The organism is Microbacterium sp. Mcb102 (assembly GCF_024519805.1).
Taxonomy (GTDB): Bacteria; Actinomycetota; Actinomycetes; order Actinomycetales; family Microbacteriaceae; genus Microbacterium.
Genome location: NZ_JALJRG010000001.1, coordinates 394,833 through 621,564 on the forward strand (window position 1 = coordinate 394,833; position 226,732 = coordinate 621,564).

The 226,732-nt window shown below is 67.9% G+C and carries 213 protein-coding genes, 3 tRNA genes, 1 other RNA gene and 1 pseudogene (1 of these 218 running past the window's edge); 146 read left to right on the plus strand and 72 right to left on the minus strand.

The features are described 5' to 3' along the window. Positions 1 to 348: 348 nt before the first annotated feature. The 3 genes from OC372_RS01895 (at position 349) to dxr (ending at position 2,121) form a co-directional block, all read left to right on the plus strand. Positions 349 to 597, plus strand: a complete 249-nt coding sequence (locus OC372_RS01895; RefSeq protein ID WP_262000770.1) for a hypothetical protein — start codon at positions 349 to 351, stop codon at positions 595 to 597. Positions 598 to 728: 131 nt separating this feature from the next. Beyond that, positions 729 to 998, plus strand: coding sequence for an FKBP-type peptidyl-prolyl cis-trans isomerase (locus tag OC372_RS01900; RefSeq protein ID WP_262000771.1), 270 nt, complete (start codon positions 729 to 731; stop codon positions 996 to 998). 40 nt (positions 999 to 1,038) lie between these two features. Beyond that, complete coding sequence (gene dxr, locus OC372_RS01905) at positions 1,039 to 2,121, plus strand: 1-deoxy-D-xylulose-5-phosphate reductoisomerase (RefSeq protein ID WP_262000772.1); 1,083 nt, start codon at positions 1,039 to 1,041, stop codon at positions 2,119 to 2,121. Between the two features lie 40 nt (positions 2,122 to 2,161). On the opposite strand, the gene OC372_RS01910 is transcribed toward dxr, so the two are convergent. The 3 genes from OC372_RS01910 to OC372_RS01920 all read right to left on the minus strand — a co-directional run bounded on the left by OC372_RS01910 (position 2,162) and on the right by OC372_RS01920 (position 5,267). Continuing rightward, positions 2,162 to 3,784, minus strand: coding sequence for a Mur ligase family protein (locus OC372_RS01910; RefSeq protein ID WP_262000773.1), 1,623 nt, complete (start codon positions 3,782 to 3,784; stop codon positions 2,162 to 2,164). A 96-nt stretch (positions 3,785 to 3,880) separates the two neighbouring features. Beyond that, positions 3,881 to 4,558: a YcnI family protein gene (locus OC372_RS01915; protein ID WP_262000774.1), complete on the minus strand. Its 678-nt coding sequence runs from the start codon at positions 4,556 to 4,558 to the stop codon at positions 3,881 to 3,883. A gap of 124 nt (positions 4,559 to 4,682) precedes the next feature. Then, positions 4,683 to 5,267 (minus strand): hypothetical protein, encoded by a 585-nt coding sequence (locus OC372_RS01920; RefSeq protein ID WP_262000775.1) that lies wholly within the window; start codon positions 5,265 to 5,267, stop codon positions 4,683 to 4,685. A gap of 65 nt (positions 5,268 to 5,332) precedes the next feature. Between OC372_RS01920 and OC372_RS01925 the strand changes: the two genes are divergently transcribed. The 4 genes from OC372_RS01925 (at position 5,333) to OC372_RS01940 (ending at position 10,419) form a co-directional block, all read left to right on the plus strand. Further along, complete coding sequence (locus OC372_RS01925; RefSeq protein ID WP_262000776.1) at positions 5,333 to 6,646, plus strand: M50 family metallopeptidase; 1,314 nt, start codon at positions 5,333 to 5,335, stop codon at positions 6,644 to 6,646. Between the two features lie 72 nt (positions 6,647 to 6,718). After that, positions 6,719 to 7,303, plus strand: coding sequence for a GNAT family N-acetyltransferase (locus tag OC372_RS01930; protein WP_262000777.1), 585 nt, complete (start codon positions 6,719 to 6,721; stop codon positions 7,301 to 7,303). Positions 7,304 to 7,383: 80 nt separating this feature from the next. Continuing rightward, positions 7,384 to 7,677 (plus strand): hypothetical protein, encoded by a 294-nt coding sequence (locus OC372_RS01935; RefSeq protein WP_029263682.1) that lies wholly within the window; start codon positions 7,384 to 7,386, stop codon positions 7,675 to 7,677. Positions 7,678 to 7,683: 6 nt separating this feature from the next. After that, positions 7,684 to 10,419, plus strand: a complete 2,736-nt coding sequence (locus OC372_RS01940; RefSeq protein WP_262000778.1) for a DUF4135 domain-containing protein — start codon at positions 7,684 to 7,686, stop codon at positions 10,417 to 10,419. A 4-nt stretch (positions 10,420 to 10,423) separates the two neighbouring features. Here OC372_RS01940 and OC372_RS01945 read toward each other — a convergent pair whose 3' ends face one another. Next, positions 10,424 to 12,307, minus strand: coding sequence for a chorismate-binding protein (locus tag OC372_RS01945; RefSeq protein ID WP_262000779.1), 1,884 nt, complete (start codon positions 12,305 to 12,307; stop codon positions 10,424 to 10,426). Between the two features lie 171 nt (positions 12,308 to 12,478). Continuing rightward, positions 12,479 to 13,105, minus strand: a complete 627-nt coding sequence (locus OC372_RS01950) for a pyroglutamyl-peptidase I (protein ID WP_262000780.1) — start codon at positions 13,103 to 13,105, stop codon at positions 12,479 to 12,481. Between the two features lie 60 nt (positions 13,106 to 13,165). On the opposite strand from OC372_RS01950, the gene ispG reads away from it, so the two are divergent. Together ispG and OC372_RS01960 are read left to right on the plus strand one after the other, a co-directional pair. Then, positions 13,166 to 14,317, plus strand: a complete 1,152-nt coding sequence (ispG, locus tag OC372_RS01955; RefSeq protein WP_181156187.1) for a flavodoxin-dependent (E)-4-hydroxy-3-methylbut-2-enyl-diphosphate synthase — start codon at positions 13,166 to 13,168, stop codon at positions 14,315 to 14,317. 15 nt (positions 14,318 to 14,332) lie between these two features. Beyond that, on the plus strand, positions 14,333 to 15,202 hold the full coding sequence (locus OC372_RS01960; protein ID WP_262000781.1) for a hypothetical protein: 870 nt from the start codon (positions 14,333 to 14,335) through the stop codon (positions 15,200 to 15,202). A 58-nt stretch (positions 15,203 to 15,260) separates the two neighbouring features. On the opposite strand, the gene OC372_RS01965 is transcribed toward OC372_RS01960, so the two are convergent. Beyond that, positions 15,261 to 16,676 (minus strand): RNB domain-containing ribonuclease, encoded by a 1,416-nt coding sequence (locus OC372_RS01965; protein WP_105709749.1) that lies wholly within the window; start codon positions 16,674 to 16,676, stop codon positions 15,261 to 15,263. A 108-nt stretch (positions 16,677 to 16,784) separates the two neighbouring features. On the opposite strand from OC372_RS01965, the gene OC372_RS01970 reads away from it, so the two are divergent. Genes OC372_RS01970 through OC372_RS01980 form a run of 3 tightly spaced genes read left to right on the plus strand, consistent with a single transcriptional unit; the run spans position 16,785 to position 20,459 of the window. Continuing rightward, a complete protein-coding gene (locus OC372_RS01970; RefSeq protein WP_262000782.1) occupies positions 16,785 to 17,840 on the plus strand; it encodes a zinc-dependent alcohol dehydrogenase family protein in 1,056 nt (351 codons plus the stop codon). 48 nt (positions 17,841 to 17,888) lie between these two features. Beyond that, positions 17,889 to 18,659, plus strand: a complete 771-nt coding sequence (locus tag OC372_RS01975) for an isocitrate lyase/phosphoenolpyruvate mutase family protein (RefSeq protein ID WP_029263674.1) — start codon at positions 17,889 to 17,891, stop codon at positions 18,657 to 18,659. Positions 18,660 to 18,701: 42 nt separating this feature from the next. Continuing rightward, positions 18,702 to 20,459: a proline--tRNA ligase gene (locus OC372_RS01980; protein ID WP_262000783.1), complete on the plus strand. Its 1,758-nt coding sequence runs from the start codon at positions 18,702 to 18,704 to the stop codon at positions 20,457 to 20,459. Between the two features lie 18 nt (positions 20,460 to 20,477). Here OC372_RS01980 and OC372_RS01985 read toward each other — a convergent pair whose 3' ends face one another. Then, a complete protein-coding gene (locus tag OC372_RS01985; RefSeq protein ID WP_105709751.1) occupies positions 20,478 to 20,981 on the minus strand; it encodes a pyridoxamine 5'-phosphate oxidase family protein in 504 nt (167 codons plus the stop codon). 143 nt (positions 20,982 to 21,124) lie between these two features. Here OC372_RS01985 and OC372_RS01990 point away from each other — a divergent pair, with 143 nt between their 5' ends. Beyond that, the gene (locus OC372_RS01990) at positions 21,125 to 22,165 is read left to right on the plus strand and encodes a TIGR00730 family Rossman fold protein (protein WP_262000784.1); all 1,041 of its coding nucleotides are present in this window, start codon (positions 21,125 to 21,127) and stop codon (positions 22,163 to 22,165) included. Here OC372_RS01990 and OC372_RS01995 read toward each other — a convergent pair. Further along, positions 22,134 to 23,489 carry a flavin monoamine oxidase family protein gene (locus OC372_RS01995; RefSeq protein WP_262000785.1) on the minus strand — a complete coding sequence of 452 codons (1,356 nt, stop codon included), beginning with the start codon at positions 23,487 to 23,489 and terminating at the stop codon, positions 22,134 to 22,136. The two genes, OC372_RS01990 and OC372_RS01995, sit on opposite strands and share 32 nt — an antisense overlap. A 127-nt stretch (positions 23,490 to 23,616) precedes the next feature. Between OC372_RS01995 and nusA the strand changes: the two genes are divergently transcribed. The 5 genes from nusA (at position 23,617) to OC372_RS02020 (ending at position 30,520) form a co-directional block, all read left to right on the plus strand. Then, positions 23,617 to 24,600, plus strand: coding sequence for a transcription termination factor NusA (nusA, locus tag OC372_RS02000; RefSeq protein WP_029263669.1), 984 nt, complete (start codon positions 23,617 to 23,619; stop codon positions 24,598 to 24,600). 62 nt (positions 24,601 to 24,662) lie between these two features. Then, positions 24,663 to 24,917 (plus strand): YlxR family protein, encoded by a 255-nt coding sequence (locus tag OC372_RS02005; RefSeq protein WP_262000786.1) that lies wholly within the window; start codon positions 24,663 to 24,665, stop codon positions 24,915 to 24,917. 94 nt (positions 24,918 to 25,011) lie between these two features. Continuing rightward, positions 25,012 to 27,762, plus strand: a complete 2,751-nt coding sequence (gene infB, locus OC372_RS02010) for a translation initiation factor IF-2 (protein ID WP_262000787.1) — start codon at positions 25,012 to 25,014, stop codon at positions 27,760 to 27,762. Positions 27,763 to 27,856: 94 nt separating this feature from the next. Then, positions 27,857 to 28,282 carry a 30S ribosome-binding factor RbfA gene (gene rbfA, locus OC372_RS02015; RefSeq protein ID WP_105709755.1) on the plus strand — a complete coding sequence of 142 codons (426 nt, stop codon included), beginning with the start codon at positions 27,857 to 27,859 and terminating at the stop codon, positions 28,280 to 28,282. A gap of 111 nt (positions 28,283 to 28,393) precedes the next feature. Beyond that, positions 28,394 to 30,520: a response regulator transcription factor gene (locus OC372_RS02020; protein WP_105709756.1), complete on the plus strand. Its 2,127-nt coding sequence runs from the start codon at positions 28,394 to 28,396 to the stop codon at positions 30,518 to 30,520. Positions 30,521 to 30,525: 5 nt separating this feature from the next. Here the strand turns inward: OC372_RS02020 and OC372_RS02025 are convergent, their stop codons facing one another. Continuing rightward, a complete protein-coding gene (locus tag OC372_RS02025) occupies positions 30,526 to 31,422 on the minus strand; it encodes an A/G-specific adenine glycosylase (protein ID WP_262000788.1) in 897 nt (298 codons plus the stop codon). A 108-nt stretch (positions 31,423 to 31,530) separates the two neighbouring features. On the opposite strand from OC372_RS02025, the gene truB reads away from it, so the two are divergent. The 6 genes from truB to OC372_RS02055 all read left to right on the plus strand — a co-directional run bounded on the left by truB (position 31,531) and on the right by OC372_RS02055 (position 37,844). Continuing rightward, a complete protein-coding gene (truB, locus tag OC372_RS02030; protein WP_262000789.1) occupies positions 31,531 to 32,424 on the plus strand; it encodes a tRNA pseudouridine(55) synthase TruB in 894 nt (297 codons plus the stop codon). Continuing rightward, positions 32,421 to 32,789: a hypothetical protein gene (locus OC372_RS02035; protein ID WP_105709759.1), complete on the plus strand. Its 369-nt coding sequence runs from the start codon at positions 32,421 to 32,423 to the stop codon at positions 32,787 to 32,789. The genes truB and OC372_RS02035 overlap by 4 nt, the downstream gene beginning before the upstream one ends. Positions 32,790 to 32,846: 57 nt before the next feature. After that, positions 32,847 to 33,284: a hypothetical protein gene (locus tag OC372_RS02040; protein ID WP_258133965.1), complete on the plus strand. Its 438-nt coding sequence runs from the start codon at positions 32,847 to 32,849 to the stop codon at positions 33,282 to 33,284. After that, a complete protein-coding gene (locus tag OC372_RS02045) occupies positions 33,281 to 34,234 on the plus strand; it encodes a bifunctional riboflavin kinase/FAD synthetase (RefSeq protein WP_029263661.1) in 954 nt (317 codons plus the stop codon). The genes OC372_RS02040 and OC372_RS02045 overlap by 4 nt, the downstream gene beginning before the upstream one ends. A 234-nt stretch (positions 34,235 to 34,468) precedes the next feature. After that, positions 34,469 to 36,613, plus strand: coding sequence for a DEAD/DEAH box helicase (locus OC372_RS02050; protein ID WP_029263660.1), 2,145 nt, complete (start codon positions 34,469 to 34,471; stop codon positions 36,611 to 36,613). A 202-nt stretch (positions 36,614 to 36,815) separates the two neighbouring features. Continuing rightward, the gene (locus OC372_RS02055; protein ID WP_029263659.1) at positions 36,816 to 37,844 is read left to right on the plus strand and encodes a 6-phosphofructokinase; all 1,029 of its coding nucleotides are present in this window, start codon (positions 36,816 to 36,818) and stop codon (positions 37,842 to 37,844) included. Between the two features lie 54 nt (positions 37,845 to 37,898). On the opposite strand, the gene OC372_RS02060 is transcribed toward OC372_RS02055, so the two are convergent. After that, a complete protein-coding gene (locus OC372_RS02060; protein ID WP_262000790.1) occupies positions 37,899 to 39,998 on the minus strand; it encodes a S9 family peptidase in 2,100 nt (699 codons plus the stop codon). A gap of 156 nt (positions 39,999 to 40,154) precedes the next feature. Here OC372_RS02060 and OC372_RS02065 point away from each other — a divergent pair, with 156 nt between their 5' ends. The 4 genes from OC372_RS02065 (at position 40,155) to OC372_RS02080 (ending at position 44,362) form a co-directional block, all read left to right on the plus strand. Next, positions 40,155 to 41,534, plus strand: a complete 1,380-nt coding sequence (locus OC372_RS02065; protein ID WP_105709764.1) for an inorganic phosphate transporter — start codon at positions 40,155 to 40,157, stop codon at positions 41,532 to 41,534. After that, complete coding sequence (locus tag OC372_RS02070; RefSeq protein WP_029263656.1) at positions 41,531 to 41,866, plus strand: hypothetical protein; 336 nt, start codon at positions 41,531 to 41,533, stop codon at positions 41,864 to 41,866. Before OC372_RS02065 ends, OC372_RS02070 begins: the two co-directional genes overlap by 4 nt. Before the next feature lie 53 nt (positions 41,867 to 41,919). Continuing rightward, a complete protein-coding gene (locus OC372_RS02075; protein WP_262000791.1) occupies positions 41,920 to 42,840 on the plus strand; it encodes a phosphodiesterase in 921 nt (306 codons plus the stop codon). 61 nt (positions 42,841 to 42,901) lie between these two features. After that, positions 42,902 to 44,362, plus strand: a complete 1,461-nt coding sequence (locus OC372_RS02080) for an aspartate ammonia-lyase (protein WP_029263654.1) — start codon at positions 42,902 to 42,904, stop codon at positions 44,360 to 44,362. A 68-nt stretch (positions 44,363 to 44,430) separates the two neighbouring features. On the opposite strand, the gene OC372_RS02085 is transcribed toward OC372_RS02080, so the two are convergent. After that, complete coding sequence (locus OC372_RS02085) at positions 44,431 to 45,300, minus strand: fumarylacetoacetate hydrolase family protein (protein WP_262000792.1); 870 nt, start codon at positions 45,298 to 45,300, stop codon at positions 44,431 to 44,433. An 89-nt stretch (positions 45,301 to 45,389) separates the two neighbouring features. On the opposite strand from OC372_RS02085, the gene OC372_RS02090 reads away from it, so the two are divergent. From OC372_RS02090 to OC372_RS02105, 4 genes are all read left to right on the plus strand, one after another. Further along, positions 45,390 to 46,619: a PrsW family intramembrane metalloprotease gene (locus tag OC372_RS02090; protein ID WP_308737136.1), complete on the plus strand. Its 1,230-nt coding sequence runs from the start codon at positions 45,390 to 45,392 to the stop codon at positions 46,617 to 46,619. A 39-nt stretch (positions 46,620 to 46,658) separates the two neighbouring features. Beyond that, a complete protein-coding gene (locus OC372_RS02095; protein ID WP_262000793.1) occupies positions 46,659 to 47,339 on the plus strand; it encodes an alpha/beta fold hydrolase in 681 nt (226 codons plus the stop codon). Positions 47,340 to 47,546: 207 nt separating this feature from the next. After that, a complete protein-coding gene (locus OC372_RS02100) occupies positions 47,547 to 47,915 on the plus strand; it encodes an FKBP-type peptidyl-prolyl cis-trans isomerase (protein WP_029263650.1) in 369 nt (122 codons plus the stop codon). A gap of 181 nt (positions 47,916 to 48,096) precedes the next feature. Then, complete coding sequence (locus tag OC372_RS02105) at positions 48,097 to 48,651, plus strand: YceI family protein (RefSeq protein ID WP_262000794.1); 555 nt, start codon at positions 48,097 to 48,099, stop codon at positions 48,649 to 48,651. A 33-nt stretch (positions 48,652 to 48,684) separates the two neighbouring features. Here the strand turns inward: OC372_RS02105 and OC372_RS02110 are convergent, their stop codons facing one another. Then, positions 48,685 to 49,977 (minus strand): MFS transporter, encoded by a 1,293-nt coding sequence (locus tag OC372_RS02110; RefSeq protein ID WP_262000795.1) that lies wholly within the window; start codon positions 49,975 to 49,977, stop codon positions 48,685 to 48,687. A 185-nt stretch (positions 49,978 to 50,162) separates the two neighbouring features. On the opposite strand from OC372_RS02110, the gene rpsO reads away from it, so the two are divergent. Further along, complete coding sequence (rpsO, locus tag OC372_RS02115; protein WP_005048780.1) at positions 50,163 to 50,432, plus strand: 30S ribosomal protein S15; 270 nt, start codon at positions 50,163 to 50,165, stop codon at positions 50,430 to 50,432. Between the two features lie 73 nt (positions 50,433 to 50,505). Here rpsO and OC372_RS02120 read toward each other — a convergent pair whose 3' ends face one another. The 7 genes from OC372_RS02120 to OC372_RS02150 all read right to left on the minus strand — a co-directional run bounded on the left by OC372_RS02120 (position 50,506) and on the right by OC372_RS02150 (position 58,801). Continuing rightward, positions 50,506 to 51,720 (minus strand): MFS transporter, encoded by a 1,215-nt coding sequence (locus tag OC372_RS02120; RefSeq protein ID WP_105709770.1) that lies wholly within the window; start codon positions 51,718 to 51,720, stop codon positions 50,506 to 50,508. After that, a complete protein-coding gene (locus OC372_RS02125; RefSeq protein ID WP_262000796.1) occupies positions 51,704 to 52,912 on the minus strand; it encodes an amidohydrolase in 1,209 nt (402 codons plus the stop codon). The genes OC372_RS02120 and OC372_RS02125 overlap by 17 nt, the downstream gene beginning before the upstream one ends. Continuing rightward, entirely contained in the window at positions 52,899 to 53,930 is a 1,032-nt protein-coding gene (locus tag OC372_RS02130; RefSeq protein WP_262000797.1) for an ABC transporter ATP-binding protein, read from the minus strand. The genes OC372_RS02125 and OC372_RS02130 overlap by 14 nt, the downstream gene beginning before the upstream one ends. Continuing rightward, complete coding sequence (locus tag OC372_RS02135) at positions 53,927 to 54,949, minus strand: ABC transporter ATP-binding protein (protein WP_262000798.1); 1,023 nt, start codon at positions 54,947 to 54,949, stop codon at positions 53,927 to 53,929. The genes OC372_RS02130 and OC372_RS02135 overlap by 4 nt, the downstream gene beginning before the upstream one ends. After that, positions 54,949 to 55,947: an ABC transporter permease gene (locus tag OC372_RS02140; protein ID WP_262000799.1), complete on the minus strand. Its 999-nt coding sequence runs from the start codon at positions 55,945 to 55,947 to the stop codon at positions 54,949 to 54,951. Before OC372_RS02140 ends, OC372_RS02135 begins: the two co-directional genes overlap by 1 nt. Before the next feature lie 69 nt (positions 55,948 to 56,016). Next, positions 56,017 to 57,741 carry an ABC transporter substrate-binding protein gene (locus OC372_RS02145; RefSeq protein WP_262000800.1) on the minus strand — a complete coding sequence of 575 codons (1,725 nt, stop codon included), beginning with the start codon at positions 57,739 to 57,741 and terminating at the stop codon, positions 56,017 to 56,019. A 46-nt stretch (positions 57,742 to 57,787) separates the two neighbouring features. Next, positions 57,788 to 58,801, minus strand: a complete 1,014-nt coding sequence (locus OC372_RS02150; protein WP_262000801.1) for an ABC transporter permease — start codon at positions 58,799 to 58,801, stop codon at positions 57,788 to 57,790. 181 nt (positions 58,802 to 58,982) lie between these two features. Here OC372_RS02150 and OC372_RS02155 point away from each other — a divergent pair, with 181 nt between their 5' ends. From OC372_RS02155 to OC372_RS02170, 4 genes are all read left to right on the plus strand, one after another. Then, a complete protein-coding gene (locus OC372_RS02155; protein WP_262000802.1) occupies positions 58,983 to 60,449 on the plus strand; it encodes a chlorohydrolase family protein in 1,467 nt (488 codons plus the stop codon). A gap of 19 nt (positions 60,450 to 60,468) precedes the next feature. Continuing rightward, complete coding sequence (locus tag OC372_RS02160; protein ID WP_029263639.1) at positions 60,469 to 61,134, plus strand: GntR family transcriptional regulator; 666 nt, start codon at positions 60,469 to 60,471, stop codon at positions 61,132 to 61,134. Positions 61,135 to 61,210: 76 nt separating this feature from the next. Further along, positions 61,211 to 62,080, plus strand: a complete 870-nt coding sequence (locus tag OC372_RS02165; RefSeq protein WP_262000803.1) for a hypothetical protein — start codon at positions 61,211 to 61,213, stop codon at positions 62,078 to 62,080. Further along, positions 62,073 to 62,402 (plus strand): transcriptional regulator, encoded by a 330-nt coding sequence (locus OC372_RS02170; protein WP_262000804.1) that lies wholly within the window; start codon positions 62,073 to 62,075, stop codon positions 62,400 to 62,402. Before OC372_RS02165 ends, OC372_RS02170 begins: the two co-directional genes overlap by 8 nt. An 8-nt stretch (positions 62,403 to 62,410) precedes the next feature. Here OC372_RS02170 and OC372_RS02175 read toward each other — a convergent pair whose 3' ends face one another. Further along, on the minus strand, positions 62,411 to 63,415 hold the full coding sequence (locus OC372_RS02175) for an isopenicillin N synthase family dioxygenase (RefSeq protein WP_029263636.1): 1,005 nt from the start codon (positions 63,413 to 63,415) through the stop codon (positions 62,411 to 62,413). 169 nt (positions 63,416 to 63,584) lie between these two features. Between OC372_RS02175 and efeU the strand changes: the two genes are divergently transcribed. From efeU to efeB, 3 genes are read left to right on the plus strand one after another with little or no spacing between them, the layout of a single operon-like run. Then, positions 63,585 to 64,529, plus strand: a complete 945-nt coding sequence (gene efeU, locus OC372_RS02180) for an iron uptake transporter permease EfeU (RefSeq protein ID WP_029263635.1) — start codon at positions 63,585 to 63,587, stop codon at positions 64,527 to 64,529. After that, entirely contained in the window at positions 64,526 to 65,758 is a 1,233-nt protein-coding gene (gene efeO, locus OC372_RS02185; protein WP_262000805.1) for an iron uptake system protein EfeO, read from the plus strand. The genes efeU and efeO overlap by 4 nt, the downstream gene beginning before the upstream one ends. A 38-nt stretch (positions 65,759 to 65,796) precedes the next feature. Next, the gene (efeB, locus tag OC372_RS02190; protein ID WP_410054847.1) at positions 65,797 to 67,101 is read left to right on the plus strand and encodes an iron uptake transporter deferrochelatase/peroxidase subunit; all 1,305 of its coding nucleotides are present in this window, start codon (positions 65,797 to 65,799) and stop codon (positions 67,099 to 67,101) included. Positions 67,102 to 67,107: 6 nt separating this feature from the next. Here efeB and OC372_RS02195 read toward each other — a convergent pair whose 3' ends face one another. Then, positions 67,108 to 67,986, minus strand: a complete 879-nt coding sequence (locus OC372_RS02195; RefSeq protein ID WP_105709779.1) for a serine hydrolase domain-containing protein — start codon at positions 67,984 to 67,986, stop codon at positions 67,108 to 67,110. Next, a complete protein-coding gene (locus OC372_RS02200; RefSeq protein ID WP_262000806.1) occupies positions 67,983 to 69,125 on the minus strand; it encodes an acyltransferase family protein in 1,143 nt (380 codons plus the stop codon). The genes OC372_RS02195 and OC372_RS02200 overlap by 4 nt, the downstream gene beginning before the upstream one ends. A 111-nt stretch (positions 69,126 to 69,236) precedes the next feature. Here OC372_RS02200 and OC372_RS02205 point away from each other — a divergent pair, with 111 nt between their 5' ends. After that, the gene (locus tag OC372_RS02205) at positions 69,237 to 70,463 is read left to right on the plus strand and encodes an LLM class flavin-dependent oxidoreductase (protein ID WP_029263630.1); all 1,227 of its coding nucleotides are present in this window, start codon (positions 69,237 to 69,239) and stop codon (positions 70,461 to 70,463) included. Position 70,464: 1 nt separating this feature from the next. Further along, on the plus strand, positions 70,465 to 71,109 hold the full coding sequence (locus OC372_RS02210; protein ID WP_029263629.1) for an FMN reductase: 645 nt from the start codon (positions 70,465 to 70,467) through the stop codon (positions 71,107 to 71,109). Between the two features lie 58 nt (positions 71,110 to 71,167). Here OC372_RS02210 and OC372_RS02215 read toward each other — a convergent pair whose 3' ends face one another. Continuing rightward, complete coding sequence (locus tag OC372_RS02215) at positions 71,168 to 71,872, minus strand: response regulator (RefSeq protein ID WP_105709781.1); 705 nt, start codon at positions 71,870 to 71,872, stop codon at positions 71,168 to 71,170. After that, entirely contained in the window at positions 71,869 to 73,170 is a 1,302-nt protein-coding gene (locus OC372_RS02220; protein ID WP_262000807.1) for an ATP-binding protein, read from the minus strand. Before OC372_RS02220 ends, OC372_RS02215 begins: the two co-directional genes overlap by 4 nt. 145 nt (positions 73,171 to 73,315) lie before the next feature. On the opposite strand from OC372_RS02220, the gene OC372_RS02225 reads away from it, so the two are divergent. After that, entirely contained in the window at positions 73,316 to 74,755 is a 1,440-nt protein-coding gene (locus OC372_RS02225) for a cation:dicarboxylate symporter family transporter (RefSeq protein WP_315985380.1), read from the plus strand. A 54-nt stretch (positions 74,756 to 74,809) separates the two neighbouring features. Here the strand turns inward: OC372_RS02225 and OC372_RS02230 are convergent, their stop codons facing one another. Further along, positions 74,810 to 74,986 (minus strand): DUF5302 domain-containing protein, encoded by a 177-nt coding sequence (locus OC372_RS02230; RefSeq protein WP_017830923.1) that lies wholly within the window; start codon positions 74,984 to 74,986, stop codon positions 74,810 to 74,812. A gap of 31 nt (positions 74,987 to 75,017) precedes the next feature. Then, entirely contained in the window at positions 75,018 to 75,602 is a 585-nt protein-coding gene (locus OC372_RS02235) for a DedA family protein (protein ID WP_262000808.1), read from the minus strand. Between the two features lie 140 nt (positions 75,603 to 75,742). Here OC372_RS02235 and OC372_RS02240 point away from each other — a divergent pair, with 140 nt between their 5' ends. Beyond that, a complete protein-coding gene (locus OC372_RS02240; protein ID WP_262000809.1) occupies positions 75,743 to 77,683 on the plus strand; it encodes a GDSL-type esterase/lipase family protein in 1,941 nt (646 codons plus the stop codon). 57 nt (positions 77,684 to 77,740) lie between these two features. On the opposite strand, the gene OC372_RS02245 is transcribed toward OC372_RS02240, so the two are convergent. Then, a complete protein-coding gene (locus OC372_RS02245) occupies positions 77,741 to 79,051 on the minus strand; it encodes a UDP-glucose dehydrogenase family protein (protein ID WP_262000810.1) in 1,311 nt (436 codons plus the stop codon). A gap of 361 nt (positions 79,052 to 79,412) precedes the next feature. On the opposite strand from OC372_RS02245, the gene OC372_RS02250 reads away from it, so the two are divergent. From OC372_RS02250 to OC372_RS02270, 5 genes are all read left to right on the plus strand, one after another. Then, positions 79,413 to 81,689, plus strand: coding sequence for a polyribonucleotide nucleotidyltransferase (locus OC372_RS02250; protein ID WP_029263622.1), 2,277 nt, complete (start codon positions 79,413 to 79,415; stop codon positions 81,687 to 81,689). 219 nt (positions 81,690 to 81,908) lie between these two features. Next, on the plus strand, positions 81,909 to 82,934 hold the full coding sequence (locus OC372_RS02255) for an aldo/keto reductase (protein ID WP_105709785.1): 1,026 nt from the start codon (positions 81,909 to 81,911) through the stop codon (positions 82,932 to 82,934). 69 nt (positions 82,935 to 83,003) lie between these two features. Further along, on the plus strand, positions 83,004 to 83,606 hold the full coding sequence (locus OC372_RS02260; protein ID WP_029263620.1) for a histidine phosphatase family protein: 603 nt from the start codon (positions 83,004 to 83,006) through the stop codon (positions 83,604 to 83,606). Positions 83,607 to 83,684: 78 nt separating this feature from the next. Further along, positions 83,685 to 84,425, plus strand: a complete 741-nt coding sequence (gene dapB, locus OC372_RS02265; RefSeq protein ID WP_262000811.1) for a 4-hydroxy-tetrahydrodipicolinate reductase — start codon at positions 83,685 to 83,687, stop codon at positions 84,423 to 84,425. Beyond that, a complete protein-coding gene (locus tag OC372_RS02270; RefSeq protein WP_262000812.1) occupies positions 84,425 to 84,859 on the plus strand; it encodes a hypothetical protein in 435 nt (144 codons plus the stop codon). Before dapB ends, OC372_RS02270 begins: the two co-directional genes overlap by 1 nt. Before the next feature lie 15 nt (positions 84,860 to 84,874). Here OC372_RS02270 and OC372_RS02275 read toward each other — a convergent pair whose 3' ends face one another. The 3 genes from OC372_RS02275 to OC372_RS02285 form a co-directional block, all read right to left on the minus strand. Beyond that, complete coding sequence (locus tag OC372_RS02275; RefSeq protein ID WP_029263617.1) at positions 84,875 to 85,300, minus strand: OsmC family peroxiredoxin; 426 nt, start codon at positions 85,298 to 85,300, stop codon at positions 84,875 to 84,877. 85 nt (positions 85,301 to 85,385) lie between these two features. After that, a complete protein-coding gene (locus tag OC372_RS02280) occupies positions 85,386 to 85,961 on the minus strand; it encodes a DUF4395 domain-containing protein (protein WP_262000813.1) in 576 nt (191 codons plus the stop codon). Between the two features lie 21 nt (positions 85,962 to 85,982). Further along, positions 85,983 to 86,396: a thioredoxin family protein gene (locus OC372_RS02285; RefSeq protein ID WP_262000814.1), complete on the minus strand. Its 414-nt coding sequence runs from the start codon at positions 86,394 to 86,396 to the stop codon at positions 85,983 to 85,985. Positions 86,397 to 86,514: 118 nt separating this feature from the next. Between OC372_RS02285 and OC372_RS02290 the strand changes: the two genes are divergently transcribed. From OC372_RS02290 to dapF, 17 genes are all read left to right on the plus strand, one after another. Beyond that, complete coding sequence (locus OC372_RS02290; RefSeq protein WP_105709791.1) at positions 86,515 to 87,324, plus strand: thymidylate synthase; 810 nt, start codon at positions 86,515 to 86,517, stop codon at positions 87,322 to 87,324. After that, a complete protein-coding gene (locus tag OC372_RS02295; RefSeq protein WP_105709792.1) occupies positions 87,321 to 87,797 on the plus strand; it encodes a dihydrofolate reductase in 477 nt (158 codons plus the stop codon). Before OC372_RS02290 ends, OC372_RS02295 begins: the two co-directional genes overlap by 4 nt. Further along, positions 87,797 to 88,558: an SDR family NAD(P)-dependent oxidoreductase gene (locus OC372_RS02300; RefSeq protein WP_262000815.1), complete on the plus strand. Its 762-nt coding sequence runs from the start codon at positions 87,797 to 87,799 to the stop codon at positions 88,556 to 88,558. The genes OC372_RS02295 and OC372_RS02300 overlap by 1 nt, the downstream gene beginning before the upstream one ends. A gap of 51 nt (positions 88,559 to 88,609) precedes the next feature. Next, positions 88,610 to 89,587, plus strand: coding sequence for a 4-hydroxy-tetrahydrodipicolinate synthase (gene dapA / locus OC372_RS02305; protein WP_029263611.1), 978 nt, complete (start codon positions 88,610 to 88,612; stop codon positions 89,585 to 89,587). 53 nt (positions 89,588 to 89,640) lie between these two features. After that, positions 89,641 to 91,317, plus strand: a complete 1,677-nt coding sequence (locus tag OC372_RS02310) for a ribonuclease J (RefSeq protein WP_105709794.1) — start codon at positions 89,641 to 89,643, stop codon at positions 91,315 to 91,317. A gap of 64 nt (positions 91,318 to 91,381) precedes the next feature. Next, positions 91,382 to 91,876, plus strand: coding sequence for a GNAT family N-acetyltransferase (locus OC372_RS02315; protein WP_262000816.1), 495 nt, complete (start codon positions 91,382 to 91,384; stop codon positions 91,874 to 91,876). Between the two features lie 73 nt (positions 91,877 to 91,949). Further along, complete coding sequence (locus tag OC372_RS02320) at positions 91,950 to 94,661, plus strand: DNA translocase FtsK (RefSeq protein WP_262000817.1); 2,712 nt, start codon at positions 91,950 to 91,952, stop codon at positions 94,659 to 94,661. Next, entirely contained in the window at positions 94,661 to 95,239 is a 579-nt protein-coding gene (gene pgsA, locus OC372_RS02325) for a CDP-diacylglycerol--glycerol-3-phosphate 3-phosphatidyltransferase (RefSeq protein ID WP_105709797.1), read from the plus strand. Before OC372_RS02320 ends, pgsA begins: the two co-directional genes overlap by 1 nt. Continuing rightward, positions 95,236 to 95,724, plus strand: coding sequence for a CinA family protein (locus OC372_RS02330; RefSeq protein WP_105709798.1), 489 nt, complete (start codon positions 95,236 to 95,238; stop codon positions 95,722 to 95,724). Before pgsA ends, OC372_RS02330 begins: the two co-directional genes overlap by 4 nt. A gap of 141 nt (positions 95,725 to 95,865) precedes the next feature. Beyond that, positions 95,866 to 96,174 carry a helix-turn-helix domain-containing protein gene (locus OC372_RS02335; RefSeq protein ID WP_026049981.1) on the plus strand — a complete coding sequence of 103 codons (309 nt, stop codon included), beginning with the start codon at positions 95,866 to 95,868 and terminating at the stop codon, positions 96,172 to 96,174. Positions 96,175 to 96,194: 20 nt separating this feature from the next. Next, positions 96,195 to 96,419, plus strand: coding sequence for a DUF3046 domain-containing protein (locus OC372_RS02340; RefSeq protein ID WP_081859941.1), 225 nt, complete (start codon positions 96,195 to 96,197; stop codon positions 96,417 to 96,419). A gap of 267 nt (positions 96,420 to 96,686) precedes the next feature. After that, positions 96,687 to 97,736, plus strand: a complete 1,050-nt coding sequence (gene recA, locus OC372_RS02345) for a recombinase RecA (protein ID WP_029263605.1) — start codon at positions 96,687 to 96,689, stop codon at positions 97,734 to 97,736. 383 nt (positions 97,737 to 98,119) lie between these two features. Beyond that, entirely contained in the window at positions 98,120 to 98,593 is a 474-nt protein-coding gene (locus OC372_RS02350; RefSeq protein WP_262000818.1) for a regulatory protein RecX, read from the plus strand. 49 nt (positions 98,594 to 98,642) lie between these two features. Further along, positions 98,643 to 100,190, plus strand: coding sequence for a tRNA (N6-isopentenyl adenosine(37)-C2)-methylthiotransferase MiaB (gene miaB, locus OC372_RS02355; RefSeq protein ID WP_105709800.1), 1,548 nt, complete (start codon positions 98,643 to 98,645; stop codon positions 100,188 to 100,190). Then, positions 100,187 to 101,098 carry a tRNA (adenosine(37)-N6)-dimethylallyltransferase MiaA gene (gene miaA, locus OC372_RS02360; protein WP_262000819.1) on the plus strand — a complete coding sequence of 304 codons (912 nt, stop codon included), beginning with the start codon at positions 100,187 to 100,189 and terminating at the stop codon, positions 101,096 to 101,098. Before miaB ends, miaA begins: the two co-directional genes overlap by 4 nt. Before the next feature lie 56 nt (positions 101,099 to 101,154). Then, entirely contained in the window at positions 101,155 to 101,694 is a 540-nt protein-coding gene (locus tag OC372_RS02365) for a dihydrofolate reductase family protein (protein ID WP_105709802.1), read from the plus strand. A gap of 72 nt (positions 101,695 to 101,766) precedes the next feature. Next, positions 101,767 to 102,639, plus strand: coding sequence for a diaminopimelate epimerase (gene dapF / locus OC372_RS02370; RefSeq protein ID WP_105709803.1), 873 nt, complete (start codon positions 101,767 to 101,769; stop codon positions 102,637 to 102,639). A gap of 54 nt (positions 102,640 to 102,693) precedes the next feature. Here dapF and OC372_RS02375 read toward each other — a convergent pair whose 3' ends face one another. Next, positions 102,694 to 103,341 (minus strand): class I SAM-dependent methyltransferase, encoded by a 648-nt coding sequence (locus OC372_RS02375; protein ID WP_029263599.1) that lies wholly within the window; start codon positions 103,339 to 103,341, stop codon positions 102,694 to 102,696. A 295-nt stretch (positions 103,342 to 103,636) separates the two neighbouring features. Between OC372_RS02375 and hflX the strand changes: the two are divergent. Further along, positions 103,637 to 104,923, plus strand: a pseudogene (hflX, locus tag OC372_RS02380) (GTPase HflX); the annotation flags it as partial. A gap of 6 nt (positions 104,924 to 104,929) precedes the next feature. Here the strand turns inward: hflX and OC372_RS02385 are convergent. Then, positions 104,930 to 105,595, minus strand: a complete 666-nt coding sequence (locus OC372_RS02385; RefSeq protein WP_262000821.1) for an SIMPL domain-containing protein — start codon at positions 105,593 to 105,595, stop codon at positions 104,930 to 104,932. A gap of 141 nt (positions 105,596 to 105,736) precedes the next feature. Here OC372_RS02385 and ssrA point away from each other — a divergent pair. Continuing rightward, positions 105,737 to 106,106, plus strand: a transfer-messenger RNA (tmRNA) gene (gene ssrA, locus OC372_RS02390). A gap of 76 nt (positions 106,107 to 106,182) precedes the next feature. Here the strand turns inward: ssrA and OC372_RS02395 are convergent. Beyond that, positions 106,183 to 106,782, minus strand: coding sequence for a hypothetical protein (locus tag OC372_RS02395; RefSeq protein ID WP_262000822.1), 600 nt, complete (start codon positions 106,780 to 106,782; stop codon positions 106,183 to 106,185). Positions 106,783 to 106,918: 136 nt separating this feature from the next. Between OC372_RS02395 and OC372_RS02400 the strand changes: the two genes are divergently transcribed. After that, complete coding sequence (locus OC372_RS02400) at positions 106,919 to 109,780, plus strand: HAD-IC family P-type ATPase (RefSeq protein WP_262000823.1); 2,862 nt, start codon at positions 106,919 to 106,921, stop codon at positions 109,778 to 109,780. A 24-nt stretch (positions 109,781 to 109,804) separates the two neighbouring features. Here the strand turns inward: OC372_RS02400 and OC372_RS02405 are convergent, their stop codons facing one another. Continuing rightward, positions 109,805 to 110,371, minus strand: a complete 567-nt coding sequence (locus OC372_RS02405) for a hypothetical protein (RefSeq protein ID WP_029263594.1) — start codon at positions 110,369 to 110,371, stop codon at positions 109,805 to 109,807. Positions 110,372 to 110,391: 20 nt separating this feature from the next. Then, a complete protein-coding gene (locus OC372_RS02410) occupies positions 110,392 to 111,189 on the minus strand; it encodes an inositol monophosphatase family protein (RefSeq protein WP_262000824.1) in 798 nt (265 codons plus the stop codon). Positions 111,190 to 111,343: 154 nt separating this feature from the next. Here OC372_RS02410 and OC372_RS02415 point away from each other — a divergent pair. Both OC372_RS02415 and OC372_RS02420 read left to right on the plus strand, forming a co-directional pair. Further along, positions 111,344 to 111,416: transfer RNA gene (locus tag OC372_RS02415), tRNA-Lys, on the plus strand. A gap of 255 nt (positions 111,417 to 111,671) precedes the next feature. Continuing rightward, the gene (locus OC372_RS02420; protein ID WP_262000825.1) at positions 111,672 to 113,225 is read left to right on the plus strand and encodes a DUF5979 domain-containing protein; all 1,554 of its coding nucleotides are present in this window, start codon (positions 111,672 to 111,674) and stop codon (positions 113,223 to 113,225) included. Between the two features lie 112 nt (positions 113,226 to 113,337). Here the strand turns inward: OC372_RS02420 and OC372_RS02425 are convergent, their stop codons facing one another. The 4 genes from OC372_RS02425 to OC372_RS02440 form a co-directional block, all read right to left on the minus strand. Beyond that, positions 113,338 to 113,820, minus strand: a complete 483-nt coding sequence (locus OC372_RS02425; RefSeq protein WP_105709810.1) for a YbaK/EbsC family protein — start codon at positions 113,818 to 113,820, stop codon at positions 113,338 to 113,340. Positions 113,821 to 113,894: 74 nt separating this feature from the next. Beyond that, positions 113,895 to 115,124, minus strand: a complete 1,230-nt coding sequence (locus OC372_RS02430; RefSeq protein ID WP_262000826.1) for an MFS transporter — start codon at positions 115,122 to 115,124, stop codon at positions 113,895 to 113,897. Continuing rightward, on the minus strand, positions 115,121 to 115,558 hold the full coding sequence (locus tag OC372_RS02435; protein WP_262000827.1) for a MarR family winged helix-turn-helix transcriptional regulator: 438 nt from the start codon (positions 115,556 to 115,558) through the stop codon (positions 115,121 to 115,123). Before OC372_RS02435 ends, OC372_RS02430 begins: the two co-directional genes overlap by 4 nt. Positions 115,559 to 115,594: 36 nt before the next feature. After that, positions 115,595 to 116,383, minus strand: a complete 789-nt coding sequence (locus OC372_RS02440; protein WP_105709813.1) for an IclR family transcriptional regulator — start codon at positions 116,381 to 116,383, stop codon at positions 115,595 to 115,597. A 105-nt stretch (positions 116,384 to 116,488) separates the two neighbouring features. Between OC372_RS02440 and OC372_RS02445 the strand changes: the two genes are divergently transcribed. From OC372_RS02445 to OC372_RS02455, 3 genes are read left to right on the plus strand one after another with little or no spacing between them, the layout of a single operon-like run. Further along, complete coding sequence (locus OC372_RS02445) at positions 116,489 to 117,262, plus strand: CoA transferase subunit A (protein WP_262000828.1); 774 nt, start codon at positions 116,489 to 116,491, stop codon at positions 117,260 to 117,262. Position 117,263: 1 nt separating this feature from the next. Then, entirely contained in the window at positions 117,264 to 117,932 is a 669-nt protein-coding gene (locus tag OC372_RS02450) for a CoA transferase subunit B (RefSeq protein ID WP_181156190.1), read from the plus strand. Then, the gene (locus OC372_RS02455) at positions 117,925 to 119,109 is read left to right on the plus strand and encodes an acetyl-CoA C-acetyltransferase (RefSeq protein ID WP_262000829.1); all 1,185 of its coding nucleotides are present in this window, start codon (positions 117,925 to 117,927) and stop codon (positions 119,107 to 119,109) included. Before OC372_RS02450 ends, OC372_RS02455 begins: the two co-directional genes overlap by 8 nt. A gap of 24 nt (positions 119,110 to 119,133) precedes the next feature. Here the strand turns inward: OC372_RS02455 and OC372_RS02460 are convergent, their stop codons facing one another. After that, complete coding sequence (locus OC372_RS02460) at positions 119,134 to 119,433, minus strand: hypothetical protein (RefSeq protein WP_029263584.1); 300 nt, start codon at positions 119,431 to 119,433, stop codon at positions 119,134 to 119,136. 9 nt (positions 119,434 to 119,442) lie between these two features. After that, positions 119,443 to 120,648: a PLP-dependent aminotransferase family protein gene (locus tag OC372_RS02465; RefSeq protein WP_262000830.1), complete on the minus strand. Its 1,206-nt coding sequence runs from the start codon at positions 120,646 to 120,648 to the stop codon at positions 119,443 to 119,445. A gap of 227 nt (positions 120,649 to 120,875) precedes the next feature. On the opposite strand from OC372_RS02465, the gene OC372_RS02470 reads away from it, so the two are divergent. The 7 genes from OC372_RS02470 to ilvC all read left to right on the plus strand — a co-directional run bounded on the left by OC372_RS02470 (position 120,876) and on the right by ilvC (position 129,665). Further along, a complete protein-coding gene (locus tag OC372_RS02470; protein ID WP_262000831.1) occupies positions 120,876 to 122,138 on the plus strand; it encodes an MFS transporter in 1,263 nt (420 codons plus the stop codon). A 66-nt stretch (positions 122,139 to 122,204) separates the two neighbouring features. Then, the gene (locus OC372_RS02475; RefSeq protein WP_262000832.1) at positions 122,205 to 123,611 is read left to right on the plus strand and encodes a trehalose-6-phosphate synthase; all 1,407 of its coding nucleotides are present in this window, start codon (positions 122,205 to 122,207) and stop codon (positions 123,609 to 123,611) included. A gap of 52 nt (positions 123,612 to 123,663) precedes the next feature. Then, entirely contained in the window at positions 123,664 to 124,461 is a 798-nt protein-coding gene (otsB, locus tag OC372_RS02480; protein ID WP_262000833.1) for a trehalose-phosphatase, read from the plus strand. 9 nt (positions 124,462 to 124,470) lie between these two features. Then, positions 124,471 to 126,189, plus strand: coding sequence for a dihydroxy-acid dehydratase (gene ilvD / locus OC372_RS02485; protein ID WP_105709817.1), 1,719 nt, complete (start codon positions 124,471 to 124,473; stop codon positions 126,187 to 126,189). 51 nt (positions 126,190 to 126,240) lie between these two features. Then, positions 126,241 to 128,043 (plus strand): acetolactate synthase large subunit, encoded by a 1,803-nt coding sequence (locus OC372_RS02490; protein WP_029263578.1) that lies wholly within the window; start codon positions 126,241 to 126,243, stop codon positions 128,041 to 128,043. A 3-nt stretch (positions 128,044 to 128,046) separates the two neighbouring features. Next, positions 128,047 to 128,556 (plus strand): acetolactate synthase small subunit, encoded by a 510-nt coding sequence (ilvN, locus tag OC372_RS02495; protein WP_029263577.1) that lies wholly within the window; start codon positions 128,047 to 128,049, stop codon positions 128,554 to 128,556. An 80-nt stretch (positions 128,557 to 128,636) separates the two neighbouring features. Beyond that, a complete protein-coding gene (gene ilvC, locus OC372_RS02500) occupies positions 128,637 to 129,665 on the plus strand; it encodes a ketol-acid reductoisomerase (protein WP_029263576.1) in 1,029 nt (342 codons plus the stop codon). Positions 129,666 to 129,745: 80 nt separating this feature from the next. Here ilvC and OC372_RS02505 read toward each other — a convergent pair whose 3' ends face one another. Next, a complete protein-coding gene (locus tag OC372_RS02505) occupies positions 129,746 to 132,580 on the minus strand; it encodes an FAD-binding and (Fe-S)-binding domain-containing protein (RefSeq protein WP_262000834.1) in 2,835 nt (944 codons plus the stop codon). 73 nt (positions 132,581 to 132,653) lie between these two features. Between OC372_RS02505 and OC372_RS02510 the strand changes: the two genes are divergently transcribed. Further along, entirely contained in the window at positions 132,654 to 133,316 is a 663-nt protein-coding gene (locus OC372_RS02510; protein WP_105709819.1) for a GntR family transcriptional regulator, read from the plus strand. A gap of 13 nt (positions 133,317 to 133,329) precedes the next feature. Here OC372_RS02510 and OC372_RS02515 read toward each other — a convergent pair whose 3' ends face one another. Continuing rightward, positions 133,330 to 134,271 (minus strand): hypothetical protein, encoded by a 942-nt coding sequence (locus OC372_RS02515; protein ID WP_262000835.1) that lies wholly within the window; start codon positions 134,269 to 134,271, stop codon positions 133,330 to 133,332. An 85-nt stretch (positions 134,272 to 134,356) separates the two neighbouring features. Between OC372_RS02515 and OC372_RS02520 the strand changes: the two genes are divergently transcribed. From OC372_RS02520 to serA, 3 genes are all read left to right on the plus strand, one after another. Continuing rightward, positions 134,357 to 134,821: a hypothetical protein gene (locus OC372_RS02520; RefSeq protein ID WP_262000836.1), complete on the plus strand. Its 465-nt coding sequence runs from the start codon at positions 134,357 to 134,359 to the stop codon at positions 134,819 to 134,821. After that, positions 134,818 to 135,153 (plus strand): hypothetical protein, encoded by a 336-nt coding sequence (locus OC372_RS02525; protein WP_262000837.1) that lies wholly within the window; start codon positions 134,818 to 134,820, stop codon positions 135,151 to 135,153. Before OC372_RS02520 ends, OC372_RS02525 begins: the two co-directional genes overlap by 4 nt. Before the next feature lie 123 nt (positions 135,154 to 135,276). Beyond that, positions 135,277 to 136,881 (plus strand): phosphoglycerate dehydrogenase, encoded by a 1,605-nt coding sequence (gene serA, locus OC372_RS02530; protein WP_029263570.1) that lies wholly within the window; start codon positions 135,277 to 135,279, stop codon positions 136,879 to 136,881. A 64-nt stretch (positions 136,882 to 136,945) separates the two neighbouring features. On the opposite strand, the gene OC372_RS02535 is transcribed toward serA, so the two are convergent. Next, positions 136,946 to 137,488 (minus strand): TetR/AcrR family transcriptional regulator, encoded by a 543-nt coding sequence (locus OC372_RS02535; RefSeq protein WP_262000838.1) that lies wholly within the window; start codon positions 137,486 to 137,488, stop codon positions 136,946 to 136,948. Positions 137,489 to 137,583: 95 nt separating this feature from the next. Between OC372_RS02535 and OC372_RS02540 the strand changes: the two genes are divergently transcribed. From OC372_RS02540 to OC372_RS02585, 10 genes are all read left to right on the plus strand, one after another. Next, positions 137,584 to 139,119 (plus strand): MFS transporter, encoded by a 1,536-nt coding sequence (locus OC372_RS02540; RefSeq protein ID WP_262000839.1) that lies wholly within the window; start codon positions 137,584 to 137,586, stop codon positions 139,117 to 139,119. 79 nt (positions 139,120 to 139,198) lie between these two features. Next, positions 139,199 to 140,242 (plus strand): 3-isopropylmalate dehydrogenase, encoded by a 1,044-nt coding sequence (locus OC372_RS02545; RefSeq protein WP_262000840.1) that lies wholly within the window; start codon positions 139,199 to 139,201, stop codon positions 140,240 to 140,242. A 60-nt stretch (positions 140,243 to 140,302) separates the two neighbouring features. Next, positions 140,303 to 141,403: a branched-chain amino acid aminotransferase gene (locus OC372_RS02550; protein WP_029263566.1), complete on the plus strand. Its 1,101-nt coding sequence runs from the start codon at positions 140,303 to 140,305 to the stop codon at positions 141,401 to 141,403. Between the two features lie 29 nt (positions 141,404 to 141,432). Then, entirely contained in the window at positions 141,433 to 142,209 is a 777-nt protein-coding gene (locus OC372_RS02555; RefSeq protein ID WP_029263565.1) for a fumarylacetoacetate hydrolase family protein, read from the plus strand. Beyond that, positions 142,206 to 143,465 (plus strand): MFS transporter, encoded by a 1,260-nt coding sequence (locus tag OC372_RS02560; RefSeq protein ID WP_262000841.1) that lies wholly within the window; start codon positions 142,206 to 142,208, stop codon positions 143,463 to 143,465. Before OC372_RS02555 ends, OC372_RS02560 begins: the two co-directional genes overlap by 4 nt. Further along, complete coding sequence (locus OC372_RS02565) at positions 143,462 to 144,226, plus strand: class I SAM-dependent methyltransferase (protein WP_262000842.1); 765 nt, start codon at positions 143,462 to 143,464, stop codon at positions 144,224 to 144,226. The genes OC372_RS02560 and OC372_RS02565 overlap by 4 nt, the downstream gene beginning before the upstream one ends. Positions 144,227 to 144,279: 53 nt before the next feature. Beyond that, a complete protein-coding gene (gene gltX / locus OC372_RS02570) occupies positions 144,280 to 145,785 on the plus strand; it encodes a glutamate--tRNA ligase (protein WP_262000843.1) in 1,506 nt (501 codons plus the stop codon). Between the two features lie 98 nt (positions 145,786 to 145,883). Next, positions 145,884 to 145,955, plus strand: a tRNA-Gln gene (locus OC372_RS02575). 138 nt (positions 145,956 to 146,093) lie between these two features. Beyond that, positions 146,094 to 146,588 carry a hypothetical protein gene (locus tag OC372_RS02580; RefSeq protein WP_262000844.1) on the plus strand — a complete coding sequence of 165 codons (495 nt, stop codon included), beginning with the start codon at positions 146,094 to 146,096 and terminating at the stop codon, positions 146,586 to 146,588. 87 nt (positions 146,589 to 146,675) lie between these two features. Further along, positions 146,676 to 147,689 carry a DNA topoisomerase IB gene (locus OC372_RS02585; RefSeq protein ID WP_091035978.1) on the plus strand — a complete coding sequence of 338 codons (1,014 nt, stop codon included), beginning with the start codon at positions 146,676 to 146,678 and terminating at the stop codon, positions 147,687 to 147,689. Here the strand turns inward: OC372_RS02585 and OC372_RS02590 are convergent. Next, complete coding sequence (locus OC372_RS02590; protein WP_262000845.1) at positions 147,655 to 148,641, minus strand: hypothetical protein; 987 nt, start codon at positions 148,639 to 148,641, stop codon at positions 147,655 to 147,657. The genes OC372_RS02585 and OC372_RS02590 overlap by 35 nt on opposite strands. Positions 148,642 to 148,664: 23 nt before the next feature. Then, a complete protein-coding gene (locus OC372_RS02595; RefSeq protein ID WP_262000846.1) occupies positions 148,665 to 149,162 on the minus strand; it encodes a hypothetical protein in 498 nt (165 codons plus the stop codon). Between the two features lie 141 nt (positions 149,163 to 149,303). Between OC372_RS02595 and OC372_RS02600 the strand changes: the two genes are divergently transcribed. Both OC372_RS02600 and pepN read left to right on the plus strand, forming a co-directional pair. Further along, positions 149,304 to 151,763 carry a hypothetical protein gene (locus OC372_RS02600; protein WP_262000847.1) on the plus strand — a complete coding sequence of 820 codons (2,460 nt, stop codon included), beginning with the start codon at positions 149,304 to 149,306 and terminating at the stop codon, positions 151,761 to 151,763. 50 nt (positions 151,764 to 151,813) lie between these two features. Further along, positions 151,814 to 154,312, plus strand: coding sequence for an aminopeptidase N (gene pepN / locus OC372_RS02605; RefSeq protein ID WP_262000848.1), 2,499 nt, complete (start codon positions 151,814 to 151,816; stop codon positions 154,310 to 154,312). On the opposite strand, the gene OC372_RS02610 is transcribed toward pepN, so the two are convergent. Both OC372_RS02610 and OC372_RS02615 read right to left on the minus strand, forming a co-directional pair. Then, positions 154,309 to 154,839 carry a GNAT family N-acetyltransferase gene (locus OC372_RS02610; RefSeq protein WP_258133986.1) on the minus strand — a complete coding sequence of 177 codons (531 nt, stop codon included), beginning with the start codon at positions 154,837 to 154,839 and terminating at the stop codon, positions 154,309 to 154,311. The two genes, pepN and OC372_RS02610, sit on opposite strands and share 4 nt — an antisense overlap. Further along, positions 154,836 to 155,474 carry an MBL fold metallo-hydrolase gene (locus OC372_RS02615; protein WP_262000849.1) on the minus strand — a complete coding sequence of 213 codons (639 nt, stop codon included), beginning with the start codon at positions 155,472 to 155,474 and terminating at the stop codon, positions 154,836 to 154,838. The genes OC372_RS02610 and OC372_RS02615 overlap by 4 nt, the downstream gene beginning before the upstream one ends. A 149-nt stretch (positions 155,475 to 155,623) precedes the next feature. Between OC372_RS02615 and OC372_RS02620 the strand changes: the two genes are divergently transcribed. Continuing rightward, positions 155,624 to 155,696 (plus strand) — tRNA-Glu (locus tag OC372_RS02620). Between the two features lie 131 nt (positions 155,697 to 155,827). Here the strand turns inward: OC372_RS02620 and OC372_RS02625 are convergent. Both OC372_RS02625 and OC372_RS02630 read right to left on the minus strand, forming a co-directional pair. After that, on the minus strand, positions 155,828 to 156,946 hold the full coding sequence (locus OC372_RS02625) for a DUF4349 domain-containing protein (protein WP_262000850.1): 1,119 nt from the start codon (positions 156,944 to 156,946) through the stop codon (positions 155,828 to 155,830). After that, positions 156,943 to 157,503, minus strand: a complete 561-nt coding sequence (locus tag OC372_RS02630) for an RNA polymerase sigma factor (RefSeq protein WP_029263552.1) — start codon at positions 157,501 to 157,503, stop codon at positions 156,943 to 156,945. The genes OC372_RS02625 and OC372_RS02630 overlap by 4 nt, the downstream gene beginning before the upstream one ends. A 264-nt stretch (positions 157,504 to 157,767) precedes the next feature. Between OC372_RS02630 and OC372_RS02635 the strand changes: the two genes are divergently transcribed. Both OC372_RS02635 and OC372_RS02640 read left to right on the plus strand, forming a co-directional pair. Further along, positions 157,768 to 158,772: a TerC/Alx family metal homeostasis membrane protein gene (locus tag OC372_RS02635; RefSeq protein WP_029263551.1), complete on the plus strand. Its 1,005-nt coding sequence runs from the start codon at positions 157,768 to 157,770 to the stop codon at positions 158,770 to 158,772. 110 nt (positions 158,773 to 158,882) lie between these two features. Beyond that, on the plus strand, positions 158,883 to 159,380 hold the full coding sequence (locus OC372_RS02640) for a DUF427 domain-containing protein (protein ID WP_262000851.1): 498 nt from the start codon (positions 158,883 to 158,885) through the stop codon (positions 159,378 to 159,380). A 19-nt stretch (positions 159,381 to 159,399) separates the two neighbouring features. Here OC372_RS02640 and OC372_RS02645 read toward each other — a convergent pair whose 3' ends face one another. Beyond that, positions 159,400 to 160,713: an LLM class flavin-dependent oxidoreductase gene (locus tag OC372_RS02645; RefSeq protein WP_262000852.1), complete on the minus strand. Its 1,314-nt coding sequence runs from the start codon at positions 160,711 to 160,713 to the stop codon at positions 159,400 to 159,402. Further along, positions 160,710 to 162,005 (minus strand): O-acetylhomoserine aminocarboxypropyltransferase/cysteine synthase family protein, encoded by a 1,296-nt coding sequence (locus OC372_RS02650; protein WP_029263548.1) that lies wholly within the window; start codon positions 162,003 to 162,005, stop codon positions 160,710 to 160,712. Before OC372_RS02650 ends, OC372_RS02645 begins: the two co-directional genes overlap by 4 nt. Before the next feature lie 190 nt (positions 162,006 to 162,195). Here OC372_RS02650 and leuC point away from each other — a divergent pair, with 190 nt between their 5' ends. From leuC to OC372_RS02680, 6 genes are all read left to right on the plus strand, one after another. Next, a complete protein-coding gene (gene leuC, locus OC372_RS02655) occupies positions 162,196 to 163,641 on the plus strand; it encodes a 3-isopropylmalate dehydratase large subunit (RefSeq protein WP_262000853.1) in 1,446 nt (481 codons plus the stop codon). A 3-nt stretch (positions 163,642 to 163,644) separates the two neighbouring features. Continuing rightward, positions 163,645 to 164,241 (plus strand): 3-isopropylmalate dehydratase small subunit, encoded by a 597-nt coding sequence (gene leuD, locus OC372_RS02660; protein WP_105709836.1) that lies wholly within the window; start codon positions 163,645 to 163,647, stop codon positions 164,239 to 164,241. Between the two features lie 66 nt (positions 164,242 to 164,307). After that, complete coding sequence (gene murA, locus OC372_RS02665) at positions 164,308 to 165,675, plus strand: UDP-N-acetylglucosamine 1-carboxyvinyltransferase (RefSeq protein WP_029263545.1); 1,368 nt, start codon at positions 164,308 to 164,310, stop codon at positions 165,673 to 165,675. Continuing rightward, complete coding sequence (locus OC372_RS02670; protein WP_029263544.1) at positions 165,672 to 166,436, plus strand: lysophospholipid acyltransferase family protein; 765 nt, start codon at positions 165,672 to 165,674, stop codon at positions 166,434 to 166,436. The genes murA and OC372_RS02670 overlap by 4 nt, the downstream gene beginning before the upstream one ends. Continuing rightward, complete coding sequence (locus tag OC372_RS02675) at positions 166,426 to 167,559, plus strand: NAD(P)H-dependent glycerol-3-phosphate dehydrogenase (protein ID WP_029263543.1); 1,134 nt, start codon at positions 166,426 to 166,428, stop codon at positions 167,557 to 167,559. Before OC372_RS02670 ends, OC372_RS02675 begins: the two co-directional genes overlap by 11 nt. Next, a complete protein-coding gene (locus OC372_RS02680; protein ID WP_262000854.1) occupies positions 167,465 to 168,547 on the plus strand; it encodes a D-alanine--D-alanine ligase family protein in 1,083 nt (360 codons plus the stop codon). The genes OC372_RS02675 and OC372_RS02680 overlap by 95 nt, the downstream gene beginning before the upstream one ends. A 20-nt stretch (positions 168,548 to 168,567) precedes the next feature. On the opposite strand, the gene OC372_RS02685 is transcribed toward OC372_RS02680, so the two are convergent. Continuing rightward, positions 168,568 to 169,053 carry a DUF3515 domain-containing protein gene (locus tag OC372_RS02685; RefSeq protein ID WP_262000855.1) on the minus strand — a complete coding sequence of 162 codons (486 nt, stop codon included), beginning with the start codon at positions 169,051 to 169,053 and terminating at the stop codon, positions 168,568 to 168,570. A gap of 23 nt (positions 169,054 to 169,076) precedes the next feature. On the opposite strand from OC372_RS02685, the gene thiL reads away from it, so the two are divergent. After that, positions 169,077 to 170,072 (plus strand): thiamine-phosphate kinase, encoded by a 996-nt coding sequence (thiL, locus tag OC372_RS02690; protein ID WP_262000856.1) that lies wholly within the window; start codon positions 169,077 to 169,079, stop codon positions 170,070 to 170,072. On the opposite strand, the gene rsmD is transcribed toward thiL, so the two are convergent. Continuing rightward, the gene (rsmD, locus tag OC372_RS02695; RefSeq protein WP_262000857.1) at positions 170,042 to 170,656 is read right to left on the minus strand and encodes a 16S rRNA (guanine(966)-N(2))-methyltransferase RsmD; all 615 of its coding nucleotides are present in this window, start codon (positions 170,654 to 170,656) and stop codon (positions 170,042 to 170,044) included. The genes thiL and rsmD overlap by 31 nt on opposite strands. A gap of 61 nt (positions 170,657 to 170,717) precedes the next feature. On the opposite strand from rsmD, the gene OC372_RS02700 reads away from it, so the two are divergent. The 6 genes from OC372_RS02700 to mutM all read left to right on the plus strand — a co-directional run bounded on the left by OC372_RS02700 (position 170,718) and on the right by mutM (position 175,806). Beyond that, positions 170,718 to 172,892: an ATP-dependent DNA helicase RecG gene (locus tag OC372_RS02700; protein WP_262000858.1), complete on the plus strand. Its 2,175-nt coding sequence runs from the start codon at positions 170,718 to 170,720 to the stop codon at positions 172,890 to 172,892. Between the two features lie 27 nt (positions 172,893 to 172,919). After that, entirely contained in the window at positions 172,920 to 173,417 is a 498-nt protein-coding gene (coaD, locus tag OC372_RS02705; RefSeq protein WP_029263537.1) for a pantetheine-phosphate adenylyltransferase, read from the plus strand. Positions 173,418 to 173,486: 69 nt separating this feature from the next. Next, the gene (locus tag OC372_RS02710; protein ID WP_262001225.1) at positions 173,487 to 174,035 is read left to right on the plus strand and encodes a YceD family protein; all 549 of its coding nucleotides are present in this window, start codon (positions 173,487 to 173,489) and stop codon (positions 174,033 to 174,035) included. Positions 174,036 to 174,037: 2 nt separating this feature from the next. Continuing rightward, entirely contained in the window at positions 174,038 to 174,247 is a 210-nt protein-coding gene (rpmF, locus tag OC372_RS02715) for a 50S ribosomal protein L32 (protein WP_017830754.1), read from the plus strand. Between the two features lie 10 nt (positions 174,248 to 174,257). Next, positions 174,258 to 174,950: a ribonuclease III gene (gene rnc / locus OC372_RS02720; RefSeq protein WP_262000859.1), complete on the plus strand. Its 693-nt coding sequence runs from the start codon at positions 174,258 to 174,260 to the stop codon at positions 174,948 to 174,950. Beyond that, positions 174,943 to 175,806, plus strand: a complete 864-nt coding sequence (mutM, locus tag OC372_RS02725) for a bifunctional DNA-formamidopyrimidine glycosylase/DNA-(apurinic or apyrimidinic site) lyase (RefSeq protein WP_262000860.1) — start codon at positions 174,943 to 174,945, stop codon at positions 175,804 to 175,806. Before rnc ends, mutM begins: the two co-directional genes overlap by 8 nt. A gap of 39 nt (positions 175,807 to 175,845) precedes the next feature. Here mutM and OC372_RS02730 read toward each other — a convergent pair whose 3' ends face one another. The 4 genes from OC372_RS02730 to OC372_RS02745 form a co-directional block, all read right to left on the minus strand. Then, a complete protein-coding gene (locus tag OC372_RS02730) occupies positions 175,846 to 177,168 on the minus strand; it encodes an FtsX-like permease family protein (protein ID WP_262000861.1) in 1,323 nt (440 codons plus the stop codon). Further along, a complete protein-coding gene (locus tag OC372_RS02735) occupies positions 177,165 to 177,860 on the minus strand; it encodes an ABC transporter ATP-binding protein (protein ID WP_262000862.1) in 696 nt (231 codons plus the stop codon). Before OC372_RS02735 ends, OC372_RS02730 begins: the two co-directional genes overlap by 4 nt. 101 nt (positions 177,861 to 177,961) lie before the next feature. Next, positions 177,962 to 179,041 (minus strand): GNAT family N-acetyltransferase, encoded by a 1,080-nt coding sequence (locus OC372_RS02740; protein ID WP_262000863.1) that lies wholly within the window; start codon positions 179,039 to 179,041, stop codon positions 177,962 to 177,964. A gap of 64 nt (positions 179,042 to 179,105) precedes the next feature. Then, the gene (locus tag OC372_RS02745; RefSeq protein ID WP_029263529.1) at positions 179,106 to 179,387 is read right to left on the minus strand and encodes a hypothetical protein; all 282 of its coding nucleotides are present in this window, start codon (positions 179,385 to 179,387) and stop codon (positions 179,106 to 179,108) included. A gap of 539 nt (positions 179,388 to 179,926) precedes the next feature. Between OC372_RS02745 and smc the strand changes: the two genes are divergently transcribed. Genes smc through OC372_RS02760 form a run of 3 tightly spaced genes read left to right on the plus strand, consistent with a single transcriptional unit; the run spans position 179,927 to position 184,944 of the window. Further along, positions 179,927 to 183,472 (plus strand): chromosome segregation protein SMC, encoded by a 3,546-nt coding sequence (gene smc, locus OC372_RS02750; RefSeq protein ID WP_262000864.1) that lies wholly within the window; start codon positions 179,927 to 179,929, stop codon positions 183,470 to 183,472. A 54-nt stretch (positions 183,473 to 183,526) separates the two neighbouring features. Further along, positions 183,527 to 184,399 (plus strand): signal recognition particle-docking protein FtsY, encoded by an 873-nt coding sequence (ftsY, locus tag OC372_RS02755; RefSeq protein ID WP_262000865.1) that lies wholly within the window; start codon positions 183,527 to 183,529, stop codon positions 184,397 to 184,399. Positions 184,400 to 184,443: 44 nt separating this feature from the next. Beyond that, positions 184,444 to 184,944: a DUF2004 domain-containing protein gene (locus tag OC372_RS02760; RefSeq protein ID WP_262000866.1), complete on the plus strand. Its 501-nt coding sequence runs from the start codon at positions 184,444 to 184,446 to the stop codon at positions 184,942 to 184,944. Positions 184,945 to 184,980: 36 nt separating this feature from the next. Here the strand turns inward: OC372_RS02760 and lipA are convergent, their stop codons facing one another. Beyond that, a complete protein-coding gene (gene lipA, locus OC372_RS02765) occupies positions 184,981 to 185,970 on the minus strand; it encodes a lipoyl synthase (protein ID WP_105709850.1) in 990 nt (329 codons plus the stop codon). Beyond that, complete coding sequence (gene lipB / locus OC372_RS02770) at positions 185,967 to 186,620, minus strand: lipoyl(octanoyl) transferase LipB (protein WP_105709851.1); 654 nt, start codon at positions 186,618 to 186,620, stop codon at positions 185,967 to 185,969. Before lipB ends, lipA begins: the two co-directional genes overlap by 4 nt. A gap of 95 nt (positions 186,621 to 186,715) precedes the next feature. Here lipB and OC372_RS02775 point away from each other — a divergent pair, with 95 nt between their 5' ends. The 4 genes from OC372_RS02775 (at position 186,716) to ffh (ending at position 190,080) form a co-directional block, all read left to right on the plus strand. Then, positions 186,716 to 187,303, plus strand: a complete 588-nt coding sequence (locus tag OC372_RS02775; RefSeq protein WP_262000867.1) for a TetR/AcrR family transcriptional regulator — start codon at positions 186,716 to 186,718, stop codon at positions 187,301 to 187,303. Between the two features lie 65 nt (positions 187,304 to 187,368). Then, a complete protein-coding gene (locus OC372_RS02780) occupies positions 187,369 to 188,004 on the plus strand; it encodes a hypothetical protein (protein WP_105709853.1) in 636 nt (211 codons plus the stop codon). Continuing rightward, positions 188,001 to 188,507: an RNA polymerase sigma factor gene (locus OC372_RS02785; RefSeq protein WP_051662443.1), complete on the plus strand. Its 507-nt coding sequence runs from the start codon at positions 188,001 to 188,003 to the stop codon at positions 188,505 to 188,507. The genes OC372_RS02780 and OC372_RS02785 overlap by 4 nt, the downstream gene beginning before the upstream one ends. Before the next feature lie 13 nt (positions 188,508 to 188,520). Beyond that, complete coding sequence (gene ffh, locus OC372_RS02790) at positions 188,521 to 190,080, plus strand: signal recognition particle protein (protein ID WP_029263519.1); 1,560 nt, start codon at positions 188,521 to 188,523, stop codon at positions 190,078 to 190,080. 7 nt (positions 190,081 to 190,087) lie between these two features. Here the strand turns inward: ffh and OC372_RS02795 are convergent, their stop codons facing one another. After that, positions 190,088 to 191,005 (minus strand): EamA family transporter, encoded by a 918-nt coding sequence (locus OC372_RS02795; protein WP_105709854.1) that lies wholly within the window; start codon positions 191,003 to 191,005, stop codon positions 190,088 to 190,090. Positions 191,006 to 191,083: 78 nt separating this feature from the next. Between OC372_RS02795 and OC372_RS02800 the strand changes: the two genes are divergently transcribed. Beyond that, positions 191,084 to 192,010, plus strand: a complete 927-nt coding sequence (locus OC372_RS02800) for a LysR family transcriptional regulator (RefSeq protein WP_262000868.1) — start codon at positions 191,084 to 191,086, stop codon at positions 192,008 to 192,010. A 7-nt stretch (positions 192,011 to 192,017) separates the two neighbouring features. On the opposite strand, the gene glpK is transcribed toward OC372_RS02800, so the two are convergent. From glpK to OC372_RS02815, 3 genes are all read right to left on the minus strand, one after another. Then, positions 192,018 to 193,532, minus strand: coding sequence for a glycerol kinase GlpK (gene glpK / locus OC372_RS02805; protein ID WP_262000869.1), 1,515 nt, complete (start codon positions 193,530 to 193,532; stop codon positions 192,018 to 192,020). 38 nt (positions 193,533 to 193,570) lie between these two features. Next, positions 193,571 to 194,326 carry an MIP/aquaporin family protein gene (locus tag OC372_RS02810; protein ID WP_029263515.1) on the minus strand — a complete coding sequence of 252 codons (756 nt, stop codon included), beginning with the start codon at positions 194,324 to 194,326 and terminating at the stop codon, positions 193,571 to 193,573. 93 nt (positions 194,327 to 194,419) lie between these two features. Then, entirely contained in the window at positions 194,420 to 196,129 is a 1,710-nt protein-coding gene (locus tag OC372_RS02815; RefSeq protein ID WP_105709858.1) for a glycerol-3-phosphate dehydrogenase/oxidase, read from the minus strand. Between the two features lie 103 nt (positions 196,130 to 196,232). Here OC372_RS02815 and OC372_RS02820 point away from each other — a divergent pair, with 103 nt between their 5' ends. Continuing rightward, positions 196,233 to 197,204 (plus strand): sugar-binding transcriptional regulator, encoded by a 972-nt coding sequence (locus OC372_RS02820; protein WP_262000870.1) that lies wholly within the window; start codon positions 196,233 to 196,235, stop codon positions 197,202 to 197,204. Between the two features lie 23 nt (positions 197,205 to 197,227). Here OC372_RS02820 and OC372_RS02825 read toward each other — a convergent pair whose 3' ends face one another. Then, positions 197,228 to 198,379, minus strand: a complete 1,152-nt coding sequence (locus OC372_RS02825) for a glutamate--cysteine ligase (RefSeq protein ID WP_262000871.1) — start codon at positions 198,377 to 198,379, stop codon at positions 197,228 to 197,230. Between the two features lie 210 nt (positions 198,380 to 198,589). On the opposite strand from OC372_RS02825, the gene rpsP reads away from it, so the two are divergent. Genes rpsP through trmD form a run of 4 tightly spaced genes read left to right on the plus strand, consistent with a single transcriptional unit; the run spans position 198,590 to position 200,601 of the window. Further along, the gene (gene rpsP / locus OC372_RS02830; protein ID WP_029263511.1) at positions 198,590 to 199,024 is read left to right on the plus strand and encodes a 30S ribosomal protein S16; all 435 of its coding nucleotides are present in this window, start codon (positions 198,590 to 198,592) and stop codon (positions 199,022 to 199,024) included. A gap of 6 nt (positions 199,025 to 199,030) precedes the next feature. Beyond that, positions 199,031 to 199,261, plus strand: a complete 231-nt coding sequence (locus tag OC372_RS02835) for an RNA-binding protein (protein WP_017830729.1) — start codon at positions 199,031 to 199,033, stop codon at positions 199,259 to 199,261. Continuing rightward, entirely contained in the window at positions 199,245 to 199,862 is a 618-nt protein-coding gene (gene rimM / locus OC372_RS02840) for a ribosome maturation factor RimM (RefSeq protein WP_262000872.1), read from the plus strand. Before OC372_RS02835 ends, rimM begins: the two co-directional genes overlap by 17 nt. A 19-nt stretch (positions 199,863 to 199,881) precedes the next feature. Beyond that, the gene (gene trmD / locus OC372_RS02845; protein ID WP_262000873.1) at positions 199,882 to 200,601 is read left to right on the plus strand and encodes a tRNA (guanosine(37)-N1)-methyltransferase TrmD; all 720 of its coding nucleotides are present in this window, start codon (positions 199,882 to 199,884) and stop codon (positions 200,599 to 200,601) included. Between the two features lie 35 nt (positions 200,602 to 200,636). Here the strand turns inward: trmD and OC372_RS02850 are convergent, their stop codons facing one another. Then, a complete protein-coding gene (locus OC372_RS02850) occupies positions 200,637 to 201,230 on the minus strand; it encodes a histidine phosphatase family protein (protein WP_231481751.1) in 594 nt (197 codons plus the stop codon). Positions 201,231 to 201,276: 46 nt separating this feature from the next. Further along, positions 201,277 to 202,059 carry a type I methionyl aminopeptidase gene (gene map, locus OC372_RS02855; protein WP_262000874.1) on the minus strand — a complete coding sequence of 261 codons (783 nt, stop codon included), beginning with the start codon at positions 202,057 to 202,059 and terminating at the stop codon, positions 201,277 to 201,279. 109 nt (positions 202,060 to 202,168) lie between these two features. Here map and OC372_RS02860 point away from each other — a divergent pair, with 109 nt between their 5' ends. From OC372_RS02860 to OC372_RS02900, 9 genes are all read left to right on the plus strand, one after another. Continuing rightward, on the plus strand, positions 202,169 to 202,657 hold the full coding sequence (locus OC372_RS02860) for an MFS transporter permease (RefSeq protein ID WP_262000875.1): 489 nt from the start codon (positions 202,169 to 202,171) through the stop codon (positions 202,655 to 202,657). A 169-nt stretch (positions 202,658 to 202,826) separates the two neighbouring features. Continuing rightward, positions 202,827 to 203,174, plus strand: a complete 348-nt coding sequence (gene rplS / locus OC372_RS02865) for a 50S ribosomal protein L19 (protein WP_017830722.1) — start codon at positions 202,827 to 202,829, stop codon at positions 203,172 to 203,174. 118 nt (positions 203,175 to 203,292) lie between these two features. Then, positions 203,293 to 204,015 (plus strand): signal peptidase I, encoded by a 723-nt coding sequence (gene lepB, locus OC372_RS02870; protein ID WP_029263505.1) that lies wholly within the window; start codon positions 203,293 to 203,295, stop codon positions 204,013 to 204,015. Then, a complete protein-coding gene (locus OC372_RS02875; protein ID WP_029263504.1) occupies positions 204,012 to 204,671 on the plus strand; it encodes a ribonuclease HII in 660 nt (219 codons plus the stop codon). Before lepB ends, OC372_RS02875 begins: the two co-directional genes overlap by 4 nt. A gap of 63 nt (positions 204,672 to 204,734) precedes the next feature. After that, positions 204,735 to 205,061 carry a DUF2469 family protein gene (locus tag OC372_RS02880; protein ID WP_017204525.1) on the plus strand — a complete coding sequence of 109 codons (327 nt, stop codon included), beginning with the start codon at positions 204,735 to 204,737 and terminating at the stop codon, positions 205,059 to 205,061. 128 nt (positions 205,062 to 205,189) lie between these two features. Then, entirely contained in the window at positions 205,190 to 205,552 is a 363-nt protein-coding gene (locus OC372_RS02885; RefSeq protein ID WP_105709863.1) for a YraN family protein, read from the plus strand. Beyond that, the gene (locus OC372_RS02890) at positions 205,549 to 207,075 is read left to right on the plus strand and encodes a YifB family Mg chelatase-like AAA ATPase (RefSeq protein WP_262000876.1); all 1,527 of its coding nucleotides are present in this window, start codon (positions 205,549 to 205,551) and stop codon (positions 207,073 to 207,075) included. Before OC372_RS02885 ends, OC372_RS02890 begins: the two co-directional genes overlap by 4 nt. After that, positions 207,072 to 208,268: a DNA-processing protein DprA gene (dprA, locus tag OC372_RS02895; RefSeq protein ID WP_262000877.1), complete on the plus strand. Its 1,197-nt coding sequence runs from the start codon at positions 207,072 to 207,074 to the stop codon at positions 208,266 to 208,268. Before OC372_RS02890 ends, dprA begins: the two co-directional genes overlap by 4 nt. A 66-nt stretch (positions 208,269 to 208,334) precedes the next feature. Next, positions 208,335 to 209,237 carry a tyrosine recombinase XerC gene (locus OC372_RS02900; RefSeq protein WP_262000878.1) on the plus strand — a complete coding sequence of 301 codons (903 nt, stop codon included), beginning with the start codon at positions 208,335 to 208,337 and terminating at the stop codon, positions 209,235 to 209,237. Between the two features lie 55 nt (positions 209,238 to 209,292). On the opposite strand, the gene OC372_RS02905 is transcribed toward OC372_RS02900, so the two are convergent. Further along, complete coding sequence (locus OC372_RS02905; protein WP_262000879.1) at positions 209,293 to 209,817, minus strand: murein hydrolase activator EnvC family protein; 525 nt, start codon at positions 209,815 to 209,817, stop codon at positions 209,293 to 209,295. Between the two features lie 306 nt (positions 209,818 to 210,123). Between OC372_RS02905 and rpsB the strand changes: the two genes are divergently transcribed. The 9 genes from rpsB to OC372_RS02950 all read left to right on the plus strand — a co-directional run bounded on the left by rpsB (position 210,124) and on the right by OC372_RS02950 (position 216,862). After that, the gene (gene rpsB, locus OC372_RS02910) at positions 210,124 to 211,074 is read left to right on the plus strand and encodes a 30S ribosomal protein S2 (protein WP_029263483.1); all 951 of its coding nucleotides are present in this window, start codon (positions 210,124 to 210,126) and stop codon (positions 211,072 to 211,074) included. Between the two features lie 44 nt (positions 211,075 to 211,118). Then, a complete protein-coding gene (gene tsf, locus OC372_RS02915) occupies positions 211,119 to 211,946 on the plus strand; it encodes a translation elongation factor Ts (RefSeq protein ID WP_262000880.1) in 828 nt (275 codons plus the stop codon). Between the two features lie 91 nt (positions 211,947 to 212,037). Continuing rightward, positions 212,038 to 212,754: a UMP kinase gene (pyrH, locus tag OC372_RS02920; RefSeq protein WP_105709869.1), complete on the plus strand. Its 717-nt coding sequence runs from the start codon at positions 212,038 to 212,040 to the stop codon at positions 212,752 to 212,754. Between the two features lie 68 nt (positions 212,755 to 212,822). After that, positions 212,823 to 213,377 (plus strand): ribosome recycling factor, encoded by a 555-nt coding sequence (gene frr, locus OC372_RS02925; protein ID WP_029263480.1) that lies wholly within the window; start codon positions 212,823 to 212,825, stop codon positions 213,375 to 213,377. Positions 213,378 to 213,382: 5 nt separating this feature from the next. Further along, entirely contained in the window at positions 213,383 to 214,528 is a 1,146-nt protein-coding gene (locus OC372_RS02930; protein ID WP_262000881.1) for a phosphatidate cytidylyltransferase, read from the plus strand. Further along, the gene (locus tag OC372_RS02935; RefSeq protein ID WP_262000882.1) at positions 214,528 to 215,106 is read left to right on the plus strand and encodes a DivIVA domain-containing protein; all 579 of its coding nucleotides are present in this window, start codon (positions 214,528 to 214,530) and stop codon (positions 215,104 to 215,106) included. The genes OC372_RS02930 and OC372_RS02935 overlap by 1 nt, the downstream gene beginning before the upstream one ends. Positions 215,107 to 215,153: 47 nt before the next feature. Then, positions 215,154 to 215,846 carry a transglycosylase SLT domain-containing protein gene (locus OC372_RS02940; protein WP_231481753.1) on the plus strand — a complete coding sequence of 231 codons (693 nt, stop codon included), beginning with the start codon at positions 215,154 to 215,156 and terminating at the stop codon, positions 215,844 to 215,846. Between the two features lie 9 nt (positions 215,847 to 215,855). Further along, positions 215,856 to 216,143 (plus strand): hypothetical protein, encoded by a 288-nt coding sequence (locus OC372_RS02945; RefSeq protein WP_262000883.1) that lies wholly within the window; start codon positions 215,856 to 215,858, stop codon positions 216,141 to 216,143. A 2-nt stretch (positions 216,144 to 216,145) separates the two neighbouring features. After that, entirely contained in the window at positions 216,146 to 216,862 is a 717-nt protein-coding gene (locus OC372_RS02950; RefSeq protein ID WP_262000884.1) for an alpha/beta hydrolase, read from the plus strand. 22 nt (positions 216,863 to 216,884) lie between these two features. On the opposite strand, the gene OC372_RS02955 is transcribed toward OC372_RS02950, so the two are convergent. Next, positions 216,885 to 217,946, minus strand: coding sequence for an AI-2E family transporter (locus tag OC372_RS02955; protein ID WP_029263475.1), 1,062 nt, complete (start codon positions 217,944 to 217,946; stop codon positions 216,885 to 216,887). 180 nt (positions 217,947 to 218,126) lie between these two features. Between OC372_RS02955 and OC372_RS02960 the strand changes: the two genes are divergently transcribed. Both OC372_RS02960 and OC372_RS02965 read left to right on the plus strand, forming a co-directional pair. Then, positions 218,127 to 220,049: a glycosyl transferase gene (locus tag OC372_RS02960; protein ID WP_262000885.1), complete on the plus strand. Its 1,923-nt coding sequence runs from the start codon at positions 218,127 to 218,129 to the stop codon at positions 220,047 to 220,049. After that, complete coding sequence (locus OC372_RS02965) at positions 220,046 to 220,969, plus strand: tetratricopeptide repeat protein (RefSeq protein WP_262000886.1); 924 nt, start codon at positions 220,046 to 220,048, stop codon at positions 220,967 to 220,969. The genes OC372_RS02960 and OC372_RS02965 overlap by 4 nt, the downstream gene beginning before the upstream one ends. A gap of 29 nt (positions 220,970 to 220,998) precedes the next feature. Here OC372_RS02965 and glgB read toward each other — a convergent pair whose 3' ends face one another. The 3 genes from glgB to glgX all read right to left on the minus strand — a co-directional run. Then, positions 220,999 to 223,203 carry a 1,4-alpha-glucan branching protein GlgB gene (gene glgB / locus OC372_RS02970; RefSeq protein WP_262000887.1) on the minus strand — a complete coding sequence of 735 codons (2,205 nt, stop codon included), beginning with the start codon at positions 223,201 to 223,203 and terminating at the stop codon, positions 220,999 to 221,001. Further along, positions 223,200 to 225,272, minus strand: coding sequence for an alpha-1,4-glucan--maltose-1-phosphate maltosyltransferase (locus tag OC372_RS02975; protein ID WP_262000888.1), 2,073 nt, complete (start codon positions 225,270 to 225,272; stop codon positions 223,200 to 223,202). Before OC372_RS02975 ends, glgB begins: the two co-directional genes overlap by 4 nt. Positions 225,273 to 225,337: 65 nt before the next feature. Next, positions 225,338 to 226,732: the 3' portion of a glycogen debranching protein GlgX gene (gene glgX / locus OC372_RS02980; RefSeq protein WP_262000889.1), read on the minus strand. Its footprint extends 678 nt past the window's final position; the window shows 1,395 of its 2,073 coding nt (coding positions 679-2,073); its start codon lies off the right edge, out of view; it ends in the stop codon at positions 225,338 to 225,340.

The following is a 226,732-nucleotide window of genomic DNA, read 5'->3' on the forward strand; positions in this document are numbered from 1 at the left end:
TTCCAGAAGGCGCTCGAGGGACAGAAGGTCGGGCCTCCCGTCGTCGCCGTGATGCCGCCGTCGGACGGCTACGGCGCAACCGAGGGACACGAGCTCCAGAAGGAGAGCCTCGTCTTCGTCGTCGACATCCTCGCCACCACGCCTGTCCAGCAGTAGGCGGGTGCGGTTGACTTAACCGCGAGCCGCCGAGATGGGCCGGCCATTGCATCCTTGGAATGAAACACGGAGGCGAGGTCATTCGTAGGGAAGCCGTCGCTTTTGTCGACCCCCAGAGGTCTCCTGCCATCTAACATGCTACCCTTGGACATAATGCATATTCCTGGATTGAGGGAGTTCAACATGTCGCGGATGAGCAAGAAGAGCGCGGGGCTCGTGGGTGCTTTCGGTATTTCTTTGTTGCTTGCAGGAGCGATCATCGCGGTACCTGCCGCCGCGCAGGCGGGCACGATCCGCGAGTCCTCAGCGTTCTATAAGACCGAGTTTGAGTGCAATATCGGCAAGGCGACTCTGAAGGTGCAGGGGTACAACGTCGCGAGTCGTTGCACCTTCAACGGCGTGTTCGAGTCGCCGTGGAGCTTTTGGTACGAAACGAAGTAGCCCCCTACGCGCGTGAGGCAGGGTTCGACCTTGTCTCACTGACGTTCCTAGTTCGCGATTCCCGCTTCATCAGAATTGCCGACCGCTGAACTAGTGCCGTCTGCTGCCCACGGCACCTACGAGTTTGTCGCTTGCTCACGACGGTGCGGAGCGCGACACCCCGCGTTGGCGTGTGGTGCACCCCATGGGGCAGCGCGATAGGCCAGGCCGCGACGTTCGAGGACAAAGGGTGCGTCCGGCTGGGTTTCCAGAAGGCGCTCGAGGGACAGAAGGTCGGGTCTCAGGTCGTCGTCGTGATGCCGCCGTCGGACGGCTACGGCGCCAGCGAGGGACACGAGCTCCAGAAGGAGAGCCTCGTCTTCGTCGTCGACATCCTCGCCGACACGCCTGTCCAGCAGTAGCAGCAGCTGCGGCGTCGAGGGCGTGTCCTAGGCTGGCGTCATGCGTCGCATCATCGTCCTCGGCTCCACCGGCTCCATCGGCACCCAGGCACTGGATGTCATCCGCGCCAATCCTCGTCGGTTCGAACTGGTCGGCCTCGCCGCCGGCTCGAACGCCGAGATGCTGGGTGAGCAGGCCGCGCAGTTCCAGGTCGAGGACACGGCGCTCGGCGCGGACGAGGCCGAGCAACTCGTCCGCGATGTCGAGGCCGATGTCGTGCTCAACGCCATCACCGGCTCGATCGGACTCGGCTCGACTCTCGCGGCGCTGAAGGCAGGACGCACGCTCGCCCTGGCGAACAAGGAGTCGCTGATCGTCGGCGGCGATCTGGTACTCGCCGCCGCCGCACCCGGACAGATCGTCCCGGTGGACTCCGAGCACTCGGCGCTGGCGCAAGCCTTGCTCGCCGGCACCCACGCCGAGGTGCGTCGCCTCGTGGTGACGGCATCCGGTGGCCCGTTCCGCGGTCGCGCGCGTGCAGAACTGTCCGATGTGACCCCCGCGGAGGCCCTCGCGCACCCGACATGGGACATGGGACGCATGGTCACGACGAATTCGGCCACTCTCGTGAACAAGGGGCTCGAAGTCATCGAGGCGCACCTCCTGTTCGATGTCGCCTACGACGACATCGAGGTGGTCGTGCATCCGCAGTCCATCGTGCACTCGATGGTCGAGTTCATCGACGGCTCCACGATCGCCCAGGCCTCACCGCCCGACATGCGACTCCCGATCTCGCTCGGTCTGGACTGGCCGCACCGCGTCGGAGGCGTCGGACGACCGCTCGACTGGACCACGGCGTCGTCCTGGACCTTCGAGCCGCTCGACGGCGAGGCCTTCCCCTCGGTCGCACTCGCGAAGGCCGTCGGTCGTGCGGGCGGCACTTTCCCCGCTGTCTACAACGCGGCGAACGAGCAGGCTGTCGACGCCTTCCACGAGGGTCGACTGTCGTTCCTCGGCATCGTCGACACGATCGCGCGCGTCGTCGACGCCCATGACGCACCCGACGCGCTCACCGTCGAGACCCTAGCCGCGGCCGAGTCCTGGGCGCGCACGACCGCAGATCGGATGATCGCGGCGAGCTGAGACGACGCCGGAGCGGCGTCTGCCGCCCCGGCCGACCGGGTCAGTCTTCGTCGGGGTACGGGACGGGCCAGCGGGGTTCGGGAACCGGCCAGCCTGCGGCGCGGAGAGCTCTGCGTGCCAGCTCGCGCGCCGAGTACGGCGTGCGCACCCCGCGGATGTCGCGGTAGTCCTGGTGGCCCGGGCCTGCCCAGAGGATGGCGTCGCCGTCGCCCACGAGTCCGACCGCGGTGATGATGGCGTTCTCGGGCGGCGAGGCCTCGTGGATCTCGGCATCCGGTCTCGCCGTGCGCGCGCCTTCGATGAGGGTCGCGCGGATGGAGGCCGGATCCTCGAAGCGCGGGTGATGGTCGGTGACGACGAGGATGTCGCTGCCCTCGACGGCGGTGCGGGCCATGTCGAACCGCTTGCTCGCGTCGCGGTCGCCGTCGGCGCCGAAGAGCATCAGCACCTTGCCCGGTGTCACGCGGCGCACGGCGGCGAGCGTCTTCTCGAACGCGTCGGGGGAGTGGCCGAAGTCGACGAACACCGCAGGCCCGCGTTCCCCGGACACCAGCTGGGTACGGCCGGGGAGATAGGCGCGGATGCCTTCATCGCGGGCGAGAGCATCGACGATGCGCTGCCAGTCGTAGCCGCCCTCGAGGAGCATCACGATCGCGAGCGCGGCGTTCGCGGCCATGTGCGGGCCGATCACCGGGACCGTGGTCGTGAGGGAGCCTGCCGGGCCGGTCATCGTGAAAGTGGTGCCCGCCGCACGCTCGTCGTCGATGACGACGACCCAGTCCGCGGCGGCCGCCGCCTCGGGGTCGGCGGCGATCGAGGGCGTCCCCACCGTCACGACGGGGATCTCGGAGCGGTCGACCACGATCGCGCCGGACGGCGAATCGAGGCAGATGACGCCGCGCTTGGCGCGGTCCGGCCGGAAGAGCGGGAGCTTCGCCTCGAAGTACTCCTCCATGTCGGCGTAGTCGTCGAGGTGGTCGTGGCTGAGGTTGGTGAAGCCGGCGACGTCGAATCGGATGCCGTCGACACGGTGGCGCGACAGAGCCTGAGCGCTGACCTCGACCGCCACGGCCTCGACCTGGCGCTCGCGCATCAGCGCCAGGAGTGCGTGCATCTCGGAGGCCTCGGGGGTCGTCAGCCGGGAGACGATGACCTCACCGGCGATGTGGCGTTCGGCGGTCGATGAGAGCCCGGTGACGACGCCGATCTGGTCGAGCATGCCCTCGAGCAGGTGGGAGACGCTGGTCTTCCCGTTCGTTCCCGTCGTGGCGAACAGCAGCGGAAGCGGGTCATCTGCGCCGGTGCCGTACACCCAGGCGCTCAGGTCGCCGAGGACCGCCCTCGGGTCGTCGACCACGAGGATCGGCAGTCCCGCTGCTTCGGCGATCGCAGCGCCGGGCTCGTCGGTGATGACGGCGACGGCGCCCTTCTCGGCAGCGGCGACGGCGAAATCCGCACCGTGCCTGTTGACGCCCCTGATCGCGACGAAGGCCTCGCCCGGGCGAAGATCCGCGGTGGCGAGGGTGATGCCGGAGAGGGCGATCCCGTCGATGTCGCCGCGCACACTGCGGGCGAAACGGGAAGCGAGTTCGGACAGCTCACGCCGGGGCGGGTTCGCGGGGCGGAGCACGGGAGGCAGGCTCGGTTGTTGTTCAATCGACATGTCGGATCCATGATCTCATGACGGCACGGTGAACACCTCTCCGCGGCACGACTCCTCGTGCGCCCGGGTGAGCGGGGCACGAGGAGTCGGACGGCGTCAGGCGCGGCGGCGGTAGGCGAGGACGGCGACGATCAGTGCGGCGATCCCGGCGACGAGTCCGCCGGCTCCGAGCGCGATCCCCAGCGGATCGGTCGTCGTCGTCGCCGCTGCCTCGTCTGCCGATCCGGCGGAGCCATGATCACCGTGCGCATCGGTCGCGGCGTCGGTGACGGAGACCACCGGTGCCGGTGCGTCCAGGCTGTGGGGGTCCTCACCCTTCTCGGCGAGCTGGGTCCACTCGGTCGCGCCGTCGACGCACTCCTGCACGACGGGGAAGGCCAGCGTCTCCGGGGTGCTCTCGTCGAGCCCCACGGACATGCTCACCGCTCCACGGAGGTCGGTGGGAACGGGCGTCAGCGAGGTGTAGGTGACTGCGCTCACGAGGCCGTCGTCACCGCGCTCGACCGCGATGTTCCAGTCGCCGTCCATCGTCGGCGCCACGGAGGCGAGTCCGTCCGGCATCGTGATGCGGAGGGCCGTGGTGGGGGAGTTGTCGCATCCGTGCGAGAACGAGAAGGTGAGTACGCCATGGTCTCCGGCGGCGAGTTCATCGGGGCTGACGCCGACGTGCGCGCCCGCCATCGTCGGGACGGCGAGGGCGAGGACGGCACCACTGAGGATGCCGGCGGTGGCGAGGGCTGCGCGGTGGGTGCGGGTACGGGTGGTACGGGACATGAAGTATCTCCTGGTGCTTGAAAAGCTGATGCTCGAAAAAGCGGGCGCGCGACGACGGCGCACCCGGCGAGGGGGTTGTTCCGCCTGGACAGCGGCCGACTCCGGTGCGACGGATCCGTGTGGATCAGTCGCGGATGAGCGCAGGAGGCCCGCGACGGGGCACAGCAGCCGCGACGGCGGCATCGAACGAAGGCAGGAGAGTGGAGCGCAGGCGGGGCGGTCGGCGGTGTTGAGCGGGCGCGCCTGCGGCGGCGCGCCGGAACATCGCCTCGACCCACCGCACGATGCTCCCCAAGAGCGTCTCCCCGTGCCAGACCAGCAGAGTGGTGAGCACGGCGGCGGCGAGGTGCGCGAGCAGCATCATCGCGCTGAGGGAGGTGTGCGAGGTCGCGGGCCCGAGCAGATCGAGATTCAGGTGGTGGGCGTGGCCGACGCCGCCGAGCGTGTCGGCGCCGGTCGGCGATCCGAGTGCCTGGAACAGCATATGAAACGCGGCCTGCGCCACGAAGACGGCGGATGCCACGCGACCGCGTGACTGTCTGGTCCCCACGAGCAGGGCCGAGAACGGTGTCAGCAGGGTCGCGACCGCGAGGATCAGCAGCGGATGCGGTGCGGCACCGCCACCGAACGTGTGCGAGAGCGCGGCGAGCAGTGTCGCGACGGATGAGACGGCGGCGGCGCGTACGAGTCGCAGCTGCCGGGCATTCACGGTTCCACCCTAGCCGCGCCCGCGTCGTCGGGCGGATTCCTAGCTGGGGGCAGTAGCGTTGGCACGTGGAATTCCTGCTCTATCTGGGCGGCATCCTCTTCATGCTGATCGGCCTCGGCCTTTCGATCGGTCTGCATGAGGTCGGCCATCTCGTCCCCGCGAAGCTCTTCGGCGTGCGCGTCGGCCAGTACATGATCGGTTTCGGACCGCGTCTGTGGTCGAAGCGCATCGGCGAGACCGAGTACGGATTCAAGATGCTGCCGCTGGGTGGCTTCATCTCGATGTCCGGGATGTACCCGCCCTCGAAGAGCTCGGGCCCCGCATCCGGTCTCTTCCGGTCGCTCATCCAGGACGCCCGATCCGCCAACGACGAGACCATCGCCGACGGCGCGGAGGATCGCGTCTTCTACCGCCTGCCGGTGTGGAAGCGAGTGATCGTGATGCTCGGCGGGCCGGTGATGAACCTGCTGCTCGCGACCGTGATCTTCACGATCCTGCTTTCCGGGATCGGCCTCCAGCAGGGCACCACGACGATATCCGCGGTGAGTGAGTGCGTGGTGCCTTCCGCGTCCACGGCCACCGAGTGCTCGCCTGACGACCCTGAGTCTCCGGCTGCCGAGGCCGGAGTGCAGCCCGGCGACGTGATCCTCTCCGTCGACGGACAGCCGGTGTCGACGTTCGCCGATGCGACCGCCATCATTCAGGCCTCGCCGGGCGAAGCGCTGGATGTCGTCGTGCGCCGTGACGGCTCCGACGAGTCGCTGAGCCTGACTCCCATCGCCGCCGAACGCACGATCACGGACGCCAGCGGCCGGCCGCTGCAGGAAGAGAACGGCGACCCGGTGGTGAAGGAGGTCGGCTACGCGGGGATGTACTCCCAGATGGGCTACATCCAGCAGCCGCTCTCGGCCGGACCGGAGATGGCGGTCGATTCCGCCGGACGCGTGGCGACCATGATCCTCAACCTCCCGGCGCGCCTGTGGGACATCGGCGCATCGGTGTTCGCGGGCGCGGACCGTGACCCGAACGGTCCGCTGAGCGTCGTGGGCGTCGGCCGACTCGCCGGAGAGGTCGCCTCCGTGGATGCGCCCGTCCTGGATCGATGGGCGGGCCTCCTGAGTTTGCTGGGCATGCTCAACATCGCGCTGTTCGTCTTCAACCTGATACCGCTGCTTCCCCTCGACGGCGGCCACATCGTCGTCGCGCTCTGGGACGGCATCCGCAGGATTTGGGCGAAGATCTTCCGTCGACCGCCTCCGGCGCCGGTGGACGCCACGAGCCTCGTGCCTCTCACGGTGGTCGTCTCGGTGGTGCTCATCGCGATGGGTGCGCTCCTCCTGATCGCCGACATCGTGAAGCCGGTGTCCCTGTTCCAGTAGCCGGTCGCCGTGATCGGCGTCATGGGTGGCAGAGTGAAGCGTGGATCGACCGAACGCTCCCTGGAGGCACCCATGCACGGATACTCACTGCGACCATACGACACCCAGTCCGAAGCGGAGATGGCGGAGCGTCTTCGTGACCCCGAGGCCTGGCAGCCCAACAACTGGTTTGGCTTCGGCTACACCCAGGTGCCGCCGTTCGGGCCGCAGAGCCCGGGGCTGGGGATGATCACGCCGGACGGCGGTCGGATGCGTCTGGTGCGTGATCGCGCGACGATCGGCCAGGTGAGTTGGTTTCCCGGGTACGACTACGGTGGCTCTCCTCGTCATCGGGGCTGGGGGATCGGTCTCCTCGTGCTTCCGGAGCACCGCCGCACGCGCGCGGCGTCGAGTGGTCTGGTGCTGCTCATCGACTACCTGTTCTCGACGACCGCCACCCACCGGATCGAGGCGGCGACGGCGGCGACGGCAGCACCGCAGAACCCCTCGGCCCGTCCTGGCGGTATGTCGCGGGAGGGAATCGCGAGAAGCGCGCAGTGGCGCGACGGGCGCTGGAACGACGTGGTGATCTACGCCATCCTCCGCGAGGAGTGGGAGGCCGGCCGCGCCACGCAGACGAAGCGGGACGAGACCGCGGAGGGCAGCGCGCTTCGTTGACTCTCTGCGGGTGCCTGCGTACCGTGGCAGGGAAGAGCGGCGCAGTTGCCGCAAGTCAGTCGAAACGAAGGAGAGACGAAATGACGAGTATCGCTGATCTCAGGATCGCTGTTCGCGAAGCGTCGGACTCCGCAGCCTCGAACGACATCTCGTCGGGGCGGGAGACGATCGACGAGGCCATCTTCCGCAGTTTGGTCGGCCGTGACACTGAGGCGATCGACACGACCGTGTCCGCCACCGAGACCAACAACCCCCAGATGTGCACCACGATCATGGGGCCCACCTGCCAGAACAACACGGTGTGCAATTGTGCCGTCGGTCCGACATTCGCAGCGGAACCCGCTGCCCCGGTGACGTTCGGCTGGCGCGCCTAGCGCCGGATGCCAGGCCCAACCCCCGCGGCGTGGGTCGAGGACATCGGGGACTCGGAACGCCATAACTGGCCCGTCCTGCTGATCTGGTCGCAGGTGAGCGACCTGTGCGAGGAGCTGTCCGAGCTCGAGCGCACATGTGACGTCCTGGCGGAGGGCGCATTGGTGGGCGCGTTCGCGAGCTCGTTCGTTTTGCAGGCGACGACGCTTCTCTCGCTTGCTGCGCAGGATGAGTACGAGCGGGTGAGTGGACGTTCCATCCCTGACGACGGCCGTGAGATGTGGGACGAGTTCGCCGAGTCCGGGCACCGCTGGGCGGAGTTGATGGATCTCGGCGATCTCGTTCCGAGAGCGGAGCGGCTCGGAACCGTCTTCCGCCGCGCTGCGCGCCTGTTCGTCGACGATCTCCGTGCCGAACTCGCGTCGGGAACCTGGGCAGCGGAGTTGCTCGCCTCCGTGAGCCACCTGAAGGTCCTCGGAGACGTGCATCCGCGCGGAGCGGTCCTCGGCATCTATGCCGAGGGACGCCCGGTGCTGGTGTACAAGCCGCGCTCGCTCGCACCGGATGTGCTCATCGACGAGATCCTCGGCATCCTGGAGCTGCCCGATCCGCCGAGGATCCCGCGGACTCTCGATCGCGGGACGCACGGCTGGCAGGAGTACATCGTCTTCGAGAACGTGGAGACAGACCGGGAGCGTGCCGTCTACTACCGACGATTCGGTGCACTGATCGCGGTCGCGAGCGCCCTCGGCATGCAGGACCTCCACTACGAGAACGTGAAGTGCGCGCGGGGTGCGCCGTACGTCATCGACGCGGAGTGCGCGTTCGGTTCCGGGCTGTCCTCCTCGTCGCCGGCCGAAGACGGGTACTTCGCCCGAAACGCCCCCAGCCTCCTCACGACGCTCCTCGTCCCCAACTGGGGCAAACGCTTCGAGGACGCCGATCCGTACGACGCGAGTGCCCTCGGTGCGTTCGCCGACCCTGCGCGGCAGGCGCAGGTACGGAGGATCACCCGCCGAGACGGAGTACTGCGCACATCGTACGAGCGGCTGCTCGAGCCTCAGGTGTTCGGGAGTCAGCCCCACATCGGCTCGACCCGCGCCCCGTTCGCCGATCATGTCGCCGATCTCGAGGAGGGCTTCGGCGACGCGTCGGCTCGCCTGAGCGATCCGGACGTGCAGGAGCGCATCATCACCGCCGTCGCACGCCGGGACGACCTGAGGTGCCGGATCCTCACGCGCTCCACGGCGTCGTTCGTCAGTCTGCTCCAGGTGAAGGCGCCGCACGGCGGGCGGACGGCCGGGGCCTCGCCTTCGAGCGCAGAGGTCGCGTGGATCCTGCAGGAGGAGGCACGGCAGCTCGATGACGGCTGCGTGCCCGTGTTCGAAGTCGATGTCGGGCGAGATCGCCTCGAGTCGGGCACGGGGAACGCCCTGGAGACCGGACGCGACGTACTCGGCCTGTGGACCGAGCGCTTCCTCGCCCTCACGGACCGGGGCGCGGTGCCCGGTCAGACCCACCTGCTGCGACGGAGTCTCGAGCTGGGCCTCGAGGATCCGGATTGGACCGTGGACTCGACACCCCGGACCGTGCCGCAGGACGTGCGACGGATGCCGAGCCCGGTTCCGATGATCGAGCAGATCGTCGACCGGCTCCGTGCGACCGCGCAGCGGACGGGCGATCATGTGTGGTGGGTCTCGTCGGTTCAGCATTCGCCGAGTCGCCACGAGATCTTCGTGACGCGGAACGGCGTCTACGACGGACTGGCGGGGATCGTCCTCGCCGCCGGTGCTGCGGGCCTGGAGAGTCACCGGGCCGATGATCTCTATCGTCTGACGAGCGCCTCGCTGCTGCGCGCGCTGGAGAGATTCGTCGAGAACCGGGCACGATCGACGGATGAAGTGCTCTCGCTCGGACTGGGTGAGGGTCCACTCGGCGCGGCGCTCGCGTTGGGGGAGGCCGCCCGACTGCGCGACGACGCGGAGACGCTCGATCGGCTGGGCGTCGTGTGTGCGGCACTGGACGGCCTGTCTCCGAGCATGGCTTCCCCCGATCATCTCAACGGCGCCGCCGGTGTGGTGCTCGCTGCAGAGCGTCTCGGGTGGATTCGTGGCGCAGCTCCGTTGTCGCGACTCGGCTCGGCGGCTCGCGACCGGCTGGTCGAGATCGTCGCCACGACGCTGAGGAAGGGGCGTGCCGAGCCGGGCCTCGCCCACGGGCTGTCCGGGATCGTGCTCGCTCTTGCCGCTGAGGGCGACGATCCCGACGTGCGTGCGTTCGTGAGCGAGTGCTTCGACCTCGAGCAGACGCTCCTCGCCAAGGCGGAAGCTGCCGGGGACAGGGAGCAGGCGCAGAAGGCACTCTCCGGTTCCTGGTGCTGGGGAGCGACCGGCCAGATCGAGTCACGGTTGCAGGTGGGCCATGAGTCGGGCATCGATGAACTGCGCGAGAGGATGGTGGGTTCTCCTCTCACGGGGTCTTCTCTCTGTCACGGCAGCCTCGGCCGTGCGATCGTTCAGCAGTCAGCGCCGTACATCGACCGGTGGGGACGCCGTGATGCCGATCGAACGCGTCGTGAGGCGCTCGAGATGCTCATCCGCGATCCGCTCGGTGAGGTCGCCGAACCGGCGTACGCGAGCAGGGTCGGGCTGTTCACCGGGCTGTCCGGGAAGCTTCTCTATCTCGCAGCGCACCGCGACCGAGCCAGTGTGCGGCTGGCCTCCCTGTCGTACGAGGTCGGCTGACCGCTCAGGCGAAAGCGTGCGACACGAGGCGCTCGAGCGTGCGGATGCCGTCGCGCGACAGGATCGACTCGAGATGTCCCTGTACGGAGGCGAAGTGGGCACCGCGCAGAGCGAACACGTCGCCGGAGGCGGCGTCGGCCGAGACCTCCGCCGGCCCGACCGTCGTCGTCTCGGGGGCGACGCGTGCGGTGAACGTGTTGTAGAAGCCGATCGAGGCGTTCTCCTCGAACACCGGGACGGACTTCTGCAGCCCCTGATGCGGGGCGTCGAGCGGGGTCAGTGCCACCCCGAGTCGGTCGGCGAGGATCTGGTGGCTGAGGCACACGGCCAGCAGCGGGGCTCCTGCATCGAGGCGACGGGCGACCACGTCGCGCATCCTGGCGATCCGGCGGTTCTGCAGATCCCGGGGATCCCCGGGGCCCGGGCCCGCGACGACGAGGTCGGCGGCATCGAGGTCGGCATCCTGCACCTCGCTCCATCCGGCGATGGTCACGGTGAGACCGAGGTGACGGAGCTGATGGGCGAGCATGGTCGTGAACCGGTCTTCCGCGTCCACGACCAGTGCGGTGCGTCCGACGAACGGGCCGGTGAACTCCTCGCCCTGCGGGTTCAGCCAGAATTCGGCGAGGCGCGCATTGCGTGAAGAGAGCAGCGCGGCGACCTGGGGATCATCGGCGAGAGCACGCTCCTCGGCCGGCGCATCGGCATCGCTGCGTGCCTCGGCCACGCGGTCCCGGTCGATGGCACCGATCGCACCCAGCACCCCTGCGGCCTTTCCATGGGTCTCGGAGACCTCTCCCTGCGGATCGGAGTGACGAACCAGGGTGGCACCGACGGGCACACTGAGCTCCCCGTCCTGCAGGTACACGGTGCGGATCAGGATCGGCGCATCGAGGTTGTGTCCGCCGTCGGCGTTCGGGGTGAACAGTGCGGCGACGCCCGAGTAATAGCCGCGAGGCTTCCGTTCGTGGCGTCGGATCACGGCGCAGGCGTTCTGCATCGGGGATCCGGTCACGGTCGGTGCGAACATCGTCTCGCGCAGGATGTCGCGCGGGTCCAGGGTGCTGCGTCCGCGCAGCATGTACTCGGTGTGCGTGAGCCGTGACATCTCCTTCAGGTGCGGACCGGTGATCCGTCCACCGTCGGAGCACACGGCGCTCATCATCTTCAGCTCTTCATCCACGACCATGAACAGCTCCTCGGTCTCCTTGGTGGAGGCGAGGAAGTCGATCAGGGTCTCTTTGGTGGCCCCGCCTGCGGGGTGACGGAACGTCCCGGAGATCGGATTCATCGTGACGACGCCCTCGCGGGCGACGACATGCGCCTCGGGGCTCGCGCCGACGGCGATGTGGCCGGGGGTGAAGACGGCGAACGTCCAGTACGCCCCGCGTTCGTGCGTGAGCAGGGCGCGGAACCAGGTCAGCGCCGCCGTCCGGTCGTCCATGTCGATGTCCGCGGTGAAGTCGCGCCGGATGACGAAGTTCGCGCCCTCGCCGCGACCGATCTCCTCCGCGATGACCTTCTCGACGATCGCCGCATACTCCGCATCCGCGATGTCGAACCCGTCGTCGTGCAGGGGGACGGGATCCGACGGGAGTGCCGCGAGCAGCTCCGAGGTCGGCAGGTGGAGATGCTCGTCGACGATCACGCATCGCAGCGGAGCGCCGTCGTCCTGGGCGACGAATCCGCGTTCGCGCACCTGACGATAGGGAACCATGGCGAAGATCTCGCGGGAGGTTCCGTCGATCGTGAGCGGGATGTCGGCGAGCAGGTCGACATCCACCACGTCGCCGCTGAGCAGTTCGACGGTGTCGGCGCCGTCGCGGGCGATCAACACGAAGGATGCTGCCGGGTCGGCGGTGAGCTCGGCGAGTCGTGAGAGGGTCATCGATGTCTCCTGTGCAAGGCTCCGGCTCGGCGCAACGAAAAAACCGCCCGGGAGGCGGTCTGGATTCGTGGGAACGCGAACACACCGCCTAGAAGGCGGTCCACCAGGTGAAGTTCGCGAGCATGGGGCCGAAACTACCACATCGCCGATGCCGGCTTCGGCGCGATGACGTCACCAGATGCTTCCGCCGGGCTCCTCGACCTCCGCATCGAGGGCATGATCCACGACGAGGCGCACCGCACGTGCCAACTCCTCATCGGCAAGATGCGGGGCACCCGCCGGGGCGGTGCCTGTCGACCATGGAAGATGGACGAATCCTGTCACCGTGCCGGCCGGGACAGCGCCCAGTGCGGTGTAGAGCACGTGATTGCACACGTAGGAACCCGCCGACAGCGAGAGCTGTGCCGGCAGCCCGTGTGTGGTCAGGACCCGGACCAGGTGCTTGACCGGAAGCGTCGCGAAGCGGGCGGCGGGACCATCGGGTTCGCAGGGCGCATCGAGGGGCTGGGCGCCGTCGTTGTCGGGGATGCGCGCGTCCATCAGGTTCACGCCGATGCGCTCCACCGCGATCTGTGGACGTCCGCCGGCGAGCCCGGTGGCGATGACGGCGTCGGGGGAGTGCCGGTCGATCAGCGCGCGGAGGCGTCGCGCGGAGGATTCGAACGCGACCGGCAGTGTCGCGACGATGAGCTCGTGCGGACCGTCGTAGTCGGCGGCGAAGGTGTTCACGGCATCGGCCGAGGGGTTGCGCGCCGCGCCGTCGAAGGGCTCGAAGCCCGTGAGAAGAACGACCGCCATCCCTCCAGCGTAGGTGCGTCCGTCCAGCCCACTTGCATCCTGGCGGCGTAGGCTTGAGGGGTGCCAGCAGTGAACCTCGGAATGCCGAAGATCCCCGAAGTCCTCGCCCCCCGCCGGAAGTCTCGGCAGATCAAAGTGGGCAAGGTGCTCGTGGGCGGCAACGCTCCCGTCAGCGTGCAGTCGATGACGACCACGAAGACGACCGACATCAACGGGACGCTGCAGCAGATCGCCGAACTCACGGCGTCGGGCTGCGAGATCGTTCGTGTCGCCGTGCCGCACCAAGACGATGCGGACGCCTTGAAGATCATCGCGATGAAGAGCCAGATCCCGGTGATCGCCGACATCCACTTCCAGCCGCGCTACATCTACACCGCGATCGACGCCGGTTGTGGCGCCGTTCGTGTAAACCCGGGAAACATCCGGGAGTTCGACGGCAACGTCGGCAAGATCGCGGCAGCCGCCAAAGCCGCGGGCGTCTCGCTGCGAATCGGAGTGAACGCCGGATCCCTGGACCGTCGGATCCTCGCCAAGCACGGCAAGGCGACCGCCGAAGCACTCGTCGAGAGCGCTGTCTGGGAGGCGTCGCTGTTCGAGGAGCACGACTTCCACGACTTCAAGATCTCGGTCAAGCACAACGACCCGATCGTGATGGTGAAGGCCTATCGTCAGCTCGCCGAGCGTGGCGACTGGCCTCTGCATCTCGGTGTGACCGAGGCCGGCCCGGCATTCCAGGGGACGATCAAGAGCGCGACGGCCTTCGGCATCCTGCTCGGCGAGGGCATCGGCGACACCATCCGCGTGTCCCTGTCTGCTCCTCCCGCGGAGGAGGTCAAGGTCGGACACCAGATCCTGCAGTCGCTCAACCTGCGCGAGCGCAAGCTCGAGATCGTCTCGTGCCCCTCGTGCGGTCGTGCCCAGGTCGACGTGTACACGCTCGCCGAGGACGTCACCGAGGGGCTCAAAGATATGACGGTGCCGCTGCGCGTGGCTGTCATGGGATGCGTCGTGAACGGACCCGGTGAGGCTCGGGAAGCTGACCTCGGCGTGGCGTCCGGCAACGGCAAGGGGCAGATCTTCGTCAAGGGCGAGGTCATCAAGACCGTTCCGGAGGCGGACATCGTCGCGACCCTGATCGAAGAGGCGAACCGGATCGCTGCCGAGATGGGGCCCGAAGCGCCTCTCGGCACCGCTCAGGTCGTCGCGGTCTGACCGCAGAGGAGATCCATGTCGACGCCCACCATCGTGTCCTTCGCCGGCGGCGCCACCACAGGGGAGGGCATGGTCACCCGGGTGGAGAGCGGCCCCGACGGGACGGTCGTCGTCGTCGTCGATGCGACGCCGTTCCACCCCGTCGACCACACCTGGCCCGACCAGCCGGGTGATGCCGGCGCGATCGCCGCGGGAGATGAGACGGTTCCGGTCGTCGAGGCGCTGATGGCTGCGGTCTCCGACGAGAGCGAGTTCGCCGTCGGGAGCGACATCCCCGTCAAGCGCGGTACCGAGGGGTGGACCTGGCTCGTCGCTCACCGCATCGACGGCGCGGCTCCCGCATGGCTGGCCGAAGGCTCCCGTGTGCGGCTGAGCGTCGACGGCTCTCGGCGTGAAGGACTCAGCCGCGGCCACACGGCTTGCCATCTCGCCTCTCTTGCTCTGGATCTCGCTGTCGCCGACCTGTGGCGGAAGGATCCGGGTGCGGACGCGCTAGGGATTCCGGACTTCGAGGGGCGCGCCAATCAGTCCAGTCGCATCCACGAGGACGGCGCGGTCGATGAGTACCGTCTCGGCAAGAGCCTTCGCCGTGCGGGCTTCGACACCGAGACCTTCGCGGCGACTCTCGCCGACCGGGAGCGGCGGATCAACGCTCAGCTCACCGGGTGGATCGCCGCAGGGGCCACCAGCCGGGTCGAGACGGAGGGGCCGACGATCGTCGATCGCCGTCGCTGGCACTGCGAGCTCCCCGAAGGTGAGGCCGTGATCCTGTGCGGTGGCACCCATGTGGGGTCGCTGTCCGAGTTTTCGTCGATCTCGGTGTCGCTCGATCTGACGGACCCCCAGCTGCTCGTGATGACGACGACGGCGACCCCTGCCGTCTGACCTCAGCGCACGAAATCGATCCGCACCGGAGCGCGGGTGCACGGCCCCGGCGGCGGCGTCACAGAGCGAACTCCACCTCTCCCGCGGCGATGTCCGCACGGGTGACGCGAAGCCGCACGACGTCGCCCGGCTTCGCGCCGGGGGGAACGGGTGCTGTCGCCGTGACGGCCGGTTCCGCGATCTGGATCGTCGCACGCTCGCCGCGCAGCGCGATCACGGTCGCCTCGATCGTCGTCCCGGCCAGCGGAGTGAGCAGCGCGGCCTCGACGGTGTTGATCGTGGCCGAGTTCAACCGGGATGCCCGTTGACTGGACTCCTGCATGAGAGCGGGGAGCTCGTCGAGCGAGTCACGCACCCAGCCGGGTACCGGTTCGCCGTTCGAGACCGCGAGGCAGATCGTCAGCGTCCAGCGGTCGACGAGTCGGCGCAGGGGAGCGGTGGCGTGGGCGTACGGGGCCGCGATCGCCGCCTGTACGGCGTCCTGCGGAACGGCTCCGTCGAACACTCGATAGCCGGCGCCCCGGAACAGGGATGCCGCCGCTTCGAGGACCGGGAGAGTGATCGGGTCACGGCGATCGAGCCCGCGAAGGTACTCGCCGTACGTGCCCGTCGTCCACGACCGCCCGAGGGCCTCGGTCTGGTGCCGGAAGGTGTCGAAGGCCTCGGCATCCGGTTCCGGCATCGTGCGAAGGATTCCGATCCCGGCATCGAGCATGAGGGACGCCGCCGCCATCCCGGTCATGAGTGAGAGCTGGGCGTTCCACTCCTCGACGGGGAGGGGGCTGCGGCGTTCGATCGCATACGTGCCATCGGGGGCGCGCACGACCTCCTCGTCGGGGAGGTTGAGGCTCGCCCCGCCCCGCAGTCGCTCCTGCTCGATGCGAAGAGCGCCGATCTCGGGCAGCAGCGACGCCGGTCCGTCTTCGCCCCGATCCAGCGACCGCTGCGTGCTCTCGTAGTCGAGTTGCGCGCGAGAGCGGATCAGGGCGCGTTCGAGCCGGAACCCGGTCACCGCACCCGTGGGGTCGAGAGAGAAGGTCCAGACCAACGCCGGGCGGTCGACCCCGGCGAGGAGTGATGCGCGATCCTCGCTGAGGACGGGGGGATGCAAGGGGATTCTGCCATCCGCCGCATACAGGGTCTGCCCGCGACGACGAGCTTCGGCATCCACTGCTCCGTCGGGGACGACGAACGCGGGAACGTCTGCGATCGCGTATCGAACGGTGTAGCCCGATGCGGTGCGCTCCAGCTGGAACGCCTGATCCAGATCGCGCGAGCCCTCCGGGTCCAGAGTCGCGAACGAGAGGTCCCGAAGATCCAGCGTCGGCTGAGGCGCGGTGGCCGAATCCGCTTCGGCGAGCACCGCGGGCGGGAATCCGAGCGATGCCTCGGCAGCTTCCCGCAGGACGGCGAGGGCCGTGGCGAGCTCGGTCTGAGCGGCGGACGTGGACACATGCGATCGGCGCTGCGGCATGGGTCCACACTAGGCGGCGTACCGGCCATCAGCCCGGACACGACTGCCCCTCAGATGGTAAAATGTTACTGGAGAAGATCCAGGAAATCCTCGATGAAGGAGAAGCTCATGAAGGCACTTGTTTTCCGCGGTCCCGGTCAGAAGGCATGGGAGGAAGTTCCGGATCCGAAGATCCTGGCGGGGACCGACGCGATCGTCCGCATCGAGAGCACGACGATCTGCGGGACCGATCTCCACATCCTGAAGGGCGACGTTCCCGACGTCACCGACGGGCGCATCCTGGGGCATGAGGGAGTGGGTGTCATCACGGAGGTCGGCGACGCCGTCACCGGACTGGCGGTGGGCGACCGCGTGATCATCTCCTGCATCACTGCCTGCGGAAAGTGCGAGTTCTGCGTCGCCGGTCTGCAGTCGCACTGCCTTGCGAGCGAAGGCGCATCGGGGATCGGCTGGATCCTCGGGCACCTCATCGACGGTACTCAGGCGGAGTTCGTGAGAGTGCCGTTCGCGGAGACGTCTCTGCACCGGCTCCCTGAAGGGCTCGCTCTCGAGACGGCCGTGCTCCTCAGTGACATCCTGCCGACCGGACACGAGATCGGCGTGCAGTACGGCGGGGTCAAAGCAGGCGATGTCGTCGCCGTCGTCGGTGCCGGTCCGGTCGGCCTCGCCGCGGTCATGACGGCCCAGCTCTACGGGCCGAGCAAGGTCATCGCGATCGATCTCGACGCCAATCGCGCGGAGCTCGCGCTGCAGTTCGGCGCCACGCACGCGGTGGTCTCCTCGGACAGCGACTGGCGGGAACAGGTGATGGCGCTCACCGACGGACTCGGCGTGGACGTCGCCATCGAAGCGGTGGGGATTCCCCGGACGTGGGACATGGCGGTCGAGACGGTGCGACCGGGTGGCCACGTGGCCAACGTCGGCGTTCACGGTGCGCCGGTGGAATTCCCGCTGGACCGGCTGTGGATTCAGAACCTCACGATCACGACAGGACTCGTCAACGCGAACACCGCGCGGATGCTGACGAAACTCGTCGCGGAGCAGCGCATCGATCCGAGCGGCTTCGTCAGCCACCTCTTCGCGCTCGACGACATCGAGAGTGCGTACGACACGTTCAGCCGTGCGGCGGAGACCAAGGCGCTCAAGGTGGTACTCAACGCCTGATGCATCGAAGTCGGCCCGACCGTCCGTGTCCCGCGTTAGCGTGTAATCATGACGACTGCATCCAAGGCCCAGACCCTTGTCGGACTCTATGACGCTCCGGAGATCCTCCGCGTCGTGAACGTGTGGGATGTCGTGTCCGCGCGGGCGGTCGCTGCCCTCCCGGAGACGAAGGCACTCGCCACCGCGGGGCACGGCATCGCCGCATCATTCGGTTACGACGACGGCGCGACCCCCCGCGAGATCATGATCGACATGGTGGGGCGGATCGCTGCCGCCGTCCAGGTCCCGGTCACGGCTGACCTCGACGACGGCTACGGCGACGCGGGCGAGACCACGCGCCTCGCCATCGGGGCCGGCGTCGTGGGCGCGAACGTCGAAGACCGTCTCAAGCCGCTGGATGAATCCGTCGCCGCCGTCGCGGCGATCGTCAAAGCGGCCGAGGCCGAGGGCGTGCCCTTCGCGCTCAATGCGCGGACGGATGCCTTCGTCCGCGCCGGTGCACGCTCGGTCCCGGAGAGCATCGCCGACGCGATCCAGCGCGGGCGCGCCTACCTCGACGCCGGGGCGACGGCCGTGTTCGTCCCCGGCATCCTCGACATGAACGTCACCCGTCAGCTCGTCGAGGGCATAGGGGAGCGCAAGGTCAGCGTGATCGGCATCCCCGGCGCCCTCGCCGCGTCGGAGTACGAGAAGCTCGGTGTCGCCCGGATCTCCTACGGTCCGCTTCCGCAGCGGGTCGCGCTCACCGCACTCCAGGAGCTCGCGGCCGACCTGTACGCCGGCGGCGTCGTGCCCGCGAACCTGCCCGCGCTCAACTGACGGCGTCGAAGACGAGTGGTCACGGCTCACTAGACTTGCTCCGTGGTCACTCGTCTTTCGAACTTCTTCCTCCGTACGCTCCGCGAAGACCCTGCAGGCGCAGAGGTCGCCAGTCACCGGCTGCTGATCCGGGCCGGATACATCCGCCCGCAGGCCGCCGGCATCTTCGCGTGGCTGCCGCTGGGGCTTCGCGTCAAGGCGAAGATCGAGACGGTCATCCGCGACGAGATGGCCGCCGCGGGCGCGCAGGAGGTCCATTTCCCCGCACTCATGCCGCGGGAAGCCTACGAGGCCAGCGGCCGCTGGGACGAGTACGGCGATCTGCTCTTCCGCCTGCAGGACCGCAAGGGCGGCGACTACCTCCTCGCTCCGACCCATGAAGAGGCTTTCACGCTGCTCGTGAAGGACCTGTACTCGTCGTACAAGGACCTACCGCTCACGATCTACCAGATCCAGGACAAGTACCGCGACGAGGCTCGTCCTCGCGCCGGCCTGCTCCGCGGCCGCGAGTTCACGATGAAGGACGCGTACTCGTTCGATTCGTCGGATGAGGGTCTGAACGTCAGCTATCAGGCGCAGCGGGATGCCTACGAGCGCATCTTCCAGAGGCTCGGCCTCGAGTACGTCATCGTGCAGGCGGATGCCGGTGCGATGGGCGGTTCCCGCAGCGAAGAGTTCCTGCACCCGACCCCGGTCGGCGAAGACACCTTCGTGCGCAGCGCCGGCGGATATGCGGCGAACGTCGAGGCTTTCACCACCGCGGTTCCCGACGCCGTCCCGTTCGACGAAGATGCGGCGCCGGTGATCTTCGACTCGCCGGACACGCCGACGATCGAGACGCTGGTCGCGCACGCCAACCGCGAGCTCGAGGGGGAGTTCACGGCGGCCGACACGCTGAAGAACGTCGTCCTCGCCCTGACCCACCTGGACGGCACTCGCGAGCTTGTCATCGTCGGCATCCCCGGCGACCGCGAGGTCGATGAGAAACGCGCCGAGGTGGCGTTCGCGCCCGCCGCGGTCGAGACGGCCACGGCGGATGACTTCGAGAACAATCCGCTTCTGGTGAAGGGATACATCGGTCCCTGGTCGCCGACCGGCGCCGTGCTCGGCGTGGAGTCGGCCACCGGCATCCGCTATCTGGTCGACCCGCGCGTCAGCGAGGGCACCAGCTGGATCACCGGCGCGAACATCGATGAGAAGCATGCGCACTCCGTCGTCGCCGGTCGCGACTTCGCCGCCGACGGGATCGTGGAGATCGCGAACGTGCGTGCGGGAGATCCCGCCCCCGACGGCTCCGGCCCGGTCGAGCTCGCCCGGGGTATGGAGATCGGTCACGTCTTCCAGCTCGGCCGCAAGTACGCCGAGGCCCTGGGACTCAAGGTCTTGAACGAGAACGGCAAGCTCGTCACCGTCACGATGGGCTCGTACGGCATCGGCGTGACCCGCATCCTCGCGATCATCGCCGAGCTGAACAACGACGAGAAGGGCCTGATCTGGCCCGCTTCCGTCGCGCCGTTCGACGTGCAGGTCGTCGCCGCCGGCCGGGACCAGGTCGCGTTCGAGGTGGCAGAGGGACTCTCCACACAGCTCGAGGCCGCTGGTCTCGACGTGCTCTACGACGACCGCCCGAAGGTCTCGCCCGGCGTGAAGTTCGGTGACGCCGAACTCGTCGGCGTGCCGAAGATCGTCATCGTCGGACGCGGTGCGGCCGACGGTCAGGTCGAGCTGTGGGATCGCCGCACCGGCGACCGCGACACGGTCTCTGTGGAAGACGTCGTGGGGCGTCTCTCCGCTTCCTGACAGACCTCGGCCGCGTCGTCAGCAGACGATGTGGCCGTGGTTCATGATGTCGTCGTCCGGTGTGTCGCGGGTGACGAGCGACTTCAGGGCGCCGGCAGCCAGCGCGAGCTTGCCCTTCGCCGGCTCCCAGAACTCGACCACCTTCGGGGTCACCTTGAGGAGCGTGATCCCCGGGGTCTCCAGTCCGTCTGCGAACCAGATCTCGAGCGACGTGGAGTAGAGCTCCTCCATCTTGGTCCGGTCGTGGACGACCTCGGCCGTGCCGGCGACGGATACATAACGCATGCCCTTGGCGTCGCAGTAGGCCAGGCCCACGTCGTGGTGTCGCTGTGCTTCCTCGACCTTCTCGGTGTCCTCGGCCGTGAAGAACCAGATGTTCCCCGCTTCATCCATCTGTCGGGTCGACATCGGGCGGCTCACGAGGTTGCCGTCGTCGTCCGTGGTGGTGAGCATCGCGATGTCGATGTCTTCCACGAGGTCTGCGACGCGGGCGAGGGCTTCGGTTCCTGTGATCTCGGTCATGTCGTCAGAGTGCCGTGCGGGGGAGCGGAGGGCACGGGCATTGACAGCGCGGTCAGGGAGTGCTCACGCCCGCGATGTCGGACGTCGACACGATGCCCGGCGTTGCGGGCCGCGGTCTCCGCGCCGCGTGCCACGCTGGTGTCATGATCGACGAACCACTGCCCGAAGCCCTCAGCTCCGAGATCAACGCCGTCCTCGATGAGGCCGGGGTGCATGCCGACCGACGGCTGGTGATGCGGATGCTGCGCACCGCGATCCTGCTCGGCGAAGACGGCGCCGACCGCCTCGATCTGAAGATCGCCTCGGCGGCTCTGGCCGAGATGCGCGACGCGTTCCGTCTGTTCGCCCCGTTCCGCGGAGTCCCCAAGGTGACGGTCTTCGGGTCGGCCCGCACCAGGCAGGACGATCCCCTGTACCTCACCGCGCGCGACGTTGCCGCGGCGCTGGCTGGCGATGGCTGGATGGTCGTCACGGGCGCGGGCCCCGGGATCATGCAAGCTGCCTCCGAAGGCGCCGGTCCCGCACTCTCGCTCGGCGTGTCGATCCGGCTGCCGTTCGAGGAGAAGGCGCAGGGCCTCCTCACCGACAACGATCAGGTCGTCGCGATGAAGTACTTCTTCACTCGCAAGCTGATGCTCATCAAGGAATCGCTCGGCTTCATCTGCCTCCCCGGAGGATTCGGCACCCTGGACGAGATGTTCGAGCTGCTCACCCTGCAGCAGACCGGCAAGGCGGAGCCGACGCCGATCGTGCTCCTGGACCAGCCGGGTGGGACGTTCTGGCAGGGTCTTCGCAGCTTCATCGACGACCACCTCGCACCGACCGGAGTCATCTCGGAAGGCGACTTCGATCGGGTGGTGATCACCGATTCCGTGGAGGCCGCTCGGGCGGAGATCACCGGGTTCTGGCACAACTACGACTCACTGCGCTGGGTCGGCGACGCGCTCGTGCTCCGTCTGCGCGCCGAGCCGACGGATGAAGAGATCGACGCGCTGAACGAACAGTTCGCCCCGATGCTCTCCTCCGGACGGATCGAGCGGACCGCGCCGCGGCAACCCGAGATCGTCGACGACGACCAGCTGGAGCTGCCGCGGCTGATCCTCCATCTCGATCAGCGTCAGGTCGGGAATCTGTTCCGACTGATCGGCGCGATTAACGCGCTTCCTTCTGCTCCCGCTCGATGATGCGGGCCGCGAACCCGTCGAGGTCGACTGTCCGGCCCAGCACCCGTTCTGCGGCTCGGCGCCCCGAGTAGTAGGCGGCCCCGACGGTCGCCGGTTCGTCACCCCAGGTGGCCTCACCCGCGAAGTGCAGGACTCCGTCGACGGGGCCGGCCAGGTCGTCGTGGTCGTGGTGCGTGGACCCGAGGGCGAGATACGAGTACGAGCCGTTCGAGAACTCGTCGTCGCCCCATCGCGTGACCCAGTGCGCCCGGGGCTCGCCGACCGCGTCTCCGTAGAGCACGCGGAGAGCGCGCACGGCATCGGCGACCACGTTCTCGTCGGGGAGCTCCTGCATTCGCCGTCCGAACGGTCCGGCGGCGAAGGTCAGCAGGGTGGGCAGGCCGCTGACGGCGGAGACGTCGTACCAGGAATGCCAGTGTTCGCCGGCCTCGCCGAGCGCTCGCAGCACATAGCTGTCCTCGTTCCAGAACCTCTGATCGAACTGGATGAACACCTTGTTGAAGATCCCCATCCCGAGACGTGAGAGAGGACCGGCCACGGCCTCCGGCAGCGCCGGCTCGAACTCGATCGACCCTGCCTTGAGCGCGCCCAACGGAACCGTCACGACGACCTGATCCGCCGTGAATGCCGTGTCGCCGGCATGGACGGTCAGCCCTCCGGTGGAGCGGACGATCTTCGTCGCCGTCGTCTCGAAGCGGATGTCGAGGCCCGCGCCGATGCGTCGAGGAACCTCGTCGTAGCCGTGCGGGAAGATCACCTCGTCACCGTCTATCGCGTCCTCGTCGAGGCCGTGCGCGTCGAGGTCTCCGATCCAGGCCCCGCACTGCTCCTCGACCCGGTGGCGGAAGAACTCGCGGATGTCGTCGATGCGCTCAGGGGTGAGGCCGGAACGATCGAGCGCGCGCTCCGTCACATCCAGATATGTGTCGCCGGGGGAGGAGGTGGCGATCTCGTCGACGAGAAGGCGATCGACCGCGTCGACGTCGTCGATCCATCGAGCGGTGGCATCGGAGCCCATGGGTCTTCCGTCTCCGTCGAAGTTCTCGATGGGCCGCCCGCCGACCTGGAAACTGCCCACCGTGTACTCGATGGTCGGAATCCGAAGCGCCTGGACGAGATCCCACAGCGGCGAACCGTCGATCCCATGGATCCACGAGGCGCCGCGATCCACGGGAAACTCCGCTTCCCGGTCGGTGTGCATCCGGCCACCGATGCGATCGCGTCCTTCGAGGACCACGACCCGATGCCCGGCATCGGCGAGCATCCGGGCGGCGGTGACACCCGACATCCCCGCACCGATCACGATGGTGTCGAACGATCCCATCTGTCCTCCTCGACTTCCGGCGCGGAAAACTGCTGCCGTCGTGGCAGGGGCCGGTTGGCACAGGGTATCGTGGTACGGATGTCGCGCGTGCGAACAGGCGCGACGAGAGCTGAATAGAGAGGCCGTCATGGACATCGAACTGAGTCTTCTGCGAGGGATCGAGAAGGAGAAGGCGATCCCCTTCGACGAACTCGTCGCGATCATCGAGCAGGCGATCCTGACCGCATACTCCAAGCACGTCTCCGACGACGGTGTGACGCCCGAAGGCGTCCGCGTGCACCTGGACCGCAAGACCGGGCACGTCGCGATCCTGCAGGTCGTCCGCGACGAGGAAGACGCCATCATCGGCGAAGAGGATGCGACCCCCGACGACTTCGGTCGCATCGCGGCCTTCGCCGCCAAGCAGGTCATCAGCCAGCGTCTGCGTGACATCGCGGACGACGTGGTGCTCGGAGACTTCAAGGACAAAGAGGGCGACATCGTCGCCGGCGTGATCCAGCAGGGTCCGAACCCGCGCATGATCCACGTCGACCTCGGTGCCGTCGAGGCGATCCTGCCCCCCGAGGAGCAGGTGCCCGGTGAGGAGTACACCCACGGATCACGCCTGCGCGTGTACGTCACCAGCGTCGCCAAGGGTCTCAAGGGACCGCAGATCACGGTGTCCCGCACCCACCCGGGGCTCGTCCGCAAGCTCTTCGCGCTCGAGGTGCCGGAGATCGCCGCCGGTCTCGTCGAGATCGTGGCCCTGGCTCGCGAGGCCGGGCACCGCACGAAGATCGCGGTCAAGGCGAACGACCCGTCGATCAACGCGAAGGGCGCCTGCATCGGCGAGCTCGGACGCCGCGTGCGCGCCGTGACGGAGGAGCTCGCGGGGGAGAAGATCGACATCGTCGACTACGACGCCGATCTGCCCACGTTCGTGGCGCACGCGCTCTCGCCGGCGAAGGTCACGAGCGCCTTCGTGCTCGACGCGAGCACCAAAGCCGTCCGCGCGCTGGTGCCCGACTACCAGCTGTCACTCGCGATCGGCAAGGAGGGTCAGAACGCGCGTCTGGCCGCCAAGCTCACGGGTGCGAAGATCGACATCCAGCCGGACAGCGTCCTCGACTGACCGGCTCCGGCCTTCCGCCTCGCCCGGCGTGCGGGCGAGGCGGGGTGAAACGCAGGTGTAAGATGGAACCCGTACGAACGTGCGTCGGTTGTCGCACGCGTGCTCCCCGCACCGCCCTGCTCAGGGTGGTGTCCCAGAACGACACCCTCATCCCCGATGACCGTGCTGTCCTGCCGGGGCGCGGCGCGTGGGTCCATCCGACTCGGGAATGCATGGATGCCGCTCTGCGGCGCCGCGCATTCGGACGAGCACTGCGCGTATCCACTGAGCTGGACACGCGGATCTTCGAACAGCACCCACCAAGAAACAAAGGCTGAACAGCTATGGAAACAAAGTGAACGGCTCGAAATGAGACCCGTCCGCGACTAGTGGTCTGCCCTGTCTGGGTGGACCGACTCAGACAGGAGAATTGTGGCTGGTAAACCACGCGTACATGAGATCGCCGCCGAACTCGGCGTCGACAGCAAGGTCGCTCTTGCAAAGCTCAAAGAACTCGGCGAGTTCGTGAAGAGCCCCTCTTCGACCATCGAACCGCCGGTGGCGCGCAAGCTGCGCGCGGCGATCGAGGCCGACGGGTCGCTCAAGGGTGCGGCTGAAGCTGCTCCCGCGTCCAAGCCGGCTGCCGCCAAGTCGGCAGCGAAGCCGGGCGCCAAGCCCGGACCCACCCCGGGCCCGAAGCCCGGTCCCAAACCTGCCCCGGAGGCTCCGGCCCCCGAGGCGCCCGCGCCCGCTGCACCGGCGCCTGCCCCCGTGGCAGAGGCACCTGCAGCAGCGGCAGCGGACGCACCCAAGCCTGCAGAGGGCGGTGCACCGACTCCTGGCGCTCCGCGTCCCGGCAACAACCCGTTCTCCTCCGCGCAGGGGATGGGTCAGCGCCCGGCCGGACCCCGCCCGGGTAACAACCCCTTCGCATCCGCCCAGGGCATGGGCCAGCGCCCGACGCCGGGCAACATCCCGCGTCCGCAGGCTCCGCGCCCCGGTGCACCCCGTCCGGGTGCTCCGCGTCCCGGTTCGCCTCGTCCCGGTGCGCCCCGTAGCGGTGGTGGCGGTCGTCCCGGCGCTCCGTTCCAGCAGCGTCCCGGCGGCCCCGGTCGTCCCGGCGGTGCCGGTGGACCCGGCGGTGCCGGTGGTCCTGGTGCACGTCCCGGCGGTGGCGGCGGTTTCGCCGGTCGTCCCGGTGGCGGTGGCGGTCGTGGCCGTGGTCCCGGCGGTGGTACCGCAGGTGCCTTCGGCAAGGGCGGCGGCAAGAGCAAGCAGCGCAAGTCGCGGCGGGCGAAGCGGCAAGAGTTCGAGATGCGGAGTGCTCCGGTCGTCGGTGGCGTCAACGTCACCCGCGGCAACGGAGAGGTCATCCGCATGCGCCGCGGCGCATCCATCGCGGACTTCGCCGACAAGATCGAGACGCTGACCGGCTACACGGTCCAGCCCGGAACCCTCGTCACCATCCTCTTCAACCTGGGCGAGATGGCCACGGCCACCGAGTCCCTCGATGAGGCGACGTTCGAGGTCCTGGGCGCCGAGCTCGGCTACAAGATCCAGATGGTCTCGCCCGAGGACGAGGACAAGGAGCTCCTCGAGGGCTTCGGTCTCGACCTCGAGGCCGAGCTGGAGGCGGAGAGCGAAGACGACCTCGAGATCCGTCCTCCAGTCGTGACCGTCATGGGTCACGTCGACCACGGTAAGACGCGACTGCTCGACGCGATCCGTCAGACGAACGTCATCGAGGGTGAAGCCGGTGGCATCACCCAGCACATCGGTGCGTACCAGGTCTGGACCGAGCACGAGGGCATCGAGCGGGCCATCACGTTCATCGACACCCCGGGGCACGAGGCGTTCACCGCCATGCGTGCCCGTGGTGCGCAGGTCACCGACCTCGCGATCCTCGTGGTCGCAGCCGACGACGGCATCATGCCGCAGACGGTCGAGGCGCTGAACCACGCGCAGGCGGCGAACGTGCCGATCGTGGTCGCGGTGAACAAGGTGGACAAGCCCGACGCGAACCCGTCGAAGGTGCGTCAGCAGCTCACCGAGTACGGCCTGGTCGCCGAGGAGTTCGGTGGCGACGTCATGTTCGTCGACGTCTCCGCTCGCGCCAACACGGGTATCCAGGAGCTCCTGGACGCCGTGCTGCTCACGGCCGACGCAGGTCTCGATCTGACCGCCAACCCGAACAAGGGTGCCCGCGGTGTCGCGATCGAGGCGAAGCTCGACAAGGGTCGCGGTTCTGTCGCCACCGTGCTGATCCAGTCCGGAACGCTCCGGATCGGTGACGCCATCGTCGCCGGAACGGCCTACGGTCGCGTGCGTGCCATGGCCGACGAGAACGGCGAGCAGGTCCTCGAGGCCTACCCGTCGCGTCCGGTGCAGGTGCAGGGTCTGAACTCCGTGCCGCGTGCCGGTGACGTCTTCATCGTCACCGAGGAAGACCGCATGGCCCGCCAGATCGCTGAGAAGCGTGAAGCAGTCGAGCGCAACGCCCAGCTGGCCAAGGCCCGCAAGCGCATCTCGCTCGAAGACTTCACCCGTGCTCTCGAAGACGGCAAGGTCGAGTCGCTCAACCTCATCATCAAGGGTGACGTCTCCGGTGCCGTCGAGGCGCTGGAGGAGTCGCTCCTCAAGATCGAGGTCGACGACTCGGTGCAGCTGCGCATCATCCACCGCGGCGTCGGTGCGATCACCGAGTCCGACGTGAACCTGGCGACGATCGACAACGCGATCATCGTGGGCTTCAACGTCCGCCCCGACACGAAGGCGCGCGAGCGCGCCGCCCGTGAAGGCGTGGACATCCGTTTCTACTCCGTCATCTACAACGCGATCGACGAGATCGAGAGCTCGCTCAAGGGCATGCTCAAGCCGGAGTACGAAGAGGTCCAGTCGGGTGTCGCCGAGATCCGCGAGGTGTTCCGCTCCTCGAAGTTCGGCAACATCGCCGGTGTCATCGTGCGATCGGGAACGATCACGCGAAACGCCAAGGCTCGTGTCATCCGCGACGGCGTCGTGCTGGCCGATGGTCTCGCCATCGAGTCGCTGCGTCGCTTCAAGGATGACGTCACCGAGGTCCGTACCGATTACGAGGCCGGTATCGGTCTCGGAAAGTACAACGACATCCAGATCGGCGACGAGATCGAGACGACCGAGCTCATCGAGAAGCCTCGCGGCTGATCAATATCGAAACACCTTCGGGCGTCCTTCGCTCCCGCTCCTCCGGAGCGCGGAGAGGAGGACGCCCTGAGGGTTCCTGGACAGGGAGAGAACAATGGCAGGCGAACGACAGGCCCGACTCGCGGATCGTATCCGCGTGATCCTCGCCGAGCGGCTGGAGAAGGGGCTGCGCGATCCGCGCCTCGGCTTCGTCACCATCACCGACGTCCGTGTGACCGGTGACCTCCAGCACGCATCGGTGTTCTACACAGTGCTGGGCACGGAAGAAGAGCGCATCGCCAGCGGCGCCGCGCTCACCTCGGCGACCGGCATGCTGCGCAGCGAGGTCGGACGGCAGCTGAGCACCCGTCTGGTGCCCACGCTCGAGTTCATCCCGGATGCCCTCCCGGAGAACGCGGACCACATCGGTGCGCTGCTCCGCGAGGCACAGCAGCGCGATGCCGACGTCGCGAAACTCGCGTCTTCCGCATCTCACGCAGGCGACGCCGATCCGTACCGCACGGAGGACGACCCGGAGTGATCGCCGTTTGATACGCTCGGCTTCGCGGGAACGCTTCCGTGAAGCTGGGGGAACGGCATCGAGGGTACGGGTACACAGGGGGCTCTCTTCGTCGCGCCCGCCGCGTTGGGCGTGTTGCTGGACGAGCTCCTGGAGCTCGACCTCGGCTGTGTGCCGCACGTGCTCGCCCGTCTCGCTGCCGAGCTGGACGCGGACTCTCCGACGATCCGCGAAGTCGCCGAGCGCCTGTCAGCGGACCAACGCCACGGTCGGCTCCCGCTGCCCAGCCCGCTCCCGCTCGTGCCCTCGATCGTGCGGAGATTCGACGCCACGCAGTTCGATGACAGGGATCGCGAGCTGCTGACGGCGCTCTCCGTCTGCCTGGACGGTGGACTCGACGCCCTCCTCGAGTTCGACGGCAGGTCGGCGGCCGCGATCGCCGCAGCTCCGGTGGGGGAGCACATCCGGGTGCATGCCGGCCACTCGCGCTTCGCCGATCCCCGTCTCTCCATCTGGATCAGAGCCACCACCGGCACCGCAGCCATCGCCGGTGTCCACGAGCGGCTGAGCGCGATCTTCCGCCGTCGGGGTGACCGGGTGAGCGAGGGTTGGCACCGCGCTCGCGCGTCCCTCGAGGCGGCTCCCGAGACCGCGGTCGAGCTGACGGTCATCGCGCGACAGCTCAGTGAGGCCGGCCACCCGGAACGCGCGCTGCTGCTCGCGAGAGAGGCGGCGGAACATGCTGTCGGCGGAGCCCGCGAAGAAGCGCATCTCGTGGCGGGCGCTTCGGCCGTCGGCGCCGGCTTCGCTGCGGAGGCGGTCGCGTGGTTCGGCGGTCTGTACCCGCACGGGGCGGAGCGTCGGCGGCTCCAGGCCCTCGGCGGTCTGTTCGTCGCGCAGGCATTCGAGCAGGGCTCGGTGCCGGAGGTCGACCCGCGAGTGCTGCGCCCGTGCACGGACGACTCCGACGACTGGTGCCACTGGACGAGGGCGGCTGCTCTGGCTGCGGTGTTGTGCGCGGAACGGGGCGATCGGCGCGGGATGCGTGTCTGGCTCGACGCCGTCCGGGAAGGCGCCACGCGGATCGGTGCCGAGCACGAACTCAGGGACCCCGTCGTCGCGCTGAGCTGGCTGATCGCGGGTGAACGCGACATCGGCGCGACCGTAGGCTCCGGGCCGGTGACGGGAGGAATGCTGCGCGCGCTGCAGGCCGCGATGGGCGGGGACGTTGACCTGGGGCTGCGCGTGCTCGCGAGCGGCGGATCGGGGATGCCCGCCGACGCGGATCCGTTCGTTCCGGGATTCGAGCACAGCCCCGTCGTCCAGGCGTATCGCGCGGTCGTCGAGGTTCTGTTGCTGGTGTGGCGTGGCGACATCGGCCTCGCGCGCGACCGGTTGATCCAGGCCGCACTCGTGCTGCCGGTGTCATTGCCACTCGCCGGGTTGGGCGTGGTGCTGGCCAGACGTCTCGACCTCGCCGTGCTCGGTGAACTCGGACCGTACGCCCGATCGCTCACCGAAGGGCTGCCGGCGGGCGCGAGGATCGACCGTCTCGTCGACCGCGGCATCCAGTCGTTTCTCGCCGGTTCATTCGACGACGCTGCAGCCACCATCCGTCTCTGGGCCGACCTCGGATCGGCGCGGACCACCATGACGGTTCCCGCGCTCGACGAGCTGGCGCTCGATCCGGACGGACGCTCGACCCCCGCGCCGTCCATCGAGCCGCCGGAGATCGCCCTCGCGCAGAGTCTGCGCGTCCGGCTGGCGACGGCTGGCGATGGTCGCTGGCGTTCCGAGTGCGTCGAAGTGCGCGAGGAGGCGCGGACGCTCCGCTCCCCGTTCGCGCGCGCGAGGGTGGAGACGATGCTCGGCACCCAGTACGCCATCCGCGACGATCATCCCTCGGCTCGTATCCACCTGGAGCACGCCGAGAGGTTGTTCGAGCTGTGCGGTGCGACGGCATGGGCGCGCACGATCCGCGGACGGCTGGACAGGCTGGACGCCAAGGAGGGGAGCATCGTTCCCACCGTCGATCCGCTGGCGGCGTGTCGAGCCGCATGGTCGCTGCAGCTGACCGCGCGCGAGCTGGAAGTCGCGATGTACGCCGTCGGCGGGGCGGCGAACCGTGACATCGCCGAGATGCTCAATTTCTCGGTCCGTACGGTGGAGGTCCACCTCGGCCGGGTCTTCGCGAAACTCGATGTCCGCAGTCGGGTCGAGCTGACGGTGCTGGCACATCGCACCGACCATCACCTCTGAGCTCGTCAGCGCGGCAGCGAGAGGGCCATCCCGTCGGCTTCGGCGAGACCGTCGGCGATGAGCGAGTCGATCGCCCGGTCGCGCTGACGGGGATCCGGCCACTCCGGGAGCACGAGGTCGAGCGGCACCGCCTCCGGGGACCGATCGCGCAGCAGCCGCAGCACGGCACCGCGTGCCTGTCGATCCGAGCCTTCGTAGGTGGCCTGGCGACGGCGTTCATCCCCGGTGTCCGGCCTGCCGGCTGCCAGCCACGCGCAGCTGTTGGCCAGGGGGCACTGCTCGCATCGCGGTGCCCGCGACGTGCACACGGTCGCGCCGAGCTCCATCATGGCGGCGTTGAACTCCGCGGCGTCGGCCAGTGAGTCGGGCAGGAGGGAGTCCATCAGCTCCAGGTCGCGCCGCGAGGGCGGTGCCGGCTGGGCCCGCCCCTGAACAGCCCTGGCCAGGACGCGCCGAGTGTTCGTGTCGACGACCGGGTGACGGTCGCCGTAAGCGAAGACCGCGACCGCGCGGGCCGTATAGTCGCCGATGCCGGACAGGGCGAGCAGGGCCTCGACGTCGCGCGGCACGATCCCGCCGTGCCGCTCGGTGATCTCGACAGCCGCCCGGAACAACCAGAGCGCGCGACGCGGGTATCCGAGATTGGCCCACTGGTGCACGACTTCCGCGGCCGACGCAGAGGCCATCGCCGCGGGTGTGGGCCAGCGCGCGAGCCACGCCTCGAGGTGCGGGACGACTCGGGAGACCGGAGTCTGCTGAAGCATGAATTCGCTGACCAGGACGCCCCACGCGCCGAACTCGTCATGGAACTCCGCTCGGCGCCACGGCAGGTCTCGAGCGGTCGATCGATACCACGTCGGCAGGTGCGATACGACATCGGAAGGGGCCTGCGGTCCGGGCATCCCTCCAGCGTACGTGAGCCGTGACCCGTGGTCGGTCCGGCGATTCACGGTGCGGCACCGGGGGCTGCCTCGGACCGGGGGCGCGCGCGTCGTCGGTAGGCTGAGGGGATGGTCTCGCCCGGCATCCTTCTCGTCGACAAGCCCGCTGGGCTGACCAGCCACGACGTGGTCGCCCGCACGCGGCGCGCGTTCGGGACGCGGAAGGTCGGCCATGCGGGGACACTCGATCCGATGGCGACCGGACTCCTCGTCATCGGCATCGAAGGTGCCACCCGGCTGCTGACCTACATCGTCGGCGCGGACAAGACCTACCAGGCGACGATCCGTCTCGGACAGACCACCGGGACGGACGACGCCGAGGGCGAGATCCTCATGACCGCCGAACCCGAGGCATGGAGCGCGGTCACGGATGCCGCGGTCGACGAGGGCATCCTGGCGTTGACCGGAGAGATCTCCCAGGTTCCCAGCTCGGTGTCCGCCATCAAGGTCGACGGACGACGTGCATACGATCGTGTGCGTGCCGGCGAAGAGGTCGTGCTCGCCGCGCGGGACGTCGTCGTGTCTCGCTTCGACGTGTCGGCACGGCGTCAGCAAGACGGTTTTCTCGATCTCGATGTGATCGTCGACTGCTCTTCCGGCACGTACATCCGGTCGCTCGCCCGTGACCTCGGCGCCGCACTCGGTGTCGGCGGACACCTCACCACGCTGCGGCGCACGCGGGTCGGGCCGTTCGAAGTGACGGATGCCGTCGGTCTCGATGCGCTCGAAGGCGCGCCGACGCTGACTCCAGGCGACGCGGCGGGGCGCATCCTTCCGGTGCTGGAGATGTCCGCGGAAGAAGCACGGGACCTCCGACACGGCAAGCGACTGGGAGGGCAGGCCGCCCGCCTCGCAGACGCTCTCGGTGCCGCGATCGACCCGGACGGCCTTCTGGTGGGCATCGTCGAGAAGCGGGGCGCAGATCTGAAGAGCGCCATGAACATGCCGGAGGGCGACCGATGATCCTGTGGCTCACGATCGCGCAGATCGCCGTCGCCGTCGCTGCCGGGATCTTCTGCATCGTCGCCGGACTGAGTGGTCGGCGACCGAGCGACATCAGCGTCGGGGCGCTCGCCCTCGTGGAGGTGCTGCTCGTCGTCCAGGTGATCGTCGCGATCGTCGCACCGCTCGCCGGCAACCCGCCGACGGGGGACCTGCTCGAGTACTGGGTCTACCTGGTGTCGGCGGTGCTCCTGCCCATCGGAGCCGTGCTGTGGGCGCTCATGGAGCGCAGCCGGTGGAGCACGGTGATCCTGGGTGTGGCCGCGCTCGCGATCGCGATCATGCTGTGGCGCATGCAGGTCATCTGGACCGTCCAGATCGCGTGACGTGAGGGGTCGTGGCGGAGTCCGGTGCCCTCCCGCGGCTCTAGGATGGAATGCGCTATGAGCTCCACCGCCCCCTCCACTCGGATGACCGGAATCGGTCGCGTCCTCGTGATCGTCTACGCCGTCATGGCGCTGGCGGCCACCGGGCGCAGCTTCGTGCAGATCGTCCGCCGATTCGACGAGGCACCGCTGGCGTACTCCCTCTCCGCACTCGCTGCGGTCGTCTACATCCTCGCGACACTCGCGCTCGTCCTGGCCCGTCGTCGTGGGTGGTACACCGTCGCCTGGGTCGCGATCGTCTTCGAGCTCACCGGTGTCCTCGTGGTGGGACTGCTGAGCATCCTGATGCCGGCGCTGTTCCAGCACGAGACGGTGTGGTCGCTGTTCGGGCGCGGTTACCTGTTCATCCCGCTGGTCCTCCCGGTGTTCGGAATCTGGTGGCTGCGCACGCACCGCCCCGTGGACGCCGCGATTCCGGCCGAGGTGCACGCGTGATCGTCTTCCGCAGCCCGGAGGAGGTTCCCGGCGGATTCGGCCCGAGCGCCGTCGCCATCGGCAAGTTCGATGGTGTCCACGCCGGTCATCGTGCGGTCATCGAACGGCTGAAGGAAGCCGCCGCCGCCACCGGGAGCCGCGCGGTCGCCGTGACCTTCGACCGCAATCCGCTGGCAGTCATCCGGCCGGATCGCTGTCCCGAGAACGTCGTCACGGTCGAGCGCAAGCTCGAGCTGTTGGGCGGCCTCGGGCTCGACGCGACACTCGTGCTCACGTTCGACGAGGAGATGGCCGCCCGCAGCGCGGAGGACTTCGTCGTCGACATCCTCGTCGGTGCGCTGCAGGTGTCGACCGTCCTGGTCGGTCAGGACTTCCGCTTCGGGCACCGAGGCGCGGGCACGCCCGAGCTGCTACGCGAACTCGGCCCTCGCTACGGCTTCTCCGTCGAGGTCGTCGACGATGTGTATCTTCCCGGTTCCCCTCGCCGCGTCTCGTCCAGCTGGATCCGAGAGCTGCTGATGGAGGGGGACGTCGCTTCGGCCGCCACGGTGCTCGGGCGCTATCCCGACGTCCGCGGCGAGGTCGTCCACGGCCTCAAGCGCGGGCGGGAGCTGGGGTTCCCCACGGCCAACCTCTCGACCATCGTCGACGCCTTCGTCCCCGCCGACGGGGTGTACGCCGGGTGGCTCGTCGACCACGACACCGGCATCCGTCATCCGTCCGCGATCTCGGTGGGCACGAATCCGACCTTCGACGACGTGCTCGTACGTCAGGTCGAGGCGCACGTGCTGGGGGAGACCGGACTCGACCTGTACGGACACGACGTCACTGTCGAGTTCGTGGCGAGGTTGCGGGGCATGGTCGCCTTCGAGGGCATCGAGAAGCTGATGGAGCAGATGGGTGCGGACGTCACGGACGCTGCTCGGGCTCTCGGCATCACATCCGCATAATCGCCCTGCCACGGTACTTCCCGGTCGTCGTCCGACGACTCGGCGTGGGCGATCTGCAGGACGACCGTCCGATGACATAGAATGGAGTCGGCTCCCGCCGATTCTCACGCTTCTCGCGTGCTTCGACGGGAAGACGACCCACTGTTCGTACGGTCCTGGCTCACGCCACACGCGGACAACGAGAACGGTTCAGGGCTTCATGGGGAAGCCGGAGCCTTCACGCTCAGGAGGAGCATGCCGACTACGGCAACCGCCGCCACGCGGCGCAAGAAGACGTCCCGTCGCGACGATGAGGCACCCCTCATCCCGATCCTGGCGCGCAAGGTGCGCGAGATCGAGGCGAAGTCGCAGCGCGGGAAGCTCGGCCCGACGAACCGGGTGAAGTTCCAGGTGATCGCGTTCCTGGTGCGCGAGGAGCGCGCCAGAGTGAAGGCGGACGCCGAGATCGGTGACCCGGCACGCGCTGAGCTGCTGAAGCGCCTCGACGGTGTGGCCACCATCCTCGCCAAGACTGCCGCGCGCGACACGTCGCTCATCCAGCTGCTCGAGGCCGACCAGGCGACGTCGCCGGTCGCCAAGCGCATGCGACGCGACTGGCTTCTCGAGTCGGGAGCGGAGCTCGCTCCCGAAGAGCTGATCATCGCCGATGCCGCACCCGTTCAGATCTCCACGGTTCCCGCGGCGATCGCCGAGCGACAGGTCACGCCTCCTTCGGTCGAGTCGCGGCAGCTGGCGAACCCGTTCCTCGCTCCGGATCTCACGCCGCGTCCGGCTGCGACCCCGCGCCGCCGCCTCGACGGCTGGGAGCTCATGGGCCCGCTGTACAAGGCGTTCGAGACCGGAGCCGGCGGATCCGCTGCGTCGATGGATCTGCCGCCGGCGCCGGAGTACGACCACATCTCGCCCAAGGGCCTCGAGGTCATGGTGCATCAGTCGCGGTTCCTGGAGGCGGTGAAGGCGGGTCACCGCAGCTTCCTCCTGGCAGACGAGCCCGGCCTCGGCAAGACGGCGCAGTCAGTGCTGGCCGCCTCGGTGGCCGGTGCGTACCCGCTGCTCGTCGTCGTGCCCAACGTCGTGAAGATGAACTGGGCGCGCGAGGTCGAGCGGTGGACGCCGCAGCGCCGCGCCACGGTCATCCAGGGCGACGGCACCGACATCGACGCGTTCGCCGACGTGTTCATCGTGAACTACGAGATCCTCGATCGGCACATGTCGTGGCTGGCCTCGATCGGTCTGCGCGGAATGGTCGTCGACGAGGCGCACTTCATCAAGAACCTCTCTTCGCAGCGCTCCCAGAACGTCCTCTCGCTGGCTGCTCAGGTGCGTGAGCGTACGCCGGGGCATGATCCCCTGATGCTCGCCCTCACCGGCACGCCGCTGATCAACGACGTCGAGGACTTCGACGCGATCTGGCGCTTCCTGGGGTGGACCACGGGCGAGAAGCCCGGCCCCGAGCTGATGGAGAAGCTCGACGCCACGGGGTTCACCCCGGCCGACAAGGCGTTCTACCCCGAGGCACGCGACGCCGTCATCTCGATGGGCATCGTCCGACGCAAGAAGAAGGACGTCGCCGCCGATCTGCCGGACAAGCTGATCGCCGACCTGCCGGTGCAGCTCGACGACGAGTTCGGACGGAGCATCCGCCAGGCCGAACGCGAACTCGGCGAGCGGCTCGCGGCTCGGTACCGTCGCATCATCGAGGCCCGCGGAGACCGTGGACTGGCGCCCGGGGAGATCGACGAGGACATCGTCCGCCTCGTCGCCCAGAACGAGCTCGAGGAGTCGAAGGCCGCGGGCACCGGAGGAGACAACGTCTTCACGATGGTCCGCCGAATCGGCCAGGCCAAGGCGCAGCTCGCGGCGGACTATGCAGCGCAGCTGCAGCGGTCTGTCGGCAAGGTCGTCTTCTTCGCGAAGCACATCGACGTGATGGACCGTGCGGAGGCGCACTTCGCCGCCGTGGGCATCCGGTCGGTGTCGATCCGCGGAGACCAGACCTCGACGACTCGCCAGCAGGCGATCGACGACTTCAACAGCGACCCTTCCGTGGGGATCGCGGTCTGCTCGCTCACCGCGGCCGGCGTCGGTCTGAACCTGCAGGCGGCGTCGAACGTCGTCCTCGCAGAGCTGTCCTGGACGGCGGCCGAACAGACTCAGGCGATCGACCGCGTGCACCGCATCGGTCAGGACGAGCCGGTCACGGCGTGGCGGATCATCGCCGCGCACACGATCGACACCAAGATCGCTGAGCTGATCGACCAGAAGCAGGGCCTCGCGGCACGCGCGCTCGACGGTGAGGCCGTCGAGGAGTCGGCCGCAGAGCCGGTGCAGCTGGCGGCGTTGATGCACCTGCTGCGTCAGGCTCTGGGCGCGGCATAGGCGCGAAGAACTCCGGTTCTTAACGTCGGTTTCGCCTCTTCGGCGTTCGGGATCAAGAAGTTCGTCGATATCGGCGGATCGCGGTGTCAAGATCGACGGTTTTCGTCGGCTTCGAATGGCGCCCGGGTACGTGGGGCGCTAGTGTCGATCGAAGGCAGCGTCGCCTCTTTCCCCCATCTCCCGAACGTCTGAAGGCACCAGCATGAAGATCGGCATCCTGACGAGCGGCGGCGACTGCCCCGGACTCAACGCGGTCATCCGCGGCATCGTGCTCAAGGGCACCACCACGTACGACCTGGAGTTCGTCGGCATCCGTGACGGATGGCGGGGGCTGGTCGACGGAGACTTCATGCCGCTCACGCGCCACGAGGTGAAGGGCCTGTCCAAGGTCGGCGGCACGATCCTCGGCACCAGCCGCACGAACCCCTACGAGGGCGAGCGCGGGGGAGCGGAGAACATCGCCAAGACCCTCTACGGGCACAAGATCGACGGCATCATCGCGATCGGCGGCGAAGGCACTCTCGCCGCGGCCGACCGTCTCGCGAAGGACGGCATCAAGGTCATCGGCGTCCCCAAGACGATCGACAACGACCTGCAGGCGACGGACTACTCGTTCGGCTTCGACACGGCGGTGAACATCGCCACGGATGCGATGGACAGGCTTCGCACCACGGGCGACTCCCACCAGCGGTGCATGGTCGCCGAGGTCATGGGACGCCACGTCGGCTGGATCGCCCTGCACGCCGGTATGGCCGCCGGCGCCCACGTGATCTGCATCCCCGAGGTGCCGATGTCGATCGACGACATCACCGAGCTCGTGACCAGCGCCCACGACCGCGGCCGCGCGCCCCTGGTCGTCGTCTCCGAAGGCTTCAAGCTCCTCGGAATGGACGAGGCGTACAGCGACAAGGGGCTCGACGCCTTCAACCGGCCGCGGCTCGGTGGCATCGGTGATCTGCTCGCTCCCGAGATCGAGCGCATCACGGGTATCGAGACGCGCGCCACGATCCTCGGCCACATCCAGCGCGGTGGTTCCCCGTCGGCGTTCGACAGGGTCCTCGCGACGCGACTCGGCCTTCATGCCGCGGACGCGCTCGTCGACGGAGCCTGGGGCCAGATGGTGGCGATGCAGGGCACCGACATCGTCCGGGTGCCGTTCGCCGATGCGCTGGGCGAGCTGAACACGGTCCCGCGCTACCGCTATGACGAGGCCGCCGCACTCTTCGGCTGAGACTTCCGCTCGAGGGGCCCGCCCGTTCGAACGGGCGGGCTTCGTCGTCGCGTCTCAGGCCTCGGCGAGGCCGAGGGTGTCGAGCAGCCAGGCGAGCTCGAAGGCGCGCTCCCGCCATGAGTTGTAGCGGCCGCTCACGCCGCCGTGCCCGGCGACCATCTCGCACTTGAGGAGCACGTCGGAGGCACCGGCCTCGCGCAGACGTGCGACCCACTTCGCCGGCTCCACGTAGAGCACGCGGGTGTCATTGAGTGATGTCACCGCGAGGATGCGGGGGTACTGGACGCCGTCGCGGACGTTCTCGTACGGCGAGTACGACTTCATGTACTCGTAGACGTCGGCGTCGTGGAGAGGATCGCCCCATTCGTCCCACTCGATCACGGTGAGGGGCAGCGACGGGTCGAGGATCGTCGTCAGAGCGTCGACGAACGGAACTCCGGCGAGGATTCCGGCGAAGAGTTCGGGGGCGAGGTTGGCGACGGCGCCCATCAGCAGTCCGCCCGCGCTGCCGCCCTCAGCGACCAGTCGGCTCGGCGTGGTGACACCGGTCGCGACCAGGTGCTCACCGCAGGAGACGAAGTCCGTGAAGGTGTTGCGCTTGCTGAGCAGCTTCCCGTCTTCGTACCACTGGCGGCCCATCTCGCCGCCGCCGCGCACGTGAGCGACCGCGAAGATCACGCCGCGATCGAGCTCGGAGAGTCGCGCGACCGAGAACCCGGGGTCGATCGAATGCTCGTAGGAACCATAGCCGTAGAGATGCACGGGGCGTGCTCCCGCACCGGGCTCGCCGAATGAGCGCTTCCACACGAGGGAGATCGGCACGCGCACCCCATCGGACGCCGTCGCCCATTCGCGCCGCTGACCGTACTCGTCCGGGTCGTAGCCGCCGAGTACGGTGACCTGCTTGCGCAGCACCAGCTCGCGGTTCGACAGGTCGAGGTCGTACACCGTGCCGGGCGTGACGAACGACGTGTATCCGAGTCGCAGGAAGGGGGAGTGCCACTCCGGGTTCCCGCTCACTCCGGCGGAGTACAGCGGCTCGTCGAAGGGAATTTCGTCGACGGTGTTCGTGGTGTAGTCGAGAAGCCCGACGCGCTCGAGTCCCTCGCTGCGGTACTCGACCGTTGCGAAGTCGCGGAACGCATCCATGCCGAGCAGACGCCTTCCCGCCTCGTGGGCGACGACCCGGCGCCGTTCGCCCTGAGGGTCGGACGCCGCCACCGAGACGAGTTCGAAGTCGAGGGCTCCGTCGTTGTGCAGGATGAAGAGCCTGTCCTCGCCGTCCACCACGGCGTGATCGATGGAGTACTCCACTCCTTCGCGGCGCGGCCACACCAGGCGAGGCGTCGCGGTGAGGTCGCCGGTCAGATCGACGAGGTACTCCTCGCTCGTGATGCTCGAACCGACGCCGATGACGAGGTACCGGCGGCTGCGGGTGATCCCGGCGCCGAGCCAGAACTTCTCGTCGGGTTCGTGGAACAGCTGGACATCGTCCGCGACCGGTGTGCCGAGGCGGTGCAGCCACAGGGTGTCGGGCCGCCAGGCTTCATCTCGGGTCGTGTAGAGGACGCCGGTGCCGTCCGGGGTGAAGAAGGCGCCGCCGGTGTTCGGGATCTCGTCGTCGAGGGTCTCGCCGGAGACGAGGTCGCGCACGTGCACCGTGTACAGCTCGTCGCCTTCGAAGTCGGTCGACCAGAGCAGCTTCGTCGCGTCGTCCGAGGTGTCGAACGCCCCGAGCGAGAAGAACTCGTGCCCGTCGGCCTCGACGTTCCCGTCGAGCAGCACGACCTCGCCGGGAACCGGCACGCCGGCCTCGAGCTTCGGGGGAGTCCAGTCGTCGTGCTCCGCGGCGGCCCGGCAGTGGATGCCGTACTGGGCGCCCTCTTCGGTGCGGCTGTAGTACCACCAGTCTCCGCGCCGGGTGGGAACGGACAGATCGGTCTCCTGCACGCGACTCTTGATCTCCTCGAAGAGGCGCTCGCGCAGGTCGGCCAGGTGCGCCGTCTCGTCGTCGGTGTGGGCGTTCTCCCCCTCGAGGTGCGCGATGACCTCGGCGGAGTCCTTCGCCCGCATCCACTCGTACGGGTCGTCGAATGTGTCACCGTGGTGCGTGCGGAGCGTGGAGCGGCGGGCAGCGAGGGGAGCGTCAGTCACCGTCCCACGCTATCCCAGGTCGAGTTGACCGGCACGGGGGAGGGTGGGAGGATTTAGCGGGGCCGGTTAACGGAAGTCAAACCCACGGTGAACTCTTCGTTCGTCACGTCGATCACGTCGACATCTCCTTCTTCCTCAAACGACCGAAAGCGAACGGTGGAAACCGCAGCCCTCATCGTCGTGCTTGTCATCGCGCTGGCACTCTTCTTCGACTTCACCAACGGCTTTCACGACACGGCGAATGCCATGGCGACGCCGATCGCCACCGGTGCGCTCAAGCCCAAGACCGCCGTCCTCCTCGCCGCCGTCTTGAACCTGGTGGGTGCATTCCTGTCCACCGAGGTCTCCAAGACGATCTCCGGCGGCATCATCCGCGAAGACGCGATCATCTCCGCGGGGGCGGACCTCTTCCTGTCCCTGATCTTCGCGGGCCTGATCGGCGCCATCACCTGGAACATGCTGACCTGGCTCCTGGGCCTTCCGTCGAGCTCATCGCACGCGCTGTTCGGCGGCCTGATCGGCGCGACCCTGGTCGGTGCGGGGCTCGGCGGCATCGACTTCGGCATGGTGCTCTCGAAGATCGTGCTCCCTGCGCTCATCGCCCCCGTCACCGCGGGGCTCATCGCCTTCGCGGCGACGAAGATCGCCTACTCGATCACGCGACGTTACGACGGCAAGCCCGACGGTCGCGACGGTTTCCGTTGGGGGCAGATCTTCACGTCCTCGCTGGTCGCACTCGCGCACGGCACCAACGACGCGCAGAAGACGATGGGTGTCATCACCCTCGCTCTGATCACCATCGGCTGGCAGTCCGGCGTGCACCACGAACCGCAGCTCTGGGTGATCGTCGCCTGCGCCTTCACGATCGCGCTCGGCACGTATCTCGGTGGCTGGCGAATCATCCGCACTCTCGGCAAGGGACTCACCGATGTGAAGCCCGCGCAGGGCTTCGCGGCGGAGAGCTCGACGGCAGCGACGATCCTGGCCTCCAGTGCGCTCGGCTTCGCGCTCTCGACCACGCAGGTGGCCTCGGGTTCCGTGATCGGCTCCGGTCTCGGTCGCCGAGGCTCCACGGTCCGCTGGCGGACGGCGGGTCGTATCGGCGTCGGCTGGCTGCTCACGCTTCCCGCAGCGGGAGCCGTTGGTGCTCTGGCGGCGCTTCTCGTCGTCTGGCTCGGCAACTGGGGTGTGGCGATCGACGCGGTCATCGCCGTCGTGATCATCCTCGGACTGTTCATGCGTTCGCGCCGCAACGCCGTCACATCCGCGAACGCCATGAGTGACGTCGCCGAATCCGGGATGGCCATCGAGCTCCCGGACACGCCGCCGCCGACGCGTCGTCAGCAGCGTATCGAGCTGGCCAAGGCCGAGGCGAAGGCCCGTGCCGAGGCCCGTGAGAAGGTGAAGGCCCAGGCGAAGAAGGACGCGGAGGCCAAGGCGAAGAAGAAGGCTCAGGCCAAGGCGAGCGTCAAGGGTGCCAAATCCGCCTCCTCATCGAAGAACTCGGACGCGAACCGGAACGGGGACTCGGAATGAACGTCGTCATCGACTGGATCGCGTTCCTCCAGGTGTTCCTCGCGGCACTGATCGGCGCGGCGGCCATCGTCACCTTCTACGCCCTCGGCCTTCGTCTGCTGGTGCGCAGCGGTCGCGCCCCGGTGGTGAGCCCCGCCGAGTTCACGGATGCGATCACGGTGATCTCCGAGAAGGAGATGAAGCGCGCCGAGAAGCAGGCGGCGAAGGCGGCGCGGAAGAGCCCGCTCACCGAGGGGCAGAAGCGGGTCGCGCTCTTCGGTGCGTACGGATGCTTCGCGCTGTGCGCCGCGGCCGTGGTCGCCGGCATCCTGCTCCTCGTCATCGGGCACTGACCCGACGCCGGCAGGTCGAATGCCGACGCGGGGTCGAGGCCTAGGCTGTTGGCATGTCCGCAGGAACCGGAAACGCGTACGCCTTCGGTCGACATGACCCCGCAAGCCATGTGCTGATCCACGTGAGTGATCCGCACTTCCTCGCAGGGGGAGCGCGGCTCGGTGGGAAGTACGACGTCGAGGCCAATTTCGCCCGAACGCTCGATGCGATCAGATCCGTGCATCCGCATCCGTCGGCGATCGTCGTCACCGGCGACCTCGCCGATCTGGGTGAGCCCGACGCTTATCGCCGGCTGAGGGCTGCCGTCGAGCCGGTGGCGGACGAGCTGGGCGCTCCGCTCATCTGGGTCGCGGGCAACCACGACGAACGCCCGGCACTGCGCGCAGGACTCCTCGATGCGGAGCCGACGGAGGATCCGGTGACGGGCGTCTGGGACCTCGCCGGGCTTCGCCTCATCGCTCTCGACACCAGCGTTCCCGGCTGGCATCACGGCGACCTCGACGAAGAACAGCTGTCCTGGCTCGCCGACGTGCTCGCGGATCCCGCTCCGCACGGCACCCTGCTCGCGATGCACCATCCACCGCTCCCGAGCCATCTGCCGCTCTTCGACATCCTGGAGCTTCGGCATCAGGATGAGCTCGCGGAGGTCATCCGCGGAACCGATGTCCGTGGCATCCTCGCCGGTCACCTGCACTACTCGTCGCAGGGCACCTTCGCCGGCGTCCCGGTGAGTGTCTCGTCGGCCACCTGCTACACGATGAACGTGGCGCGTCCGTCGGCCGAGGTGAACGGCATGGACGCGGCCCAGGCCTTCCAGCTCGTGCACGTGTACCCGGAGACGATCACGCACACGGTGGTGCCGGTGACGCAGGCCGCGACCGGGGACTACTTCTCCGCGGACTGGCTCGAGCGGATGGCGGCGCTCACACCGGAGCAGCGACTCGAGGCGTTCTCCCGCAAGCCCGGCCGGTGAGCGGCGTAGACTGAGAGCATCCCCCACCCTTCTCACCCGCCACGACCCACGAGGATGTGACATGGCTTCTGCCGCGCCTACCCCGACCCGCACCGAGACCGATTCGCTCGGGAGCATGGAGATTCCCGTCGACGCGTACTGGGGGATTCATACTTCCCGCGCCGACGCGAACTTCCCGATCTCGAAACGGCCCATCTCGGTCTATCCGGACCTCGTGGTCGGGCTGGCGATGGTCAAGCAGGCGAGTGCGCGGGCGAACCGCGAGATCGGGGTACTGGACCACGAGCGCGCCGACCTGATCGACCGTGCCGCGCAGCGCGTCATCGACGGCGAGTTCCACGAGCAGTTCACGGTGGGCGTCATCCAGGGCGGTGCCGGTACCTCGACGAACATGAACGCGAACGAGGTCATCACCAACATCGCGCTGGAGTTGGCCGGCCGCGAGAAGGGCGATTACGCCTTCCTGTCGCCGATCGATCACACCAACCGCAGCCAGTCGACCAACGACGTCTACCCGACCGCCGTGAAGATCGGCCTCTCACTGACGCTGCGCTCGCTGCTCGAAGAGCTCGACCTGCTGCGACTGTCGTTCCTCGGCAAGTCCCGCGAGTTCCACGACGTGCTGAAGGTCGGTCGCACCCAGCTGCAGGACGCCGTGCCGATGACTCTCGGCCAGGAGTTCAACGGCTTCGCCACGACTCTCGGCTACGACCACACGCGGCTGACCGAGAACGCCTCGCTCATGTTCGAGATCAACATGGGTGCCACGGCGATCGGCACCGGCATCACCACGCACCCCGGTTACGCCCCCGCCGTGCTCAAGCACCTGCGCGAGATCACGCAGCTCGACCTGCGAACGGCCGGTGACCTCGTCGAGGCCACCAGCGACACCGGCTCGTTCATGTCGTTCTCCTCGACGCTCAAGCGCAACGCGATGAAGCTGTCGAAGATCTGCAACGACCTCCGGCTGCTCTCGTCCGGCCCGCAGGCGGGCTTCGGCGAGATCAACCTGCCTGCGATGCAGGCCGGATCCAGCATCATGCCCGGCAAGGTGAACCCGGTCATCCCCGAGGTCGTGAACCAGGTCGCGTTCGCCGTCGCGGGCGCCGACATGACGGTGACGATGGCCGCCGAGGCGGGCCAGCTCCAGCTGAACGCGTTCGAGCCGGTCATCGCGCATTCGATCTTCCAGTCGATCACGTGGATGCGCCAGGCGATGTGGACGCTGCGCGTCAACTGTGTCGACGGCATCACCGCCAACCGCGATCGTCTCGGCGCGATGGTCGGTGCATCGGTCGGCGTCATCACCGCCCTGACGCCGTTCATCGGCTACGCGGCCGCTGCGGCGCTCGCGAAGACCGCGCTCCTGACGAACCGGAGCGTCGCGGACCTGGTCGTCGAGGCCGGTCTGATGTCGCGCGACGAGGTCGTCAAGCAGCTCTCGCCCGCTCGTCTGTCCGGGCTCGAGACGATCACCGCGGCGATCCCGGTGATCTCGCCGGAGGACCGCATCGAGGTCTGACCCACCCGCGAAGGCAAGAGGGGGATGGATGCCGCGGCATCCATCCCCCTCTTCGTGCGTCGAGCTGCTCAGTCGGTGATGCGGCAGTGCGTCGTGAGCTCGCCGATGCCGTCGATTCCGACGGTCACGGTGGAGTGGTCGCGCAGGAAGATCTGTGGATCCCGCGAATACCCGGCGCCACCGGGGCTGCCCGTCGAGATGAGGGTTCCGGGCAGCAACGTGAGTGACTGCGAGAGGTGCGCGATCAGCGTGGCGACGGAGCGCACCATCTGGTCCGTGCTGGCGTCCTGAACCGTGTGGCCGTCCACGACCGCCCAGATATGCAGATCCTGCGGGTCGGAGATCTCATCCGCGGTCACCGCGAACGGTCCGGTCGGGGTGAATCCGTCGAATGACTTGCATCGCGACCACTGTGCCTCGGAGAACTGGATGTTCCTGGCGGTGATGTCGTTCACCACGGTGTAGCCCCAGACGTGCGAGAGAGCATCCGCCTCGCTGACGTCCTTGGCGGGGGTTCCGATGAGCACGCCGAGCTCGGCCTCGTAGTCGACGGCCTCGCTGAGGGATCGCGGCCAGGAGGTGGTCTGTTCGTGTCCGGTGAGCGAATTCGGCCACAGCGTGAACACGGTCGGTGCCGCATCGGTCTTCAAGCCCAGCTCGCTGGAGTGCGCCGCATAGTTGAGCCCGACGGCGAGCACCGCCGGGGGAGCGATCACGGCGGAGGAGAACGCCCAGTCGCCGAGCGGATGGCGCTCCGCGTCTGCGGCGGCCAGCGCGGCGCGCAGTCGCTCGAGGAGAGGGTCCCCTCCCTCGATCAGCTGCTGCAGCGTGGCAGGGGCGTCGTTCAGGAGATCAGAGACGAGGATGGCGTCCGAGTCCTGCACCACGGCGAGAACCGTGCGCGGGGAGTCAGGACGGCGCAGGTGAGCGAACCGCATGGTTCTACGCTACCGGCTGCCGGGCGACGAGCGGGTGGAGGACTCAGCCATACCCGAGGCGTCTCTCTTGTTCCCCATAAGCTTTGGCTATGAGTTTCGGAGGACCCCCGCCGCCGCAGCAGCCCTCGCCGTACATGCCGCCACCCCCGCGACAGCCGGCCTATGCCTCGCGTCTGGCCCAGCCGACACCGTACACACCGCCTGCTCCGGTCGCGCCGTCGCCGGCCGAGTCGCTGCCCGCGCTGCCGGTGCCGACGCGCAAGGGGCGCACGATCTCGCTCTGGCTCTTCGGTTTCCTGGGCTTCCTGCTGCTCGCCCTGGTCGGCTACTTCGGGTGGGCGCTCGGTGTCTTCGCCTCCGTCGTCGGTTTGGTGCTCGCCCTCATCCCGCTGACCGTGGTGTTCCTCGGCGTCCGGATGATCGACCGCTGGGAACCGGAGCCGAAGCGCCTGGTGTTCTTCGCGATCGCTTGGGGCGCACTGGCGGCTGCGGGGCTCACTCTGCTCGTCGACGTGGGGCTGACGATCCTGCTCGGCATCACCTCCGATGCCTTCACGGCGGTGGTGCAGGCGCCGATCGTCGAGGAGTTCTGGAAGGGACTCGGGGTCTTCCTCATCTTCCTGCTCGCCCGTCGCGCCTTCGACGGTCCGGTGGACGGTGTCGTGTACGGAGCACTCGTCGGCGCGGGGTTCGCCTTCACCGAGAACATCCAGTACTTCGCGGTCAGCCTGATCGAGGGTGGTGGCGAGCAGCTCACCGTCACCTTCGCCGTGCGCGCGATCCTGTCCCCGTTCGCACACGCCATGTTCACGGCGGTGACCGGCTTCGCGATCGGTCTGGTCGCGCGGCGACACGGATCGGCGAGCTCCGCGATCGGTGCGGGCCTGCTGGGAATGCTCGGAGCGGTCCTCCTGCACGCACTCTGGAACGGGTCCGCGACCTTCGCCGACTTCTTCGGACTGTACTTCACCCTGCAGGTGCCGCTCTTCGTGGGCTTCATCCTCGGAATCGTCGCTCTCCGTCGCGAAGAGGCGCGCCTCACGCGTGCGCGCCTCGCCGAGTACGCGAACGCGGGGTGGTTCACGCCCGAAGAGGTCACGATGCTCGCCACATCGAGCGGACGCAAGGCGGGTCTCAACTGGGCGCGCGGTCTTCGGGGCGACCGGCGTCCGATCATGCGCGAGTTCATCAAGGACGCGACCGCGCTGGCCGCGGTCCGTCAGCGGGCGATCACGGGGCGCGATCCGCTCGCCGTCGAGGACGAGCGTGCGCTGCTGATCCGTACCCGAGCCGCCAGGGCCGCACTGCTGGCGTATTGAGCCCGACGTCGGGATACTCGTCGTGAGGAGGCGGTCGCGATGAGCACGTTCGTCCTGATCCACGGCGGGGGAGATGTCGGGTGGTCTTGGCATCTGGTCGCCGCAGAACTCGTGGCGCGCGGACACGAGGTCTTCGCCCCCGATCTCCCCGCCGGTGACGATTCCCTCACTCTGGAGGACTACGCGGACGCCGTGGTGGCAGAGGTGGGGCCACGACGCGATGTCGTCGTGCTCGGCCACTCGTTCGGAGCCTTCACTGCGCCTCTGGTCGCCGAGCGACTGTCGGCTGATCTCCTCGTGCTGGCCGCGGGGATGATCCCGGCGCCCGGTGAGCCGCCGGAGCGGTGGTGGTCCGAGTCGGGCTATCTCGCCGCCGCCGAGGCCCAGGCGGCGATCGATGGCGGACTGACGGGTAACGAGGACCCCTACGTGAGTTTCTACAACGGCGTGCCGCGAAAGCTGGCGGACGAAGCACTGCGGCAGGAGCGCGCACATCCGTCCTCGGCGGCGATGGAGGTCCCGTGGCCGCTGAAGGTCTGGCCCGATGTGGCGACGCGGGTCATCGTGTTCGCGGACGATCGCTTCTTCCCGCCGCGCTTCCTCCGCGACCTCGCCCGAGAGCGTCTCGGGGTGGTCGCCGACGAGGTCCCCGGCGGACACTGCGCCATGCTCAGCAGGCCGACGGAGATCGCGGAGATGCTCGTCGGCTACCTCGATTGACGCCCGGAGACCCCGCGGTGGCAAGACTCAGCGCCCGGTGCTGCGGCGATGCCTGCGAGTCTCCCGGGCGCTGAGTTGATCTGTAATCAGGGTGCACCCGACCACGGAGGGTGTCAAGAGGCTGTTGCCGCTGCGCCCGTCGAAGTGTTCGCTGTGAGCAGGTGCGATCGCGTTGACCCCTCCCGCGGGCTCGGGTTTGATGGAGGCATGACTGATCGCACAAAGCCTGAGTTCGATGCCCCCAGCGCCCCCGCTCCCGCGGAGCTCGTCATCCGCGACATCATCGAGGGTGACGGCGCAGAGGCGAAGCCCGGCGACACCGTGACCGTGCACTACGCCGGCGTCGAGTTCGACTCCGGCGAGGAGTTCGACTCGTCCTGGGGTCGCGGCGAGACCATCCAGTTCCCGCTGCGCGGCCTGATCCAGGGCTGGCAGGACGGCATCCCCGGCATGAAGGTCGGCGGACGCCGTGAGCTGATCATCCCGCCTCACCTGGCCTACGGCCCGGTCGGTGGCGGCCACTTCCTCTCCGGAAAGACGCTGATCTTCATCATCGATCTCGTCGCTGTCGGCTGAGCCCGACCCGTACGCCGAGACGCCCTTCCTCCTCGGAGGAGGGGCGTCTCTGTTGTATATCGGAAGAACATCCGCATTCAGGGGAATATATGCGAATGAATGTAAGTTGTCACAGGGGTCGCGGTGAACGCGGCCCCTGTCCGAAGCCGCATCAGCGGCCGATGTCTCCGAAGGAGAAACCATGACCAGCATCGACATTCCCGGCTACCGTCCCGGCACCTGGGTGCTCGACCCCTCGCACAGCGAGGTGACGTTCAGCGTCCGCCACATGATGATCTCCAAGGTGCGCGGCACCTTCGGCGTCAAGAGCGCGACCTTGATCGCGCCCGAGAACCCGCTCGAGGCCAAGGTCGAGGCTTCCGTCGACGTCACCTCGGTCGACACGAACGACGAGGGTCGCGACGCCCACCTGCGCTCCGCCGACTTCTTCGACACCGAGAACTTCCCGACGATGGAGTTCGTGTCCACCGGCGCGCGCGTCAAGGGCGACGAGCTGTTCGTCGACGGTGACCTCACGATCCGCGGCGTCACCAAGCCGGTCAGCTTCGAGCTCGACTTCGGCGGATTCGGCACCGACCCGTACGGCAACTACAAGGCGGGCGCTTCTGCCAAGGCCGTGATCAACCGCGAGGACTTCGGTCTCACGTGGAACGCCGCACTCGAGACCGGTGGCGTGCTCGTGGGCAAGGACATCACGATCAGCCTCGACCTGCAGGGCGCGCTGCAGCAGGACTGACGCCGTCACGCAGTTCCTCGAACCCCGGGTCCGTCAGGGCTCGGGGTTCTCTGCGTCGTAGTCGTGGAATCGGCGGTTGCGGCGCGAGAGCATCGCGACGAGGGCGATCACCAGGACGCCGCCGAGCAGCGGCGGGAACCACAGGGTGGTCAGCGTGGCGAGAGTCCCGGCGTACAGGGCTCCGACGCGCGGGCCGCCGGCGACGACCACCACAAAGAGTCCCTGCAATCGACCGCGCATCGCGTCGGGAACCGCCGCCTGCATCATCGTGTTGCGGTAGATCGAGCTGACATTGTCGGAGGCCCCGGAGAGCGCGAGTGCCACGCAGGCGGCGACGATCAGGCCGATGTTCGGGGCATCCTCGCCGGCGGGCGGAGAGAACGCCCCGATCAGCAGCACCAGGCCGAAGAGGAGGATCGAAGCGCCGTACGCTTCGACGGCCCGCGCGATGCCGCGGCCATGCCACCGATACTGGACGACGCGCCCGGAGAACAGGCTCGACGCGAAGGTTCCGACGGCGACGGCCGCCGTGAGGATTCCGGTCGTCACGGCGCCGCCGCCCAGGAGCACGGTGCCGAGGGCGGGGAAGAGGACGAGGGGTTGGCCGAACGTCATCGCGATGATGTCGATGATGTACTGCATCCGGATGTTGCCCGCCTTGCGCAGGAAGCGCCGGCCGTCGACGAGCGATTCCAGGCCGGGGCGCACGATCTCGCCCTCAGGGCGCAGTACCGGAAGCGTCCACAGGCCGAGGAACATCGACAGCATCAGTACGACGTCGATCGTGTAGGTCCAGCCGTAGCCGGTGAGGGCCACGAGCAGGCCGGCCAGCGCGGGGCCGGCCATGACGGTGAGCCCGAATGCGACGCCGTTGAGTGCTGATGCCGCCGCCAGCTGCTCGCGGGGGATGAGGCGCGGCACGATCGCCGTGCGCGTGGCCATGCCCACCGAGTTCGCGGCCGAGTTGATCATGCTGAGTGCATACAGCCACCAGATGGTTTCGGTGCCGGTCCACGTGAGCGCGGCGAGCAGTGCGGTCGAGGCGAACGTGATGGTCGCCGCGATCAGGGCCACCCTGCGCCGGTCGAATGCGTCCGCGAGCATCCCGCCGTACAGGCCGGCGAGGATCATCGGGATGAGCCCGGCGACCGCGATCATGGACACGGCGAATGTGCTCCCGGTCAGCACGAACACATGCAGCATCACGGTGACGATCGTCAACTGACCGCCGATGCCCGCGAGCGTCGATCCGATCCACATCCGCGCGAAGGCGGGACTGGTCTTCAGGGGAGTGAGGTCGATGAGGTGACCGCGTCGGCCGCTCACTCGTCGATCTTCTTCTGCACCGTTCGAGCCTAGTTGACGCCGGTCGAGCGGCCCCTCGCGGTTGTCACGCGAGGGTGTCCTCGGCTGGTAGACTCTTCAGGTTGCCGTTCGATCGGCCGCGGATAAAGAGAGCCCTCGCATCAGGCGTCGGGCGCCGCGCAACAAGCAGAGAGGGGATCGAATCTATGGCACTGGAAGCAGACGTCAAGAAGGCGATCATCGAAGAGTACGCGACGCACCCCGGTGACACCGGATCCCCCGAGGTGCAGGTCGCAATGCTGACGCAGCGCATCAAGGACCTCACCGAGCACCTCAAGGAGCACAAGCACGACCACCACTCGCGTCGTGGTCTGTTCCTGCTCGTCGGTCAGCGCCGTCGCCTGCTGGGTTACCTGCAGGACATCGACATCAACCGCTACCGGTCGCTCATCGAGCGTCTCGGCCTGCGTCGATAAAGCAAGGCGATCCTGCGTTCAATCGCGCAGAACATTCTTGAGAAGGCCGCCCCACGGTGTGGGGCGGCCTTCGTCATGCTCGGGGGAGTGCAGGCACCTCCGACGGTGCCTGCAGGTCGACCGGGCGGCAGCGGATCACGAACCCCACGACGAGGGCGAGCGCCGCGGCACACACGATCATGAACACGAGGCTCGCCGTCCAGCCGCCGGTGAGGTCGTGGAGGACGCCGACGAGGAGGCTCCCCGCGCCGGCGAACGCGTAGCCGACGCCCTGCGCGATAGCCGACAGCAGGCCCGCCGAGGCCTCGTCGGCGGCGAGCATCACGATGAGTGCGAGGGAGAGTCCGAACGTCGCGCTCTGCACGGCACCGAGCACGACCGTGATCGCGATGTACGACTCGTCGCCGGAAGCGAGCCAGACGAACGCCGCCAGCATCACGATGCCCAGGCCCGGACCGAACAACCGCAGAACGCGGCGACGTCGAGCGAGGATCGGCGCGACGAGCGTCGGCACGAGGCCCGCGACGCTGGTCAGCGCGAGCAGCCAGCCGGCGGTCTGCGCGTCCACACCGCGATCTCCGAGGATGCGGGGGAGCCACGAGGCCACCGCGAAGAAGAGCATCGCCTGGAGGCCGAACATCGCGGTGATCAGCGCGACGGTCGGTCGAGCCGACCGGGGCAGCGCCATCCGAGACGACGGCGGTGGGGGAGCTTCCGAGCGCAGCGCCACACCGACCATGGCGCCCGCGGCGATCAGAGCGGGCACGGCCCAGAGCCCGAGCGCCACCGCGGGCCCGCCGACCGCCGTGCTCAGCGGCACGGCGAGTCCCGCTCCGAGCGCGGCCCCCGCGCTGAACGACATGCTGCTCAGGCCGATCCAGAGACCGCCCGCCCGAAGGGACTTCAGGTACTGCGGAAGCAAGGTCCCCGCAGCCATGATCGACACCCCGGCGAGGAAAGTTCCCGGGAGCATGCCCCCGGGAACGACGACCCGCAGTGCGAGCGACCCCGCGAGCGCCACCATGGTCCAGATCAGCGCCCTGGTCACACCGAGGCGGCGGGCGAGCAGCGGCCCGACCGGTGCACTGATGCCGAAGGCGATCACCGGCAGCGTCGCCAGGAGGTTCAGCTGCACCGGTGCGAGGTCGAACGCCGCCCTCGTCGGCTCGAGCAGGGCGGCGACCGAGGTGATCGCCGGGCGCAGGTTGAGCCCGATCAGCAGAGCTGCGCCGAGCCCGACGGCGCGATCGCGGAACTCGCTGCCTCGACGCTCAGAGCGCGAGGACACGAAGGCCGTCGGCGACCACGCGGCCGTCGTGGATGACGAGTCGGTCGGTTCCCCGGTCCATCACCGCGCTGGTGGGCGTCTCGCCATCGACCAGGACCAGGTCGGCCCGGTCTCCGACGGCCAGGCCGGGTCGGTCCTCGACCCCCGTGAGGCGCGGTGAGGTGGAGGACATGATGCTCGCCCCACCCATCGTCGCGACCGCGAGCGCCATCTCGATGTGGTCGTCGCGACGGAAACCGTTGGTGAAGGCCAACTGCCAGGTGCGGTCGAGCATGTCGGTGTTGCCATAGGGGCTCCAGTAGTCGCGCTGGCCGTCCTGACCGAGTCCGATCCGCACGCCCGCTTCGACGAGCTGCACCAGGGACAGGTGATTGCTGGTCGAGGGGGCGACCGTCGCCATCGAGATGTCCAACTCGGCGAACTCCTCGATCAGACGACGGCTCGTGGCCTCGTTCACAGAACCGAGTTCGTAGGCGTGTGACATCGTGACTTTGCCCTGCATGCCGAGTGCGCGTGTGCGCTCCATCACGAGCTCGGTGCTGAACACACCGAGCGCTCCGGGCTCGTGCAGGTGGATGTCGACCTCGACCTGGTACTTCTCGGCGAGACCGAAAACGATGTCGAGGTGCTTGGCGGGGTCGCGGTCGAGCTGCGACGGGTCGATGCCGCCGATCACGTCCGCTCCCTGCTTGAGAGACTCCTCCAGGTACGCGACCGTGCCCTCCTCGCGGAGGATGCCGGCCTGGGGGAAGGTCATGACCTGGACGTCGGCGTGCGCGGCGAACTTCTCCTTCGCCGCGATCACCGCGGCGAACCTCTCGAGCTTGCAGTCGACGTCGACCTGCGCGTAGGAGCGGACGCGGGTCGTGCCCCGCGCGATCATGCGTTCGAGGGTGCCGGCCACCCGCGTGGGAAGGTCGATCTCGGCGTTGCGCCAGTTCTCGCGGTCGTTCATCATCATGCCCCAGACCCCGGGAGCACCGGTGTGCTCACGGAACGGCAGTCCGATCCGGGTCGAATCCAGGTGCACGTGGACATCGCTGAAGGAGGGCAGCAGAAGCCGCCCGCGTCCGTCGACGTCGTCGCCGGATGCCGGTGCCGCCTCGTGGGGGAGGATCCGGGTGATGCGACCGTCCTCGATCAGGACATCGGAGGCGGAGCCGCCCCAGGGGCGCACGTCACGAATCAGCATGGACTTTCCTTTCTTCGGGGGCGCCGAGCCGCGACGCGAGGTCGGCGGCTTCAGCCAGATGATGGCACGCGGCATCGCCGGTGGGAACCTGCTCCACGCACTGCCGACGCCGTTCCTCGTCGAGGAGTGGGAGCACGGGGCATCGCGTGCGGAAGACGCAGCCGCTGGGCGGGTTCGACGGGTGGGGGAGGTCTCCGACGAGACGGATCCGTCGACTGCGGTCGGCGGTGGGATCGGGGCTCGGAACGGAGGACAGCAGCGACTGCGTGTATGGGTGCTGCGGGGCGCCGAACACGGCATCCCTGGTGCCGTGCTCCATGATGCGCCCGAGGTACATCACGGCGACCTCGTCGGCGAAGTGCTTGACGACGGACAGATCGTGCGCGATGAACACGTAGGAGATGCCGGTGTCGGCCTGGATGTCCTGCAGCAGGTTGATGACCTGTGCCTGCACCGAGACGTCGAGAGCCGACACCGGCTCGTCGCAGACCAGGATGTCGGGCTCCAACGCAAGTGCCCTGGCGATGCCGACGCGCTGCTTCTGTCCGCCCGAGAACTCGTGGGGGAACCTGTTGTAGTGCTCCGGCCGCAGCCCCACCCTGTCCATGAGAGCCGCGACCCGGTTCTTCATGCCCTCTTGGGGGGAGATTCCCTGGGCCTGCAGGGGAGCCGCGATCGCCGCGCCGACGCTCTGCCGCGGGTTCAGCGACGATGAAGGGTTCTGGAACACCATCTGCACGCGGCGCCGGAACTGCTGCAGGTCTGACCCGCGGAGCTGGGACACGTCGGCGCCGTCCAGCAGGATCCGCCCCGACGTGGGTGTGAGCAGACGCATCAGCAGACGTCCGGTGGTGGACTTGCCGCAGCCGGATTCGCCGACCAGCCCCAGTGTCGATCCGCGTTCGAGTGTGAAGGAGACCCCGTCCACCGCTTTCACCTGCGAGGAACCGCGCAGGAATCCCTTGCTGACGCTGAAATGCTTGGCGAGGTTCTCGACGCTCAGCAACGGTTCGCTCATCGGGCCACCTCCTGCAGGTCGAGCACGGTTGTCGGGAGGTCGGGTTCCGCGAGGTGACAGCGCGCACGGTGGCCGGATCCGACGAGGGTGAGCTCGGGGCGCTCGGTGCGGCATCTGTCGTCGGGGACCAGGGCTGCCACGGGGCAGCGATCGGCGAAGAGGCAGCCCTGCGGGAGATCGAGCAGCGACGGCGGGAAGCCGGGTATGGGCGTGAGCCGCCCTGCTTCGTCGACCATCGAGGGCATCGATGCGAGCAGGCCCCGGGCGTAGGGGTGCGCGGTGCGGAAGAACAGGTCGTGCACGTCGGCCTCTTCCACGCACTGGCCGCCGTACATGACGACGACCCGCTTGCAGACCTCGGCGACGACGCCCAGATCGTGCGTGACGAAGATCACCGCGGAACCGGTCTCCGCCTGGAGCGATCCGATCAGGTCGAGGATCTGCGCCTGCACCGTGACATCGAGCGCCGTGGTGGGCTCGTCGGCGATGAGCAGCTCCGGTTCGCAGATGAGGGCCATCGCGATCATCGCCCGCTGCCGCATACCGCCGGAGAACTCGTGCGGGTAAGAGTCGTACCGTGCGACCGGATCGGGGATGCCGACGCGGTTCAGCATCTCGATCGCCTGGGCCTTCGCGGCCTTCGCGCTCACCCTGTTGTGCACGCGATACGCCTCGGCGATCTGCCGGCCGACGGTGTAGAAGGGGTGCATGGCCGACAGCGGATCCTGGAAGATCATCCCGATCTTGCGACCGCGGTATGGCCGCATCTCGCTCTCGCTGAGCGGTACCAGATCGGTGCCGTCGAAGAGTACTCGTCCGGTGACCTTCGCGCTGGTCCCTTTGAGGAGCCCCATCAGGGTCTGGCTGGTCACGGTCTTTCCCGAACCGGATTCGCCGACGATGCCGACGGTCTCTCCGCGCTGCACGACGAGGTCCATGCCGTTCACGGCGTGCACCAGACCGTCGTCGGTGGGAAAGGTCACCCGCAGATCGCGGATGTCGAGGATCGGCGTGGTCATCAGTTGACTCTCACTCTCGGGTCGACGCTCGCGTACACGAGGTCGACGATGACGTTCGCGGTGATGATGAAGAAGGCGGCGAGCATCGTGATCGCCATGGTGACCGGGAGGTCTCCCGAGGTGGCTGCCCGCACCGCCGTGAACCCGAGACCGGGCACCGAGAAGATCTGCTCGGTCAGGACGGCACCGCCGAGCAGGGCGCCGATGTCCAAGCCCAGCATCGTGATGATCGGAGTGATGCCGGCACGGACCCCGTGGGTCGTGATCCGTCCGGGGCTCAGACCCTTCGCCCGCGCGGTGCGCATGTAGTCCTCGCCGAAGGTCTCGATCATGTTGTTCCGCGTGATGCGGATGTACTGCGCGCTGAACAGGATGGCCAGCGCGACCCAGGGGAGCAGGTAGTTCGTGAACCACGCCCCGGGTCCGGCGGGGCCGAACGGGGACGAGATCTGATTGCTCGTGAACGGCAGCCAGTGCAGCGCGCTCACGAACACGAGGAGGAGCAGGAGTCCGGTGACGGGGACGGGGAGCGAGACGCCCACGGATGCGGCACCGACGATGATCTTGTCCGTCGCCCTGCCCTTGCGGAGAGCAGCGAGCAGGCCGAGGCCGACGCCGATCACGGTCCACAGCAGGACAGCGCCGACCGCGATGGAGATCGTGTACGGGAGCGCCCGGACGATGACGTCGGTGACGTTCTCGTTGGTCTGGAACGACTTGCCCAGGCAGGGCCAGGCGCAGACCTGCTCGGCGCCCGGGGCTCCGATGAGCCGTTCGCCGAAGAATCCACTGAGGTACGTGAAGTACTGCACCAGGAACGGCTTGTCCATGCCCAGGGCGACGCGCGCCTGGTCGATGCGTTCAGGGGTGCACTCCTGGCCGCAGGCGGCCGCCGCAGGGTCTGCGGGGCCGATCTGGAACAGGGCGAACGTCACGAAGCTCACGACGAGCAGGAGGATGACCAGCGCGGTCATGCGGCGGATGATGAATCCGAACATTGCTGTCCCGTACGGGGCCGACCGATCGAGCGGTCGGCCCCGTCCTTTCCGGAGGTGTCGTGTCGGCCGTTACTGCTCGACGCCGATGGTGGACAGATCGATGCTTCCGAAGAAGTACCCCACCTGGGCGTTGTGGATCTTCGAACCGACGACGCTGTTGGTGAAGGTGCGGATGAGCGGCACGAGCGGGTACGACTCCATGGCCTCGTTGTAGAGCTCGGCCCAGCGCGTGTTCAGCTCTTCGGAGGTGCCGTTGGTGTTGCGCAGCTCGTACATGTCACCGGAGAGCTTCTCGTCGTAGAAGCGCGAGATGTTGCTGAAGCCGTATGTCGTTCCGTCGAGGCTCGGGCCGATGTTGGGGTCGACCGTGGTCCGGGTGGAGCCGGAGGCCGCACCGCCGCACCAGCCGGCGCGGGCGATGTCGGGCATCTCGTCGCTGGCGAGCACCGTGTAGTAGTTCGCGGCGGGGATCGGCACGAGCTGCAGGTCGATGCCGAGCTCGGTGAAGTTCTGCTGGAGCACGGTGCCCAGGTTCTTGTACCGGTCGATCGCGTTCGAGTAGCCGTAGGTGAGCGAGGCGGGGACGTCCTTGCCCTCGAGCAGCTTCTTGGCGGCGTCGAGCTGCGGGGCGCCGTCGATGTCGAGGTCGGTGGTCTCGGCGACGTACCCGACCTGCGAGTCGTTCAGGTACGAGTTGGTGAGCTTGCCGAAGCGCGCACCGCCGTACTGCACCTGGATCGCCGCACGGTCCATCGCCAGGGCGAGCGCGTGGCGCACGTCGGGGTCGGTGATGGTCTCAGTGTTGAAGTTGAGCACATCGGTGCAGCCGAGCAATCCGGAGGCGGTGCGGTCGGCGACGGACGACTCGGTCAGGCGTGACGTGTCCGAGGCCTGGAGGGCGCCGTTCGAGTCGAGCGTGATCGCGGTCGGGTCGGCATCCGAGATCAGCTGCTGGCTGATGGTCGCCTGCGCGGTGGACAGCGAGAACGTGAACGTGTCCGGGAGGGCGGTGCGGTTCTCGTCGGTCGCGGGATCCCAGGAGGGGTTGCGCACGAGCTTCAGCTCCCGGCCGCGGTCGTAGCTGGAGATCATGTAAGGGCCCGAAGAGATCGGGTGGTTCGTGTAATCGAGCATCGTGTCCTTCGCCTGCGGGACCGGCGCCGTGTTCGAGCGCGACACGAGTGCGGCGAAGTCGGGGTTCGGCTGCTTCAGATGGAAGATCACGGTCTTGTCGTCGGGGGTCTCGACGGCTGTCAGATCGCCGCCGCCCGAGTACGGACCCTTGTAGTCATCGGCATCGAGAGCGGAGTTCAACTCCTGCGGTGCCTGGGTGAAGACGTCGCGCGCGAACGTGCGGGCGATGCCGTACTTCACATCGGCGGCGGTGATGGGCGTACCGTCCTCGTACTTCAGACCGTCTTTGAGGGTGTACGTCCATGTGAGGCCGTCTTCCGAGGCGGTGCCGGTGTCGGTCGCGAGGTCGCCGACGATCGTGGGCGGCTCTCCGGCGGTCTCCTTCGCCATCGTCAGCGTGCGGTAGTAGAGCTGGCCGACGTTCGCGGTCTGCACATAGTTGCTGTTGCCCGGGTCGAGCGTCATGAAGTCGCTCGACATCAGGACGTTGACGTTGCCGCCGGCCTCGTCGAAGCCCGGCTGCACGATGTGCGCGGCATACGGGTCCTTCGAGCCGGTGGGGGCGGATTGCCCGTTCTGTGCGGTGACGCTGGTGCAACCGGTGACGACCAGGGCGATGGCCACGGTCGCAGCGGCGAGCAGGGGACTGCGGTGTCTCATGACGCGTTCTCTTTCGATGGGGGTCGGGTGTTCGGGGGAGGGAAGGTCAGCTGCGGGAGGCCTTGGGATCGAGCGCGTCGCGCACGGCGTCGCCGAGCAGGTTGAAGGCGAGCACGGTGATGATGAGCGCGGTGCCGGGCACGATGAGGAACCAGGGGTCGCTGAGGTACCAGTTGCCCGCCTGCGCGGCGTTGAGCATCTGCCCCCAGGACGGCGTCGGGTCCTTCACGCCGACGCCGAGGAACGACAGTGCGGCTTCGGCGGAGATGTTCGCGGGGATCATCATGGTCGCGTAGACGAGGACGACCCCGAGCACGTTCGGGATGACCTGACGGAAGATGATGGTCCGGTGCGAGGCCCCGTAGGACTTCGCCGCCTCGATGTACTCCTGCTCGCGGATGCTGAGCACCTGGCCGCGCACGACTCTGGCCAGGTACGCCCAGCCGAAGAACCCGAGGATCAGCACGAGGGAGGCGATGGGGACGAAGCTGCCCTGGCCGAGGGGCGTGTCGCGCAGCCGGGATTGCAGGATCGGGGTGAGCGAGAGCACCAGGAGCAGGTGCGGGAAGGCGAGGAAGAGGTCGATGATGCGGCTGATGACCATGTCGACCTTGCCGCCGAAGTAGCCGGCCGCAGCCCCGAGCACGGTTCCGAGGACGACCGAGACCAGCGTCGAGAGCAGGGCGATCAGCAACGAGACCTGAGCCCCGTAGGCGATGCGGGCGAAGATGTCGCGTCCGAGTCCCGGTTCGACGCCGAGCCAGTGCTCCACGGACGGGTACATGTAGGCGGGGAGCGGCAGGCCGGGGGTGTTGAAGTTGTCGAGGACCTCAGGGCCGGTGTTCGTGGTGAACGGATCCTGCCCCTCGATCGCGACCAGCACGGGGGCGAGGAGGGCGAAGAGCACGATCGCCACGACGACCCCGAAGGAGACGAGGGCGATGGGGCTGCGGCGGATGCGCAGCCACGCCGTCCCGAGGAGCGAGCGTCCGGTCGCGATCTTCGGCGGCGCGGTGGGCAGCGCCGCCGTCTTCGGGGTCAGCGTCTGGGTGTCGGTCACGATCTTCCTTGATGGGCCGGGGAGCGGGTGCTCAGAATTGTATACCAGCGGGAACGAGGTTGGGATACCAAATTCCAGATCGGTGTGATTTCTGGGTACTTACGGGGGAACATCTTGAAGAGCAGAAGCGCGTGAGATAGTTTTTGGATACCAAATCGCATCTCAGATCATCGGGGCTCTCATGCGCACACTTCTCACCGCCGACCACGTGCTGGTGTTCGACGGCACCTCCCACCGGGAACTCCGGCAGGGGGCCGTGGTCGTCGAGGACGACCTGATCGTCTTCGCCGGCCCGGCTGACCAGGCTCCCTCGGGCGTCGATGAGCGCCTGGAACTCGGGGAGAGCCTGCTGATGCCCGGGCTCATCGACCTGGACGCGCTCACCGACATCGACCACTTGATCTTGGACGCTTGGGGTACTCGTGAGCAGGCGGCCCGACTGCAGTGGTCGGAGGACTACTTCGACCGTCGGCGGCATGTCTTCGACGAGGATGAGCGTGCACGGATCCGGGAGATCGCGCTGGTGCAGCTCGCGCTGCACGGCATCACCTCCTACATGCCGATCGCCTCGGAGGTGCATTCGGTCTGGGCCGAATCGGCGGGCGACCTTCACCGGATGGCGGCGTTCTCGCGCGCTCTCGGGCTGCGCGGATTCCTCGGTCCCTCCTACCGCTCGGGCGTGAACGTCGTGACGGCGTCGGGTGAACGCCGGGTGCGGTTCGCGCCGGAGGAGGGTGAGGTCGGGCTCGCCGACGCCATCCGGTTCCATGACGAGCTGGCCGCGCTCGGCGAGCCGCTGCTCACGCCCGTCTTCCTGCCCTGCCGCATCGAGACGCTGACTCCCGAGCTGCTCGCGGCGACGGGGGCGGCGGCGGTGGAGCGCGGAGCGATCGTCCGGCTGCACGCGCTGCAGGGGGAGGTCGAGCGCGAGCTCATCCTCGATGCCCACGGCTGCACTCCACTCGAGCTCATCGAGAGGACGGGCCTTCTGAACGATCGCCTCATCGTGCCGCACGGCGTGTTCCTCGACGTGAACCCGCGGGTGCACGGGGAAGACCGCGGCGACCTCGCACGTCTGGTCGACGCGGGGGTGTCGATCGTGCACTGCCCGCTGACCAATGCCCGCTACGGCTCCGAACTCGAGACGTTCCAGCGTTATCGCGATGCCGGGGTGAACATCGCCCTCGGTACGGATTCGTTCCCGCCCGATCTCATCCGGGGCATCGATACCGGGGTGTCGGTCGCGAAGGTGCAGAACGGCAGTCTCGCTGCCGGTGACCTCGCCGGATACGTCGATGCGGCGACGCTCGGCGGGGCGAAGGCGCTCCATCGCCCGGACCTCGGCAAGATCGCCGTCGATGCCCAGGCCGATCTGACGGCGTTCCGGCTGGACGACGTGCGGATGGGCGCCGTCGACGACCCGCTGCGCACACTCGTACTGAACGGCACGGCGCGCGATGCGTGCCTGACGATGGTCGCCGGCCGGGTCGTCATGCGTGACGGGAAGATCGACGGAATCGACCTCGACGCGATCCGCGACGATACGCAGATACTCTTCGGGCAGATGCGGAACGCCTACACTGGGCGCGACCATCGGAGCGGAACGACCGACGAACTCTTCCCTCCGGTCTTCCCCCGTCATGCCTGATGCCCCGAGAGGTTCCGCGATGAGTTCCGACAGCCTGATCACCGACGGATCCGCCCTCGCCGAGCGGGTCTATCGCGGTGTGCTGCGCCGGATCATCGTCGGAGAGCTCACCCCGGGGTCCTGGCTGAAGGAGCGGGATCTGTCGGAGCGGTTCGAGGTGTCCCGTGTGCCCGTCCGGCAGGCGCTCCAGCGGCTGGAGACAGACGGGTTCGTCGTCACGACACGCAACAAGGGGGCGAGTGTCACGCCGGTGACGAGGGCCGACGTCGAGGAGCTGTACGACGCGCGGCTGTGCATCGAGCCCTATGCGACGCGGCATGCGGCGCAACGTGTCCACTCGGGAGCGGCGAGTGCGGATCGGTTGCGCGAACTCCTCGAGCGTGCGCTCGCGCCGGGGGACACGGCCGAGCTGGGGGAGTCCAACCTCGGGTTCCACCTCGAGATCGTCCGTCTCTCCGGCAATCGCATCCTCGAACGCAGTCTGCGGCCCATGCTCGGCCGGATGCAGTGGATCTTCGGCATCACGCACGCCACACGGGAGCAGGAGCACGCGGTGGAGCACCAGCAACTGCTCGATGCCATCGTCGCCGGGCGCGGCGAGGTGGCGGCGGCGCAGGCCTATGCGCACATCGATCAGGGGCGCGAACCCATCATCGAAGCCCTCGCGCAGGCACTCGACTGGTGACGACGGGTTGACCCCTCCCTCGCTTTCCGATAGGAAAGTAGTGAACTTTCCGGATGGAAAGTCAGGGAGGTCCATCGTGGAGCAGAAGTCCATCCCCGGTCAGGACGCGCTCGTCCCGCCGGATGCCGATCTCGCGCAGCAGTATCTGGCTGCCGCTGACGCGGTGGCGGGGCGCCGCGACCGCGCGATCGACCGACGCGCGCTCGCCTGGCTCCAGATCCTCAATGCGGCGGTCACTGCGGCGTACCTCGTCGCATTCGCGCTCGTCCTCCGGAACGACGACGTGATCGCCTCGCAGGCGATCCTGTTCACCTTCCTGGTGTGGGGGCAGCTCGCGAGCGGCATGGCTCAGCGCAACGGGATGCAGTGGCGCATGACTCGCTCGCGGTGGCCGGTCATCCTGGGTGGAGGGGTGCTGCTGGCCGCTGCCCTCGTGGTGTTCGGACTCGTGGCGTTGGACACCGCGCTCCCCGCCGGTACGGTGCTGATCCCCGCCGGTATGGTCCTGCTGGGCATCGGCGGCCACGGGGCGGTGCAGCTCCTTCGCGCGTCACGGGACCCGCGTCGTCCGCGTCCTGCTCGGGTCCCGCTGCCGGCGCCCCTGCGGTGGGGAACCGTGCTTGTCGGTATCACTGTCGGCGTACTCACCATGCTGGCGGGATCCCCCGACGATGTCCTCCGGAGCGTGATCTCGTTGCTGGTGATGATGACGCTCCTCGCGTGGATCGTGGTCTTCAACACCCCGCTGGGGCTCCCGGCCATCGGAGCCGCCTGGCGTTGGCCGCATGTGGCGATGTTCTTTGTCGCGGCGTGCGTCCCCGTCGGGCTCACTCTCGCGGGCGAGTCCTTCGGGAACCGGGGGCTCGCGGGTGTTCTCGGAGGTGTCGTCGTGATCCTGCTCTTCGCCCTCGTGTCCTTCGTCCCCGGCCGGGCGAGCCGTGGCTGAGCCGGCCTCCAGGCCTCACCCACGCACCCAGCTGGATGATAATTTCGCCTCGCCCATCCGGTTCTCCCTCATGGCGGCGCTGGGGGATGGGATGGAACTCGACTTCGCGACGCTTCGGGATGTCCTCCAGTGCGGTGACTCACCCCTGAGCAAGGCCATCACGCACCTGCAGGTTGCCGACTACGTGTTCGCGCGCAAGGCGAACGTCGGTGGCCGCTCGCGCACGTGGGTGCGTTCGACCAAGACGGGGCGCGACGCCTTCGCCGCACACCTCCAGGCGCTACGTGAGATCGTCGCCCTCGGAGGTGGGCAGGCCCTGTGAGCGTGGGCTCAGGCGGTGGCATCCACGAGGTCGGCGTGGTGGATCGCCGCGACGTCGGGGTGGGCGCGCAGGCGTGACTTGAGGGCGTTCTCGCCGTAGAGCGCGTGGATCGGGTTGCTCGGGTCCTTCGTGACGCCCTTCGCCTCGGCCGCCAGCTCGGGCGGAAGCTCGATCAGCGGGAGGCGCTTGTCGAGGGCGGGGTTGAAGAAGAACGGGATCGAGATCCGGTCGTTCGGGGCCTTCGGTGACACGACCCGGTGGTTCGTCGCCTTGAGGTAGCCGCCGGTGGCGTACTCGAGCAGCTCGCCGATGTTCACGACGAAGGCACCGGGCACCGGGGGAGCGTCGACCCAGGCTCCGTCGCGCTCGACCTGCAGGCCGCCCTTGCCTGGTTCGACCCAGAGGAGCGTGAGGACGCCCGAGTCCTTGTGCGCGCCGACGCCCTGCTGGGGCTCGGGCTCGTGTGTTCCCGGGTAGCGGACGATCTTGATCAGTGTCGAGGGCTCACCGAAGTGATCGTCGAAGTAGGTCTCGTCGGCTCCGAGCGTCTGCGCCCATTCCCGCAGCAACCGCCGGGCGACGTCGGACAGCGTCTCGTGCCATTCGGTGACGATCTCCTGCAGTTCCGGCTGCGCCGCCGGCCACAGATTCGGGCCGATGAGGCGGTTGAACGCGGGGCCGCCGTCCACGGGTTCGCGCTCGGGCCCGATGTCGATCTGCTCGCGCCAGTCCACCTGACCCTGGGTGCGCTCTCCGCCGATGCGGGTATAGCCGCGGAAGTGCGGGCTGTTCACGTTCTCGATCGCGAGCTTGTCCTCCTCCGGGAGGGCGAAGAAGTCGAGGGCAGCACGGTGCAGCCGTGCTTCCAGCTCGGGGGAGATGCCCGTGCCCGTGAGATAGAAGAAGCCGACGTCGTGCGTCGCCGCCCGGAGGTCGTCGCGGAAACGAGCCGCAGCGTCCGGGCCTTCATCGAGCTGGGACAGGTCGAGGATCGGGAGCGAGAGTTCAGCCATGGACCGAGGGTATGTCGGCTTTCCGAGCGGGAGGGCCACTGTTGCGCCGCGTTACCGCCGGGGCCTCGTCTGCCGGTGGCGACAGTGTTCCGGCAAGACTCCGCTGCAATGCTAGAGTCTCGTAGGTAAGGGCTGCCTTACCTCAGTCGTCGCAACAGAAATCGTCTCCGTGCTCGCCACTTTTCTCATCGGCCTCCGTGAAGGCCTGGAAGCCGCGCTCGTCGTCGGCATCCTCGTCGCCTACCTCCGCCGCCTCGGCCGGAAGGACGCCCTGCCGAAGATGTGGGCAGGCGTCGGCCTCGCGATCGCCCTCGCACTCGGTATCGGCGCAGTGCTCACCTTCGGCGCCTACGAGCTCACTTTCAAGGCGCAGGAGCTGATCGGCGGCGGGCTCTCGCTGCTCGCCGTCGCGATGGTCACGTGGATGATCTTCTGGATGCAGCGTGCCGGACGCACCATGAAGGCGACGCTCGAGGGCGGCCTCGATCGCGCGCTCACGGTCGGCGGCCTCTGGGCGCTCGTCGCAATCGGCTTCGTGTCCGTCGCGCGGGAGGGCATCGAGACGACACTCCTTCTGTGGTCGATGGTGCAGGCGTTCGGCGATGCGCCGTCCGCTCTGCTCGGCGCTCTGCTCGGACTCGCCGCCGCCGTGATCATCGGCTGGCTCATCTCCCGCGGAGCCGTGAAGCTCGATCTCCGCCGCTTCTTCGCGTGGACCGGCGGCTTCCTGGTCATCGTCGCCGCCGGCGTGCTCGCCTATGCGCTGATGGATCTGCAGGAGGCGGGCGCCCTGCCGGGCCCGTTCACGGCCGCGGCGCCGCTCGATCCCACGACCGGGGCGGTCGCGATCGGGTGGGCGGCTTTCCCGTTCGGTTGGGCGTTCGATGTGTCGTCGGCCATCGCCCCGAGCGGTCCGCTGGCCGCGGTGCTGCAGGCCACGGTCGGCTTCATGCCCGCGATGACCTGGTTGCAGGTCTCCGCCTGGACTCTCTACATCCTCATCGTCGGTTCGCTGTACGTCCGCGGTCTCCGCTCGCGCCGTACGCCGAAGCCTCGCGCTTCGGCCGAACCCGAATCCGACACGACCTCTCTCTCACCACAAGGAGCAGCATGACCACCTCTCACCGTGTCCTGGGGGCATTGGCCGCCGCGGGCGCCGTAGCACTCGTCCTGAGCGGTTGCGTCGCGAAGAGCGACGTCGCCGCCGACGCCGCCTTCGACGTCTCGTCGACCGCCGGCGACTGCGCCGTGTCGGCGGCCACCGCGAAGAGCGGGACGCTGACCTTCGACGTCAAGAACGACACGGACCAGGTCTCGGAGTTCTATCTGCTGGCCGAGGACGGTCTGCGCATCGTCGGCGAGGTCGAGAACATCGCGCCGGCAGCGTCCCGGACACTCACCGTGGTCGCGCAGCCCGGCGACTACTTCACGCTGTGCAAGCCCGGGATGCTCGGCGACGGCGTCGGCAAGGCGGCCTTCACCGTCACCGGCGATCGCGTCGCGGTCGACGGGCCCGATGCCGAGCAGAAGCAGCAGGCGGTCGATCTCTACGCCGCGTTCGTCAAGGACCAGGTCGGTCAGCTCGTCCCGGCTGTCGAGGAGTTCGTCGCAGCCTACGAGTCGGGCGACGACGAGACCGCCCGCGCGCAGTTCCCGCTGACCCGCGCGTTCTACGAGCGCATCGAGCCGGTCGCCGAGGCGCTCGGGGATCTCGACCCGCGCATCGACTATCGCGAGGTCGACGCCGTGGCTGAGGGCCTGGATTGGACGGGCTTCCACCGCATCGAGAAGGACCTGTGGGTGCCGGCGCAGGACGCGCTGAACGCCGACGGCGAGACCCCGGCCTGGCAGGACTGGACTCCGTCGACGCCGGCAGAGCGGGCCGACTTCGGCGACCTGCTGCTCGCCGACGTGCAGGAGCTCTACGACTACGTGCACTCCGACGACTTCACGACGGCTCTCGACGATCAGGGCATCGGAGGCATCTCGAACGGCTCCATCGCGCTGCTCGACGAGGTCGCCACCGGAAAGATCTCGGGCGAGGAGGACTGGTGGTCGGGCACGGACCTCTACGACTTCGCGGCGAACGTCGAAGGCTCGAAGATGGCGTTCTCCCTCGTGCAGGACTTCGCTGCGGCTCAGGGCGACGACGGTGAGGCCCTCGTCGACGAGATCGAGGGCGGCTACGCAGCCCTCGAGGAGTCCCTCGCCGCCCACGGTTCGCTGTCCGACGGCTTCGTCGCCTACGCACAGCTGACCGAGGACGACAAGCGCGAGTTCACCGACCTGATCAACGCGCTGGCCGAGCCGCTCTCGCAGCTCACCAGCACCGTCCTCGACTGATCAGCGTCGAGCGGAATCGAACGGATACCATCACGGACGTGAACGAACCAGAAGCGGGGGCCTCGCCCGACACCTCATCGACGGGTGACGTCTCCGCTCCGGGCGGGCTGAGCAGACGCGGACTCCTCGGCCTCGCCATCGGCGGTGGCGTGGCAGGGCTTGCGGTCGGCGCCGGCGCGGGCCTCGCCGGGGGTGTGGCGCTGGGACGTGCGCGCGCAGCGGAGGACGCGCATTCCGCCTACGAGTTCTTCGGTGCGCACCAGGCGGGCATCACCACACCGGTGCAGGATCATCTGCACTTCGCGAGCTTCGACATGATGCCACGCAGCGACCGCGATGACCTGATCTCCCTTTTGCAGGACTGGTCATACGCCGCGTCCCGCATGTCGCAGGGGCTGGAGGTCAGCGCGAGCGGAGCGGTCGGCGGACCGGCGGAGGCACCGCCGGATGACACCGGCGAGGCATTGGGGCTCCCCGCGGCCGGTCTCACGATCACCTTCGGGTTCGGACCCGGCCTCTTCGAGAACGAAGACGGCGACCGCTACGGCATCGCCGCGCAGCGCCCGGCCGGCCTCGAACGCCTCCCGGCGTTCCTCGGCGACGATCTCGACCCGCAGGCGTCCCACGGAGATCTCTGCATCCAGGCCTGCGCCGATGACCCGCAGGTCGCGGTGCACGCGATCCGCAACCTCAGCCGCATCGCCTTCGGCCGCGCCCGCCTGCGCTGGTCGCAGCTGGGATTCGGCAAGACGTCGCGCACGACCGCCGCGCAGGCGACGCCCCGGAACCTCTTCGGCTTCAAGGACGGCACCGCCAACATCCTCGCCGACGACACCGAGGCGCTCGCGGACCACGTCTGGGTGTCCGAGCAGGACGAGCCCGCCTGGCTCGCCGGAGGCTCGTACCTCGTCGCGCGCAAGATCGCGATGCTGATCGAGACGTGGGACCGTGTGCGGTTGTCGGAGCAGGATGCGATCATCGGCCGGGACAAGGGGGAGGGCGCGCCCCCCTCGGGAGGGGACGAGTTCACGGCGCCCGACTTCCATGGCAAGGCCATCGACGCCAACAGCCACGTGAGCCTGGCGCATCCCGAGCAGAACGACGGTGTGCGGATCCTGCGTCGCGGCTATAACTACGTCGACGGCAACAACGAGCTCGGACGCCTCGACGCCGGACTCTTCTTCCTGTCGTATCAGCGTGACCCGGCGCAGTTCATCTCGCTGCAGCGGCGGCTGTCGACCGACCTGATGAACGAATACATCCGCCACGTCGGCTCGGGGATCTGGGCCGTGCCGAGGGGTGCGACCCCGGGGTCCTACGTGGGCGCGCAGCTGTTCGCCTGAGCGGGCTCAGACCCCGCGTCGGGCGGTCTCGAGGATGTCGACCACCGTGGCAGCCATCTCGTCCGCACCGAAGTGATCGGCAGCGGTGATGGTCACGACCGCGTCGTCGAGGAAGATCAGCAGCTGGCCGTGCGCGCCGTGCAGCCGCCATCCGCGGCCGGGGCCACCCCAGCCGGCGAGGGCGTAGCGGTCGTAGCCGGGGTTCGGGCCGGCGACGACCCCGTTCTCGTGCATGGCGTCGATCCATCCCGACGACACCAGCTGCATGCCCTGCCACCATCCGCGGTCGCGGATCAGCAGACCGATCCGCGCCATCTCGCTCGTTCGCAGCGCAAGTCCGCCACCCGCTTCGATGCGTCCGTTCGGGCTGCGCGCCCACACCACATCATCGATGCCGAGTGGGCGGAAGAGTCGGGCATCCAGGTAGTCGCCCACATCGCCGACCCGCGCGGAGAGCGCCGTCATGGCGGTGTAGGTGCTGGCGTTCGAGTACTGGAACACGCGTCCGCGCGACGGTCGACGCAGGAACTCGCGGGCGAGATCCGGCCAGTCCGTCATGAGCGTCTCGGACCAGGGCAGGTCGATGCCGCTCGACATCGTGAGCAGATGACGCAGGGTGACCTGTTCGACGCCCTCGCCGCGCTCGAAGTCGGGCAGGTACACCATCACGGGCACATCGAAGGAGATCGCGCCCTCATCGGCGGCGATCGCGGCCGCGAGCACGCACACGCCCTTGGCGACCGAGTGCACGTCCTCGCGCACATCGGGCGTCCAGCGGTGCTCCGCCTCATCGGCTCCGATGCGGACGTGGAGTCCGTGCGCGTCGAAGCCCGAAGCGGTTACGGCTTCGACGATGCGGTCGCGGACGTCCTCGGCGACGGTCATCGTGTGTCGGCCCGGGGGCGTCGGGATCCGGTCGGGTCGTTTCGGCGTCCTTCACGCGATGCGAGCGCGGGGTCGACGAAGAGCCAGCGGGGTCGAGGCTCGACGAGCGGCCGGAACACCCAGCGCACCGGCTTCGTGGCCAGGAGCAACGCGACGACCACGGAGAGCGCTGTCACCAGCGGCAACCAGATCCATGTCGGCTCCAGGTCGCGCAGCGCACCCGTCTCGCGGAACGGATAGAGCACGAACGAGTGGAGGAGGTAGACATACATCGTGTACTGGCCGAACGTGGTCCACCAGTACGAACCGCGCGGGATCAGGGCGAAGAAGGCGGCGCACAGCAAGACCGCCAGCAGCATCAGGGCGATGCGGATCCCGCCGGCCCACCACTGGTCGCCGACCAGGTCGGAGTACGAGTCCTCGTAGAACAGCCAATGGCGCAGGTCGACGGCCTGCCAGAGCGGCAGCCAGTTCCAGGCCGCCCAGCCGACCCCCGCGAAGACCGCCACCGCCGCCACCCGGATCCACCAGGGGCGGAAGTCGAGCAGTCGGAGCCGATCGACGATGTCGTGCTCGCGCAGCCACCAGCCGAGCGCGAAGAACGGCAGGAGCCCGAGAGTGCGGGACAGCGAGAACGTGCTGTCGACGTTGGGGAGGTAGCCGGAGCTGATCGAGATCACGACGGTCCATAGCAGCGGCCAGCGGAGCAGCGCGAGATAGGGGAGCACCAGTCGGAAGATTCCGAGCGCGAGCAGGAACCACAGGGTCCAGCTCGGCTTCGTGAAGTTCGGTGTCGCCTCACCCTCGACGAGCCACTTGGTGAGGGTCCACAGCGTCTCGAAGATCACGTAGGGGAGGATGATGTCGGTGATCACTCGCGCCATCTGCGTCTTGGTGGGAGTGCCCGACTTGGAGAAGTAGCCGGAGATGATCGCGAACGCCGGCATGTGGAACGCGTACAGCGCCAGGTAGAAGGCGAAAGCGATGTCCGAGTCGTAGATGAGTCGCTGGATCGCATGCCCGAGCACGACGAGCACGATGCAGATGTACCGCGCGTTGTCCCAGAACGGCACGCGCCGTCGCTTTCGCGGGAGAGATCCTGTGGTGGGCCCTGCGCTGTCCGCCCCGGTACTGCTCATCTTTCGAGGCTACAGCCCGGGAATAAAGTTGCTGTGAGCGCGTTGACACATATACATTCAAATGAATAGAAACGGGTGCGAGTCATCCGGTTCGGAGAACACGGAGCAATCATGAGCGAGCAGTCAGGCGCGCAGGCGATGCAGTTCGGCATCATGTCGGTCAGCGACATCACCCGCGATCCCACCACGGGCATCACCCCCAGCGAGCAGGAGCGCATCAAGGCGACCACGGCGATCGCCGTGCACGCCGAAGAGGTCGGACTCGACGTCTTCGCGATCGGTGAGCACCACAACCCGCCGTTCTGGTCGTCCAGCCCCACCACTTTCCTGGCGGCACTGGCCGCGCAGACCGAGCGCCTCATCGTCTCGACCTCGACGACGCTCATCACCACGAACGACCCCGTGCGCATCGCCGAGGAGTACGCGATGCTGCAGCACGTGTCCGACGGGCGCATGGACCTCATGCTCGGCCGCGGCAACACCGGACCCGTGTACCCCTGGTTCGGGCAGGACATCCGCCAGGGTCTCCCGCTCGCGATCGAGAACTACGCGCTGCTGCACAAGCTGTGGCGTGAGGACGTCGTCGACTGGGAAGGGAAGTTCCGCACCCCGCTGCAGGGCTTCACCTCGACGCCGCGACCTCTCGACGGCATCGCCCCCTTCGTGTGGCACGGCTCCATCCGGACCCCGGAGATCGCGGAGCAGGCCGCCTACTACGGCGACGGGTTCTTCGCGAACAACATCTTCTGGCCGAAGGAGCACTACCAGCGCCTCATCGAGCTGTACCGCCAGCGCTTCGAGCACTACGGTCACGGCACCAGGGAGCAGGCGATCGTCGGCCTCGGCGGTCAGGTGTTCATGGCAGCCAAGTCGCAGGACGCGGTGAACCAGTTCCGCCCGTACTTCGACAACGCGCCGGTGTACGGTCACGGTCCGAGCATGGAGGACTTCACCGAGATGACGCCGCTGACGGTGGGTTCGCCGCAGCAGGTCATCGATCGCTACGCCGGCATGCGCGAGCACTACGGCGACTACCAGCGCCAGCTCTTCCTCATCGACCACGCGGGACTCCCGCTGAAGACGGTGCTGGAGCAGCTCGACATCCTCGGCTCCGAGGTCGTGCCGGTGCTGCGCAAAGAGCTCGCGAAGGACCGCCCGTCCTCCGTCCCCGACGCGCCGACCCACGCCGCACGCGTGGCCGCGGAGTTCGGTGACGGGCCGACCCGTCAGGCCCGCCCCGGCGCGAACCGCGGTGACAACCTCACCGGCGACTCGCCGTACCAGGACAGCCCGGCACCCGCCGGTGCAGCATTCGGGCTCGGCCGGAAGGAGGCCTGACATGACCACGCGTCGTATCGCCGTCGTCGCGGCAGGGCTCTCCAACCCGTCGTCGACCAGGATGCTCGCGGATCGACTGGCCGCCGAGACCGTGAAGGCCCTCGCGGAGCGCGACATCGCGGCCACCGTCGACGTGATCGAGCTGCGCGACTATGCGCACGACATCACGAACAACATGCTCACGGGGTTCGCACCGCAGGCGCTCGAGACCGCGATCAACACGGTGGTCTCCGCCGACGCGCTCATCGCCGTCACACCGATCTTCTCCACGAGCTACTCGGGACTGTTCAAGTCGTTCATCGACGTGCTGGACCCGGATGCGCTCACCGGGAAGCCGGTCCTGATCGGCGCGAACGCGGGAACCGCGCGGCACTCGCTGGCGATCGACTACGCGATCCGTCCGCTGTTCGCCTACCTGCACGCCGATACCGTCTCGACGGGCGTGTTCGCGGCGTCGAGCGACTGGGGTGACTCGGGTGACGACGTCGCCCCGCTCGCGAAGCGCGTCGAGAAGGGCGCACGGGAACTCGCGGACACGATCGCGCGGAAGGAAGCGGCCACGGTCGCGGACCCCTACGACCCGGCGACGTACCTGGGCGAAGGACGCTCCTTCGGGCACATGCTCGGGGGCCTCGCGGGGGAGTGATCCGCTTCCCCTTGACCGTCGAAACGCGCCGCGCGCCCGAGAAGGGCGCGCGGCGCGTTCATCCCCGCTCCGCTCCTCCGTCCGCTCCCTGTCTCCAGGCATACTCCGTTTCGGGGCGACCTCGTGCGCCGCGACGTGCGGTGCGGAGCGCGACCCCCTCGGCGGTCAGATGCTCCAGGTAGCGCCGGGTCGCGACCCGCGAGAGCCCGAGGCGATCGGCGGCTTCGCGCGCGGACAGCGGTCCGTTCGCGCGCAGTGCCATCGAAACGTCGTTCAGCGAGCTCGCGGACAGACCTTTGGGCAGCGGGATCGCTCCGGTCGCACGGCCGAGCAGCGCGTCGATCTCCGCCTGCGTGGCCTGGCCCCTGGTCGACCGCGCCTGCTCCCGATGAACGCGATACTGCTCCATGCGCTCTCGGAACACCGAGAACGGGAACGGCTTGACGAGGTACTGGTGCACTCCGAGCGCCGCCATCTGTCGGACGCTCTCGGCATCGCGCACGCCGGTGATCGCGATCACATCCGTGGCGGCGGCGCGCGCACGAAGGCTGCGCAGCACATCGATCCCGGAGCCGTCCGGCATGGTGATGTCGAGGAGAACGAGGTCGAACGCGTCGGCACCGGGGTTCTTCAGCACGGCGTGCACCGCTGCGCGGGCACTGCTGCATTCCCCGGCGACGGTGAATCCATCGAGCCGGGCCACGTAGTCCCGGTGCAGTTCGAGGGTCAGGGCATCGTCGTCGACGATCAGCGTACGGATCATGTCGGCGGCCTCCGAGACTGAGCGCGGGGGAGGACGACGCGGAACATCGTGGGGTCGTCACTCACCGTCACCGAACCGCCGGCACTCGTGACCACGGAGCGCACGAGCGCCAGTCCGATACCGCGGCCGTTCCCATCGGCGGGCTTCGTGGAGTAGCCCTGATCGAAGATCCGCTCCTGGAGGAGTGGCGGTATGCCGGGACCACTGTCCGACACCTCGAGCACGATTCCGCCGTCGTCACTCGGATGCAGCGACACCCGCACCCACCGATCCTCGGAGTCGGAGTCGGAGTCGGAGTCGGCGGCAGCGTCCATGGCGTTGTCCACGAGGTTGCCCAGCACGGAGACGGCGTCGACGGGCGACAGCGGCGTGCGGGGTGTATCGGGCTCGATGTGCACCCGCCAGTCGATGCCGCGCTCCTTGGCCTGCGAGGCCTTGCCGAGGAGGAGGGCACCGACGGCGGGATCGCCGTGACCCCGCGCGGTCACCTGATCCACGAGCGACTGGCTCTGTCGTGACGTCTCCGTGAGGATCTCGATCGCCTCGTCGCGGCGCCCGAGCTCGAGCAGCGCGACCGCGGCGTGCATCCGGTTCCCGTGCTCGTGCGTCTGCGCGCGCAGAGCCTCGCCCAGCGTGCGGATCGATTCGTACGACGACACGGCGTCGCGGAGCTGGCCGGGAGGGAGGTCGCCGGCGATGCGTCGGGTCACACGCCGGGCGATGACTGCCAGACCGACGCCGAGTGCGATGAGGCCGATCGTGATGCCGAGAGTGAGAGGCAAGCGGCGGATCAGGGTGTCGGTGATGGACTCGGTCGTCACCCCGGCGGCGACCCAGCCGATCAGGTCTCCGTCCGGCGTCGTGACCGGCGCGATCGTCCGGATCGAGGGACCGAGGGTCCCGGTGAACTCCTCCGTCAGCGTCCGGAATGTCGAGGGGATCGTGCCGAGGTAGATCCCGCCGATCTGGTCGTCGTCGGGGTGGGTGATCCGCGTGCCGTCCAGGGTCATGACGGTGATGAAGTCGAGCCCGGCGCCGGCGATCACTTCCAACGAGTAGGGCTCGAGCTCCCGAGTGGCCGCGTCGTGATCGCTCGAGCGCAGACCGTCGACGACGAGTGGGGAGGAGGCGAACGCGACTGCTGTGGCCGCCGTCACCCGCTCGGCCTCGGCACGGATCGTTCGCTGCGCCTCGGCGACGAGGAAGACCGCCACGAGAGCGCCGATCACGACGGCCGCGACGAGCAGCACGACGAAGACGCGCGAGGCGGTGCTGCGGGCGCGGGAGGTGGGCGCCATCGCCTGCTCCGATCGTCGATGGTCAGGTGCCGTGACCAATACGACCACAACTCGCGCTGCGGCGGGAGGTGGATCACCGTGGGAACCGATCGGCGGCGCAGAAGCCGCCATTCGGACGACGAAGTCGACGATCAAGGAGGAAGCCGTGGCGCTCACGACGGGATTCGCACTGCCGAAGTTCAACTGGCGACGAGGGAAGCACGCGTGGGACCGGCACACCTGGCTGTATGTGTCCGTGCTGATCGCCGTCGTGCTCGGCGCGGCGGTCGGGCTCATCTGGCCGGAGGTGGGCCGAGGGTTCGAAGCGCTGGGCACCGGCTTCGTCGCCCTGATCAAGATGATGATCGCCCCGATCATCTTCTGCACGATCGTCGTGGGCGTCGGTTCCATCGCCAAAGCGGCCACGGTCGGCAAGATCGGCGGACTCGCGCTCCTCTACTTCATGGTGATGTCGACGTTCGCGCTGGCGATCGGACTCGTCGTCGGGAACATCATCCACCCGGGCGCGGGCCTCGATATGGCGTCTTCGACCTATGACGTGGTCGAGGCAGAGGCCAAGACGACGCAGGAGTTCATCCTCGGCATCATCCCGACCACTTTCTTCTCGGCCTTCACGGGGGAGAGCGTGCTGCAGGTGCTGTTCATCGCACTGCTCGTCGGTTTCGCGCTGCAGGGACTCGGCGAGCGCGGTGCCCCCATCATGGAAGCGGTCAAGCAGCTGCAGAAGCTCGTCTTCCGCATCCTCGGGATGATCCTCTGGCTCGCACCGATCGGCGCGTTCGGAGCGATCGCTGCGGTGGTGGGCAAGACCGGTGTGGCGGCGATCTGGAGTCTCGGGACGCTGATGGTCGCGTTCTACATCACGTGCATCCTGTTCATCGTCGTGATCCTCGGGGCGATGCTGTGGGCGGTGACGCGGGTGAACATCTTCGCTCTCATGAAATACCTCGCACGGGAGTACCTGCTCATCGTCGGCACGTCCTCGTCGGAATCCGCCCTCCCTCGCCTGATCGCGAAGATGGAGTTCGTCGGCGTCTCCAAGCCCGTCGTCGGCATCACGGTGCCCACCGGGTACTCGTTCAACCTCGACGGAACGGCGATCTACCTGACGATGGCGTCGCTGTTCATCGCCACGGGGATGGGGCAGCCGATGTCGATCGGCGAACAGATCGGCCTGCTCGTGTTCATGATCATCGCCAGCAAGGGGGCTGCCGGAGTGACCGGTGCGGGGCTGGCGACACTCGCCGGGGGTCTGCAGGCGTATCGCCCCGACCTCGTCGACGGGGTGGGCGTGATCGTCGGCATCGACCGCTTCATGTCGGAGGGACGAGCTCTGACGAACTTCACCGGCAACGCCGTCGCGACCCTCCTGATCGGTACCTGGACGAAGCAGATCGACCGCGACCGCGTGCGACGGGTGCTGAGCGGCGAACTCCCCTTCGACGAGTCACTGCTCGACGGCGTCGACGCGCACGGGGATTCGGATGCACCGCAGGGCGCGGATGTGCAGGAACTGCGGGAGGCAGCAGTGACGGAGATGGCGGCGAAGGAGGAGCGGGCCAGGGCACGAGCCGAACGCAGCTGACGAGCGGGTGAGGGATGCGGGAGTCCGGATGAACGGGCTCCCGCATCCGCGCGGTCAACCGCTCTTGCGTCGGAACTCGCGCCGGGTCTGCGGGGCGTTCGCACTGTGCACGGCGGAGTCGCCATCCAGGTGCGCCTCGCCCTGCCGGTGGTGCGCGTTCTTCTTCTCGAGCGCTTCCTTGAACTTGCGCTTCATCTCCTCAGAGGAGGAGGCGCCTTCTTCGGTGCTCATGCCCCGAGCCTAGAGCACCGGCTGCGGCAGGTCACCCTCCCGTGCGCCGACTGAGACGATCGAGCAGCACGCCCAGCCCGAGCGCGACGACGATCGACGCCGGAACGGCGATCACCGGCCCGCCCGGCAGGATCGCGGCGATCGTGGCGCCCACTGCCGCCTGGTAGAGCGCCCAACCGGTCGCGGCCAGTGCGACCAGAGCGAGGTAGCGAGGCGGATGGATGCGCGACGCCCCGGCCACGAGGTTGATCGCCAGTCGGGCGAAGGGCACGAATCGGGCCGTGAAGAGCACGGTGGCCGTCCCCTTGTCCAACCGGTGCCGTGCCCAATCCAATGCCTGCTGCACCCGAGACGCCCTCATCCACCGCCACCGATCGACGCCGACGGTCCGGCCGACCAGATAGCAGCAGGCGTCTCCCACGGTCGCGGCTGCCGCGGCGCAGACGACGACCGCCCAGAGCGGCGGGGCTCCGGTGGTCACCGCCAGCGCTCCGAGCGCGGTCACCGCGATCTCACCCGGCACGACGACGAAGAAGGCGTCCCCGAGCACGAGCAGGCCCATCAGGGCCAGGCTCCACGGCCCGGTGAGGGATTCGGCGAGCAGATCCGTCGTCACGTCGACCACTGTGCCTGCAGAGGGTGAACGGGAACCAAAGAGCGCATAGCCGGTGACCCGCCGTCCAGCATCCGGTGAACATCGGGTGCTGCGGGCCGTTTCCGACGCGTGCGCCCTCGATGCTCGGTCATCCTGAGGCTGTGAGAGTAGCGATCGTCACGGAGTCCTTCCTTCCGCACATGAACGGCGTCACCGGGTCGGTGCTGCAGATCCTGCGTCACCTCGAGCAACACGGCCACGATGCCCACGTGATCGCCCCCGCCGCAGTCGGGATCCCCGGGGAGGTGCATGGGGTGTCGATCGAGGCGATCCCGAGCCTCGCTCTTCCGGGGTACCACAACGTCAGGGTCGGCACGTCGGGCGCTCCGCGCATCGCCGCGTCCCTGCGGCGTTTCCAGCCGGATGTCGTGCACCTCGCCTCGCCGTTCGCGCTCGGTTGGCGGGGGGTGCTCTCCGCCGAGCGGATCGGGGTCGCCAGCGTCGCCGCCTACCAGACCGACGTGGCGGCCTACACGGAGCGCTACCGGGTGGCCGCGGCCACGGGCATCGCCCAGACGCACATCGCGCGCCTGCATCGACGCGCGACCATGACGCTCGCTCCGTCTGCGGACTCCGCTCAGCAGCTCGCCGCACTCGGGGTGGATCGTGTACGCCACTGGGGGAGGGGAGTCGACGCGGAACGCTTCCGACCGTCTCGTCGCAATCCCGGACTGCGCGCCGCGTGGGGTGCCGAGATCGTGATCGGATACGTCGGCCGCCTCGCCCCGGAGAAGCAGGTCGAGGACCTCGCCGCGCTCCGCGACCTCCCGGGTGCGCGCCTGGTGATCGTCGGAGACGGACCCAGCAGAGCACGGTTGGAGGGGCTGCTCCCGGATGCCGTGTTCCTCGGCCACCTCGACGGGTCTGCGCTCGCCGCGGCCATGGCGTCGTTCGACGTCTTCGTGCACCCCGGGGAGAGCGAGACGTTCGGGCAGACCCTGCAGGAGGCCCACGCCAGCGGGGTCCCGGTGATCGCGACCGGCCGCGGCGGGCCCCTCGATCTCGTTCGCATGGGTGTCGACGGCTGGCTGTACCGCCCAGGAGACCTCGGCGACCTGCGGATGCGAGTGGCCGATCTGGCAGGCGACGCGAGAAAGCGACGGGCGTTCGGAGAAGCCGGTCATGACGCGGTGCAGAGTCGCAGCTGGACGAGCGTGTGCGATCAGCTGCTCGGGCACTTCGAGGAGGCGCGTCTGCTGCAGCGGGTGGATGCGGCCTCCCGCGCTCGCCGCGTCACCCGGCCCGATTCCCCGCCGCCGGTGACCGCGCGTCGCTGGCGCCGCTTCGTCGCCCTGGGGGATTCGCTCACCGAGGGCCTGTGCGATCCCGCCCCGGATGGGGGCCTGCGTGGGTGGGCCGATCGGCTCGCGCTGCTGCTGGCCGCGCGGGGCGGGCTCCACTACGCGAACCTCGCGATCAGGTCGAAACGTGTGCGCGATGTGTCCGGATGGCAGGTGGACCGCGCGCTCGAACTGCATCCTGACCTCGTCTCGATCCTCATCGGCGCGAACGATCTCGTGAAGCATCGTGTCGACGTCGCAGCGCTCGCCGCGGAGGTGGAGCACGCTGTCGTGCGGCTGCGGGCGATCGGAGCGGATGTGCTGTTGGTCACCCCGTTCCTCCCGGATCGTCGGGCGGCTGCCGTCTACACGCGGCGCTTCGCGGCGTTCGCGACGGCGTTGACGGGGATCGCGGCGCGGACGGGAGCGATCCTGATCGACACGGACCTGCATCCGGCACTGGCCGAGCGACCGAACTGGGGTGAGGATCTGGTGCATCTGAGCAGCCGGGGCCATCGTCTCCTGGCGTATCGAGCGGCCGAGATTCTGGGTGTTCCCGATGCGGATGCGCTGGGTATCCTCGATGCCGCCCTGCACGAGCACGAGCCGATCGGTGCGGGCGCGTGGTGGCGGCGACACGCCCTTCCCTGGGTCTGGCGCCGCCTGCACGGTCGCGCGGCGGGCGATGGTCGTGTGGCGAAGCATGAGGACTACGTCTATCTCGGGCGCTCGTCCGCGGCGCGGTGGGCGAACATCGGCTGATCCGCTCGGCGCAGCGCCGCGTCGACTCGTCGAGCCACCGCCGACGTGCGGAGGCGGTCAGCGCCGCCCCATGCCGTGATACTGCCAGCCCGCTGCACGCCAGGCCGCCGCATCGAGGCAGTTGCGTCCGTCGATGATGAGCCGTCCGCGGACCAGACCGCCGGCGTGCGTGGGGGAGAGATCGCGACGGTACTCGTCCCACTCGGTCACGATCACGACCGCATCGGCTTCCCGAAGAGCATCATCGCGGTGTCGCGCATAGCCCAGCTGCGGATGCGCGGCAGCGGCGTTGTCGAGAGCGGCGGGGTCGGTCACGACGACGTCTGCGCCGAGCCCACGCAGTCGAACGGCGACGTCGAGGGCGGGGCTGTCGCGGATGTCGTCGCTGAACGGCTTGAACGCGGCACCGAGTACAGCGATCCGACGTCCGAACACGAGCCCACCCAATGCGTCCACGACGAGCCGGACCGCCCGTTCGCGGCGCCGGAGGTTGATCGCGTCCACCTCGTGGAGGAACCCCACCGCTTCGCCGCGACCCAGCTCTTCCGCACGGGCGGCGAATGCCCGGATGTCCTTCGGCAGGCAGCCGCCGCCGAAGCCGATGCCGGCGCCGAGGTAGCGCCGACCGATCCGCGAGTCGTGGCCGAGAGCGTCGGCGAGCAGCGCCACGTCGGCGCCGGAGGCCTCGGCGATCTCCGCCATCGCGTTGATGAACGAGATCTTGGTCGCGAGAAAGGCGTTCGCGGCGCCCTTCACCAGTTCCGCCGTGGCGAGGTCGGTGACCAGGAAGGGCGTCCCGGCCGCGACGGCCGCCGCGTAGACCTGGCGCAGCACCGCCACGGCACGTGTGCCCGCCGAGTCCGTCTCGGCGCCGACCACGAGCCGGTCCGGTGTCAGCGTGTCGTGCACGGCCCACCCCTCGCGAAGGAACTCGGGGTTCCACACCACGGTCGCGCCCGAGTCGATGACGCGCGCAGCGAGCCGTGCGGCGGTGCCCACCGGCACGGTCGATTTCCCCGCGATCACGTCGCCGGCGCGGAGATGGGGGAGCAGTTCGTCGATCGCCGCATCGACGTAGCGGAGGTCGGCCGCGTGACCGCCGGGGATCTGCGGGGTACCCACTGCGAGGAAGTGCACCTGCGCGCCCGCTGCATCCGCCATCCGGCTGCTGAACCGGAGCCGACCGGATGCTCGTCCCTCGGCGAGCAGCTCCCTCAGCTGCGGTTCGAAGAACGGTGCGGATCCTGCGTCGAGTGCGGCCACCTTCCGTTCGTCGACGTCGATGCCGATGACGTCGTGTCCGATCGAGGCCATGGCTGCGGCGTGCACGGCACCGAGGTACCCGCAGCCGATCACTGACATGCGCATGGAGACAGCACAACGGACTCCCGCCACGGTGTGGCATCCGCGCGGTGAACGTTCCGTGGCCGGTGCCTGTCCACTCCGCGCCGCTGCGGCGACGTGGGTTTTGCGGAGTCCGCTGGTAGGGTGGATGAGGTTGACGTGTGTCAACCGCACAATCGAATATCGACTCATGGAGCGAGCGGCGGAGAAGCTGGTCCCCTGTGGTGGGTTCCTCGGCAGGACATGTCGGGTGGCTTTCTACTGGTGGCCAGCGCAGGCGACATTCGCGGGAATGCCCGCGCGCCCGAACCCTTCCGTTCCGCTCCTTTGAACACGCTCGCGCGTCACATGGACTCGCGAGTCTAAACAAAGAAGGAGAGACCTCTTGGAAGGTCCTGAAATCACCGCCACCGAGGCCGTTCTCGACAACGGCCGCTTCGGCACCCGCACCATCCGCTTCGAGACCGGCCGCCTCGCGCAGCAGGCTCAGGGCGCAGTCGCCGCGTACCTCGACGGCGAGACCATGCTCCTCTCGGCCACCAGCGCAGGCAAGCACCCGCGCGAGGGCTTCGACTTCTTCCCGCTGACGGTCGACGTCGAGGAGCGCTCCTACGCTGCCGGCAAGATCCCCGGCTCGTTCTTCCGTCGCGAGGGCCGTCCCTCCACGGAGGCGATCCTCGTCTGCCGTCTGATCGACCGTCCGCTGCGCCCGTCGTTCGTCGACGGCCTGCGCAACGAGGTCCAGGTCGTCATCACCGTCATGTCGATCGCTCCGGGCGAGTTCTACGACGCTCTCGCGATCAACGCCGCGTCGGCGTCCACGCAGATCTCGGGTCTCCCGTTCTCCGGCCCCGTCGCCGGTGTGCGCCTCGCGTTCATCCCGGGCAACGGCCAGAACGACGACCAGTGGGTCGCGTTCCCGACCGCTGAGCAGGTCTCGGAGGCCGTGTTCGACCTGATCGTCGCCGGTCGTGTCGTCACCAAGGCCGATGGCACGGAAGACGTCGCCATCATGATGGTCGAGGCCGAGGCGACCGAGGGCAGCTGGAACCTGATCAAGGCCGGCGCCACGAAGCCAAACGAAGAGGTCGTGGCCCAGGGCCTCGAGGCCTCGAAGCCGTTCATCGCTCAGCTCGTCAAGGCTCAGGCCGAGCTCGCTGCGACCGCATCGAAGGAGCCGGGCGTCTACCCGGTCTTCCCGGCGTACAGCCAGGAGGTCTACGACTTCGTCGCCGGCCGCTCCTACGACGAGCTCGTCGGTGTCTACCAGATCGCCGACAAGGTCGAGCGTCAGACCGCTGACGACGCGATCAAGGACCGCGTCAAGGCCGAGCTCATCGAGGCCACCGAGGCGGGTTCGCTCCCGGCTGCGGCTCCGCTCGAGTTCTCTGCGGCGTACAAGTCGGTCACCAAGAAGATCGTCCGTGGTCGCATCCTCACCGAGGGCGCTCGCATCGACGGCCGTGGGCTCGCGGACATCCGCCCCCTCGACGCCGAGGTGCAGGTCATCCCGCGCGTGCACGGCTCCGCGGTCTTCCAGCGCGGCGAGACTCAGATCCTGGGTGTCACCACGCTGAACATGCTCAAGATGGAGCAGCAGATCGACTCGCTGTCGCCGGTCACGAGCAAGCGCTACATGCACCACTACAACTTCCCGCCCTACTCGACCGGTGAGACCGGCCGTGTCGGTTCGCCGAAGCGTCGCGAGATCGGGCACGGCTTCCTCGCCGAGCGCGCGCTCGTGCCGGTGCTGCCGAGCCGCGAGGAGTTCCCCTACGCGATCCGTCAGGTGTCCGAGGCGCTGAGCTCCAACGGCTCGACGTCGATGGGCTCCGTGTGTGCGTCGACCCTGTCGCTGCTGAACGCGGGTGTGCCGTTGCGCGCCCCCGTCGCCGGTATCGCGATGGGTCTCGTCTCCGACGAGGTCAACGGTGAGACCCGCTACGCGGCGCTGACCGACATCCTCGGCGCGGAAGACGCTCTCGGTGACATGGACTTCAAGGTCGCGGGAACGAGTGACTTCGTCACGGCGATCCAGCTCGACACGAAGCTCGACGGCATCCCGACGTCGGTGCTCACGGGCGCGCTGACGCAGGCTCGCGAGGCTCGCCTCACGATCCTCAACGTCCTGAACGCTGCGATCGACGCACCTGACGAGATGGCTCCCACCGCGCCGCGCGTCATCAGCGTGCAGATCCCGGTCGACAAGATCGGTGAGCTGATCGGCCCGAAGGGCAAGACGATCAACGCGATCCAGGACGAGACCGGCGCGCAGATCTCCATCGAAGAGGACGGCACCGTCTACATCGGTGCGACCGACGGACCCGCGGCCGAGGCCGCTCGCGCCCAGGTCAACGCGATCGCCAACCCCACCAACCCGGAGATCGGGGAGCAGTTCCTCGGCACCGTCGTGAAGATCGCCACCTTCGGTGCGTTCATCTCGCTGCTCCCGGGCAAGGACGGCCTGCTGCACGTCACCGAGGTGCGCAAGCTCGCCGGTGGCAAGCGTGTGGAGAACGTCGACGACGTGCTGTCGGTCGGTCAGAAGATCCTCGTCAAGATCACGAAGATCGACGACCGCGGCAAGCTTTCGCTCGAGCCCGTTCTCGACGATGCTGCCGCCGCTGAGGCAGCGCCCGCCGAAGACGCGGCCGCCGAGTAAGCGCAGAGATCGAACCGGAACCCGGGTCCGTCCGTCGTGGATGGGCCCGGGTTCCGTCGTATCCGGTGTGACCAAATCGTTATCGGCCGTTTCCGCGCCGTTCCCCGGATTGGTCAGGGCGTTCGATGAATTCGCTTACCCTCGAAGTACGCACCGGGGGGTGCAGATCCAGCAGGTACGCAGGTCGGCACGCACCGATCGACGCGGGGGTGAGAGAGTATGCGGTTGTTCAGCGTAGGCGCAGGAGCGTCGGCCGATCGCGCCCAGCAGCACGCCGAGCACCCGTCCGCACCGATCCCCATCGTCGGACCGGGAATAGGGGAGACCATCCGCGTCCCGCTCGGTGAGACCGGCTACGAGACCTTCCCGCTGATGCTGGGCGCCGCCGAGTTCGGCTGGAACGTCGATCTCGAGACCAGCCACGGAATCCTCGATCGCTACATGGAGTTCGGCGGTAACGCCATCCATACGGCCGACGGATTCTCCGGCGGGCGCAGCGAGCACATCATCGGCCAGTGGTTGCGGTCGCGCGGTCGGCGCGATCACGCGGTGCTGAGCGTGCGCATCGGTGCCCACGCCGACAATCCGGGGCTGGGCTCGGTCAACCTCGTACGTGCGGTGGAGGGGTCGCTCACACGGCTCGGGGTCGAGCGCATCGACGTCCTGTACCTCGACGCGACGCTCGATGCCACGACCAATCTCGAAGACACCCTGGCGACCGTCGAATGGCTGTCGGACGCGGGGAAGGTCGGTGCCGTCGGCGCCTTCGGCCTGTCACCGGAGCGACTGGTCGAGGCACGCATCCTCGCCTCGGCCGGATACCCGCGCATCCAGGTGATCGATGCGCCGTACAACCTCATCCGTCGCCAGCCGTTCGAGGGCGACCTGCGCCTCGTCGCCGGTGCGCAGAACCTCGCGGTGACGCCGTCTCACGCCCTCGAACACGGGTTCCTCTCGGGGCGCCACCGTAACAAGGCGCTGACCTCGCGCGGCGTGCGCGGCGAGCAGTTGCGCGGGCACTTGAACCGGCGGGGTATCAAGATCCTGCGCGCACTCGACCAGGTGGCCGAGGAGTTGGCGGTCCCCGTGGCTGCGGTCTCGATCGCCTGGCTGCTCGCTCAGCGCACGATCGCGGCACCGATCGTGAACACGTTCGCGACGGAACATGTCGATGAACTCATGCAGGGCGCGGGTGTCTCGCTGTCGCGGAGCCACCTCGCCGAGCTGACCCGGGCCGGCAACTGAGCATCGTCCCACCCGTGACATAGGGTGGGATGGAGGCCCGGCGGATGCTGGCGATGAAGCGAGCGAGTTGTGACGCACTACATATATCTGGTCAGACATGGTGAACATCAGGATGCGGAGCATGGTCTCGCCGACGGACCCCTTTCTCCCCGAGGGCAGCGTCAGGCCGAGCTGATTGCCGACCGACTGTCCGGGCTTCCGCTCGACGCGGTATGGCATTCGCCGTTGCTCCGCGCGAACGAGACGGCTCGAGCGATCGCTGCTCGTCTGCCGTCGGTCGATCCTGAGCCCACCGCGCTGCTCTTCGATTGCGTCCCCACCGGGATGACCGAAGAGACTCCCGCGGTGTTCGAGCCGTTCTTCGGCTCGGTCACCGAAGCCGAGATCGAAGCGGGGCGCGCGCAGATGTCGGATGCGGTCGAGGAGTTCCTCGTGCGCAAGACTGGGGAGGTGCATGAGGTGCTGATCACACACAACTTCGTGATCTCGTGGTTCGTGCGCGAAGTGCTCGCGGCGCCGGAGTGGCGATGGATGACGTTGAACCAGTCCCACTGCGGTCTGACCGTCATCGCGCAGAAGCAGGGGCGGCCGTGGACGCTTCTCACGCACAACGACACCGGGCATCTTCCGGTGGAGCTGCGAACGGGAATCCCCGACGCGCTTCTCGTCTGAGAACTCTCGTTTCCAGAACGGCGGAGCACCCCCCGCGCGCCCCCGGACGGACCGCGTCCCGCGAAATAGACTGGACGCATGACCACGCAGGTAGCCCTCGTCGGCGGAACCGGGAAGCTCGGCACGATCATCGGTGCGGTGATCGATGAGCTCGAGGGCTTCGAGGTGAGCCGCGTGTTGACCTCGTCGAGTGATCTCTCCGAGCTCGACGGGGCCGATCTCGTCGTCGATGCCTCGACGCCCCAGGTCAGCATCGAGGTCGTCCGCGCCGCCGTCGAACGGGGCATCAACGTCCTCGTCGCGACTTCCGGGTGGTCTTCGGAACGGATCGCCCTCGTGCGTCCGCTCGTCGAGGCTGCCGGCACCGGCGCGGTGTTCATCCCGAACTTCTCGCTCGGCTCAGTGCTCGGGTCGGCACTGGCTGCGGCCGCCGCCCCGTTCTTCGGCTCCGCCGAGATCATCGAAGCGCACCGCGAGACCAAGATCGATTCGCCGAGCGGCACGGCTGTGCGCACCGCCGAGCTGATCGCGGCGGCCCGCGCGGAGCAGGGCCCTGTCAGCGCTCCGCATGCGGATCAGCGTGCGCGGGGGCAGCAGGTCGGCAGCGTGCCGATCCACTCGTTGCGGCGGCCCGGAGTCGTCGCCAAGCAGGAGGTCATCCTTTCCGGCCCCGGCGAGTCGCTGACGTTCACGCATGACACCACCGACTCGGCGCTCGCCTATGCGCCGGGGATCCGGCTCGCCGTGCCGTTCGCGGTTCAGGCCGCCGGTGTGATCGTCGGCCTGGAGAACATGATCGACATCGGCATCCGCTCGTGATGTCGCGGATCGGCGTCGGCCTGATGGCCGCGGCGCTGCTCGTCTATCTCGCCGTCGCGATCTGGCTGGCCGTGATGTTCATCTCGGTCGGCTCTCCGGTGTCCATCGGCATGGGTGTCACACTGCTGGTGCTTGCTCCGATCGGGGCCTGGGCGCTGGTTCGCGAGATGATGTTCGGCTTCGGTGCGGACCGCCTCGGACGCCTGCTCGACGCAGAAGGCGGGATGCCTCCGGTGGAGACGGAGCTGACGCCGAGCGGTCGCATCTCCCGCACCGACGCGGATCCGCTCATCGCGCGATACGCCGCCGAGGCCGACGCAGCCGGCGATGACTGGCGTGCGCGCTACCGACTGGGCGTCGTGCAGGACGCCGCCGGGCGCCGGAAGGATGCCAGGGCCAGCATCCGCGAGGCGATCCGCCTCTCGCGGCGCTGACCCCCGCATCATCCCTCAGGCGAGAGTCGCCTCGAGAGTGATCTCGATGCCGGCGAGGGCCTGCGACACCGGGCAGCCGGTCTTCGCGCCCGCCGCGATCTCCTGGAACGCCTCGGGCGTCAGGTTCGGTACCGTCGCGTTCACGTTCAGGTGGCTGCCCGTGATGCCGACGCCCGGCTTGAAGGTGACCGAGGCCGTCGTGTTGACACGCTCCGGCGGGGTGCCGTTCTCCGCGAGCGCATGGGAGAGCGCCATGCTGAAGCACGAAGCGTGGGCCGCCGCGATGAGCTCCTCCGGCGTGGTCGTGGTGTCGCTGCCTTCGCTGCGTGCCTTCCAGTTGATCGGGAAGGTGCCGAGGTTCGACGACGAGAACGCGACCGTGCCCGATCCCTCCATGAGCGATCCGGTCCAGGTGCTGGCGGCTTCGCTGGTGACGGGCATGATTCCTCCGCTTCTCGGGACCCGCTCGGTGCGCGGGTCACGTAGCGGCCAGCCTACCGAGGGGCCCGGCGGGACGGAACAGGAATCAGGCGGCGGCGGGGCGCCCGATGATGCCGGCGCGCTGGAGCAGGAGGTAGAGCTGGCAACCGAGGCAGAAGGCGAAGGCGGCGTTCAGGAACGCGGCGATGAAGGCGGCTGCCGTGGCGATCGGGAGCGCCCACGGGACGCCGAGGAGATGCAGGACGAGACCGATGCCGACGACGAACAGCCCCACGCCCTGGGAGAACCGGGGTGGGCGCGGGTCCTCGAGTTCGGTCGGCGGTGAGAGTCGCGGGCGGACGAGCGCGCGGAAGACGACGCTCCACGGCGTGGTCCGGGGCGAGACGACACCCCACAGGAACAGGAGGGCGATCACGACCGTGAGCAGGAAGCCCGGGTCGAGCGCGCGTTGGGCGGGTGTCGATGATGAGATCACCAAACCACCGGGGACGAACGTGGAATCCGCGAGCGGCTGATAGGCGAACCAGCCGAATGAGCCCGCACTCGCGGATTCCGTCGATATCCCGATCAATGCCAGGAACGTCGCCACCAGGAGGAGCAACGCGGTGATCGTGGCGGCGAAGCGCGGACCACGGGGATCGATGCCTTCGGGAGTGCTCATGTCTGCTCCGGTCTTCGCGCCTCAGACGGCGGCGACGGCTTCTGTGAGGGCGTGCGGGTGGGGAACCCCGTGGAATCGTGCGCGGACCGCGCCGGAACCGTCGACCAGGAACGTCGTCGGCGTCTGCAGCACCCGGTAGCGCGCGGAGAGATCGGGGCGATGGGTCAGGTCCACCTCGACGTGCGCGAGCCCATCATGACCGGACGCGTAGTCGTGCAGCAGGCGACGGACCTGCGGGCACCGCGCGCACATCTCGGTGCTGAACTGCACGAGGGTGGCGCGCGAGCCGAGTTCCGCCGACACGACATCCGCGGGGTCGAATCGAAGCGTCCCGCCATCGCGTCGCCGTCCGTCTCGACGTCGCAGGACGATGCCGATGATCGTCGCGAGCGCGAGGAGCGCCACGGCGACTCCGAGGGCGAGAGCGGGCGACATGTGTCGAGAGTACGTGCTCCGTCGGGGTGCCGATGCCGATGTTTCCGAGCATGACGAACCCCGGCCCCAACGCGGTGGCTCCGCCCGTGCCCGGGGCTGGGAAGGTATCGTGGCTGTCATGAGTGCAGCCGTCCCGACGCCCTACGAAGACCTGCTCCGCGATGTCCTGGAGACCGGCACGCACAAGTCGGATCGGACGGGCACCGGGACCACGAGTGTCTTCGGTCGACAGATCCGTTTCGACCTGTCGAAGGGCTTCCCGCTCATCACCACGAAGCGCGTGCACTTCAAATCCATCGCCTACGAGCTGCTGTGGTTCCTGCAGGGCGACTCCAACGTCGGCTGGTTGCGGGAGAACGGCGTCACGATCTGGGACGAGTGGGCGGACGAGTCCGGCGACCTCGGGCCGGTCTACGGTGTGCAGTGGCGGTCGTGGCCGACGCCTGACGGCGGCAGCATCGACCAGCTCTCCGAGGTGATCGAGCAGATCCGGCGTTCGCCCGATTCGCGCAGGCTCATCGTTTCGGCGTGGAACCCGGCTGACATCCCCGACATGGCACTCGCTCCCTGTCACGCGCTCTTTCAGTTCTACGTCGCCGACGGCAAGCTCTCGTGCCAGCTGTATCAGCGCAGCGCCGACATGTTCCTCGGGGTGCCGTTCAACATCGCCTCCTACGCCCTGCTCACGATGATGATCGCGCAGCAGGTGGGGCTCGAGCCCGGTGACTTCGTATGGACGGGCGGCGACTGCCACGTCTACGACAACCACGTCGAGCAGGTGCGCGAGCAGCTGAGCCGTGAGCCGTTCGAATCCCCGACGCTCCGATTCGCGCGCAAGCCCGAGTCGATCCTCGATTACCGGTACGAGGACTTCGTGGTGGAGGACTATCAGCATCACGCGCCGATCCGCGCGGCGGTGGCGGTATGACCTGGGTCGGGCTCATCTGGGCCGAAGCCCACGGCGGCGTGATCGGCGCCGAGGGGGGCATGCCCTGGCACGTGCCCGAAGACCTGGCGCACTTCAAGGACGTCACGCTCGGGACGCCGGTGGTGATGGGGCGCAAGACCTGGGACTCGCTCCCTGAACGATTCCGTCCGCTGGCCGGCCGTGACAACATCGTGGTGACCCGTCAGCAGGACTGGTCGGAGGGGGGTGCCCGCCGCGCAGCCACCGTCGCTGAAGCCGTCCGCGGCCTGGACCGGGTGTGGATCATCGGCGGCGCGGAGATCTTCCGTCAGGTGATCGGCGACGCCGACCGGCTCGAAGTCACCGAGCTCGATCTCGATGTCGACGGCGACGCGTACGCGCCGGCCAAGACCGGGTGGCGACTCGTCGACGAGGGGGAGTGGCAGACCTCCCGCACCGGCATCCGCTACCGCTTCCTCGGATACGAGCGCTGATGCCCACCGCTTTGATCACCGGCGCAAGCGCCGGACTGGGGGCAGAGTTCGCCCGCCAGCTCGCCCGCCGCCGCGCCGATCTCATCCTCGTCGCGCGTTCCGAGGCCGCGCTGGAGCAGCTGGCGGCCGAGCTGCGCAGCGAGTACGGGGTGGCAATCGAGGTGCTCCCCGCCGACCTGGTGGACGAAGCGGGGGTCGAGAGCGTCGCTGCTCGGCTGCGCGACACCGCGGATCCGGTCGATCTGCTCGTGAACAACGCCGGATTCGGGTTGCCGCTCCGCTTCGCCGACAACGACATCGACGATGAGGTGCGGCACCTCCGGGTGCACGTCGAGGCGTCGATGCGTCTCATGCACGCCGCTCTGCAGTCCATGCGCGGACGAGGTGGCCGCATCATCAACGTGGCCTCCGTCGCCGGCTTCATCTCCCGCTCCACCTACTCCGCGTGCAAGTCCTGGCTGATCGGCTTCAGCCGATGGGCGAACGCGGAGTATGCGCGCGACGGAGTGAGCGTCACCGCCCTCTGCCCCGGATTCACGCACACCTCGTTCCACGAGCGGATGGGCCTCGCCGTGGGCGAGGAGGGCGTGCCCGGCTTCATGTGGTTGAACGCCCGCGACGTGGTCCGCACGGGATTGCGCGATGCAGCCCGTGGCAAATCCGTGTCCATTCCGTCGCTGCGGTACAAGGCGATCGTGGCGTTGACGCGTGTGCTGCCGAGTTCGCTGACCTCGGGCGTCGCGCGACGCGGCCGTGTCTGAGGAGCGTCACCGCGTCCGCATGACCGCGACCCGAACCGATACGCTGGGTCTATGACGCACTCGGGCAACCCTTTCGGACAGGTTCTCGTCGCGCTCGTCACTCCGATGACGGCCGACGGTGAAGTCGATTGGCCCGCCGTCGAGAAGCACATCGATGACGTGATCACCGCGGGAGCGGACGGCATCGTCGTGACGGGAACGACCGGCGAGACCTCGACCCTGACGGACCCCGAGAAGCTCAAGCTCGTCGAGGTAGGCAAGTCCGTCTCGGCAGGTCGCGCCAAGATCATCACGGGCGGTGGGTCCAACGAGACCGCGCACGCCATCGAGCTCTACAAGGCCAGCGAGAAGGCCGGCGCCGACGGCATCATGATCGTCACGCCGTACTACAACAAGCCGACGCAGGCCGGCATCCTCACGCACTTCCGTCTGGTCGCCGACGCGACCGACCTCCCGGTGATCCTCTACGACATCCCGGGCCGTACCGGAGTGCCGATCAAGTACGAGACGATCCTGCGCCTCGCGAAGCACCCGAACATTCTCGCGGTGAAGGACGCCAAGGGCGACTTCTCCGAGGTGAGCCGCGTGCTCAACCAGACCGACCTGATGTACTTTTCCGGCGACGATGCGAACGTGCTGCCGCACCTCGCGATCGGCGCCACCGGGCTCATCGGCGTGACGGCGAACGTCGCGGCGGCGCCGTACCGCACGATCATCGACGCCGTGAACGCGGGCGACCTGGCGACGGCGACAGCCGAGCACAAGCGGCTCGAGCCGCTCGTGCGCGCTGTCATGACGCACGTCCCAGGAACCGTCGCCGCCAAGTACATCCTGCACGGGCTCGGACGTATCTCGAGCCCGCGCGTGCGGCTGCCCCTGGTCGGTCCCGAGGAATGGGAGGCCGCGCTCATCGAGGATGAGCTCGACCTCGTCAAGAACGTTCCCGGAGCCGACTTCTCGAACTTCCGCCCCGACCGCAATGCGGCTGCGGGTGGTGCCCTGCCGAAGGTGCACGGCACGACGCGTTGAGTCGCGTCCCCACGAACGAACGGACGCGCGGAGTGTCCGACTGAGGAGACAGCATGTCCATTCCCCTGGTAGAACCGGCCCCTCTCGCTGAAGGGACGTTGCGGGTCATCCCGATCGGTGGTCTCGGCGAGATCGGTCGCAACATGACGGCCTTCGAGTACGACGGCAAGATCCTGATCGTCGACTGCGGCGTGCTCTTCCCTGAGGAGCACCAGCCGGGCGTCGACCTGATCCTGCCCGACTTCGAGCCGATCCGCGATCGCCTCGACGACATCGTCGGTGTCGTACTGACTCACGGCCACGAGGACCACATCGGCGCCGTTCCGTATCTGCTGCGTCTGAAGAGCGACATCCCGCTGATCGGTTCGGGCCTCACGCTCGCGCTGGTCGAAGCGAAGCTCAAGGAGCATCGCATCAAGGCCTTCACCCTCACCGTGAAGGAGGGCGAGCAGGAACGTGTCGGACCCTTCGATCTCGAGTTCGTCGCAGTCAACCACTCGATCCCTGACGCGCTGGCCGTCGCCATCCGGACGCCGGCCGGCATGGTGCTCGCCACCGGTGACTTCAAGATGGATCAGCTGCCGCTCGACGGCCGCATCACCGACCTGCGTGCGTTCGCCCGCCTCGGCGAGGAGGGCGTCGACCTGTTCCTCGTGGACTCGACGAATGCCGACGTCCCCGGCTTCACTCCCACCGAGCGCTCCATCGGCCCGGTTCTCGACCAGGTCATCGCCAAGGCGCCGCGCCGCGTCATCGTCGCGAGCTTCTCCAGCCACGTCCACCGCGTGCAGCAGGTCATCGACGCGGCGTACGCCAACGGACGCCGCGTCGCCTTCCTCGGCCGCAGCATGGTGCGGAACATGACCATCGCCGAGCAGCTCGGCTACCTGAAGGTGCCGGACGGGGTCCTCATCGACTTCAAGAAGGCGCGCGACCTCCCGGACGAGCAGATCGTCTACATGTCGACCGGGTCGCAGGGTGAGCCGATGGCGGTGTTGAGCCGCATGGCGAACATGGACCACGCGATCGAGATCAGCGAGGGCGACACCGTCATCCTCGCCTCCAGCCTCATCCCGGGCAACGAGAACGCCGTCTACCGCGTGATCGACGGGCTGACCAAGCTCGGCGCCAACGTCGTGCACAAGGCCAACGCGAAGGTGCACGTCTCCGGGCATGCCGCCGCCGGCGAGCTGATCTACTGCTACAACATCCTGAAGCCCAAGAACGTCCTTCCGGTGCACGGCGAGTACCGCCATCTCATCGCGAACGCCAAGCTCGCGCAGGACACCGGCGTCCCGGAGTCGAATACGATCATCGCCTCGAACGGCACCGTGATCGATCTCAAGGACGGCGTGGCGAGCGTCGTCGGCCAGCTGGATCTCGGATTCGTCTACGTGGACGGCTCTTCGGTCGGAGCGATCACCGATGCCGACCTCAAGGATCGACGCATCCTCGCCGAGGAGGGCTTCATCTCGGTGATCGTCGTCGTGGATGCCGCGACCGGCCGCATCATCTCCGGTCCTGAGATCCACGCGCGTGGTGTGGCCGAAGATGACTCCGTGTTCGATGACGTCGCGCCGAAGATCGTCGCGGCGCTCAAGGAGGCGGCCGGCAACGGGGTGCGCGACACCCACTCGCTGTCTCAGGTCGTGCGACGCACGATCGGGCGCTGGGTCAACCAGCGACTCCGCCGTCGTCCGATGATCGTCCCGCTCGTCATCGAGGCGTGACGGTCGGTCGGTATTCACGGTCGGCCGTCATCCCGGCGTAACACCCCGGTTCTATGCTCGCGGCATGGACAGCGGCTTTGCCCTTCGCAGGGCGGCGCAGACTGATGCGATGTTCCTCGGCGACATGCTCGTCGAGGCGGCGAGCTGGCGCGCCGGGGGAGTGCGTCCGCGGCATGAGGTGTTGAACTCTGCCGACCATCGGCGCTATCTCGCGGGGTGGATGCGCATGGCCGATGACGGGCTGGTGGCCACCGGTGAACACGAGGTGCCCGTGGGTGCAGCCTGGTATCGCGTGCTCCCGCAGAATGCGCCGGGGTTCGGCTTCGTCGGCGTCGCCGTTCCGGAGCTGATCATCGGCGTGCATCCGCTCTGGCGTGCACGCGGTGTCGGACGCGCTCTCCTGCGCGGTGTCATCGAGCTCGCTGGTACGCAGGGGCATGCGCGGATCAGCCTGAGCGTCGAACGCGACAACTTCGCCCGCAATCTGTATCGCGCCGAAGGATTCGCGGTCGTGGAGGAAGGAGAGTCGCGCGACACCATGGCGCGTCGGACCCGGTAGTCGGCGTCGCGAGGATCGGTGGAATGCCGCGTCATTACGCGGAGATGTCGGCCGTTGGTCGTAACGTGAGAGCATGGCCAGGAGTTCCACGAAGACCGAGCGCGCATCGACCAGCGCGCCGTCGCGCCCCAAGCGGCAGACGGCTACCAAGGCCCAGCCCGCTCCCAAGAAGTACATCGACGAGGCAGACAAGCCTCCGGTTGCAGTCCGGGCCTGGATCGGACTTGCCCACGGCGTCGGCGGGCTCTTCCGCGCCTTCGGGCCTGAGGCGCTGGAGAAGGAGGACCGCCGCGACGGCTTCCCGTTCCTCCTCGTGCTGCTCGCGGCTCTCGGCGCCGTGAACGAGTGGGTCTTCATCGGCAACGAAGCGGCCGAGAACATCAGTGCCTACTCGGTGGGGCTGCTCGTCGGCAGAGTGGCGTTCATCATGCCACTGCTTCTGCTGGTGCTGGCCGGTTGGCTGTTCCGTCACCCCGCGTCGGTTCACGACAACGGACGCATCGGCTTCGGTTTCGGCCTGTTCGTGATCTCCCTGGCAGGTTTTTGCCATGTCGCCGGTGGACAACCACAGCCCCAGCCGAACATCACGGCGTTGAACACGGGGGGCGGGTTGCTCGGGTGGTTGGTGGGGCAGCCGCTGACTTACCTCACGAATATCCCTGCGTACGTCGTGCTCGCGTTGCTGGCCGCACTCAGCATCCTGATCCTCACCAAGACGCCGCCGAACCGCATCGGTTCCCGTCTCGGTGATCTCTACGCCTGGATGTTCGACGCCGAGCGTCCGGAGAAGCCCGCCAAGGACGCGGCGGCGATCGACGACGCCGACAAGGTCGACGACCCCGATGTGCTGCCCTGGTGGCGTCGCAACAAGACCGGCCGTGAAGAGGACTCTGACGAGGGCACCCTCGGCTCGGATGACATCACCGCATTGCTCACGACCTCCGATCCGACTCCGGCCTACGACCAGGCGGTCGTCGTCGAGAATCCCTACGACGCCGCGACCGAGGTGCTCTCCGACGTCAGGTCGGTCGCCGATTCGCTTGCCGAGCAGCAGACGACGGCGCTTCTCGATGACTCCTCCGACACCGGCGAGGTGCCGGAGCTTCCGGGGCTCGACGGGTTCGGTACTGAGGGCCCGGGCGACCGTGGACCTCAGGCCCCCGTCACGCCGTACATCCTGCCCTCTCCGGGCCTCCTCGTCGAAGGCCCGCCGCCGGTTCTTCGTTCCGAGGCCACCGACAAGGTGATCGAGCAGATCACCAGCGTGCTGACGCAGTTCAAGGTCGACGCGAAGGTCACCGGCTTCTCGCGCGGGCCGACGGTCACGCAGTACGAGGTCGAGGTCGGTCACGGCGTCAAGGTCGAGAAGATCCTGCAGCTGAGCAACAACTTCGCCTATGCCGTGGCATCGAACGACGTCCGCATCCTCTCGCCGATCCCCGGCAAGAGCGCGATCGGCATCGAGATCCCCAACGCCGACAAGGAGATGGTCGCGCTCGGCGACGTCCTCCGGTCGCCGGCCGCGCAGAAGAGCACGCACCCGATGACCATCGGCGTCGGCAAAGATGTCGGTGGCAACATCGTCATCGCGAACCTCGCCAAGATGCCGCACCTCCTGGTCGCCGGTTCCACGGGTTCCGGTAAGTCGAGCTTCGTGAACTCCATGATCACGAGCCTGCTCATGCGGGCTCGCCCCGCGGACGTGCGTATGGTCCTGATCGACCCGAAGCGCGTGGAGCTCACGAGTTACGCCGGCGTCCCGCACCTCATCACGCCCATCATCACGAACCCGAAGAAGGCAGCCGAGGCGCTGCAGTGGGTCGTGAAGGAGATGGACATGCGGTACGACGACCTCGCGTCGTTCGGCTTCCGTCACATCGACGACTTCAACCGCGCCGTGCGCGCCGGCGAAGTCGAACTCCCTGTGGGCAGCGAACGTGTTCTCAAGCCGTACCCGTACCTCCTGGTCGTGGTCGATGAGCTGGCCGACCTCATGATGGTCGCCCCTCGCGACGTGGAGGACTCGATCGTCCGCATCACGCAGCTCGCTCGTGCTTCCGGCATCCACCTGGTCCTCGCGACGCAGCGCCCCAGCGTCGACGTGGTCACCGGTCTCATCAAGGCCAACGTCCCTTCGCGACTGGCGTTCGCCGTCACCAGCGTCACCGACAGCCGCGTCATCCTCGACAGCCCCGGTGCCGACAAGCTGATCGGACAGGGCGACGCCCTGTTCTCCCCGATGGGATCGTCGAAGCCGTTCCGTCTGCAAGGTGCGTGGGTCGACGAGAAGGAGATCGACGCCGTCGTCAAGCACGTCACCCGTCAGGCGCGTCCGGACTACCGACCCGATGTGCAGGAGGCGATGGAGCCGACGAAGAAGAAGGAAGTCGACGAAGACATCGGCGACGACCTGGAGCTTCTGCTCGCCGCAGCCGAGCTCATCGTCTCTTCGCAGTTCGGCTCCACGTCGATGCTGCAGCGCAAGCTGCGTGTCGGCTTCGCCAAGGCGGGTCGCCTGATGGACCTTCTGGAGTCCCGTGAGATCGTCGGACCCTCCGAGGGGTCGAAGGCCCGCGACGTGCTGGCCACGGCCGAGCAGCTCCCACAGGTGATGGCGAAGCTGCGCGGAGACGATGCTCCGGCGGCCTCCCCGGCTCCGGCAGCCCCTCCGGTTCCGCCGATGCCGCAGACGCATGATCCGATCGCCGCCCAGTATGAAGGACTCCCCGAGGTGGAGGCCGACGGCGGCGACGAAGACGCCTGGGGCCTGACGGGGCGCGACTGATGACGATTCCTCGGCAGCTGCCCAACGCCATCACCGTCGCGCGCATCCCGCTGGCGGTCATCTTCTTCGTCCTGCTGCTGTTCGGTGGCACCTACGGACTCCCCGAGCCCGGCCTCCGCTGGGCGGCCGCCATCATCTTCATCGTCGGGATCTCGACCGACTGGGTCGACGGTTACCTCGCACGCAAGTACGACATCGTCAGTGACTTCGGCAAACTCTGGGACCCGATCGCCGACAAGATGCTCACCGGAGCGGGCTTCATCGGCCTCGCCATCCTCGGTGAGGTCAGCTGGTGGATCGTCGCGATCATCCTCATCCGTGAGTGGGGGATCACGATCCACCGTCTCATGGTCGCGAGCGAGCATGTGGTCGCGGCTGCCTGGATGGGCAAGATCAAGACGGCGTTCCAGGGGGTCGCACTCGGGTGGGCGTTGCTTCCCCTACACGTCCTCATCGGCCTCGATGCCTGGACGCTGATCACCTTCATCCTGATGGTCATTGTCCTCGTGCTCACGGTGGCGAGCGGGATCGACTACATCGTCGCGCAGGCACGCGGATCGCGCCAGAAGCAGGCATGAGCGACGCGGGCGCCGCCGCACTGCTGTCGGCTCTGACACACCGCGGTTGGACTCTGGGCGTCGCCGAGTCGCTCACGGGCGGCGCGCTGTGCGCCGAGATCGTGTCGGTTCCGGGGGCTTCCGCGGTCTTGCTCGGTGGTGTGGTGGCCTATGCGACCCCGGTCAAGGCGACGGTCCTCGGTGTGGATGCCGAGCTCCTCGCTGCTCACGGGCCGGTCCACCCGCAGGTCGCCTTGCAGATGGCAGACGGCGTGCGCCGCGTCGTGAACGTAGACGGAGTCCCGGCTGACGTCGGGGTCTCGACGACCGGCATCGCCGGCCCGGATTCCCCCGACGGCCAGCCGGTGGGAACGGTGCACATCGGGATCGTGACGCCCGACGGCTCCTCGGCGAAGGCGTTGCACCTGCAGGGTGACCGTGATTCGATCCGTGCGCAGACGGTGAACGCGGCTCTTCAGGTGTTGCTCGAGTTCGTCCTGGAATAGTGACGGTCCGATGTCGGTTATTACCGATGTGCTCACATTCAAACCACAGAGTGCAGGGGTAGATTTCGAGCAGGCCAGGAGTACTAGACTGGCTGTCTCATCGGGGGAGACCTCGAACGATCACACGGGGAGGAGGTTCCGATGATTCTTGTACGACAGGAAATCGGCGATGTGCTGAGGGACTTCCGCCTGCAGAAGGGGCGCACGCTCCGGCAGGTCGCGAGCAAAGCGTCGGTGGCGCTCGGCTACCTCAGTGAGGTCGAGCGGGGCCAGAAGGAGGCGTCGAGCGAGATCCTCGCATCCGTCGCCGATGCTCTCGACGTGCCCATCTCGACGATCATGCGTGAGGTCGGGGACCGTATCTCTGTACTCGAGGGCATTCAGGTCTTCCCGGATGTCGTTCCGGACGACCTCGTCGCGTCGGTCGAACCTCAGCTCTCGCTGCACTGAGCTTCGCATGCGGGTGAGCGATGCGTCGTAGCGAGTTCCTTCGCGCCGTCGACACCGAGTTCCAGGCGCGAGCCTCGTCATTGGTGAACGACCTCGGGCTTTCAGCCTTGCGTGGCCGTACGGCGCTCGAAGCTCTGGAAGACGGCACGCCGCCGCGGGAGATCTGGTTGGCGCTCTGCGCAGAGATGGATGTTCCGGAGAACCGTCGGCACGGCGTCGGACGGCAGGAGCCGCGAGGGCGTTGAACCCTGGAGGGTGTCCGCAGTTTACGGGACACGGCCTGCGATGATCGGCGTGTCGTCGAAGATCTGTTCGAAGCGGGCGTAGTCTTCTGCACAAGTGGTTAAGGGAATCTGTTCTCCACGGTATGCGAGCTCTCGGCGTCGATGTCGGTGGCCTCTCCTACGGTGGAAACAAGCCGAAGAGCCATTACGCCTTGTCGGAGAGTTCCTCCCAACCGGGAGAGCCGCGACAGCCTACAGGCGGCACCACGCGCGCAGAAGGAGCAGACCATGCCATCACCCGCCGACCGCGAGAAGTCCCTCGAGACCGCACTCGCCCAGATCGATCGTCAGTTCGGGAAGGGCTCGGTCATGCGGCTGGGTAGTGATGAGCGCGCCCCCGTGGCCGTCATCCCCACCGGCTCCATCGCCCTCGACGTCGCCCTTGGCGTCGGAGGTCTCCCGCGTGGCCGCATCGTCGAGATCTACGGACCTGAGTCCTCGGGTAAGACGACGCTGACGCTGCACGCGATCGCGAACGCGCAGCGTGGCGGTGGCATCGCAGCCTTCATCGATGCCGAGCACGCGCTCGACCCCGACTACGCGGCGAAGCTCGGCGTCGATATCGACGCGCTTCTTGTCTCTCAGCCCGACACCGGCGAGCAGGCGCTCGAGATCGCCGACATGCTCGTGCGTTCCGGTGCCATCGACCTCATCGTCATCGACTCCGTCGCGGCGCTCGTGCCTCGTGCGGAGATCGAGGGCGAGATGGGTGACTCGCACGTGGGCCTGCAGGCACGACTCATGTCGCAGGCGCTGCGCAAGCTCACCGGTGGTCTGAGCCAGACGAACACGACCATGATCTTCATCAACCAGCTCCGCGAGAAGATCGGTGTCTTCTTCGGATCACCCGAGACGACCGCCGGTGGTAAGGCGCTGAAGTTCTACGCCTCTGTCCGCATGGACATCCGTCGTATCGAGACGCTGAAGGACGGCACCGACGCGGTAGGAAACCGCACCAGGGTCAAGGTCGTGAAGAACAAGATGGCCCCGCCCTTCAAGCAGGCGGAGTTCGACATCCTCTACGGTGTCGGTATCTCTCGCGAGGGCAGCCTGATCGACTTCGGTGTCGAACATGCCATCGTGAAGAAGTCGGGCTCGTGGTACACCTACGATGGCGACCAGCTGGGTCAGGGCAAGGAGAACGCACGGACTTTCCTGCTCAACAACCCCGACATCGCGCTGGCGATCGAGACGCAGATCAAGCAGAAGCTCGGCATCGGCGGACCAGCCGCCGTGCCTGCTGCAGCAGACGAGCTCGCTGAGCGTCGTCCGGCCTGATGAGTGACACTCGTGGGGGCGATCCGGACCGGATCGCCCCCATCATTCCGCTCTTCGGACGCGCCGTGAAGAAGGCCGAGCCGCTTGCTGTCGCTCCTGGCGGCGATGACCTCTCAGACGGCGCTTCCGCGGGCCCCGGTGACGCAGGCCAGTGGCGGTCCACATGGAATGCGCGAGAGCGCACCTCTCGCGCCGAAAGTCGGCCCCAGTCCGGCAGCCCCAGCGACCGTCATCCCGCGCGTGGGGCATCAGCCCGAGCTGGGTCGGAAGCATCGAAGACCGCGCCGAGACTTCACGCGCTCGGGATCCCACCCGTCGCGCAGGGAATTGCTGAGGAGCCGGGAGAGCTCGACGAGATCCGCACGGCGGCCGAGGAGTCCCTCGTGAGAAAGCTGCGGACTCGATCTCTCTCGGTCTCCGAAGCGCGTCAGGCGCTGAGGGGGCACGGGCTCGATAACGCTGTGATCGACGACGTGATCGACGACTTCTGCCGTCGTGGCTACCTCGACGATGCCGCTCTTGCCGGTGTTCTGGTGACATCGGGGGTCGAGCGGAAGGGACAGGGGAGGGTCGCTCTGTCGCGCGCACTCGCTCAACGGGGTATTCCTCGCGACGTGATCGACGCTGCACTCGACGAACTGCCGGATGATGACGATGAGCGGGCCCTCGAATTCGCCCGCACCAAGGCACGTTCGTTGGGCCGACTCGACAACGACACCGCCCTTCGGCGTCTGGTGGGACAGCTTTCGCGACGCGGCTACAACGGGTCCGTCGCGATGAAGGCGGCCAAGCAGGCACTGCGGGAGACTGGCCCGAGTGCGTCGAGCTCGGGCGTCCGATTCGTCGATTCGGACTGAGCAAGCGACGCAGCAACCGCATCCGCACGGCTCGTAGAATGGTTTGATCATGACTATTCCGCGCAGCGAACCGACGATCATCAGCGCCTCGTCCGCAGCCGTCGACGAAGACGGACGCCAGCGATCGTACGAGGTTCGTACTTTCGGGTGCCAGATGAACGTGCACGACTCCGAACGGCTCTCCGGATCGCTGGAAAGCGCCGGCTACGTCCGTGCACTCGACGGCGCCGAGGCTGACGTGGTGATCATCAACACCTGCGCGGTGCGCGACAACGCCGCCGGAAAGCTCTACGGCACCCTCGGACATCTCGCCTCCGTCAAGCGTCGTAAAGAAGGTATGCAGATCGCGGTCGGCGGCTGCCTGGCCCAGATGGACAAGCAGGCAGTTCTCGACAAGGCGCCCTGGGTGGACGTCGTGTTCGGCACGCACAACATGGGGTCGCTGCCCGGGCTGCTGGAGCGTGCACGTCACAACGGCGATGCGGAGCTGGAGATCCTCGAGTCGCTCGAGGTGTTCCCGTCGACGCTTCCGACGAAGCGCGACTCGGCGCACAGCGGATGGGTGTCGATCTCGGTCGGCTGCAACAACACGTGCACGTTCTGCATCGTCCCGAGTCTGCGTGGCAAGGAGAAGGACCGGCGTCCCGGCGACATCCTCAACGAGATCCGCCTCCTCGTCGAAGACGGTGCCATCGAGGTCACTCTCCTCGGCCAGAACGTGAATTCGTACGGCGTCGAGTTCGGCGACCGACAGGCGTTCGGAAAGCTGCTGCGCGCGGCCGGCGAAATCGAGGGACTGGAGCGCATCCGTTTCACGAGTCCGCACCCTGCGGCGTTCACCGACGACGTGATCGACGCCATGGCCGAGACCCCGAGCGTGATGCCGCAGTTGCACATGCCGCTGCAGTCCGGCAGCGATCGCATCCTCAAAGCGATGCGGCGGTCGTACCGGAGTGAGCGTTTCCTCGGGATCCTCGATCGTGTCCGCGCGCGCATCCCGAATGCCTCGATCACGACCGACATCATCGTCGGTTTCCCGGGGGAGACCGACGAAGACTTCGAAGACACGATGCGCGTCGTCGAGCAATCCCGCTTCTCCGGAGCCTTCACCTTCCAGTACTCGATCCGCGAGGGCACGCCCGCCGCGACGATGGAGGATCAGGTTCCGAAGGAGATCGTCCAGGAACGGTACAACCGCCTGATCGCACTCCAGGAGCGAATCTCGCTGGAGGAGAACCAGAAGCAGGTCGGACGCCAGGTCGAGGTTCTCGTCTCGACGGGCGAAGGCAAGAAAGACGCCGAGACGCACCGGCTGACCGGCCGTGCCGAAGACAACCGTCTGGTGCACTTCGAGGTCACCGCCGGCTCGGACCTCCCGCGGCCCGGCGACATCGTCACGGTCAGCGTCACCCATGCGGCCCCCTTCCACCTGCTTGCCGACGATCCGACCGGAGCGCCGCTGCGCATCCGTAGAACGCGCGGGGGTGACGCCTGGGATCGCTCGCAGGCGGAATCGTGCGCGGTCCCGACTCCGGCGTCCGACGGCGGCCCGCGCGCCGTATCCCTCGGTCTGCCCACCCTTCGCGTCGGAGTGTGAGCGAATCGCGCCTCTGGGCGATAGTCGGAGCCACAGGAACCGGGAAGAGTGACCTCGCGCTCGATCTGGCGGAGGCTCTCCGTGCCCGCGGCAACCCGGCCGAGATCGTGAACGCCGACGCCATGCAGCTCTATCGTGGGATGGACATCGGCACGGCGAAGCTCCCTGTCGCCGACCGACGCGGAATCCCGCATCACCTCTTCGACGTTCGTGAAGTGGATCAGGACGCGGCCGTCGCCTGGTACCAGCCCGTAGCGCGAGAGGCGGTCGGCGCGATCCACCGACGCGGAGGCGATGCGATCCTGGTCGGCGGTTCGGGCCTCTATGTCTCGAGCGTCGTTTACGAGTTCCACTTTCCACCGAGAGACCCCGAGATCCGTGCAGGGCTGGAAGCAGAGCTGGAGTCGCACGGGCTGGACGTTCTCATCGATCGGCTCCGGTCGGCGGACCCGGCAGCAGCGGCGAAGGTCGACCCGCGCAACAGCCGACGGGTCATCCGCGCCCTCGAGGTGCTCGCGCAGGGGAGCAGTACCCACGGCGCGTCACTGCCGGAGAAGCCCGTGCTGTGGCAGCAGCGCACGAGGCTGATCGGCCTGCACGTCGAACGCTCCCAGCTGGTCTCCCGCCTGGATGATCGCGTCGAGCGGATGTGGGAGGCCGGGATACTGACCGAAGTCGCTGCACTGAGGCAGATGGGCCTCGAGCGGGGTGCCACTGCCTCCAGAGCGATCGGGTACGCGCAGGCGCTGGGCCAGCTCGATGGCACCCTCACTGCGGCGGAAGCCATCGCCGAGACGCAGGCGCTCACACGCCGCTACGCCCGTCGACAGGTGTCGTGGTTCAAGCGGTATCCCGACCTGGAGTGGTGGGATGCTCCGGCGGACGTGGGGGCACTCCTGGCCGAGTGAGCCAGCGCGCCGCAATCGACCGTCGCGATGTCGGAGGCAGGTGCGAGGCTCGATGCATGGCCACCCACTTCTTCACCGCATCCAGCCTCGACGGATTCATCGCGACAGACGAGCATTCGCTCGACTGGCTACTGACCCAAGACGTCGACCCCGACGGGCCGATGGGCTACAACGCCTTCGAGAAGAACATCGGCGCGCTGGCGATGGGTTCGTCGACCTACGAGTGGGTGATGCGACACGAAGAAGGACGATGGGGCTACAGTCAGCCCACCTGGGTGTTCACGCACCGCGAGATCTCGCTCCCGGAGGGTGCCGATGTGCGGCTGACGCATGACGACGTGCGCAGCGTGCACGCCGAGATGCTCGCTGCCGTCGCGGGTCAGGACATCTGGATCGTCGGTGGGGGAGATCTCGCGGGTCAGTTCGCGGACGCAGGTCTTCTGGATGAGGTGTGGGTCCAGTACGCGCCGGTGACGCTGGGCTCCGGCGCCCCACTCCTTCCGCGGCGGCTCGACCTGGAGCTTCTCGAGGTCGCGCGAAACCGCAACTTCCTCTGCGGTCGATACTCGGTCGTCTCGGCCGGAGCCGCGAAGTGACTTCGTAGAACGTTCTGCGGAGGAGGTGCGCGGCGTCTTCGCCATATGGCTGCGCTCTCTAGACTGGGGAGCATGGTCGCATTCACCAAGGGTCACGGCACGGGCAACGACTTCATCATCATCGCCGACCCCGACGGGGCGCTCGATCTGACGGTCGAGCAGGTCGCCGTGCTGTGCGACCGCCACTTCGGAATCGGTGCCGACGGCATCCTCCGCGTCGTGCGCTCGTCGGCGATCGCTGAGGGAGCAGCGGCTCTGGCCGAGGAGCCGGCGGCCGAGTGGTTCATGGACTATCGCAACGCCGACGGATCGATCGCCGAGATGTGCGGCAACGGCATCCGGGTCTTCGCTCACTATCTCGTGCGCGCGGGGCTTGCGACCATCGAACCGGGAGCGACACTGCCGATCGGTACCCGTGCCGGTGTGCGCGACGTGACGCGCAGCGCGACGGGATACCAGGTCGACCTCGGCCGGTGGAAGCTGTCCGGCGACGACCCGCTGGTGCGCGTCGACGGCCTCCCGGTCACGCGTCCCGGTCTCGGAATCGACGTCGGCAACCCTCACGTGATCGTGGCGATCGCCTCCGAACATGAGCTCGCCTTGCTCGAGCTGCACCGTGCGCCGGAACTCGATCCCGTTCTGCCGGCCGGCGCGAACGTCGAGTTCGTCGTTCCGGGTGAGCCGTTGGTGCGCGACGGAGTCGGGCACGTCCGCATGCGTGTGTTCGAGCGCGGCGTCGGTGAGACCCTCAGCTGCGGTACCGGTGTGGCTGCCACCGCACTCGCCGTGCGGTACTGGGCGGGGGAGAATGCCCCGAACAATTGGCAGGTCGAGGTGCCGGGAGGAACACTCGGAGTGCGGATGTTCCCGGCAGAAGACGGCGAGCACGTCGCCCTGTCCGGTCCCGCTCAACTCGTCTTCAGCGGAGAGATCGAGCTGCTCTGACCGAAGCCGTACGACGCCGTCGTCGGTCGGCGTGGTCGCTCTGCATCGACGCGGTCAGAGTCCGGACAGCGCGATCGGCTCGGTCGGCGGCGTCCCGTGCTTGCGAACCTTGAGGATGCGATAGCCCTTGCCGGTCGCGGTGCGGAAGACGCTGTATCCCGGCTGGAACGTCGAGCCGATCCAGCGCTGCAGCGAGTCGGCTCCGAGATTGCGCTGCACGACGAGCCAGGCGTCGCTGCGTTCGTCGAGCCGCGGTATCCACCTCTCCAACAGTCCGTGCAGTTCGTTCTTGCCCACGCGGATCGGCGGATTCGAGCGGATGGTGCGGAACGAGACGTGCTCGGGAACATCGTCGGGCAGCGATGCGTTGATATTGGTGAGCCCGAGGGACGCGGCGTTGCGGCGCACGAGATCGAGGGCACGCTCATTCACATCGACGGCCCAGACCGTGGCATGCGGAGCGGCGAGGGCCATCGAGATGCTGACGGGGCCCCAGCCGCTGCCGAGGTCGAGAAGATTGCCTCCCGGGGGAACCGGGGGCATGTTGGCGAGGAGCACTGCAGTGCCGGCATCCAACCGATCCGGGCTGAAGACACCACCGGCGGTGGTGACTTCCAGCTCTCGGCCTGCGAGTGATACACGGATCCTGCGCAGATTCTCGGGGCTTGCCGGGGCCGCAGTGAAGTAGTGGTCTGACCCCATACGGTGAGCGTACCGGACAGCGCGGGCTAAGGTTAAGGCTCGCTACAAAACCCCCAGAGACAAGGAACGGATGACGGATACCAGGACACCCTCCAACGGCGACGACACGGTCGATCGCGTGCTCGCGAACGCAGAGAAGCGCTCCGACGTCCACGTGTTCGGGGCAGCGCAGGCGCTGCAAGACGAGTCGACCGCCGCGCACGCCAGCACGGACGGGGCGCAATGGGATCTCGAAGACCGTCACGCTCTTCGCCGCGTCGGTGGACTCTCGACCGAGCTCGAGGACGTCACCGAGGTCGAGTACCGCCAGCTTCGCCTGGAGAACGTCGTCCTCGTCGGTGTCTACCCGCAGGGTGCGCAGGAGGATGCCGAGAACTCGCTGCGTGAGCTCGCCGCACTGGCCGAGACCGCGGGTGCCGTCGTGCTCGATGGCGTTCTGCAGCGTCGCCCGCACCCGGATGCTGCCACGTATCTCGGGCGCGGCAAGGCGCAGGAGCTCAAGGTCATCGTCGCCGCGGTCGGGGCCGACACGGTCATCGCCGACACCGAACTCGCGCCGAGCCAGCGACGCGCGCTCGAGGACGTCGTCAAGGTGAAGGTCATCGACCGCACCACCGTGATCCTCGACATATTCAGCCAGCACGCGAAGAGCAGGGAGGGCAAGGCGCAGGTCGAGCTCGCTCAGCTCGAGTATCTGCTCCCTCGTCTTCGCGGGTGGGGCGACTCCATGAGCCGACAAGCCGGTGGCCAGGTCGGCGCCGGTGGTGCGGGCATGGGGTCCCGTGGTCCCGGTGAGACCAAGATCGAGCTCGATCGGCGGCGGATCCGCACCAAGATGGCGCTCCTGCGTCGGCAGATCCGTGACTTCGGACCGGCTCGTGAAGCGAAGCGTGCGGAGCGCAAACGCAACACCATCCCCTCGGTGGCGATCGCCGGCTACACCAACGCGGGCAAGTCGAGTCTGCTCAATGCGCTCACCAGTGCCGGCGTCCTGGTCGAGAACGCCCTCTTCGCGACGCTGGACGCGACCGTGCGCCGATCTGAGACCGAAGACGGCCGTGTCTACACGCTGACCGACACCGTCGGCTTTGTCCGCAATCTCCCGCATCAGCTCGTCGAGGCTTTCCGTTCGACCCTGGAAGAGGTCGGAGAGGCTGACGTGGTGCTCCACGTCGTCGATGCGTCGCACCCCGACCCGGCCGGTCAGCTGCAGACGGTACGCGATGTCCTCGGCGATGTCGGAGTGCGTGACCTGCCCGAGATCGTCGTCTTCAACAAGGCAGATCTGATCGACGACGACGAACGCCTGGTGCTCCGCGGTCTCCAGCCGCACGCGCACTTCGTGTCGTCACGCTCCGGTGAGGGAATCGCCGAACTCCGTGCCGTCATCGAGGAAGCACTCCCGAAGCCGGCGATCGAGGTTCACGCGGTGATCCCGTATGACCGCGGCGACCTCGTGGCGGCCATCCATGAGACGGGGATGCTCCTCGAAGTGGAGCATCGAGAGGCCGGCACCGCCGTGCACGCGAGGGTGTCCGAGCGCCTCGCGGCAGAACTCGCTCCCTTCACCGTCGTCAACTGACCCGGCTCACCGGGCGAGGAAGCGCGCCTCGACCGTCGCGGAGATGACGATCTCCTCCGGCTCGTATTCCATGGCCGGGGCTGCATCTGCGGCGAATGCCACGCCTCCGCGAGCCTTCATCATGGGCGCACCCGGCATCAGCTGCCCGCTCGAGATGAGACCGACATCGGCGATCTCGAGCGGCGTGACCTCGTCGAGACCGAGAGCCCCCGCATATGCCTTGGCGCGGGTGACGGCGACGCTGACGGCCTCGGCGGCCACCTCCCGCTCGATCTGCGTTCGTGTCACGCGGGTGAGGTGCCAATCGACCCAGCCCACCTCGACGCCGTCCCAGGGCGAGATGTCCGAGACCCATATCGAGAGTTCCGATGCCTCTGCGAATGTCGCAGTGAAGTCGATGCTCGCGTAGAAGACGGGTGCGAGGCGCTTGCCGTCGTTGTTCCAGGGTCGCTCGGCTCGCACGGAGAGTCGTTTGCTGGTCCAGTCGACGACGCTGCCCTCCTCTGCCCGCTCCGTGATGCTGCCGCGTACGGGCTCGGCCAAACGCATCACGTGCTCGACGACGGTCGTGCGCTCGGAACCCTCCCCCCGCACGCTGACCCGGATGGTGGCGCGCTCCGGCGCGACACGCGCCTCGTGTTCGCCGCGGACTGTGACGGTGACTTCGCTCATGCGCTGACTCTACGCCAGCGCTCCGGGCGCCTGCGGAATGGCGAATGGCCCGTGAACGTTGTAGTCTGTGATGCTCGGGTGTTCGTCGCCCGGGATGGTAATTCCATAGTGTGACAGCGGCTCCTTCGAGAGAAGGACCACGGGGCTGATCGGTTTCGACAGCGCCTGTGAATTCACGAGAAGCGGGCCGAGGATGCAGAGTTATCTCGTTAACGCTCTCTGCAAAAAAATAGTTGCCGAAACCAAGCGCAACGACTTCGCCCTCGCTGCATAAGCGAGCCCGATAGTCCGTCAGGCCGTATGTGATTCCGATACGGATCCTGGCGTCATTTAGGAATCTTGCTGCGTGATGGCGTCTGGACGTCACGTGGGACTCTTCCCAGGCTGGGCTCGTCGACTTAGGTGTCTGTGACAAAGGTCGGAGCCGAGTAGAACGTCTTCACAGACTGCGCCCGGAGAAGGCGTGGAGACTCAGCGTTGGACGGGGGTTCGATTCCCCCCAGCTCCACCAAGCCGTTGTCACAGAAGAAGCCCCGTGCTCTCCTTCCAGGAGGTCACGGGGCTTTTTCGTGTGCGGGAACGGCGTGTCACTCCACCGTCTGCGTATAGGGCACCGCCAGCACAGCATCCGCATATCCCGCTGCCGAGAACCGGATCGTGATGATGCCGTCCCAGAAGGAGGTCCCTCCGTTCGGTGTCTCCGCGCCGAACATGAATGCCGCCTCAGGGTTGGCGAGATAGGTCGAAACGGTCGGCACCGTCAGAGTGCCTGCCGCGATGACGGTGCTGAAGACGAACACGCTGTACAGCTGGTCGTCTGCAGCGCCCTGCAGGAGTGTCCACCCGCTGATGCCTCCATCTTGGGAGGGAGACCCTCCGTCGTAGAGGTAGAGCCCCTGTGCGCCGGAGTTGGCACCGGTGCCCTGCCAGGAGATGGTCGCTGTGACCTGTGTAGGAGCGGCGGGCGCCGGCGAAAGGGCGAGCTGACCGCTCAGGGTGAACTCGGAACTCCACTGCGGGCCCGTGAAGGCGAGGACCACGCCGGTTGCGTCGATCGCGCCTCCGCTCGCCGCTTGGGCCGGTGTGGCTGCCGTGAGCGCGATCACGGGGACCGACCACGCCGCCGCGCCGATGACGGTGCGGCGAGAGATCGTGGGACGCGCAGGGAGAGGGCGTTCGTCGGGCACGGAGCATCCTTCGGGGAGAGGTGAAGCGGTCCGACAGCAGAAGGGCCTCGGAGCGAGCAAGAGAGTAGCAGAGGCAAGCGGCCGGGGAGGCGCGAACGGCACCCGCTGGTTCCGACGGGGACCTATATTGAGGTCTGTGGAATCGACCCCCGAAACTGTCGCGACCGGTCTCACCCGAGCGGAGGTGGCCGAACGCGTCGCGACCGGGAAGACGAACGCCTTCGTGGCGGACACGAGCCGCAGCGCGTGGAGCATCGTGCGGGCGAACGTCTTCACGCTGTTCAACGGCATCGTCTTCGCGTGTTTCTTCATCCTCTTCCTGGTCGGGCGGTGGCAGGATGCGCTCTTCGGGCTCGCCGCCTTCGCGAACGCCATCATCGGCTGTGTTCAGGAGTTCCGAGCGAAGTCGGCTCTCGACCGCCTGGCACTGATGAACGCACCGCGCGCTCTGGTGCTCAGGGAAGCTGCGGAGGCGGAGATCGCCCCCACCGATGTCGTCCTCGACGACGTGCTGGTCCTGCGCGCCGGCGAGCAGGTGCCGGCCGACGCCAGAATACTCACGGCGCGCGGGCTGCAGATCGATGAGTCGATGCTCACGGGCGAGTCCGACCCGGTGGAGAAGCAGCCGGGCGACGAGGCGCTTTCGGGCGCGGTGGTCGTCGCCGGCGAGGGAACCGCGCAAGCGACCCGTGTGGGCGCCGACTCGTACGCCAACCACTTCGCGGGCGAAGCGAAGCGTTTCTCGCTCGTCTCCAGCGAGCTCCGCTCGTCGGTCAACCGGGTCCTGAAGTGGGTGAGCTGGGTGATCGGACCGGTGGGGCTGCTCGTCCTGAACGCGCAGATCATCGTCACGGGCGGGTACGCCACCGTGTTCTCCAGCGGCGCCTGGGTGCAGGCCGTCGTGAACACGATCGCCGCGCTGACGGCGATGATCCCGCTCGGGCTGGTGCTCATGACGAGCATCGCCTTCGCCGTCGGTGCGTCGAAACTGGCACGCAGGCAGGTTCTGGTGAATGAGCTGCCCGCGGTCGAGGGGCTCGCCCGGGTCGACGTCGTATGTCTCGACAAGACCGGCACCCTCACCGTGGGGGAGATAGGGTTCGACGAAGCGCACGGACTCTCCGGGCTCACGTCGGAGCGTGCGGAGGCGGCAGCGGCGGCGCTGGGCTGGTATGCCGCCTCTCCGGATGCGAATGCCACGGCGCGATCGATGCGAGCGGTGTATCCGGCCGGGTCCCCGCTCGCGGTCGCGGAATACATCCCCTTCTCCTCCGCACGCAAGTGGAGCGCAGTCTCCTTCGAACAGGTCGCCGGGACCTGGGTGATGGGTGCACCGGAGATGGTGTTCGGCGATGCAGCGACATCTGACGAGACCGAACTCGGGCGCACGGTCACCGCGCTCGCAGAGACCGGCCGACGCACGTTGGTCCTCGGCTACGCGGAATCGGCGTTGTCCGAGGCGGATGTCGACTCCGAGCGGCTTCCGGATGGTGTGGTCGCGGCCATCGTCCTCACCTTCCGAGAGCAGGTACGCCCCGACGCCGCCCAGACGCTCGAGTACTTCGCGCGGCAGGATGTGGGCATCCGGATCATCTCGGGCGACAACCCGCGCACGGTCGCGGCGATCGCGCGAGAGGTGGGAGTGGACGTCGCGGAGGGCTTCGACGCACGTCGCCTTCCCGATGATGACGCCGAACTCGCAGACGTGCTCGAAACCAACTTGGTTTTCGGACGCGTCTCACCCGAGCAGAAGAAGCGTATGGTCGCGGCCCTGCAGAGTCGCGGGCACACCGTGGCGATGACCGGTGACGGCGTCAACGACGCCCTCGCGATCAAGGCCGCCGACATCGGTATCGCCATGAACACGGGATCGCCCGCCACGAAGGCGGTGGCGCGATTGGTGCTGCTCGACGGGCAGTTCTCGCACCTGCCCGATGTCGTCGCGGAGGGGCGTCAGGTCATCGCGAACATCGAACGCGTATCGATGCTCTTCCTGAACAAGACCGTGTACGCCACACTTCTCGCGATCATCTTCGGGGTGTTCGTGCTGGAGTTCCCGTTCCTCCCGCGCCAGCTCTCCATCACCGACGGTCTCACCATCGGCATCCCGGCGTTCTTCCTCGCGCTGATGCCCAACGCGGCGCGTTATGTGCCCGGATTCCTCCGGCGATCGTTGAGCTTCGCCATTCCCTCGGGGATCATCGTCGCGCTCGGCCTCACGTGGTTCACCTTCGTCGCGCGCGGTCTCGAGGCGCACGAGGAGCAGCTGCGCACCGGAGCGACCGTCATCCTCGCCGTCGTCGGCATCTGGGTGCTGGCCGTGCTCGCCCGCCCCCTCAACCGCTTCAAGGTGCTGGTCGTGGGTGCGATGTTCATCCTGCTCATCGCCGTGTTCTCGCTTCCCCTCGCGCGACAGTTCTTCGTCCTCGTCGATCCGGGGGAAGACCTCGCGATCGCGCTCACCGGGATCACGGTCGTGATGATCGCGGCGATCGAACTGGTGCGCATCGTGCATCGTCGGCTCGTCCTGAGAGAGGAGCCCACGACGGGGCGTCCACAGGCGCCCGAGCAGGGCAGCGGTACCGAGCGTGGGCTGGCGGCCGTCATCACGACGACGGTCGCCGTGCTCTCGTACGTGTTCGGAATCCTCGCCACGGGCTTCGGCATCCTGGTCTTCCTCGGGCGCTACGACCCGGACGTGAGCGCCTCCGCGTTCTCGCTCGCGGGCGCGGCCATCGCGCTGTTCGGTCTCCTGGTGTTCGCGGTCGCCGCCGGTATCCGCCGGGGGAGCGGGCTCTCGCGGCTGTTGCTCACGCTCTTCCTCGGGGTCGTGCTCGCACTCAGTGCAATCGTGCTCGTCTTCGGAGACCGGTGGGACTGGGGAGCAGCCGTCACTGCCGTGGTCGCCGCCCTCATCGTCGTCCTGCTCTGGACACCACCGGTCGCCCGGGGTTTCCGGCCCGTCCTGGAGAGTTCGATGGGGAGTACGGCGCCGTAGCGATGTCGCGAGCTCGAGCGGCGCTCAGCCGGTCCACTCGATGAGGATCAGCCCCTGACGTGTGTCCGCGAAGCGCACCCATCCGTCGCCGAACAGATACGTCATCCCGTACCCGTCTTCATCGAGTCCCATCGCGTATCGCGGATCCTCCGTGAAGTACACCCCGTCCGGGCCGTCCTCGCGCTTCCACCCCTCGGAGAGCAGGCCGGACTGGGCCTGCGCGGCGTCCTCCGAACTCAGAGATGCCCAGCCATAGAGCTGACCGTGGTCGGACGCGACGCTGTAGTCGGCCCAGAAGCACAGCAGCCCGTCGGTCAGCGCGACCCCGCCGACGACGAACTCCTTCGACTGCGCGGTCCATCCCATATCCGTGAACACGGAAACCGTTCCCGCCGAGATCATGGATTCACACGTGAGCTCGCCGGGAGTCTCCGGGACGCTGGAGCTCACCGGCTCGGGGCTCGGAGCCGGGCTCGGGCGGACCGCATCCGATGTGGGTGAGGCCTGCGGCCCCGCAGGTGCTCCGCACGCCGTCAGGGCGACAAGAAGCACCAGGGCGCCTGCGGCGGCGGAGATGATGCGGAGGGTCATCCTGTGCCTCGTGGTTCGGATCAGTCGTGCATGAGCTTCAGGAACTCATCGTGGAGCGTGCCGTTGGTGGCGAGTGTCGAGCGCGCCGATATCGTCTCGGCGCCGTCGGCGGCGGTCATCCGCCCGCCGGCCTCCCGGATGATCGGCACGGCCGCGGCGATGTCGTATTCCTTGACATCGAATTCGGCGACCATGTCGATTCGCCCTTCGGCGAGAAGCATGTAGGAGTACACGTCGCCGTAGGCGCGATCGCGCCAGACGCGTGCCGCGACTCGGAGGAGGGAGTCGAGCCGTCCCGCGTCGGACCACTGCGCGATGCTCTGGAAGCTCACACTGGCATCGTCGAGCGATGACACGGTGGAGACCTGGAGTCGGCGGGGCTCGCCGTCGGTCGCGGTCCAGGAGCCTTCGCTGGCGGCTCCCCACCAGCGCCTACCCAGTGCGGGCATGCTGACGACACCGACCTGGGGGACGCCATCGATCGCGAGAGCGATCATCGTGCCCCACAAGGGAACGCCGCGGAGGAAGTTCGCCGTGCCGTCGATGGGGTCGATGATCCACTGGCGATGCGTCCCGCCCTGCGCGCCGAACTCCTCGCCGAAGATCCCGTCGTCGGGTCGCTCGGTCTCGAGGATGGTGCGGATCGCACGCTCCGTCGCGAGGTCGGCGTCGGTCACGTGCGACTTGTCGGCCTTGGTGGAGATCTCCAGGTCGGCCGCATCGAACCGCGGGAGCGACTGGGCGTCGGCGGCGTCGGCGAGGCGGAGCGCGAGGAGGAGATCGCTGCGCAGGTCATCGGCGTGAGGGGAGGAGGTCACGCTCCCAGGATAGTCGGCGGAACAACGGGCGCTGAGGGCCGAACGGCCATGTTTCCGAGTGCGACGGGCACCGGCACGCCCGGGCCCACCTCGATTTCGCATGGGGGCGGTCGGCTGGTAATGTAATTCCTCGGTCGGGGTTATCCCGGGCCACGCACCTCTAGCTCAATCGGCAGAGCAACTGACTCTTAATCAGTGGGTTCTCGGTTCAAGTCCGAGGGGGTGCACGGAACAGCCTCAGAAACTCTCGCCAGTTTCTGGGGCTTTTCTGCTTTCTTGTGCACGCGGTCCGCTTATCGATCCGGACAGGCCCGCGAAGTCCGGGTTTCTGAGGGCTTGCAGAGAATGCCGGTGTACCGCGTAATGGGCTCTCGTCGAGGCCGTCTCTCACACGGGGACAACCGCGTCACCGCCATCGGATGCGTCGCTGCGCAGCAGCACGGCCGAGGCGGTGAGGCTTCGACAAGAAACTGGGGAACACCGTGTACAGAAGTAATCGGCGCGCGCGATCGCGCCGCGCATCCATCACGTTCGTCGCCGCCGCTGCGGCGGCACTCACCGCTGTGGTCACGGGCGTGGGCGCCGGCGCAGCCATCGCTGCCGAGTACGACCATCCCGCGGCCATCGATCCTGCGTCGATCACGGTGACCACCGTGGACGGCGATGAGACTCTGGCGCAGTTCGATCAGGTGCGCGTGGACGCGGACTGGTCGGTGCCGGATGGCGCTCTCGGCGGCGAGACGTTCGGGTTCACGCTTCCGCGTGAGTTCGCCCGAACCGGCCTGACATTCTCGGTCCCCTCGACCGAGGACCCGACGGAGATCGTGGCCGAATGCGCCGTCAGCAGCGACGCGGCACCGGTGGTGACCTGCACCCTCACCGACTACGTGAACGGACGCACGGGCGTCAACGGTTCGCTGTGGTTCCTGGCCAGCGCCGACGAGCAGACCTCGGAGACGACCGTGGAGTTCGTCGTCGACGGCAAGACCACGCGCGTCGACATCCCGGGCGGTGGGATCACGCCTCTTCCGCCTCTGCCCACGGAGCCTCAGAAGGTGTCATGGCAGACGGACGACGGCAGCATCGCGTGGCAGCTCGAGCTTCCGGGCGCGAGTTTTCCCGGCGTCGAGTCGATCGTCGTCGACGATGTGCTGACCGCGCCGAACGGTGAAGTCGCAGAGCATCACAACCAAGACGGCCAGCTCGCGGTCTGGAGCACCGACGCAGACCAGCAGGACTACCGGACGATCACGAACTGGACCGGTGCCTGGAACGAGGGCGGCACGGCGTTCCACCTCGAGATCCCGGGTGCGATCGATCCCGCACGGACGTACTTCGTCAAGTACCTCACGGTACCGAGCACTCAGGCGGACGGGACCTCATTCAGCAATGTCGCCAATGTCAACGGAGTGGTGCTGCAGGACCGCGAGGTCTGGCAGCTCACGGGTGGCGGCACCGGAGACGGAACCGCCACCGGTGCGTTCACCCTGACCAAAGCCGTCGACGGCTCCGGCGCCACAGACGTGCCCGCGGACGCCGAGTACACGGTCCGCTACAGCTACGGCGACCCGGTGGTGGAGAAGACCGTCGTGGTGACCGCGGGAGCGGCGACCGCACCCGTTCGCCTCCCCGCCGGCACCGTCGTCACGCTCGAGGAGCTGACGCCGCCCGCCGTCGACGGCATCGAATGGGGCACGCCGGTGTTCTCGGGCACCGGAGTGCGCGCGACCGCGGACGGCGGGGCACAGATCACCGTCTACGGGGGTTCGACGCTCGCGATCACGCTCACCAACACCGCGACGGAGAAGCCGCCGGTGGTCCCGCCGACCACGCCTCCCACGCCGGAGACGCCCGTGACGCCGCCGACCGATGTGACGCCTCCGATGGAGCTGCCGTTGACCGGCGATTCCCTCGCCACGACCGGTGGCGATGTGCCGGCGGTCATGCTCTGGGGTGCCGGCGCCGCGCTTCTGCTCGGCATCGCGCTGACCACTCTGGCTGCCGTGCGCGCTCGACGGCGCGAGCCCCAGGGCTGATCCTTGCATCGGGGTCGAGGTCGTCGGAGCACCTGCTTCGCGGTCTCGACCCCGCCGCGTGCGTGGAGCGTCACGCGGCAGGAGACCGCCCTCCGGGAAGCTCAAGGCAATCTCAAGCCACGGCGATGACCGTGCCCCCGGTGATGAGGCGCAGTTGGTCGAACGTGAGCGGCATGACGGTGTGGGGGTGGCCGGCTGCGGCCCACAGCTCGTCATGTTCCTGGAGCGCGTCGTCGAGGAAGGTGCGCAGCGGCGCCGGATGCCCGGCCGGTGCGACGCCGCCGATGGCCTGGCCCGTCGCCGCGCGGACGACGGAGGCCGGCGCCATCGACACTTCCCGCGCACCGATGCTCGCGGTGAGTACGGCGAGGTCCGCGCGGTGGCCACCGCTGGTCATGACGAGAACCGGCTCTCCGTCAGCGATGAACACGAGGCTGTTCGCGATCGCGGCGACGTCGCATCCGATCGCCGCGGCCGCAGCCGCCGCGGTGCGCGCCGAGTCCGGCAGGACGCGGATGGTGGTGTCGACCCCTGCATCCACAAGGTGCTGCTGCACGAGTCTGCTGCGCTCGGGAAGGGGCGTTTCTTCGCTCATCGCCCCACGGTATCGGAGGGGGATGTCGGTGCCGGATCGGGCGTCAGCGGCCGATCAGGCACCGACATGACGCCTCAGGCGGCGTCGCCCACGAGGATCGCCGCGGCATCCTCAGCGGCGGCGTCTTCAGGCTCGTCGTCGATGTGCGCGAGCACGCGCCGGCCGAGGAACACCGTCAGCGCTGCGATGAGGACAGACGCCGCCGCGAACAGGTACGGCACTGTCGCGTTGAACGCGTGCCACAGGAGCGCCGCGATCGGAGGAGCCATCGCGCCACCGAGGAAACGCACCGCGGAGTAGGCGGAGGAGGCCACGGACCGGGGGAGGTCCGTGGCCTCCATGACCGCTTCGGTCAGCACGGTGTTCATCACGCCGAGCAGCAGACCGCCGATGACGATACAGGTGACGAGGGCGGCCGCGTTCCCGACGACGAGCCCGGCGGCGACGAGGTCGAGCGCCAGCAGAGGGAGCACCACGAGGATGATCCGCGTGCGCGGCATGCGGCGCATCAGCACCGGCGCGACCCAGACGCTCGTGACCGCGAGAGCGACGCCCCAGCCGAAGAATGTGAACCCGATTCCCATCGCGCCGAAGCCCAGGGGGAACGGCGAGAACGCCAGCAGCACGAAGAAGCCGATGTTGTAGAACAGTGCGGCGACCGCGAGGATCGCGAGGGCGGGGCGTCGGAGCGCCGTGAACGGGGCGGAGAAGGGCACCGGCACCCGCTTCTCGCCCGGTCCGCGCAAGAGCACGAGCACGGCGACGAAGGCGATCGCCATCAGCACGACGACGCCGAAGAACGGGCCGCGCCAGCTCTGCTCGCCGAGAAGGCCGCCGAGCAGGGGCCCGACCGCGATGCCGAGGCCGAGCGCCGCTTCATACAGGATGATCGCGGCCCTGCTCCCGCCGGATGCCGATCCGACGATCGTCGCGAGGGCGGTCGAGATGAACAGTGCGTTGCCGAGTCCCCAGCCGGCACGGAAGCCGATGACGGCATCGACGCTGCCGCTCAGAGCACACAGGAGGGCGAAGACGACGATGAGCGCGAGCCCGATGAGCAGGGTGGCCTTAGCGCCGATGCGGCTGGAGATCCAGCTGGTCACCAGCATGGCGAGGCCGGTCACCAACAGGTAGCTGGTGAAGAGGAGTTCGGTCTCCACCGGCGACGCCTGGAGCGACTCCGCGATCGCGGGGAGGATCGGATCGACGAGTCCGATGCCCATGAAAGCGACGACGCATGCGAAGGCGACGGCCCAGACCTGCGCCGGCTGCTTCCACACCGAAGGGGTGGCGGTGTTGTTCACCGAGATTCTCCTGTTCGTTCCGTGGCGGTGTGCGCAGCGAGGATCTCCGCCGCGCGGGTGAGAGCGGACCAGTCGCCGTCGTTCAGGGCGGCGAACCGCGGCGCGAGGATCTCGCGGAACTCCGCGCGCCAGGCCGCGACGGCGGCGGTGCCCTGAGGGGTGATGTCGACGACGGTCGCTCGCGAATCGTCCGGGTCGGGGGAGCGGAGCACGAGCCCCTCGCGCTCCAGCAGGCCGAGGAGGCGGGTCATGCCGGGTTGGGTGGTGCGCGCAGCGGCGGCCAGTTCGCCCACGCGCCTGGCACCCTCCTGCTCGAGGAGACTCAGCACCCGCCACTGCGCGGCGGGCGCGTCGTTGCCGGCGTCCTGCGCCGCTATGCGACCCAGGGCGTAGCCGGAGAGCACCAGCGAAGCGATGACGTCCGTGCGATTCATACCAAAGAGTATATATCGGATGGTATGTATGGAGGGTCAGCGCCGGGCGTTGGCTATCCTCGCCGAGAGCTGATGGGCGTGCGCCAGCAGGGTGCGACCGAGTTCCGCCATGCGATCCGGGCCGAAGCGGAACTCGACACCGGTCAGACTGAGGGCCCACTCCGGGCGCCCGGATCGATCGAAGACGGCGGCGCCGATTCCCCAGCTGCCCTCGACGATCAGGCCCGGGTTGACGGCGTATCCGCGTTCCTTGGTCTCTGCCAATCGGGTGCGCAGCGCGCGCGGCCTGTGTGTCGGCCCCCATGCGCTCTCGAGGTCGGGATGCCGCTCCAGATATGCGTCCACATCATGGTCAGGGAGGAAGGCCAGGATCGCGAGACCCGCGCTCGCGACGCCGAGGGGGAACCTCACGCCCTCGCTCAAGACGAAGGAGCGGATGGGGAAGGATCCTTCCTCGCGAAGCAGACACACCGTCTCGTCCGCTCGTCGCACCGAGAAGAACGCGCTCTCCTCGGTCTTGACCGCCAGTGACCGGACGATGTCCCGCGCCAGGGTGGTCACGTCGTAGCGCGCAGCGGCGACCGAACCCATGAGGAACAGCTCGGGACCGGGCATCCACCGGGTGCTGTCCGCGTCGCGGTCGACGAGCCCCTCGAGCTTGAGCGCGCTGAGGAGGCGATGCGTGGTCGAGCGTGACAGCTCAGCGCCCCGGGCGAGGTCCTGGAGGCTGGCGCCCTCCGCGCCGGCGGCGGTCACCAATCGGAGCAGACGAGCCGCGCGAGCGATGGCCTGCGCACCAGGGATGGAGCGGGCCGTGGATTCCATATCGTGGACGCTACCTCCGTATCTGACCACATCGCAAGACGTGATCGTAGCGCCGGGGGCCGAAGAGCGGATGCTGGAGTGAGCCACGAATTCGAAGGAGCAGACGTGATCGACAAGCAATGGGACTCGGCAGCGCACGCCGTGTCCGACATTCCCGACGGAGCCTCGTTGGCGGTCGGCGGGTTCGGGCTCTCCGGCAATCCGATCGCGCTCATCGAAGCCTTGCTGGCCCAGGGCACGAAAGGCCTCAGCGTCGTGAGCAACAACTGCGGCGTGGACGACTGGGGACTCGGGGTGCTGCTCGCCGCGCAGCGCATCCGCAAGATGACATCGTCGTACGTGGGGGAGAACAAGGAGTTCGAGCGCCAATTCCTGAGCGGCGAACTCGAGCTCGAACTCACTCCCCAGGGAACGCTGGCCGAGAAGCTGCGGGCCGGTGGATCGGGGATCGCGGCCTTCTACACGCAGACGGGTGTCGGCACCCAGGTCGCAGAAGGAGGGCTGCCCCGCCGATACAACGCGGACGGCACGATCGCCGTCGCCTCCCCGGTGAAGGACGTCCGAACATTCGAGGTCGATGGCTCGCCGGCGGACTTCGTGCTCGAGGAGGCGATCACCACGGACTTCTCGCTCGTGCACGCTTCCCGCGGCGATCGCCACGGAAACCTCGTCTTCAACAAGGCGGCGCGCAACTTCAACCCGCTGGCCGCGATGGCCGGACGCACCTGCATCGCTCAGGTCGAACAGCTCGTGGAGCCGGGTGAGCTCGATCCGGACAGCATCCACCTTCCCGGCGTCTTCGTGCATCGCATCGTCGAGGTGGGCACGGACATCCCCAAGCGCATCGAGCGGCGCACCGTCGCCGTGGAAGGAGCCTGAGATGGCACTCACACGAGACCAGATGGCGGCCCGCGCGGCAGCCGAGCTGGAGGACGGTTCCTACGTCAATCTCGGAATCGGGTTGCCGACGCTCGTGCCCAACCACGTGCCGAGCGACGTCACGGTGGTGCTCCAATCCGAGAACGGGATTCTCGGCGTCGGGCCCTACCCGCACGAAGACGCCGTGGACCCCGACCTCATCAACGCGGGTAAAGAGACGGTCACGACCCTGCCCGGTGCGGCGTTCTTCGACTCGGCCACCAGCTTCGGGATGATCCGCGGCGGCAAGATCGATGCCGCGATCCTCGGCGCGATGCAGGTCTCGACGAGCGGGGATCTCGCGAACTGGATGATCCCGGGCAAGATGGTGAAGGGCCCCGGCGGGGCAATGGATCTCGTGCACGGTGCTGCTCGGGTGATCGTGCTGATGGAGCACGTGGCCAGGGACGGATCGGCCAAGATCGTGGACGAGTGCTCGCTGCCGCTGACCGGTCGCGGAGTGGTCGACCGGATCATCACGGACCTGGCCGTGATCGACGTCACGCCCGAGGGGCTGACGCTCGTCGAGACGGCCCCGGGAGTCAGCGTGGACGAGGTCATCGCCGCGACCGAGCCGGCGCTCACCATCCATCCGGATCTCCTCCACGAAAGGACCTCGCATCATGAATGACAACGACATCGTCATCGTCGCCGCTGCTCGCACACCGCAGGGGCGACTGAAGGGGCAGCTGGCGGCCTTCACCGCTCCTCAGCTCGGCTCTTTCGCCATCAGAGGCGCGCTGGAACAGGGCGCCATCGATCCGGGTGACGTCCACGCGGTGATCGTCGGACAGGTGTTGGCGGCGGGCTCGGGTCAGAACGCCGCTCGGCAGGCGGCGATCGGTGCCGGGATCGGCTGGGACGTGCCGGCCCACTCCGTGAACAAGGTCTGCCTGTCGGGATTGACCGCGATCATCGACGCCGCTCGGATGATCCGCACCGGCGACGCCGAGGTGGTGGTCGCCGCCGGGATGGAGTCGATGACGCGGGCACCGCACATGCTGATGGGCTCGCGCGACGGCTGGGCGTACGGCAGCGTCGAGGTGCTCGATCACATGGCCTACGACGGTCTGACCGACGCCTACGACCGCGAGAGCATGGGCGCGTCGACGGAGCGCCACAACGCGCGATATGAGCTCACCCGAGAGGCGCAGGACCGTGTCGCCGCGCTCTCTCACCAACGCGCGGCCGCTGCCCAGGAAACGGGAGTGTTCGAGGCCGAGATCGTCGCCGTCGACGTGCCACAGCGCCGGGGTGAGCCGGTTCGCGTGACGAAGGATGAAGGGGTGCGCCCCGACACGACGGTCGAGACCCTCGGTGGGCTGCGGGCGGCCTTCGCGGAGGGCGGATCGATCACCGCGGGGAACTCGTCTCAGATCTCCGACGGCGCATCGGCCGTGGTCGTCACCGCGCGACGCACGGCCGTGGCCAAGGGCTGGTCGGTGCTCGCCACCGTCGGCGCCAGCGGTCAGACGGCCGGCCCGGACAATTCCCTGCAGGCGCAGCCGGCGCGTGCGATCGAGCGTGCGTGCGAGAAGCAGGGGATCGCACCCTCGGATCTCGATCTGGTGGAGATCAACGAAGCATTCGGCGCGGTCGTGGCCCGCTCACAGGTCGAGCTCGGGCTGGACGAGGACATCGTGAACATCCACGGCGGAGGGATCGCGATCGGACACCCGATCGGTGCATCCGGCAACCGACTCGTGGTGCACGCGGTGCACGAGCTCGTGCGTCGCGGTGGCGGAACCGCCGCGGTCGGCCTGTGCGGCGGCGGCGGTCAGGGCGAGGCGTTGATCCTCACACGGTGAACGATGCGCTCGGGGCGCGCGGTGTCAGTGCCGTGCGTCCTTGGCGTGATCCTGCGTGTCGGCGAGTGCCTTCTGCGAGCGGAACTGGAGTCGCTGGGCCTTCTTCGCCTTCTTGACCGACTGCGGCGAGTCGGCATCGACGAGCACACCGCGTCGTTCGCGGTTCATGTCGATCACTGCACCGACGGCGAGCGCCATCGTGATGCCCCAGCTCAGCCAGGACAGCAGGGAGCGCCAGGTGATCGGCTGCTCGCGGGTGCCGCGTAGCAGCGAGACTCCCGCAGAGATCGCAGCGACGAGTCCGGTGCTGAAGAGGTAGCGCATGCCCCCACGCTACCTTCCCGTGCCCCAGGTCGTCCCGAGCCTTGACAAGCCCTCCCTGATCCTGTCAGGGGCGTAGGTCGTGAACGACAGGCGGAGCGTCCGCCGATCGGGCGTTCCGGAGTAGAACGAGACCCCGGGTACGTAGGCGACATCGTGGGCCAGGGCGCGCCCGAGCGACTCGGCGGCATCCATCCCCTCAGGCAGCCGTGCCCAGACGAACATGCCGCCGTCGGGATGGTTCCAGGTGCTGCCGGTCGGCAGAACGGTGGGTAGGGCGTCGAGCATCGCGTCGCGCCGGGCGGAGTACGCCTCGCGGATGCGCGTGAGCGCGGGTTCGCCGCGACCCGACAGGAGGTAATGGGCGGCTGCTGCCTGGTCGATGGTGGAGGTGTGGAGGTCGGCGGCCTGCTTCGCGATCGTCACGGCGGGGCGGATATCAGCGGTCGTGCGGATCCATCCGATGCGCAGCCCCGGCGCGATCACCTTCGAAAAGCTGCCGAGGCTGATCACGTGCGCCGGTGCGAGCTCGGCCAGCGAGGGGAGGGCCTCACCCGAGTACCGCAGTTGGCGGTAGGGCTCGTCCTCGATGATGCGGAATCCCCGTCGCTGTGCGATGGCGGCGATGTGCCGGCGGGCATCGAGCCCGTGCGTGCGGCCGGTGGGATTCTGGAAAGTGGGGACCGTGTAGAAGAACTTCGGGCTGTGCTCGGCGGCGAGCCTGTCCAGTGCTTCGAGATCCAGCTCGTCGCCGTCATAGGGGACGCCGATGACCCGCGCCCCGGCCAGCGCGAAGGTCTGCAGGGCCGCGAGGTAGCACGGTTCCTCGACCAGGATCGTGTCGCCGGGGTCGAGAAGCGTCGTCGAGATCAGGCCGAGCCCCTGCTGCGAACCCGTCGTGATGATGAGGTCGGATGCCGCGGTGGGCAATCCGTCCGCCGAGTAGCGCCGGGCGACTTCCTCCCGGAGCCGGGCGTCTCCCTCGGACGTGGAGTACTGGAGCACAGAGGGGGAGTCGAGGACCGCGTCGAACGCCGCCCGGATGCCGGCGACGTCGAACAGCTCGGGCGCGGGGAGACCGCCGGCGAACGAGATGACCTCCGGGCGCTCGGTCAGCGCGAGAAGGTCGCGCACCGGCGAGGTCTTGGCGTTTCCTGCGCGCTGGGAACGCGGAGGGAGGGTGAGTGCGGCGGCAGCGGCATGCGGGGCAGTGGTCAACGGAGGTTCTTCCTCGGAGGAGTGAGTGCGGGGACAGCGGTGCGGCGGTGTCGCCAAGGATAGACCCGTCCCGAAACGCTCATCTCTCGGGCACTTCCCGGGACCATCCGCTATCCTGGGGTCGTCGCGGCTCGCCCGCGGCCGCACAAACCGTGTATCTACCGGCCGTCGGCATCCCCGGCGGACAGCGGCGGCACCCGACATCGCGTCTTCGACGCGCGAGAGCCATGACACACGCATCAGCACCCCCGCAGATCACCGAGCCGAGCCCGAGCCTTCTCCGTCTCGCCGGATTCCCCTACTTCCTCATCGCCTTCATCGCGCGACTTCCGTTCGCCATGATGGTCGTCGGCGTCCTGACCGTCGTCGTCTCGGCCCGCGGCTCGCTCTCGCTGGGTGGGCTCACCTCGGCCGCCGTCGGTCTGGGAACGGCGTGCTTCGGCCCCCTTCTCGGCGCCGCCGCCGACCGGTTCGGCCAGCGGGTGGTCCTGGTCGTGCTCGCGCTGGCCAACGGCGCGATGCTCCTGCTCTTCACCTTCGTGGTCTACGGGGAAGCCGCAGACGGCTTCGTGCTGTTGGCGGCGGTCGGGATCGGCGCCACGGCACCGCAGGTCGCGCCGCTCTCGCGCTCACGTCTGGTCACGATCATCGCCGATCGAATGCCGGAGGCACGTCGCGCGAAGACCGTCTCCGGGACGATGGCCTACGAGTCCGCGGCGGATGAGACCGTGTTCGTCTTCGGGCCGTTCCTGGTCGGCATCCTGGCGTCCGCGTTCGCTCCCTGGGCTCCGCTGGTGGGCGCCGCTGTGCTCACCGTCGTCTTCGTCGGCGCGTTCGCGCTGCACCCCAGCGGACGTCACGTGTCGCAGGACCGCGACGCGGATGGCAGAGCCCCGTCAGCGGTCTCGGAGCTGTTCCGGCCGCAGCTGCTCATCGTCGTCCTCGGCATTCTCGGCGTGGGGATCTTCTTCGGGACGATGCTCACCTCGCTGACGTCGTTCATGGCTGACCGCGGTGTACCCGAGCAGGCCGGGCTGCTCTACGGCGTGATGGGCGTCGGGTCGGCGGTGCTCGCGTTGGGCGTCGCCTGGCTTCCTCCGTCGTTCTCGATGCGCGCACGGTGGCTCGTCTTCGCCGGCATCCTGCTCGCCGGAACGCTCCTGCTCGGATTCGTCGACTCGCCGGGCACGATGATGCTCGCGCTGGCGATCATGGGAATCGGCATCGGACCCACCCTGGTCACGCAGTACAGCTTCGGGGCCGCCCGCAGCCCGCGTGGTCGCTCGGCGACGGTCATGACGATGCTGGGCTCCGGCGTCGTGGTCGGGCAGTCGATCGGCGCGGCAGTGGCCGGCGAGATCGCCGAGAACGTCGGAACGTCCGCCGCGCTCCTGCTCCCGATGATCGCGGCATTCATCGCCTTCGGCGCGGGAGTGGCGAACTGGGCGCTCAGCAGCGAGCGGCGTACACGTTCGTCGGTGACGGCCTGACCTCCGGCGACGGTATTCCGCGATCCTGGGTAGGTTTGATTTCACCGCTGATGTGAGGAGTCCCCCTTGACCGCCGCAGATTTCGTCGTCGTCGCCAACCGCCTGCCGGTCGACCGGGTGGAGGGACCTGACGGCGAGGAAGTCTGGCGCACGTCTCCTGGTGGGCTCGTGGCCGCCCTCGAGCCGATGATGCGCAACGTGCGCGGGGCCTGGGTGGGCTGGGCAGGGCAGGCCGACGTCGAGCTCACGCCGTTCGAAGCCGGTGGTATCGAGCTGGTGCCGGTCGCACTGAGTGCGCAGGAGGTCGCGGAGTACTACGAGGGCTTCGCCAACGACACGATCTGGCCGCTGTACCACGACGTGATCGCGCCGCCGCAGTACCACCGCGAATGGTGGGACGCGTATGTCAGAGTCAACCGTCGGTTCGCCGAGGCTGCCGCCGCTGCCGTGGCGGAGGAGGGCACCGTCTGGGTGCACGACTACCAGCTGCAACTCGTCCCGCAGATGCTTCGCGAACTGCGTCCGGACGTGACGATCGGCTACTTCCACCACATCCCGTTCCCGGCTCACGGTCTCTACGCCCAGTTGCCGTGGCGGGATCAGGTGCTGCGCGGGCTGCTCGGTGCCGACGTCATCGGCTTCCAGCGCGCTCAGGACGCCACCTACTTCCTCACGGCCGTGCGCCGCAGACTCCGCTACGACGTCAAGGGACCGAACGTCTCGGTGCCTGACGGGGAGGGGACCCGCACGGCGCTGGCGCGGGCGTTCCCGATCTCCATCGACACGACGCCGTATCTCGAGCTCGCGGCCCGTGAGGACGTGCGTGCACGCGCCGCCGAGATCCGCGCGAGCCTCGGCAACCCGAAGCGCATCCTGCTCGGCGTCGATCGACTGGACTACACCAAGGGCATCCGCCACCGCATCAAGGCCTACGGGGAGCTGCTCGCGGAAGGGCGACTCAACGTCGAAGACGTCACGCTCGTGCAGGTCGCGAGTCCGAGCCGGGAGCGCGTCGACGCGTACGTCCATCTGCGTGACGAGATCGAGCTCGCCGTGAGCCGCATCAACGGCGACACGGACACGATGGGCCACTCCGCCATCCGGTATCTGCACCAGGGGTATCCGCGCGAGGAGATGGTCGCCCTCTACCTGGCCGCCGACGTGATGCTGGTCACCGCATTGCGCGACGGCATGAACCTCGTGGCCAAGGAGTACGTCGCCAGTCGCGTGGACGATCGCGGCGTCCTCGTGCTCAGCGAGTTCACCGGGGCGGCGGACGAGCTCCGGCAGGCGGTGCGGGTCAACCCGCACGACATCGAAGGGCTCAAAGACGCGATCATGACCGCGGTGGAGATGCCCCCGGCCGAGCAGGGTCGGCGCATGAGATCACTACGCCGTCGTGTGCTGGACAATGATGTGAACGCCTGGTCCTCCTCGTTCCTCGCCGCGCTGTCCGAGGTGCGCGGACGCTGAGCACCCGCGGGGCCGCGATACTGGGAAAGAACCCCCTGCGATTGGAGAACCTGTGACGCGCCCCTGGATCCCCGGAACCGACGACGACGACCTGAGTGCCCTGGCGGCGACGCCGCGCCTGGTCGTTGCCCTCGACTTCGACGGCACCGCCTCGCCGCTCGTGCCTGACCCGATGGCTGCGCGCGCGCTTCCCGAGGTCGCGATCCAGGTGGAGCGGCTCGCGTCGCTTCCCGACACCGTCGTGGCGTACGTCTCCGGACGCAGCATGCACGATCTGCGGGTCATCACCGAACACACCGACGACTCCGCCATCGCCCTCGCGGGTTCCCACGGCGCGCAGTACTGGTTCCCGGGTGAGGGAGATGCCGAGATCGCGGGCGACGTCACCGAGGACGGCTCGCGTGAAGAGCTGTGGGCAGCCGCGAAGCCGATCATCGAGCGCTTCGAAGGTGCCGAGTTCGAACCCAAGACCTTCGGCATGGGCGTGCACACCCGCCGCGCGGACCGCGAGACCGAGGAGCGCGTCTTCGCCGAGATCGACGCTCTCGTCGCCGAGCGCTTCCCGCACTGGCGACGTCGGGCCGGACACCGCGTGCTGGAGTTCTCCTCGCGTGCAGAGGGCAAGGACGCGGCCATGATGGCGCTTCGTGAGCGCTTCGACGCCACCGGAATCCTGTTCGCCGGTGACGATGTGACCGACGAGGATGCGATGCGCGTGCTCGGCGAGGGCGACCTCGGCGTGCGCGTCGGTCCGGGGGAGAGCGCTGCGGCGCTTCGTGTGGACACTCCACAACAGATCGCCGCGCTTCTGGAGGCGCTGGCGGACGAACGCGCCTCCGCACGGCAATAGACTTCCGTCATGTCCTCGCATGATCCCTCCCAGAGCGCGCCCATCGACATCAAGCCCCGCAGCCGCGTCGTCACCGACGGCATCGAGGCCACGACCTCCCGAGGCATGCTCCGTGCCGTCGGGATGGGGGACGCCGACTGGGACAAACCGCAGATCGGCATCGCGTCCAGCTGGAACGAGATCACTCCCTGCAACCTGAGCCTCGATCGGCTCGCGCAGGGCGCCAAGGAGGGTGTGCACTCCGGGGGCGGCTACCCGCTGCAGTTCGGCACGATCTCCGTCTCGGACGGCATCTCGATGGGTCACGAGGGGATGCACTTCTCGTTGGTCTCCCGTGAGGTCATCGCCGACTCCGTCGAGACCGTGATGATGGCAGAACGCCTCGACGGCTCCGTCCTGCTCGCCGGCTGCGACAAGTCGATCCCGGGCATGCTCATGGCGAGCGCCCGCCTCGACCTGTCGAGCGTCTTCCTCTATGCCGGCTCGATCGCGCCGGGGTGGGTCAAGCTCTCCGACGGCACCGAGAAGGACGTCACGATCATCGACTCGTTCGAGGCGGTCGGCGCCTGCCGTGCCGGTCTCATGAGCGAGGAGGACCTCAAGCGCATCGAGTGTGCGATCGCCCCGGGCGAGGGGGCCTGCGGTGGCATGTACACCGCCAACACGATGGCATCCGTCGCCGAGGCGCTCGGTCTCAGCCTCCCCGGTTCGGCCGCACCGCCCGCCGCGGACCGTCGGCGCGACTACTTCGCCCACCGCTCGGGCGAGGCCGTCGTGAACCTGCTCCGCCAGGGCATCACGACGCGCGACATCCTCACCAAGGAGGCGTTCGAGAACGCGATCGCCCTGGCGATGGCGCTCGGCGGCTCCACGAACGTGGTGCTCCACCTGCTGGCGATCGCTCGCGAGGCCGACGTCGACCTGAGCCTGCACGACTTCAACCGCATCGGCGACAAGGTTCCCCACGTCGCCGACATGAAGCCGTTCGGCAAGTACGTCATGAACGACGTCGACCGTCACGGCGGCATCCCCGTGATCATGAAGGCGATGCTCGACGAGGGCCTCCTGCACGGTGACGCACTCACGGTCACGGGCAAGACGCTCGCCGAGAACCTCGCCGATCTCGACCCGCAGCCGATCGACGGCGAGGTCATCCACACGTTCGACAACCCGATCCACGCGACCGGCGGACTCACGATCCTGCACGGTTCGCTGGCTCCTGAGGGCGCCGTCGTCAAGACGGCCGGCTTCGACGCCGCCGTGTTCGAGGGCCCCGCCCGCGTGTTCGAGCGCGAGCGCGCCGCCATGGACGCCGTCGCGGAGGGCGAGATCGAGCCCGGTACCGTCATCGTCATCCGCTACGAGGGCCCCAAGGGCGGACCGGGTATGCGCGAGATGCTCGCCATCACCGCGGCCATCAAGGGCGCGGGACTCGGAAAAGATGTACTACTCTTGACGGACGGACGATTCTCAGGCGGCACAACCGGCCTGTGCATCGGCCACATAGCACCCGAAGCGGTGGACGCAGGTCCTATCGCCTTCGTGCGCGATGGTGATCTGATACGGGTCGATATCGCAGCTCGCTCTCTCGATCTACTCGTCGACGAGGCAGAGCTCGCCTCCCGCCGCTCTGGCTGGGAGCCGCTTCCCCCGCGCTACACCCGAGGCGTTCTTGCCAAGTACTCGCGCCTCGTGCGGTCCGCCGCCGAGGGAGCGACCACCGGCTGACCCGGACGCTCCGGCATCCGGTGTCCTCCACAGATCATCAGAAGGAAAGTCATGACTGCTGACTCCGCCCCGGCTGTGCCGAGGCCGCCCGCCCGTCAATCCTCTGCTCCGGAGATCACCGGCGCCGAGGCCGTCGTCCGCTCGCTCGAGCTGCTCGGTGTCACGGATGTCTTCGGCCTGCCCGGCGGGGCGATCCTCCCCGTGTACGACCCGCTGATGGATGCCAAGGATCTGCGCCACATCCTGGTGCGGCACGAGCAGGGGGCCGGCCACGCGGCCGAGGGGTACGCCTCCGCGTCCGGCAAGGTGGGCGTGTGCATCGCGACCTCCGGCCCGGGTGCGACGAACCTCGTCACCGCGATCGCCGACGCCTACATGGACTCGGTGCCGATGCTGGCCATCACCGGTCAGGTGTTCTCGACACTGATGGGGACGGACGCCTTCCAGGAGGCCGACATCGTGGGCATCACGATGCCGATCACGAAGCACTCGTTCCTGGTGAAGGACGCGGCCGACATCCCGGGCGCGATCGCGGCGGCGTATGAGATCGCCGGCACAGGTCGCCCCGGTCCCGTGCTGGTCGACATCACCAAGGATGCGCAGCAGGCGACGGCGCCGTTCGTGTGGCCGCCCAAGATCGATCTCCCCGGCTACCGCCCGGTGACCAAGGCGCACGGCAAGCAGATCCAGGCCGCAGCCACCCTGCTCGCCGAGGCCAAGAAGCCGGTGCTGTACGTGGGCGGCGGAGTGATCCGCGGCAAGGCGTCGGCCGAGCTCCTCGAGCTCGCGGAATCCACGGGAGCGCCGGTCGTCACCACGCTGATGGCCCGTGGCGCGTTCCCTGACTCGCACCCGCAGCACCTCGGCATGCCGGGCATGCACGGCACGGTTCCCGCCGTGCTGGCGCTCCAGGAGGCCGACCTCCTCGTCTCGCTCGGCGCACGGTTCGACGACCGCGTGACGGGCAAGGCGGCGCTCTTCGCCCCGAACGCCAAGGTCGTGCACGTGGACATCGACCCCGCGGAGATCTCGAAGATCCGCACCGCGGATGTGCCGATCGTGGGAGATGTCCGCGACGTGCTGACCGATCTGGATGCCGCGTTCCGCGGTGCCACCGCCAGCGCGAAGCCCGACATCGAGGAGTGGTGGTCGTACCTCGATGGCCTCCGCACCGAGTTCCCGCTCGGCTACGCGCCGACGACCGACGGGCTCCTCGCTCCGCAGTACGTGATCCAGCGCATCGGCGAGCTCACCGGTCCCGAGGGCATCTTCGCCTCGGGTGTTGGCCAGCATCAGATGTGGGCGGCGCAGTTCATCAAGTACGAGCGCCCCAACGCCTGGCTGAACTCCGGCGGTGCCGGCACCATGGGCTACTCGGTGCCCGCGGCGATGGGTGCGAAGGTCGCAGAGCCGGAGCGTCACGTCTGGGCGATCGACGGCGACGGCTGCTTCCAGATGACCAATCAGGAGCTCGCGACCTGCACCATCAACAACATCCCGATCAAGGTCGCGATCATCAATAACTCCTCGCTGGGCATGGTGCGCCAGTGGCAGACGCTGTTCTACGACGGCCGCCACTCGAACACCGACCTCAACACCGGGCACGGCACGGTCCGAATCCCCGACTTCGTGAAGCTCGCCGAGGCGTACGGCTGCCTGGCGATCCGCGTGGAGAAGGAGGAAGAGGTGGATGCCGCCATCCAGCTCGCGCTCGAGACGAACGACCGCCCCGTGGTGATCGACTTCGTCGTGAGCGCCGACTCCATGGTGTGGCCGATGGTCCCGCAGGGCGTCAGCAACAGCTACGTCCAGTACGCCCGCGAGCACGCGCCCGACTTCGACCAGGAGGACTGATCCATGTCGACTCACGTGCTGAGCCTGCTGGTGGAGAACACCCCAGGACTCCTCACCCGCGTCGCCGGGCTGTTCGCCCGTCGCGGCTTCAACATCGACTCCCTCGCCGTCGGCGTGACCGAGGTGCCCGGTATCTCCCGCATCACGGTCGTCGTCGACGTCGAGGAGCTGCCGCTCGAGCAGGTCACGAAGCAGCTCAACAAGCTGATCAACGTGATCAAGATCGTCGAGCTCGATTTCTCGACGTCGGTCCAGCGCGAGCACATGCTCGTGAAGGTGCGCACCGACAACGCCACGCGCTCGAATGTGATCGAGGTCGTGAACCTCTTCCGCGCGTCGGTGGTGGACTACGCCTCGGATGCGCTCGTGATCGAGGTGACCGGCGACAAGGGCAAGGTCGACGCCATGCTCCGTGCACTGGAGCCCTTCGGCATCAAGGAGATCGCGCAGTCGGGTCTTCTCGCCATCGGGCGCGGCGGTAAGAGCATCACCGAACGCGTCCTGCGCGGCTGACCATCCCGAGCAATACAGTCTTCGCCGCTCCTGGAGCGCGCGAATCCCGACGAAACGCAAAGAACAAGGAGAAACACACAGTGAGCACCGAGATCTTCTACGACGCCGACGCAGACCTGTCCCTGATCCAGGGCAAGAAGGTCGCGATCGTCGGCTACGGCTCGCAGGGCCACGCCCACGCGCAGAACCTGCGCGACTCGGGCGTCGAGGTCGCCATCGCACTGAAGGAGGGCTCCAAGTCCGCCGCGAAGGCCGAAGAGGCCGGCTTCCCCGTGAAGACCGTCGCCGAGGCCACCGAGTGGGCCGACGTCATCATGATCCTCGCGCCGGACCAGCACCAGCGCATCATCTACAGCGAGTCCATCGCGCCGAACCTCACGGCCGGCAAGACGCTCGCCTTCGCGCACGGCTTCAACATCCGCTTCGGCTACATCGACGCACCCGAGGGTGTCGACGTGATCCTCGTCGCCCCGAAGGCGCCGGGCCACACGGTCCGTCGCGAGTTCGTCGCCGGCCGTGGCATCCCGGACATCATCGCCGTCGAGCGCGACGCATCGGGTCACGCCTGGGACCTCGCCCTCTCGTACGCGAAGGCCATCGGCGGCACCCGCGCCGGCGTCATCAAGACGACCTTCACCGAAGAGACCGAGACCGACCTGTTCGGCGAGCAGGCCGTGCTCTGCGGTGGCGTGAGCCACCTCGTGCAGGCGGGCTTCGAGACGCTGACCGAGGCCGGCTACCAGCCGCAGATCGCCTACTTCGAGGTGCTGCACGAGCTCAAGCTCATCGTCGACCTGATGTGGGAGGGCGGCATCGCCAAGCAGCGCTGGTCGATCTCCGACACCGCCGAGTTCGGCGACTACGTCTCGGGCCCGCGCGTCATCGACGAGCGCGTCAAGGAGAGCATGCAGGGCGTGCTGGCCGACATCCAGTCGGGCGCCTTCGCGAAGCGCTTCATCGACGACCAGGACAACGGGGCCGAGGAGTTCCTCGCGCTGCGCGCCAAGGAGGAGCAGCACCCCATCGAGGTCACCGGCAAGGAGCTGCGTTCGCTCTTCGCCTGGAAGCAGCAGGACGAGGACTACGTCGACGGCAGCGCTGCGCGCTGACCTGAGTCCAGCCTGACCTGAGTCAAGAAGAACGGGCGCCCCCTCGGGGGCGCCCGTTCTTTCGTCTTCATCCCGGCGGGTCAGGTCCGGGTGAGTTCCTCGAGGATCTCGATCACGTGCCGGTAGGAGCGGCCGGTGGCCCTGGTCATCCCGATCTCGCACGTGCGGTTGGCCGACACGAACGCATCGAAGCCGCCGCGCTCCTCCTCCGCGGCCGCGATCTCCGCGGATTCCTGTGCGGTCGCACTGGCGGTGAGTTCCGGATGCAGCATCCCACGGTCACCGGCGAAGGCGCAGCAGCCCCAGCCCTCCGGGATGAAAACGTCGTCGGCGACGGCGGCCGCGATCGCGGTCAGAGCCCCCGTCGCCCCGAGGGCGGTCGTCGAGCACGTCGGGTGTACGGCCACGGTCGGAAGCTTCGCGGACACGGTCAACCGCGGCAGCACCTCTCGGGCGACGTACGTCGTCGCATCCTCGATCCGGAGCCCGGCGTACTTCGGACTCTTCGCCACGGACTGCGCGAGCATCACATCGAGGCCCTCTGTGCAGGATGCAGCGTCGCACACCACGGGGAGCTCGCCCTGGCGGCTCGCCTCCCAGAGGGAATCCAGCACCCGGTCGGACATGAGCCGGTAACCGTCGAGGTGGCCCTTGGACTTCCAGGGCGTGCCGCAGCAGAGGCCGCCGTTCTCCTCAGGGATCACGATGGGGATGCCGGCGCGTTCCAACAGCTCGCGCAGCGCGTCCCTCGATCCCTGGCCTTCGCCCTCCGCGCCGAACATCGTGCCGATGCACGCGCCGAAGAACACGACCTGCGCATCGCTCGGGGCTGCGGGGAGCGGAGGCTTCGACCCGCCGCGGGGAAGTCCCGCGTCGTAGAGCGGGAGTGTGTCGGCGCCCAGAACGGCGCGTCCCACCCGGGTCACTCCGCGGACGAGAGGAGCCGGGAGCGCGTCCGCGACCGTGAGGGCGATGCCGCCGGCCCGGGTGACCGTGCTCCAGTGCTTGGCCGCCGTGCCCCAGAGGGCACCCTCGACGGCGTTCGACTGCTCGGCCCGCAGCCGACGAACCAGGTCGCCGGTGTTGATGTCGACCGGGCACGCCACGCCGCACATGCCGTCGACGGCGCAGGTCTGCACGCCGTCGTAGTCGTAGTCCTTCTGCAGATCGCGCAGCAGCTCGGTGTCGCCCTGCTCTTCGGCCCAGGCCATGTCGCGGCGGATCACGATGCGCTGACGCGGGGTGAGCGTGATGCTCTTGCTCGGACACGTCGGCTCGCAGTATCCGCACTCGACGCAGCGGTCGACCTCGTTCTCGACCGTGGGAACGCGCTTGAGGTCGTGCAGGTACGAGTCGGGGTCGTCGGAGAGGACGACGCCGGGGTTGAGGATGCCGTCGGGATCGAGCAGGCCCTTGATCTCCCACATCATGTCGGTCAGCTCGTCGCCGTACTGGCGGCGCACGAACGGCGCCATGATGCGACCGGTTCCGTGCTCGGCCTTCAGCGAACCCTGCTGGGACAGCACCAGGTCGACCAGGTCGTCCGTGAACCGGCGGTAGCGGGCGACGCTGTCGGCGTCGTCGAAGCGCTCGTTGAGCAGGAAATGGACGTTCCCGTCCTTCGCATGACCGAAGATGACCGAGCCCTCGTAACCGTGCTCGGCGAACAGTTCGATCAGTCGCTCACAGGTCGCGAGCAGGCGGGGGACGGGCACGACGATGTCTTCGAGCAGAGCGGTCGTGCCGGAGGGGCGCGCACCCGCCACCGCCGTGTAGAGACCCTTGCGCACATGCCACAGCGCGGCCCGCTCGGCGGCGTCCGTCGTGAGTCGAGGCGCCACGGCCAGCGGCAGGGCCTCGAAATGCACCTGGGCGGCGGCGCTCGACTCCGTGAGGGACGCAGCATCGGAGGCGTGGACTTCCACGAGCAGGGCCGCATGCCCCTGGACGTCGATCTCCGCGATCGCCGCCGGGACATCGCTCAGACCCTGTGCCACGCGCAGCGATGCGGCATCCATCAGCTCGATCGTCGCAAGGCCGAGACGCGTGAGGTCGGGGAGTGCGGTCATGGCGGCCGACAGCGTCTCGAACACGAGCAGACCGGTGGCGATCGCCGGACGAACCTCGATCGTGCGGAACCGTGCCTCGGCGACGAACGCGAGGGTGCCCTCGGACCCGATGATGAGGTGCTCGAGGATGCGCACCGGATCGTCGAAGTCGAGCAGGGCGTTGAGGCCGTAGCCCATGGTGTTCTTCATCGAGAACTGCTGCCGGAGGAAGTCGACATGCTCCGGCGAGGCGAGCAACCGTGCGCGCAGGGCCAGGAGCCCGTCGACGATCGCCGGTTCCGCGGCGCGCAGCAGCTCGTTCGCGTCGGGTCGTCCGGTGTCGAGGATCGTCCCGCTCGGGAGCACGATCGTCATCGATTCGATGGTCTGGTACGAGTTCTCGGTGATGCCGCAGGCCATGCCGCTGGAGTTGTTCGCCACGACCCCGCCGATCGTGCAGGCGATCTCACTCGCCGGGTCGGGCCCGAGCTTGCGGCGGTGGCGTGTCAGCCGGGTGTTGACCTGGCGAACCGTGGCTCCGGGACCGACGCGGACGAATGCGCCGTCGTCCTCCACGCGGATGTCGCGGAAGTGGCTGCGCGTGTCGACGAGGATGTCGCCGCTGACGCTCTGCCCCGACAGGCTCGTCCCGCCGGAGCGGAAGGTCATCGTGCGTCCCGCCGCACGCACGGCGCCGAACGCACGGGCGACGCCCTCGGCATCCGCGGGGGAGAGCACCGCATCCGGGATGAGCAGGTAGTGCGAAGCGTCGTGTGCCCGGGCGAAGCGGTCGATGGACCGGGAGTGCACCTCGGTCGTGGGGCCCAGCAGTGCGGGATCCAGCGGTTCGGCGAGTGTGGTCGGCACGGTGCTCCTCTGCTCCGTCGAAAGATTGTCTGACAAGTGTACCGACGGCGGGGCGTTTCGTTAGACTGACCGGATGACCATGAGCTCGGACGCGCCGCTCGGCATCGTCGGCGTGGTCGACGCCGTCACCGCTCAGCTGCGCGGACGCATCCTCCGCGGCGAGATCGGCTCCGGCACGCCGCTCACGGAGTCAGCCGTCTCGCAGACGTTCGGGGTGGCCAGGCCGAGTGCGAAAGCAGCCATCGAACAGCTCGTCGCCACCGGACTCCTGGTGCGCACCGCGCATCGAAGCGCCCGCGTCGTCGGGATCGACTCCGAGACCGTGCGCGACGTCTACCGCACGAGGACACGGCTGGAGAGCGCGGCGCTGCGCGAACTCGCCGTGACCAGGACCGTTCCGGATGCTGCCCGCGACGCCAACGCCGAGATCCTCGCGATGCCGGCCGGCCCAGACCCGGCGACTGTCGGCCCCGATCTGCGCTTCCACACCGCGCTCATCGACGCCCTCCAGAGCGAGCGGACCGGTCGCATGTACCGCAGCGTCCTCGACGAGGTGCGACTGTGCATGGCGCAGGTGCAGGGCCGTCGCCTGCTCGACGCTGCGGTGATCGCTGCCCAGCACGCCGACATCCTCGACGCGGTCGAGTCAGGAGAGGGCGAGCGTGCGGCCGCCCTCCTCGAGGCGCATCTCTCTTCGGCCGAGGAGAGGCTCGTCGAAGCGCTCGACGCCGACTAGCGACCGGAGATCGTCACTCGGCCGGGGCCTCGTCGACGACGATGGGCGCTTCCGTGGAATCCGCCCATTCCGGCGCGGGGAGGACGGTGTCCACCTGCCCCGCCTGGATCGCTCGCAGCGCCTCGGTGATCTCCTCGTCGTTCTCGGGAACGGGAAGGTCGCATGCACGCAGCTCGGAGGCGAACTGCAGCGTCAGCCGGTTCTTGCCCGCTTCCACGGCCTGTGCCGTCGTGCCGGTGATGATCTCGCTGCCGGTCTGGATCGCGGAGACCTCATCGCAGACGTGGTACACCTTGCCGCCCTCGACCCACACGACCTCGTCCTTGCCGAGCAGCTGGATCACGGCGGACTGATCGGCCGTGTACTGCTCGACCGACGGCGGAGCGAAGTCGACGCCGAGGACGACGGCGAGAGCCGCGAGGGCTACTCCGACGATGCCGGCCGTCGTCTTCTGGCCCTTGTCCATGTCCTTGTTGAGGAAGATCAGGATGACGAGGGGGAGGAAGGCGACGATCGCGATGATCGCGCCGAGCTGGTTCTGCACGAAGAACCGTGTCTTGTCGGACTTCCGCGCGGGGTCGAGGCGATTCGCCTTCTTCCAGAGCACGGACCCGGTGATCGAGAGTGCGGCGATCACGACGAGCAGCACGAGGAGTGCGATGAACGCCCACTGCGGGAACGTCGCCGTGACGCCGTGCTCCTCGAGCAGTCCGGTGTCGGGGTTGCGGAGGAGCTGTCCGTCCTCGCCGACGTAGACGCGCTGGCGAAGCAGCCAGAAGATGCCGACGGCTTCGCCGATGATCGCGATGGCCCAGAGCACGGCCGCGATCCAGCGGAAACGGGTCGCCTTCGTCTTGCTCTCGGGAGTGGGGACCCATCCGGCGGGCGGCTCGGTGTTCGTGTTGCTCGCCGCAGGCCGCTCGACGTCGGCGTTCTTGTTGTCGCTGTCGGCCACGGTGCTCCCCTTTTCCCTCCGGTGCCCGCCATACCGGCTCAAGGCAACCCCGAGCATAGTGGACCGGGTGTCCTACTCTGGGGAGATGACTTCCGATTCCGACGACGCCCTCAGCTGGGAGGGCGACGACGCCGCGGCGCCGCAGGATCGCGCCCTTCCGCACGGCTGGAACGCCGTGGGCAGGGGCAGCGAAGAGGTGGGGACGGTCGAGGATGACGGCACCGTCACCCCCGCTGCGACCGACGAGCCGGCGGGCATGAGCACCATGATGCTGTTGATCCTCGGGGTCGTCGGCGGCGTCTATCTCCTCTACACGATCGGCTGGATCGTCGGCGGACTGCGACTCAAGCCGCTGGCCTCTTTCCTCGTCGACGACGCCATGTTCCTGCCGTGGTTCGTGCTGGCGATCGCCGCGCCCGCGCTGTGGTTCCTCGCGACCTGGGTCCTGACCCGGGGGAGGGCCGCGTGGATCCGCGTCGCCGTGCTGCTCGCGGGCGTGGTCCTCCTCGTTCCCTGGCCCTTCGTCACCGTGGGGGTGATCGGATCGTGAGTGCGTCTTCCGCTCCTCAGCAGGTCTCGGCGGGCTCGCCCCGCTGGCTCGTCGGACTCGTCATCGGGCTGGCAGGGCTGTTCTACGCCTACGCGGCGTGGAACGCCGTCGCACACCTGATCACGATGGCGCAGACCGGATTGACCGGAGGGGGATGGGCGACACTCCTGTTCGGCGTCGCCTTTCCCGCCATCGTCTTCGCGTTCGCGTTCGTGATCGGTCGACGACGCAATGTCGGAGAGCTCTCCCTGGTGTTCCTCGCGGGACTCGGCATCGTCGCGGTCTTCTGGATGAGCCTCATCGCGCTCAGCCTCACGATGCCCAGCGCCTGAGTCGCACACGGTCACACGGCACGGAGGGCCTCGAGTGCTCGGGTAGAGTTGACGCGATCGCGCCCCCATGGTGTGCGGCGCATCGGCCACTCCCGCCTGCCGCGCTGCCCCGAAGGATCCACTGTGCCGAAGCCCGTCGTGCTCATCGCCGAAGTACTCTCTCCCGCCACCATCGAGGCCCTCGGCCCCGACTTCGACGTCCGCAACGTCGACGGCACCGACCGTGAGGCGCTGTTCGCGGCGCTGGCGGATGCCGATGCCGTGCTGGTCCGCTCGGCGACCCGCATCGATGAGGAAGCGCTCACCCACGCGCCGAAGCTCAAGGTCGTCGCCCGTGCCGGAGTCGGCCTCGACAACGTCGACATCAAGGCGGCCACGGCTGCCGGCGTCATGGTCGTCAATGCGCCGACCTCCAACATCGTCTCCGCCGCCGAGCTCACGGTCGGCCACATCCTGAGCCTCGCCCGCCGCATTCCGGCCGCGCACGCCTCGCTCTCCGCAGGCGCCTGGAAGCGCAGCTCCTTCACGGGAGCCGAACTCTTCGAGAAGACGGTCGGCATCGTCGGCCTCGGTCGCATCGGTGCGCTCGTCGCCGCGCGCCTTGCCGCTTTCGACATGCGTGTCGTCGCCTACGACCCCTACGTCACCTCGGCGCGCGCCCAGCAGCTCGGCGTGCAGCTCCTCTCGCTCGATGAGCTCGTCGCCGAGTCCGACTTCCTCACGATCCACATGCCGAAGACGCCGGAGACCACTGGCATGATCGGTGCCGAGCAGTTCAAGGCCATGAAACCGACCGCGTTCGTCGTCAACGTCGCGCGCGGCGGCCTGATCGACGAGGAGGCGCTGCACGCCGCCCTCGTCGCGGGAGAGATCGCCGGTGCGGGCCTCGACGTCTTCACCTCCGAGCCCCCCGCAGAGGGTGGCACCGCTCGTCCGCTGCTCGATCTTCCCAACGTCGTCGTCACCCCGCACCTCGGTGCGAGCACCGAGGAGGCGCAGGAGAAGGCCGGTGTCTCGGTCGCCCGATCCGTGCGTCTCGCGCTCGGCGGCGACCTGGTGCCCGACGCGGTCAACGTCGCCGGCGGTGTCATCGACCCGTACGTGCGCCCCGGTATCTCGCTGGTCGAGAAGCTCGGTCAGATCTTCGCGTCGCTGGCGACCTCGCCGCTCACGAGCCTCGACGTCGAGGTGCACGGTGAGCTCAACGACTACGACGTGAGCGTGCTCAAGCTCGCCGCTCTCAAGGGCGTCTTCACGAACATCGTCAGCGAGACCGTCTCCTACGTCAACGCGCCGCTCCTCGCCGACCAGCGCGGCATCGCCGTGCGCCTGCTCAAAGACGACGTGAGCGATGAGTATCGCAACGTGATCACGCTCGCCGGCGCGCTGTCGGACGGGTCCCAGCTGTCGGTGTCCGGCACGCTCACGGGCCCGAAGCAGGCCGAGAAGCTGATCGGCATCAACGATCACGCGCTCGAGCTGCCGATCGAGAAGCACCACGTCGTCATGCTGTACACCGACCGTCCCGGCATCGTCGCGGTCTACGGTCAGAAGTTCGGCGAGGCGGGCATCAACATCGCCGGCATGCAGATCGCCCGCGAGGCGGCCGGTGCACAGGCGCTCAGCGTTTTGACGCTGGACTCTCCGGTCTCCGACGAGCTGCTCGACGACGTGCGCGACGCGATCGACGCCGACCTGTTCCGTCAGATCGAGATCACCGAGGTCTGATCGAAGGCTGCAGACAGGAGGGCGGGAGCGTGATGCTCCCGCCCTCCTCTGTAGGGCGTTGCGGTCAGGCTGTCGCCTTCAGCACCAGCGCGATCAGCTCGGCGAGCTCGTCGCTGCGGGGGACCAGACGCTCGGGCCCGTGCACGTCGAGCGAGTTGTTGAAGTAGAGCCCGTCGCTGACCAGCATCACGAGGTCGAGGCTCGCCGTGTCGCGCACGTGCGGACGGATCGTCTCGGCCCACCGTCGCCGCGTGTCGCGGAGCATGTCGGCTGCCGGCACGGATCCTCCCTGCGCGAGTCGGGTCGCGGCGATGAGTGCGCGGTCGAGTGCGTCGTCCTCCATCACCGATGTGCGCACGTAGTACGCGACGGGGCCTTCCTCAGCGGACGACATCCGTTCCAGGTCGAGTGTCGTGAGGTTGTCGAGGCGCTCCATCAGCCCCGCTTCGAGGTCATCCTTCGAGCCGAAGTGGTAGAGGAGCCCGCCCTTCGACACTCCCGCGGCCTTGGCCGTCGCGTCGAGTGTCGCCGCACGTTCGCCGTCTTCGATGAGGATCGCTTCGAAGGCGTCGAGCACTTTCTCGCGGGCGAGGGGAGGTCGGGGCATCGTGGATCCTCTGCACAGGGGAGCGGCGGGAATTCTGTTACTATACCATCCGGACGGTTCACTAACGATACCGCCGAAACTGTGAGAGGTGTTCCATGACCCGTACTGCGTCGATCCCGACGACAGAGACGGATGCTCCCCGCGTCGGAGCCCGTGGCTGGGCGGCGCTCGTCGTCCTCATGCTGCCGGTGCTGCTGGTGTCGGTGGACAACACGGTGCTGAGCTTCGCGCTCCCCGAGATCTCCATCGCGCTCGCCCCCACCGGGGCCGAGCAGCTGTGGATCATCGACGTGTACCCCCTGGTGCTCGCCGGGCTCCTGGTGACGATGGGCACGCTGGGCGACCGCTTCGGCCGCCGGAAGATGCTGCTGATCGGTGCGACCGGCTTCGCCGCCGTGTCGGCTCTCGCCGCCTTCGCGCCGACGGCTGGGCTGCTCATCGCCGCCCGCGCGCTTCTCGGTTTCTTCGGCGCCATGCTGATGCCGTCGACCCTCTCGCTGCTGCGCTCGATCTTCCAGAACCGCGACCAGCGCCGCATGGCGATCGCGGTGTGGGCCTCGGCGTTCTCCGCCGGTTCCGCCCTCGGACCCATCGTGGGCGGATTCCTCCTCGAGCACTTCGCCTGGGGATCGGTGTTCCTCATCGCCGTCCCCGTGCTCATCCCGCTCCTGATCGCGGCACCGCTGCTCGTCCCGGAGAGCCGCGACCCGAACCCGGGCCGCATCGACCCGATCAGCATCGCGCTCTCGATGGCGACCATGATCCCCGTCGTCTACGCGATCAAGTCACTGGCCGTCGACGGGCCGAGCCTCACGGCCGGCGCATGGGCTCTGCTCGGCTTCGGCATGGGGTACCTGTTCGTCCGTCGCCAGCTGCGCTCCCGGTCGCCGATGCTCGACATGGCGCTGTTCCGGCGAGGCTCATTCTCCGGGGCGATCCTGGTGAACCTGCTCAGCGTCGTCGCGCTCGTCGGCTTCCTCTACTTCGTGTCGCAGCACCTGCAACTGGTGCTCGGACTGTCGCCGATGATGGCGGGCCTGGCGCTCGTGCCCGGGATGCTCGCGATGATCGTCGCCGGCCTCTCGGTCGTGCCCGTCTCGCGCCGCGTGCCGCCGCACATCGTGATCCCGGTCGGACTCGCGTTCTCGGTGGCGGGCTACCTGATCGTGGCATTCACGACCCACGCGCACGGAGTGCTTCCCCTCGTCATCGCCTTCGTCGTGCTCGGCATCGGCATCGGGGCGGCGGAGACGATCTCGAACGAGCTGATCCTCTCCAGTGCCCCCGCGGCGAAGGCCGGCGCGGCGAGTGCCGTCTCCGAAACCGCGTACGAACTCGGCGCCGTGCTCGGCACCGCGGTGTTGGGTGGCATCATCACCGCGTTCTACCGCGGCGCGCTCGTGCTGCCCGAAGGGCTGCCGGCCGATGTGGCGCACGCGGCGGGGGAGACCCTGGCCGGCGCCTACACCGCGGCGCAGGAGCTCCCGGGGCAGCTCGGAACAGCGCTGTGGGATGCGGCTGCTGCCGCGTTCGGCTCCGGTGTGATGGTGACGTCGCTGATCGGCGCTGCCCTCGTAGTCCTCGCCGGTGTCATCGCGGCCGTCACACTGCGCAAAGCCCCCTCGCACTGACCAGTACGCTGGGAGGACCGGCCCGCTCGACCCCGTCGGGCCCGGCCGGTCCATCCCCGTGCAGTGCGCAAGGAGTGTCATGTCGCGTGTCGTGAAGCTGGCCGTCATCCCCGGTGACGGCATCGGTCCCGAGGTCATCGCCGAGGCGGAGAAGGTGCTCGACGCCGTCACCGCTGAAAGCGGCGTGGTCTTCGACAAGACCCGTTTCTCGCTGGGCGCCGGACGCTTCCTCGACACCGGCGACACCCTCACGGACGACGACCTCGCATCGATCACGGCCAACGACGCGATCCTGCTCGGCGCGGTCGGCGGCACGCCGGGTGACCCGCGTCTGAAGGATGCGAACATCGAGCGGGGGCTGCTGCTGAAGCTGCGCTTCACCCTCGACCACTACGTGAACCTCCGGCCGTCGAAGCTCTTCACGGGCGCACCCGGTCCCCTGGCGGATCCGGGTGAGATCGACTTCGTCGTGGTCCGTGAGGGCACGGAAGGTCCCTACGTCGGCAACGGCGGCGCGATCCGCAAGGGCACGCCGCAGGAGGTCGCGAACGAGACCTCGGTGAACACGGCCTTCGGTGTGGAGCGCGTCGTGCGCTACGCCTTCGATCTCGCCGAGCGCCGCCGCAAGAAGCTGACTCTCGTGCACAAGACGAACGTGCTCGTGCACGCAGGAGCCATCTGGCAGCGTGTCGTCAACGAGGTCGCCGCCGAGCACCCCGACGTGACCGTCGACTATCTGCACGTCGACGCGGCCACGATCTTCCTGGTCACCGACCCCTCGCGCTTCGACGTGATCGTCACCGACAACCTGTTCGGCGATATCCTCACCGACCTCGCGGGAGCCGTGACCGGCGGTATCGGACTCGCGGCGTCGGGGAACATCAACCCCGACGGCGCGTTCCCCTCGATGTTCGAGCCCGTGCACGGTTCGGCGCCCGACATCGCGGGCCAGCAGAAGGCCGATCCGACCGCGGCGATCCTCTCGATCGCACTGCTGCTCGACCACCTCGGCCTCGCGGGGGAATCCGCACGCGTGAGCGCGGCGGTCGAGGCCGACATCGCCGCACGCACGGCGGCACGAACGACGGCGGAGATCGGCTCCGCGATCACTGCGCGCCTCTGACTGCAGGCGTAGGCTGAACGGGCGCGACGATGCGCCCACCCACGAGGAATGGATGATGAGATGACGACCATCGATGCCGAGGCGACCGTGGCTCCCCTGGAGTTCCTCGTCATGAAGAACCTGAACGCTGTGTCACCCGACCGTCTCGCCGAGGCGCTGGAGAATCCGGGCTTCGGCGTGGTCTTCACCGATCACATGGTCGACATCTGCTGGTCCGCCAAGGGCGGGTGGCACCGCCCGCGCGTGCAGCCGTACGGTCCGATTCCGCTGGACCCCGCCGCATCCGTCCTGCACTACGCGCAGGAGATCTTCGAGGGCATCAAGGCCTATCGTCACGCCGACGGCTCGATCCACACGTTCCGTCCCGACCGCAATGCGGCGCGCCTGCAGGCCAGCGCCCGCCGCCTCGCGCTGCCGGAGCTCCCGACCGAGTACTTCATCCAGTCGCTGCGCGAGCTCATCGCCGTCGACGGCCGCTGGGTGCCGACCGGGGCGGACCAGAGCCTCTACCTGCGGCCCTTCATGTTCGCCAAGGAGGCCTTCCTCGGCGTCCGCGCCGCCCAGAAGGTCGCCTACTACGTGATCGCCAGCCCTGCGGGCGCCTACTTCACCGGCGGCGTCAAGCCGGTGCGCATCTGGCTCTCCGAGGAGTACGCTCGCGCCGGCAAGGGCGGCACGGGCAAGGCGAAGACCGGCGGCAACTATGCCTCCAGCCTGCTCGCACAGAGCGAGGCCAGCGCGAAGGGCTGCGACCAGGTGGTCTTCCTCAACGAGAAGCGCGACGTCGAAGAGCTCGGCGGCATGAACGTCGTCTTCGTCTTCAAGGACGGCCGGGTGGTGACACCGGAGTCGGACAGCATCCTCGAGGGCATCACGCGCGACTCGCTGCTGCAGCTCGCGGAGGACCGCGGCTACACGGTCGAGAAGCGTCCGATCTCGATCGACGAGTGGCGTGAAGGCGTGGCTTCCGGAGACATCGTCGAGGTGTTCGCCTGCGGCACCGCGGCAGTCGTCACTCCGATCGGTGCGCTGGTCGGCGACGGGTTCGACGAGCCGCAGCCGCTGGGCGAGCTCGCCCTCTCGCTGCGCGAGGAGCTCACCGACATCCAGTACGGTCGCCGCGAAGACAAGCACGGCTGGCTCCTGCGTCTCGACGCCTGAGCCGCGGGAGCGCTCGGTAGGCTGGATCCATGAAGATCGCCCGGTTCAGCCACGACGAAGCCATCATGTACGGGATCATCGACGAGCGCGAGCTCGTGGTGCTCGCCGGAGACCCGATGTTCACCGGGTACGAGACCACCGGCGCGCGTGTGCCGCTCGCGGATGCTGCGCTGCTCGCCCCGGTGATCCCGCGGTCGAAGGTCGTCTGCGTCGGCAAGAACTACCACGACCACGCCGCCGAGATGGGGGGAGTGGCTCCCGAGGAGCCGCTGCTCTTCCTGAAGCCCAACACCTCGGTGATCGGCCCCGGCGACGCGATCGTGCGTCCGACCCTCTCCGAGCGCACCGAGTACGAGGGTGAGCTCGTCGTGGTGATCGGCAAGATCGCGAAGAACGTGAAGGCCGAGAACGCGCTCGACTACGTGCTGGGCTACACGATCGGGAACGACGTGACCGCGCGTGACCTGCAGCGCAAGGACGGCCAGTGGTCGCGTGCGAAGGGCTTCGACACGTTCTGCCCCCTCGGGCCGGTCATCGAGACCGATTTCGACCCGGCGAACGCCACCATCGAGACCCGCGTGAACGGAGAGGTGCGGCAGCACGCACCTCTGACCGACATGATCCACTCCGTGCCGGCGATCATCGAGTACGCCTCCGCCGTGTTCACCCTGCTGCCCGGAGACGTGATCATGACGGGGACGCCGGCCGGTGTCGGCACGTTCGAGGCCGGCGACGTGGTCGAGGTCGAGATCTCGGGACTGGGCATCCTGCGCAACAGCGTGCGCGACGCCGTACCCGCACCATGAGCGATGTCGCCCTGACGGCGACGCAGCAGGCGACCGTCCAGCGGCGGACCGTACTGGTGCTGTCCTTCGGGCAGGTGCTGGGCGGCATCGCCTTCGGCGCCACGGTGTCGCTCGGCGCTCTTCTGGCGGCGGACATCTCGGGGAACGATGCGCTCTCCGGCCTGGCGACGGCGTCGGTCACGTTGGGAGCGGCGGCGTGCGCCATTCCGCTCGCGCGTCTCGCCGCGCGCGTCGGACGGCGTCGGGCACTCACCCTCGGCAACCTGTTCGCGCTGGTCGGCATCGCTGTCGTCATCCTCGCCGCCTCTGTGCGGGTCTTCCCCCTGCTGCTGGCGGGCATCCTGATGATCGGCGCCGGCAACGCGGGCAACCTGCAGTCCCGGTTCGCGGCCACGGATCTGGCAGCACCTCAGCATCGCGGCCGTGATCTCTCGATCGTCGTCTGGTCGACGACCATCGGCGGGGTCGCCGGGCCCTTGCTCCTCGGTCCCGGAGAGATCGTGGGGCAGGCGGTCGGCATGCCGCCGCAGACCGGCTCCTATCTGTTCTCGTTCGTCGCGCAGTGTGCGGCTCTGGTGCTGTACCTCGTAGCCCTCCGCCCGGACCCGCTGCTCGCTGCGCAGCGTCTCGCGAAGGTGGCGGCGGCGACGACCGGGGCCGTGGTGCTCGACCGCCCCCGTGTGGCGCGCTACGCGATCTTCGCGGTCGCCGGATCCCACGTGGTGATGGCGTCCGTGATGGCGATGACGCCGGTGCATCTGTCGCACATGGCGCACGGCGCGCATGGCATGGCTCCCACTCCGGCCGATGTGTCCGCGCTCGTGGGTATCACGATCGCTTTGCACGTCGGCGGCATGTACGCCCTGTCGCCCGTGTTCGGCGTGCTCGCCGACCGCTGGGGGCGTCTGCGCGTGGTGCTGTTGGGTCAGGTGCTGCTCGCCGGTGCGCTGGCGTTCGCCGTGTTCACGGGCACGGAGGCCTGGGGCGTGATGGTCGCGCTCATCCTGCTGGGGCTGGGCTGGAGTGCGGCGACGGTCGCCGGTGCCGCACTGCTCACCGAGGCCTCCGCACCGGAGCTGCGCACCCGCAGGCAGGGCCGCAGCGACTCGCTGATGAGCCTCTCGGCGGCAGCCGGATCGGTACTGGCCGGGGTCGTCCTGGCGAACTTCCAGTACGCGGGGCTCGGTGTGGCCGCGTTCATCCTGGTGATCGCGATCGTCGCCCTGTCTCCGCTGGCTCGCTCCGGCACCCGATGAAGGACTGGGCCGGGGTCGGCGAGGCATACGCCGCCTCGTACGTGGACCTGTGCGCCGGAACCTTCCCCGTGATGCGTGACGCGCTGGGTACGCCTGGCGACCGCAACCTGCTCGATGTCGGTGCCGGCGACGGCACACTCGCCGAAACGTGGTCGGTGGGTGGATGGGATGTCACCGCCTGCGAACCGGAGGCGTCGATGCGCGCCGTCTCGCGGCGGCGGCATCCTGCGATCGAGCCGGTCGACGGTGCACTGCCCGATCTTCCGTTCGCCGACGGCACCTTCGACGTCGTCGTCGCGAACTTCGTGCTGAATCACGTCGCCTCGCCACGCGAATCGGCCGCCGAACTGCGCCGGGTGAGTCGCGGCATCGTCATCGCGACCACCTGGACGCTGTCGCCCTCCTGGCTCTGGGCCGAGATCACGGGACGTGCCGGGCTGAAGCCGTTCGCGGGCGCGAGGCTTCCGGCTGCGGAGGATTTCGAGCGGACGCCCGAGGGTTTCGCACGGATGCTGAGGGAGGCGGGCCTGGGCCATGTCGCCGTCGCGGAGCATGAGTGGGCCTGGAACGCGCGACCCGAGGCGCTCTGGGCATCGGTCGAAGGAGGCGTCGCCGGTGCGGGCGCCCTCTACGCCGGACTGGATGCGGGCGATCGGCGACGTTTCCGCGCGGCCTTCGACTTCGTCGTCGAGCAGCGGCGGAGAGGTGGCGTTCTGCCCCTCGAACACCGGGCGGCGATAGCCGTGGCGACGGACGCCTGAACGCCCACCGCCCGCCAGCGGAGACGACCTCGTCCCCGTAGAATCGAAGGGCTATGGCTACCCCTCACCCCCTCACCACGACTGTCAGTGGTGCCGACGTCCGCGTCCGCTTCTGCCCATCGCCGACCGGGCTGCCGCACGTCGGCATGGTCCGCACGGCGCTCTACAACTGGGCGTACGCACGCCACAACGGCGGGAAGATGGTGTTCCGCATCGAGGACACCGATGCCGCCCGCGACAGCGAGGAGAGCTTCCGTCAGCTCGTCGATGCGCTCACCTGGCTCAAGATCGACTGGGACGAGGGTGTCGAGGTCGGCGGACCCCACGCTCCGTATCGGCAGTCCGAGCGCCACGACATCTACCGTGCGGTGATCGACAAGCTCATCGCCACCGGGGCGCTGTACGAGAGCTACTCGACGGCGGAGGAGATCGACGCGCGCAACGAGGCCGCAGGCCGCGCCAAGCAGCTCGGCTACGACAACTTCGACCGCGACCTCACCGACGAGCAGAAGGCGGCGTTCCGCGCCGAGGGCCGCCAGCCCGCCCTGCGCCTGCGCGTGCCGGACGAGGACGTCACCTACGTCGACCTCATCCGCGGCGAGGTCACGTTCCCCGCGGGTTCGTTCCCCGACTTCGTGGTCGTGCGGCCGAACGGCGTGCCGCTGTACACGTTCGTGAACCCTGTCGACGACGCGCTCATGGGCATCACCCACGTCCTGCGCGGCGAAGACCTCATGCCCTCCACCGCGCGCCAGCTCTCGCTGTATGCGGCGCTGATCGACGCCGGTGTCACGACCTTCGTGCCGCGCTTCGCGCACATGCCGCTCGTGCTGGGCGAGACCGGCAACAAGAAGCTCTCCAAGCGCGACCCGCAGGCCGACCTGTTCCTGCACCGCGACCGCGGCTTCATCCCCGAGGGGCTGTTGAACTACCTGGCGCTGCTCGGGTGGTCGATCGGTCCGGACCGCGACGTGTTTTCGCTCGACGAGTTCACCGCGGCGTTCGACATCGAGAACGTCAATCCGAACCCGGCACGCTTCGACCAGAAGAAGGCCGAATCGATCAACGGCGACCACATCCGGATGCTGGGGGAGAAGGAGTTCGCCGAGCGGACGATCCCGTATCTCGCGGCGGCCGGCCTCTTCGACGAGCCCACGCACGAGCAGCTCGTGATGGCCTTCCGGGTCGCACCGCTCGTGCAGGAGCGCGTACAGCTGCTGGGCGAGGTCCCCGGCATGGTCGGGTTCCTGTTCGAGGACGAGGTCTCCTACGCCGAAGACGCGCTCAAGGGTCTGCCGGCGAATGCTGCAGAGGTCCTCGATGCGTGCGTCGGCGCTCTCGAGCCCGTGGAGGATTTCGTGCCCGAGAAGATCCAGGAAGCGCTGGCCACGGCGCTCGTCGAGAAGCTGGAGCTCAAGCCGCGGATCGCTTACGGGCCGCCGCGGGTCGCCATCACCGGCCGTCGGATCTCGCCGCCGCTGTTCGAGTCGATGGAGCTGCTCGGCAAGGATGAGTCGCTGCGTCGCCTGCGGTCGCTCTCGGCGTTCCTCGCGAGCTGAGCGCGACGCGCCCGAGCGGCGGTGCGCACCGGTGGTTTTGGTGTTCCGCCGTCGCTCGGGTAAGCTTGAATCTCGGTGCGAGGCTCCGGTTTCGCCCTTGGGGTATGGTGTAATTGGCAACACGGCGGTTTCTGGTTCCGTTGTTCTTGGTTCGAGTCCAGGTACCCCAGCAAGACGAAAACCCCCGCTCAGGCGGGGGTTTCGTCGTTTCCGCGGGTACTGATTCCGGCTGGCGGCAGGCACCTGTCGACGCCGACATCCATCGAACGGACGAGGCCGGTGGGGAGCGCACGCAATAGGCTCCGAGCATGGCCCTGGAGTCTCTCTTCCTCCGTCTCGACCGGATCGCGGGCGGGCGGCAGGCCGGCGTCGCGATCAGCGAGGCCGACCGCACTCACCCCAAGACCCTGCGAGCGTTCACGTGGATCCTCTGGCTCCTCGTCGTCGAACTCGTGATCGGAGTGGGTGCCGTCGTCGTCGCGCTGCTGCTGGCGGTCGAGGGGGAGTCCGTCTCGTTCGCCGTCTGGATGCGAACGCTGGTCGTCCTCGCGATGACCGCGACGCTGTTCTACTTCGCCTGGCGTGCGCAGCGCGGCTGGCGATGGGCCTATCAGCGCCTGAGACTGTTCGCGCAGATCTTTCCCGTCATCACGCTCGTGATGGCCGCCATCCCGGGCCTCTACCCGCTCTGGATGGTGTCCGAGCAGATCGTCTTCAGCCTGATCATGATCGGCATCGCCGACTTCCTCACGAGCGATCACATGCGCCGGACCTTCGCGCGACCTCCCGCCGACGGCGAATAGCACGGCGGGGCGCGCGACGCCACTCCCTACCGCTGCCGTTCGGAGACCTGCATCCTCGACGGAGACGACTTCAGGGGAGGATCACGAATGGCCAGACTGGTTCGAGTCGCACCGGATGAGGACCCGGGATTCCGGCGGGTTCGCTCGGGGTCGGGGTTCCGGTATGTCGATCCTGCCGGCGAGACCGCACCGGAGGCGGATCGCGAGCGCATCAGCGATCTGGTCATCCCGCCCGCGTGGCACGACGTGTGGATCGCCGCGGATCCGCTCGCGCACATCCAGGCCGTGGGGATCGACGGCGCGGGGCGCAAGCAGTACCTGTACCACCCGCTCTGGCGCGTGAGCCGTGATCGCCGCAAGTTCGTGCGAGCGCTCGACCTCGCGGCCGCTCTGCCCAGCGCCAGAGCTCAGGTGACCAGGGCGCTCAAGGAAGAGGGACAGACCAAGGAGCGCGCTCTGGCGATCGCGTTCCGGCTGCTCGACGACGCGGCGCTCCGCATCGGCTCCGAGCGATACCTCGTGCGGCACGGCAGCCGTGGGCTCACGACCCTTCGCCGGCGCGACGTGCGCGTGTCCGGCAGCGATGTGGCGTTGTCCTTCCCCGCGAAGAGCGGCCGCACCGCCTCGATCGAGATCACCGACGAGTCGCTCGCCGACGCGCTGACCGATTTCGCCGCAGGGAAGTCAGGAGCCTTCCTTCTGGCCTATCGCCGCGGTCGTCGCCGTGTGCGCATCACTCCCGCCGAGGTCAACACGTACCTCCGCGAGGTGACGGGGGCGTCTTTCACGGCCAAGGACTTCCGTACCCTGCACGGGACCGTCATCGCGGCCGATGCACTCGCGCGGATCGGCGAGCTCGACCGTCGCAAAGATCGGGACCAGGCCGAGCGACTCGCCGTGCAGGCCGCCGCGACCGCGCTCGGGAACACGACGGCCGTCGCACGCGGCAGCTACATCGATCCGCGGGTCTTCCGCCAGTACGCACGGGGACGCACGCTGGACCTCTCGGTGACGCCCGAGACGGCCATCCGACGGCTCCTGGGTGGGCCGGAGATCTCGAAGAACGTCAACCGGCGAGCTGCAGCCAGACGACAGCGATGAGCATCGGGATGAGTGGTGTGGCCACTGCGGCGATCACCGGCCACCACCGCGCACGGGTGTCCACGGTTCGAGCGCGCTCGGTGAGAGTGTCGCCTTCGCGGCGGTAGGACTGCGGGTCGAGCGGAGCGGCAGCCTCATCGCGGTACAGCAGCGTCCGTCGTCCGAACCGCTCGTGCAGCGCGGCGATCACCGTGAGGAACCCGTGGAGCTCGCTCTCGTCGGTGAGGTCGACCGCAGGAAGGTACAGGTGCAGCGTGCTGTCGACGATCTCCAGATCGAGGTCGGCGCTCTCATCGAGAAGGATCGCCATCAGATCGGGTGTGAGCACATACAGCGCGTCGGTCTCGTAACCGTGCGGGACGGACACCTCGAACACATCGCTGAAGTTCCCCTCCAACCGCAGCTGCGAGCGGCCGGTCGGTCGTCGCGGAAGCACACTGAGCGCTCCACCGCCCCGACGCGAGCGGAGCGTGATCCTCGGCGCTTCCGACGGGAGGGGGATACGCACGGCGCGCACGGTATGCGTGGTCGCTCCCTCGCGGTCGCCGATGACGAAGATGCGCTCGACGCTGTCGAACGGGAGGCTGGTGTGGAGTGCATCGAGGTGGTCCTGGGCGGTGCGGCTCCCACGGTCTATCTGCTCGTCGATGGATCCGCCCCACATACGGTCGCCGATGTCTGCGCGGTACATCCACCCGAGCGCCTGTGCGATGGCTTCGAGGTTCGCGCGTCGCCGTCGATGCTGCACGACTGCGAAGGTCGAGGTGGCGACGAGCACAGCGCCCGCGACGATCGTCGCCAGCTGTGCGAGGAGCAAGGAGGCACCATCGAGCCCGAAGCCCACGGGCAGCAGATAGAACGCGACGCCGGCGGCGATCACCAGATAGGCCACCGACGCGGCGATCAGTCGGAAACCGCCCCGCACGGGGGTTCCCGCGTGCGGGGCGGGCATCGGTTCCGAGTGCGTGAACACCGTCAGGGCTTGTACACGATGGCGATGTTCAGCTGGCCGTTCTCGCGTGCCCAGGCGAGCCAGCGCGGTTCGTTCAGACCGTTGAGACGCTGGATCGGGATGATGTAGATGCCCTGATCGATCCGGCTCAGCGCGCGGAACTCCGGCTTCTTCGAGATCCAGATGGTGCCCCCGCCGTCCCACGGCTCGAGGCACGAGTACACATACCCGTGCTCGCGGAGGTTGATCCGGTCGGTCAGGCTCTCGGCCTGCTGTCGGAGCTCGGTGACCACGTCGGCGGGCACCGTGCCGTCCAGGGTGAACGCGGCGACGTCGTACACGTTGCCCTCGCCGAAGTCCCGCGTCGTGAGGATGGTCAGTTCGGTGACCCCCTTGTCGGAGGTGCGGGTCCACAGCGCGTGCGAGTTCTTCGCACGCTTGTTCATCAGGAACCCGCCGAAGTTCACCTTCTGGAACGAAAAGTCGTCGAGCTTCGCGGCGATCTCTGCGCGTGTCGTCATGGGGAGTGTCTCCTTGTCCGGGAGGTCGGGCGGCCTCCGTCGAGCGAGCCTAGGTGCCCGCCACCGGGCGCCGTCGGACCCCGAACGAGCCCGAACGACGCGCCGGCTGAGCGCCGCCGCAGCCTGCCATAGGCTCGACTCATGCCCGCCCCGCGCACCCTCGACGAGCTCTGCAGCGGGCTGGGGCGGATGCGCGCGGATGCCGGATCCCCCTCGTACGCGGAGATCGCACGGCGCATCGGACGGTTGCGCGGGGGAGCGGAACCGGCGAAGGTCACGGTCTACGACTGCTTCCGTCCCGGTCGACGACGGGTGGATGATCGGCTCGTCGGAGACATCGTCCGGGCGCTCGGCGGCGAGGAGACCGAATCGGAACGCTGGAGCGAGACGGCGCGCGTGCTCAACGGCGAGCGATCCGGAGTGCACATCGAGGTGACGCATGCTCCGCGGAACGCTCCCGGCGCGGAGATCGGTCGAGAAGCACTGTTGGCCTCGGTGCCTGCGGCGGATGTCCTGGTTCTCACCGGGCTGCCGGGCGCCGGGAAGAGCACCTTCGCCTCCGCACTGGTCGGCAGGGACTCCGTGCTCACGGTGCAGCTGCGCGAATCCGAGTCGGACCGCCCACGCGCCGACCCCATCGACGTCCTGCGGCGCATGCTGGGCGCGCTCGGAGTCCGTTCGCTGCCCTACGAGCTGCCCCGCCTGCGCGAGACATTGCAGGTCACCGCGCGCGGTACGACCGTGATCGTGGAAGACGCGGGTGATGCCCGGCGCCTCGCCGCACTGATCGTCCCCGGGGTGCGGTACGTCGTGACCTCCCGGGTCGACCTCGCCGATCTGGAGCAGCGTGTGCGACCGCAGACGCTCACCATCGCTCGTGTCATCGTTCCGCCGATGACGGACACCGACGCGCAACGGCTCCTCGCGCATCTCATCACGGTCGAGGGGACGGCGGCGCCTCTGCCCCACTCGGAGATCGACGTCGGTGCAGACGCGCTCCGGCGCATCGTGGCCGTCGGTGGCGGCCTCCCGCTCGACCTCGTGATGCTCGCGGGCATCGTCCGTGAGCACGAGGGCTGGTCGTTCCAGGATCTCGCCTCGCGGTTCGAACACGAGCCGCGTGATGCGCGGATCCGTCCTGTGCTCGAAGCCGCGACCCGCTCGTTGTCGCAGAGTGAGGCCGATCTGCTGGCGGACGCTGCGCTGTTGGACAGGGACATCGACGCCGAGGTGCTGCTCGCTGCCGGCGGTCCGTCGGCGGAAGCCGATCTGCATCGCCTTCATGGTCGCCATCTCGTCGAGCTCCGCGACGGGCACCTGCTGATCCACGCCACGGTCTTCGCATTCGCCGCGGAGCGATCGCGCTCGCTTCGCCCGTCGTCGGAGCGCCGGGCCTTCGTGCTGAGGGCAGCGGCCGCAGTGGTGGCGCGGATCCGCTCTGACCCCGACTATGCGGCGCGGGAAGTGGTGACCGTGCTCGCCGTCGCCGCGGCGGCTCGGGAGCACGCTGCCGATTCCGCGGTCGAACAGCTCGCCATCGAGGCGCACCCCGGGCTCTCCCGGTGGTCGATGTGGAACGAGTCGCTGCGCCTGCATGACCTCGCCGCGCGCGGAGTGGGACTCGACCTCGTGCCGGAGATCGCCCTGGGCGTCGCGCATTGCGCCGAGAAGCTGGGGCGTCTGGACGAGGCGCTGATCACGCTGCATCGGGTGCGATGTATCGCGACCGGGGCGTCACTCGCGCGCACCTGGAATCAGATCGGCAACGTCCAACGATGGATGAGCCACCTCGAAGAGGCGCTGCGATCCTACGAGCTCGCGATCGGTCATGCACGGGCCGCGGGGGCTCGGATCGTGGAGGGGCGTGCGACCGGCAATCATGCCGACACGCTGCGCATCCTCGCCCGGTACCCGGAGGCGCGCGACCGTTATGCGGTGGCCCTGACGATGGCCGGGGAGGAGGGCGACGATCTCAACGTCGCGGTCGTCCGCGGCAATCGGCCCCTGCTCCTCCTGGCGATCGGACAGCTCGATGACGCGGCCGCCGAGCTGCAGGGGCTGCTCGACGAATCGAGCGTCGACTCGCTGCCGTTCGTGCGCAGGACGCTGGCCCTGGTGGCGGAAGCGACGGGGGACGACGTGCTCGCTCGCGAGCTGTGCGCGACCGCGAGACAGACCCTGCGGACAGCGGGGGAGTTCGCGACATCGGCGGACCTCGACCTGCTGGAGGCACGGCTCGATGGCCGCGCCGGCGACCTCGTGAGGGCGCGAACCACCGCCGAACGAACGCTGCGCGAGGCGGAACGCGCCGGCTCACCGTTGATCGCGACCGAGGCGGCGAACTCGCTGGCGGAGATCCTGGTGCGCGCGGCGACGATCGATGCGACCGCTGCCCACCAGCTGGTCGATGATGCGGAGCGGCATGCCGAGGAAGCGCGCAGCATCGCGGAGGCGACCGGCGATCGTGCCGAGGTCGCACGCAGCGACGCCGTCCTCTCGTCGATCGCGGCTCTGCGAGGCGATGATGGGTCGGCTGAGGCACTCGCGGCAGCTTCGGCGCAGCTCTACGCGGAGATCGGTCATCGCCTGCGCAGCGGGTGAGGCGTGAAGGTGGGGCCGTCTGCGTCCCGTCCGGATGCCAGGATGGAGGGATGGACACCGCCAACCTCACCCGGGAGGAGACCGCCGCGCGATCCGCAGTGGTCACTCTGCACCGCATCCGTGTCGAACTGGATCTGACGGGGGCGCCCGAGCGGGCGCGCACCGGGTTCTCGACCGTGACGACGCTCGAGTTCGATGCCACGGCGGAGTCGACCTGGCTCGACTTCATCGGCGAAGAGGTGCGCCGTGTCGAGGTGAACGGCGTCGACCAGGATGTCGTGTGGGACGGAGCACGGATCACGCTCGCCGGCCTTGCCGCCGCCAACGTGGTCCGCGTCGAGGCGGTCGGGGCATACAGCCGCTCCGGCGAGGGACTGCACCGCTTCCACGACCCGGCCGACGACGAGACGTACCTGTACACGCAGTACGAACCCGCGGATTCGCGTCGTGTCATGGCGTGCTTCGAGCAACCCGACATGAAGGCCGAGTACACCTTCATCGTCGACTCGCCCTCCGAGTGGGAAGTGCTCTCCAACCAGGCCGCGGTGCACACCGACCTCGGCGTCGGGGTACAGCGGGTGGAGTTCGCCCCGACCCTGCCGATTTCGAGCTACATCACTGCGGTCGCCGCCGGCCCCTACACGCGTGTCGACGGCGAGTGGTGGCGCGACGAGCAGCAGATCCGCCTCGGCGTCTTCGTCCGCCGGTCGTTGGCGCCCCACCTGGACGCCGACGAGATCCTCGAGGTCACCCGGCAGGGACTGGACTTCTTCACCGACGCCTTCGCCTACCCGTACCCGTGGGGCAAGTACGACCAGATCTTCGTCCCCGAGTACAACCTCGGTGCGATGGAGAACCCCGGTCTCGTGACGTTCACGGAGTCGTATCTCTCCCGCGGCGCGGCGACGGATGCGCAGCGCGCCGCACGGGCGAACACGATCCTGCACGAGATGGCCCACATGTGGTTCGGCGACCTCGTCACGATGACGTGGTGGGACGACCTGTGGCTCAAGGAGTCGTTCGCCGACTACATGGGTGCGCACGCCTCCGCCGTCGCCACCCGTTTCCACGACGCCTGGGTCAAGTTCGCCGCGAGCCGCAAGGCCTGGGCGTATCAGCAGGATCAGCTGCCCACCACGCACCCGATCGTGGCGGACATCACCGATCTCGAGGCCGCGAAGCTGAACTTCGACGGGATCACCTACGCCAAGGGCGCCGCGGTCCTCAAGCAGCTGGTCGCTTTCGTCGGCGACGACGCGTTCTTCGAGGGTGCTCGGCGCTACTTCGCTGCGAATGCGTTCGGGAACACCACGCTCGACGACTTCCTGGTGCAGCTCAGTGCCGTCTCCGGCCGCGACATGAGCGACTGGTCGGCGGCATGGCTGCAGACCTCCGGTGTGTCGACGCTGTGGACCGAGACGGATGACGAGGGCCGCAGCGTCCTCGTGCAGACCGATCCGCGTCCGCACCGACTGCGCATCGGCCTGTACGAGCGTCGGGATGGGCGCGTCGTCCGGCGCGAGCAGCAGGAACTCGACCTGATCGGCGAGCGGACCCCGCTGGATCTGCCCGAAGCCGATCTCGTGCTCCTCAACGACGACGACCTCACGTATGCCAAGGCGCGGCTCGACGAGCGGTCGCTGCGCACGGTCGAGGAGTCGCTGTCGGAGATCGAGGAGCCCCTGGCGCGGGCACTGGTGTGGTCGTCGCTGTGGAACGCCACGAGGGACGGTGAGCTCGATGCGGCGCGGTACGTGGCGATCGTGCGCACGCACGGCCCCGCCGAGTCCAATATCGGCCTGTTGACGGGTGTCCTCGCGAACGCCGCGTACGCCATCCGGCACTTCGTCGCGGACGGCGACCGTGCTGCGGCCCAGCGCAGTTGGACGGGTGCCGCGTGGAGTGCGCTGCAGGCCGCCGATGCCGGCAGCGACGCGCAGCTGTCCTGGGCGCGGGCGCTCGCGACCGCATCCGCATACGACGACGCGCACCACGAGCAGGTGCGGGCTCTGCTCGACGGCGACGTACCCGCGGGGCTCGTGGTCGACCCCGATCTGCGCTGGCAGTTGCTGACGGCGCTCGTCACGACGGGGCACGCCGACCTCGCCGACATCAGCGCCGAGCAGGAGCGTGACGACACGGGCAGCGGGCGCACGGCAGCGCGACGAGCACGGTCATCGCGCCCGGACGCCGCCGTGCGGCGCGAGGCCTGGGAGACCGCCTGGACCGACCTCACGCTGAGCAACGATCACCTCGACGCCGAGATCGACGGTTTCCGTGCCGGTGGGCGCCGCGATCTGACCGAGGTCTTCGACGCGGAGTACTTCGCCCGTATCTCGGGAGTCTGGGGTGATCGCAGCATCGAGATCGCGCGTCGGCTGGTCCTCGGGTTCTTCCCCGCGGCCGATTCGCTGAGTGCCGTCGATGTCTGGATCGCCGAGAACGCGGCGGCGCCCGCGGCGCTGCGGCGGCTCATCGTCGATCAGCGCGATCATCTGGAGCGCGATCTCCGGGTGCGCGCCGCGCAGGGCGCCACTTCACGCGGCTAAGCGGGAGCGACCTGCATCCCCATGACCGTGCGCACGATCCACGGGTGCGCACGGTCATCGTCGATGTGAGTCATCCCGAGATTCTCCGCAACGCCGCGTGAGGCGTCGTTGGCGGGATGGATGATCGCGGTGAGCAGCGTCGGTGCGAACTCCCGAGCGACCAGCTCGACACACGCGCGCGCTGCCTCGGTCGCGTACCCCCGGCGCTGCATCGACCGGCGCACCTGATAGCCGACCTCCAGCACCGGATCGCCGTTCACGGACTGCCAGGTCAGACCGCAGTCGCCGACGAACTCGCCTTCGCGTGTCTCGATGATCCACAGCCCGTGGCCGTGCTCCCGATAGCTCTTCTGCATGCGCGCGATCCACTCGGCGCTCTCGGCGCGGCTCTTGGGCGCCGGATAGAACGCCATCACCTCCGGGTCGCCGAGCAGGTCGGCCATCAGGTCCAGGTCGTCCTCCGTCATCTCCCGGAAGACGAGTCGCGCGGTCGTCGGAGGGAGGAGGCGTCGTACCGCGCCGCTCACAGATCGAGCGATTCGCCGGGCTCCAGAACGAAGAACTCCCCGCCGCCCTGCTCGGTCGCCCACTGCAGCCGCTGGCGGTGCATGTTCTTCCCGATGACCGAGAGCGTCATGTCATGGGTGCCGAAGGCGCGACGCGGCGCGACAGCGAGCACGTAGTCCATCGCCTCGCCGATCTTCAGCCAGGGCGCTCCGAGCGGCGCAGCGAGCGTGCCGACGTCGATCCCCTCCGGAACCGCATAGGAATCGCCGGGGTAGTAGAGCTCATCGTTCACCAGTACGCCGACGTTCTCGACGACGGGCAGCGACGAGTGGATGACCTCGTGCGTGCCGCCGAAGAATCGGAGGGAGAAGTCGCCCACCTCGATGGTGTCCCCGGGGGAGACGACCGTGATGTCGTATCCCTCCGCCGCACGAGCCACCCCGGACGGCGCGAAGATCGGCGTGCCGGGTGCCCCGCGCAAGAGGCGGTCGAAGTGATCGGAGGTCCAGTGGTCGGGGTGCTCGTGGGTGATCACGATCCCGATCAGATCGTCGAGATCCACCAGCGGTGCGGTGAAGGAGCCCGGATCGATCAGCAGGGTCTTCCCGCCGGCATCGAGGCGGAGGGCGGCATGTTCGAACTTGGTGACGCGCATGAGACGAGTCAACTCCTTCATCCGGCGCACGGCAAACGTATTCTGCGCGCCACGCCCGGGAGTCAGGTCGGGGCGGCGTCGATTTGGCGGACCGAGAAATGCCATGGCATACTTGAACGGTTGTCGCGCGACGGAAACGTCCGCCAGACGGCCCCATCGTATAGCGGCCTAGTACGCTGCCCTCTCACGGCGGTAACGCGGGTTCGAATCCCGCTGGGGTCACACAACATGAGAAAGCCTCCGGTTCGCCGGAGGCTTTCTTGCTTTTCGGACAGAACTTTCTTGCTTTCCGGACAGAAGAGGCCGCTTCCGGTTTCCCGGGAGCGGCCTCTTCTGGATTCGCCGGACGGAACTCAGGCCTCGTCGGCCCCTGCCTGCTCCGCGCTCGTCGAGGGTGCGGTTCGACGGTTCCGGCGCGCTCGACGGATCAGCCACACGATCAGTACGACGACACCGACGACCGCGAGCCAGGGGAGGACGAAGCCCAGAGCGATCACGAGGGCGTTCAGCGAGACGACGAGGCCGTTCCATCCGGCGAGCAGGCCGTCGGCGAACCCGGCGGGATCGGCGGTGGTGGCCGTCGTCTCTCTCGTGAGTTGCACCTGAAGCGAAGACATCGCGACCTGATCCTGCAGGGACTCGAGCTGCTGCTCGTATGACTCGAGCTGCGCCTGCCGGTCGGTGAGCGCGACCTCCGCCTCGATCAGCTCGGAGACGCTGCCCGACTGCGCCATCAGCTCGGTGAGGCGTTCGACGGAGGCGCGCGTGGAGTCGACGCGTGCCTGAAGATCGATCGACACCGAGGTCACGTCCTGCTTCGACGTCGACGACGAGAGCACGTCACCGGTCTCCCCGAGCGCGGTGATCACATCCGGTAGATCGGCAGACGGCACCCGGATGCTGATCCAGCCGTACGCCGAGTCGGCGGGCGCCGGTTCGGACGTGCCGTCGACGGCGAGGGCCTTCCCGATCTCGGTGCTCTCGACATAGCCGTCGTGCTCCTCGGCGATCGTCGCGATGGCTGAAGCGGCGTCCGCGATGCTCTTCACCTGGACGGTCGCCTGCGCGGTCGCGATGATCTCCCTATCGCCCTCGCTGCTCTCGGCACCGGCGATGGTGGAGTCGGAGATGCTCCCGGGGAGCGATTCGGGCGCGGAGTCGGACATCTGATCCGGTGATGACGACGAGGAATCCATCGAGACGCCGCCCGGGATGCTCAGCCCTTCGGCCGTCGACGTTGCGGCGCCACCGACCGCGCCGAGGATCGGTGGTGTCACGAGGACGCCGACGACGAAGGCCGCGGCGATGCCGCCGCCCGTGAGCCAGCGGCGGCGGCGCTTCCTGGCGCGCTCGGCCTTCGGATGCGCGGGGGAGCGTTCCGCGGCGATCTCGGTGAACACGGCGGTCTCGATGCGGGCGATGGCGTCGTCCGACAGCACCGGCAGTTCGCCACGGGGGTTCTGGTCGTTCATGCGTCTCTCACTTCTTTCACGGCGCCGCGCAACCGGGTGCGCACTCGGGAGAGACGATTGCGGACGACCGCGTGCGTGATGCCCAATTCCTCGGCTGCGGCCTGGTAGGCGTAGCCCTCGGACGCGCACAGGCGGAAGATCTCACGGTCGAGCTCGTTCAGGGTCCCGACCTCGACGGCGATCCGGGCGGCGAGCTCGGCCGTGATGACCTGCTCCTCGACGCTGATCGTGTCGGGCAGCAGGGTCTCGTCGACGGCCTCGGCGGTGTGCGCTTGATCGCGGCGCCGCTGGCGCAGCCGGTTCGCGGCCTGGAAGCGGCAGATCGTGGCCAGCCAGGGCAGGATCGACTCGCCCTGGAGCTCGAGGGCGGGGAGCTTGCGCCAGGCGACGACGAACGTCTCCTGGGTGACGTCCTCCGCGTCGGCGGGCGACGCCAGGATGCCCTGGGCGATCCAGTAGACCGGCCGCACGTGTGTGCGGTACAGCTCGCGGAAGGCGCTCTCGTCGCCGGCCGCGGCCTGCGCCGCCCATTTCTGATCACTCGTCTGCACGGGCATCCTGATTCCGTTCGGTGTCTCTCACCAGGGAAGTGTCGATCGCTGCCTCATCGTCTCAGATCCGGTCGCCGCATTCGTCTCGATCGCTGTTCCCCGCGATGCCGCGGCTCCGGTAGCATTGCCCGGGCGAGAGGGAGTATCCCGGATCCGCGCGTAACGTCATCACGAGCACCGTCATCGCTGCTCCGGGCGCGCGACGCACATCTGTGCGGGGGAGAGACTTTCGACTGATTCCCGACCCCTCCGCGAAAGGCCCGTGCGCCCTTGGAAATCCCCGTCTGGTTCGAGATCACCTCGATGGTCGTCCTCACGATCATCCTGATCGCCGACCTGCTCCTCATCCGGCTGCGGCCGCACATCCCCTCGACGAAGGAGTCCACCCTGTGGGTGGTCTTCTACGTGGGTCTGGCACTGCTGTTCGCGGTTCTGCTGGGCAACGTCGGCGGCTGGCAGAACGCCGGCGACTTCATCACCGGCTGGGCCCTCGAATACAGCCTGTCGATCGACAACCTGTTCGTGTTCGTCCTGATCATGGCCCAGTTCGCCGTGCCGCGGCGGCTGCAGCAGCAGGTCCTCATGGTGGGCATCATCATCGCGCTGATCCTGCGCGGCCTCTTCATCCTCGCCGGTGTGGCGATCGTCGAGAACTTCTCGCCGATCTTCTACATCTTCGGCGCATTCCTCATCTGGACGGCGATCCGTCAGGCCATGCCCGACGGCGACCATGAGGGCGAGGTCAAGCGTGAGAACTTCATCGTGCGCCTGCTCCGTCGTCGCGTCGACATCAGCGAGGAGTACGACGGATCGAAGATCCGCACCACGGTGAACGGCAAGCGCATGTGGACGCCCATGGTGATCGTCTTCATCACGATCGGCGTCACCGATCTGATCTTCGCGATCGACTCGATCCCGGCGATCTTCGAGATCACCACGAACGGCTTCCTCGTCTTCGCGGCCAACATCTTCGCGCTCATGGGTCTGCGCCAGCTCTACTTCCTGCTGGGCGACCTCCTCGATCGCCTCCGGTACCTGCACTACGGCATCGCCGTGATCCTCGGCTTCATCGGCATCAAGCTGATCCTGCACGCGCTGCACGTCAACGAGCTACCGTTCATCAACGGCGGTCAGCACGTCGAGTGGGTGCCCGACATCAGCAACATGGTCTCGCTCGGCGTGATCCTGGCTTCGATGACCATCGCCACGGTGGCGAGCCTCATCGCCTCCTCGCGTGAGAAGCGGGCGTCTCGACCCACCACGACCGTCGAGTGAGCCCACGCCGGCATGGACGGATCGGGAGCGGGGTCTCGCTCGTCTGACCGCAGAGGTGCGGCGTCCCGCGTGAGGTCGATGATCTGAACGGAGAGACGTAAGATGCGCAGATGCGCAGACCTCGCCCGATCACTCCGGCCCCCGGGCAGGAATCCGTCTGGGACTACCCGAGGCCGCCGCGCGTCGAACCGGTCGCCGAGCGCATCACGATCCGCCTCGGCGGGCATCTGATCGCCGATACCCGTGGCGCGGTGCGCGTGCTGGAGACCAGTCACCCTCCTGTGTACTACCTTCCGATCGTCGACTTCGTCCCCGGTGCACTCGTCGATGCCCCCGGCGGATCTTTCTGCGAGTTCAAGGGTGCTGCCCGCTACTTCGACGTGCGCAGTGGAGAAACCCTGCGTCAGGAGGCCGCCTGGAACTACCCGCACCCGGCGCCCGGCTTCGAGGCGCTGATGGACCGGGTCGCCGTGTATGCGGCGCAGATGGACGAGTGCACCGTCGGGGAAGAGATCGCCGTTCCGCAGCCGGGTGGGTTCTACGGCGGGTGGGTCACCTCGGCTGTCGTCGGTCCCTTCAAAGGCGTTCCCGGCTCCCTGGGCTGGTGACGGTCGGCCGGATCGCCGATCAGAACGCGCGCAGGTTCTCCTGAAGACCGCCGTCCGCATACGCGCGACGGAGGATGCCGCGGCGGCGCAGGATGGGCACGAGCTCATCGAGTGTGCGGTGCAGGGTGACCGGATGGAAGTCGCCCCAGAGCAGCACGCCGTCGTTGCCCCACTCGCCGAGCTCTTCGACCAGGTCGGCGAACTCCTCGGCCGTTCCGACGAAGCCGGAGCGGTCCGTGATCCGGCCGGTGCGGGCGAGCGCCGTCAGATGTGCGCGCAGCGGGGCGTCCTCGCCGCGGTCTCCGATCAGGCGCTGGATGCTCCCGCGTGAGACGTGGGCGCCGAAGATCGAGAGGTCCAGCGCCTTGTCGAGGTCGAGCGACGTGAGGTCGGTCTCGAGGTCGCTGGACTGCTTGCGGGCGATCTGCACCAGTGCGGCGTCGTCGGGATGGGCCGAGGCGGCGACGATGCGGTCCGCCTCCTCGCTCGATGTGGTGATCACCGGCTGGATGGCGAAGAGGATCCTGACGTCCTCCGGCTGCCGCCCCTTCGCGATCGCCGCCTCGTGCACCCGGGCACGGTAGTCGCGCACGGACTTCTCGTTCAGCGGAGCCAGCGCGAGCTGCACATCGGAGTTCGCGCCGGCGAACCCGAGTCCGCGCCCGGAGCCACCGGGGGAGACGATCGCCGGATCTCCGTCCGTGAACGGGAGGGCGTTGAGCGGGCCGTCGAACGCGAAGTGCTCGCCCCGGTGCCGGACGGGCTGCAGCTTCGCACCGTCGGCGTAGACGCCGGCCTCGCGGTCGGCGACGAGTGCGCCGTCGTCCCAGCTGTGCCACAGCGCGCGGATTCCGGCGAGCCATTCCTCCGCGCGGTCGTACGCCTCGTCGTGACCGAGCTGCGGCGTGTCCGAGAAGTGTCGTGCGCTGCCGGTGTCGGTGACGACGTTGAGACCCAGCCGATGCCCGCTCAGATGCTGCAGCGTCGCGAACTGGCGCGCCGCGGTGTAGGGGAGGTACGCGGCCGGATTGACCGTCGGCACCACGCCCAGGTGCCTCGTCGCCTGGAAGAGATACGGAGCGAGCAGGAGTGGATCGTGCTTGGGGCCCCCGAAGGCGTGGCGGACCCGTAGATCGATCGTCGACGGCGACCCCAACGACGGCGCGTCCTCGATGATGACCAGGTCGAAGCCCGCCTGCTCGAGGGTGCGGGCAGCGTCCTGGTACACCTCAGGGCGCGTCCAGTCGTAATCCCAGTCGAGAGCCGGATAGCCCCAGCCCTGCGGCCCGAAACCGCGCGCCAGGAACCAGCCGAAGTGCTGGGGGCGGCTCATGCAACCGTCTCCCGCACGGCGTTCAGCACCTGGGAGAGGTCGGCGACGAGATCATCGACGTCTTCGATGCCGATCGACACCCGCAGCGTGCCGGGGTGCACCCCCAGAACCTCGCGCTCTTCGTCCGTGCGCTGCGCGTGACTCGTCGTCGCCGGATGCAGCACCAGAGAGCGGACGTCACCGATGTGCGTCATGTGCGTGAAGACCTGCACGCCCTCGACGAACCGTCGTGCGGCGGGCAACCCGCCACGCAGGGTGAAGGTGAAGATCGACCCCGATCCGCCTTCGAGGTAGCGGGAGCCGATCTCGTGGTCAGGATGCGAGGGGAGTCCGACGTAGTCCACGCTCTCGACCGCGTCGTGCCGTTCCAGCCACTGCGCGATCTGGAGGGCGTTGCGGGACTGCCTCTCGACGCGGAGGCCGAGCGTCTCCACGCCCTGGCCGATCAGGAAGGCGTTGAGCGGCGACGGAGACGCCCCGAAGCGAGGTGCCACCGACTCCCGCGCGTAGGCGATGCGTGCGCGGCCGCCGTGGCGAGCGAAGACACTGGGCGCGTCGCCGCGACCCGGCAGCACGAGGTGCGGCGCATTGTGGCCCGCGTGCTCGGCGTCGAAGCGTCCGTCGTCGACGATCACGCCGCCGAGCACCGACCCGTGTCCGGCCAGGAACTTCGACGCGGAATGGACGACGATCGCCGCGCCGTGCTCGATCGGACGCAGCAGGGCCGGGGTCGCCAGGGTGTTGTCCACGATCAGCGGGATCGCGAACTCGTCGGCGATGTCGCTGATGGCGCGGATATCGAGCACGTCGTTGCGCGCGTTCGCGACGGACTCGGCGAACACCGCGCGGGTGTTCGGGCGGATCGCCGCCCGCCAGGCGTCCGGATCGGCGATGTCGTCGACGAAGGTCGTCTCGATGTCGAGGCGAGCCAGGTTGTCGAGGAAGAGCCCTCGGGTGCCCTCATAGATGTGCGTGGAGGAGACGATGTGGTCGCCGGCGCCCACGACGGTCAGCAGGGCGGTCACGACCGCCGCCTGCCCGCTCGCGACCAGCACCGCGTCCGCGCCGGACTCCAGAGCCGCGAGCTGACGCTCCACGGCTCGAACCGTCGGGTTGCCCGTGCGCGTGTATCCGAAGCCCGCCCCGGTGCTGAAGTGGTCGGCCGCATGGTCGAAGTCGTCGAACTCGAACCCCGCCGTCAGATAGATGGGGGTCGCGCGCGAGGCGGCCGTCTCACGGCTTCTCGCCGCGTGGACCGCACGGGTGGCGAAGCGGGCGGTGTCGACGGTCATGCGGTGCCTCTCGGTCGTTCGGTGCTCAACAGAGTGTCATGACGGGTCGGAGCGCGTCCGAGCGGTGGTAATCTGACGTCATGCGGACCGTGCTCCTTCTTCTTACGCGCCGCGACGAGACCTCGATCTAGAGCCCCTCCTCGTCGCGGAGTCCATCGTGGGCCGTACCGCCAGCCTCAGGAGACACGCAATGACCACCCCCGCAAACGGTGCCGATTCCGCACGCCGCAGGACCCTCGCCGAGAAGGTCTGGGACGACCACCTCGTCGTCAAGGGCGAGAACGGCGAACCCGACCTCATCTACATCGACCTGCACCTCGTGCACGAGGTCACCAGCCCGCAGGCGTTCGACGGCCTCCGCAGCGAAGGGCGGCCGCTCCGCCGCCTCGACCTGACGATCGCGACCGAGGACCACAACACCCCGACGCTGGAGATCCACAAGCCGATCGCCGATCTGACCAGCCGCACACAGATCGAGACGCTGCGCCGCAACGCGGCGGAGTTCGGGGTGCGTCTGCACTCGCTCGGTGATTCGGAACAGGGCATCGTGCATGTCGTCGGACCCCAGCTCGGGCTCACGATGCCCGGAATCACGGTGGTCTGCGGGGATTCCCACACCTCGACGCACGGCGCGTTCGGAGCGATGGCATTCGGCATCGGCACCAGCGAGGTCGAGCACGTCATGGCCACGCAGACACTGCCGCTGAAGCCGTTCAAGACCATGGCGATCAACGTCGAGGGCACTCTGCGTGACGGCGTCACCGCGAAGGACATCATCCTCGCCGTGATCGCGAAGATCGGCACGGGTGGCGGTCAGGGCTACGTGCTCGAGTATCGCGGCAGCGCCATCCGCGCCCTCTCCATGGAGGGGCGCATGACGATCTGTAACATGTCGATCGAGGCCGGAGCCCGGGCCGGCATGGTCGCGCCCGACGAGACCACCTTCGCCTATCTCGAGGGCCGTCCACACGCCCCCAAGGGCCAGGACTGGGAAGAGGCCGTGGCCTACTGGCGCACCCTGCCGACCGACGAGGGCGCGACCTTCGACGCCGAGGTCTTCATCGACGCCGACGAGCTCGAGCCGTTCGTGACCTGGGGGACCAACCCCGGTCAGGGCAGCTCGCTGTCGTCCTCGGTGCCGAATCCCGCCGAGATCGTCGATCCGAACGAGCGGGCCGCCGCCGAGCGTGCGCTGGAGTACATGGACCTCACGCCGGGGACGCCCCTCAAGGAGGTACCGGTCGACGCCGTGTTCATGGGGTCGTGCACCAACAGCCGCATCGAGGACCTGCGCGCCTTCGCATCGATCATCCAGGGCAAGAAGAAGGCCGACGGTGTGCGCGTCATGGTCGTCCCCGGGTCGGCGCGTGTACGCCTGGAGGCCGAGGCAGAGGGCCTCGACAAGGTCATCACGGACTTCGGAGCGGAATGGCGCTTCGCCGGATGCTCGATGTGTCTGGGCATGAACCCCGACCAGCTCGCACCGGGCGAGCGCTGTGCTTCCACATCGAACCGCAACTTCGAAGGACGGCAGGGCAAGGGAGGGCGCACGCACCTCGTGTCGCCGCTCGTCGCCGCCGCGACCGCGATCCGCGGCACGCTGTCCAGCCCGAGCGACCTGACGGAAGGGATCTGACCCATGGAGAAGTTCATCACGCACACGGGCGTCGCCGCACCGCTGAAGCGCTCGAACGTCGACACTGACCAGATCATCCCGGCTGTCTTCTTGAAGCGCGTCACGAAGACGGGTTTCGAAGATGCTCTGTTCCACGGCTGGCGACAGGACCCGGAGTTCGTGCTCAACCAGCCGGAATTCCAGGGCGCGTCCGTCCTCGTCGCCGGTTCGGACTTCGGTACCGGATCCAGCCGTGAGCACGCCGTGTGGGCATTGCGCGACTTCGGATTCAAAGTGGTCCTCAGTCCGCGCTTCGCCGACATCTTCCGCGGGAACTCGGGCAAGCAGGGCCTTCTCGCGGCGACGATCTCGGAAGAGGATCTCGAGCGGATCTGGGCGGAGATCGACCGGAATCCCGGGGCACGGATGACGGTCGACCTCGAGGCGCGCAGCGCGTCGATCGGTGACGTCCAGGCCGAGATCGGGATCGACGATTACACTAGATGGCGGCTCCTCGAAGGGCTCGATGACATCGGGCTCACGCTGCGCAACGAAGACAAGATCGCGCAGTTCGAGGCCCGTCGCGAGTCGTGGCGGCCCCGAACCCTTCCCGTTCAGTAAACGGCGGGGGCGGGGGAGCCCAGGGGCAACCCGCCCCCGAAATCCGTAAATGAAGTGAGGCTCCGAATGACGACACCTGTGCGCGACGCTCTCCCGGACGGAGTCCCTGCACTCACCGGAGACGTCCTCGCCATTCGAGGCGGACGCCCGCTTCGCGGTCGCGTCGACGTCAAGGGGGCGAAGAACCTGGCCACCAAGGCCATGGTCGCCTCGCTCCTCGGCGAGACCGTGAGCACCCTGCGCGATGTGCCGGCGATCAGCGATGTCGCCGTCGTGCGCTCGCTGCTCGAGGTACACGGTGTGCGCGTCAGCGAGGGCGATGAGCCCGGCTCGCTCGTCTTCGACCCGAGTGATGTCGAGTCGGCCCACTTCGAGGAGATCGACGCCCACGCCGGCGCCTCCCGCATTCCGATCCTCTTCTGCGGGCCGCTCCTGCACCGTCTCGGTCAGGCGTTCATCCCCGACCTGGGTGGATGCCGTATCGGCGACCGCCCTATCGACTTCCACCTGGATGCGCTCCGCAAGTTCGGCGCCATCGTCGAGAAGCTCCCCAGTGGCATCCGCCTCTCGACGGGCGGAAGCCGCCTGCACGGTGCGAACATCCACCTCCCGTACCCGAGTGTCGGCGCCACGGAGCAGGTGCTGCTCACCGCGGTCCGCGCCGAGGGCGTGACGGAGCTGCGCAACGCCGCCATCGAGCCCGAGATCATGGACCTGATCGCGGTCCTGCAGAAGATGGGCGCGATCATCTCCTACGAGCCGAACCGCGTCATCGTCATCGAGGGCGTCGAGAAGCTCCGCGGCTACGACCACCGGTCGATCTTCGACCGCAACGAGGCGGCCTCGTGGGCATCCGCGGCTCTGGCCACCGACGGCGAGATCTTCGTCGGCGGTGCCAAGCAGCAGGAGATGCTGACGTTCCTCAACATCTTCCGCAAGGCGGGCGGCTGGTTCGATATCCAGGAAGACGGCATCCTCTTCCGTCGTGACGGTGACATCAAGCCCGTCGTCATCGAGACCGACGTGCACCCCGGCTTCATGACCGACTGGCAGCAGCCCCTCGTGGTCGCACTGACGCAGGCGCACGGCCGTAGCGTCGTGCACGAGACCGTGTATGAGAACCGGATGGGCTTCACGGACGCGCTGGTCAAGATGGGTGCCGACATCGTCGTGCACCCCCGCGGTCTGCAGGACGGGCCCCGCCGCGTTCCCCGCCGCGACCTGGAGCAGGCTGCCGTCATCACGGGGCCGACGCCGCTGCATGGCGCCGACATCGTGGTTCCCGACCTCCGCGGCGGATACAGCCACATCATCGCGGCGTTGACCGCCACCGGCGAGTCGCAGGTGTCGGGTGTGGATATCCTCAGCCGCGGCTACGAGAAGTTCCTCGCCAAGCTCGACGCGCTCGGCGCCGACTTCGACGTCATCCGGTGACCGAGGTGACGTCCCGGTCATCCGAGACGACGCGGCCGAGCATCTTCTGGCCGCTCGCGGCGCTGGTGATCCCGCCCGTCTCGCTGATCGCGAAGATCCGGGTCACCGGCGCCGAGAAGCTCCCGCAGCACGGGTCGTTCATCCTGGCGCCGAACCACTACTCCGAATTCGATCCGCTCATCGTCGCGGTCGCCGTGTGGCGCGCGGGTCGGGCGCCGCGGTTCATGGCCAAGGAGAGCCTGTTCAAGGTTCCCGTCCTCGGGTGGTTCCTGCATCGCACGGGGATGATCCCGGTCGCGCGCACCTCGTCCGCCAGTTCGGCTCGCCAGACGATGAAGCAGTCGGAAGAGCTGGTGGAGCACGGGCGCGGAGTGATCGTGTATCCCGAGGGCACTCTCACGCGTGATCCCGACCTGTGGCCGATGCGCGGCAAGTCCGGCGCGGTGCGTCTGGCCCTCGCCGACGGCATCCCCCTGATCCCGATGGCGCAGTGGGGTACGCAGGCGATCATGGGGCGCTATCAGAAGGGCCTCAGCCTCTGGCCGCTGCGCAAGCCCGTGCGAGTGATCATCGGCGATCCCGTCGATGTCTCCGATCTGCGGGACCGCGCCGGGGAGCCGGCGGCCCTCACCGAGGCATCGAACCGACTGATGAACGCGATCACGGCGCTCCTGGAGGAGCTGCGTGACGAGAAGGCACCCGCGGAGCGATGGAACCCCGCGAGCCACGGCCAGAAGGAGACCGGACGCCTTGACTCCTAAGAGAACCGCTCCGGTAGGCCCCCGGGCCACGGTCATCGGCTCGGGCAGCTGGGGAACCACCTTCGGAAAGATCCTCGCCGACGGCGGCGCCCAGGTGACGATGTGGGCCCGACGACCCGAGCTCGCGCAGGAGATCAACGAGGCCAAGCGCAACTCCCGGTATCTGCCCGGCATCAACCTCCCACGCACGATGTCGGCCACTCACGAGCTCGCGACGTCACTCGAGGGCGTCGAACAGGTCTACCTCTCGGTGCCGAGCCAGTCGCTCCGCGAGAACCTGAAGGCGCTGCGCCCGCTGCTCGCCGACAGCGACGCGAAGATCATCAGTCTGATGAAGGGCGTCGAGCGCGGCACCGGCTTGCGCATGAGCCAGGTGATCCACCAGGAGCTTCGCTGCGACCCCGACCGTATCGCGGTCGCGTCCGGTCCGAACCTCGCGTTGGAGATCGCTCGTGAGCAGCCGACCGCTGCCGTGATCTCCTCGCGGAGCCAGGAGACGGCGGACACCGTCGCGCGCGCCGCGCGGAACAGCTACTTCCGCACGTTCGTGAACACCGACGTGATCGGCACCGAGTTCGGTGGCGTTCTCAAGAATCTGATCGCGGTCGCCATCGGCATCGTCGACGGCGTCGGCTACGGCGAGAACACCAAGGCCTCGATCATCACCCGCGGCCTCGTCGAGATGACGGACTTCGCCGTGGCGAACGGTGCACACCCGGAGACGTTGCAGGGACTCGCCGGCCTCGGAGACCTGATCGCCACCTGCCAGTCGCCGCTGAGCCGCAACAATACGGCCGGGCGTCTGCTCGGCCAGGGATACAGCTTCCAGGACGTCGTGAAGCAGATGCAGCAGACGGCGGAGGGGCTGGCATCGGTCGCGCCGATCCTGCAGCTCGCACGCGAGGCCGAGGTCGACATGCCCATCGTCGAGCAGGTGAAGATGGTGCTCGACGGCAAGATGGATCCGAGAGACATCGCACCCCACCTGACGACGGACGACGACACCCCGCAGGGTGAGAGGACCAATCATGGACAAGCAGACGGTGGTGGTGCTCTTCGGCGGGCGCTCCAGCGAGCATTCGATCAGTTCCGCAACGGCGGGGGGCGTGCTGGGCGCGATTGATCGCGACCGCTACTCGGTGATCCCGGTGGGGATCACCCGCGAGGGGGCGTTCGTCCTGGAGGACGATGATCCCGCGAAGTTCCCGCTGGACGCCGCGCACCTTCCTGAGGTCGTCGACAACGGCACGCGTGTTCTGTGGCCCGAACCGGGCGGCGACCGCACGTTGCGCGTCGTGCAGGTCGACGGCTCCGTCGTCGGCCTCGGTGCCGTCGACGTCGTGCTCCCGATCCTGCACGGTCAGCACGGCGAGGACGGCACCATCCAGGGGTACTTCGACACCCTCGAGGTGCCCTACGCCGGCGGCGGCGTCCTCGACTCCGCGCTGTGCATGGACAAGCACTTCATGAAGATCGCTCTGCAGGCCGCCGGCATCTCGGTGGCGCCCTGGGTGACCGTGCGCCGTGCGGACTGGGAGCGGGACGCGGCGGACGTCCGCGTACGCGCCGCCGCCCTCGGCCTGCCGCTGTTCGTGAAGCCTGCTCGTGCGGGCTCGAGCGTCGGCGTGTCCAAGGTCGAGGTCGCTGACGAACTCGACGCTGCGCTGGCTGTGGCGTTCGCCGAAGACGACAAGGTGCTCATCGAGACCGGAGTGAGCGGCCGTGAGATCGAGGTCGCCGTGCTCGAGACCGCGGAAGGGGTGCGCGCCTCCCTCCCGGGAGAAGTCGTCCTCACCTCGCGGGGATTCTATGACTTCGAGGGCAAGTACCTCGGGGGCGACGGCGTCGACGTCATCTGCCCGGCCGAGTTGACCGAAGCGGAGACGGCGGCGATCCAGGAGGCGGGCCTCCGCGCGTTCGAGGCCGTCGACGGCCGGGGGCTCGCCCGCGTCGACATGTTCCTGACCCCCGAGGGCATCCTCGTGGTCAATGAACTCAACACGATGCCGGGCTTCACCCCGATCTCGATGTTCCCGAAGTGCTGGGTGGCGTCCGGCCTGAGCTACGGCGAACTGATCACCGAGCTCGTCGAGGCGGGTCTGCGGCGCTGACGCCGGCGCGCCTCCTGCGGTCAGCTCGCGGGGAACTCGACGCGGTCGGTGCACTTCGCCGTCGCCGGCGCCAGTCCTGACTGAATGCTCGTGGAGATCGAGTCCACGATGGATTGGAAGTCGATCTGCTCGCCGCGACGGATGTTGACCTCGACCGCGGGGTCGCGCCCGTAGGTGACGAGGCGCTGCCGCTCCTCCTCCTGCTCGAGGACCAGCCAGTCGACGCCGCCGAGCGTGGTGCAGACGAGTGCGGAGGGGGCCGGCGGCTCGACACCGCAGCGCAGCGCGACCGTGGTGGGTTCTCCCCACGCGCCGGTGGCCTGGGCATCCGTCCACACCCGGTCGAACCCGGCGACGCTGTCCGGCAGCAGCACCGAGACCGAGGCACACGCCGGATCGTTCGCATCGTCGGCCGGTTCGAGGTGCACGGTCGTGGAGCATCCGGCGAGGACGGCGGAGAGGATCGCCGCGCCTGCGAGGGCAGCGAGGCGACGGGAACGGAGCATGCTTCCAGGCTACCTTTGACAGCATGCCCTCCCGACCCGAAGCCGATGATCCGCGCCTGGGCGATGTCTCCGAAGGACGCATCCTGCAGGCGATCCTCACCCGCACCGCGCCGGCCGCGCATACCCTCGTCGGGCCGGGGGACGATGCCGCCGTGATCGCGACGCCATCGGGCAGCGTGGTGGCGACGACCGACACGCTCGTGCACGGGCCGGACTTCCGTCTCGCGTGGTCCAGCGGTTACGACCTCGGTTGGAAGGCCGCGGCCGTGAACCTCGCGGACGTCGCGGCGATGGGGGCGCGTCCGACGGCTCTTCTCGTCGCACTGGCTGTTCCCCGGGATCTGCGTCTCTCCTTCGTCGAGCGTCTCGCTGACGGCTTCCGTGACGCGTGTGACGCGCTGGCGCCGGGCTGCGCCGTGGTCGGCGGAGACCTCACGGTGTCGGATGTGCTGACCATCGCGGTGACGGCGCTCGGGGATCTCGAGGGTCGGGCTCCGGTCACCCGCGACGGCGCTCGTCCCGGGGACGTCGTCGCGGTCGCCGGTGAGCTGGGCAACGCTGCACACGGACTCGCCGTGCTGTTCGGACGTTTCCGTGACGGCGATGCGCCCGTGCCGGTCGACGTCGCGAAGCTGGCGGCCGGCGAGTCCGCTGCGCTGGCCGCCCAGCTGCGCCCGTCGCCCCCGATCGGTCTCGGCGCGGTGGCAGCGACGGCCGGTGCGACCGCGATGATGGACATCTCCGACGGGCTCGCTCTCGATGCCCGCCGGATGGCGGCCGCGTCCGGGGTCACCATCGCTCTCGACCGCGCGGCGCTGGGCGCTGATCCGGAGCGTGCGATCGCCGGGGGAGAGGACCACGCGCTGCTCGCCACTTTCCCCGAAGGCGTGCTCCCGCCGGGGTTCCGCGTGATCGGACGGGTCATCCCGAGCGCAGACGAGGATCTGCTGTGCGACGGCCTTCCGGTCGACATCAGCGGATGGGATCCCTATCGGGACTGGGATTCGGTCTCGGGCTGATCGTCCGCTGACGAACCCTCGTCGGCCGCCGGCTCCGCCCACCAGAGCGTCGTGTCACCGTAGGACTTCTCGCGGAACAGCTCCAGACCGGCGGCACCGAAGTCGGGAGGAGTCGCGCGGCGCGCTCGTTCGACGACGACGACCGCGTCCGGAGAGAGCAGTGGGGCGAGGGCGACGAGGTCGGCTGTCATGGCCGCATCGTCGAGATCGTAGGGCGGGTCGGTGAAGACCAGGTCGAAGGGCCCGGCCGCGCGCTGCAGGTAAGTATGGACCGCGCCCTCGTGCACCCGACCGGCCGACCGGCCTGCGGCCTTGGCGACGACGGCGGCGTTGCGGCGGACGATGGCTGCCGCCTGCCGGCCTCGCTCGACGAGATCCGCGCTGACGGCGCCCCTGCTCAGCGCCTCGAGGCCCAGGGCGCCGGAACCGGCATACAGGTCGAGAACGCGCGCGCCGTCGATGGCGCTCAGCGCCTCCAGTGCGCCGAAGAGCGATTCCCGCACCCGGTCGCTGGTCGGTCGCGTGCCGACACCCGGCACTTCCAGGCGTGCGCCTCTGGCGGCGCCTGCGATGATCCTCGTCACCTCTTCACGATACGACAGCCCGGGTGCCGGCGGTGTCGGTCGCGTTCCCTAGACTCGGAGCATGTCGCTCACGCTCGATTCCTCGTTGGAGGATGCGCTCGGTGCGGCGTCTGCCAAGACGCTCGGACGAGCTTTCGGCATGCAGAACGTGGGCGACCTGCTCTCGCACTATCCGCGTCGCTACGCCGATCCGGGCGAACTGACACCGATCCGCGACCTCCCCCTCGGCGAGACTGTGACCATCGTCGCCGAGGTCCTGTCCTCGAGCTTCCGACGGATGCGCAATCGGCCGGGCGCGATGGTCGACGTGGTCATCGGCGATGGAATCGGACGGATGTCCCTCACGTTCTTCGCGAAGAACGTCGGTGCGGCGGAGTGGCGTTCCAAAGACCTCGCGGTCGGCCGCCGCGGAGTCTTCTCCGGCAAGGTGGGGGAGTTCAACGGCGTCACGCAGTTCGCGCATCCCGAGTACGAGCTGTTCGACGATGAGGATTCCGCCCGGCGCAGCGCGGATGCGCGTGCGGCGGTTCCGATCCCGATCTACCCGGCGACCTCGGCGATCCAGACGTGGCAGATCGCCCGCCTCATCGGACGGGTGCTGGACGACCTCGTCGAGGTGCCCGACCCGCTGACGGCCGAGATCAGGGAGCGCGAGGAACTGCTCACGGCCGACGAGGCGCTGGAGCGGATCCATCGCCCACGCACGCGCAACGACATCGATCCGGCCGTTCGCACCCTCCGGATGCATGAGGCGCTCACGCTGCAGACCGCGCTCCTGCAGCAGCGTGACGCGGTGCGCGCGCTCTCCGCCACGTCGCGGCCCGCGGGGCCGGGAGGCCTCCTCGAGCGGTTCGACGCCGCGATGCCGTACACGCTCACGCCCGATCAGGAGACCGTCGGGGCGCAGATCGCCGCAGACCTCGTCGGGTCGTGGCCGATGAACCGGCTCGTCCAGGGCGAGGTCGGTTCCGGCAAGACGCTGGTGGCGCTGCGGGCGATGCTGCAGGTGGCCGAGAGCGGCGGGCAGGCCGCGCTGATCGCACCGACCGAGGTGCTGGCCGGACAGCATCTGCGCTCGATCGCGAAGATGCTCGGTCCCGATCTCGCGCCGCTGCTGATGCCGACGCTGCTCACCGGCCAGCTTCCGGCCGCGGAGCGACGAAAGGCGGCGCTCCGGGTGGCCTCGGGTCAGTCGCTCATCGTCGTCGGCACGCATGCGCTGCTGGGCGAGAAGACGACCTTCGCCGACCTCGGCCTCGTGGTGGTCGACGAGCAGCACCGCTTCGGGGTCGAGCAACGGGAAGCGCTCCGCGCGAAGGGGTCGAGTCCGCACGCGCTGGTGCTCACGGCGACGCCCATCCCGCGAACGGTCGCGATGACCGTGTTCGGCGACCTCGACACATCCGTTATCCGCACGATGCCGGCCGGACGTGCGGGCATCGAGTCGTTCGTCGCGCCGCTGGCAGAGCACCCCGGATGGTTCAACCGCGTCTGGGAGCGCGCCGCAGAGGAGATCGCCCAGGGGCGGCAGGTGTTCGCGGTCTGCGCCGCGATCGACACGACGAAGAAGACCGCAGAAGCGGCTGAGCCCTCCGCGTTGGTCCCCGAGGGCGCGTCCGGTCCCCGGTGGGGCGTGGTGCAGCTCGACGAGGCTCTCGCGACCCATCCCACTCTCGGTGGGATCCGTCGCGCCGTGCTGCATGGTCGGATGCCGTCGGACGAGAAGGATGCCGTCATGCAGGCCTTCGCCCGCGGCGAGATCGATCTGCTGCTGGCCACCACCGTGATCGAGGTCGGCGTGGACGTCCCCAACGCCTCCACGATGATCGTGCTCGACGCCGATCGCTTCGGTGTCTCCCAGCTGCACCAACTGCGCGGACGCGTGGGCCGGGGTGGCGTTCCCGGACTCTGCCTCCTGGTCACCGAGGCGGAGTCCGGCTCCCTCGCTCGGGACCGTGTCGACGCTGTGGCAGCGACGCTCGACGGATTCGCCCTCGCCGAGGTCGATCTCGAGCTGCGGGGTGAGGGCGATGTGCTCGGTGCCGCACAGGCCGGCGTCCGCTCGTCGCTCAAGCTGCTGCGTGTCGTCAAGGATGCAGCCCTCATCACGCGTGCCCGCGAGGTGGCCGAGAAGATCCTCACGGACGACCCGATGCTCCAGCAGCACCCCGGTCTTCGCGAAGCCATCGCTCGGCGCGTGACCGATGAGGATCGAGCGGCGCTCGCGAAGAACTGAGTTCGGTTCCTGCCCTAGGCTGGTGGCATGAGCAGCCGGATCGCCGTCGTCCCGGGTTCCTTCGATCCGCCGACCCTGGGTCATCTCGACGTGATCCGCCGGGCAGCAGCCCTCTATGACGAGCTGCACGTGCTGGTGGTGCACAATCCCGGTAAAGAGGCGATGCTCCCGATCGCACAGCGGCTCTCCCTCCTCGAGCGTTCGATCGCCGAAGACGGCATGCCGGGCAACATCGTGATCGGCTCGTGGAGCATGGGACTGCTCGTGGACTATGCCCGCGATGTCGGCGCCGGGGTCCTCGTGAAGGGCATCCGCTCACAGATCGACGTCGCCTACGAGTCGCCGATGGCGATCGTCAACCGCCACCTCGCCGACATCGAGACCGTGTTCCTCCTGCCGGATCCGTCGCACGCGATGGTCTCGAGCTCGCTGGTACGTCAGGTCGCCTCGCTCGGCGGCGACGTGACACCGTTCGTTCCGCCTGCGGTGGCAGACTTCCTCGACACCGGTGGACGCGGGATCTGAGTCCTCCTCGGGGCGACGGTCAGCCCGGCCGCAGGTGCAGCCGAGTAGCATGGAACCGTGCGCTCTCGAATGAACGGCCCTTTCGTGCTCCCCGTCCGTGACATCGTCCGACGTCCGGGAGAGATGCGGGAACACGAGTTCACCGTGGCTCTCAAAGAGACCTGGGGGGAGGGCATCGTCACCTTCGAAGCGGGCTCGCACATCGATCTCGATGTGCGTCTGGAGTCGGTCCACGAGGGCATTCTGGTCTCCGGAACGGCCGACGCGGAGTACGTCGGCGTGTGCGGCAGATGCCTGATCGACATCGCCCGGCCCGTCGAAGTCGAGTTCCAGGAGCTTTTCGCGTATCCTGGTGAGGAAGAAACTGACTTCGAGGTTCAAGACGACCACGTGGATCTTGAAACTCTCGTCAGGGATGCGGCCGTATTGTCGCTTCCTTTTCAGCCGGTGTGTCAGCCGGATTGCCCGGGTCTCGATCCGAAAACGGGTGAACGACTGGCCGTGAGCACCGGAACGGAGCAGGTGGCTCCCATCGATCCTCGGTGGAGTGCGCTCCAGAACATCACAGACCAAGACGGCACGGAAGAATCTCGTGCCGCCGAGAAAGAAGAGAGCTAGTCATGGCTGGTAACCCCCCGAAGCGCAAGGTTTCCCGTTCGAACACCCGCTCGCGTCGCGCGCAGTGGAAGGCGGCTCCCGTCGCCCTCGTGAAGACCATCGAGAACGGTCAGGTCGTCTACAGCCGTCCTCACCAGGCCAAGGTCGTCACCGATTCCCAGGGCACCGAGCTCTTCCTCGAGTACAAGGGCCGCAAGGTCGCCGACGTCTGAGTCGCGTACCGTGACGGAGGTCCCCGGGGGGACGAGGCCTCTCCCAGATAAGCTCCGCGTCGATATCGACGCGGAGCTTCTGGAGTTGGCCCTCACTCACCGCTCTTACGCGTATGAGCACGGCGGGATCCCGCACAACGAGCGCCTGGAGTTCCTCGGTGATTCGGTCTTGGGTCAGGCCGTGACCGTGATGCTCTTCACCACGCACCCCGACCTCGACGAGGGCGAGCTGGCGAAGCGGCGTGCGAGCGTCGTGTCCACTGTCGCTCTTGCGGAAGTGGCTCGCGGCATCGACCTCGGCAGCCATCTGCTGCTGGGGCGCGGTGAGGAGCAGACCGGTGGTCGCGACAAGGACTCGATCCTGGCGGACACGATGGAAGCCGTGATCGGTGCCACGTACCTGTCGGCGGGTCCTGAGGCCGCCACAGCGCTCGTGCTTCGTCTGACGGAGCCTCTGCTCGCGGATCCGGAGCGCTACGGCGCGGCGATGGACCCGAAGACCAGTCTGCAGGAGCTCGCTGCCCGTGTCGGCGCGACACCGCCGCAGTATTCGGTCGAGGCGAGCGGCCCGGATCACGACCGCCGCTTCACCGCCACGGTATCGGTCGGCGACGTCAGCATGATCGGCCACGGCAGCAGCAAGAAGACCGCAGAGATGGCGGCGGCCCTCAGTGCCTGGCGCACGCTCAGCGAGCGTGCCTGAGCTTCCTGAGGTCGAGGTCGTCCGCGCCGGTCTCGAACCGGCTGCGGTCGGATCGGTCATCACGTCGGTGAGCGTGTTCGACGAGCGTGCGCTCACGCGGCATGTCGCCGGGGCCGCGGATTTCGTCGGCAGGCTCGAAGGCCGAACCTTCACTGCCGCATCCCGCCGGGGCAAGTTCCTCTGGCTCCCTCTCGACGACGAGGATTCCGCCCTGATCGCGCACCTCGGTATGAGTGGTCAGATGCTGCTGCGGACTCCGAATGCCGACGCGGAACGTCATGAACGGATCCGCATCGGCATCGAGCATCCCCTGCACGGCGAGCTCGCGATCGTGTTCGCGGATCAGCGGACGTTCGGCTCGCTCGCCGTCGATGCGCTGCTCGATGACGACGGATCGCGGATCCCCACGCAGGTCGCGCACATCGCGCGCGATCCTCTCGATCCCTCCTTCGATGATCGCGCCTTCCGTGTCGCGCTCGCACGGCGGGGAAGCGCGATCAAGCGTGTTCTCCTCGACCAGGGCGTCGTGAGCGGGATCGGCAACATCTACGCTGATGAGTCTCTCTGGGCTGCGCGCATCCATCCGGAGACACCTGCCGACCACCTGTCCACGCAGGCTGTGCGCCGACTGCTGGTGGAAGTGCGGATCGTGCTCGCGAAGGCCCTGGCGGAGGGCGGAACCAGTTTCGACGCGCAGTACGTCAACGTCAACGGTCAGGCGGGCTACTTCGCCCACTCTCTCAACGCGTACGGCCGGCAGGGCAAGCCGTGCCCGCGCTGCGGAACCGCCATCGTGCGCGAGAGCTTCATGAACAGGGGCTCGCATTTCTGCCCGTCCTGCCAGCGACGCCGCTGACCTGCACGGGAACGGGCAAGCTGGCGGCGTCGCGGCCGGTCATGCGGTCTGGAACGCTCCCCGCAGCAGCGGACGCGTGGCCCACGTGGTCGCCCAGACGATCCCGATCCCGACGGCGACCACCGCCGCGATCGTGAGGAGCGAGAGCGGCGCCGTGATCAGTGCGATGCCGAGCAGGGGGATCACGAGGACGGCCGCGACCAGGGCTGAGCCGATCGCCGTGACCAGCAGCGGGGACATGATCGCGCGTCTCCGGGCACGGTCCACGGTCTCCAGCGGCATGCCCAGGTGGTGGAGGCTGCGGTGCAGCTCGCGCTGGTCGAGCACGTCGGACGCCTGGTTCACGCCGACGGATGCCGCCACCATGAGGAACGACCCGATCAGGGTGATGACGAGACCCGTGCGGATATCGGTGGCCAGGGCGATGTCGGCCTCGGCCGCCTCCGATCCGGTCATCACGTTCATCAGTGCCACGCCCGTTCCGGCGAAGACGGCCATGAAGCTCGCCATCGCGATGCCACCGACCTGCCGCCACGCGGCTTTGGGAGAATCCAGGACCACGCGCGCGGCGAGCAGCCGCTCCGGCTGTTCGGCCCGGCGAAGCTGTCGCGATGCCGACACCTTGAGGACCCACGGGCCCACGACGTTGAGCACCGCGAGCGCGGCACCGAACAGTCCGGCCAGCACGACGATGGTGGTGACCAGCCCGCCGATGGACGGGAAGACCTTGATGAGCACGACCGCGATCGCGATGGTGCCCGCGGCGATCAATGCGCGGATCCAGTGCACGTTGGTTGTCGTCGCACGGGTGCGGACCCCGAGGGGCGAGATCACCACGCGACGGAGCCCGACGACCGCACTCGCCGAAGCGAGGACGAGCACGCCAACGAGCACCACGGCGATCTGGGCCGGAGGCAGCACGACCGCACCGAACCCGAGAGCTTCGCCGCGGAACGGGATCAGTCCGATGAGCGGACTCAGCGCGACGTGCCCGACGACACCGGCGAGTGCTCCGGCCGCGGCGACGAGAACGGATTCGGCGACGGTCGCGACCGTGACACCTCCCGGAGAGACTCCGAGCAACCGCAGGGTCGAGAGGCGCTCGTCCCGGCGACGGGCGGAGAGCCGCGCCGCTGCCCCGCCGAGCGACATCAGCGGGACGACCAGGAGGACGAGCGCGATGGCGGCGAGCGCCTGATAGATGGGGGCCTCAGGGTCCGTCCAGCCCCAGAATGACTGGGCGCCTCCGATCACGGTCAACACCAGTGTGGTCACCACGCCGAACGCCACGACGGGAAGGGCGAGCACGCTGTTCTGCTCTGGCGCGGGGCGCAGCAGCAGAGCGAGGACGTGCCGGTTCACGCGGCCACCGCCGAAGAGACGATTCGTCCGTCGCGGACGGCGACCGTGCGGGTGCAGCGACTGGCCACCTCGGGGTCATGGGTGACCACGACGAGGGTCCGGCCCTGGGCGGTGGTCGACCACAGCAGGGCATCCATGACCTCGGACGACGTGTGCGAGTCGAGAGCACCGGTCGGCTCGTCGGCGAAGACGAGCTCCGCGCCCGTGGCCTGCGCGCGGGCGATGGCGACGCGCTGCGCCTGACCGCCGGAGAGCTCGCCGATCCGGCGATCCTCCATACCCGCGAGACCGAGGGCGGCGAGCCACGACGCCGAATGCTGGATGGCATCCTGACGTCGGATGCCGTTGATCATCGACGCCAGCGCGACGTTCTCCACTGCCGTCAGCTCCGGGATGAGCAGCCCCTGCTGGAAGACGAAGCCGAACCTCTCGCGGCGCAGTCGCGACCGCGCGGATTCACCGAGCGCGGTGACCTCGATGGGAGCGCCTTCAGTCGGCCGGAAGACAACGCTGCCCGCATCCGGCGTGGTGATTCCGGCCAGTACATGCAGCAGGGTCGTCTTGCCGGAACCTGAGGCGCCCATGATCGCGACGGACTCACCGCGATGGATCGCGAGATCGACTCCGGCGAGGGCGCGTGTCATCCCGAAGGTCTTGGTCAGGGCATGGGCTTCGATCACGGGGATGTTCATGTTTCCACTCTCGTCAGCAGAACACCCGATGTCGTCGATCCGGCGGATGACGGAGCGGGCCCGACCTCATCCCGGAGAATGAGATCGGGCCCGCACGTGCCTCAGAGCTTCTTCTGCCACCCGCCGGCATACGATACCGGCCGGAAGCCGATCTTCTCGTTGATGCTGAGCATCGGGCGGTTCTCCTCCGCGTTGAACGTGGAGACGACGGGCGACTCGGGCATCAGTGCCTGCCACCGCAGCAGGTTCGCGCACTTCACGATCGTCCCGAGCCGATGACCGCGGTGGTCCTTCGACACCAGGGTTCCGTACTGATGGGTGACGCCCGTGTGATCGGTCCCGATCAGCAGCTCGTTGTAGGCGACGATGTCGCCGGTGGGGACGTGCTGCACGGCGGCGACCGAGACGACACGTCCGGAGTCGGCGATTCGCCCATCCCGCCGTGCGACACGATCGGCGTCCCACACCTCGGCGACGAAGTCCATCTCCCCGCTCGGGGCGTCTGTCGACAGGCGTGCGAGGATGCCGGCGTATGCCGCGCGCAGTTCCGGCGGCGTCGGCAGCATCCACTCCACGATCCGGTACTCCGAACCGGCATGAGCGTTCGCCTCCGCCAGCGCCGTGCGCAGGAGCGCCGGGTCGGAGCGCAGATCGAACTCGCTGTTCCGCTCGACCTGCTCGAGCGTGTATCCGGCGGATTCGGCCAGATCGCTCAGGGGCGTGGCCGGCACGCGGCCCCACCCGGTCCTCGGCACGAGCATGCGCTCGGTCTCTTCCGGCCGGTGCAGGCTCCACAGCTGAAGAACGGTGCGACCGCGCGATCTGGCCTCCTCCTCGGCGCGCGCGAGCAGCGCGTTCTCGATGCCATGACCCCAGTGCGCCTCCGGCACGAGCATGTCGATCTCGCCGGCGTTCGCTTCCTCCTCCTGCGCGAAGGAGATCGTCGCCATGCCGACGATCTCACCGTCGACACGGGCGACGAAGCCGCGGTCCAGCGAGTCGGTGTCGTCCTGCCAGCCGGGCAGAACCTGCGCCGCCTCCAGGGCGAGGCCCGGAAGTCCGACCTGCTCGTCGCAGATCTGGCGGTTGAGTTCGCCGTACGCCCGGAACTCCGCCGCCGTGTCGTCATCGATCGAGGTCGGGATGATCAACGGCGTGATTGTCGGTTCAGGGATGGTCATGTCAGGTCCTTACTGGTGTGGGTTCAAGAGGGATGTGGGACTCGGCGTCCCTCGGGCGACGGAATCAGCGGATACCGCGCTGCAGGGCGAAGGCCGTGAGGACGCCCAGCTCATGTTCGGCGCGGCGACGTTGCTCGGAGATCAGCAGCTCCGCCGACTCGATGTGGACGGCGCGGCGTTGCCGACGCGGGCGCTGAGACCGTTGGAGCAGCCAGAGGCCGATCCGGAGAGAGAGGCGATCCGTGAGCGCCAAACGGCGGAGCTCATCGTCGCGGGGGATCTGGAAGACCTCGCGGTCCTCGGTATCGGGCGGGTGGGTGATGTTGCGGCGCAACGTGGTATTCACGAGAGAGTCCTTCGAAAGGGAAGTGGGCGTGCGTGTGCAGGAGACGTCGCACCTCGATGGCGAGCATGGCCGCCAGAGGCGCGGACGACGGCGGCTCCTCGGACCACGGAGCGTGGGAGCCGAAGGCGGCGAGATCCATGTTCCGGTTGCGGAACAGAGGGTGGGGCGCGGATGCACCGACCGGAGAGAGGAGGCCCACTACGGGCCGTGATTCTCGGGGTGCGCTGCTACGAGAGCGCGCTGATGCGGACGCCGGCGGTCACCGAGAACGCAGGGCGCAGCGCAGAGTGCGCGGGCGCGGGCGCGGCATGGCCAGTGGCCTGTGCGTTGAGCTGAATCATCATCATCGGTAACCTCCTTTCGTGTGGCGATCCGGAGGAAACGGTAGCGAACACGAGCGGGCAGCGTCAAGCGTTTCCGTATCTTACGGCGTGTCGTCGAGCGGTATCGGTTCGACGAACGCCCGCGCGGGATGACGGCTGAAGCCCGTGATTCCGGTAGCGTAGCGGCGTGATTCTCCCCGGACGAGCGGTGCCCGCATGCATCTGAAGAGCCTGACGCTCAAAGGGTTCAAGTCGTTCGCGCAGCCGACGAGCTTCGTCTTCGAGCCCGGCGTGACCTGCATCGTCGGCCCCAACGGGTCGGGCAAGTCGAACGTCGTCGACGCCCTTGCCTGGGTGATGGGGGAGCAGGGCGCGAAGACGCTCCGCGGCGGGAAGATGGAGGACGTCATCTTCGCGGGCACCTCGACGCGGGGCCCGCTCGGGCGCGCTGAGGTGCAGCTCACGATCGACAACGCCGACGGTGCCCTCCCGATCGAGTTCGCCGAGGTCACGATCAGCCGCACGCTGTTCCGCAACGGGTCGAGCGAGTACGCGATCAACGGCGAAGGATGCCGGCTCCTCGATGTGCAGGAGCTTCTCAGCGACTCCGGACTGGGCCGCGAAATGCACGTGATCGTCGGGCAGGGGCGCCTCGACACGGTACTGCAGGCTTCTCCCGAGGACCGGCGGGGCTTCATCGAAGAGGCGGCGGGAATCCTCAAGCATCGCCGCCGCAAGGAGAAGACCCTCCGCAAGCTCGATGCGATGGAGGCGAACCTCACCCGTCTCAGCGACCTGGCGGGGGAGATTCGCCGTCAGCTCAAGCCGCTCGGGCGCCAGGCGGAGATCGCGCGCGAGGCGCAGACGATCGCTGCCGTCGTGCGTGATGCGAAGGCCCGGATCTTCGCGGACGACGTCGTCGCGTTGCGTACGGCTCTCGCCGACCACACCCGTACCGAGCACGAACGCCACACCGAGCGGCTGGTCCTGTCGGACCAGGCCGAAACGGTGCGAGCGAGTATCGCCCGGCTCGAACAGGATCAGAACTCGGTCGCCGTCGATCAGGCCCGGAGCGTGGCCTTCGGTCTGGAGCAGGTGCAGGAGCGGATGCGCGGTCTCTACACGCTCGCGAACCAACGCCTGGCGCTGCTCGGATCCGAAGACGACGACGCTGCCGTCACCGCTGTCACCGTGACCCAGGCCACTATCGATGAGGCGAAGGACGAGATCGACGTGATCTCGGCCGGTCTCGGCGACGCGCAGGATGCGGCGGCGTCGGCGAGCCGTGACGTCGTGCACGCCAGGGCTGAGCTCGACACGCTCGATGTGGACATCGCCGAGCAGAGTGCGCTGGTGTCGGAATACGACATGCGCCTCTCGGCGCTGCGCGGTACCGCTGACGCTGCGGCCTCGGCTCTCGCCGCCGTGCGAGGCGCGGTGCTTCGTCAGGAGAACGCGCTCGAGGCGGCGAACACGCGCAGGCGGGAGGCTGCCGAGGCGCTCGAGGCGATCGACGATGCCGAAGCGCCCGAGGGCACCGCCGTCGAACATGCGGCCGCATACGAGAGCGCGCAGCGGGCGGCGACAGCCGCGGAGGCGGAGCGGGAGACTCTGCGTGAGCGACTGCATGCGGCCGAGCGTGAGGTCGACTCCCTGACCGCGAAGGCCGCGGCCCTGAGTAGTGCTCTGGCCCTGTCGGGCGGCGCCGCCGAGATCGTCAAAGCCGGCGGAAAGGGCATTCGCGGACTCGTCGGAGACGCCGTGCAGGTCCGTGCCGGCTTCGAAGCGGCGATCGCCGCGGTCCTCGGTCCGCTCACAGAAGGCGTTCTCATCGACACTGCGGCCGACGCTTTCGCCCAGGCGGCAGAAGCTGCCGAGAACCGCAGGGGAGTCGTCGACTTCGTCGTCGCCGACGCGCTTCGTCCAGAGCCCGTCGCCGCCCCGATCGAGGGCGTCACACCCGCGGTCGAGACTGTGACGGCACCCGACGGTGTGCTGGGCATCCTGTCGCACGTTCTGATCGCAGACGATCTGGGCGCCGCCCGTGTCGCGCGCACGGCGCTCGACGGAGCCGGGGACACTTCGACGACGATCGTGACCGTCGGGGGCGACGTGATCACCGCCCAGACGCTACGCACCGGGTCCGGTGGCGAACGATCGCGACTGGAGCTCGCGGCGGAGCGGGATGCCGCCGCCGAGCGACTGGCGGAGATTCAGATCGTGGTGGACTCGCTCCGCGAGGCGCGGGAGGACGCGAACGAAGCAGTCGAGACGACCAGACGCCAGGCGAAGGACGCACTCCGTGCACTGCGCGAGCATGATGCAGCCCTCGCCACCCACGCCGAGCAGGTGAACCGGGTCACCGTCCGCCACGAATCCGCGGTGGCCGAATGCGAGCGACTAGAAACCGGCCTGGCCCAAGCGCAGGCCGCCGTGTCCGATGCGGAGGCGAAAGCGGAAGCCGCCAAAACTGCGCTGGACGAGGCGATCGCGGCTCCGCGTCCGGTCCTCGACGCCTCTGCGCGAGACGGGCTGCTCGAGACGCTCGAGCTGGCCCGTGAGGGCGAGGTGCGAGCGCGGCTGGAGATCGAGACGCTGCGGGAACGCGTGCGCGCGGCCCAGGCGCGGGTCACGAGTCTCGAGCGGCAGCGCGAGCAGGAGCGCGATGCCGCGGCCGAAGCGGCGCGGCGTGCGGTGATCCGTCGTGCCCAGCGCGAAGCGGCTTCGGGCGTCGCGGAGGAGCTGCCGCGGATCCTCGACTCCCTCGACCGCTCGGTCACCGAGGCGCGCCTGGCCCTGGCCGAGGCGGAGGCCGCGCGTTCGGCGCAGAACGAGGAGCTCGTCGGGCTCCGCGCCCAGGAGACGTCGCTGCGAGAGCGCCTTGCGGGTCTGACCGAGAGCGTGCACGGTCTCGAGCTGCAGATCCACGAGAAGAAACTCCATCTCAACAGCCTGCTCGAGCGGGTCTCCTCTGAGCTGGCCCTCGACGAAGATATTCTCGTCGCGGAATATGGCCCTGATCAGCTCGTACCGCGCGACCCGGGAGTCGAGCACCCCGCAGACGAGCTGCTCGATGACACGGCGATCCCCTTCGACCGCCGCATCCAGCAACGCCGTCTGGCCGATGCCGAGCGGAAGCTTGCGCAGCTCGGACGCGTCAATCCGCTGGCGCTCGAGGAGTTCGCCGCGCTGGAGCAGCGCCATGCCTTCCTCACCGAGCAGCTGGCCGATCTCACGCAGACGCGTCAGGACCTCCTGACGATCATCGCCGACCTCGACGAGCGCATGCAGACCATCTTCGCGAGCGCCTTCGAGGACACGAAGGAGGCGTTCGGTCAGGTCTTCCCGCTGCTGTTTCCCGGTGGCACGGGGAGCATCTCCCTCACCGACCCGGAGAACATGCTGACCACCGGCATCGAGGTGTCGGTGCGTCCGGTCGGGAAGAAGATCGAGCGACTCTCGCTGCTCTCCGGCGGTGAGCGTTCGCTGGCCGCGGTCGCCCTGCTCGTGGCGATCTTCAAGGCGCGGCCGAGCCCGTTCTACATTCTCGACGAGGTCGAGGCGGCGCTCGATGATGCGAACCTGGGGCGCCTGCTCACGGTGTTCGAGCAGCTGCGAGAGAGCTCCCAGCTGTTGATCATCACGCACCAGAAGCGCACGATGGAGATCGCCGACGCCCTTTACGGAGTCTCGATGCGCCAGGACGGTGTGTCCGCGGTCGTCGGTCAGCGCGTGGGAGACCGGGCCGCAGCCGCGGTCTGACCTGCTCTGCTCGGGAAGGCGTGGTCCGGCCCGCGCTACCCGTAGGCTGGAGGGATGGCGGAGAAGTCCTGGTCTCTCGGTCGCGCACTGCGCGGCATGTTCGTCAAGCCCACCATCGACGAGACGACGTGGGAGGACCTCGAGACGGCGCTGATCACGGCCGACTTCGGGCCTGACATCAGCGAACGCGTCGTCGAGGAGCTGCGTGCCAAGGTCGACAAGTACCGCACGACCGATCCTCGGGACCTCCAGCGCATGCTGCGCGAGACCCTCGAAGAGCACTTCGCGAAGTTCGACACGACACTCAAGCTCACCGAGCGTCCGGCGGTCGTGCTGGTCGTCGGCGTCAACGGCGTCGGCAAGACGACGACCATCGGCAAGTTCACCAAGTTCCTCCGCGGCTATCAGCGCAGTGTCGTCGTCGGTGCAGCCGACACGTTCCGTGCTGCGGCCGTCGAGCAGCTCGCCACGTGGGCGCAGCGCGGGGGAGCGGCGATCGTCCGTCCGCAGCAGGAGGGCCAGGACCCCGCTTCCGTTGCCTTCCAGACGGTCGAGTACGCCAAGCGGGAAGGGATCGAGATCGCGATCATCGACACCGCCGGCCGCCTGCACACCAAGGGCGGGCTCATGGACGAGCTCTCCAAAGTGAGACGCGTCATCGAGAAACAGGCTCCCATCAGCGAGGTGCTGCTGGTCCTCGACGCCACGACGGGCCAGAACGGCGTGATGCAGGCCGAGGCGTTCCTGGAGCACGCGGGCGTCACGGGCCTCGTCCTGACCAAGCTCGACGGATCCGCGAAGGGCGGGTTCGTGCTTGCGGTGCAGGAGCGCACGGGTATCCCCGTGAAGCTGCTCGGACAGGGCGAGGGGATCGACGATCTCACCGGATTCACCCCCCATGTGTTCGTCCAGTCATTGGTCGGTTGATGACGGGACTACCGCAGTGAGCACGAGGCTGGTTTCATAGCGTTATGGCGATCGAACACGACTACTTCGGACTCCTGTCCTCGGGCCCCGACGGCTCGATCTTCTGGTCGGAGACCGTCGAACTTGGAGACCAGAGCGTCACCGTCGATCTGACCGCTCCGGACCAGGACGATGTGTCCGCGGACGCGCTGGACATCGCCGCGGGTCTCATCGCCGGACTCGAGAACGTCGACGACACCGCGCGGCGCGGGATGCTCTCCGAGGTGGATGACCGTACCAGCGAGGTGACCGAGTACATCCTCCAGCAGCAGGAGGCGTACGGCGACGATCTCCCGGAGGTCCTCGTGGACGTGTCAGGGGACGCGGCCGTGGACATCATCCGCTCGCTGCGCCTCATGAGCATGACCATCCTCGCCGACGAGCACGGAGGCTCGGAGCCCTTCGCCGTCCTCGAGTACGCCCTGGATGACAGCTCATCCGACGACGTCCTGCTCGTGAATCTCGGCTCGGACGGCACAGTGCAGTCGGTGATGAGCGCCGACTGAACCACCGCCCGGGCATATACCCGGGGCGGCGGTCGTTCAGACGGCCTGCGCGAAACCGAGGTCGGCGCTCTCGGCGATGTGCGACAGGTGGTCGGGGATATCGCGTCCCTTGGACACCATTGACTGCGCCCACAGTCGTCCCGCACGGTACGATGACCGCACCAGGGGACCTGCGAGCACGCCCAGGAAGCCGATCCGCTCGGCCTCTTCCTTGAACTCGACGAATTCCGCCGGCTTCACCCATCGCGCGACCGGCAGGTGACGGGGCGTGGGCCGGAGGTACTGCGTGATCGTGATGATGTCGCAGCCGGCCTCGTGCAGGTCGTTCAGGGCTTGCACGACCTCTTCCGGCTCCTCGCCCATGCCGAGGATCAGGTTCGACTTCGTGATCAGTCCCGCATCGCGTGCCTGGGTGAGGACGTTCAGCGAGCGCTCATAGCGGAACGCGGGACGGATGCGCTTGAAGATGCGGGGCACCGTCTCCACGTTGTGGGCGAACACCTCCGGGCGGGCGTCGAAGATCTGTCCCAGGAAAGCGGGGTCGGCGTTGTGTTCGTTCGCGAGCAGCTCGACCCCGGTGTTCGGGTTGAGTTCGTGGATCTTCCGCACGGTCTCCGCGTTGAGCCACGCTCCGGTGTCCGGCAGATCGTCGCGGGCGACGCTCGTCACCGTGGCGTAGCGCAGGTTCATCCGTGCCACGCTCTCGGCGACGCGGCGAGGCTCGTCGGTGTCGTAGGCATCCGGCTTGCCCGTGTCGATCTGGCAGAAGTCGCATCGACGGGTGCATTGAGAGCCGCCGATGAGGAACGTCGCCTCGCGATCCTCCCAGCACTCGTAGATGTTCGGACAGCCCGCCTCCTGGCACACCGTGTGCAGGTCCTCGCTCTTGACGAGGGAATGGAGTGCCGTGTACTCCGGGCCCATCTTCGCCTTGGTCTTGATCCACTCCGGCTTGCGCTCGATCGGCGTCTCCGCGTTCCGGATCTCGAGACGGAGGAGCTTGCGGCCATCGGGGGCGGCGGTCATGCGGGGACTCCTGTCAGTTCGGTGCGACCGTATTCGGTGACGAAGGCCTGGGTCACCGCTTCGACGAGATCGAGCGGGGAGACGGCGGCGCCGACGACCTCGCTCGCGGTCGTGACGCCGGCGTCTGTGATGCCGCACGGGACGATGTCGCGGAATCCGGCGAGCGTGTTGTCGCAGTTGATCGCGAAGCCGTGCATCGTCACCCCCTGCTGCACCCGCACGCCGATCGCAGCGACCTTGTCCTCGGAGAGCGGGCGTCGCACCCACACTCCGCTTCGACCGTCGACCTGATAGCCGTCGATCCCGAACGGTTTCAGGACTTCGATGAGGAGGCGCTCCAGACGACGCACATGCGCGACGACGTCGATGGGCTCGATCAGCCGCACGATCGGATACCCCACCAGCTGCCCCGGGCCGTGCCAGGTGATCTTGCCCCCGCGGTCGACATCGATCACCGGGGTGCCGTCTTGCGGACGCTCGTGCGGCTCGGTGCGCTTCCCCGCCGTGTAGACGGCCTCGTGTTCGAGGAGGATCAGCGTGTCCGGGCGGAGGCCCGCGACCACGTCGGCATGGACACGTCTCTGCAACTCCCACCCTTCGATGTACGGCACAGGCGTCGGAGCGAACCCCGGAGTGAGGATCTCGAGCATCACGCTCTCCTTCTCTGGTTAATTGGACTGAGGGCAACAATACTCCTCCTGTGGTTGCCGGGTGCCGGCGCTTCGCGTCGCGGTAGCGTGAGGGCATGAGTTCCACCGGCCGAGCAGGGCGCCCGAAGGCGTCTTCGCGAGAGACTCTCGCGGAGGCGGCCTGCGAGCTCTTCCTGGAGCGTGGGTACGACGCGACGTCGGTGGCGGACATCACCCAGCGAGCCGGCGTGAGCAGATCGAGCTTCTTCAACTACTTCACATCGAAGAGCGACGTGCTGTGGTCGGGCATGGACGAGCGCATCGGCGAAGCGATCCGGTCACTCGGCGGGCTAGGGAGCGGGGCATCCGGAGATGCGGTGCGCCGGATCCTGCTCCTCGTCGTGCACGGTTTCGAGCCGGATCCGCTCGCCCTCGCGCTCCGCAACGCCGCGGCGATGGGATTGCAGGATGAGCTCGTGAGGGACACGGGCCTCCGTCTGGCACGGCTTTCCGATGCTGTTGCTGTCGCGGCGCGGAGTGCCGGTATCGACGTCATCCGTGCCGACATCGTCGGAGCAGCCTACGCCGCTGCCGTGCTCTCGGCGCTGCGCGTCTGGGCTGAGCAGGGGGCGGGGCGAGGAACGCCGGAGGCCGTGTTGCACGAGGCGCTCGGCGTGATCAACGACCTCCCCTGGAAAGAATGATCGCCGCGGACGAAACGTGGTGAACCGGACAGGTCATGAGTGAACCCACCCCTGAGGAGGAACTCATGATTCGAGACCAGTTGGACGAACTGCTGGACGCGTCGGCACCGCCGCCGCGCGTGACGATCGAGTCGGCGGAACTGCGCGCGATGCTCGCCGCGGCGAAGACCGTCGTGCAGCCGCCACGGAAGAAGCGTCGCACCGTGGTGCTGAGCGGAGCGCTGGGGCTTCTTCTCGCCGGCGGTGCCGGCATCGCGACCGCGTCGTCGGATTGGCTCTGGGTCCCGGGGCTGGAGAACCCCGACCGCAGCTACTCCTACACGTCGCCCACCTGGGGTGAGTGTGAGATCCGTTACAGCGGCTGGGATACGCACGACCCGCTGACGCAGGGACAGGTCGATCGGATCATCGACGAGTGGTTCGCGAACACGGATGTCGAAGTGGCCGCAGAACCGTATGTGGCGGAGCAGCTCGCTGCCGTCGAGGCTGATCTGGCTGCGTCGGAGGAGACAGCCACGGATCCGCGGCAGCCTGACCTGAACGCGTGGCGAGCGCACGATCAGGCCCTCTCCATGGCGCTGTACGAGGAGCTGAAGGCCAACGGCTTCGACACCGGACGCGGCGACCTGGCGGGCTCGGACGCGCACAGCCAGCTGCACTGCGAGGACGAGGACTGGGGCGGCGAGGGTGGCACTCCGTGAGCCGGCACCCGGAGGATGCGGCGCTCATCGTGGTCTTCGAGGCGAGTGCTTCGGACCTGCTCGCCTACCTGTCTCGCCGAGTCGGCCCCGACGACGCCGCAGATCTCCTGGGGGAGACCATGGTCGTCGCGTGGCGACGGGTTCGTCAGCTTCCGACCGACCCGGAGCGCGCACGCATGTGGCTCTTCGGCGTCGCGCGTGGAACGCTGCTCAACCATGCGCGAGGGGAGCGGCGGCGGTGGGCACTGGCCGACCGCATCCGCTCTCACGCCGCGGAGGAGCTCTCCACGGCACCGGCCGATACCGGCAGCGAGGTCCGCGACGCCATCGCACGGTTGGGCCCCGACCTGTCCGAACTCGTCCGTCTGGTGCACTGGGACGGCTTCTCGCTGACGGATGCGGCGGAGCTGCTGGGCATTCCTGCCTCCACGGCGCGGGGGCGCTACCAGAGGGCGAAGGTCGAGCTCCGCGCCGCGCTGAGCGTGGAGGCTCCACTCGCGTAGAATCGACAGCACCATGGCTACCTTTGGCACGCTCTCCGATCGACTCACCGAGACCTTCCGCAATCTGCGCACGAAGGGAAAGCTCACTGCTGCCGACGTCGACGGCACCGTGCGCGAGATCCGCCGCGCACTGCTCGACGCCGACGTCGCACTCGTCGTCGTCAAGGAGTTCACCGCAAAAGTACGCGAACGCGCCCTCGGCGACGAGGTCAACAAGGCGCTGAACCCCGCACAGCAGGTCGTCCAGATCGTCAACGAGGAACTCGTGCAGATCCTCGGCGGCGAACAGCGGCGTCTGCAGTTCGCGAAGACCGCACCGACCGTCATCATGCTCGCGGGACTGCAGGGTTCCGGTAAGACGACCTTCGCGGGCAAGCTCGCGAAGCAGCTCGAGGGGGAGGGGCACACCCCTCTCCTGGTTGCCGCCGACCTCCAGCGACCGAACGCCGTCAACCAGCTGCAGGTGGTGGCCGAACAGGCGGGAGCCGCGGTCTACGCGCCCGAGCCCGGCAACGGCGTCGGCGATCCCGTGAAGGTCTCGCGCGAGGGCGTCGAGTACGCGCGTCGTCAGCAGCACGACGTCGTGATCATCGACACCGCGGGTCGTCTCGGCGTCGATGCCGAGCTCATGAAGCAGGCCGCCGACATCCGCAAGGCCGTCGACCCCGATGAGGTCCTGTTCGTCATCGACGCCATGATCGGTCAGGATGCCGTCAACACGGCGAAGGCGTTCCAGGAGGGTGTCGACTTCACCGGCGTCGTCCTGTCCAAGCTCGACGGCGACGCCCGCGGTGGGGCGGCGCTGTCGGTGGCCTCGGTCACCGGTCGTCCGATCATCTTCGCCTCCACAGGAGAGCGTCTCGAAGACCTCGAGCCGTTCCACCCCGACCGCATGGCGAGCCGCATCCTCGACCTCGGCGACATCCTGACCCTCATCGAGCAGGCCCAGCAGGCCTTCGATGAGGAAGAGGCCATGAAGATGGCCGAGAAGCTCGCGACCGAGGCCTTCACCCTCGAGGACTTCCTCGACCAGCTTCAGCAGATGAAGAAGATGGGTTCGATGAAGAAGATGCTCGGGATGCTCCCGGGCATGGGTCAGATGAAGCAGCAGCTCGAAGACTTCGACGAGCGTGAGATCGACCGCACCGAGGCCATCATCCGCTCGATGACCCCGGGGGAGCGTCGCAACCCCAAGGTGCTCAACGGCTCGCGTCGTCTGCGCATCGCGCGTGGTTCCGGCATGACCGTCACGGACGTGAATCAGCTGGTGCAGCGCTTCGAGCAGGCCGCGAAGATGATGAAGACCGTGGCCCGCGGCGGCACGCCGAACATTCCCGGTATGGGTGCGGTCCCCGGAATGGGGCGCCCCGGCGCGTCGTCGAAGCGGGGCAAGAAGGGCAAGTCGTCGAAGGGATCCCGCTCGGGGAACCCCGCCAAGCGCGCGGCGGAGAACGCCGGAATCACCGCGACCTCGACGCCGACCGGTTCGGGCTTCGGCCTCGGTGGTGCTGCAGGCCAAGCGCCGAGTGAGGCCGACCTCGCCGAGATCCAGAAGCTGTTCGGCAAGGGCTGAACCGCGCTCAGCGCGGAGCGGCCAGGGCGGCGGCGGATGAGGTCTCCCGTGATCTCCCGATGTCTGCGGTTGGCCGCCGGGCGACGATCTGTCCCAGGACGAGCGCGCCGATCGTCAAGACGAGGCCGATCGCTTGGACACCGGTGAACCGCTCGCCCGCGACCAGCACCCCCAGGATCGTCGCGACGATGGGGGAGAGCAGTGCGAGTAGGCCCGGCGCGATCACCGGGAGTTGCTGGACGCCGCGGAACCACAGGGTGTACGCGACGATCCCGCCGGCGGTGCCGAGCCAGAGATAGCCGAGCGCGGCTCCACCGTCGATCGCGGCGGGCACGCCCTCGACCGCGAGTGTGAGCGGGAGCAGCAGCAATCCGCCAGCCGACAGCTGCCATCCGGCGTACGCGATCGGGCCGACCCCCTCAGGTCGCCCCCAGCGCTTGGTGAGGATCATCCCTGCTCCGGTGGCGGTGACGCCTCCGATCGCGGCCAGCACGCCCCAGAAGTCGAGTTCCGCGGCCGGCCCCAGGACGACGAGCGCCACGCCGCCGGCTCCGATGACTGCCGCCGCTGCGGTGAGGGGTCTGATCCTCTCCTGCAGGACGAGGGCGCCGAGCATCAGCACGATGAGCGGTTGAGCTCCCGCAACAGCAGCGGCGACTCCGCCGGGAAGCCGCTCGGCCGCCAGGAACAGGAGGGGGAAGAAGGCGCCGATGTTGAGTGCGCCGAGCACGAAGGACTTCCACCACCACGACCCGTGGGGCAGTCGTCGGCTGATGAGCACGGCCAGCAGCCCGGCCGGGAGGGCGCGGAGCAGGCCGGCGAAGAGCGGATGACCCGGCGGAAGCAGCTCCGTGGTGACGAGGTATGTGGTCCCCCAGGCGATGGGGGCGAGTGCGGTCAACAGCACGAGCGTCAGGCGGTTCATATCTCCAGCGTGCCCCCCGCGACCATATGAGTCCAACGCATGCTTGTCACGCCACCCATGAGGTGAAATCATCGACGGATGGAACTCCAACAGCTCCGGTATGTTGTCGAGGTGGCCGCGGCCTCCAGCTTCACTCGTGCGGCCGAACGGTGCTTCGTCACGCAGTCCGCGTTGAGTCATCAGATCGCCGCTCTCGAGCGTGAGCTCGGTCAGCGACTGTTCGTGAGATCGAGTCGCAGCGTTCGCCTGAGCGAGGCGGGGGAGGCGTTCCTGGAGCACGCGCGGACGGCGCTCCGGGCGGCAGAGCAGGCGCGGGAGAGCGTAGCCGCAGCGGTGGGCGTGGTGACCGGCACGCTCCGGATCGGCGTCATCCCGACGGTGACCGCCGTCGACATCCCGGAGGTGCTGGTCGCGTACCGGGCCGCGCATCCGCTCGCGCGAGTCGAGCTGCAGGTGGGGAACAGCGACGTGCTGATGACGCGCCTGCGTCGCGGCGACCTCGATGTCGCCCTTCTCGGTCTCCGCGAAGGGACGCAGCCGCTGGGTGTGGCTTCGCGCGTCCTGTCGCGGGACCGGCTGATGGCGGCGCTCCCTCGTGGGCACGAGCTGTCCGAGACCGGTGTGGTGACATTGCACGACCTCGCCGGTGCGACGTTCGCCGACTTCCCGGCGGGCACCTCGGGGCGCGCGCAGAGCGATGCCGCCTTCGCATCCGCGGAACTGTCGCGGGATGTCGCCTTCGAGGCGGACTCCGCCACCCTCCTCCTCGGTCTGGTCGCCGCCGGGCTGGCGGTGACTCTGCTCGCACCGGGGACGATCGAACGATCTGCGGCAGATGTCGCGACCGCCGAGGTCCGCGACGGTCCCGTACGCGTGGAGCACCTGGCGTGGGACCTCGCGGCACCACGGAATGTGGCGAAGGCCTTCCTCGCCGTCATTGACGACGTCGTTCCCGGGAACGCGAAAGCGGGCCCGGAGGAGCACTCCGGACCCGCTTTCCTGTGACGTCAGGTCACTTCACGTCGTCGTCGACCCAGTCCATCGACTTGGTGACGGCCTTGCGCCACAGGCGCAGCTGACGGTCGCGCTCCGCGTCCTCCATGGAGGGCTCCCAGCGCTTGTCTTCCTGCCAGTTCGCGGACAGGTCATCCAAGCCGTTCCAGAATCCGACGGCGAGGCCGGCTGCGTACGCTGCGCCGAGTGCCGTCGTCTCTGCGACGACCGGGCGCACCACCGGCACGCCGAGCACGTCGGCCTGGAACTGCATGAGCGCATCGTTGGCGACCATGCCGCCATCGACCTTGAGCTCGGTCAGGTCCACTCCGGCGTCGGCGTTGACCGCATCGAGCACGTCGCGAGTCTGGAAGGCCACGGCCTCCAGCGCAGCGCGCGCGATGTGGTTCTTGTTGGCGTAGCGGGTGAGGCCCACGATCGCGCCACGGGCGTCCGAGCGCCAGTACGGCGCGAACAGACCCGAGAACGCCGGGACGATGTACACGCCGCCGTTGTCCTCGACCTGCTCGGCCAGCTTCTCGACCTCGGGGGCCGAGGAGATGATGCCGAGCTGGTCGCGCAGCCACTGGATGAGCGATCCCGTGACAGCGATGGAACCCTCCAGCGCGTAGTGGGCCGGTCCGTCGCCGAGCTTGTACCCGACAGTGGTCAGCAGCCCGTTCTTCGAGTGGACGATCTCCTCGCCCGTGTTGAAGATCAGGAAGCAGCCCGTGCCATAGGTGTTCTTGCTCTCGCCTGTCTGGAAGGCGGCCTGTCCGAACGTCGCGGCCTGCTGGTCGCCCAGGATGCCGGCGATCGGCGTCTCGCGCAGGAGCGACGAGCTCTCGGCGGTGCCGTACACCTCGGAGGAGGAGCGGATCTCCGGCATCATCGAGCGCGGCACGCCGAACGCCTCGAGGATGTCGTCGCGCCACTCGAGCGTCTCGAGGTCCATGAACATCGTGCGGGAGGCGTTGGTGACGTCCGTGACGTGCACTCCGCCGTCGACTCCACCCGTCAGGTTCCAGAGAACCCAACTGTCGGTGGTGCCGAAGATCAAGTCGCCTGCCTCCGCCTTCTCACGCGCGCCCTCGACGTTCTCGAGGATCCAGGCGATCTTGGTGCCGGAGAAGTACGTCGCCAGCGGCAGGCCGACGACCGGCTTGAACCGCTCGACTCCGCCGTCAGCTGCCAGGCGGTCGACGATGTCCTGCGTGCGTGTGTCCTGCCAGACGATCGCGTTGTAGGCAGGCTTTCCGGTCTTCTTGTCCCACACGACAGCGGTCTCGCGCTGGTTCGTGATGCCGACGGCTGCGATGTCGTGACGCGTCAGATCGGCCCGGCCGAGGGCCAGCCCGATGACCTCCTGCACGTTGCGCCAGATCTCGGCCGCGTCGTGCTCGACCCAACCGGCCTTCGGAAGGATCTGTTCGTGCTCCTTCTGGCCGGTCGCGACGATGCTGCCCTTCTTGTCGAAGATGATCGCGCGACTCGACGTCGTTCCCTGGTCGATGGCGATGATGTAGTCAGCCACTTGTGCTCTCCTTTGAATTCAGTGCGATGGGGTGTGCGTCAGGCGGCGAGGCCGAGCAGCACGGGTGCAGCAAGGGCGGCGATCACACCACCGATGAGGGGGCCGACGACGGGGACCCACGAGTAGGACCAGTCGCTGGCGCCCTTGCCCTTGATCGGCAGGATCGCGTGAGCGATGCGCGGACCGAGGTCACGGGCGGGGTTGATCGCGTAGCCGGTCGGGCCACCGAGAGAGGCGCCGATGCCGACCACGAGCAGAGCCACCGGAAGCGCGGTGAGCGGGCCGAGGCCCCCGGGAACGCCGACCTCGATGTCGCCGTAGTCGGCGAACGCGAAGATGCCGAACACGAGCACGAAGGTGCCGATGATCTCCGTCACGAGGTTCCAGCCGTAGGAACGGATGGCGGGGCCGGTGGAGAAGACGCCGAGCTTGTTGGCAGCCTCCGGCTCCTCGTCGAAGTGCTGCTTGTAGGCGAGCCAGACGACGATCGCACCGAGGATGGCTCCGACGAGTTCGGCCGCCGTGGCGGTGAGGAACATCACGACGCTGATCTTGCCGGCGACCATGAGGCCGATACCGACTGCAGGGTTGAGGATCGCACCGGAGTACGCGGAGACGAGCACACCGGCGAAGACCGCGAGGCCCCATCCCCAGTTGACCATCAGGAAGCCTCCGCCGAAGCCCTTGTTCTTCGCAAGGGCTACGTTGGCGACCACACCACAACCGAGGAGGACCAGCATCGCTGTGCCGACCAACTCCGAGAGGAAGTAGAGACCGAGATTCACATCAGCCATGTCTTCTTTGACCTTTCTTGTGTGTCGGGGCCCCTCTGCCCCGACACGTTATGAGGGGTTGCGCCGCGAGGAGGGCGGCAGTTCGAAGTCCGATCAGCCGCGGGTGCGGGATCGGATATCGAGTCCGTGTCGATCGTTCAGCAGCTGGCGCGTCTGGTCGAGCTCGGCGTCGTGGCGCGAGCGGTCCCAGCCGAGCATCGGTGCGAGCGCATCGGCGATCTCATCGAGCACCTCGGCGTCGGCGTTGCCGGTGAAGGCGATGCTCGTGCGGCGGAGCACGATGTCCTCCAGGCGCGCCACCATCTCGTTGTGCACCATCCACTCGAGTTCGCGGGTGGAGAGGTCGCCGCCGGCAAGGGGGGAGTCCGGTCCCTGCTCGACGTACGCCCACACGTCCGCCGCGCGGGTTCCGTATCTCGCGAGCAGCTGGTCGGCACGTGCCCCGGCGCCGGGGAGGTTCTCCTGGATCCAGATCCGGCGTGCCTTCTCAGTGCGCGGGAACTCGCGGCCGCCGCCGATCGCGCGTCCGGCGGTGGAGACTGTCCTGGTGCGGTCGATCAGGCTCAGCACGGTGTCGGAGAGCGACTCGCCGAGCGCGCGGAACGTGGTCCACTTGCCGCCGACGAGGCTGACGAGCGGGACGGCACCCTTCTCATCGACTTCGATGCGGTAGTCGCGTGACACGAACCCGGGGGCGGTGTCCTCGTGACGCGGCAGCGGACGGATACCGGAGAACTTGTAGACGATCTGATCGCGGGAGACCGGAATCGTCGGGAAGACGTGGTGGATCAGTTCGAAGAAGTAGTCGACCTCTTCCTCCGTGCACACCGGGACCTCGCGCGGGTCGGCGTCGATGTCGGTGGTGCCGACGAGCACTCGTCCCTTGAGCGGGTAGATGAGGACGATGCGGCCGTCGGAGTGTTCGAAGAAGATCTCCCGGCCCTGCGTCGCCTCGAGAAGCTCCGGGTGGTCCAGCACGATGTGCGAACCCTTGGTGCCTCCCATGAACCGGGTGTCCTCGCCGAGGGCGTCGTTCGTGAGGTCCGTCCAGGGGCCGGAGGCGTTCACCACCACGTCGGCGTGCACGCGGAATTCGGTTCCGCTCTCGCGATCGCGGAGGACGACCTCATCGCCCTCGCGCGCGATCGCCTCGACGTAGTTGAGTGCATGCGCTTCGGGGTGCGCTGCGCGACCATCCTGGAGCACATCGAGCGCGAGACGCTCGGGGTCGTGCATCGAGGCGTCGTAGTAGGTCGCCGTGTACTTGATGTTCGGGTCTAGCGAGGGCAGCTCTGCGAGTGACTTCTTCCGACCGAGGAAGCGGTGTCGGGGCACCATCCCGCCGTCACGCGAGAACGTGTCGTAGATCGTCAGACCGACCTTGATCAGGAACGCGCCGCGCTCCTGGGGCTTGCCGCTCTTGTGCGTCAGGAACCTCAGAGGCGCGGAGAGGATACCCGAGAACGTGGAGTAGATCGGGATGGTCGTCTGCAGTGGCTTCACGTAGTGAGGGGCGATCTTGAGCAGTCCGTTGCGCTCCTCGACGGACTCGCGCACGAGCCGGAACTCGCCGTTCTCGAGATAGCGGATGCCGCCGTGGATCATGTGGCTCGATGCGGAGGATGCGCCGGAGGCGAAGTCTCCTCGTTCGACGAGCAGCACGTCGACTCCCTGGAGTGCCAAGTCACGGAACGTGGAGATCCCGTTGATCCCGCCGCCGATGACGAGGACGCTCGTGCGTCCGGATTCGCGGACGGCGCGAACCTCCGCGCGCTCCGCTGACGAGTGTGTGGAATCGATCATCGTCGACCCTCTCTTCCTTACTTGCCAACCAGCATCGACCTGTGTGGCATCCCGCGCAAGCCCACTGCACATATGTGCAAGGATCGAGGGTGAGGAGGTCACGATGGTCGGTCAGAGCGCGGAAACCCGCGATAGCAAGCTGATCGCGGCGCTCACTGCCGCGCAGCTCTACTACATGCAGGACAAGACGATGGAGGTGATCGCGCAGGAGCTCGGCACCTCCCGGTCCTCGGTCTCTCGACTCTTGAGCTTCGCCCGGGAGAGCGGCCTGGTCGACATCCGCATCAATTCACCGCTGGAGCGGCTGGGCATGCTCGAGCAGCGCATCCGTGACCGGCATCGGGTGGCCGCACATGTCGTTCCCATGCCCGAGATCCTCAGCGAGGTGGAACGACTCGAGCGCGTCGCGCTCACGGCCGGGCGCCTGCTGTCGCAGTTCGTCGACTCCAACATGATCATCGGTGTGGCCTGGGGATCGACGATCAGTGCGGTGAGCCGCGGCCTCACGCAGAAGGAGACGCACAACACGACCTTCGTGCAGCTCAACGGGGCGGGCAACACCCAGACCACCGGTGTCGAGTACTCCAGCGACATCCTGCAGCGGTTCGGCAGTGCCTTCGGCGCGCAGGTGCAGCAGTTCCCCGTTCCTGCCTTCTTCGACGACCCTGCGACCCGGGAGGCGATGTGGCGCGAACGCAGCACCCGTCGAGTCCTCGATCTGCAGGCGAAGATGGACGTCGCGGTCTTCAGTCTCGGGTCTCCGGCTGCCGAGGTCCCGAGTCGTGTGTACGTCGGCGGATATCTCGGGCGCGACGACTACCGCAGCCTGCGCGAGGATCACGCGATCGGTGACGTCGCCACGGTGTTCTTCCGGTCAGACGGCTCCTGGCGGGATATCCGTGTGAACGCCAGGGCGACCGGGCCGGGGCTCGACCGCCTGCGTCGCGTTCCGCGACGGATATGCGTCGTTTCGGGCATCCCGAAGCTGGTGAGCCTCCGGGCCGCCCTCTCCGCCGGGCTCATCACCGACGTCGTCCTGGATGAGGGACTCGCCCGGCGTCTCGTCGAGGACTGAGTCGCCGCCGGCAGAGTCCGGGGCTACGCGCCTTCCGTCGAGGACTCGGGTCCGGAACGGAACTCGCGGATGAGGTGCTGCACGACGGCGGTGAGATCACCGGCGGTGGCGTTCGCGATCACGAGCTGACGTTCGTAGCTGGCCCCGTTCTCGAGGGTGACGGCGTTGTTGCCGAATTCGCGGACGCAACCGAGTTCCACAGCCACGGGCGCCAGCTCATCGAGGACTTCGGCGAGATGCTCTCGCACCGGGCGCTGCGTTCCGGCCGCATCGACGATGACCCGTGCGTCGAGCCCGTATCGCGCCGCGCGCCACTTGTTCTCCCGGTGGAACCACGCCGGGAGTTCGGGAAGGGCCCGCCCCTCGTCGAGCTCACGGGAGAAGTGCTCGACGAGCACCTGCACGAGCGCCGCGACCGACGCAAGCTCCGGCAGCGTCGAGAGGCCGTCGCACGCTCGCACCTCGATGGTCCCCCAGCGTGGAGCGGGACGGATGTCCCAGCGCACCTCCGTGGCATCCGCCATCACGCCGGTGCGGACCATGTCGTCGAGATACGACTCGTACTGGGACCAATCTCGCAACGGCCAGGGGAGTCCGGCCGTCGGAAGCTGTTGGAACACCAGCGCGCGGTTCGAGGCGTAGCCGGTGCGCTCGCCCGCCCAGAACGGACTCGACGCCGACAGGGCCTGCAGATGGGGGAGGTATGCCGAGAGCGCGTTGATGATGGGGAAGACCTTGCGCTGGTCCTCCACCCCGATGTGCACGTGGATCCCCCAGATCATCATGTTGCGACCCCACCACTGGGTGCGCTCGATGAGGGTGTGATACCGCGACTTGTCGGTGACCTCCTGATCGAACCACTGTGCGAACGGGTGACTGCCCGCCGACAGCAGTTCGATGCCGGCCGGGTCCGTCGCGGTGCGCACGGCCGTGATGGCGTTCGCGATGTCGTCGACTGCATGCGCCACGGAATCGCCGATCCCGCTCGTGACTTCGATCGTGTTCGTGAGCAGCTCGCCCGTGACGGTATGGCGCTCATCCTCGCTCTCGGCTTCGAGCGCCGCCAGCAGTTCCGGGGCGCGTCCGACGAGGTCACCGCTCACGGGATCCGCGAGCATGATCTCCCATTCGAGGCCGACGGTGGATCGGGCGGAAGAGGCGAACTCGAGTTTCACCCGCACAGTCTGACACGCGGGCGACGCGACACGACAACGGCCGTTGCGCCACGTTTCGCGCCGGGCGCGAGGATCTGGCAGAATAGAGGGTCGGACGACCTGCTCGACCCTCTATCCAGCAGGTGTCCACACTCATTTGAGCTTCCGCCGGGTGTGCACCCCACTCTCCAGGCGATCAGTTCGTTTCCTTCCACACAATTCAGGAGAATCGTGGCTGTCAAGATTCGTCTCAAGCGCCTGGGCAAGATCCGTGCGCCGTACTACCGCATCGTCGTCGCCGACTCGAAGACCAAGCGCGATGGTCGCGTGATCGAGGAGATCGGCAAGTACCACCCCACCGAGGAGCCCTCGTTCATCGAGGTCGACTCCGAGCGTGCGCAGTACTGGCTCTCCGTCGGCGCGCAGCCGACCGAGCAGGTCGCCGCCATCCTCAAGATCACGGGCGACTGGGGCAAGTTCAAGGGCGACGCCGACGCGAAGTCCACCCTCAAGGTGAAGGAGCCCAAGGCTCCCTTCGAGATCGACGCATCCAAGAAGTCCGTCGTCAAGCCCAAGGCCGAGAAGAAGGTGGAGGCCCCCGCTGAGGAGGCTCCCGCCGCGGCCGACGCGGAGGCCGCTGAGGCCCCCGCCGCCGACGCAGAGTAATCCGCCGTGCTCGCCGCCGCGCTCGAACACATCGTCAAGGGGATCGTCGATCACCCGGAAGATGTCCGCATCAATGAATCCACATCGCCGCGAGGCGACCTCCTCGAGGTGCGCGTGCACCCCGATGACCGTGGACGCGTGATCGGGCGCGGCGGCCGCACAGCCAAGGCCCTTCGCACCCTCGTCAGCGCGCTCGCTGACGGGCGTCGGGTCCGCGTCGATGTCGCGGACGACTGACGTGGTGCCGAAGGACCGCAACCAGGGCAAGAATCAGCTGCGCGTCGGGCGTCTCGTGAAGGCGCACGGCCTCAAAGGCGGCCTCAAGCTCGAGCTGTACACCGACAATCCGGCGGGTCGTTTCACCCCCGGTGCCGGCTTCACGGTGCAGGTGCCCGAGGCATCGCCGTGGCACGGCAAGGACATCACCGTTCGCGAATACCGTTTGATGAACGGGAATCCGGTCGTCTTCTTCGAAGATGTCGATGACCGAGAATCCGCCGAGAGCCTCGTGAAGGCGATCCTCTGGATCGACCAGGACGTCGATGAGGTCGAGGACGACGCGTGGTTCGATCACCAGCTCGTGGGGCTCGACGTCGTTCGCGACGATGCGGTCATCGGCCGGGTCATCCGCGTCGAGCACTTCCCGGCGCAGGATCTGCTCATCGTGAAGTCCGGCGAGAACGAGGTCATGGTCCCTTTCGTGGCCGCCATCGTCCCCACCGTCGACGTCTCGGTCGGTCGTCTGATCGTGACGCCGCCGCCGGGACTCTTCGAGGAGCTCCCCGACGCCGCGGATGCCGAGCAGCCGTCGGGCTCGGACGCCGAAGCCCCTGAGTGACCGCTGATACGGTTCCCCCGTGCGCATCGACGTCCTCTCCATCTTTCCGTCCTACTTCGACGGCCTGACGCTCTCCCTCCTCGGGAAGGCGCAGCACGCCGGCATCATCGACCTTCGCGTGCATGACCTCCGCGACTGGACGTCCGATCGTCACAACACGGTCGACGACACCCCGTACGGCGGTGGCGCCGGCATGGTCATGAAGCCGGAGCCATGGGGTCTTGCTCTCGATGACGTCGCCGGTCCGTCCGATACGGCGGGGGGCGAGCGACCGACCATCATCTTCCCGTCACCTGCCGGTGAGGTCTTCACGCAGAAGACCGCACGGGCGCTGGCCACCCATGAGCACCTCGTCTTCGGGTGCGGACGTTACGAGGGCATCGACGAACGCGTCTTCGAGTACGCAGCCGACCTCGGCGAGGTGCGCCTCATCAGCCTCGGGGACTACGTCTTAAACGGGGGAGAGGTCGCCACGATGGCGATGATCGAGGCGATCGGGAGGCTCATCCCCGGCGTCGTCGGCAATCCGGAAAGCCTCGTCGAGGAGTCGCACGAGGACGGGCTCCTGGAGTACCCCTCGTACACGAAGCCCGCTTCATGGCGCGAGCGGGCGGTGCCGGACATCCTGCTGAGCGGCAACCACGGGGCGATCGCCACCTGGCGCCGCGAGCAGCAGTTCGAGCGCACCAGGCTGCGTCGCCCTGATCTCCTCCCGGACGACGAGACCTCGCAGTCCTGACCGGGATCGACGCCGAATCCGCTCGGATGCGCCTGTCAGAGCATCCGCTCCGAGGTGCCATCGATCTCGAAGACCACGCCGTGCGGATGTCTCAGTCCGAGCGCGTTCGACGCATCGAGACGTCGTAGCTCGGCACGCAGCATCCGTCCGATCATCTCGTGGCTCACGAGCAGCGGTGTCCCCTCGGACGCCCATCCGCAGCTGCTGAGGGCCTTTCGCGCTCGGGAACGGGCTTGCGCGTAACTCTCACCGCCGGGGAATGCCCATCCGTAGCGATTGGCGGCGCGCTCCTCTCTGGCCATCGGATACGCCGCGTCGATCTCGTCCCAAGTCATACCCGCCAGCGCACCGTGATCGAGATCGGCGAGTTCCGGCACCTCAATGACCTCGGCCCCGAGCCGGTCAGCGATGATGACCGCGGTCTGCATGGCTCTACCGAGCGGGCTGGAGCACACGGTGAGCACGCCGGCGTCACCGAGGCGGGAGGCGATTGCGCGGGCTTGGGCGATGCCTTCGTCGGTGAGGGGCGAGTCGAGCTGACCCTGCAAGCGGTGTTCGACGTTCCACACGGTCTGACCATGCCGAGCGAGGAGAAGACGCTCCGGCACATGGCGATCCTGCGGAATCATGGACTCAGGATGGCATACGGCCTCGCGTTTCGGCTCGTGGCGCGGGTCAGTCCACGCCGAGGAACGATCGGTCGGTCAGGATGATGGGGCCGTCTTCCGTGATCGCGATGGTGTGCTCGGAGTGGGCGCCGCGTGAACCGTCAGCGCTGCGCAGGGTCCATCCGTCGGGGTCGGTGACCAGCTCGTCTGTCGTCGCGAGGAGCCAGGGCTCGAGTGCGAGGACCAGGCCGGCCCTCAGGGGAAAGCCCCGGCCGGCGCGGCCGTCGTTCGGCACGTGCGGGTCCCCGTGCATCGTGCGTCCGACTCCGTGCCCACCGAAGTCGGTATTGATCGAGTAGCCCTCGCCGTGTGCGATGGCGGCGACGGCCGCGGAGATGTCGCCGATGCGGTTTCCGACCGTTGCGGAGTCGATCGCGGCGGTCAGGGCGCGTTCGGTGGTACCGATGAGTCGAAGGTCTTCTTCACGAGCCGCGCCGACGACGAACGACACCGCCGAGTCGGCGACCCAACCGTCGACCGACACTGCGAAGTCGAGGGTGACGAGGTCGCCGTCACGCAGTGTGTAGTCATGGGGGAGGCCGTGCAGCACGGCGTCGTTGACCGAGGTGCAGATCACCTTGCCGAACGGACTCGCTCCGAACGAGGGGTGATAGTCGATGTAACACGACTCTGCGCCGGCCTTGCGGATCATGTCGTGTGCGCGGCGATCGATCGAGAGGAGGTTCGTCCCGACCTTCGTCTCGTCGCGCAGGGTCGCCAGTGTCTCGGCCACGAAACGTCCTGCGGCGCGCATCTCGTCGATCTCGGCAGGGGTGCGCAGTTCGATCATCGGGTTTCCTCTCGTCGTCTCCATTCTCCCTGATCCGGCGCGGGCGGTTCCCCGACCGCTCTCAGCGAACACCGGGCCGCAGGGGCGGGTGTCGTCGTACGATCTGATCATGTGGTTGCGACAGGCCTTCTTCCGCTGGCTCCTCCCGGCGGCGTTCCTCCTGCCGCTCTGGCTGCTGATCGGCTGGGGGGTCTTCCAGGGTGGCTGGTCCATTCTCTGGGTGCTGCTCATCGCGATGCCGTCCGTCTTCGTCGGACAGCTCCTGCTCACGCTCCTGACGCGCTCGCGCCCGTCCGTTCGCATCGAGCGGGCCGTATCGTGGTGGGATGTCATCGGCTTCACGATCTGGAACGGGCTGACCATCGCCGTCGGCTTCTTCATCGACGGGGCTTTCCCGTGGTTGCTGACCGGCGCGATCGTCGCGGGCATCGCACTGATCTGGTTGCAGCTCTGGCAGCTGTGGAACGAGGCGAAGGGGAGCGGGACCCGACTGCGCGAGACCATCACCTGGTCCACGATCCCGCCCGTCAACGAACCTGCCCCTCCCACGCGCGCACACGAGATCATCGTGGTGCGGGAGACCGACGGCCGCGACTGAGGTCAGCGTTTTGGCCGGGCGCGGCATCCATGGCAGAATGAGTGTTTGTGCTGTGACCGGCTCTGCCACAGGGGAGCCCGCGGACGTTCGCCGTTCCGTACAGCTCACTCCCTTCTTGTTCCTTTGAATACATGCATGCGACCTGTGGCGGGTGCAGAGAGAGATGATCATGCAGATCCTCGACGCCGTCGACGCGGCTTCCCTTCGTTCGGACATCCCGGACTTCTTCCCCGGTGACACCGTCAAGGTTCACGTCAACATCACCGAGGGCAGCCGCTCTCGTATCCAGGTCTTCCAGGGTGTCGTCATCGGCCGTCAGGGCGACAGCGTGCGCGAGACCTTCACGGTCCGCAAGATCAGCTTCCAGGTGGGCGTCGAGCGTACCTTCCCGGTGCACTCCCCGGTGATCGACCACATCGAGGTCGTCACCCGCGGTGACGTGCGTCGCGCGAAGCTCTACTACCTCCGCCAGCTCCGTGGCAAGAAGGCCAAGATCAAGGAGAAGCGCGACCGCTGAGTCGCAGGTTCTCCACAGCACCCCAGGACACGATGTCCTGGGGTGCTGTGTTCTGTCCCCGGTGTGCGAACCTTGATACCGTCGCGCCAGAGCGGTGTATGACTCGAGAAGGAACCTGATGACTGATTCGCCGGCCGCGCGCACTTCCAGACGACGCGGGTTCCTGGTCTTCCTCCGCGACGTGCTGGTGATCATCGTGATCGCCGCCCTCGTGTCCTTCGTGGTCAAGAGCTTCGTCGTGAGGTCGTTCTACATTCCGTCGGCCTCGATGGAGCGCACCCTTCTCGTGAAGGATCGGATTCTCGTCGACGAGCTGACCCCTCGGTGGACCGACTATGCACGTGGCGATGTCGTCGTCTTCAAGGATCCGGGCGGCTGGCTCGATCCACAGCCGCAGACGCCCGCTCAGCCTCCGCTCGTTCAGGCGGTCGACTGGGTCCTCAACTTCGTCGGCATCTCCGCGACGGACTCGCAGGACCACCTCGTGAAGCGCGTGATCGGTTTGCCCGGCGATCATGTCGTGTGCTGCAACGCACTCGGCCAGATCACGATCAACGGCGCCCCGATCGACGAACTCAGCTACCTGAACCTCCCCGAGGGCGACACGGCCGCCTCGAACGAGCCGTTCGACGTGGTCGTTCCCGATGACTCGGTCTGGCTGCTGGGCGACAATCGCGATCGATCGCGCGACGCGCGCGCACATCAGGACCTCCCCAGCGGGGGCTTCGTCCCGATGGAGAACATCGTCGGCAAGGCCTTCCTGACGACCTGGCCTCTGGATCGCATGGGACCGATCGACGGCCACCACGACACGTTCAACGGAGTTCCGGACCCCGAATGACCGTGATCACCCCGAAGCTGACCCTGGAACGCAAACTCCTGGGGGAGTGCGGCGTGATCATCGCGCTGGATGAGGTGGGTCGAGGCGCACTCGCCGGTCCCGTCGCCGTCGGCGCCGCGATGATGGATGCGGCAGGCGTGCGACGTCGCGTGCCGGATGGTCTGCGTGATTCCAAGCTCGTGACGGAGAAGCGTCGGCCCGATGTCGCGGCACGCGCAGCGGCGTGGGTGCAGGCCTCTGCCGTCGGCTGGGCGAGCGCCGAAGAAGTCGACCAGGTCGGCATCATGCGGGCCCTCGGACTCGCCGCATCGCGCGCTGTGTCGGCGATCGCTGCGCAGGGGGCTTCGATGGACGAGGCGCTCGTTCTGCTCGACGGGAACCACGATTACGTCTCCCGAGTGCATTCGTCGCCGCTGCGCGTGCGACCCGTCATCAAAGCCGACCGCGACTGCGCCTCCGTGTCTGCGGCCTCCGTGATCGCGAAGGTGGCCCGCGACCTGTACATGGCCGAACTTCACGAGAGCCATCCTGCATATCAGTGGAATCGCAACAAGGGCTACGCGAGCCCCGAACACCGCGAGGCCATCCGGCGCAACGGGCTGTCTCCTTTCCACCGTGCGTCGTGGGCCATCGCCGACGCCCCGACCCTGTTCTGATCCAGACCTGCATCGGCCGGCGATGCCGCGCCTCGTGCGCCGCGACTCTAGGATGGAGTCATCATGGATGAGGAAGCCTTCGACGACTACGACCGCGAGCTCGAGCTGGCACTGTTCCGGGAGTACCGGGATGTGGTGTCGCAGTTCCAGTACGTCGTCGAGACCGAACGCCGCTTCTACCTCGCGAACGAGGTCAACGTCGTCCGCCGCGACACCGAACACGATTTCTATTTCGAGATCTCGATGAGCGATGTGTGGGTGTGGGACATCTACCGAGCGGATCGCTTCGTGAAGGCCGTGCGCGTGCTCACGTTCAAGGACGTGAATGTCGAGGAGCTCCAGCGTCGGGAGTTCGAACTCCCGCAGGAACTCTCGCTCGACGGGGAGTGACCTTCGTCGCCACTGCCGACCTTGATGCTGGTCCTCCACACCATGCGGAATCCCTGAGTAATCCCCACTTCAGCGCCAGGGCGTGAGGGCACCTCTCAGGCTACGAGTCTGACCGCGATGCTGAGGTCATGGCAGCAAAAGACGACCTCGGCCGAGCCGGGGAAGAGCGCGCGGCGCAGCACCTGATAGGCAGCGGATACACCGTGCTCGACAGGAACTGGCGGTGTTCGCAAGGGGAGATCGACATTGTCGCCGCGGTAGGCGATCAGCTGGCGATGATCGAGGTGAAGACGAGACGCACGGCAGCATTCGGGCACCCGTTCGAGGCGGTCGATCAACGAAAGCGCCGCCGGCTCTGGCAACTCGCGCAGGCGTGGCTCGCCGCTCATCCCGAGGTGGCTCGTGGGCGCACCGTGAGGCTCGAGGCAATCGGGATCATCGGGCCGGACCCGTTCCTGGGGTCGCTCGAGCATCTCGTGGACATCGCATGAGTACGGCCCGCACGTGGGCTGTCGCACTGAGCGGGGTCGATGGTCATCTCGTCGAAGTCGAAGCCGACCTGTCGAACCAGACGCCCGAGTTCCGGATCATCGGTCTACCCGACAAGTCGCTCGCGGAGGCGGTGCAACGGGTGCACAATGCTTGCAAAAATGCCGGGCTCGACCTACCTCGGCGCCGCCTCACGGTCAACCTGTCGCCAGCCAGCCTTCCCAAGCACGGAGCAGGGTTCGACCTCGGAATCGCCGTGGCTGCTCTGGCTGCCGGCGGCTCGATCGAACCGCGCTCGATCGCAGCGACCGTACATGTCGGAGAACTCGGGCTCGACGGGAGGATCCGCCCTGTCCCGGGTGTGCTCCCTGCCGTGTTCGCTGCTGCACGTGCCGGGTTCGAAAGGGTGATCGTTCCTCACGCCAACGAAGCAGAGGCGAGACTGGTCCCCGGAGTCCATGTCCGTGCTGCCACCTCTCTCGCCGAAGTCGCGGTGTGGCACGGTGCCGATGTCGAAGCGCCCGAGGTCGAGACCGTCGACATGGCGTCGGCGTCGGTCAACGCACCGTCAGATCTGGATCTGTCCGACGTCGTCGGCCAGGAAGACGCGATCGAGGCGCTCATCGTCGCCGCTGCAGGTGGACATCATCTGCTGCTGAGCGGGCCTCCGGGCGCAGGCAAGACGATGCTCGCCCGACGACTCCCCGGAATCATGCCGCCGCTCGGGGACCAGGAGGCACTCGAGGTCGCCTCCATACTCTCGCTCAACGGGGATCGGGTCGTGACGCTCGGCCGCACGCCGCCACTGGAAGCCCCGCACCACAGTGCGTCCGTCGCAGCGTTGGTCGGCGGTGGGTCGCGCGCTGCTCGGCCCGGAGCTATCGTGCGGGCCCACTGCGGCGTGCTGTTCCTCGACGAGGCGGCGGAGTTCTCTCGCGCGGCTCTCGACGCGCTGCGCCAGCCGCTCGAATCGGGAGTCATCGAGGTGCATCGAGCGGGGTTTACAGCGCGCTTTCCCGCGAGGTTCCAGCTGCTGCTCGCGATGAATCCGTGTCCGTGCGGAAATCATGGCGTCAGGGGTGCCGAATGCGTGTGTCCGCCCATGGCGATCCGGCGGTACTCGACGCGATTGTCGGGACCGCTCCGCGATCGGATCGATATCGACCTGCACGTCGCCCGGGTGGCCGCGTCGTGCGCGACGGACGAGCGGAGGGCGAGAACCACGACAGCGCGGGCGAGGGCCCGGGTCCTCGCCGCGAGCGAGCGTGCGGCGGAACGGTGGAAGAGCACGCCGTGGCGGCGCAATGCCGATGTCCCGGGAACCTGGCTCCGGCAGGGGGCCCTGCGACTCTCCGCCGCGACTCGATCGCCACTCGATCGTGCGCTAGAGCGCGGGTCGTTGACACTGCGGGGCTATGACCGAGTGCTCAGAGTCGCGTGGACGATGGCCGATCTGGCAGACATCGACCGGCCCGGCGCCGAGGAGATCGGCAGGGCGCTGCACCTGCGGAGAGGACTGTCATGAGGATCGACGAACTACAGGACGACCCCGAGACCATCGCAGCGGTCCGTCGCATCCACAAGGGGGATGCCGTCGCGGAGTGCGTGGCTCGCGCAGCGTGGAGCGTGATCGCCGAACCCGGTGATGCCGTCGCAGGTGCACTGATCGAGGCCCTGGGCGCTGGCGATGCACTGTCGGCGGCGCTGGGAGATGGCGCGTCGCTGATACCCTCCGGTGCTGCGAGCGGGCGGGCATCTCGGGCGCTGTCAGCGGCCAGAGCACGATGGCGTCTTCAGGCGGATCCCCGCGCGGTGCGGCAGGCTCTCCGCAGCGCGTTCGATGTCGGCGCGCAACTGGTAGTCCCCGGCGACGCGAACTGGCCCGTGAGCCTCGATGATCTCGGTCCCCACGCGCCGAACGCACTGTGGGTGCGTGGACATGCCGATCTGCTCGTGCGCGAGCCACGCGTGTCGATGGTCGGAGCACGGGCCGCCAGCAGCTACGGCGAACACGTTGCGGCGGAACTCAGCGGGGATCTCGCCGCCAGGGGAGCGGTGGTCGTCTCCGGCGGTGCATACGGGATCGATGGTGCTGTACACCGGGCTGCTCTCGGTGTGGGTGGCGCGACCGTCGCCTTCCTCGCCGGCGGAGTCGACCGCGCCTATCCGGTGGGTCATCAGAGGCTCCTGCAGCAGATCGCGGTGGAGGGGGCTGTGGTGAGTGAGCCGCCGTGCGGCGCAGCCCCGACCAAGTGGCGCTTCCTGGCGAGGAACCGACTTATTGCTGCGCTCGGGCAGGCTACCGTCGTGGTCGAAGCGGGGTGGCGCAGCGGCTCGTTGAACACCGCCGGTCATGCGGCGACGCTGGGTCGTCCGCTCGGAGCCGTTCCCGGGCCGGTGACATCGGCATCTTCCGCGGGGTGCCACCGGCTGCTCCGGGAGTACGACGCGCAGTGCGTCACGTCGGCACATGAGGTACGAGAGCTATGGGGGTCGATCGAACAACGAGCGGGCGAGGGTGATGAGCACGATCCGAATCGCACTCGGGTCCTCGATGCCCTGAGCGCGAGGTCCAGGCTCTCGGTCGAGGAGATCGCCCGCAGGTCGGGCCTGTCGCCGGAACGCGTGCGCTCATGCCTCGGATTGCTGCATCTGGACGGGGATGTCTCCGTCGACGAACGGGGGTGGCACCGGGCGCGCGCGTCGCGGACCGAGTGAGAGGCATCCGCAGAGACATCGGCGAGGCTGAAGAGACGACGCGGCGCGCGGCGGCAAGCTGAACCCATGGATCTCGCGGTCGCCACTGAGGCGTTCGTCGGTCACCTGGAGCGGGTGCGTCGACTCTCGCCGGCGACCGTGAAGGCGTACCGGTCGGACCTTCGAGACCTCCAGACGTCGGCAGTCGGTGTCACGCTCGAGGAAGTCGACCTCGAGGTGCTCAGAAATTGGCTCTGGCGTGCCACCCAGCGCGGCGATGCGAGATCCACGCTTGCACGGCGAGCTGCGGCGGCCCGGTCATTCTTCAGCTGGGCGCATGAGCAGGAGCTCGTATCCCACGACCCGAGCCTGCGGCTGATCGCGCCGAAGAAGGGACGCACACTGCCCACGGTGGCATCCCGCGAAGCCATGTCGGGCCTGCTCGATGCGCATCGCGATGCGGCCGAGACGGGGGATCCGATCGCTTTGCGGGATCACGCCATCCTCGAGCTGCTCTACGGTTCCGGCATCCGTGTCGCCGAACTGTGCGGGCTGGATGTCGATGACCTCGACCTCGACAGAGGAACGGCCCGCGTGCTCGGGAAGGGAGCCAAAGAGCGGGTGGTGCCGTACGGCGCTCCGGCGAGGGCTGCGCTCGAGGCGTACCTCCATCGTGGCCGGCCCGTCCTGGTGGCGAGGGCGCGTAACTTCTCACCGGCGGTGATGCTGGGTAGCCGTGGTGCCCGGATCGGCCCTCGAGCGGTATACGAACTCGTCGCCAGGGTGCTGGCACCGATCGTCGGCGCGGAGACCATCGGCCCGCACGCTCTCCGACACACGGCGGCCACGCACCTTCTCGACGGTGGCGCAGACCTGCGGGCCGTCCAGGAAATACTCGGCCACGCCAGCCTCGGCACGACCCAGATATACACGCACGTCTCGGCCGAACGTCTGACCGCGACCTACCGGCTGGCACATCCTCGGGCGTGACGTCGGGAGCGACCTGCTTGAGCCGCTTGGCTGCGGGAGCCATGGTGGGGCGGGATCACAGCGGGTCGCAGCAGGGGAGCAGGATGGCCCGAGGGGGGTCGCCGAAGAGCAGCATCGGATTGATGTACGTGCCGTCTCGTCGTATGCCGAGGTGCAGCGCACCCGCCGGGGTATGACCGCCAACGTCGACGAATCCGATCTCCTGCCCGCCCGACACCGCGTCCCCAGGGTCGAGCGTCGTCCGGAGTGGTTCGAAGGTGCTGACGAGGCCGCCGTCGTGCTCGATGGTCAGGAGCGGCCGGTCCACGACGGTCCCGCGGAAAGCCACAGTGCCATCTGCGGGGGCCGTGACCACCGCGTCGATCGAGGCGTCCATGTCGACTCCACGATGACCGGCGCCGTACTCGTGCGCCGGAGCGCGAAACGGCTCGACGACCTCTCGATTCCCGGCGAGCGGCCAGCGCCAGCGCGGTAGGTCTGCTGTGCCGCCCGAGGCCGCCGAGGTATCGGGTGCGCACAGGGCGAGCGCAACGAGCACGGCGATGGCCGTGCCGGACGTCGTTCGGAGCAGAATGCGCATGAGGGGAGTGTGACGGCTCCTCGGAGCGGTCAGATGGACAACTCGGCCCGTTCGATGGAGCGCGTGGATGACTCCGGCGGGGCCTTGTCGGTGCAGGGTGAGTGACGTCGCTGCGTCCTGTATGCTGGGGGAGCACCTCGATATCGGGGTGACTACGCGTGCCCAAAGCGATTCAGATCGCGGCATCCACTCCCACAGGTCCTGTTCCTCGAACAGGCGGGCGTGGGCCGGGCACCAGGAAGTCCGATCATCCGATCGGCTTGCAACCTCAACGGCGCAGGAACGCGCCAGAACCAGGAGACGACCATGGCTGTGGTCACCATCCGCCAGCTGCTCGACAGCGGCGTGCACTTCGGACACCAGACCCGTCGGTGGAACCCGAAGGTCAAGCGCTTCATCCTCACCGAGCGCAGCGGCATCCACATCATCGACCTCCAGCAGTCGCTCGGCTACATCGACAAGGCCTACGACTTCGTCAAGGAGACCGTCGCCCACGGTGGCACGATCCTCTTCGTCGGCACCAAGAAGCAGGCGCAGGAGATCCTCGCCGAGCAGGCGACGCGTGTCGGCCAGCCCTTCGTGAACCAGCGGTGGCTCGGTGGACTCCTCACCAACTTCCAGACGATCTCCAAGCGTCTCGCACGTATGAAGGAGCTCGAGGAGCTCGACTACGAGACCCCGGCCAACAGCGGCTTCACGAAGAAGGAGCTCCTGCTCAAGAAGCGTGAGCTCGACAAGCTGCACAAGTCGCTCGGCGGTATCCGCAACCTCACCAAGACGCCGTCGGCCATCTGGGTCGTCGACGCCAAGCGCGAGCACCTCGCGATCGATGAGGCCAAGAAGCTCGGCATCCCGGTGATCGGCATCCTCGACACCAACGCCGACCCGGACGACTTCCAGTACCCGATCCCCGGCAACGACGATGCGATCCGCTCCGTCTCGCTGCTGACGCGCATCATCGCCGACGCCGCGGCCGAGGGCCTGCAGCAGAAGCACAACCCGGAGACGGGTGACGCCGAGCCGCTCGCCGACTGGGAGAAGGAGCTCCTCGAGACTCCCGCCCAGGAGGTGCAGGAGTCCGCTGACGCCGCCGAGGTCGTGACCTCCGACGATGAGGCCGCCGTCGTCGAGACGCCTGCTGCTGACGAGACCGCTGCCGACGAGGCCGGTGCGGAGGCACATGACGAGGCGATCGCCGCCGCTTCCGGTGAGGAGACCGCTGAGGTCGCCGCCGCCGAGGCTGCCGACGCCAAGTAATCCCCTCGTTCACACACACCTAACGAAGCAAGGAGCCACCACACATGGCCAACTTCACCATCGCTGACCTCAAGGCGCTGCGTGAGCAGCTCGGCACCGGAATGGTCGACACCAAGAAGGCGCTCGAGGAGGCTGACGGAGACGTCGCGAAGGCCACCGAGATCCTGCGTCTCAAGGGTGCGAAGGGCAACGCGAAGCGCGCTGACCGTTCGACCAGCGAGGGACTGATCGTCGCTCGCGAGCAGGATGGCGCTGTGACGCTCATCGAGCTCGCCTGCGAGACCGACTTCGTCGCGAAGAACGAGCGCTTCATCGCGCTGGCCGACAAGGTCGCCGACGCCGCAGCAGCGGTCAAGGCCGACTCGGTCGACGCCGCCCTCGCCGCCTCCGCCGGCGACAAGAGCGTCGAGCAGGTCATCTCCGAAGAGGCCGCGATCATCGGCGAGAAGGTCGAACTGCGCCGCGTGCGCACGATCTCGGGCGACAAGGTCGAGGTCTACCTCCACCGCACGAGCAAGGACCTGCCCCCGCAGATCGGTGTCGTCGTCGCCTACTCGGGTGAGGATGCCGAGACCGCGCGCAGCATCGCCCAGCACATCTCCTTCGCGAACCCGTCGTACCTGTCCCGCGAGGACGTGCCGGCGGACGCGGTCGAGAAGGAGCGCGAGATCGTCACCGAGATCTCTCGCAACGAGGGCAAGCCGGAAGCGGCTCTCCCGAAGATCGTCGAAGGCCGCGTGTCTGCGTTCATCAAGCAGGTCGCCCTGCTCGAGCAGGACTACGCCAAGGACAACAAGCTCTCTGTCGCCCAGGTGGCGAAGGACGCCGGTATCACCGTGACGGACTTCGCGCGCTTCAAGGTCGGCGCGTAGCAAGGTCGAAGGGGTTCGGATCGCATGATCCGAACCCCTTCTTCATGCCCACGAGGCACTATCTTGAATCGGGACGAGAGGACACCCACCCATGAATGAACGCACCGGACGCCGACGCGTCCTTCTCAAGCTCTCCGGCGAGGCTTTCGGAGCGGGGCAGCTGGGTGTCAGCCCCGATGTGGTCTCGCAGATCGCCCGCGACATCGCCGCGGCCGTCGATCGGGTCGAGGTGGCGATCGTCGTCGGTGGAGGCAACTTCTTCCGCGGTGCCGAGCTCAGCCAGCGCGGCATGGACAGGGGGCGCGCCGACTACATGGGCATGCTGGGCACGGTCATGAACGCCCTCGCCCTCCAGGACTTCCTCGAGCAGGCCGGAGCCGCCACCCGCGTGCAGTCGGCCATCTCGATGACTCAGGTCGCCGAGCCGTACATCCCGCGCCGCGCCGAGCGTCACCTCGAGAAAGGCCGCGTCGTCATCTTCGGTGCCGGCGCAGGCCTCCCGTACTTCTCCACCGACACCGTCGCAGCGCAGCGCGCGCTCGAGATCGGCGCGGACGAGGTCCTCGTCGCCAAGAACGGCGTCGACGCGATCTACACCGCCGACCCGAACAAGCACGCCGACGCGGAGCGCATCGAGCGCGTCACGTATCGTGATGCGCTGCAGCGTGGCCTCAAGGTCGTCGACTCGACCGCCTTCAGCCTGTGTATGGACAACAGCATGGACATGCGCGTGTTCGGCATGGAGCCCGCAGGCAACGTGACCCGCGCGTTGCTCGGCGAGCCGATCGGAACCCTCGTCACCGCCTGAGCGTGTGACACGGCGGAGACGACTTCGCCCGATAGAATTTGCAGAACACCCCGACGATAGGAGCCACCGTGATCGCGGACGTCCTCGCTGAAACCACCACTCGTATGAACCGGGCGGTCGAAGCTGCCAAGGAGGACTTCTCCACGGTGCGCACCGGTCGTGCGAACCCGCAGATGTTCCAGAAGGTCCTCGTGGACTACTACGGCACGCCGACCCCGATCGCCCAGCTCGCATCGCTGGCGAACCAGGAAGCCCGAACGCTCATCATCACGCCGTACGACAAGTCGGCGCTGAAGGCGATCGAGCAGGCGATCCGCGACATGCCGAACCTCGGAGTCAACCCCACGAACGACGGCAACCTCGTGCGCGTGACGATGCCCGAGCTCACGGCTGAGCGTCGCAAGGAGTACGTCAAGCTCGTCAAGACCAAGGCTGAAGACGCGAAGGTCCATGTCCGTGGCATCCGTCGCAAGGCGAAGGACGAGCTCGACGCGCTCAAGAGCGAGCTCGGTGAGGATGAGATCGCTCGGGGCGAGAAGGAGCTGGACGGCCTGACGCGCCAGCACGTCGACCTCATCGACGACGCGCTGAAGCGCAAAGAGGCCGAACTCCTCGAGGTGTAGTCCGGATGTCTGACGAAACGCGAGACGCCGAGGAGGGCATGCCGCCGACGCGTAGAGACGCGCGTGATGGCACGCCGCTCGACGGCGTCCCGCTCGCGGACGCCGCCTTCCCGACGTTCGATGCGGAGACCATTCCGCCTCGTCCACCGCTGCCGGCGTCATCCGCCGGTGCGGCGCCCGTCGTGGCCGGGCCGCTCGACACAGCCGACCACAATGCGATCCGGGAGCAGTGGCGGGCCGCGCGGGACGAACTCGAGAACCATGTCTCCCATGCACGCGATCAGATCGATCAGGCGAATGAACGGATAAAACAGCGCACGGGGCGGGACCTCGTTCTGGCGATTCTGATCGGTCTCGCGTTCGGTGCGGCGCTGCTCGGATCGCTGCTCTTCGTCAAAGCGCTGTTCGTGCCGTTCGCTCTGGCCGCGGCACTGCTGGGGGTGTACGAACTCTCTCGGGCTCTGCGGGCCTCCGGCCGCCGGGTCGATGTCGTTCCCCAGCTGGTCGCGGGCGCCTTCCTGGTGCTCTCCGCGTACTTCGCAGAACCGTGGCTGTCCTGGGTCATGCTCTTCGTGGCGGTCGCGTTCGTGATCGTGTGGCGACTCATCGCCCAGATGATGGTGAAAGACGGCCGTACCTACGGTGACGTCCTCGCGGATACGGTCATCGGCGGTTTCGTCCAGGTCTACGTCCCGTTCCTCGCCGGCGTCGCTCTCATCCTCCTCGAACAGGAGGGTGGCCAGTGGTGGGTGCTCAGCTTCATCGCCGTCGCGGTCGCCGCCGACACGGGGGCGTACGCGGCGGGTCTCGCTTTCGGACGTCACCCGATGGCCCCGAAGATCAGCCCCAAGAAGACCTGGGAGGGATTCGGCGGCGCTGTCCTCGCTTCCCTGGTTGCCGGCGTGCTGCTCGCCATCTTCCTTCTCGAACTGCCCTGGTGGGCGGGCCTGATCTTCGGCGCGTCGATCCTGCTGTCGGCGACGCTGGGCGATCTCGGGGAATCCATGCTCAAGCGCGATCTCGGCATCAAGGACATGAGTTCTTGGCTTCCCGGGCACGGCGGTCTTCTTGATCGGCTCGACAGCATCCTGCCCTCGACGATCCCGGCGCTCTGCCTCTACTTCCTCCTCTCTCCCTGGGTGGTGCTGTGATGAACGAAGACCAGGTCGCCGAGCGAGCTGCCGATGCCTCGACGGCGTTCGCGCTGACGTCCGGGCGCGAGCGTGGATACCACCGTGCCGCTGTCGACACCTTTCTCGCGTCTGCGCGACGAGCGTTCGAGGCCGGTACCGACGACCTGGGCGCCGACGATGTGCGCGCGGCATCCTTTCCGCTCGTCAAGGGCGGCTACGTGGTGGCCGACGTCGATGCGGCTCTCGGTCGCGTGGAAGACGCTTTCGCCGCGCGCGAGCGGGAGCGTGTGGTGCGAGCGCAGGGCGCCGAGGTCTGGGTCGAACAGGCGAGAGCAGACGCGCAGACGATCTTGGATCACCTGGCCCGGCCTCGCCGCCGACGCTTCGCCCGCACCGGTGTCCTCACGTTCGGCTATCGCGTCGACGAGGTCGATCATGTCTCGACCAGGATCGTCCGCTACCTCCGCGACGGAGACCCGCTCTCCGCCGAGCAGCTGCGTTCTGCCGCGTTTCGCATGCAGCGTGGCGGCTACCGTGAAGAGCAGGTCGACGCACTCCTCGACGCCACGATCGACGTGATTCTCGCCGTTCGCTGAGTTCCTGATGGTCGACTCAGGCGCCTTTGCGTAGACTGTCCTTCATCGTGAACTCCCGAAACGACATGAACCCCGAACGACGCGACCTTTCGCTGGTGCCCGCAGCGACGGTCAGATCCGCGCGCACGGGCACTCGCCGATGGTCTCGCCGTCGTGGTGTCGTGAGCGTGTTCAGCGCTCTCGCTGTGGTCGGATTCGCGGGAGCACTCGTGGCACCGACCGGCGTCGCGTTGGCGGAGCCCGTGCAGTCCGATGCTCCGGACTCGGCCTATTCGCTCGCTCTCGCCGACACGCAGAATCTCACGGTCACGGTCAGCGGTGCAGCGATCACGCCGGTCGAACGCGGCACGTTCGAGGTGTACGTGAAGCCGAAACCGAAGCCCAAGCCCAAGCCGGCAGCGACTGCCGCAACAGGTTCGCAGGGCGGGTCCTCCGGTGGCACCCTGCCTCCTTACTCGGGAGGTGGAGCGCCCGCCGACTGGATGGCCGCCGCCGGCATCGCGCAGAGCGATTGGCAGTACGTCGACTACATCGTGTCTCGCGAGAGCGGTTGGAACCCGAACGCCACGAACTCGTCTTCGGGCGCGTGCGGGCTGGTCCAGGCGCTTCCGTGCAGCAAGGTTCCCGGCAACGGCTACGATCCCGTGGACAACCTGCGTTGGGCCACCGGCTACGCCACGGGGCGGTACGGCAGCTGGGCCGGGGCGTACAGCTTCTGGACCAACAACCACTGGTGGTGAACAGGAGCGATGCCTCGCTCACGCCGGCGCCCTCCTGCGCGCCCTGAACCGGACGACTCCTTCGATCGGATGCTCGCCGGATGGAAGCGCTCGGAGACCCGCCGGGGCAGCGAGTGGATCGTGCAGCCGGTGTCATCCGCTCAGGCGCAGAAGGAATACGTCTGCCCGGGGTGTGCGCGGCCGATCGTCGCGGGAACCGCGCACCTGGTCGCCTGGCGTGCCGACGGCGTCTTAGGCGATGCGGCAGATCTCGCCGCGCGTCGGCATTGGCATACACACTGTTGGAGGATGGCGTGAACATGGAGATTCGAGGGCCGCTAGAGCTCCCCGCGCAGCGCGAGGATGTCGAGTTGACCACCGCGGACGGTCTCACACTGGTCGGCGAACTGGCCATCCCGCAGGATGCTCCGCCCGTGGCGACGCTCGTGACGCTTCATCCCCTGCCGACAGCGGGCGGATTCATGGACTCCCACATCATCCGCAAAGCCGCAGCGAGGCTTCCTGCGCTGGCTGACCTGGCAGTCCTGAGGTTCAACACGCGGGGGACCACGTCGCTGCGCGGCACGAGCGACGGTGCGTTCGACGGGGGCGCGGCGGAGCAGTTCGATGTGGCGGCGGCAATGGACTTCGTCCACGCACGGGCGCTTCCGCGTCCATGGCTCCTCGGGTGGTCTTTCGGCACCGAACTGGCGCTCAAGTACGGGCGCGACCACGACATCGCCGGCGTGATCCTCTTGTCTCCGCCGTTGCATCGCGCCACGGAATCGGAGGTCGCGGCCTGGGCCGACAGCGAAGTCCCGCTCGTCGTGTTGGTGCCGGAGCTGGACGACTACCTGCGCCCGGATGAGGCTCGCGAACGCTTCGCCTCGATTCCGCATGCCCAGTTGATCGCGGTCGAGGGCGGTAAGCACCTGTGGGTCGGCGAGACCCAGACGCGGCGCGTGCTCACGGAGATCGTGGCGGCAGTGAACCCGTCGGCTCTTCCCCTGGCCACTCAGTGGCCGCCGACGGACTGATCGAGCCCGAGGCTCCGGTGCCTCAGAGTTCGTTCATCCGCGGGATGAGAACCTGCCGGTAGATGATCAGGATGCTCGCAGCGACGGGGATCGCGATGAGTGCCCCCAGCAGGCCGAGCAGGCTACCGCCCGCGAGCGCCGCCACGACGACGACTGCTCCGGGGACGGCGACCGCGCGGCTCATGATGCGCGGAGAGATCACGTACGCCTCGATCTGCATGTAGACGAGGTAGTAGATCGCCGCGGCGATCGCGATCCCTGGAGACCCGAGACCCGGGATGAGGCACACGAGGACGATGATCGTGGAGCCGGTCAGGGTCCCGACGAGCGGGATCAGTGAGAAGAAGAAGGCGATGATCGCGAGGACCGCCGGGAACGGCGCATCGATGATCGAGAGGTAGATCGCGCTGAGGACGCCGTTGATCACGCCCTGTGTCACCTGCCCCATGACGTAGTACCCCACGGAGTCGGTGATCTGCTCCGACAGGTCGATGAAGCGGTCGCGCTTCGACGACGGGGCGAGCTGGTACACGGCGCGCTTGAGCGATGGCGTCGAGGCGGTGAGGTAGATCGTCAGGATGAGGATGATGAACGCGCCGAACAGTCCGCTGACGACGGCGCCGCTGGCGACGAGGACGCCCTGACCGATGGATCCGCCGATCTCGGCGAGGTTCGTCGTCAGCCAGTCGGTGACGTACGTGAAGACGACATCGACCTGCAGATTCGGGAAGGTGTCCTGCATCCACTCCTTGAGATCGGGGATCATGTTCCCTCGCGAAACGATGGCCGTGATCTGCGCGATCAGCTGGGAGATCTGATCCACGAGTACGGGGAGGATGATCAGCACGATCCCGCTGAAGATCGCGAGGACCGCGAGGATCGTCACCAGCACGGCGAGCCAGCGGGGGAGCCTACGACGTTCCAGGAAGGAGACGAGCGGATCGAGGCCCAGGCTGAGGAAGAGCGCTGTGCCGACGTAGAGCAGGACGCTCGAAAGTGTCTCCACGCTGTTGATCAGGAGGATCCCCAGTCCCACGCCGAGCGTCGCCACGAGGGCGGTGCGGAATGGATTGTGGATCTTCATGCGACGACTCCTCGAAACGACTGCAGCAAGGGTATCCAGACGCCGAGCCACGTGGCGCGCGACGTGCCGGTCCAGCCGGCACTGCATGTGTACGTGGGCAACACACAGCTGATTTCGCTAGTCTGAAATGTCGAGTGTTGCGTCGCGGGCAGGTGCCGGTGATGCGTGAGGAGACTATTCGTGCGTTTCGTATGGGCCGTGGTGGCCTTCGTGCTTGCCGCCGTGCTGATCGGGGCGGGGATCGCCCAGCGCACCTTCGTGGGCCCCGACTCGCAGCAGACGCAAGTCAAGATCGATGAGCCTGCACCGTTCGTCCTGCTGGACGGGGACGTGCTCCGGACGAACCCCGGAGTGCAGACCTTGATCGTGCGCGGTCAGGGTGACATCTTCGGCAGCTACGGCAGGACAGCCGACATGGAAGCCTGGCTCGCAGACTCCGACTACAACCATGTCACGGTGGACGACGACGGCAGCTTCGCCGTCGAGCACGTGTCGCCGGACGCGTCGGCCGGTGGCGAAGAGGGCGAAGAGGGCGAAGCCGACACTGGCCGTGATCCCCGTGGCTCCGACCTGTGGCTCGACTCCTTCGAGAAGGAGAACACGCTCGTCGCCGACAACATGCAACTCCCCGAGGGAACGAGCATGCTGGTCGCGTACGACGGCACGGAGGATGCTCCCGACGACATCGTCGTCTCCTGGCCGCTCGACACCTCGACCCCCCTGGCAGGGCCCCTCATGATCGCCGGCGGCATCGTCCTGCTGATCGGACTCGTTCTGTACGTCCTCGGAATCCGCCACCAGCGTCGTGGACGGGGTCCGCGCCGCAAGGGCCCCGGCCCCCTTCCTGTGACCGAGCCGATCGACGTCGCGGTGCTTCCCCCGGAAGAGCGCGCAGCGATCGAAGGTTCAACGGATACACCGGCCTCCGCCGACCCGGCGCCCTCCGCAGATACCCCGGACACCGAGATCGAAGATGGGGAGATCGTGGACCCCAAGGAGAACGACTCGAAGACGTCGATGCGCGCGAAGAGCCCCGCTCGTCGTCGCCGGCTGCTGGCGATCCCGGCCCTCGGGCTCACTGCCCTTCTCGCTGCCGGGTGTTCCGCCGATTCCTGGCCGCAGTTCGGCGATGCTTCTGCGTCACCCTCGCCCAGCCCGACCGTCATCGCGCCGGAGAATCAGAAGCCCCCCGCCGTGACCGAGGCGCAGGCCAAGCGCATCCTGAAGTCGGTATCCGACACGGTGGTGGAGGCAGACGCCGCACTCGATCTCGACCTGGCCGCCACGCGTCTGGACGGACCGGCTCTCGCCGCCCGCACGACCGAGTACGCGCTGCGGACCAAGCTCACGGACATGGCTGTTCCTGCGGCGATCCCGACGGATGATGTCGAGGTCGTGCTTCCGGAGGCGACCGATGTGTGGCCGCGCACCGTGCTCATGCTCGCGAAGAGCAAGGGCGACGACACCGAGCCGCCCGTTGTGCTCATGATGACGCAGTCAGACCCGTGGTCGAACTACAAGGTCAGCAATATGGCCGAGATGTCCGCGGATGCGGTTTTCCCCGATGTCGCGGCCAGCTGGCTCGGCACGTCGCTCGTCCCGTCGGACTCCGCGTTCCTCACGCTCCCGCCCGCGGAACTCGCCCCGGCGTTCGCCGACGTCGTCGACTCGGGGGAGAAGAGCGAGTTCTACGGCCTGTTCGATGACCTCGCGTTGAATCTCGCGACGTCGATCACCGACAGCCGGCAGGCCGTGGTCAAGGGGCTCGCCGACAAGGGGGCCGCCAAGACGTCCAAGGCGGCATTCGACATGGCGCCGACGACGGATGAGCCCATCTCGATGACCACGCTCGACAGTGGTGCGATCGTCGCGGTTTCTCTGACCGATACCGAGACGGTGACGCCGACGTCTTCCGACGTGGTGATCCGGTTCGGCGACAACGCAGAGGCCAAGGCCCTGACGGGCGCGACGGAATCCGCGAAGGGCGTCGAGACGACGTACGAGTTCCAGCTGTTCTTCTCGGTCCCCGCTCAGGGATCGACGGAGCAGATCAGGCTCCTGGCAGTCCACCAGGACCTCCTTTCCGTGAAGGTGATCAAGTGAGTGAAATCTCTCCGACCGCGCTGCGTGGCGCGGTGGACCTGTCGACCCTCCGCAACCGACCGGCGGCTCCGCCCGAGGGGGCTCCAGCCCCCGGCGTGGTCGATGTCGTCGTCGATGCGACCGATGAGACATTCGGGCAGATCCTCGAACTCTCGCGCACGGTTCCCGTCGTCGTGGATCTGTGGGCCGAGTGGTGCGGGCCGTGCAAACAGCTGAGTCCGATCATCGAGAAGGTGACGCGTGAACTCGGCGGCCGCGTGCTGCTCGCCAAGGTCGACGTCGATGCGAACCCGCAGCTCGCGCAGAGCTTCCGCGCGCAGTCGATCCCGATGGTCGTCGCGTTGATCGCCGGTCAGCCCGTGCCGATGTTCACCGGAGCGGTGCCGGAGCAGCAGGTGCGCGATGTCTTCGCGCAGCTGCTGCAGGTGGCAGCGCAGAACGGTGTCACCGGATCGCTTGCGGTCGACGCCGATGCCGAGGCGCCGTCGACGCCGGAGGAGCCGGAGCTTCCCCCGCTGCACGCCGAGGCGTTCGCCGCGATCGAGGCAGGCGACTACACCGCCGCGATCCGCGCCTACGAGAGGGCCCTCGCCGAGAACCCTCGTGATGAGGAGGCGATCGCTGGTCTCGGCCAGGTGCGTCTGCTCGACCGCGTGCAGGGGCTCGACCTGCAGGCAGCGCGTGCGGCGGCTGCCGAGGGACCGCTCGACGTCCAGGCGCAGTTCGACGTGGCAGACCTCGATCTGGCCGGCGGTCACGTCGACGACGCTTTCTCGCGACTGCTCGACCTGTTCGCCCAGCTGCCGTCCGATCAGCGCACCCCGGTGCGGGAGCGGCTGATCGAGCTGTTCGGCCTCATCGGGACGGGCGACCCGCGAGTGGTAGCCGCCAGGAACCGGCTTTCTTCGCTGTTGTTCTAGCCGTCGGAGGATCCGGCGCGCGCCCCCCGTCATCCGTGGCTCACGGTAGGCACGTGTGGGTCCGACTGGTGCCGCAGCCACAGCGTCGACAGCGCAGGAAGGGTCATCGTCGCCGTGGGGGCGCTTCCGTCCTCACCGGTGGCGAAGACCATGCCCAGGTTTCCGGACCCTCGTCCGCCGTAATCGGCGGCGTCGGTGTTGAGAACCTCCTGCCAGACGCCGTCCTGCGGGAGTGCGAGTCGATATCCCGCGCGCTCCACCCCGGCGAAGTTGCTCACGACGACGAGACGTCCGCCGTGGGCATCCCGCCGCTCGAAGGCGATCACGGTCGGGTCCCAGCTGGGTGCGCCGAGGCGCTGGAACGATGATCCGTCGTTGTCCCGTGCCCACAGCGGGGACTGGGATCTGTACGCACGGTTCATCGCGCCGACGAAGCCCTGCAGCTGCGCGTGCGACGGCTGGTCGAGGAGCCACCAATCCAGCTCACGCCCTTCGGACCACTCGGCGAGCTGACCGAACTCCTGGCCCATGAACAGGAGCTTCTTCCCGGGATGCCCCCACATGTAGGCGAGGTACGCGCGGACGTTCGCGAGCTTGTGCCAGTGGTCGCCGGGCATCTTCGCCATCAGGCTGCCCTTTCCGTGCACGACTTCGTCGTGGCTGATCGGCAGCAGGTAGTTCTCACCGAATGCATACACGAAGGAGAAGGTCATCTCGCCTTCGTGATGCGCGCGGTACATGGGGTCGCGCGAGATGTACTGGAGAGAGTCGTTCATCCAGCCCATGTTCCATTTGAACCCGAACCCCAGGCCGGCGTGGTCGGTGGGTGCGGTGACGCCCGGGAAGCTGGTCGACTCCTCGGCGATCATCATGATCCCCGGGTGCAGTCGGTAGGCCGTGGCGTTCACCTCCTGCAGGAACCGGATCGCCTCGAGATTCTCCCGGCCACCGTGGATGTTCGGTTCCCATTCGCCGGCTTCGCGGGAGTAGTCGAGGTAGAGCATCGAGGCGACGGCATCGACCCGCAGCCCGTCGACGTGGAACTCCCTGAACCAGTACAGCGCGTTGGCTACGAGGAAGCCGCGCACCTCCGGTCGGCCGTAGTCGAAGATGAGCGTGCCCCAGTCCTGGTGCTCGCCGCGGCGAGGATCGGGGTGTTCGTACAGGGGCTGGCCGTCGAAGCGCGCGAGGGCGAAGGCGTCTTTCGGGAAGTGCCCGGGAACCCAGTCCATGATCACGCCGATGCCGGCCTGGTGCAGCCGATCGATCAGGTATCTCAGGTCGTCCGGGGTGCCGAAACGGCTCGTGGGCGCGTAATAGCCGCTGACCTGGTAGCCCCAGGAGCCCCCGAAGGGGTGCTCCGCCAACGGCATGAACTCGACGTGCGTGAATCCGGTATCCGTCACGTGCTGGATCAGCGGCTCGGCGATGTCCCGGTACCCGAGGCCCTCACGCCAGGAGCCGACGTGGATCTCGTAGACCGACAGCGGCTGCGCGACGGCGTGGGTCGCGGCACGCCGGGTCATCCACGCGCCGTCCGCCCACTCGTAGGACGACGCGGTCACGACGGATGCTGTGTTCGGCGGTACCTCGGCCGCGAGCGCCATCGGGTCGGCTTTCAGTATCCAGGCTCCGTCGCGGGTGCGGATCTGATACTTGTACCGCGTGCAAACGGGGAGATCGGGGATGAAGAGCTCCCAGACTCCGCTCACGCCCATCGAGCGCATCGCGTGCGCATCGCCGATCCAGTCGTTGTGATCGCCGACGACGCGCACTGCCGAGGCGTTGGGCGCCCAGACGGCGAACGCGACGCCCTGCTCGCCGTCCAGCGTCCGGGGGTGGGCACCCAGCGCCTCCCAGAGGCGTTCGTGCCGTCCCTCGGCGATCAGATGGAGGTCGAGGTCTCCGAGAGTCGGACGGTGTCGATACGGATCCCCGGAGAGCGTCTCCTCGTGATCCGCGTACCGCGTGGCGAGCCGGTATGGGAGCGGGGGACCGACGTGCTGCGCCTCCCAGATGCCATGCGCCACGTGGGCGAGCTCGAGCCGGCTGCCGTCGCCGAACACCGCGGACACGCCGGCGGCCAGCGGGCGTCGGACGCGGATCACGGTGACCGTGCGGTCTGCGGCGTCTTTGTGGGGGTGCGCGCCGAGGATGGCGTGCGGATCGTGGTGCGTGGCCGAGGAGACGGCCTCCCACTCGGTGGATGCGGCGACATCTTCTGTGTAGCTCATGCTCGCTCCCTCACCTTCAGGATGTGCACCGGCTCGGCGAAGGCGTCGAGCCGCACATAGTTGTGATCGTTCCACGTCCAGACGGCGCCGGTGAGCAGGTCTTCGACCTCGAACGGATCGCCGAGCGGGATGCCCCATTGCGTGCTGTCGAGGTGCACGGTCGTCTCGCGCACGGAGTGCGGGTCGACGTTCGCCACCACGATGACGGTATCGGGACGTCCGGTACCGGTGAACGGCGCCGGCAGGTGCTTGCTGTACACGAGGACGGCATCGTCGTCGCTCCAGTGCGCCCGGAAGTTCCTGAGCTGGCCGAGTGCGGGGTGAGCTGCGCGGATCTCGTTGAGGCGCCGGAGCAGAGGAGCGAGCGATTCGCCGCGGGCCTCTGCGCCCGACCAGTCGCGGAACTTGAACTCGTACTTCTCGTTGTCGATGTTCTCTTCCGACCCGGGCCTCGCCACGTTCTCGAAGAGCTCGTAGCCGGCGTACACCCCGTAAACGGGCCCTGCGGTGGCGGCGATGCAGGCACGGATACGGTACGCCGCGCGACCGCCGAACTGCAGGTACTCGGTCAGGATGTCATGGGTGTTCACGAAGAGGTTGGGCCGCATGTAGTCGGAAGTCTCCTGCGACACAGAGGTGAGGAATTCCTCCAGTTCGCTCTTGGTATTCCGCCACGTGAAGTAGCTGTAGCTCTGCTGGAAACCGACGGCGGCCAGGGCACGCATGACGGCGGGGCGGGTGAAGGCCTCCGCGAGGAAGATCACGTCCGGATCGACGGCGCCGATCTCGCGGATCAGCCACTCCCAAAACTGCAGCGGCTTGGTGTGGGGGTTGTCGACCCGGAAGATCTTCACCCCCTGGGCCACCCAGTGCTTCACGATCCGCAACATCTCGGCCGCGATGCCATCGGGGTCGTTGTCGAAGTTGAGCGGGTAGATGTCCTGGTACTTCTTCGGCGGGTTCTCGGCGTACGCGATGCTGCCGTCGGGGAGGGTCGTGAACCACTCGGGGTGCTCGCGCACCCAGGGGTGGTCCGGGGCGGCCTGGAGTGCGAGGTCGAGTGCGACTTCGAGGCCGACTCCGTGCGCCGCGCGAACGAAGGCGCGGAAGTCGGCCGGCGATCCCAGGTCCGGGTGGATCGCGTCGTGACCGCCCTCGGCGGAGCCGATCGCATATGGGGATCCGGGATCACCCGGCTCCGCTGTGAGGGTGTTGTTGCGCCCCTTGCGGTTGGTGGTTCCGATCGGATGGATCGGAACCAGATAGACCACGTCGAAACCCATCGCGGCGACCTCCGGCAAGCGTTTGGCTGCCGTGCGGAACGTCCCGCTCTTCACGGTCCCGTCCTTGAGCCGCTTCGCGCCCTCCGATCGCGGGAAGAACTCGTACCACGCACCGACGCCCGCCGCGGCACGGTCCACGTTGAGCGTCTGTCGCTCGGTGGCGGAACGCAGGGTCGTCAGAGGGCGGGCCAGGAAGACATCAGCCAGTCCGGAATCGGTGGAGAGCGCGAGTGCCGTTTCGCCATCCCCGGTCCGCAGCGACTCGGCGTCCGCGAGCAGACGTTTCCGCTGGGCGGCGGGGCGGTCCTTCTCAGCGGCGGCCCGCGCGAGCAGCTCTGCGCCGAGCGCGGCCATCACCGGCACGTCGACACCGGCTGCGACCTTCAGCTCCGCGGCGTGGGCCCAGGTTGCGAAGTCGTCGGAGAACGCTTCGAACCGATAGCGCCATGCACCCTGCTCGTCGAGCGCGATCTCCGCCGCCCACCGGTCCGTGCCGTCGCTCCGGGCGGTCAGCCGGTGCAGGCTCTCCTCGCCCGAGGGCGACGTGAGGCGCACCTGCACACCGATGATGTCGTGCCCCTCGCGGAACGAGACCACGGTGAACGGGACGACCTCGCCCACGAAGGCCTTCGGCGCGAAGCCGCCGGGCACTGCGGGTGTCGGATCGAGCAGCGGGATGCGAGTGGAGCGAAGCGAGCCCGGGACATCCGCGTCGCCGAAGGCGCGCGTCGGGATCTGAGCGGGGCTCCGAAGAGCCGAGGACCGAGTACCAGCACGTGCAGCCACATCCCGAATGTACCGCGCCGTCGTGGTCGCGGGTAGCGCGCCGCGTGGTGCGTCGGGAGCCGGGTTCATTCGACGCGGAACAGCCTCATCGATGTACCGGAGACGGGAAGCACATCGCCGGGCGCGAAGATCTCCTGCTCGTCGGAAGGCCGCTCCTGAGCGCTCGACCACAGCGACACGAAGCGGGTCGCGCCCTCGATCTCGTCGGGGAGGCGCACGTCGATGGGTGACTCCGTCCCGTGCACGATGAGCAGGATGCGGTTGTAGGCCTCGGTATCGGGGGTGGAGGCGGCGACGTACTGGAGGGTCCGGTTGCCGGGGTCGGCCCACTGGCCCTGCTCCATCGTCTCGCCGTTCTGGTCGAACCAGTCCATGACCGAGGCATTCGGGATGTGCTCGCCGAGTCGCGCGTAGCGGCCGGGGCGCAATGCCGGGTTCTCCTGCCGCAACCGGATCAGGCGTGAGACATGGGCGCGGAGGTCCTCCTGCCAGGGCTCGAAATCCCAGGCGAGCCAGGTGAGAGCGGAGTCCTGAGCATAGGCGTTGTTGTTGCCGCGCTGGGTGCGTCCGACCTCGTCGCCCGCCGTGAGCATCGGGATGCCGGCCGAGAGGAGCAGCGTCCCGAGAAGGTTGCGCATCGCTTTGCGCCGCGCGGCGAGGATCGTCGGGTCATCCGTGGGCCCCTCGACACCGTGGTTGAAGGCGCGGTTCATGTCGGCACCGTCGCGGTTCTGCTCACCGTTCGCTTCATTGTGCTTGACGTCGTACGAGACGAGATCGTGCAGGGTGAAGCCGTCGTGTGCCGTGACGAAGTTCACGCTGGCGAGCGGCCCCCGGTCTTCGCTGAACGTGTTGGAGGATCCGGCGAGTCGGGTCGCGAACCCACCGACGCCCACCGGGGCGGACGCACGTCGTGCATAGTCGATGTCGCTGAGCCAGAAGTTGCGTACGCGGTCGCGATAGCGGTCGTTCCACTCGTGCCATCCCGACGGGAAGTTCCCCGTCTGCCACCCGCCGAGACCGACGTCCCACGGCTCGGCGATGAGCTTGGTGTCGGCGAGCATCGGGTCATCCGCGATGGCCTGCAGGAGCGGATGCTCCGGCGTGTAGGTGTGTGCCCCGTCGCGGGCGATCGCGGTGGCGAGGTCGAAGCGGAAGCCGTCGATCTGCATTTCCTGAGCCCAATAGCGGAGGGAGTCGAGGACGAGTCTGGCCCCGGCATCGGTCGCCGTGTTCAGCGTGTTGCCGCACCCGGTGGTGTCGACGTAGACGCCGGACTCGTCCTGGCGGTAGTAGTTGGCGTTGTCGATGCCGCGCAGGCTCGAGCGGGGACCGCCGATGCCCTCTTCGGAGGTGTGGTTGTAGACGACGTCGAGGATCACTTCGAGGCCGGCCTCGTGCAGCAGCCGCACCATCCCCTTGAACTCGGCGAGGACGGCCTCCGGTCCTTCTTTGCGCGC

What these genes read in the sequence shown, in the direction of transcription:
- OC372_RS01895 (WP_262000770.1), top strand. Translation starts at nt 349, where the DNA reads ATGAGCAAGAAGAGCGCGGGGCTCGTGGGTGCTTTCGGTATTTCTTTG.
- dxr (WP_262000772.1), top strand. Translation starts at nt 1,039, where the DNA reads ATGCGTCGCATCATCGTCCTCGGCTCCACCGGCTCCATCGGCACCCAG.
- OC372_RS01910 (WP_262000773.1), bottom strand. Translation starts at nt 3,784, where the DNA reads ATGTCGATTGAACAACAACCGAGCCTGCCTCCCGTGCTCCGCCCCGCG.
- OC372_RS01915 (WP_262000774.1), bottom strand. Translation starts at nt 4,558, where the DNA reads ATGTCCCGTACCACCCGTACCCGCACCCACCGCGCAGCCCTCGCCACC.
- OC372_RS01930 (WP_262000777.1), top strand. Translation starts at nt 6,719, where the DNA reads ATGCACGGATACTCACTGCGACCATACGACACCCAGTCCGAAGCGGAG.
- OC372_RS01935 (WP_029263682.1), top strand. Translation starts at nt 7,384, where the DNA reads ATGACGAGTATCGCTGATCTCAGGATCGCTGTTCGCGAAGCGTCGGAC.
- OC372_RS01940 (WP_262000778.1), top strand. Translation starts at nt 7,684, where the DNA reads ATGCCAGGCCCAACCCCCGCGGCGTGGGTCGAGGACATCGGGGACTCG.
- OC372_RS01945 (WP_262000779.1), bottom strand. Translation starts at nt 12,307, where the DNA reads ATGACCCTCTCACGACTCGCCGAGCTCACCGCCGACCCGGCAGCATCC.
- OC372_RS01950 (WP_262000780.1), bottom strand. Translation starts at nt 13,105, where the DNA reads ATGGCGGTCGTTCTTCTCACGGGCTTCGAGCCCTTCGACGGCGCGGCG.
- OC372_RS01960 (WP_262000781.1), top strand. Translation starts at nt 14,333, where the DNA reads ATGTCGACGCCCACCATCGTGTCCTTCGCCGGCGGCGCCACCACAGGG.
- OC372_RS01965 (WP_105709749.1), bottom strand. Translation starts at nt 16,676, where the DNA reads ATGCCGCAGCGCCGATCGCATGTGTCCACGTCCGCCGCTCAGACCGAG.
- OC372_RS01970 (WP_262000782.1), top strand. Translation starts at nt 16,785, where the DNA reads ATGAAGGCACTTGTTTTCCGCGGTCCCGGTCAGAAGGCATGGGAGGAA.
- OC372_RS01975 (WP_029263674.1), top strand. Translation starts at nt 17,889, where the DNA reads ATGACGACTGCATCCAAGGCCCAGACCCTTGTCGGACTCTATGACGCT.
- OC372_RS01985 (WP_105709751.1), bottom strand. Translation starts at nt 20,981, where the DNA reads ATGACCGAGATCACAGGAACCGAAGCCCTCGCCCGCGTCGCAGACCTC.
- OC372_RS01990 (WP_262000784.1), top strand. Translation starts at nt 21,125, where the DNA reads ATGATCGACGAACCACTGCCCGAAGCCCTCAGCTCCGAGATCAACGCC.
- OC372_RS01995 (WP_262000785.1), bottom strand. Translation starts at nt 23,489, where the DNA reads ATGGGATCGTTCGACACCATCGTGATCGGTGCGGGGATGTCGGGTGTC.
- nusA (WP_029263669.1), top strand. Translation starts at nt 23,617, where the DNA reads ATGGACATCGAACTGAGTCTTCTGCGAGGGATCGAGAAGGAGAAGGCG.
- OC372_RS02005 (WP_262000786.1), top strand. Translation starts at nt 24,663, where the DNA reads ATGGAACCCGTACGAACGTGCGTCGGTTGTCGCACGCGTGCTCCCCGC.
- rbfA (WP_105709755.1), top strand. Translation starts at nt 27,857, where the DNA reads ATGGCAGGCGAACGACAGGCCCGACTCGCGGATCGTATCCGCGTGATC.
- OC372_RS02025 (WP_262000788.1), bottom strand. Translation starts at nt 31,422, where the DNA reads ATGCCCGGACCGCAGGCCCCTTCCGATGTCGTATCGCACCTGCCGACG.
- truB (WP_262000789.1), top strand. Translation starts at nt 31,531, where the DNA reads ATGGTCTCGCCCGGCATCCTTCTCGTCGACAAGCCCGCTGGGCTGACC.
- OC372_RS02035 (WP_105709759.1), top strand. Translation starts at nt 32,421, where the DNA reads ATGATCCTGTGGCTCACGATCGCGCAGATCGCCGTCGCCGTCGCTGCC.
- OC372_RS02040 (WP_258133965.1), top strand. Translation starts at nt 32,847, where the DNA reads ATGAGCTCCACCGCCCCCTCCACTCGGATGACCGGAATCGGTCGCGTC.
- OC372_RS02050 (WP_029263660.1), top strand. Translation starts at nt 34,469, where the DNA reads ATGCCGACTACGGCAACCGCCGCCACGCGGCGCAAGAAGACGTCCCGT.
- OC372_RS02055 (WP_029263659.1), top strand. Translation starts at nt 36,816, where the DNA reads ATGAAGATCGGCATCCTGACGAGCGGCGGCGACTGCCCCGGACTCAAC.
- OC372_RS02070 (WP_029263656.1), top strand. Translation starts at nt 41,531, where the DNA reads ATGAACGTCGTCATCGACTGGATCGCGTTCCTCCAGGTGTTCCTCGCG.
- OC372_RS02075 (WP_262000791.1), top strand. Translation starts at nt 41,920, where the DNA reads ATGTCCGCAGGAACCGGAAACGCGTACGCCTTCGGTCGACATGACCCC.
- OC372_RS02080 (WP_029263654.1), top strand. Translation starts at nt 42,902, where the DNA reads ATGGCTTCTGCCGCGCCTACCCCGACCCGCACCGAGACCGATTCGCTC.
- OC372_RS02085 (WP_262000792.1), bottom strand. Translation starts at nt 45,300, where the DNA reads ATGCGGTTCGCTCACCTGCGCCGTCCTGACTCCCCGCGCACGGTTCTC.
- OC372_RS02090 (WP_308737136.1), top strand. Translation starts at nt 45,390, where the DNA reads ATGAGTTTCGGAGGACCCCCGCCGCCGCAGCAGCCCTCGCCGTACATG.
- OC372_RS02095 (WP_262000793.1), top strand. Translation starts at nt 46,659, where the DNA reads ATGAGCACGTTCGTCCTGATCCACGGCGGGGGAGATGTCGGGTGGTCT.
- OC372_RS02100 (WP_029263650.1), top strand. Translation starts at nt 47,547, where the DNA reads ATGACTGATCGCACAAAGCCTGAGTTCGATGCCCCCAGCGCCCCCGCT.
- OC372_RS02105 (WP_262000794.1), top strand. Translation starts at nt 48,097, where the DNA reads ATGACCAGCATCGACATTCCCGGCTACCGTCCCGGCACCTGGGTGCTC.
- rpsO (WP_005048780.1), top strand. Translation starts at nt 50,163, where the DNA reads ATGGCACTGGAAGCAGACGTCAAGAAGGCGATCATCGAAGAGTACGCG.
- OC372_RS02125 (WP_262000796.1), bottom strand. Translation starts at nt 52,912, where the DNA reads ATGCTGATTCGTGACGTGCGCCCCTGGGGCGGCTCCGCCTCCGATGTC.
- OC372_RS02130 (WP_262000797.1), bottom strand. Translation starts at nt 53,930, where the DNA reads ATGAGCGAACCGTTGCTGAGCGTCGAGAACCTCGCCAAGCATTTCAGC.
- OC372_RS02135 (WP_262000798.1), bottom strand. Translation starts at nt 54,949, where the DNA reads ATGACCACGCCGATCCTCGACATCCGCGATCTGCGGGTGACCTTTCCC.
- OC372_RS02140 (WP_262000799.1), bottom strand. Translation starts at nt 55,947, where the DNA reads ATGTTCGGATTCATCATCCGCCGCATGACCGCGCTGGTCATCCTCCTG.
- OC372_RS02145 (WP_262000800.1), bottom strand. Translation starts at nt 57,741, where the DNA reads ATGAGACACCGCAGTCCCCTGCTCGCCGCTGCGACCGTGGCCATCGCC.
- OC372_RS02155 (WP_262000802.1), top strand. Translation starts at nt 58,983, where the DNA reads ATGCGCACACTTCTCACCGCCGACCACGTGCTGGTGTTCGACGGCACC.
- OC372_RS02160 (WP_029263639.1), top strand. Translation starts at nt 60,469, where the DNA reads ATGAGTTCCGACAGCCTGATCACCGACGGATCCGCCCTCGCCGAGCGG.
- OC372_RS02175 (WP_029263636.1), bottom strand. Translation starts at nt 63,415, where the DNA reads ATGGCTGAACTCTCGCTCCCGATCCTCGACCTGTCCCAGCTCGATGAA.
- efeO (WP_262000805.1), top strand. Translation starts at nt 64,526, where the DNA reads ATGACCACCTCTCACCGTGTCCTGGGGGCATTGGCCGCCGCGGGCGCC.
- OC372_RS02195 (WP_105709779.1), bottom strand. Translation starts at nt 67,986, where the DNA reads ATGACCGTCGCCGAGGACGTCCGCGACCGCATCGTCGAAGCCGTAACC.
- OC372_RS02200 (WP_262000806.1), bottom strand. Translation starts at nt 69,125, where the DNA reads ATGAGCAGTACCGGGGCGGACAGCGCAGGGCCCACCACAGGATCTCTC.
- OC372_RS02205 (WP_029263630.1), top strand. Translation starts at nt 69,237, where the DNA reads ATGAGCGAGCAGTCAGGCGCGCAGGCGATGCAGTTCGGCATCATGTCG.
- OC372_RS02210 (WP_029263629.1), top strand. Translation starts at nt 70,465, where the DNA reads ATGACCACGCGTCGTATCGCCGTCGTCGCGGCAGGGCTCTCCAACCCG.
- OC372_RS02215 (WP_105709781.1), bottom strand. Translation starts at nt 71,872, where the DNA reads ATGATCCGTACGCTGATCGTCGACGACGATGCCCTGACCCTCGAACTG.
- OC372_RS02220 (WP_262000807.1), bottom strand. Translation starts at nt 73,170, where the DNA reads ATGGCGCCCACCTCCCGCGCCCGCAGCACCGCCTCGCGCGTCTTCGTC.
- OC372_RS02230 (WP_017830923.1), bottom strand. Translation starts at nt 74,986, where the DNA reads ATGAGCACCGAAGAAGGCGCCTCCTCCTCTGAGGAGATGAAGCGCAAG.
- OC372_RS02245 (WP_262000810.1), bottom strand. Translation starts at nt 79,051, where the DNA reads ATGCGCATGTCAGTGATCGGCTGCGGGTACCTCGGTGCCGTGCACGCC.
- OC372_RS02255 (WP_105709785.1), top strand. Translation starts at nt 81,909, where the DNA reads ATGCGGTTGTTCAGCGTAGGCGCAGGAGCGTCGGCCGATCGCGCCCAG.
- dapB (WP_262000811.1), top strand. Translation starts at nt 83,685, where the DNA reads ATGACCACGCAGGTAGCCCTCGTCGGCGGAACCGGGAAGCTCGGCACG.
- OC372_RS02270 (WP_262000812.1), top strand. Translation starts at nt 84,425, where the DNA reads ATGTCGCGGATCGGCGTCGGCCTGATGGCCGCGGCGCTGCTCGTCTAT.
- OC372_RS02275 (WP_029263617.1), bottom strand. Translation starts at nt 85,300, where the DNA reads ATGCCCGTCACCAGCGAAGCCGCCAGCACCTGGACCGGATCGCTCATG.
- OC372_RS02280 (WP_262000813.1), bottom strand. Translation starts at nt 85,961, where the DNA reads ATGAGCACTCCCGAAGGCATCGATCCCCGTGGTCCGCGCTTCGCCGCC.
- OC372_RS02285 (WP_262000814.1), bottom strand. Translation starts at nt 86,396, where the DNA reads ATGTCGCCCGCTCTCGCCCTCGGAGTCGCCGTGGCGCTCCTCGCGCTC.
- OC372_RS02290 (WP_105709791.1), top strand. Translation starts at nt 86,515, where the DNA reads ATGAGTGCAGCCGTCCCGACGCCCTACGAAGACCTGCTCCGCGATGTC.
- OC372_RS02295 (WP_105709792.1), top strand. Translation starts at nt 87,321, where the DNA reads ATGACCTGGGTCGGGCTCATCTGGGCCGAAGCCCACGGCGGCGTGATC.
- OC372_RS02300 (WP_262000815.1), top strand. Translation starts at nt 87,797, where the DNA reads ATGCCCACCGCTTTGATCACCGGCGCAAGCGCCGGACTGGGGGCAGAG.
- dapA (WP_029263611.1), top strand. Translation starts at nt 88,610, where the DNA reads ATGACGCACTCGGGCAACCCTTTCGGACAGGTTCTCGTCGCGCTCGTC.
- OC372_RS02310 (WP_105709794.1), top strand. Translation starts at nt 89,641, where the DNA reads ATGTCCATTCCCCTGGTAGAACCGGCCCCTCTCGCTGAAGGGACGTTG.
- OC372_RS02315 (WP_262000816.1), top strand. Translation starts at nt 91,382, where the DNA reads ATGGACAGCGGCTTTGCCCTTCGCAGGGCGGCGCAGACTGATGCGATG.
- OC372_RS02320 (WP_262000817.1), top strand. Translation starts at nt 91,950, where the DNA reads ATGGCCAGGAGTTCCACGAAGACCGAGCGCGCATCGACCAGCGCGCCG.
- pgsA (WP_105709797.1), top strand. Translation starts at nt 94,661, where the DNA reads ATGACGATTCCTCGGCAGCTGCCCAACGCCATCACCGTCGCGCGCATC.
- OC372_RS02330 (WP_105709798.1), top strand. Translation starts at nt 95,236, where the DNA reads ATGAGCGACGCGGGCGCCGCCGCACTGCTGTCGGCTCTGACACACCGC.
- OC372_RS02335 (WP_026049981.1), top strand. Translation starts at nt 95,866, where the DNA reads ATGATTCTTGTACGACAGGAAATCGGCGATGTGCTGAGGGACTTCCGC.
- OC372_RS02340 (WP_081859941.1), top strand. Translation starts at nt 96,195, where the DNA reads ATGCGTCGTAGCGAGTTCCTTCGCGCCGTCGACACCGAGTTCCAGGCG.
- recA (WP_029263605.1), top strand. Translation starts at nt 96,687, where the DNA reads ATGCCATCACCCGCCGACCGCGAGAAGTCCCTCGAGACCGCACTCGCC.
- miaB (WP_105709800.1), top strand. Translation starts at nt 98,643, where the DNA reads ATGACTATTCCGCGCAGCGAACCGACGATCATCAGCGCCTCGTCCGCA.
- OC372_RS02365 (WP_105709802.1), top strand. Translation starts at nt 101,155, where the DNA reads ATGGCCACCCACTTCTTCACCGCATCCAGCCTCGACGGATTCATCGCG.
- dapF (WP_105709803.1), top strand. Translation starts at nt 101,767, where the DNA reads ATGGTCGCATTCACCAAGGGTCACGGCACGGGCAACGACTTCATCATC.
- OC372_RS02375 (WP_029263599.1), bottom strand. Translation starts at nt 103,341, where the DNA reads ATGGGGTCAGACCACTACTTCACTGCGGCCCCGGCAAGCCCCGAGAAT.
- OC372_RS02385 (WP_262000821.1), bottom strand. Translation starts at nt 105,595, where the DNA reads ATGAGCGAAGTCACCGTCACAGTCCGCGGCGAACACGAGGCGCGTGTC.
- OC372_RS02405 (WP_029263594.1), bottom strand. Translation starts at nt 110,371, where the DNA reads ATGACCCTCCGCATCATCTCCGCCGCCGCAGGCGCCCTGGTGCTTCTT.
- OC372_RS02425 (WP_105709810.1), bottom strand. Translation starts at nt 113,820, where the DNA reads ATGAGCGAAGAAACGCCCCTTCCCGAGCGCAGCAGACTCGTGCAGCAG.
- OC372_RS02435 (WP_262000827.1), bottom strand. Translation starts at nt 115,558, where the DNA reads ATGAATCGCACGGACGTCATCGCTTCGCTGGTGCTCTCCGGCTACGCC.
- OC372_RS02440 (WP_105709813.1), bottom strand. Translation starts at nt 116,383, where the DNA reads ATGGAATCCACGGCCCGCTCCATCCCTGGTGCGCAGGCCATCGCTCGC.
- OC372_RS02450 (WP_181156190.1), top strand. Translation starts at nt 117,264, where the DNA reads ATGGCACTCACACGAGACCAGATGGCGGCCCGCGCGGCAGCCGAGCTG.
- OC372_RS02455 (WP_262000829.1), top strand. Translation starts at nt 117,925, where the DNA reads ATGAATGACAACGACATCGTCATCGTCGCCGCTGCTCGCACACCGCAG.
- OC372_RS02460 (WP_029263584.1), bottom strand. Translation starts at nt 119,433, where the DNA reads ATGCGCTACCTCTTCAGCACCGGACTCGTCGCTGCGATCTCTGCGGGA.
- OC372_RS02470 (WP_262000831.1), top strand. Translation starts at nt 120,876, where the DNA reads ATGACACACGCATCAGCACCCCCGCAGATCACCGAGCCGAGCCCGAGC.
- ilvD (WP_105709817.1), top strand. Translation starts at nt 124,471, where the DNA reads ATGTCCTCGCATGATCCCTCCCAGAGCGCGCCCATCGACATCAAGCCC.
- OC372_RS02490 (WP_029263578.1), top strand. Translation starts at nt 126,241, where the DNA reads ATGACTGCTGACTCCGCCCCGGCTGTGCCGAGGCCGCCCGCCCGTCAA.
- ilvN (WP_029263577.1), top strand. Translation starts at nt 128,047, where the DNA reads ATGTCGACTCACGTGCTGAGCCTGCTGGTGGAGAACACCCCAGGACTC.
- OC372_RS02510 (WP_105709819.1), top strand. Translation starts at nt 132,654, where the DNA reads ATGACCATGAGCTCGGACGCGCCGCTCGGCATCGTCGGCGTGGTCGAC.
- OC372_RS02520 (WP_262000836.1), top strand. Translation starts at nt 134,357, where the DNA reads ATGACTTCCGATTCCGACGACGCCCTCAGCTGGGAGGGCGACGACGCC.
- OC372_RS02535 (WP_262000838.1), bottom strand. Translation starts at nt 137,488, where the DNA reads ATGCCCCGACCTCCCCTCGCCCGCGAGAAAGTGCTCGACGCCTTCGAA.
- OC372_RS02540 (WP_262000839.1), top strand. Translation starts at nt 137,584, where the DNA reads ATGACCCGTACTGCGTCGATCCCGACGACAGAGACGGATGCTCCCCGC.
- OC372_RS02545 (WP_262000840.1), top strand. Translation starts at nt 139,199, where the DNA reads ATGTCGCGTGTCGTGAAGCTGGCCGTCATCCCCGGTGACGGCATCGGT.
- OC372_RS02550 (WP_029263566.1), top strand. Translation starts at nt 140,303, where the DNA reads ATGACGACCATCGATGCCGAGGCGACCGTGGCTCCCCTGGAGTTCCTC.
- OC372_RS02555 (WP_029263565.1), top strand. Translation starts at nt 141,433, where the DNA reads ATGAAGATCGCCCGGTTCAGCCACGACGAAGCCATCATGTACGGGATC.
- OC372_RS02560 (WP_262000841.1), top strand. Translation starts at nt 142,206, where the DNA reads ATGAGCGATGTCGCCCTGACGGCGACGCAGCAGGCGACCGTCCAGCGG.
- OC372_RS02565 (WP_262000842.1), top strand. Translation starts at nt 143,462, where the DNA reads ATGAAGGACTGGGCCGGGGTCGGCGAGGCATACGCCGCCTCGTACGTG.
- gltX (WP_262000843.1), top strand. Translation starts at nt 144,280, where the DNA reads ATGGCTACCCCTCACCCCCTCACCACGACTGTCAGTGGTGCCGACGTC.
- OC372_RS02580 (WP_262000844.1), top strand. Translation starts at nt 146,094, where the DNA reads ATGGCCCTGGAGTCTCTCTTCCTCCGTCTCGACCGGATCGCGGGCGGG.
- OC372_RS02585 (WP_091035978.1), top strand. Translation starts at nt 146,676, where the DNA reads ATGGCCAGACTGGTTCGAGTCGCACCGGATGAGGACCCGGGATTCCGG.
- OC372_RS02590 (WP_262000845.1), bottom strand. Translation starts at nt 148,641, where the DNA reads ATGCCCGCCCCGCACGCGGGAACCCCCGTGCGGGGCGGTTTCCGACTG.
- OC372_RS02595 (WP_262000846.1), bottom strand. Translation starts at nt 149,162, where the DNA reads ATGACGACACGCGCAGAGATCGCCGCGAAGCTCGACGACTTTTCGTTC.
- OC372_RS02600 (WP_262000847.1), top strand. Translation starts at nt 149,304, where the DNA reads ATGCCCGCCCCGCGCACCCTCGACGAGCTCTGCAGCGGGCTGGGGCGG.
- pepN (WP_262000848.1), top strand. Translation starts at nt 151,814, where the DNA reads ATGGACACCGCCAACCTCACCCGGGAGGAGACCGCCGCGCGATCCGCA.
- OC372_RS02615 (WP_262000849.1), bottom strand. Translation starts at nt 155,474, where the DNA reads ATGCGCGTCACCAAGTTCGAACATGCCGCCCTCCGCCTCGATGCCGGC.
- OC372_RS02625 (WP_262000850.1), bottom strand. Translation starts at nt 156,946, where the DNA reads ATGAACGACCAGAACCCCCGTGGCGAACTGCCGGTGCTGTCGGACGAC.
- OC372_RS02630 (WP_029263552.1), bottom strand. Translation starts at nt 157,503, where the DNA reads ATGCCCGTGCAGACGAGTGATCAGAAATGGGCGGCGCAGGCCGCGGCC.
- OC372_RS02640 (WP_262000851.1), top strand. Translation starts at nt 158,883, where the DNA reads ATGCGCAGACCTCGCCCGATCACTCCGGCCCCCGGGCAGGAATCCGTC.
- OC372_RS02645 (WP_262000852.1), bottom strand. Translation starts at nt 160,713, where the DNA reads ATGAGCCGCCCCCAGCACTTCGGCTGGTTCCTGGCGCGCGGTTTCGGG.
- OC372_RS02650 (WP_029263548.1), bottom strand. Translation starts at nt 162,005, where the DNA reads ATGACCGTCGACACCGCCCGCTTCGCCACCCGTGCGGTCCACGCGGCG.
- leuC (WP_262000853.1), top strand. Translation starts at nt 162,196, where the DNA reads ATGACCACCCCCGCAAACGGTGCCGATTCCGCACGCCGCAGGACCCTC.
- leuD (WP_105709836.1), top strand. Translation starts at nt 163,645, where the DNA reads ATGGAGAAGTTCATCACGCACACGGGCGTCGCCGCACCGCTGAAGCGC.
- murA (WP_029263545.1), top strand. Translation starts at nt 164,308, where the DNA reads ATGACGACACCTGTGCGCGACGCTCTCCCGGACGGAGTCCCTGCACTC.
- OC372_RS02680 (WP_262000854.1), top strand. Translation starts at nt 167,465, where the DNA reads ATGGACAAGCAGACGGTGGTGGTGCTCTTCGGCGGGCGCTCCAGCGAG.
- OC372_RS02685 (WP_262000855.1), bottom strand. Translation starts at nt 169,053, where the DNA reads ATGCTCCGTTCCCGTCGCCTCGCTGCCCTCGCAGGCGCGGCGATCCTC.
- thiL (WP_262000856.1), top strand. Translation starts at nt 169,077, where the DNA reads ATGCCCTCCCGACCCGAAGCCGATGATCCGCGCCTGGGCGATGTCTCC.
- OC372_RS02700 (WP_262000858.1), top strand. Translation starts at nt 170,718, where the DNA reads ATGTCGCTCACGCTCGATTCCTCGTTGGAGGATGCGCTCGGTGCGGCG.
- coaD (WP_029263537.1), top strand. Translation starts at nt 172,920, where the DNA reads ATGAGCAGCCGGATCGCCGTCGTCCCGGGTTCCTTCGATCCGCCGACC.
- OC372_RS02710 (WP_262001225.1), top strand. Translation starts at nt 173,487, where the DNA reads ATGAACGGCCCTTTCGTGCTCCCCGTCCGTGACATCGTCCGACGTCCG.
- rpmF (WP_017830754.1), top strand. Translation starts at nt 174,038, where the DNA reads ATGGCTGGTAACCCCCCGAAGCGCAAGGTTTCCCGTTCGAACACCCGC.
- OC372_RS02735 (WP_262000862.1), bottom strand. Translation starts at nt 177,860, where the DNA reads ATGAACATCCCCGTGATCGAAGCCCATGCCCTGACCAAGACCTTCGGG.
- OC372_RS02740 (WP_262000863.1), bottom strand. Translation starts at nt 179,041, where the DNA reads ATGACCATCCCTGAACCGACAATCACGCCGTTGATCATCCCGACCTCG.
- smc (WP_262000864.1), top strand. Translation starts at nt 179,927, where the DNA reads ATGCATCTGAAGAGCCTGACGCTCAAAGGGTTCAAGTCGTTCGCGCAG.
- ftsY (WP_262000865.1), top strand. Translation starts at nt 183,527, where the DNA reads ATGGCGGAGAAGTCCTGGTCTCTCGGTCGCGCACTGCGCGGCATGTTC.
- OC372_RS02760 (WP_262000866.1), top strand. Translation starts at nt 184,444, where the DNA reads ATGGCGATCGAACACGACTACTTCGGACTCCTGTCCTCGGGCCCCGAC.
- lipA (WP_105709850.1), bottom strand. Translation starts at nt 185,970, where the DNA reads ATGACCGCCGCCCCCGATGGCCGCAAGCTCCTCCGTCTCGAGATCCGG.
- lipB (WP_105709851.1), bottom strand. Translation starts at nt 186,620, where the DNA reads ATGCTCGAGATCCTCACTCCGGGGTTCGCTCCGACGCCTGTGCCGTAC.
- OC372_RS02775 (WP_262000867.1), top strand. Translation starts at nt 186,716, where the DNA reads ATGAGTTCCACCGGCCGAGCAGGGCGCCCGAAGGCGTCTTCGCGAGAG.
- OC372_RS02780 (WP_105709853.1), top strand. Translation starts at nt 187,369, where the DNA reads ATGATTCGAGACCAGTTGGACGAACTGCTGGACGCGTCGGCACCGCCG.
- ffh (WP_029263519.1), top strand. Translation starts at nt 188,521, where the DNA reads ATGGCTACCTTTGGCACGCTCTCCGATCGACTCACCGAGACCTTCCGC.
- OC372_RS02795 (WP_105709854.1), bottom strand. Translation starts at nt 191,005, where the DNA reads ATGAACCGCCTGACGCTCGTGCTGTTGACCGCACTCGCCCCCATCGCC.
- OC372_RS02800 (WP_262000868.1), top strand. Translation starts at nt 191,084, where the DNA reads ATGGAACTCCAACAGCTCCGGTATGTTGTCGAGGTGGCCGCGGCCTCC.
- OC372_RS02810 (WP_029263515.1), bottom strand. Translation starts at nt 194,326, where the DNA reads ATGGCTGATGTGAATCTCGGTCTCTACTTCCTCTCGGAGTTGGTCGGC.
- OC372_RS02815 (WP_105709858.1), bottom strand. Translation starts at nt 196,129, where the DNA reads ATGATCGATTCCACACACTCGTCAGCGGAGCGCGCGGAGGTTCGCGCC.
- OC372_RS02820 (WP_262000870.1), top strand. Translation starts at nt 196,233, where the DNA reads ATGGTCGGTCAGAGCGCGGAAACCCGCGATAGCAAGCTGATCGCGGCG.
- rimM (WP_262000872.1), top strand. Translation starts at nt 199,245, where the DNA reads ATGTCGCGGACGACTGACGTGGTGCCGAAGGACCGCAACCAGGGCAAG.
- OC372_RS02850 (WP_231481751.1), bottom strand. Translation starts at nt 201,230, where the DNA reads ATGATTCCGCAGGATCGCCATGTGCCGGAGCGTCTTCTCCTCGCTCGG.
- map (WP_262000874.1), bottom strand. Translation starts at nt 202,059, where the DNA reads ATGATCGAACTGCGCACCCCTGCCGAGATCGACGAGATGCGCGCCGCA.
- OC372_RS02860 (WP_262000875.1), top strand. Translation starts at nt 202,169, where the DNA reads ATGTGGTTGCGACAGGCCTTCTTCCGCTGGCTCCTCCCGGCGGCGTTC.
- rplS (WP_017830722.1), top strand. Translation starts at nt 202,827, where the DNA reads ATGCAGATCCTCGACGCCGTCGACGCGGCTTCCCTTCGTTCGGACATC.
- lepB (WP_029263505.1), top strand. Translation starts at nt 203,293, where the DNA reads ATGACTGATTCGCCGGCCGCGCGCACTTCCAGACGACGCGGGTTCCTG.
- OC372_RS02875 (WP_029263504.1), top strand. Translation starts at nt 204,012, where the DNA reads ATGACCGTGATCACCCCGAAGCTGACCCTGGAACGCAAACTCCTGGGG.
- OC372_RS02880 (WP_017204525.1), top strand. Translation starts at nt 204,735, where the DNA reads ATGGATGAGGAAGCCTTCGACGACTACGACCGCGAGCTCGAGCTGGCA.
- OC372_RS02885 (WP_105709863.1), top strand. Translation starts at nt 205,190, where the DNA reads ATGGCAGCAAAAGACGACCTCGGCCGAGCCGGGGAAGAGCGCGCGGCG.
- OC372_RS02890 (WP_262000876.1), top strand. Translation starts at nt 205,549, where the DNA reads ATGAGTACGGCCCGCACGTGGGCTGTCGCACTGAGCGGGGTCGATGGT.
- dprA (WP_262000877.1), top strand. Translation starts at nt 207,072, where the DNA reads ATGAGGATCGACGAACTACAGGACGACCCCGAGACCATCGCAGCGGTC.
- OC372_RS02900 (WP_262000878.1), top strand. Translation starts at nt 208,335, where the DNA reads ATGGATCTCGCGGTCGCCACTGAGGCGTTCGTCGGTCACCTGGAGCGG.
- OC372_RS02905 (WP_262000879.1), bottom strand. Translation starts at nt 209,817, where the DNA reads ATGCGCATTCTGCTCCGAACGACGTCCGGCACGGCCATCGCCGTGCTC.
- rpsB (WP_029263483.1), top strand. Translation starts at nt 210,124, where the DNA reads ATGGCTGTGGTCACCATCCGCCAGCTGCTCGACAGCGGCGTGCACTTC.
- tsf (WP_262000880.1), top strand. Translation starts at nt 211,119, where the DNA reads ATGGCCAACTTCACCATCGCTGACCTCAAGGCGCTGCGTGAGCAGCTC.
- pyrH (WP_105709869.1), top strand. Translation starts at nt 212,038, where the DNA reads ATGAATGAACGCACCGGACGCCGACGCGTCCTTCTCAAGCTCTCCGGC.
- OC372_RS02930 (WP_262000881.1), top strand. Translation starts at nt 213,383, where the DNA reads ATGTCTGACGAAACGCGAGACGCCGAGGAGGGCATGCCGCCGACGCGT.
- OC372_RS02935 (WP_262000882.1), top strand. Translation starts at nt 214,528, where the DNA reads ATGAACGAAGACCAGGTCGCCGAGCGAGCTGCCGATGCCTCGACGGCG.
- OC372_RS02945 (WP_262000883.1), top strand. Translation starts at nt 215,856, where the DNA reads ATGCCTCGCTCACGCCGGCGCCCTCCTGCGCGCCCTGAACCGGACGAC.
- OC372_RS02950 (WP_262000884.1), top strand. Translation starts at nt 216,146, where the DNA reads ATGGAGATTCGAGGGCCGCTAGAGCTCCCCGCGCAGCGCGAGGATGTC.
- OC372_RS02955 (WP_029263475.1), bottom strand. Translation starts at nt 217,946, where the DNA reads ATGAAGATCCACAATCCATTCCGCACCGCCCTCGTGGCGACGCTCGGC.
- glgB (WP_262000887.1), bottom strand. Translation starts at nt 223,203, where the DNA reads ATGAGCTACACAGAAGATGTCGCCGCATCCACCGAGTGGGAGGCCGTC.